We start from the raw sequence: 225960 nt of genomic DNA on the forward strand, positions 1-225960 counted from the left end.
AGCCGCCCACATTTCGTGAGAGGCTTGAAGCTGCAACATTTTCTCGGGGGAACGAGGATGGATTTCAAGACATCGCTGCAAACCTGCTTCAACAAATTTCTGGTGATCGAGGGCCGTGCCCGTCGCTCGGAAGCCTGGTGGTTCTATCTTTTCTGCTTTGTAGCCAGCATTGTGCTGTCGCTGGTTTCAAGCGCGCTGCACTGGCTGTTCAGCATCGCGACGCTGGTGCCCACAATCACTGTCGGTATCCGCCGGCTGCAGGATACCGGCAAAAGCGGCTGGTGGCTGCTTCTGTCTTTTGTGCCGGTCGTTGGCTGGATCGCCGTGATCATCCTGCTGGCATTGCCCGGCACTCCTGGCCCCAATGAATATGGGGAAGACCCGACCATGGCCGCCTGAGGCCTGAGTTAAAAATCTGAGGAAAGACGAATAAGATGAATGTTCTTGGTAAAATCGTGCTCGGCTCCATCGTCGCGGGCTTGGCCTTTGGTTCCGTGGCGGCAAGCGACAGGACGCCCTCGAAGCCGGATGCGAAGGTCTATTTCATTTCGCCCGCTGACGGCGACAAGGTTGCCAGCACCTTTGTGGTGCGCTTCGGCCTTTCGGGCATGGGCGTGGCGCCTGCAGGCATTGAAAAGGAAGGTACGGGCCACCATCACCTGATCATCGATGCGCCTTTGCCGCCGTTCGACGAGAATATTCCGATGGATGAAAACCATGTCCATTTCGGTGGCGGGCAAACCGAGGTGACGGTGACGCTGCCGGCTGGCAAGCATACGCTGCAGCTGCTTCTGGCAGACCAGAACCATATCCCGCACGATCCGCCGGTCTATTCCCAGCAGATCACCGTGACGGTGGCTGACTGAGCCACCTGACCGCACCAGACCCGGCGGCCCTGCCGGTGGCCATCGAGGCCGTCAGCAGGTAGCCGCCCGTTGGTGCCTCCCAATCGAGCATCTCGCCCGCTGCGAACACGCCGGGCCTCACCATCAGCATATAGTTTTCATCAAGCGCATCTCGCCGGATGCCGCCTGCTACGCTGATTGCCTCGGCAATCGGGCGCGTGCCGGTAACATGCAGGGGCAGGGCCTTGATGAGGCGCGCGAGCTGCACTGCATCCTGCATGGTGTCCTTTGAAGTAAGCATCTTCAGGAGGCCAAGCTTGACCGGCGACAGGCCGAGCGAGCCCTGAAGGAACGAGGAAAGCGATTTCTTGGAAGATCGCCGACCGAGGGCTTGCCTGAGGGCATCCTCGCTGCGGTCGGGCGCAAGGTCCAGCAGCAGAGGCGTTGCCGGGTTTCGTTCGATCGCATCACGCAAGGCGGCGGAGACCGCATAGATGGCGCTGCCCTCTATCCCCCGCTCGCTCACCACAAATTCACCGCGCACACTGGTGTCGCCCACGCCGAGACGCACCGGTTTGACCGGTTCACCCGCAAACCGCGCGATAAAGCCAGGATCCCAATCAACGGTAAAACCGCAATTGGCTGGGCGGAAGGGCGCGACGGCATCGGGCAATAGCTTGGCCCATGCGCCGTCCGACCCAAGCCGTGGCCAGCTGGCGCCACCCATGGCTAGGACGGTCGCGGCGGCACTTACCTGCCTGTCGCCATGGGGTGTGCTGAAGATCAGCCGCCCGTCGCCTGACCACCCGGTGAATGCGTGCCGGAACTGGAAATCAACACCGAGGTCACGCAACTGTGCGAGCCAGACGCGCAGGAGCGGGGCGCCCTTCATGACGATAGGAAAGACGCGGCCGGAGGAGCCGACAAAAGTTTCAACGCCCAGCCCATTGCACCAAGCGATCAGGTCCGACGGCGTGAAGGCATCTAGGGCCGGTTTCAGCCAGTCGCCGGCTTCTGCGAAGCGTGTGGTGAAGCTTTCATAGGGTTCGCTGTGGGTGATGTTGAGCCCGCTTTTGCCCGCCATCAGGAATTTGCGGCCGGCGGACGGCTTGGCGTCATAAATGGTGACGAGATGGCCGGCACTTGCCAGCATTTCGGCAGCCATCAGTCCGGCGGGGCCAGCCCCGACCACGGCAACGCGCTTGCCACTTCTCGCCTCTGCAACCATTTGATCCGCAACCGTTTGATTAGCCATCCAGCGCCGCTTATAAGAAAGCACCAGTCAGAATACTATAGGGAAGGAAGGCGCCGTGCCGCATCTCATTGCTGAATATTCACGGGAAATCGAGCAATCGGCCGATATCAAGGCGGTGGTGCGCCTGCTGCACGACAGCGCCATGGAAAGCGGGCTTTTCACTGCGTCATCGATCAAGACACGTGCGGTGCCGGTTGATCATGCCCTTGTCGGCGGCAAGGAAGGCAATTTCATGCATGTGACCGTGCACCTGTATAAGGGCCGGACGACCGAGCAGAAACTGGCCCTGACCGAGCTTTTGCTGCAGCGCCTTGCCAGCCTGAAGCTTCCCCTGAACAGCCTCAGCATCGATGCCATCGACACCGACAAGGATGTCTATGTGAAAATCGAAGATGCCTGATCAGCCGGTCGATTGGCCCGCGCATGTACGGGCGCTTTATAAAACTGTGACCTCCGCGGCGGAACCCGGTCGCCTGACCGCAGCGAACCTGCCGGACGACAACGCCTTTGCTGGCATCCGGATCGTCGCGCTTGGCAAGGCAGCGGTGCGCATGGCGCGGGCGGCGGAAGAAGCCTATGCCGGGCACAGGGATGTTTCTGGCGTCGTTATCGCGAAATCAGACGAGGGCTGGTTGCCTTCGCGTCTTCGCTTCATGCCGGGGTCGCATCCGGTGCCGGACGAGCGCTCGCTGGCGGCGGGTGAGGCAGCACTTCAGGTTGCGGCAGGGGCTGGCCCCGATGACCTGTTCCTTGTGCTATTGTCGGGCGGCGGTTCGGCACTTGCGGTTGCCCCTGCCCACGGCGTGACGCTTGCCGACAAGCAGGCAGCGGTGAAGGCCCTTCTGGCCTCGGGCGCACCGATTGACGAAATCAACGCCAAGCGGCGGCAGATGTCCCGTCTCAAGGGCGGCGGGCTTGCCCGTGCGGCGCACAGGGCGCGGGAAATTGTCACGCTGGCCTTGTCGGATGTCGTCGGCGACGATCCGGCTACCATCGCCTCCGGCTCCACATGGCTTGGCCATGATGACAAGTCGGCCCGCTACGAGCTGATTGGCAGTGGCCGCACCGGGCTTGATGCCGCCACGGCCTATGCCACCGCGCAAGGCTGGGATGTGATCGATTGGGGTGATGCGGTCACAGGCGATGTACGTGTGGTGGTGAGGGACCATGCAGCAAAGTTTCGTGCTTTGCAGGCTGAAATCACCAAGCCGGCGCTCGTTATCTCGGGCGGGGAGGTGACGTCAACTTTGCCGGAGCATGCCGGTGCGGGTGGCCCCAATCAGGATTATGCACTGAGCCTGATGGTGGCATTGGAGGAGGCAGGCGGCATCTTTGGTGTCGCCTTCGATACAGACGGCTGCGACGGCATCGGCGGCGGCGCTGGTGGCTGGTTCACACCTGAAAGTCTGGCGGACGCCCGTGCGAAGAGCCTTGATCCAATTGCCAGCCTGAAGGCCTATGCGAGCCTCGATTTTCTGGCGGCCCTTGGAACCCAGATCCCGGAGGCGGCAAGCGGCACCAATATCAATGACTTCCGCGCGGTTCTGTTATTGCCTCTCACCAAGGACTGACACATATGTGAGGTGACCGTGGGGCCTGCTGCACGGTAAGAGAGAAAACCGAACGTCAATCGCCAAGGGGAGTTGTTGAGCGGATGTTTGCCGGTTTCAGGAAATCACTGTTGGCTTTGGCTGTGCTGGCGGGGGGCGCACCGTCGGCGCTTGGTGCTGAAGTTTCGCTCGCCGAAAGCCACAGCAGCGCAACCCTCCTGACCGCCGCCGATAGCGTGGCGCCCGGCGATGCAGTGCGGCTTGGTTTCCGGATCGCGCCGCGCGACCACTGGCATAGCTATTGGCTCAATCCCGGCGACAGCGGCCAGACGACCATCCTGGACTGGGGCCTGCCCGAAGGCGTCACGGTTTCCGCACCCGATTATCCGGTGCCCGGCAAGCTGCCGGTCGGGCCCCTGATGAATTATGGCTATGACGGCGAAGCCACCATCCTGATGACGCTCGCGGTGCCGAAGGAATTTGCCGGCAGCGAGGTGAAGATCGGCCTCGATGCTGAATGGCTGGTGTGCGAAATCGAGTGTGTGCCGCAAATGGGCCGCTTCGATATCACGTTGCCGGTTGGCGCATCGACGGTGCAGGGCGTCGATGCCGCAACAATCCGTACAGCCGAAAGCAAACTCCCTGAGCCCGCATGGTGGGATAGCCGCGTTGCCCTTGAAGGCGATACCGCCACAATCCTGACCGTGATGATGAGCGAGGAAGAAGCGGCCGAGGTCACCGACGCTTATTTCTATCCTGCCAGCGAAGGTGTGGTGGATTATGCCGCCCCGCAAACGTTCAAGGCAGGAGCCGAAGGCTTGACGCTAACCCTGCAGCGCAGCGCCGGCGCACCGCGCCCTGAAACGGGCAGGGGCATCCTCACGCTGTCGCTTGTCGACGGTACATCGCTCGCCATGATGCTGGATGCGGACCTCGCGGCTGCGCCAGCGCCCGAAACTGCTTCTGCGCCTGCTGTGATTGCTGACGCCATGCCGCTTTGGCAGGCCGCGCTTTTCGCGCTTCTGGGTGGCCTCGTCCTCAACCTTATGCCCTGCGTCTTCCCGATCCTGTCGCTCAAGGCCTTTTCGCTCGCCAAATGCGCGGGCAAGGCCGATGCGCATCACCGGATAGAAGGGCTGGCCTACACGGCTGGTATCCTGACCACTTTCCTCGGCATTGCAGGCGTCTTGCTGGCCCTGCGGGCTGGGGGCGCCGCAATCGGCTGGGGCTTCCAGTTGCAGGAGCCGATCTTCGTTGCCCTGATGGCCATGCTGATGCTGGTGCTGGGGCTGTCGCTTGCGGGGCTCGTCAATATCAGCACCGGCCTTGAAGGCGCGGGGCAGGGTCTTGCGGCTTCCGGCGGGGCCAAGGGCGCCTATTTCACCGGCGTGCTGGCCACCCTTGTTGCCACGCCCTGCACGGCACCCTTCATGGGGCCGGCTGTGGGCTTCGCGCTCACCCAGTCTGCCGCGATCGGACTCATCACCTTCCTGATGCTTGGTCTTGGCATGGCGCTGCCATTCCTTGTGCTGTGCTTCAGCCCTGCGGCCATGAAACGCCTGCCGAAGCCCGGCCCCTGGATGAATGTCTTCAAGGAAGCGCTGGCCTTCCCGATGTTCGCAACGGCACTTTGGCTTGTTTATGTATTCAGCCAGCAGACCGGTATTCCGGCAACTTTCGGGCTCTTGCTCGCCATGCTCGTTCTTGCCTTCGCGCTCTGGATCTGGCGGACAGGCAGCAGAGGCTTCGTGCGCGGCCTTGCGCTCGCTACCGGCGCCGTCAGCCTTGCGCTTGTTGTCTGGACATCCGGCGCACGGGTGGAGCCAAAAGTTGCAGAGGGCGATAGCACGGTTGCTTATAGCGCAGCGGCGCTTGACGGATTACTCGCCGATGGCGGGCCTGTTTTCGTCTATTTCACCGCCGACTGGTGCATCACCTGCAAGGTGAACGAACGTGTGGCGCTTGACCGCGACGACACGCAGGCACTGATCGCCGAGCGTGGCATCAAGGTGGTGAAGGGCGACTGGACCAACCGGAATGCTGAAATTGCTGCGGTGCTCGCGGCCCATGGCCGGGCCGGTGTGCCGCTTTATCTTTTCTACCCTGCAGGTGTGCGCAACCCGATTGTGCTGCCTGAAATTCTGACCCCCGGCGGCTTGCAGGATGTGCTCGCTGGCCGCCAAACCAGCTGATCAACGAAGGAGAGACTGTCATGATCCGTTTTGCACCGGTTTTGTTGTCGATTGCCGCCTTCACGCTCCCCGCGCTTGCCGCGCCCGAGGTGGGCAAGCTCGCGCCTGCTTTCACCGGGACGGATACCACCGGGGCCACCATCAGCCTTGCCGACCTGAAGGGCAAGCCGGTGATTCTTGAGTGGACGAACCACGAATGCCCCTATGTGAAAAAGCATTATGAGGGCGAGAATATGCAGCGGCTGCAGGCCGAATTCGCCGAGAAGGGTGCCGTCTGGCTGACCGTGATTTCCTCGGCCCCCGGCACGCAGGGCAATGTGGATGCTGCTGCCGCCGACAAGCTGACCGCTGACCGTGGTGCGTCACCCGCTCATGTGCTGCTGGACGAGGCTGGCACCATTGGCCGCGCCTACGAGGCCCGCACCACACCGCATATGTTCCTGATCGATGAGGCAGGCGTGCTGCAATATATGGGCGCGATCGACGACAAGCCTTCGGCCAATATCAAGACGCTGGAAGGCGCCCACAATTATGTGGAAGCCGCATGGGATGCCGTGAAAGCCGGCAAGGCGGCTGATCCGGCCTCCACCAAGCCTTATGGCTGCTCGGTGAAATACGAGGGCTGAGGCCACTGCGGGCCATATGAATCGTTAACAGGCTTGCGCCTGCCTCGAACCACGGTAAGATACCGTCAGATTTCGGATTTTCAGGGCAGGCGCTGATTCATGTTTCTGTTCATCGGGCTGATTGTTGTATTTGTGATGGTGTTCGGCGGCTTCATGATGGCCGGCGGCAAGTTCGACATCATCCTTCACGCAGCCCCCCACGAACTTGTCACCATCTTCGGTGGGTCGCTTGGCGCCTTCATCATCGCCAACTCGACCCGCGTGATGAAACAAGGTGCCGCAGCCTTCGGCAAGGTGATCAAGGGACCGACCTGGAAGGCCGAGGACTATAAAGACCTCCTGTGCCTGATGTTCATCCTGGTGAAGACGATCCGCTCCAAGGGCGTCGTGGCCGTTGAAGCCCATATCGAAAACCCGCACGAATCGAAAATCTTCCAGAATTTCCCGAAGATCGCGCATGACCATCATGTGGTCGATTTCATCTGCGATTATGTGCGCATGATGACGATGAACTTCGAGGATCCGAACCAGATGGAAGACGCGATGAACGCGGACCTCGACAAGCACCATAAGGAAGAGCACGAGGCACAGCACGCACTGCAGACGATGGCCGACGGCCTGCCGGCAATCGGTATCGTGGCCGCAGTGCTTGGTATCATCAAGACCATGGCCTCCATTTCGGAGCCCGTTGAAATCCTTGGTGCGATGGTGGGCGGTGCGCTTGTTGGTACCTTCCTCGGTATTTTCCTGTCGTACCTGATGATCGCGCCCGTGGCTGGGCGTTACCACCAGATCCTTTTCGAGGACGGCCACTTCATGAATCTCGTGAAGGTCATTCTGGTAGGCCACCTGCAGGGCAACGCCCCGCAGATTTCCGTGGAACTGGGCCGACGAGCCGTGCCGAGCCACCTGATGTGCACCTTCATCGAGCTTGAAGAAGCCATCGCAAATCTGCCGCCGGATCTTTCCTGACGGGCAATGACAGGGTCGGCATAGCTGGCACCGGTTCCAGAGTAGAAGCAATCCCCGGGAAGGGCCGGCCAATTTGGCCGGTTGTCCCATATATAAGTTACGGAGCAAGAAAATGGATAAGAAGCTGCGCGTCGGTGTCCTTGGTGCCAGCGGCTATACAGGCGCCGATCTCATCAGGCTGCTCGTGTGCCACCCGAATGCAGAGATTGTGCTGCTGACCGCCGAGCGAAAGGCTGGCCAGTCGATCGAATCCGTTTTCCCGCACCTTGGCGGCTACGGCTTGCCGGACCTGATCTCGCTTGACGATGTCGAATGGCCCGCGGTTGAGCTGGACGTGGTGTTCTGCGCGCTGCCGCATGCGACGAGCCAGGAAGTGATCAAGGGCCTGCTGCATTCGGTGAAGCACAGCATCCTTGAAGAGCTGGTGGCCGAAAGCCCGTCCTCGCTCGCGGATCGTATTCAGGGCGAGGTGAAAGTGATCGACCTGTCGGCGGATTTCCGGCTACGCAACACCGAAACCTATGGCGAATGGTATGGACGTGCCCACCAGGCGACCGAGCTGCAGACCAAAGCCGTTTACGGCTTGCCGGAACTGTACCGGGAAGCGGTCGAGAAGGGGGCGCTGGTGGCGTGCCCCGGCTGCTATCCGACGGCTGCCCTCCTTGCGCTGGTGCCGCTGTTGCGCGCGGGCCTTATCGAGGCCGAAGATATCATCATCGATGCCAAATCGGGTGTTTCTGGCGCTGGCCGCAGCCTGAAGGAATCGAACCTTTTTGTGGAAGTCGCGGAAGCCATGCATCCCTACGGCGTTGGCCATCACCGCCACATGCCGGAAATCGAGCAGGAACTGGGCGTGGCTGCCGGCAAGCCGGTGACCATCAGCTTCACGCCGCATCTGGTGCCGATGAACCGGGGCGAGCTTGAAACCATCTATGTACGCCTGAAGGACGGCGTCAGCGCCGATGACCTGCGCGCCCACTGGATGGATGTTTACGACCTCGCGCCGTTTGTGCAGGTGATGGAAAAGGGCGGCATGCCTTCGACCCGTGCGGTGCGCGGCTCCAACCGTTGCTCGCTTGGTGTATTCGAGGACCGCATGCCGGGCCGGGCGATCCTCGTGTCCGCCATCGACAATCTGGTCAAGGGCTCATCCGGGCAGGCGATCCAGAATATGAACCTGATGTTCGGGCTGGATGAGACGACCGGCCTGATGCAGGCGCCGATGTTCCCGTGACGCCCCTGTACCGCGAAACCGATTGCGGCGGGCGGCTTACCCCCTATATGGGGCGCTGGCCCGTTGTGGATGACAGCGCCTTCGTCTTCCACGGGGCACAGGTGATCGGTGACGTTGAAATCGCCGCGAACGTCAGCATCTGGCACAATTGCGTGCTTCGGGGTGACGTCAATCATATCCGCATTGGCGAGCGCACCAATATCCAGGACGGCACGGTCATCCATGTCAGCACCCGCACCCACCCGACCATCATCGGGCGGGATGTGCTCGTCGGGCACAAGGTGATGCTGCATGCCTGCACACTGGAAGACCATGCCTTTGTGGGGATGAGCGCGATCGTGATGGATAATGCCCGCGTCTGCACCGATGGCATGCTGGCGGCGGGCGCGATGCTCACACCCGGCAAGACGGTAGGTTCGGGGGAACTTTGGGCCGGATCACCCGCCAAATTCATGCGCGCCGTGACACCCGAGGAGACCCTGCGGAACCGCAAGATGGCGGCGCACTATCACCGGCTGGCCGAACAGCACAGGATGGACGCGCTGGGACGACCGCACGACTTGCCGGCTTATCCGTGAGGCAAAAGAAAAAGGGCCGGATTTCCGGCCCTTTTGTTTGTCTCTGCTATCTGTCAGATCAGAAGGCGAGGCCGTGGGTCTGGCCGACCATGCAAAGCAGCATCGGGATCGACAGCATCGTGTTGGTGCGGCTGAAGAGCATCGCGGTGCGGGCTGCTTTCGGCTTCAGGGCCGGATCGGCCTCAACGATGCCGAGGGCGATTTTCTGGTTCGGCCAGATGACGAACCAGACGTTGAACCACATCACGATGGCCATCCACATGCCGATGCCGATGACGCGGAAGCCTTCGGCAAGCGTCAGGGCCTGAACCAGATAGGGGCCGATAAGCCACAGGCCGCTCAGGAGCGTGAACATAGCGCCCCAGCGGAACCAGAAGAGGGCAGCCGGCGCGATATGCTTGCCGACAGCGGGTTTCAGCTCGTCCGGGATCGACGGCATGGTCGGAATCTGGACGAAGTTGAAGTACCACAGAAGCCCGATCCACATCACGCCCGCCAGAACATGGACATAACGCGCGAAAGTATAGTGATCGAAGCCGATATTGGCGAAGCCGCCGGTGGCGGCTGCGAGTACGATCAGCGCCAGCACGAAACCGGTAATGACCGTGTTCGGCAATGACTGCAGAATTTTCCCCATTGAATAGTCCCCCTAGACATACGATTAGAAGACCCATGGTAAACCCAACGTAGGGGCTTCTCAAGAAGGAAGTCTGAAGGGCTCGGCTTCAAGCGTATGATACTTCAAGAAAAAACTGCGGGCGATATCGCGGGGGCACTGGAAAGCTGCCGTACGCTTGTGGAATCGCACGATCACGACCGCTATGTGATGGCGCTTTTCGCGCCGTCCGGCCTGCAGCCACAGCTTTTCGCCCTTCTCGCCTGCAACCATGAAATCGCCAAGACTCGGGAAAGCGTGTCCGACCCGATGATCGGCGAAATCCGCCTGCAATGGTGGCAGGAAGCGATTGAAGGGCTGATTGTCGGTGAGGGCAGGGAGCATCCGGTGGTAACGGGGCTCGCTACAGTCAAGGACCTGTCAGCCATCGCGCCGCTGCTGTTCAGCCTGATCGAGGCACGCCGCAGCGACCTTGACGAGATCGGCCTTGCCGACTTTTTGGCGCTTCAGGCCTACACGGCTGCCGTTGGCGGCAAACTGAATGAGGCCGTAGCCATTGTGCTTGGCACAAAGGCGGACAGTGAAGGCGCCCGTGCGGCGCGCGCCGCTGGCGACGCCTGGGCGATGGTTGGCCTTCTCCGCGCCATGATTTTTGAAATCCAGACGGCGAAGGCTGCGTCCTCACGCCTGCTGCCGGGGGCCGAGGTTGAAGGCACACTGAACCGCAGCGTCAACACGATCAATGCCGATATGGCACCGTCGCTGATGCCGGTCATCCACCGGATGCTGGATGCGGCAGAGGCGAATATCACCGAAGCACGGCGCCTTGCGCGCGCGGTGCCGAAAGCGCAGCGTGCGCCGCTCCTCCTCGCAACGCTTGCCGCGCGCCATATTCGGCGGTTCAGGAGCACAGGAGATGGCATGTTCAGTCTGCCGGAAGAGGGCCGCATCGGGCCCGGTGGCCTGCTGCGCCTGATGTGGGCGCAAATGATAGGGCGTTACTGAAAAGCCAAAAGAGCCCGCAGAATATTCTGCAGGCTTTACTGTTTTCATAGGGAAGCGATCAGGCCTCAGGCCTGAACGTCAACGCGCTCGCCCACACCCGGCGCTTTGGCCGAAGGCTCAGCTTCCTTGCGTTCAACCGCAGAATCCTCAACTGTCTTGCGCTCTTCAGCGGCGGATTCAAGCGATCCTGCGCGACCGGCTGTTGCAACATTCTGGTTGCTCGTCGCTGCCGTCGATTGGATGTCCATTTCTCATCTCCAAACTACCGCCCTTCTGGGCAGTTCACTCAGCATTGGAAATATAGGTCTTTTGGCCCTAAATTGCCATTGTTAACGGACAGGCAACCCTGTTTGGGGCCGGATTCAGGCCGATTTCATCGATTCTGTCCCATTCGGGACCAGGTAACAGGCCGGAAATGACCGTGAAAAAAGATACAATTTTATCCATCCGAATCACTTTGAAGCCGCTTTTCCTGGGGGCAAGCCTGCTTCTTGCTGCCTGCGCGAGCAATGGTCAGTCGAGCGGGAAACAACCCGAGGGGGGGCTTTCAAAGGCCCTCAAGGGCGACCCGCAGGCCATGTATGAAGTGGGCGAGGGGATGGAGCGGTCCGGCAATCTGGGTAACGCGCTGGACCTTTATAGCCGGGCTCTTGATGCTGATCCTTCAAACTGGCGGGCCGGGCTCGCTATTGGACGGGTCCTGTTCCGTAGTGGCGATGTGGTGGCGGCCCGCAATTATATCGCATCGCTCGGGGTTCGTTTCCCGGACGAGCCGCAGGTTGCCGAGACTCTTGCAGACATGAGCGGGCGGATGGGTGATTTTGCAGGGGCGGCCAGGGCAATCGAGCCGTGGCTGCGTCAAGTGCCGCCCCGGCCCAGCTTGGCGCTGATTGCGGGCAAGCTCCTTGAAATCAAGGGTGACGCGGAATCGGCCCGCCAGATGTTCGCGATCGCGCAGGAAGAGCCGTCCCTGAACGGCGAAGCGATGGCCGCATTGACCTGGTCTTTCTCGCAGTCCGGCAACATGGATACTGCGCGGGTGATGCTGATGGCGATGAGCCAGCAGCCGGCGACCTTGCCGCTCGCTCAAACCATGAGCCGCCTGATCCGGGCGCGGCAGGGCGAGCAGGTGAAAATTGAAGGCGTGGTGAGCCCCGAGCAGCTGGAGCTGATCGGCCTGCTGCCGACATTGAGCCCGACCGAGGCCGCGGCTGCCGTCTATTTCGGCTATCTGCCACCCGAACCGGAATCGGCGCCCGAGCCGTGATTGATCCTTGCCCCGCAGGCCTGTGCCGGGTAAGCAGGCGGCACCTTTGAGTGGTTGAAAAAGGATGCCTCCGTTGAAGACCTGCAGCAATATGGCCGAAGTCCGTACCGAGATTGACCGTGTTGACCGGCTGATCGTTCCGCTGCTGCTCGAGCGTCTCGGTTATATCGAGCAAGCTGGCCATATCAAGGGCAGCCGCGACACCGTGCGCGACGAATGGCGGATCGAGGATGTTGTCTCCAAGGTGAAGGCCTGCGGCGCCGAAGAGGGCGGCAACCAGCAGTATCTTGAAGATATCTATCGTCATCTGATTGAATGGAGCATCGCCCACGAATTTACCGTGTGGGATGAAGAGCACCGGCAGGACTGACGCCTGACCGGTCGGTTCCGGGGGAGGGATCATGACCGAGAAGAGCTGCCTTATCGCTATTGACCAGGGCACCACCAGCACCCGTGCCCTTGCTTTCGACACTGACCTCAATGAGCTCGCGGTTGCGCAGATTCCGCTTGAGCAGCATTTCCCGCAGAATGGTTGGGTTGAGCACGATGCTGGCGAGATATGGCAGGCGACGCTCAAGGTTCTGGGGCAAGTGATCGACAAGGCGAAAGCCGCCGGCTACGCGCCGCTTGCCATCGGCATCACCAACCAGCGCGAAACCACTGTCCTCTGGAACCGGGAGAGCGGCGAACCGCTCCACAAAGCCATTGTCTGGCAGGACCGGCGCACAGCGGCAGCTTGCGCAAAGCTCGCGGAAGATAAATCCGTCGCCAAAATGGTGCAGGAGCAGACAGGCCTGCTGCTTGATCCCTATTTCAGCGCGACGAAGATTGCATGGCTGCTGGATCATGTGCCGGGCGCGCGGGAGAAGGCAGCGGCTGGCAAGCTCGCCGCCGGTACAATCGAATGTTATCTCGCTTGGCGCCTCACTGGCGGCAAGCTGCATGTGAGTGACGCGACGAATGCCTCGCGCACCATGCTGATGGATATTCGCGGGGGAGAGTGGTCGGAGGAGCTCTGCCGGCTGTTCGGGGTGCCGAGGCAGTTGCTGCCCGAAATTGTTGATAACGCCGGCGCCTTCGGCAGTGTTGCGGATGGATTGCCCGGTGCTGGCCTGCCGATCACCGGAATGATCGGCGATCAGCAAAGCGCTGCGGTCGGGCAGGCTTGTATCGCGCCGGGGCAGGTTAAAAGTACCTATGGCACTGGATGCTTCCTGTTGCAGCATACGGGTGACCGGATGGTGCTGAGCCAGAACCGGCTTTTGTCAACGGTTGCGAGCCGCATGAAAGGTAAGCTTGCCTATGCGGTCGAAGGCAGCATCTTCAACGCGGGGACCGTGATCCAATGGTTCCGTGATGGCATCGGTCTCATTGAAAACTCTGCCGACAGTGAAGCCGCGGCCGTGCGAGCCGGGACGACCGACGGGGTCTATCTGGTGCCGGCCTTCACGGGGCTCGGCGCACCGCACTGGGCGCCGGACGCGCGCGGGCTGATTTCGGGGCTTACCCGCGGCACCAATGCCGACCAGCTGGTGCGGGCGGGGCTTGAAAGCATCGCCTATCAGACAAACGATCTTCTAACTGCGCTGAAGGCTGACGGCGCAGGGAGCGCGAAGCAAATCCGTATCGATGGCGGTATGGCGGCAAACGGCTGGTTCGCGCAGTTTCTGGCCGATATCTGCGACGCGACGGTTGACCGGCCGCAGATACTGGAGACCACCGCGCTTGGGGCTGCGATTTGCGCCGGGATCGGGGCCGGAGTCTGGCCCGATCTGGAGGCGGCTACGCGCAACTGGACGCTCGATCGCCGGTTCGAGCCAGCGATGGATGCGGGCACACGCAAAAAAATGACCGCCGGGTGGGACCAGGCGGTCAGTCGCTGCTTGCTCAGTTGAAGGCTATTCTGCGGCGCTGGAGCGGCCCATTTCGATCACATCCTCGACGTGCTGGCGGCGGGCATCATGTTCTGCCGCCACTTTCATGTCATTCTCGGACATGGCGTCCAGATTGACATTGGCGAAGCCAAGGATGCCCATGTCGCCATAGGCTTTCTGGATGCGGTTGCCCCAAAGGCCAATATCTTTCACCACCGGCACGATGCGGCTGAAAAGCTGGGTGCGGAACATCTGCATGCCTTGCGAGGCCTGCACATAATTCACGCAGTCCTTCACATTGAGGCCAATGGTTTCCCAAACCTCATTGCCCTGGAAACGATCCCTCATCAGGTAGCAGGCTTCCACGAGGAATTCCTCGCGCTCGTCGCGCTCATGCTGCGTGAGTTCAGGATAATAGGCCCGAAGCGCCAGTCGACCGAATGCCACATGGCGGGCTTCGTCCTGCATCACATAGGCGTTGACGGCAGAGGCCAGATTGTTTTTCGCGTGGTCGCGGATGCCGGCGAAGGCGGCAAGCGCCAGCCCTTCGATCACCACCTGCATACCAAGGTAGGTCATGTCCCAGCGGCTGTCGCGGATCACCTGATCAAGGAGCGTCTTCAGGGGGCCGGTGATCGGATAGGCGATGCCCATCTTTTCAACGAGCTTCTTGTAGGTCTCCACATGCCGCGCTTCGTCCATCACCTGGGTGGCGGCATAGAATTTGGATTCGGTATCCGGCACATTCTGCACGATCTTGGCAGCGCAGATGAGCGCGCCCTGTTCGCCGTGCAGGAACTGGCTTGTCGACCAGGCCTGCCAGTGCGACCGGCAAACGCCTTGCTCTTCCTTCGACATTTTCATGTAGAAGTCGGCACCGTAAAGCGGGAACAGCTCTTCGGGCAGGTCTTGCGGGTTGCCGGGTGTAAGCTCCTGCGACCAGTCGATCCGGGACTCGGTGTCCCACTGCATCGACTTGCCCTTGTCGTAAAGGTTCAGGAGATCCTTGCGGTCGTCTGAATAGTTCCAGTTGAAAAGCGTTTCATAATCCTGAGGCACACTCCACATGCTGCCTTCAAGCGCTTTTGCGTAAATCGGGTCCAGTGCCATGTCTCTCCTCCCCAGGGCCACATGTAACTAGACTATAGCGTCCACTAAATGTGTGGGCATGGCAAGCCCCAAAATGAAAGGGGCCGCATCTTTCGACGCGACCCCCGACAGTCAGACCCGTTCCCCCACGGATCAGACCAGCTTCTGTGACCCCCGACCGAACTCGGGATAGGCCTCCAGGCCAAGTTCGGTGATGTCGGTGCCGAGATCTTCTTCTTCCGGGGAGAGACGGATGCCGACGGTCAGTTTCAGGGCGAGCCAGGCTACAAGGCTGGCAACCACGACCCAGGCGCCGATGGCGGTTACGCCGATCAGCTGGGTTACGAACGGTACGTCGGCTGTGATCGACACAGCGAGGGTGCCCCAGATCCCGCAGACAAGGTGCACGGGGATTGCACCTACGACGTCATCGATCTTCAGCTTGTCGAGGAGGGGGACAGTGAAGACTACGAGGACGCCCCCGACGGCACCGATGAGGGTGGCGATGCCAAGGGTGGGGGTATCGGGGCTTGCGGTGATCGAGACGAGGCCGGCAAGGGCGCCGTTCAGGACCATCGACAGATCCACCTTGCCGTAAACAAGGCGGGTAACGATCATCGCAGCCACCACACCGCCGCACGCGGCCATGTTGGTGTTCAGGATGATATTGGAGACGGCCACACCATCAGCAGCGGAGCCGAAAGCGAGCTGCGAACCGCCGTTGAAGCCGAACCAGCCGAGCCACAGGATAAAGGTCCCGAGCGTGGCGAGGGTAAGGTTCGAACCGGGCATCGGACGCGGCTTGCCATCAGCGCCGTATTTGCCGCGGCGTGCGCCAAGGAGAACGGCACCGACAAGGGCTGCCCAGCCACCGGTGGAGTGAACGAGGGTCGAGCCGGCGAAGTCCTTGAAGCCCATGGCGGTCAGCCAGCCCTGGCCCCAGACCCAGCTGGCCTGGACCGGATAGATCACAGCAGCAAGGATTGCGGTGAAGATCAGGAAGGGGAAGAGCTTCACGCGCTCGGCGATGGTGCCGGAGACGATCGAGGCGGCGGTGGCAACGAAAACGACCTGGAAGAAGAAGTCCGAAGCCGCAGCATAGCCGCCTTCGATCACGGCCCCCTCGGCGAGGACGCCGCTATCATCGGCTGCCCAGAAGGCAAACGTGCCAAGATAGCCGCCCTCGTCGATGCCATAGAGAAGGTTATAGCCGCAGAGCATGAACATGATGCAGGCGACCGAGAAAAGGCTGATGTTTTTCAGGCAGATCGCGCCGACGTTCTTCGACCGGACAAGGCCGGACTCGAGCATGGCGAAGCCCGCCGCCATCCACATGACGAGCGCACCCATCATGATGAAGAGGAAGGTGTTCAACAGGAACTGGGTCTCGCCGTCCACTGCAGCTTGCGCGGGGAGGGTGGCAAGACTGGTGAAAAGGGCGCCCATGAGCGCTGCTTTGATAAAGGATTTCATCTGTACATGCCCTCCTAGAGCGCTTCGCTATCGGTTTCGCCGGTGCGGATCCGCACCACCTGACCGAGATCAAGGACGAAAATCTTGCCGTCACCGATCTGGCCGGTGTGGGCGGCGGACTTGATAGCCTCGACGGCACGCTCGGCGAGCTCGCTCGCGACGGCGACTTCAAGTTTCACCTTGGGCAGGAAATGCACCTCGTATTCGGCGCCCCGATAAATTTCTTTCTGGCCTTTCTGACGGCCATAGCCCTGCACCTCAGAAACGGTCATCCCGTTGATGCCCAGCTCATTGAGAGCTTCCCTTACGGGATCAAGGCGGTGCGGCTTAACAATCGCAATGATGTATTTCATGAAGCCTCCCGAAGTTGGTGTAATAATGTTATTGGTTACCGGGAGGTTAAAGGCACGAAGTGTGCCAGAATGAATAATTGTATATATTCAATGGTTTAGTGTAATTTTGCATGATTCTGCATTGTCATAAATTGATCATAAAATATGCACTGCACAAATATTGATCAGTTGTTTTGCGCTGCAAAGCAGATTGCCGATCACGCAATGTCCGACTAATCTCTCGTCAGATCAGGAGCTTCCCTCATGCTGGTCGATGGCGATCACGTTCATCTTGAGAGACTATCGGTGGACCCCGACGTCTGCCGGCGCTGGCCGCATTTCGCAGGCTATTGCAGGCATCTTGCGAGCGGCCTCAAGGATGCAGCGAACCGCGATCTTGATGCGTTTCTGCGCGAGGCGCGGGGTTTTGATGCCGCAGGGCGCCATTCGTTCACGGTCTGGATCGTGGGCGCTGCCGAAGCTTTCTCCCGGCCGCAGGTGCTGATCCGCTTTCTTCTATTTAAGGACATTGTCCGACCGGCACTGGCGGCCTGGATGGACGAGGCGGTCAGTGAGGCAAGGCCCGGCTTGTGGCTCGCCCGGCTTTATGACTATCGCATTCCCGACGCCCGGGAGCCAAAGGACTATCTGGAAATCGCCCTCGCACGCGAACCGGCAAATCCGGTGGCAGCAAAAGACATGGTGTCGCTGCTCATCCGGCAGGCGATCGATAACCAGCATGAACTGCCCGCCTATTTTGGTGATCCGGCGGACGATGTGACGGCACTGGCGTATGCGGCGAGCCTGTTGCCGGCTGTCGAGGATCAGGATTGGGCGACCAGCCGACGCGAAACAATCGACTATCTTTCGAAAATCGCCGGGGAGGCCGTGGAAAACGCGGCTTTGGCATAATCAAGGGCCGGGCAATGCACCCGGCCTTAACCTCACGACACGACACAAGGAGAGACAAAAATGCTGACTGTTTATGGTGACAAGCGATCAGGCAATTGCCTGAAGGTGACCTACGTGGCCGACCATCTGGGTATCCCCTACAAATGGGTTGATACCGACATCATGAAGGGTGAGGCGAAGCGGCCCGAGATCATGGCGGTGAACCCGGCAGGGCAGGTGCCGACCATCGTGATGACCGATGGCCGCGGTATGGGCCAGTCGAATGCGATCATTCGTTATCTGGCTGGCGGCAGCCATTTGATTCCCGAAGATCCGTGGGAACGCGCCAAGATGGATGAATGGCTCTTTTGGGAACAATATAGCCACGAACCCACAATCGCCGTTGCCCGCTTTCAGCGGCTCTATCTGGGCTGGGAGGAGGGTCAGGTTGATGCCAAGCTGATGCAGAAAGGCAATGCGGCGCTTGATCTGATGGAAAACCATCTGGACGGCCATGGCTGGCTTGTCGGTCCCCATTGCAGCCTCGCCGATGTGGCGCTGATCGCCTACACCCAGTTTGCCGAGGATGGCGGCTTCTCGCTGGAAAGGCGACCAAAGATCCGCGCGTGGCTGGATCGGACTAAGGCCTATCTCGTTTCTGGTTGAGCGCCTGACGGGACAACTTTCTTGGCAAAAACGGACAATTCGTGAATTCGAATTGCCCGTTTTACCAATTATTTAGGATATTGTATGGTACGCGAGTAGTTCCGGTGCTTCTTCATATATGGGGAGACGAATATGAAACGGAGCTTTATGGCCCCCGGCCTTCTTTCGCTGTTGCTTGCCACATCCCTCACACCGCCCGCCCTCGCGCAGTCAGCTGCAGAGGACAAGGAAACCATTTCGCGCCTTGAAGCGCGGGTCGCAGCCCTTGAAGCGCTCGTTCAGAAGCTTGTCGGTGCTGGCAGCGAAGTTCAGGTTGCTGAAAAGCGCGAAGTGCCGGCCAATGTCGCCGTGGTTGCCAGCAAGGACCCGGCGCCTGCCGTTGCAACAGCCGATGGCAGCCTTACCTTCAATATCCGCGGCCGCATGATGGCCGATTGGGGCATGGGCAGCGACGACCGCGATACGTTCGATTATTCCGGCACCAAGCTCCGCGCCGCGTGGTTCGGCCTTGAGGGAAAGGCCGGTCCGGATATCGCCTATCGCTTTGAAGCCGATTTCGGCGCCAACAGCGTATCGGTGAAAGATGCTTTCGTCGCCTTCACGCAGGGTGACTGGACCTATACGGTAGGCCACAGCAAGGTGCCGAACTCGCTGGAATGGCTGACACCGGTCAGCCTGACCAGCGTTCTGGAGCGCAGCGCCTTCCGCAACGCCTTCGGGCTTGAGCGCGGCATGGGCATCAAGGCGAGCACCGAGGGAGAAAACTGGGGCTTCACGGCAGGTGTCTTCCAGGGCACCAACGAAGCCGTTGCCAACACGGACGAGGGCGTCACCACGGCCCTGCGTGGCACCTATGGCGGCAAGCTGGAAACTGACGGCGCCTGGATGGTCGGCCTTTCGGGCCGCTGGCGGAAATTCCCCGATGCCCGCCTCGCCTACCGCTCCAAGGGTACGTCCAACCAGTCCGGTACGCTCATCAGCTTTACCGGGCAGGAAGAGGACATGATGGTTGGCGCGGAAGCCGCCTTCTCGAACGGGCCTTTCTATGGCGCTGCGGAATTTGCTGTTCTTGATGCCAAAGACATTGGCCCCGCTGGCGAAAGCGGCGGCTTCTCGGGCGGTTATGCCGAGATCGGCTATGTCCTGACAGGCGAAACCCGCCCGCTTGACCCTGCTGGCGGTGTATGGGGGCGGCCGAAGGTCGCCAATCCCCTCGGCGAGGGTGGCAGCGGCATGTGGATGCTGACCGGACGCTATGACCGTGTCGAGCTCAATGGCGGCGGCATTACGGGCGGCGAGATGGAAAGCTATATCCTCAGCCTCAGCTGGTACATGAACCGTTATCTTCGGACCATTGTTGAATATGGCCATTCGGATGTTTCGATCCCCGGCCTTGATAATGGTGCCGACATGATCGGGCTGCGGCTTGGCGTCGATTGGTAATGAGAGACTAGTTTGTTTTTCTGCGGCTGATCGGAAAGGGAGGCCAGAATGAAACTTGGTTCACGTCTTATGAGATCATTGGGGCAGGGCGTGCTGGCGGGTGGCTTGCTGACGGCTTTCACGCTGCCTGCTGCGGCGCAGTCCGCCAGCCTGATCGACGACAAGGTGATTGCTGAAATTCGCGAGATTCTGGCCCATCCCGTGGTGCAGATGACCGTCCGTTCCCAGAACCGGAAATACGGCAATCTTGCGCAGTCTGAAATCGACAAGCTGGATGCCCAGTGGGTGCAGGAACGCCAGCAGGATGACCAGCCGCTGATTGCGGCAGCACTGAATAACCCGGCGTCGATGTATCTGACCCAGATACAGGCAGAATCGCTGGGGCTTTTTACAGAGATTTTCATCACCGATCAGAACGGCCTGAATGCGGGCCAAAGTTCGATCACGTCCGATTACTGGCAGGGTGATGAAGCCAAATTCAAGAATACATTCGGTGTCGGGCCAAGCGCTGTCTTCGTTGATGAGCCCGAGCGCGATGATGATACAAAAACCGTCCGTTCGCAGGCAAACGTGACAATCACGGATGAAAGTGGCCGCGCAATCGGCCACGCGACATTCGAGGTTAACCTGACCGAACTTGCCCGGCGCCAGTAGGAGGCCACGCAATGTCCAGATTGTTCAGTAATATTTCCCTTATCGCCAAGCTCGGGCTTTCCCTCGGCCTCATCGTGCTCGTTGCCATTGCGCTTAACATCTGGTCAAGCATCGAAGCCGACCAAGTGGGTGAAGCCAATGCAGAAGTCGACCGGCTGCGGACCATGTCCGATGACTTGCAGTCGCTCAATCGCGGGCTAGAGGCCCAGCGCAGCGCGCTGCTGTATCTTCTAGTCACCGCAGACCGCTCTATCCTGCCGCAATATGATCGCGGGGTTGAGCAGTTCGATGCGGCTTACAAACGCTTCCGTGCTGGGCTTGATTCCGATACCGGCATGCAGCGCGAGATCAGTGATCTTGAAACCCTGCACACAAAGGCGATTGAGTGGCGCACGGGTTATGCCCAGCTGCAGTTGCAGCAGGCACGCAATTACAAAACGCTGAACCTTGCGAAAGCCGTTGAAGTATCGGGCGAGCCCGGCGACCTGTTTGCTGAAATCGAGAATCTGAGCGCTGCACTCAATACCGGGATGAATGAAAAGGCGCAGGCAGCGACCTTCAATGCCGGCATGGCGCTGGAGCGGCTCAACCTCGTGAAGACGATATCGCTCGGCTCCACGCTTGTGATTTCCGGGCTGGTGATCTGGATGATGCTGCATTTCGTGGCAAAGCCGATCCGGGCCATGACCCGCGCAATGACAGATATCGCCAAGGGTGCCCTGAATACCGACGTGCCATCCACGGATTCCGCGGACGAAGTGGGTGACATGGCCCGTGCGGTCGAGGTTTTCAAATCGAACGCGATCGAGCGCCAGCGTCTGGAAGCCGAAGCTGAAGAACAGCGCCAACAGGAAGCGCGGCGGGAGCGTGACGAGCGTGAGCGGGAGGAACGCGAACGCGAGATCGAGTCCGAACGTCAGGCCGAAATCCTGCGCCGCCGCGAGGAGAAGGAAGCCCGGATCGTCAGCCTGATTACCGAGTATGACTCCTCGGCGCAGGGTGATTTCGCGCGTGTTACCCAGATTGTCGACCTGCTGAATGATGTGTCGAACACCATGTCGAGCGCTGCTGTCACCACGCAAGAACAGGCGAACAATGTGGCGCGGGCGGCCGTCAGTTCCAGCGAGAATGTCCAGTCGGTTGCAAGCGTGACCGAGGAGATGGACAGCAGCGTGCAGGAAATTGCCCAGCAGATCGATCGTACCTCCCGCCGTACGGCGGACGCGGCCGAGCTTGTCTCCCGCACGCGGACAGATATGCGTGCACTTGAAGATTCGGCTGTGGCCATTGGCAATGTGATGAAGCTGATCAGCGACATTGCCGAACAGACGAACCTTCTGGCGCTCAATGCCACCATCGAAGCCGCCCGTGCGGGCGATGCCGGCCGCGGCTTTGCCGTGGTGGCGGGCGAGGTGAAAAACCTGGCGAGCCAGACCGGCAATGCCACGAACGAGATCCGTGCCCAGATCGAGGCCGTGCAGGACCAGACCAAATCGGTCGCTGAAGCCATCTCGAATATCGAGGCGGTCACGCGGGAGATCACCGATATGGCGGCAGCCATCGCCTCCGCGGTGGAAGAGCAGCGCGCCGCGACGAACGAGATTGCCCGCAGCGTTTCGCACGCGGCCTCCAACACATCGGAGGTCAGCACCAGCATCACCTCGGTGGCCGAAGCGGCGGAATCGAACAGTCAGGTCGCGGTACGGGTCGCAAGCTCGTCGCAGGAGCTGAAAGTGACGTCCGACCAGATCCGCACGGTCACCCAGCGCTTCATCGAAACGATCAAGCACGAGGCGCTTGCCTCCTGATCGAACAGAGCTTCTGGAAAACAAAAGGGCGCCCATCGTGGCGCCCTTTTTCATGTGTCGGGTTTCAATGGTCCTCGTCGAACCGGTCGATGGAGGCGAAAAGGGCGGTCAGCACCTTGCGGTCGTCCTCGGGTATCTCCGGCCGCCAGATTTCGAACAGCATGACGGTGCGGTCAGAGGTGCCGCGGTTCCATGCCTCATGCTCGAAACTGTCGTCAAAAATGAAAAGCTTGCCTTCCTGCCAGGTGCGGGTTTCGGGGCCCACGCGCAGGCCGCATCGGTCCGGGGCAATGAGGGGCAGGTGGCAGATCAACCGAGTGTTCAACAGGCCATTGTGCGGCTTGATGTGCGTGCCGGGCTTCAGGCGCGAAAACAGCGCCATGGGGGACCGGGATTCGATGGACGGTTGCGGTGTATGCGACAAGGCTTCGATGGCGGCCGGGCAATGGTCGGCGAGCGGCTGGCGCTCGCCGCTCTTGTAAAGGTAGGCTGCTCCCCAGCTTGGGTCATCCAATAACGGATTGTTGGGGGCCGGGCGACCGGGGGGCGCCTGCACATATGGGGTGAAGGTGCCATCTTCAGTTTCCAGCAAAGCTTTGAGTTCGGCTGTAATAGCTTCGGTTCGGGCTTCAAGGGCCGGAACCCAATCAAATTCCTCGCGTTCATACCATGCGCGGTGCGGCAGGCCGGGATAGAAGAACATGCTGGGCTGCTGCAGATACAGCGGCGTACGGCCAGTGAGCAGGTCAAACGCTTCCCGGATGCGCGGGCTGCTGGCGGCTACATCAATGCCTGCGGCTTTCATCTGGTCATCGAGATGAGCCGCATAAACGGCGATGCCTTCCTGCAGATAGGCTTGTGCGCGCTCTGCCCAGGCGCGAAGCGGCGGTGGGGCATTCGGGATATGGGCGACGGTATTGAGGCCAAGGCGATAGAAATTCTCGGCAGCCCGGCGGTCTCCTTGAGCACGTTTCAGTTCCGCCATGCCGGATATGGCGCCAATGTCGCCGCGCTGTTCGCGCAGGCGGCGGGACAGGGCTTCTTCCTCGCCTGCCTGATCCCCGCGCTCGTGGCAGGTCTTGGCTATCGCCATCCATGGTGCTGTGCCACCCGCCGCTGCAATTTGCCGGGCAACTTCCAGCGCGCGGCCCGTGGCACCCTGACGAAGATGACTTTCAAGTTCTTGATAAAGGGCAGGGGCGTTCAAAGGGCAACTCCGTCAGACTGGGCAGCAATGTGGTGGCCCAATCTAACGGCGTTGCCTGAAAATGCAATTCCGCCCTCCCGGCTCACTCTGTGCTGGAGATTTTCATCAGCACAAGGCCTGCGACAATGAGCCCGGCAGCGGCGAGGCGAAGCGGGCTGGTGCTTTCGCCCAGAAATATGACACCGGCTGCAAAGGCGCCAACGGCACCGATCCCGGTCCAGACCGTGTAGGCAGTACCGAGCGGCAGGCCGCGCATGGCGTACCCGAGAAGCACAATGCTGCCGAGCATCGCGACACCCGTGATGAGGCTGGGACCGATTTTGGTGAAGCCGTCCGACTGTTTCATGAAGAAAGCCCAGACGATTTCGAGAAGACCGGCGAACAGAAGGGATATCCAGGCCATGATATGGCTCTCCTTGTCAAAGAGCCGGGCCGTCCCGGGCTTGAAGCCCATGCTTGCATAAGTGCAAATGGGGGAGGACGTGGCCTCGCTTCAGCGCATCATATGGGGCTGCAAGGCGCGATAGTCAAAGATGTTTGCAGCCGGGCCAGCAGCAGGGACGTCGTGCAGGAATCCGGATAGTGCGGACTAATTGCCGCGCGCCGCCTTTTCGGGGTTGAAGACGGCCGTCGCGATCAGTTGCGTGCGGTCTTGGCGCTCGCCCGGTCCCAGCGCACGTGTGATGACAATTGTGAAAGCGGGTTCTTGCCTGTCCTGAAACATGGTTGAGGCCAGATTTTCGTTCGACAGGTCTTCCGCGGGTTCCCATGTTTCGGTGAAACGCGGAGAAGCAAGAACGGCTTCGATAGCCGGCTGCAGATCGGCATTGCCGCCGCCCGTGATATGGCACATCGGTATTTTCCCAGATACGACAAGGACATATCCGGCGCTGTCGGTTGCCTTAATCCGCCAGAAGGCATTGGCGACCCGCAGGGATTCGGGCGGCAAGGCGGGCGGAATCACTTCTCGTATCGGAACCAGGCGGTCACCCATGCCCATGACATCCATGAAGCCTTGCGGACCCTTTTGCCAGCTCGCTGGATTGTTGATCCATTCGCGGCAGGCGGCAAGCGCGCCTTCGAAACCGGTTTCAAGCTCGGATTGGGCTGCTGCCGGTGCGGCGACCATCAGCGAGAGGATGGCGGCCATCCGGATGTTTTTCGAAATCACTTGAGGGTCAGCCTTTTCTGTTCGTGCCATGCGTGGCCCTACAGTAGGCGGGCGGGGGACAGGCAATCAATGGCGTTCAACGATGTTTGCAGCCGGGCCAGCAGCAGGGGCGGCGTTTGCCTTCCTCAAGATTCTCGCAGCCCCAGTTGATGCGTTTCAGGCGAGTTTCCGGCTTCTTGGCATCCTCCACCCAACAGATCCATTCGTTGCGGGCCAGCGGGGTGATATCCATCCATGTGGCGAGCGCACCGGGCCGCGAGAGCAGGGCGTCTTTCAGGTCGTCCGGCAGGTCATGGACGACACCGGCGGGGAGGGGGCTATCTGGCATGGTTGCTTCTCCTGCTACAACGGCGGCGAGCATAGCGAGCCGGGACGGATGGCGGAAGAGGTGGGATTGGCAAAAACAGGCGTTGGCCTGTTTTTGGTCCTTCGGACCGCATCCTTGATGCGCCGGCCGGGTTGGCGCCCGTCCCGAACCGGTGGGTCGTCCACCGCACTGGCTTCAGCATAAAGAAAAGGCCCCGCAATCGAGGCCGTTTCTTTATGGCGGAAGAGGTGGGATTCGAACCCACGGTGGGCTCGCACCCACGGCGGTTTTCAAGACCGCTGCCTTAAACCACTCGGCCACTCTTCCGCGTCTCGAGAAGTCGGCACCTTGTACCGGGCGTCGCGTCGCTGGTCCAGCCTTTTTGAGCGGGGCGGGCGACAGGGTGGATGATTTCTTGCGCGGGGGCGCGGGGCTTGCTAGAAAAGCGCTAGCGGGGACAAGATATCGCGGTTTTCTGCGACACCTGCCCCTAAATAGCCGATCCTCGCGGAGGCGGGCCTGCCTGCCTTTCCGCCAACTATCCTAAGGGCAACACGCGTGAGCGACACTACGCCGATCGAGCCGCAAGGCCGGGACATCTTCCCGATCACCATCGAAGAGGAAATGAAAAGCTCGTACCTCGATTACGCCATGAGCGTGATCGTGTCGCGGGCCCTGCCGGACGTGCGCGACGGCCTGAAGCCGGTGCACCGCCGCATCCTCTATTCGATGCATGAAAACGGGTTCGAGTGGAACAAGCCGTACCGCAAGTCCGCCCGTATCGTCGGGGACGTGATGGGTAAATATCACCCGCACGGCGATAGCGCGATTTACGATGCCTTGGTGCGTATGGCGCAGGATTTCTCCATGCGCGTCACGCTCATCGACGGGCAGGGCAACTTCGGCTCGATGGACGGCGATGGTGCTGCCGCCATGCGTTACACCGAAGCCCGGATGGACAAGATTTCCTCGATGATCCTTGCCGATATTGACAAGGACACAGTTAATTTCCAGCCGAACTATGACGAAAGCGAGCATGAGCCCCAGGTTCTGCCGGCGCGCTTCCCGAATATCCTCGTCAATGGCGGCGCCGGTATCGCCGTCGGTATGGCGACAAACATTCCGCCGCACAACCTGACCGAAGTGATCAACGGCGTGCTGGCGCTGATCGAGGACCCCGAGATCGATGATCTCGGCCTTATGGAATATGTGAAGGGCCCCGATTTCCCGACGGGCGGCATCATCCTTGGCGCGGGCGGCATCCGCTCGGCTTACGAGACCGGCCGCGGCTCCATCACCATCCGCAGCCGCACCCATATCGAGGAAATCCGCAAGGACCGCGAAGCCATTGTCATCACCGAGATTCCGTATCAGGTGAACAAGGCCTCGATGATCGAAAAGATTGCCGAGTGCGTGCAAGGCAAACGGATCGAAGGCATTTCGGAACTGCGCGATGAATCCGACCGCGAAGGCGTTCGCGTTGTTGTGGAACTGAAGCGCGATGCCGTCGCTGACGTGGTGCTGAACCAGCTCTATCGTTTCACGCCGGTGCAAACGAGCTTCGGCATCAACATGCTGGCGCTGAATGGCGGCAAGCCAGAGCAGATGAGCCTTCGGACCATCCTGAAGGCCTTCATCGACTTCCGCGAGGAAGTGATCACCCGCCGCACCAAGTTCGAGCTGAACAAGGCCCGCGACCGCGCCCATATCATGGTCGGCCTCGTGACGGCGGTTGCCAATATCGATGAGGTCGTGGCCACGATCCGCGGTGCTTCGTCGCCGGCGGATGCCCGCGAAAAGCTGATGGATCGGCGCTGGGACGCGACTGAAATCCGGCCGTATCTGGAGCTGATCAACGAGGTTAGCCACCTCAATGATGATGGCACCTACCAGCTGTCGGACGCGCAGGTTAAAGCCATTCTCGAGCTGCGCCTGCACCGCCTGACCGCACTCGGCCGCGACGAAATCGGCGGCGAGCTTGAAGAGCTGGCCATCAAGATCCGTGAATATCTCGAAATTCTTGGCTCGCGCGTTCGCCTCTATGAAGTGCTGAAGCTGGAGATCGAGGCCGTTCGCGATGAATTCGGCAGTGACCGCAAGACCGAGATCGATGTTCTGGGTGGTGGTGCCTTCGACGACGAAGACCTGATCGCTCGGGAAGACATGGTCGTGACCGTGACCCACACCGGCTATATCAAGCGCGTGCCGCTTTCCACCTACCGGGCGCAGCGTCGTGGTGGCAAGGGCCGTTCGGGCATGCAAACGAAGGACGAGGATTTCCTCTCAAAGGTGTTTGTGGCCAATACCCATACGCCGGTTCTGTTCTTCTCGAACATCGGCAAGGTTTACAAGCTGAAGGTCTGGCGCCTGCCGCTCGGTACGCCGCAGTCCAAAGGCAAAGCGGTGATCAATCTGTTGCCGCTCGCGCAGGGCGAGACCATCGCGACCATCCTGCCGCTGCCGGAAGATGAAAACACCTGGGGCGACTTCAACGTGATGTTCGCCACCGCACAGGGTAACGTGCGTCGCAACCGCCTGTCGGACTTCGCAAACGTGCTCTCGAACGGCAAGATCGCCATCCGCTTTGATAACGATGACGACAAGCTCATCGGCGTTGAAACCTGCACTGAGGATGACGACGTGCTGCTGGCGGCTTCCGGCGGCCGCGCGATCCGCTTCAAGGCAACCGATGTTCGCCTGTTCGTTGGCCGCACCGCCACGGGCGTGCGCGGCATGAAGTTCGGTGACGGCGAATCCATCGTTTCCATGTGCGTGATCAACGGCACAGACGCCGATACCGAGGAACGCGACGCTTACCTCAAAGCAGCTGACTGGAAATCGGAACCATCCGAGCCGACCCTTTCGGCTGACCGCATGGCGCAGCTGAAGGCGACCGAGCAGTTCCTGCTGACGGTTACCGACAATGGCTTCGGCAAGCGCTCCTCGAGCCATGAATACCGCCTGACCAACCGTGGTGGGCAGGGCATCTGGAACGGCCCGTCGGATGATCGCCTGCGTGACCAGATCGGCCCGGTTGTTGCCGTCTTCCCGATTACGGAAGAAGAGCAGATCATGATGGTGACAGATCAGGGCAAACTGATCCGCACCCCTGTGCATGATGTGCGCATCGCCGCCCGTAATACCAAGGGTGTCACGCTCTTCAAGGTGGCGGATGACGAGCATATCGTCTCGGTCGCCAAGCTCCTCGATAGCGGTGAGGACGAGGAAGAAGGCGGCGATACAGTGGAAGGCGCTGAAGGCGCACCCGCTATGGAAGAAGGTGGCTCGGAAGAATAATCTCTTCTTGAGAAAAGATTTAAGAAAGGCGCCCATCATTCGGGCGCCTTTTGCTTTTTATGCAGGGTTGATGAGCAGCAGTAGAAGCGCCCCGCACAGAAGCACGCCGCCCGCCAGCCGGGTGACAAAACGGGCGCCGCCCTTTTTCACAAGCCATGTCCGAGCATAGCTTGATGCGGCGACCCAGGTGCAATCACCGCCGACGGCGACGATCAGGAAGCCGAAGCCCATGACGATAAGCTGCGGGGTCAGCGGCAGGTCCCGACTGATGAACTGCGGATAGAAGGCCGCGAAAAAGAGGATCGCTTTCGGGTTGGTCGCAGAGAGCAGCATGGCATGGCGAAAGGCCTGCGCGGGTGTTTTGTCCGGCGCTTCGCCGATGGTGACATTGCCTTTGGAGCGCAGCATCTGCACCGCCATATGGGCAAGCAGAATGACCCCGCCGTAACGGATTGCGGTGAAGCCCCAGTCGGGCAGGGCCATCAGCACGGCGGAAAAGCCGGCGATATAGATGATCTGGAACAGCACAAGCACAACGCCGGCCCCCAGTGCGACGGCAAGCCCGTGGCGGCTGGAGCGGCCAAGCGTTTCGGCGATGATCATGCTGACAATCGGGCCGGGCGACAGCACAAGCAGGGCCGTCGCGGCCAGAAAGCCGGTGAAAAGCAGGGGGTCAACCAAGAGATTTGCCTCGAACTGTCGGTGATGACTTGTAATTTCCGGTTCGTTCGGGAATGTTGCACGAAAGCGTTTGCCCGGCAATGGGCGGCGCCATACCTGACGGTCACCGAACGGGGGGAATAATCGTGAGCATAGAACGCATCGGCGTTTACCCGGGCACCTTCGACCCGATCACCAAAGGACATATCGATATCATCCGCCGCAGCCTGACGCTGGTAGACCGGCTGATCATCGGTGTGGCAACGAACCCGAGCAAGGATCCCATGTTCACGCTGGAAGAGCGTGTGGCAATGGTGTTGCGGGAAGCTGGTCCGCTGGCCGAAAAGGCGCAGGTCGCCTTTGAGGTCGTGCAGTTCGATGAACTTCTGATGCACTTTGCCGAGCGGATGAATGCCAATATCATCATCCGCGGTCTGCGCGCCGTGGCGGACTTTGAATATGAATTCCAGATGACCGGGATGAACTATCAGATCAACCCGTCTATCGAAACAGTGTTCCTGATGGCCGATCCGCGCTATCAGACGATTGCATCGAAGCTCGTGAAAGAAGTCGCCATCTATGGCGGCAAGATCGATGCCTTCGTGCCGCCCCTTGTGGCTGAAGCCGTGCGGACGAAAGTCGATAAACCTTAAGAACCGAGAAGCGGGGAAATAACGCCCGATGAAACCTTTCCTTTATGCCCTGATGATGATGGTGGGACTGATGACCAGTGAAGTTGCCGCAGAAGCGCAAGACCTTGAAAATACCCTGTATCTGGACCTCGATACCGGCGGCCGTGTGGTGATTGCCACGCGCCCCGATCTGGCCCCCAACCATGTTACCCGCATCAAGGAACTGGTGCGCCAGGGCTTTTACGATGGCACGGTCTTCCACCGCGTCATCGCTGGTTTCATGGCGCAAGGCGGCGATCCGACCGGCACCGGCATGGGCGGCTCGGGCGAGAAAATCCCCGCCGAGTTTTCGGGCGCGCCCCATCTGCGCGGCACCGTATCGATGGCACGCGCAACCGAACCGGATAGCGCCGACAGCCAGTTCTTCATCTGCTTCACCCGTGTGGCCCATCTCGACCACCAGTACACCGTCTGGGGACGTGTCGTTTCCGGCATGGAGTTCGTGGACCAGATCGCCGTGGGCGAGCCGCCGCGCAACCCCAGCAAGATCGTGAAGATGCAGGTGGCAGCGGACGTGAAGGAATAACCGCCCGTCTTTCGCTTGAGGTCATGGGCGCTTTCGGCTAAAGCCAGCGCCCATGGACGTAAACCTTTTTGATTTTGACCTGCCCGATGACCGGATCGCGCTTCGCCCCGCGAAGCCGCGCCATGCTGCACGCCTGATGGTGGTGAAGCCGGACGCGACCGAGCACCGGCAGGTCATCGATCTTGCCGACTATCTGACGGCAGATGATATTCTTGTGTTCAACGATACCCGCGTAATCCCCGGCCGCCTGTTCGGCAAACGGGGTGATGCCAAGGTGGAAGTAACGTTGCACAAACGTGTAGACACCACCGTTTGGGATGTGTTCGCCCGGCCCGCGCGCAAATGCCGGCTTGGCGACAAGCTCGATTTTGCGGGCCTCATTGCCGAAGTCATTTCGGTGGGAGACGCCGGTGAACGACGCCTCGCTTTCGAAGTGGCGCCGGACGCGATGACCGACGCGCTGACAAGCCATGGTGTGATGCCGCTGCCGCCCTATATCGCCGCGCAGCGCCCGGTAGACGACGCGGACCTCGAAGACTATCAGACGCTTTATGCGGACCGCGCCGGGGCCGTGGCAGCGCCAACTGCCGGCCTGCATTTCACGCCGGAGCTGATGGCAAAGCTTGATGCCAAGGGTGTGGAGCGGGTGTTTGTCACCTTGCATGTGGGGGCAGGCACCTTCCTGCCGGTGAAGGCTGACGACACCGACGATCACAAGATGCACGCCGAATGGGGCGAGGTGAGCGCCGAGACAGCCGCACGCCTCAATGCAGCGCGAGCGCGCGGCGGGCGTATTGTGGCGGTTGGCACCACGTCGCTCCGGCTTCTCGAAAGTGCGACGGGCGATGATGGCATCGTGAAGCCGTTTGAGGGCGATACGGCAATCTTCATCACACCCGGCTATCGTTTCAAGGCGATTGACCTGTTGATGACCAATTTCCATCTGCCGAAATCGACGCTTTTCATGCTGGTAAGCGCGCTTGCTGGGCTTGACCGTATGCAGGCGGCCTACAAGGCGGCGGTGGACGAAGGCTACCGCTTCTATTCCTACGGCGACAGCAGCCTCCTTTTCCCGAAGCGAGACAAGACATGACCGAACGCGAACGCTTCAGATTTGATGTGCATGCCACCGATGGGGCGGCGCGCACCGGCACCATCCATATGAAACGCGGCGACATTCGCACGCCCGCCTTCATGCCGGTTGGCACGGCCGGAACGGTGAAGGCGATGATGCCCGAAAATGTCCGCGCGACGGGGGCTGACATCCTTCTCGGCAATACCTATCACCTGATGCTGCGCCCGACGCCCGAGCGCGTTGACCGGCTGGGCGGGCTCCATAAATTCATGAACTGGGACCGGCCGATCCTCACCGATTCCGGCGGCTTTCAGGTCATGTCGCTCGCCGAGCTTCGCAAGATGAGCGAGGAGGGAGTCACCTTCCAGTCGCATCTTGATGGCAGCAAGATCCTGCTCACCCCTGAACGCTCGATGGAAATCCAGCGGCTGCTGGGTTCGGATATCGTGATGTGCTTTGACGAATGCACGCCGTTCCCGGCGACTTACGAGCAGACCCGGTCTTCGATGGAGCTTTCCATGCGCTGGGCCAAACGATCGCGGGATGGCTTCAACAGCGGTGAGGCGCATGCCGCGCGTTCGGCCCTGTTCGGTATTGTGCAGGGCGGCGTCTATGAAGACCTGCGCTTCCAGTCGATCGATGCGCTGACTGATATCGGGTTCGATGGCTATGCGGTAGGTGGTCTTGCGGTGGGCGAAGGGCAGGAAGAGATGTTCCGCGTCCTCGATTTCACCATGCCGAAGATGCCGAAGCATACGCCGCGCTACCTGATGGGGGTCGGCAAGCCTGACGATATTGTGGGTGCGGTCGAACGCGGGATCGACATGTTCGATTGCGTGCTGCCGACACGGTCTGGCCGCACGGGGCAGGCCTTCACGCCCTATGGTCCCATCAACATGAAGAATGCCCGCCACAAGGACGATCCGCGCCCGATTGTTGAAGGCTGCGCGTGCGCGGCCTGCACCAGCTATAGCCGCGCCTATGTGCATCACCTGATCCGCGCGGGCGAAATCCTCGGCGCCATGCTGCTGACCTGGCATAACCTGCAGTTCTATCAGGATATGATGGCGGGCCTGCGCGCGGCCATTTCGGAAGGCCGGCTCACCGAGCATGCAAACCGGTTCCGCGCTGACTATGTGCGCGGCGATATCGAGCCTATCTAGGCCCTAGCGCACCGAAATCGGCTGGAAGAAGGGTATCTGCAGGTTATCGCGCTTGCAGCTGGATGGAGCTTGCCCTTTCGGGTTCTGGAAAAAGGCGTCGATATCATCAAGCACGCAATCGGCGGCAAGCTGCACCACGTGCCCTGCATTTTCATAGAGGCGGCGCTGCACCATCGGATCGCCTGAAAAGGCATTCTCAACGCTGTTTGCAGGTGTCACAGGGTCCAACGTGCCGCTCAGCACGAAGGTCGGAATAAGCGGCGCTGACAGCCTGTCGATGCTGTCAGGCGGCGTTACCCCCAGCGCGGTGCAGATATGCTGCTGGCGGGCTTTCAGATAGGCCAGCATGGGGCGAAGGGTGGGGTAGGTTGCTGCATCGGCATCAAGGGCCTTGTACCAGCGCGTCATCGGCCATTCGCTGCAGCGGACAATATGATGAACGGCAAAGCTGAGCGCCGGGGTGTCGTCCAGTACATAACCGCTGACGAGACGTGCGAAGCGGCGCTGCAGGTCGGCGTCGCTGCGGGACGCGGCGATATAGGGCAGGTGTCCGGCTTCCACGGGGCTTGCAAGCGCGGAGATGAGCCGTAGTTCAAGGTGGGCTCGCGCGGGCCGTACATATCCAAGCACTTCGCCGGAAGTCTGGTCGCGCAGCCGCATGGCGGGCGCTGATGCCTGATTGAAAGCCGCGAGCCGTGTCATCAGCTTTTCTGCCATGCGTCGGCCCCGCGTAGGACATTTCCTTCGGTAGCCGCACGCGTCTTCGAGCCGGTCGAGAGCGGCCATCAGATTCTGCCCGCTATGCCAGAAGGCCGGCACCCATGGCGTTTCGGGGGAATCAAGGGCAAGGCTGTGCACGAGATCAGGCCGGCGCGCCGCTACATCAAGCGCGATCCGTGCGCCATATGATTCTGCCAGGATATCCACCTTGCCTGCGTCCAACGCCGCCAGTGCCGCTGCAAGCCGCGCTGCTGCGGTGGCGGTACTGAGCGCGGTGGTGCTGTTACTTTGCCGTCCGATGTGACCAAGACAGGCTGCCAGAGGCGTTGCTGGATCACTCGTCATGGGCTCGGCTGCCTCTGGCGTATTTGCAGCTTCCCAAAGCCGTGGGGCGATCTCACCGGCACAAACAAGGGCCGGATTCACACGGCTATCGAGGCCGGGTGGCACCGCCACGAGCAAGGTCCGCTGCCAGCGGTTCGCGAGCGCCTGCATGCGAGGAAACTGCCGATCGGGATACAGGCCCGGACCACCAAAAATATAAACAAGCGGGAGGCGCGCTGGTGTGGCGGGGGTGCCGGGGCGAATGATGAGGATATCCGTTGCATCGGAATTCGGGGCACGACACCGGGCCGGGCCGCCAGTGTCGAGCGTGTCGGGCCCACAAAGTGGAATGTCATCTGCAACAGCATTTTGTGCTGCTACTGCGCCGGTGAGAGCAGCAGTAAAGGCAAGCACAGACAAGGCCTTGATGAAATTCATTCTGCAGGAACCCGATTGCATGTTCCAATGCTACAAACTTGGCCGCAAACCCGCAATATTATTAGGGTTTATGGAAAAATGCATAAGGGGCGATACTTTTCCTTGACCGATGAAATCGATGCCCCTATGTTCCGCCCCGTTCCCGACGGGGGCCCATAGCTCAGCTGGTAGAGCAACTGACTTTTAATCAGTAGGTCACAGGTTCGAATCCTGTTGGGCTCACCATTCAAAACAGGGGTTAGCGATATCTCGCTAACCCCTGTTTCATTTTGTGCGAATTCGGGGCCGAATTCGCCTATCGTACGGTGGCAGAAGGCTTTCCTTGCCAATCGCTCGTCCCTGCCATTAAAAAGCCGGGTTTGAGGGTTGAGTTTGGCTCGCGAGTGCCTACACTTGATCCAACGTTTCGAGCTTTCCGGGGGGAACACATGCAGAGTTTCAAAGGTCTGGCCGCGGCCCTCATGCTGGCAACCACCATGAGTGCTCCGTCGCTGGGCAACGACTCTGCCGAGGCCAAAACGCCCGCTCAGGATCCCGCTTTCACCGAATGGCTTGCCGGCGTGCGCAGCGAAGCGCTGTCGCGCGGTATTGGCGAGGCCACGCTTGATAATGTGCTGCCTGGCATCAGCCCCATCGAGCGGGTGATCAAAAGCGACAAGGCCCAGCCCGAATTCAAGGAAACCTACGCCACCTATCTTCAGAAGCGCGTCTCCGACTGGCGCAAGACGAAGGGAGGTGAGATGGTTGTCGAACATGCCGACGCTCTAGCTGCGGCCCAAGGCAAATACGGCGTGCAGGGCAGGGTGATCGCTGCCATCTGGGGGATCGAGACCAATTACGGCACGATCCCGCTCACTTATTCAGCGTTCGATACGATTGCGACCCTCGCCTATGACAAGCGCCGGGCCGACCGTTTCCGCCGTGAACTGTTTGCTGCTCTCGAGATTGTCGACCGTGGCTATGCCGACCTCGACGAGATGAAAAGCAGCTGGGCTGGTGCCCTTGGCCAGCCGCAATTCATGCCGGAAGCCTATCTGCGCTTCGCCGTGGATATGGACGGCGACGGCCACCGCAATATCTGGACATCGCACGCCGATGTTTTCGGCTCCATTGCCCATTATCTGAACATGAATGGCTGGAAGGGGAACGAGACCTGGGGTCGCCCTGTGCGTCTGCCCAAAAAGGGTGGCGCTGATCTGGTTGGCCAGCAGGCTGATGGCGTGACCCCGCCCGCGCACTGCAAGGCCTACAAGACGCTGGGTGGCTGGCGTTCGCTTGCTGACTGGCAGGCAGCCGGTATCCGCCGTCTTTCGGGCGATGACCTGCCTGCCGTCGATATCGCTGCAGCACTTGTGGTGGGTGACGAGGAAGACGATCAGGCCTATCTGGTTTATGGCAACTTTTGCTCGATCATGCGGTACAATCCCGCATTCCGTTATGCGCTTGCTGTCGGGCTTCTGTCCGACACGTTCAAATAGGTTCGTGCCTTGAAAAGTCTTCCGCTTTCCATTCTGGTCGCTTCTTCGGTTCTTGTTGCCGCTTGCTCGAGCGGCCCATCGCATCAGGGCTCGTCAGTACCCACAGCGCGCAGCAGCACCATTCCGATGACCAAGGATGGTCGCAAGATCGGCAATCCCTATCAGGTGGCGGGCGTCTGGTACTATCCGAAGGACGACCCGAGCTACGATGAAACCGGTTATGCCTCCTGGTATGGCACCGAGTTCCACGGCAAGAAGACCGCGAACGGCGAAGTCTTCGATATGAACACCCTGTCGGCAGCTCACAAGACGCTGCCGCTGCCGTCCTATGTGAAGGTCACGAACCTCGAGAACAACCGCACCATGGTCATTCGGGTGAATGATCGGGGACCGTTCGTTTCCGGACGTATCATCGATATTTCGCGGCGCGGGGCCCAGCTTCTCGGCTTCCACGCACAGGGCCTGACCAAGGTTCGGGTGCAGGTGAGCGACGAATATGGCAATCCGCTGTCGGCTGGCCGGGCGCTGAGTGAAGGCCCGCGGGAGGCTGCACCGGCACAGGTCGCCTCGAACGATGTTCTGGTGGAAGAAAGCCTTGATGCGCCGGCGGGCGAACCCTTGCCTGTGGCACCTGTGGCCGCGCCGCCGGTGCGGACATCGGCACCGGTTGTGGCATCGTCAGCCTCTGGCGGTCACTATGTGCAGATCGGGGCCTTTTCGGATCGCTCCGGCGCCGAGGCGCAGGCCCGCAAACTCGAATCAATCGGCGAGCAGGCAGAGATCGAGCCCGTGGAATCCGGTGGTCGCCGCTTGTGGCGTGTGCGGATCGGGCCTTTCTCGCTGAAAAATGTCGCGGATAGCGTGCTTTCGAAGGTCGTTTCCAACGGCTTTTTTGACGCGCGCGTGATGAGCCGCTAAACCAGTTTCTGAACCTTGAAACCAAATAACCATCCGGGAACAAGATGATGCTGAAGACTTCTGCGATTGCTGGTTTGCTGGCAGTCGCCCTCACGGCCAATGCCACCGCCCAGGAAATGGATTCGCCGGCGCGCGAAGCGATCCTCCTGGACGCCAGCACCAACACCGTACTCTTTGAGAAGAATGCCGACACGCCGTTCCCGCCGGCCTCAATGAGCAAGCTGATGACCGTCTATATGGCCTTCGACGCCATCAAGCGCGGCAAGCTAAGCCTTGAGGATCAGGTAACCGTTTCGCCCGATACCTGGCGCAAGTGGAACAATCAGGGCTCCACCATGTTCCTGAGCCCCAATGATGTGGTCACGATCCATGATCTGCTGATGGGCATCATCGTGCTTTCCGGTAACGATGCCTGCGTGGTGCTGGCCGAATATATGGCCGGCAGCCACGATACCTTCGCCGAGTGGATGAACACCAAGGCGCAGGAAATCGGCATGACGAACAGCTATTTCCTCAATGCCAACGGCTGGCCGGCGGCGGGCCATGAGATGAGCGCGCGTGACCTCGCCACGCTTTCCTATCATCTGGCGACCGATTTCCCCGAGCTTTACGAGCTCTTCAAGGTTCGCGAGTTTCTCTACAAGGATTACAAATCCAACCGTTTCAACCGCAATCCGCTGCTGGGTCGTTTCCCGGGCGCGGACGGCCTGAAGACCGGTCACACGGAAGAATCGGGCTATGGCCTCACGGCATCTGCCGTGCAGAAGGGCCGCCGCCTGATCCTTGTCGTCGGCGGGCTTTCCTCGATGGCTGAACGCGCGCGTGAGAGCGAGCGGCTGCTGCAGTATGGCTTCCGCAATTTCGGCTATTATCCGCTCTTCAAGGCTGGTGAGGCCGTCGACAATGCCGATGTATGGCTCGGGCAGGCCGGCACCGTGCCGCTTGTGGTCGAAAAGGACCTTGGCATCACCCTGTCACGCGGCCAGCGCAGCAAGATGCAGGTGACGGTCAATTATATGGGGCCGGTGAAGGCGCCGATCACCAAGGGGCAGGAACTTGGCTCGCTGACCATCAGCGCTCCGGACCGCAAGGATGTGACCGTGCCGCTCATCGCTGGTGCTTCTGTTGAGGAAATTAGCGGCTTTGGCCGTCTCGGCGCAGCGCTCAGCTATTTCATCTTCGGCTCCAGCGCGCCTGCCGAACAACCTGCTGCTGCCGAGTGATCGTGACGCGCGGCCGGTTCATTACGCTTGAAGGCGGGGAGGGCGCTGGGAAATCCACCCAGATTCGCCGCCTCGCCGCCCGGCTGCAGGCATCAGGCCTAAAGGTGCTTCTCACCCGCGAGCCCGGCGGGTCGCCGGGGGCGGAGGAAATCCGCAGCCTTCTGGTGACCGGTGAGCCCGGCCGCTGGACCCCGATGACCGAGGCACTGCTTGTAACCGCCGCACGGGCCGACCATGTGGCGCGCACCGTTATCCCGGCCCTTGAGCGGGGTGACTGGGTCATTTCCGACCGCTTTTACGATTCCACCATTGCCTATCAGGGCTATGCCCACGGGCTGGGTGCTGAAAAGATGGAAGACTTGCAGCGACTGGCACTTGGCGATCTGGCGCCTGACCTGACGCTGATCCTTGATCTGCCGGTGGACGTGGGCCTTGCCCGCGCCGGATACAGGGAAGGGCAGGTGAAAGGCGGCGAGGACCGTTTTGAGCGTATGCCGAAAAGCTTCCACGAAGCGCTCGCCGATGGTTTCCGCCAGATTGCCGAAACCCACAAGGACCGCTGCGCCCTGATCGACGCGGCGGGCGATGCCGATGCCGTCGAGGCCGCCATCTGGGCGGTGGCGCAGGCCAGACTGGGGCTCGGCTGACATGGCAGAGGCAGCAACCAGCCCGATTTTCGAGGATGACCCGCGTTTCACCCGTGATCTGGTGGGGCATGAGGCAGCAGAGCGGACGTTTCTGGACGCCTATCTGGGCGGACGCCTGCATCATGCATGGCTGATCACCGGCCCCAAGGGTGTGGGCAAGGCCACGCTTGCCTGGCGGATTGCCAAGTTCCTGTGCGCTGAAGACGCAGCCGAGGAAGCCGACGCTGGCGGCCTGTTTGGTGATGCTTTGCCGAAAGAGCCACCCCAAAGCCTCGCGACTGACCCTGAGAATGCTGTGATCCAGCGTATTCTTTCTGGCGGCCACGGCGGCATCCGGGTGATCGAGCGCACGGTCAACGAAAAGACCGGCAAGATGCGCACGGAAATCCCCATCGATGACGTGCGCGGGCTGACGAGCTTCTTCCAGCAGACAAGCGCTGAAGGTGGCTGGCGGATCGCCGTTATCGATGCGGTGGACGAGCTGAACACTGCGGCCTCGAACGCGCTTCTGAAGCTTCTGGAAGAACCGCCGCACAAATCCATCCTTCTTCTCGTCGCGCATGCGCCGGGCCGGCTGTTGCCGACCATCCGCAGTCGCTGCCGGACGCTGGCGCTGCGGCCACTTTCCGCTGGCGAGGTGGCAAATGTGCTTTCCACCCGCTGCCCGGACCTTGATACCGCCAACCTGCAGGGGCTTGCCGCCCTTTCAGAAGGCGCACCGGGCAGGGCGATTGCTCTGCAGGCGCAAGGCGGCATGGTGCTTTATGAAACGCTTTCCGGCATGATGGCCGCGCTGCCGGACCTGACCATGACAGCGGTTCACGGCCTTGCCGATACGCTGGCCGCTGCCAAAAACGATGCCGATTACCGGCTTTTCGTTACCCTGACGACCGGCTGGCTGGAGCGGCTGGTGCGTTTCGCGGCCTCCGGCATGGTCGGGCCCGAAGTGGTGCCCGGCGAAACCGCCGCGATGCAGCGTCTTGGCACGCTTGCGGGGGTTGATCGCTGGCTCGCGCTGTGGGAAAAGGTGGGCCAGCAGTTTGCCCGCGCCGATGCGGTCAATCTGGACCGCAAGCAGGTCATCCTTTCCTTCTTCACCTCGGCGATGGCCGTGGCACGCGGGCAGGGTTGATCGCTCGTTTTTTCAGTCCCTATCCCGTGAGAATGCCATGACCGACCGGCCGTCCTATTACATCACGACGCCCATCTATTATGTGAACGATGTACCGCACATCGGCCACGCCTATACGACGCTTGCCTGCGATGTGCTGGCGCGTTTCAAGCGGCTGGCTGGTTTCGACGTGATGTTCCTGACCGGCACGGACGAACACGGCCAGAAAGTGGAAAAGTCCGCCGAGAAAGCCGGCGTCGACCCGCAGGCCTTCTGCGACCGCGTCTCCGAACGCTTCCGCGATCTTGCGAGCGCGATGAATTATTCGAACGACCAATTCATCCGCACCACCGAAGACCGGCACAAGAAAGCTGTTCAACATCTTTGGAAGGAACTCGTCGCAAAGGGTTATATTTACGAAGATAAATACGCTGGCTGGTACTCGGTTCGCGATGAAGCTTTCTACGGTGAAGGCGAGCTCATCGATGGTCCGGACGGTGGCAAGGTGGCCCCGACCGGCGCACCGGTTGAGTGGGTCGAGGAGCCAAGCTTCTTCTTCAAACTTTCGGCGTTCGAGGACAAGCTTCTGGCGCTTTACGACAGCCAGGAAGATTTCGTGCTGCCGAAATCGCGCCTCAACGAGGTACGCAGCTTCGTCAAAGGCGGCCTTGAGGATCTGTCAATCAGCCGCACCACCTTCAGCTGGGGTGTGCCGGTGCCCGATGTGCCGGGACATATCATGTATGTCTGGATCGATGCGCTGACCAACTATCTGACCGCCATCGGTTATCCGGATACGAATAGCGAGACCTACAAGAAATATTGGCCGGCGAATGTGCATATGGTTGGCAAGGATATCCTGCGCTTCCACGCCGTTTACTGGCCGGCCTTCCTGATGGCGGCTGACCTGCCGGTGCCACAGCGTGTGTTCGCCCATGGCTGGTGGACGAACGAAGGCCAGAAGATTTCGAAATCGCTTGGCAACGTGATCGACCCCTTCGCGCTCATTGAAAGCCATGGTCTTGATCCGGTTCGTTTCTTCCTGCTGCGCGAAGTCCCGTTTGGCAACGACGGCGATTTCTCGGAGCGTGCCTTCCTGATCCGCTGCAACGCCGATCTTTCGAACAATTTCGGCAATCTGGCGCAGCGTTCGCTGTCGATGATTTTCAAAAACTGCGATGGTGTTGTGCCAACGCCCGGCGCCTTCTCGGATGCCGACAAGGCAATCCTGAATGCCGTTGAGGGCCTCTTGCCTGTCGTGCGGGGCCATATGGACCGTCAGGCCTTCAACCTGGCGCTCGATGCCATCTGGGGCGTGGTTGGTGAAGCCAACGTCTATATCGCCAACGAAGCGCCCTGGACGCTGAAGAAAACCGACCCCGAGCGTATGGCAACGGTTCTTTATGTAACGGCTGAGTGCGTGCGCCAGCTGGCCATCCTCATCCAGCCCTTCATGCCGATGGCGATGGAAAAGATGCTGGACCAGATGGCGGTGGAAGGGCGCGGGTTTGATACCCTTGGCGAGGCTGGCCGCCTGAAGCCCGGCGCGGCGATTGCCCAGCCGCAAGGCGTGTTCCCGCGCTTTGAAGTGCCGGCCGAGGGTGCTGCCTGATGGCCGACGGGTTCGGATATCTGGTCGATAGCCACTGTCACCTGAATTACAAGGGCCTCAAGGAAGACGAGGGCGCGGTGATCGGTCGTGCCCGCGAGGCCGGCGTCGGCACCATGCTGACGATCAACACCAAACTCCGTGAGTTTGACGAGTGCCTGCGCATCGCCGAAGCCAATGGCGACATATATGCCAGCGTGGGCATCCACCCGCATGAGGCCGAGAATGAGCCCAATGTGGCACTGGGGGAGCTCACGAAGCGTGCAGCGCACCCTAAGGTCGTCGGTATCGGTGAAACCGGCCTCGACTATTATTACGACAATGCCCCGCGCGATCTGCAGCAGGCGAATTTCCGCACCCATATCCGGGCCGCGCGCGAAACCGGTCTGCCGGTGATCATCCATACCCGCGATGCGGATGAAGACTGCGTGGCGATCCTCAAAGAAGAAATCGCCGATGGCGGCAGCTTTAAGGGGCTCATCCATTGCTTCACGGCTAGCCAGTGGCTGGCGGATGAAGTGCTGGCGATGGGGCTTTCGATCTCGATCTCCGGCATCGTGACCTTCAAAAGTGCGAAGGACCTGCAGGCCACCGTGAGGGCCCTGCCGATGGACCGGCTGCTCGTTGAAACCGACGCGCCCTTCCTGGCGCCCGTGCCGCACCGGGGCAAGGTGTGCGAACCCGCCTTTGTGGCCGATACGGCGCGCTTCGTGGCAGACCTTAAAGGTGTGAGCTTCGAGGAACTTCAGGAAGTCACGACGGCCAACTTCTTCAATCTGTTTGACAAGGCGAAGCCGCCGGTGCGGGCAGGGGCATAAGGCCATGAAGCTGACGATCCTTGGCTGTGGTACGTCGGGCGGGGTTCCGCGCCTGCCGGAATATTGGGGCAAGTGCGATCCGAGCGAGCCAAGAAATCGCCGTCGCCGGTCGAGCATCCTCATTGAGGAGGCTGGCACCACGCTTCTAGTCGACACCACGCCGGACCTGCGCCAGCAGATGCTGGATGCGGGCGTGCATAAGCTGGACGCGGTTTTCTATACCCACGATCATGCCGATCATACCCACGGCATCGATGACCTGCGCGGCTTTTTTCAGGCGACGCGCGAAAAGGTGCCGGTTTACGGCGATGCCTTCACGCTTGAGGTGCTGAAAGCCAGGTTCGATTACATCTTCCGCCAGAAGGGCGACTACCCGGCCATTGCGAAGGCGCATGTGATGAACGGCCCCGTCAAGGTTGGTCCCATCACCATGATCCCGTTCGAGCAAGGCCATGGTGATGGCATTTCCTACGGTTTCCGCTTCGGCGACATGGCCTATTCGACGGACCTGAATGTGATGCCGGAAAGCGCCTTTGAAGCCCTTGAAGGCGTGAAGGTGTGGGTGGTGGATGCGCTGCGGCCCGAACCGCACCCGACGCACACGCACCTTGCCCAGACGCTGGAATGGATCGAGCGCGTGAAGCCAGCCCGCGCTATCCTCACCCATATGACATGGGACATGGACTATCAGACGCTGAAAGCCTCGCTCCCGGCCGGCATTGAACCTGCCTATGATGGCATGGTGATCGAGCTTTGACAGGCGCATTTGCCGCGCTAAGCTCGGCCCATACCGGAGAGGGAAGGGTATGAGCAACAATCCCTGGCATCAGGTGCCGGAAAGCAACGGGCAGAACGGCCAGAATGGGCAAAACGGGCAGGGCGGCGGGCAAGACCCCCGCGAGCCACGTGGCCGTTTCGGGCTTTTTATCGCCTTCCTCATCGGCCTCGCACTTCTCATGTTCGTGCTCTATCAGCTCCGGCCCGATGTCGGGCTTGGGCGGCCTGAGGTGTGGCGCTCGCTCCTGATTGTCGTTTTCGTCGGCGGCTCGGCGATATACTGGAGCAGGGCACGACTTTCCGACCTGATGCGTGCCGCCGGGCTTTGGGTTCTGATCATCGCCGGGATCGGCGCCTTCTATATGATGGGTAACGATGTTTCGGACCGGATCATGAGCGAACTAGACCCGAGCGGTGTGCGCGGCACATCCGAAGGCCTGATGGTGCGCCGTGCGGCTGACGGCCATTTCTGGCTGCGGACGGAACTGAACGGATCGCCGATCCTGATGATGGTGGACACGGGCGCCAGCCACATTGTGCTGAGCCGCGAGGACGCAAAACGCGCCGGGATCAATCTCGCGAGCCTTGAATTCACCAGCATCGCCGAAACCGCCAATGGCCGGGTGCGCTTCGCTTTTGCGGGCGGCAACCAGATGGCGCTGGGCGATGTTGTTTTCGATGATGTCACCGTCACGGTGAATGGTGGCGAGCTGCCGGGTTCACTGTTTGGCATGGCGGGCCTGCGGCGTTTTGGCAGCTTTGAAATCGCCGGGGATACGCTTATCCTGAAGCCATGATGCATCAATCGGGGAGGCTTCGTGATGAGCCGCAAAATCCTGATCCTGCAAGGCCATCCGGACGGGCGCGGCGGCCATTTCTGCCATGCCCTTGCCAATGCCTACGCCGAAGGCGCGGTGAAGGCAGGGCACGCGGTGGGCACAATCGATGTTGCCAGCATCGAAGGCCTGACCTTCATGACCGACCCGGCCGATTTCGCAAAGCCGGCGCCAGCACCCATCGCAGCAGCGCAGGATGCTGTGATGGAATGCGATCATATGGTGATCATATTTCCTTTATGGCTTGGTATGTTGCCGGCCACTCTTAAAGCGTTTTTGGAGCAATTGAGCCGCTCTGAATTTGTGCTAGGCGCCAATGACAAGGGCGGCTGGCCGGCGCAGAAGCTGAAGGGCAGGTCAGCCCATGTGATTGTCACCATGGGCATGCCGGGCTTTGCCTTCCGGCTGTTTTTTCGCGCCCACGGCGTGAAGGCGCTCGAGACCGCGTTTCTCAGGATTAGTGGTGTGAAGCCCGTGAAAAACACCTATATCGGTGGTGTTGAAGCCATGGGCGACAAGGGCCGCAAAGGCTGGCTGGAACGGATCAGGAACGTGGCTGCAAGTTTGCGCTAACCAACCGTTTTCGCAACTGAATCAGTGTTTCAAGGCCAACCTTGAAATCCGACCGCTGACGGTTTGAAAAAGGCTTGTTCATGCCCGAAATCTCGCCCATGGCGCGGAGCTGGCTGTTCAGCTCCCGCATCGCAACCGCCGAGGCGATATTCTGCGCCGTGAACGGCCGACCGTCCGGCCCGATGGCAGCACCACCGGCTTTCAGCACGCGCTCGGCCAGCAGAATATCGGCGGTGACGACAATCGAGGCAGTGCTTGTCCGGTCGGCGATCCAGTTGTCGGCTTCATCGAAACCGTCGCCAACAACGATCTTGTGGACATTGGCGCCGACATCGAGCCGCAGCCACTGGTTGGACACCAGAAACACCGCCATTCCATGCCGCGCGCCGATCACCAGGATTTCCGATTTCACCGGGCAGGCGTCCGCATCGACAATCAGATGAACCGTTGCAGGATCAGGGAGCGCGGGCGGAGGATTTTCGCTAACATCGTTCATATGGGCGTTTTAGTCGCATCGCAGCCAAATGGCCATAGAGATATGCATCTATTGTTGCCCATAATATAAATTATGCGTTATTTATACGAGGAACCCCCGGCTAGTCCCAATGATGTAGAATTACGGTGAGCCCGGGTGTGCGGTGACTTAGAAATTGTCACTGAGTGACTTTGGTTGTGTCATCTTGCGTGAGCGAGCAATTTTCGCAAAGTTCGAACGCATTTCGTAAGTGACGAATCTTTCCAAAAATTGCGAGTGGGTCCTTGTCATGAATTTTGCGGCCTATCGAAATTGGCTGTCTGGAACCCCTGGGGCTCTGCGGATATACCTAATGCCCTCTCGCTCGAAGACAATGTCTCGTATAGGGTCCAACCGATTGTCCCAAAATTCCGGGTTTAATTGATCGCGCATCATAGCCGTCATCGCATCACCGTAACGATCCATAAGCTTTTCCCTAAAAGCCACTTCATGCGTCCATTTGTTTGATCCAATTTCTTGCCGAGCTAAACAATCTGCCTGAAAATGGACAACGATGCCTAAACCGCCCTGATGGCAAGAAGGCGTAATACAAAACGCGTAATCTATCTGAGAGCTATCGCGTCGAACGCGATCAATAATAAGTTTGCAAAAATTCTCGTGTGTCAGATAGCTGTAGCCATTGTTAACAACGATGAGAATCCCAGCATGACGTACTGCATTCAAATCTGCTCTGGTGTCTTTTATTTGCGCTGAAGCCTTTTTGAGCGGACCTTGAAGCGGCTTTGATATGATCTCTTCGATAGCTTCACGGAATGAAACGTCTACGCTATCAAGGTCAATATCGATCTCCGTCTTACCATCACTGCTGCGATCGAAAATTTTTGCTACTTTGTCTTGACGTCCTGGCTCCAGAATGCCCTCTTTCTCGATTAGTTTAAGCTCAAGAACGGCGTTGGGCCCAATATAGTCGGCGTTCTTTCTTCCTGCCTTTAGATGCATGAGCTCTTCGTATCGGTGCCACCCTAGATCCTTAATAATGCCGTCGATGAAACTTTCCGTCACCCTTGGCACAGGAAATAATGGTTCCATGAGACCTCCCCTGCTTCTCTCAAGCAATATCAAACGGCTGCCTTAAGGTGGCTACTGGTATCTTCAAACTCTACTGTATCGATAATAACCCTTCACAGATTGGTGCATAAAGGTTCCTTTGGAACCGGCATTTTTTAGGCCGTCCCAGATGTTACTTGGGACATCATAATATTGATATACCGCGCCAGACAGGAATGTTACCTCAAGTGTTGAGGTAACATCGTCATATCGCAGACTGGCGATATTTGACGAACTGAAGTCTGAATGAATTTCCCAGGCCATAATATTATTCCTCTCTGATTTTGGGACCTACGTTGGGATTCTGTCTTCTCCAAGCAGTTGTCAGCGATTGATAGCTCTTAGAGTCACGTCCCAGACGAATACCCCATCCGCCAGGAACCATAGAAATATCAGGGGGCAAATCGTCACAAACGATGGGGTCTAAACTGTCAGGTCTTCTATCGATAGGTGGCGCGATAATATTGGCACGCATAGGTAATCCAACCGCCTCCCCGACGATAATGGCTTCACCCGTCCGCAATATCGAAAGCATATTGGTTAGGCCATCGAGGTTATCGGAGAGCGTCCCTGTGACGTGTGATCTATCTGCTGCATTATTTAGGCGAAGCGCAAAAAACGTCCCGCACTGGGAGAGTATCGTGGGATTAATTTCAGACGGACGTTGACTTACAACCATCGCGCCAATCCCATACTTCCTGCCTTCCTTTACAATTCGTTGGACGATTGAGGATGCAAGACCATTGTTGCTTTCATTGAGATAGTTGTGAGCCTCTTCCATGACGAGTAAAAGCGGTCGCTCCCGTCCGCCTTGTGAGAGATTACGTGCCCAGAACAGCCCGTCGTAGAATATCCGCAGAAGAATCCCAATGACGTCATTGGTTATGGAATGTGGCACCCCTGAAAGATCGAGAATGGTTATTGGTTTTTCTGAACCAATCCAATCCTCCATTAGGTCTGCGAGGTCGGCATCTGTTTTGCCACTTGAATCCACTGCCCATGGGCCTGGTTTGAGAAAAAAGTCAAATCTCGGGATCCGTAATTTTGCACCAAGGTTCTCAAGCTGACCTCGAATGTTCAGAGGATTTGGGAGATAGTTGATTTTCTCAGGATCCCCGGTGAGGTTTTTAACCTTTTTGAAGACTGGTGCAATGCCGGCCATGGCGTCACCCCGTAAAGCCGCACCCTCGGGATTGGTTTCGAAGGCCCAGTTCTCTGGCTCAGGCTTTTTATTGGTATCGGAATAATAGGTGCCAAACTCAGCGCAATACAGCTCGTGCCAAAGCTCGTGCAAACTGAAAGGTACAGGTGTGTCGACATTCAAGGAATCCGGTGAGGCGCCTTCCTTGGGGTAAGCTTTTAATGCTTCTGATTTGTAATGAAGAATTTTTTCCAGAATTATGTTTCTTGCCTTCGATTCTGGCGAAATGTCCCCAAATGTAACTTTCAAGAGTTCGTCAAAGCTCATAGCCCAATACGGCAGGTATAAGGGCTTTTCGTTGGCGTTCCTAGGATCAGGGGATATCCTATAAATGTTCGCACGATCACCTAATGCCTTGCCGTATTCACCATGCAGGTCAATAACGACAATGCGGGCGGAGGGAAATCGCTCAACGTTGGAGAGCGCTGAGAGCAAAGACGCCACTGTAGTGGATTTACCTGAGCCGGTGGTTCCGACAACAGCAGAATGGCGTGTAACGAGTTTGTTTATATCAACCAATGCATCAATTGACTCTGCGCCAGCGATGTGGCCGACCTTGACAAGGTGATTTTGTTTACCTTTTTGGCCATAAATCCCTGCGAGATCATTTTCGGATACTAAATGTACCTCGTCTTCGATGGTTGGGTATTGCGCGATCCCACGGTGAAAACTCCCGCCTTGATCTCCTTCTCCAACGAGCTGAATTCTGAGCCATCGATGCCCAAACGGTTCTTTTTCGAGCAATGCCTCGGGAACCGCGCCGGCGCCAACCTGCGTAACGATGCCAAACAGGCTTGTATACCCAATCGGAATTTTTACGAAACTACCAGGTTGACCTATGCGGTATGCCTGTCCGTCAACAAACGTCAGCCCAGAGAATTGGAAGTTGTTTAAGCGAACACTGACCGATGCCCCACTGACATCTTGCACAGTTCCAATCAATGTGGCCGAAGCGGAAGTTCTATTCTTCATGTTCGCCCCGCACATTGCCGCTTAAACTCTTTAGAAGATTTGCAAATTGTAGGAAGTCGCCGAGACGCAATTCGCACTCTTGTCGGTCCTCATCAGCATTGGTATCTCTCGGTGGAATTAATATGCTCTCCATATCTGGAAGCTGTGTTCCCTCTTCAAAATACCACCCACCCAGCTTGCGTCCAATTATGGCTCCATCAAACGCAACTAAGCTGAGGTTGGGCGATTTGAGCGCGCAATCTCTAGCATTGGCGTATTTTGCATCGTCAATCTTCCCGTAGATAAAAGCGTAGACCATCCCAGATGAATTGCTGGCTAAGCTTCGGCACAGCACATCATTTATATGTTCGTCTGAAAAGGAGTAACCTGCCAAGAACAACACAGAACCCGGTTTGAGCAGAAATTCTTTCAGACGATCTAGCATCGCCAAGTACGGCATTTTCCTGCTCTGGTCATATTTTAGGTGCGATGGATAGATTAAGTAGCGGCTATCACTATCAACCTTGTCACTACGCACAACGTTTCCGTTGGAATCTAGGCGCCAATTGATAGAGCCATGCACCTTCCATAGACGCGTCCATCGTGCAGGAAGCAGTGATTCATTCTCGACAGCGCCAAGGTCAAAAAACGCAGCTTTTGTCCCTACAAATCCATCAAAATAGGGAGCCAACGATTCTTCAAGAGCCTGTTCAAGGAGCAGATCATAATTGGTTGTGAAGATGTGAACCGGAAAAACCCGTTCAAGTCCTCTCAGCCAGAGAGCCAGATTGTGGTAAGGTGTGTTCGCAGTCGGCAGGGCCTTATCAACGAGTTGAGAAATATTTTGAGAAATATGCCTGTCTAGCTCTTCGAGCTCGGCGTAATTAAAGCCTCTCACCTGCCCCTTGCCGGCGACCGCGCGCAGAGCTCGTACAGCCGTCAAAATATCCTCAATATTGGGGTCCCGCTTACCATCCTCTTTTAAAAGTGTGACAAGTCTATCCCAGTGGCTTGGCGCTTGCGTTTTGGGTGCTGTGAGCCGCTCTCCAATACATGCTGTAAGTCCCGCAACGTCTGGAATAATTGGACCTGCATCATTTCCCTTTGGGTCCGTAATACGTACAGAAAGTGGACACCCTGCTCCGATAAAAAAACCTAACGACTTCTTATTCTGAGAAAGTGCCTGACGAATATAAGTCAATTGCCGAACCACGTTGTGGGTCACCGTCTCCGCCATCGCTTTCCCCCTGACGATTCATAAATTTATCACGACTCAAAATTGCATATAACTCTACCATTCAATTGGTGCTGTTGCCGCCAGATTTTACCATCGATAACTTTCACTTATCGTTGCTAATCGCCCCGGTTTTGCCCGGATTTCCCTGAAATCGACGCCGCAAAGGGCCGGATTCTGCGCCCTGCCCGCGCCGCCCCCGTCCCCTGAAAAAGCGCGCGCCCTGCCCGGTTTCGCCCCGCGCCCGGCCCGCCCATCCTGCCCGCTTCCCCGTGGCTTGGGGGCGCCGCCCCGCCATGCTATGCTGCAGCCCTTGGCCCTGGAGGATGCGATGCCGCTATCCCGCGTGCGCCGCGGCGCCGCCGCGACCGGTTTTGCCGCCACCGACGCCGCCGCCCAGCTGATCGGCTGGCTGCCGGTGCGCGATGCCCTCAAACGCGACCTCGAAGCGGTCTATGACCGCGCCGCGGCGCTCGCCCGCATGGCGCGCGCCGACCATACCCGCCGCGCCTACAAAACCGCCTGGGGCCAATATGAGGCCTGGTGCCACGGCGTCGGCATCGCACCGCTGGCCGGCGATCCCGGCACGGTGGCGCTCTATCTCGCCACCCTGTCCCTCAAGGCCCGCCCGGCCACCCTGCAGGCCCGCCTCGCCGCGATCAGCGTCGCCCACCGCCTCGCCGGGGTGCCGCTCGATACCCGCCATGAAGCGCTGCGGCTGGTCCTCAAGGGCGCGCGGCGCGAACGCGGCGTCGCCCCGGGGCGCCAGGCCAAAGCCTTCAGCGCCGAGGACCTGGTGATGCTCGGCCCGCTCTATGGGGACAGCCCGCGCGAGCAGCGCGACAAGGCGCTGCTGCTGGTCGGTTTTGCGGCCGCACTCCGGCGCGCCGAACTCGCCGCCCTTGCCCGCGACGATGTGGCGATCGACCACCACGGCGCCCTGCAGCTCACCGTGCGCCGCGCCAAGGGCGACCCCGAGGGCGCGGGGGTACGCCTCACCGTCAGCCCGCATCCGGTCGCTGCGGCCTGCCCGGTCGCGGCGCTTGTCGCCTGGCTCTCGGTGCGCGGCGACGCCCCGGGGCCGCTCTTCTGGCGCGCTGACCGCGGCGGCGGGGTCCGCGCCCGGGCGATCGGTGCCCAGGCGGTCAATGGCGTGGTCAAGGACGCGGCGCGCCGCCTCGGCTATGACCCGGTGCTTTATAGCGGCCACAGCCTGCGCGCCGGCCTCGCCAGCGCTGCCGCCGACGCCGGCTGCGACCTCAAGGCGATCATGACCCAGACCCGCCTGAAGAGCCCGGCCCAGGCCGCGACCTATATGCGCGGCCGCCACGCCGGGCGCCTGACCGAGACGGTCTTTGCCGCAGCGGTACAGCACCAGGATCAGGCCCCCGGCCAGCCGCAATAGGGCCAGACCATGGCACGGGCGGCGGGCCGGATCAGGCGGGCTTCGCTCTCCGGCCAGGCGCGAGCGCGGGCGACGATCCAGTCCCAGGCCTCGTCGGTGACATGCTCCCGGCTCGGGACATAACCATCCTTGAGAATCTCGCCGGCCCAGAAAAAGGCATTATAGAGGACCCAGCGCCGGTACCCGGCGGGGGACAGTCCGAAATAGTCGATGGTCTCGACCTTGGTCGTGAAACAGGAGGGACACCGTCCCGGCAAAGCCTCGAAGAGCCCCGACCAGTCGCTGCGCCAGGTGCGGACCAGCAGCGGGCGCAACATGCTGGTCGCCGCGGACAGGCGCGAGAAGGAACAGAAATTGCGGTGCAGGAGGGTGACAACGTCGCCGAGCGCGCCGCTTTCGAGCGACCGGATCGTCGCCGCGGCGGCAGGTCCCTGCCCCAGCGCCTGCAGGAACAGGAAGCGTTGCCCGAAGTCGAGGATCTCACCAAGTTCATGAGGGCGGATCGCCAGATAGTTTTTAAAGGCCGGGGGGCGCTTCGGCGGACGGGTGTGCCAGGGCTCGACGCAATCGACGAGCGGCACGAGGTGGCGGTCGCAGAGCAGCGCCAGCCCTCGATGCCAGGCACCGCGCCGCCAGGGCTCCTCACCGCGCGCCAGGTCGTCGTGCCAGCAGACGGGGCAGATCTGGCACCGGTTGCCGCGGCTCAGCAAGCGCGCCCGAGGCTCGACCATGGCCGCAAGGCGCGCCAGCGGCAGGCCAGCCAGCGCCGCGAAGGCGCCGAGCCAGGGCGGCGCCTCGCGGTCGAGATCATGGTCGCCAAGCGACGGCGTGTCGAGCAGGCCGAAGTCATAGAGGAGCCTGCCCGGCGGCTGTTCATAGCCTGCGGCGAAGCGGTCGAGCCAGCCGCCGAGCATTTCTCCCGGCTGGGGCCTGGGCACATAGCCGAACCGCATCTCAGCGCTCGTCGTCCGGATCGGCCTGCGTGCCGAGAATGGCGTCGCGGCCGAGATGTTCCGTGCGGTTGCGGATCGCCGCGGTGGCGAGGTCGCGTAGATAATCAATCACCCCGCCGGTCGAGGCCTTGCCCTGATCGAGGATCTCCTGCAGCAGCACTTTCTCGCGGGCGAGCGCCGGGTCGACGCCCTCGCGCAGCGGCAGGGTGGCCAGGATGGTAGCGACAAACTGGCGAAAGGAATCGTCCAGCTTCCATTGACGGAGCTCGAATATGTCGAAGCGATGATAGAGCTGCTCCTCGCCCTGGATCATGGGCAGCAGCGTTTTCTGGCTGCCAAAGGCGACGATCGAGGCCTGGAGGCCCTCGCTGAGCCGCTGGAGATTGCGGACGATCGTGGCAAAGTCGGCCTTAGTGGGGGTATTGATCAGGCCCTGGAACTCGTTGATCAGGATCACCTTCGCCCCCATGTTGCCGAGACGGTTCAAGCAGAAATGGAAGAGGATTTCGTCGCGCATGCCGGTATGGCCAAGGCCGGCGGCGACGAGCAGGCCGCGGAGGAATCCGTCGGCGGTCGGGGCGTTGGGCATTTCATAGACCAGCGCCGGGCGCTGGTCGTGCGGGCCGCTGATCTGTCCGACCCCCCGATTTATTTCGCGTCCGACGTGATCAAGCAGGCGCGATTTTCCCATATTGGGATCGGCGGCGACCAGGATCCAGCGGGGTCGGCTGCGGCGGGGCATCAAGGCGCAGTCGAGGATGGCCTTGCAGATCGGCATGATCATCGGCAGGTCGATCCAATGGTCGCGCCACAAGGCGTCGATCCGCACCTCGGCCGGGCGCTTCAGAAAATCGTCATCAGAGGTCATCGTCATGCCTCCAACTCAGCAGCGGCAGGGGCTGCCGGGTCAATCGGGGTGGGGTGCGCTTGGGGGCCGGTTTTGACCGGGCGATCTGTCGCTGGCGCTGCCGGGCGTTCGTTCGGACCTGGTCGTCAAGCTCATAGAGCGCCCCCGTCAGCTCCTCCTCAAGATCCTTGAGTTTCTGGTCATGATAGTGTGCTTTGGTGCGCTGCCGATCCCTTTGCGTGGCGTCAAGATGGGCAAAGGTCGGCGTTTCCCATGGCGCCAGCGGTACCTCGAAATAGGTCTGGGAAAAGTCGAGGGAAACATAGACCCGGGTCATGTCGGTACGGTTGAAGCCGGCGCGCACGCGCTGGCCAACATGGGGCGCCAGACGGGGGGACTGGTAGGTGCGGCGGTGCACCGTGATCCCCTGTCCGCGGACCAGCGGCGACTTGTGTTCGAGGAGCGCGTGGCGCACCGCATCCGGGTCGGGGCGAACCAGATGCGGGGGAATATTGGCCTCGAGCTCCTTGAATTTCTGGTAGGGGCTGCAGCCCAGGGCCCGGTGCGGTGTGACATGGTAGCGCAGGATGTTGAGCACCAGCCAAGTCTCGAACTCCTCGAATGTATAGGCCGCTTCTTTCATCGGGTCATAGCCTTTCTTGGCGACGACATTGCTGAAGCTGGTCCCCTTGATCATATGCAACTCTCCCATCATACGGCCGATCAGGCGTTCGATATGACCGCCATGATGGGGCTCGCCGACCGGCCGGTAATGGGGGTGGACCCCCAACCGCACGAGCGCTTCAGGGAGCTCGCCAAATTTGAGGTCGGTGCCATTGTCGGTCCCAAGATTCTGGATCAGGAAGGATGTCGGCCAGGGGTCATCGATGCCGCGCTCGTGGAAGGGCGCCAGAGAGATACCGGCGCGCTCGATGATCGACCGTTTGGGGCAGCAACACATGAGGATGGTGAGAACATTGGTGCGGCCGGTCGGTGGCTTGATATTGATGCCATAGCCGAGGACCATGCGGGTGGCGATATCGACGACCAGGGTCAGCCACAGGCGCAGGATACCGAGCCCGCAGCCGCGCATATCGACGAAGGCATCGGCCAATGTATGGTCCATCTGGGCATATTCCCCCGGAATGTCGGTGCACAGTTTGCCGGGGAGCCATTTGAAGGTGTGCGGATCCGCTTTGATCTTGCTGGTTTTTGCCAAGGTTTTTTTGGAGACGGCTTGGGCCCTGCGCCGGAATGTTCTCTGGTCGATGCCGCGTGTTTTCAAGCGGCGACAGAAGCGGTTGACCAGCTTGGCCATGTCGCGGATCGAACGCTCTTCCCGGAACGGCAGATAGCGCTCGTGGAGCACCCGTTGCAGGGCATATTCCGTCAGCTCCGGCAGGCGAGCGGCAGGAGCCGTTTTGGGGCGCCGGTAACGGGCCGGCAGATGGGTGGTGAGGAATGGCGCCTTGAGATGCGCCCGCACATAGCGATAGACCGTTCGCGGCCGCACCCCGAGTTGCTCGGCCGCCTGCCGGGCCTGGCGTTGGGACACCGGGCCCAGCGCGATCGCCGCAATGATCTTATGCCGCCGTTTCGCTTCCGCCAGAACCGCTGCGGGAATATTGGTTTCGTCAGGATAGGTCACCTGAAGCCTCCTCGGGTTGCGCCGATCGCACCGGCGGGCAGCGCCGCAGCCCGGGACGGACCCTTGACGGCCGTGGCAGAAAAGGAAGACGGCGCCCTGCCCCTGGTTGCGCGCTGGCGCTTGCCGCCAGGCCAAGGTCAAACGTCCTCTTGCCGCGAAAAGTGTCTTTCGCGTTGCTTTCCGCCCCGAAATGTGGAAGCTTTAGGTGTCTTATCCGGGCTTCCGTACCCGTTGCGGATCTCTGGTTTACAGCCGCCTGAACCTGCAAAGTTCAGGCGGTTCTGTATTAGGGGGTCACGCCATGCGCTGCTCCGTTGGTCGCTCGCTCGCTATACCAGCGATGCGCTGGGTGATCGATCATGCGGCAGGCCCGTCCGGCTCGCTCGAGATCGCGCAAATACAGATAGATGCGGTGGGGATTGGCCCGAATGCCGGCGACCTTCAGGCGCTCCATCAGGTCGCGCGTCGTGGCGGCCTCGCTCTTGCGACACGGCAAGAGGGCGGCAACATGATCGCGCACGCCAGATGTCGCGGCGTCGATCGCCGGACTTGCCGTCGGGGCCTGGTCAAGGTCGGCGTTCGCCAGCAGGTCCTTCAGGGCCTCGATGCCGCCGGCTTTCAGCAGGCGGTCGTGCTCACATTTCTGCAATTGCTGTTTCAGCTGCTGTTCTCTCTCGAGCAGGCTGTCATGGTCGCGGGTCAAGGCGTCGAGCATCTGCACGACCCGACCTGAGAGTTCGGCCATGTGCGTCTCCTCTCCTGTTCTGCGGAGAGCCTATTAGACGCCTTGAGAGCTCATCGATCAACAGAAAAGTGAGGCCGCTGACGGTGATAGCTTTTTTAAAACAAAGACTTGCGATACGGTAGTGCGTATCGCGAAATTTGGGAAAAAAACGGCCGTGCTGCGGACGTCATTATCTCTTCGGGACTGTTCTTCGTGATCACTCGCCCGATGGGTTGCCCTTCTTTTTTAGCTCCGCGAACTTGCCCGCCATGGTCGGGTTGCCTTTGGTCAGCTTTTTGATTGTCACATCCTGTGCTTTGTCGTTGGCGAGGCGCAGGTTGCGGTCGGTACCAAGCAGGGCTTCCTTGGTTTTCTGAAGATGGTCGATGGACTTGTCGATTTCGGCAATCGCCGTCTGAAAACGTCGCGACGCGAGGTCAAAGTTCTTGCCGAAGGCTGTTTTGAAAGCCTCCAGTTCGGCTTCAAAATTGGCGACATCGATATTCTGCGCTTTCACCAATGCAAGCTCGGATTTGTATTTGAGCGAATTCATGGCAGCGTTGCGCAGCAGCGTGATGATCGGGATGAAGAACTGCGGGCGCACCACATACATTTTCGGATAGCGGTGGAACATATCGACGATCCCGGTGTTGTAAAGTTCGCTCTCGGGCTCGAGCAACGAGACCAGGACCGCATATTCGCAGCCTTTTTCGGTACGGTCCTTGTCGAGTTCCTTCAGGAAATCCTCGTTCCTGCTTTTTGTGGCAGTGCGATCACTCTCATTCTTCATCTCGAACATGATCGAGACGATTTCGGTGCCGGCGTCATCCAAGTCCCGGAAAATATAGTCGCCCTTGCTGCCGCTCCGGGCGTCATTATCCTTCTCAAAATAGGCCTTCGGGAAAGCCGTCGCCCGGATGCGATTGAACTCGGTCTCACAATGCTGCTCGAGGGTTTCGCCCACCATCTTGGTTGAAAGGCGTGCCTTCATGTCCTTCAGGCGCTCGATCGCATCGTCGCGGTCCTTGATCTGGGTCTCATACCGTTCTTTGAGGGCCTTTTCGGAGAGTTGTTTCTCGAGCTCTGCCTGCTTGAGTCCGTTCTGCAGGTCGTCGCGCTCTCTCTCGATCGCGCTGATCGCCTTGGTCACCGCGAGTTCCTGCGCAACATTGAAAGCGTCCAGCCTGGCCTGCAGGTCCTGGATGGCGGCGTCCTTGGTGTTGACCACCTTCTGCAGCTCGCTTACCAGCGTCTCGCGCTCCTTGTCGGCGGATCCCAAAGCCTCAGTGACGGCGAGTTGACGGGCAATCTCCCCGGCTTCCAGTTTGGCCTTCAGGGCTTGAATTTCAGCGTCTTTGGAGGACGAAGACTGTTGGTATTCCTTCTCTGCTTTGGCCGTCGCGAGTTCAACGGCGGTCCGCTTGTCGCGCTCTGCGAGATCGAGGCGCTCGTGCAGCTGCTTTTCGAATTCGTGGTCACGGACTTGCTTCAGAATCTCTGCATACCCGGCGCCATCGATTTTGAAAGCCTTGCCACAGTGGGGACACACAATTTCCTGCATAGCCATGCGCCTTTCTTGAGTATTCAGTTCAACGAGGATTTCTGAATGTGTCGAGCTTTACGTTAGGTTGTATGGAACCACTCGGCAACTGCCTGTTCGCTGAATGGATTCAGCCGCGCTGGCAGTCGAGGCAAGATCGACTTCACGGCATCCGACTGTCAAAACCTGAAAGGTCACTAACATCTGGCTGCACACTAACATTGATGGTGTTAGTGTGCGGGGTCTGTGCTAGTGACGTGAAATGATTGGGGAAAGCGATTTCGATTTCCCTCTTCTGGCGGATCTTCGGTGTCGCCCAATCCGCCAAGCGAGACCGGTACATGGCCCGGGAATTCGGCAACGAGACTCAACCGCCCGCCCATTGCCTCCACATAGCTGCGCAGTGTCGAAAGCATCAGGTCGCTGCGCTTCTCCATCTTGGCGATGCTTGCCTGGCGAATCCCCAGCGTCTTGGCCAACTGAACCTGAGTTAATTGCTTGGCTTTGCGGAGTTCTTGAAGCGTCAGATATTCTGCATGTAACAGGTCAGCGGCTGCGTCGATGCGTTGGCGCCGCGCGGTCGGTAATTTCTCGAGCTTTTCTGTCAGGGATTTGCTCATTTTCTGTCCTCCTGGCATGCGGGACTTGGATCTGGCACTCCCTACATCTCATACGCCATAATATAGCCCAAAGGCTATAGTTTCGCCAGTGTAGGCCTAGTGACCGGGTAGCTGCGAAAAACGACATCTGAGAGAACAAATATAGAACACTTCTGAATTCCCCTTCTAACGACGATGACGTTCACAGCAATTTCCTCTTTTTAATCCAGGCAAGAGCTATTTCATCCATGGCCGTGGCGGGAATAGCCACCGTTACATTGGCATCATAGCCTGGAATCCCTTTTTCCACAGCAAACATGCTGGCGTGCTCCACCAGGAGATGCACATGCGTCATCGGCTCATCGCGCAATGTGACTGCCTCGAACAAATGAAAGTTGGCACCGGAACAGATCGTCGATTTCGTGCTCATTTCACTTGCTTCTCCCCTTGAGTTTTAGCGGTTGTGCCGTGATGAGTTCCCGCCTTTTCAAACACGGCAAGAATCTTGGCCGTAGTCGCCACTTCAGCCTTGAGGCTTGCAAGCTCAACTTCCTGGGACCGGGTATGTGCTTGAACAGCTTCGTATTTGTTTTCGAGTTGATCATACCGACGCTTGAGAGAATCATATTTCTTCTCTGTGTCGGTAAGTTTTTGCAGCTCGTCGGCCTGGCTCGCCAAAGTCGCGGTCTGGGTCTGGTTTTCCACCTTGAACTGCTCCACGGCAGCGTGAGCATCGGCCAGCCTGGTCGCGAGTGCGCTATTTTCCTTAACCATGATGGACAGTTCTTCCTGTTTTCCCGCAAGTTTCTGCGACAGGTCACGCTTTTCCACAAGCAACTGCTGCATCTGATGTTCGAACCGGCGGTTCTCCGCGTCCCTCTGCTCTTTGACGGATTGTCGATAATGCTCCAGGCTGTCGCGGGCATGCTGGTGTTTCTCCTCCAGCGAGGCTATTTGCGATGCCTTTTCGGACAGCCGCGCGTCCAGGTCTTTATTACTGAGTTCCAGCTTCCTTTTGTCTTGAGCGGCTTCATCTAATGCCCTCTTGCTGCCGGCATGCCGTTCCTGTTCCTCCTGAAGGTGGTTTGAAAGCCCACTGATCTCCCTATTTCGTTCCGCTAGTTGCGTTTCGCGCTCGGCAATTTCCCGAAACAGCGCAGCTACCTGTTCGCCATGATCCGTTCTGGCCTTGTCGACCACGGCCTGCGCCTCCTTTTGCAGTTGGTCTGCAAGGTTGGCCACCATGGTGCGCAATGTATCACTCAGAAAGGCATCGGCATCGATCTTGGTACCCGCTTCGGCTTCCAACTCCCGTAAATAACGGTGAATAGTGGTTTTGGAGCCAGTATTGCCGAGTTCGGCACGGACGGCGTCGATGGATGGATTTTCGCCGCGAGCCAGCAATGCCTGCCGTGCCTGCTTGACTTTTTGCTTGTCGATTCCTGTGCGTGCCACGCCATTTTCCTTTTTCGTAACATAATACGTAATACGTATATACATACTATAATGGCACTTAAAATTGGAAATAAAATTACAATTTTAACCATTGATAATGGAAGATTATCACATGTTATAGGCCAATATGCTGAAAACTAGGGAAAATCTGGTATGATACCTCAGCCACAGGCAGAATGGATAAAGTGAGACCTTCATGAGCCGTATCGAAGAGTATGTAAGGGCAGCCACCCGGGACAGCACACGCCGGAGCTATGCGTCGGCGATTGAACATTTTGAGGTCAACTGGGGTGGCATGCTGCCCGCGACAGCCGACAGGATCGCCCATTATTTGGCGGACCATGCCGGCAGCCTTACTCTCAATACTCTCAGGCAACGCCTTGCTGCTATCGGTCGGTGGCACGTAGAACATGGATTTGTCGATCCAACAAAGTCGACTCTGGTCAAACGTATCCTGAAGGGCATCGCTGAGTTGCACCCGTATCGGGAGAAGCAGGCGGCGCCGTTGCAACTGGTGCAGCTTGAAGCACTCGACAACTATTGGCATGACGGGCTGCAAGCGTGCGCTTCCCTTCCTGGTGAAACACTCAGGCTGCTGCGCAACCGGGCCCTGATGCTGCTCGGTTTCTGGCGCGCCTTTCGTAGCGACGAATTGTGCCGGATTGAGGTTCAGCATATTGAGTTTGATGCCGATGCGGGGATGACGCTCCATTTATGGCGCTCCAAGAGCGATCACAGCCATAGTGGAACGACCTATCGGTGCCCGGCCCTCACCCGACTATGCCCGGTGGCGGCATGCCGGGCTTGGCTCGAAGCCTCTGGTATCAAGACTGGACCCTTGTTCCGAGGTGTCGATCGGTGGGGTCACCTGCGAAATACTGCACTGCACCCCAATAGTATCGTACCGCTTTTACGAAACGAACTGGCTGCCGCGGACATAGAGGGCGGTCTATATAGCAGCCACTCACTCCGGCGCGGTTTTGCCTCCTGGGCCAACTCAAACGATTGGGATGTCAAGTCGCTGATGGAATATGTCGGCTGGAAGGATGTCAAGTCGGCATTACGCTATGTGGACACTTCAGACCCCTACAAAAAACGCCAGATAGAAGCCGGCCTCCAGAAGCATGCGGCGAAAGATGCCTGACAATGGGGACGACATTCTCCCCACAGAGGCCGGTCCCTGCCCAATTGGTCTAAGGGCGCATAGTACGCGCCGCTAGTCTTCCAGAAGCTGATCGATGATGGCGCAATCCGGAGTGTCACCGCCGCTGCATTCCGTCGCCATGCCTTCAAGCGCTGCCTGAAGCTTGAGAAGGTCCACCACCTTGCTTTTGATCAGTGCCACGTTCGCAAGCGCCATGTCTTTCACATCGTCACAGGCAAAGGTGCCGTCCACCATCTCCAACAGCCCGGCCACTTCCTGATTTGTGAAACCCAAGGCGCGCGACCGGCGGATGAACTTCAGCCGTTTCAAATGATCCGTGGAATAACACCGATAACCAGAACCCGTGCGCGGCGGGTCGGGCATCAGGCCGATCTTCTCATAAAACCGGATGGTCTCCAGATTGACCCCGCTCTCTTTCGCGAGCGTTCCTCTCGTGAATTCACGTTTTTGCGATACGGCCATTTTCCTGTTGATCCTGTATTTACTACAGGGTGTAGCCTACAGGACATGAGACCATCGGTGCAAGCCGGGGCGATGAAATCAACGAAACTGTGATGAAGAATATTTATGAGCGACATGGAACAAACAGATGGAACGAAAAACTGGGCCGCGAGCTTTGGCGTGATCGGTGCCATTCTGGCGTCTTCCTGCTGCATCCTGCCCTTTGTCTTCCTGATGCTGGGCGTCAGCGGCGCCTGGATCGGCAACCTGACGGTACTGGAACCCTACAAAGACTATTTTGCGGCGGTGACGCTGGTCTTCCTCGGGGTCGGCTTCTGGCAGGTCTATATCAAACCCAAAAGGCAGTGCGCCGAGGGTTACTGCGCAACCCCCAGGTCGGACCGGATCATCAAAATCATTCTGTGGGTGTCGGCGGTGCTGGTTCTGCTGGCGCTGACAGTCGACATCTGGGCACCCATCCTTGGCAACTATATTTGATACGGAGTAAGCAACATGAAACATCTTTTGAAAGCAACACTGGTCGGCATCGCCGTCGGTCTGGCAATCCCGGCAGGGGCGAATGCTTCTGACACACAGGTGGTCGCGGAACAGGCCGCGCAGAAGACCGTTACATTCTCCATTGAGAAAATGACCTGTGCCATGTGCCCGATCACGGTCCGCAAGGCCATGGAAAAGGTAGACGGTGTGCTGTCGGTCGAAACCGACTATGAAAGCAAAACCGCGACCGTGGTCTTTGACCCGTCAAAAGCGGACACCGACGCCATTGCCGCCGCCTCCACAAATGCCGGCTATCCTGCAACTGTGGCCCAAGGGTCCTGAGATGGCGTTCGACATGCCTGAGAGCAGTTGTTGCAGCGCCAAAGGACCTGGGCAGCAGATGAGCCTGATGGTCATTGGTGCCGGTTCAGCCGGGTTCTCGGCTGCGATCACGGCTGCGGAGGCTGGAGCGGCGGTAACACTGGTGGGTGCGGGCACCATCGGCGGCACCTGCGTTAACGTGGGCTGTGTGCCGTCAAAGACTATGATCCGGGCGGTTGAGCCCCTATATCAGGCCCGGCACGCCAGCCGGTTCGATGGCATTTCATCCGCTGCGATGGTGTTGAACTGGCAAGCCACGGTTACGCAGAAGCAACAGCTGGTGGATGAGTTGAGGCAAGCCAAATATACCGACGTTCTGCCGTCCCACCCCGGCGTGACCTATCTCGAAGGCAGCGCCCGGCTGACGGCGGACGGCGTGCTGGTGGACGGCACGCTCTACAGGCCGGACAGGATCATCATCGCGACCGGCTCGTCGAATGCGGTGCCGCCCATTCCCGGCATCGACAGCGTGCCCTATCTGGACAGCACCTCGGCCCTCGCCCTTACGACACTGCCCGCATCCATGATCGTGATCGGCGGCGGCGTGATTGGCTGCGAACTGGGCCAGATGTTCGCCCGCGCCGGTGTCAAGGTGACCATCTGTTGCCGAAGCCGCCTGGTGCCCGGCATGGAAACCGACATCAGCGAGCATCTGGCCCGGTATCTGGAAGACGAGGGTATTCGTGTTCTCACAGGGCTCGATTATCGCTCGGTCTCCCAAGAGGGCGGTATGGTCACTCTCACCTATCAGCAGGATGGCGACAGGCAAACGGTGGCGGCGGAAACGCTCCTGCTCGCCGCAGGTCGCCGCCCCAACACGGAAGGGCTGGGGCTTGAAGAAGCCGGGGTCGCCCTGAGCGCAAGAGGCGGGATTGAGGTTGACATCACCATGCGCTCCAGCAACCCCATGGTCTATGCTGCCGGTGACGTGACCGGCAGGGACATGTTTGTCTATATGGCGGCATATGGTGCCAAACTGGCGGCGCTCAATGCTGTCGGCGGCGAGGAACGCCCCTATGATAATGCTGCCATGCCCGAGGTAGTTTTCACCGATCCGCAAGTCGCCTCCGTGGGGCTGACGGCAGCACAGGCAAGGGGGCAAGGCATCGATGTGAAGACCAGCCTGATCACCCTGGATCATGTACCGCGTTATCTGGCGGCCCGCGACACACGCGGGCTGATCAAGCTGGTGGCCGACAAGGCGACCGACCGGCTCCTGGGTGCGCATATATTGGCACCCGAGGGTGGGGAACTCATCCAAACCGCGGTGATGGCGATCAAGGCAGGCATGACGACGAAAGAGCTGGGGCAGACCATATTCCCCTATCTGACAGGGGTGGAAGGCTTGAAGCTTGCCGCACAAACCTTCGACAAGGATGTCAGCACCCTGTCGTGCTGCGCGGGATAGAGCGGGAGAGGGTATAAAGAGCAGCGAGGAGAGCCGAGGTGGCCACGACAGACCTGAAACTGGAAGCGTGCGGCACGTTGCCAAGGCCGGGCCCGGTCGGACGCCTGATTCGCCTCCTGTTCGGGGCTATGTGCTTATATTATGTGGCCGGTTTGTGGGCGGTGCGCGGCGATTTTATTACCAGCGAAGGTGCCATCCGCCCGCTCTTGTGGAATGGTATCGTCATCGGCCTCGTGCTGGTCAGCTATGTGGTCAACATCGGCTTTTCCCGCTCCTGGAAGAAATGGCCCGCTGCCGTAAGCGCGGCGGCTTTGGCGGGCATGGCCTTGGTGGGCTACATTCAAGCTGACAAGTATGAAACGCCCTTGCTCGCGCATACCGTCCACATCTGGGAGCTTTATATCTTCAGCCAGCTCGGTCTGGCCTTTGTCGTCGCTGCCCTGATTGGAACGCCGGGCTGTGAAATGCGGACGTTCCACCACCTTTATTCCCTGATCACCGGCAAACCAACCAAAGAGCATCACTGCCCTATTGGACCGCTTGGGCCGGTTGACCGGTGGGAGGCTAGTTCCACAGCCGATGATCCCAAAAGCTGATTGCCTATTGCTACAGGGTCGGTCGTGGGCCCCATAGGATAATCGCTGCGCCAATCAAACAGATTGACGCACCTATCAGATCCCACCGGTCCGGCCACTTGCTTTCCACGAGCCAAAGCCACACCAATGACGCAGCGATATAGACGCCACCATAGGCGGCATAGGCGCGTCCGGCAAAATCGCTATCGATTTTCGTCAAAAGAAAAGCAAAGAGTGCGAGTGATACGACGCCCGGCGCTATCCAGAAGGGAGACTTTCCGAGCCGCAGCCACGCCCAAAAGGTGAAGCACCCCGCGATTTCTGCAATGGCTGCGCCGATATAAATTAAAGGTGTCATCACCTACCTCCCGATCATTGGTACGCCCAATGGCCCCCCCTTGCGCCAGCAGCAGCTCACCATCCCATTTGGTCCGTTGGTTTGAAATCAGCCGCTCCTATCCATGTTCCTGACAAAGGCTATGATCGGCAAGAACTTTGATAATCCGGCAATCCGAAATGGTTCCGCCTGAGCAATGATTGATCATGCGTTTCAATTCCGTTTGCATGACTTCGAGCGCTGCGATCTTGCGGTCTACCCGCTTCAGGTGGGCACGTGCGATCGCATCCACCTCTTCGCATGGCCTGTCGGGCTGGTCGGAAAATTCCAGAAGGTTTCTGATATCATCAAGGGAGAAACCCAGTTCGCGGCTATGGCGAATGAAGGTCAGGCGTTCAAGATGAATTTCATTGTACACGCGCCGGTTATTTGTAGTCCGTATCGCTTTCGGCATGACACCGATCTCTTCATAATAACGGATCGTCTGCACCTTGGTGTCCGTGCGTTTGGCCAATTCACCGATCATAAAATCCTGGGCCATAAATTTTCTCCTTGCTCCTACAGCGACTGTAGCATGTAGGGTTTAATACAAGAAACCGACAGTGATTCGAGGAAGAAAAATGTCCGGCGATTGTGGATGCAGCGCAAACCAGAGTTTTGACGGCAGGTCTCCCGCCTATAAGCGGATTCTGATTGTGATCATTGCCATCAACCTTGGTATGTTTTTTGTCGAGCTGTTTGGTGGCCTTGCGGCAGGTTCCATGGCCCTGCTGGCGGACTCGCTTGATTTCCTGGGCGATAGCGCCACCTACACGATCTCCCTTATTGTTATCGGGATGCCGCTCGCGGTGCGGGCCAAGGCCGGTCTTTTCAAAGGCATATCCCTTTTTGCAATCGCCGCCTGGGTGCTGGGCAGCACTTTCTACCGCGTCTTCATTGAAGGCGTGCCCGAAGCCCTGACTATGGGAGCGATTGGTGTAGCTGCCTTCGCCGCTAACGTGATTAGCGCCGTCTTGCTGCTCAAATACAAGGATGGCGACAGCAACGTTCGCTCGGTCTGGCTCTGCAGTCGCAACGATGCCATCGGCAATCTCGCTGTTATCCTCGCCGCATCAGGTATTGCCGCAACGGATGCCGCCTGGCCGGACCTTCTGGTTGCGGGTATTATGGGCAGTCTCTTCATCCATTCTGCCACAAAAATTGTCCAGCAATCCTGGAGGGAACTGTCTGACGAGAGGCAGCGTCAGAACACCGGCAGTGACAACTGCCGCGAAAATCTGTAAGAAATCAACAGGCATGAACCCGAGCGAAGATGTAACCCTGAACGATGGCTAAATATTTAAAAATATTGCTGCTGTTTATCTTCGTAACCGCGCCTTTCCTGGACATCGCGTTTCTTGATAGTCAGGAATCCGTCGATCATTTCAGCGAAGCCTATCACGACATCGTGAAACATGAAAAAGTTGCCCCAGCAGACCTGCACTGTATCTGCCATGTCATTCATCACGGTGCCTATATCTGCAAGACTGCTGCCCTGACGATCGACGAAACGCATTTTAAAACGCGCCGGGTCGCCAATATTGCGGCCAACGGTCTAAACCCCAGGCCGGGCCTCCAGCCACCTTCCGCCACACTCTCCTGAAGATGTCCCTGCGTGGATTAAGCCAGAGCTTTCTTGCCGGAAAGCCTGATGGTTCGCGCATGTATCAATCATTTTGAGAGTGAACAAGCATGAAATATATGCGACATGCCCTAATGGGCGTCGCGGCGATCGGCCTTTGCACCGGCATGGTGCAGAGCGGCCCCGCCGCGTGTGCGGACGGCCAGAAGCGTCCCGTCCTTCATGAATTTATTGAGCAGGTCACGAACGAGCACCCAGCCCTGATGGCGTCGGAAGCGGCTTTGGCCGCCGCGCGTGCCAGGGCCAAGGGTCAATCGCGCCCGATCTATAACCCTGAAGTCGAAGTTGCTTACGAGAATGCCGCGGAGGTGACCAAAGAAGTTGGTCTGTCACAAACCTTCGACTGGTCGGGCAAGCGCAAGGCCCGTAGCGGTGTTGGCCGCGCCGAAGTCGATGCGGCGGAAGCCCGCTTTGAAATCGCCAGGAAAGCCCTGCTAAGCGACATTCTGAAGGCGCTTTCCGATTATCAAACTGCCTCCCGGCTTTTGGAGGTTGCGTCGCAGCGCGAAACCCTGAGTGAGAGATTTCTCGATCTTGCTACCCGCCGCCAAAAGGCGGGCGAGATGCCGCAGGCAGAGCTGCTGACGGCCCGGTTGGCCCTCGCGGAAGCACGCGCGGCGAAGAATGCGGCTATGCTCGCCCTGTCGATGGCGGAAGAAGGCCTGGTAGCAATCACCGGTGAGGATCGGCAGATATGGCCGCACCTGACGGGGGCTCCACTCCAAACCGTCGTCGCACCGGAAACGGCTGCTTATGAAGGTCTTCCCGAACTGCGCCTCGCTCAGGCACAAACCGAGATCGCCAGAGCCCGGATCAGGGTCGCGAAGACCGAGCGCATGCCCGATCCCACCGTTGGCGTCAGGGTTGGTGAAGAAGGCAACAGCAGCCTTGTGGGCCTTTCTGCCTCCATTCCCATCCCGATCCGTAACAGTTATCGCGATGAAGTTAACGCTGCCGGGTCCGACCTTGTGGAAGCACAGCAGAGTTATTATGCGGAAAATCGGCGGATACGGGCTCGTTATGATGCCAGCCTGAAACGCTATATGGCCGCCTCCCGGGCATGGAGCCTGTGGCAGGACCAGGGCGCCGACCCGCTGAAGGAGCAGCGGTTGCTGCTCGACAAGCTTCTGGAAGCGCGCCAGATCGGCGCCATCGATTATCTGATCCAACTGAATCAAACATTCGCAACCGAAGAGGCCTCTGTCGAGCTGAAAGGCCGGCTCTGGAACGCCTGGATCGACTGGCAGGATGCCGGTGCAACGGTTGAAGAATGGCTGGAGACAATTCAATGAAATACTCAATAAAATTTGCCCTGCTGGCGCTGGTTTCACCGCTCGCCATCAACGCGGCCACTTCCGGCCTGGTGCCCCAGTATAATGCGGTATTTGCCTCTGAGCAGGACGAACATGGCAACGACCATGCTGAAGCAGAAGGCGAAGGGCATGGCGAAGAAGAAAACGTCAAAATGACTGACGCGGAATTGCATGAAGCTGGCGTCGTTACTGCCAGCGTCGCACCGCGCCCACTGGCAGAGACCTTGTCCGCACCGGGTGAAGTCACGGTCAATCAATATGCCACCCTGCAAGTGACACCACGTATTGAGGCCCAGGTCGTTGCGCGCCACGTCCGGATGGGGGATGCGGTCAGGAAAGGCCAGCCTCTTGTGACCCTGTCCAGCGTGGATATGGCCGAAGCGCAGGCCAGCCTCATCCTGGCGGACCAGGAATGGCAAAGGGTTCAGAAGCTCGGGCGGGATGTTGTCTCCGAACAACGCTTCCTTGAAGCGAAGGTGGCGGCACAACAAGCAAAGGCCAAAGTGCTCGCCTACGGCATGTCGGAGGTGCAGGTCAAAAACCTGCTGGCAAACGAGGTGTCTGCCGCCACGGGCGAATTTGACCTGCTGGCCAACCAGGACGGCACCATCATTCATGACACGTTCGTTGTGGGGCAGATTGTTGAACCCGGCAACATACTGTTCGAGGTGAGCGATGAAAGCCGGATTTGGGTGGAAGCCCAACTGTCGCCGGAAAAAGCCGCCTTGATCGAGCGTGGTGCTCAGGCCTGGGTCACAAAGAGTGGCGTTTCAATGACTGGGACCGTGGTTCAGGTTCACCACCGTGTGGATGAGGCGACACGAACCCTGTCTGTCCGGATTGAAGTGGACAACAGGCAAGACAGCCTTCATGCGGGCCAATTTGCCGGCGTTGAAATTCAGACCGGCGAAACCGATCGGGTCGTTGCTGTGCCGGATTCCGCAATCGTCCTTCTCGAAGGCCAACAAGTGGTGTTCAAGCGCGAAGGCGATGAACTGCACCCCATGCCGCTTGACACCGGAATCTCCAAGGGCGGCTGGACCGAGGTGAAAGCCGGTCTCTTCACTGGCGATGTGATCGTTGTCGAAAACGCCTTCCATATCAAATCCCTCATCTTGAAGTCCAAGATGGGTGAAGGCCACGGGCATTAGGAGGCGTACATGTTGAATAAACTCGTAGAAAGCGCGCTCCAGTATAAATTTCTGGTGATCATCGCGTTTCTGGTCGTCGGCTTCATGGGCTGGCGCGCCGTCAACACCGTTCCGATCGATGCCTTTCCGGATGTCACTCCGGTACAGGTGAATATTTATACGGAATCGCCCGGCTTGGCGGCTGAGGACGTGGAACAGCTGCTCACGTTCCCGGTGGAATCCGGCATGGCCGGTTTGCCCGGCGTGCAGGAAATCCGCTCCGTCAGCCTTTTTGGCCTCTCTTATGTTGCTGTCTATTTTGAAGACGACATGGACATCTATTTCGTGCGACGCCTCGTCATGGAGCGGCTGGCTGAAGTGGGTGACCGTATTCCGGAAGGCTATGGCACACCGGAGATGGGCCCCAACACATCGGGGCTCGGCCAGGTCTTCTGGTACACGGTCGAGCAGGCAGATGAAAAGCTGGCCGGTGCCAACAGCGAGATGGACCTGCGTACCTTGCAGGACTGGACCATCCGGCTGATCCTGAGAACAGCGCCCGGTGTGGACGATGTCATGTCCTGGGGTGGCCAGGAACGCCAGTATCAGGTTCAGATCGATCCCCTCAAACTGATCAAATACGATCTCGGTTACCGCGATGTGATGGAAGTGATCCAAGCTAATAACCGGCAGGTAGGCGGTCAATATATCGATCAGGGGCCGGAACAGTATCTGGTTCGCGGCCTCGGCCTCGTACGCGGCGAAGAGGACCTCGGCAACATTGTCGTCAAGGAGGCCGACGGTACGCCGGTGTACCTGAAGGATATTGCGACAATCTCGCAAGCCGGGGCGCTCCGGTTCGGCGCTGTCACCCGTGATGGCAAGGAAGTCGTGCTCGGCATGGCCTTGTCCCGGATTGGGGAGAATGCCAAAAACGTGGTCGATGCGGTCAAGGATAAGGTCGGTATTGTAGAACAGGCATTGCCGGACGGTGTGGTGATCAAGCCGATCTACGACCGGACCGAACTCGTGGAAAAAGCCGTTTCAACCGCCGAGAATGCGCTCATTGAGGGCTCCATTCTGGTGGCGATCGTGCTGTTTCTGTTTCTTGGAGAATTGCGGTCTGCTCTGGTCGTCATCGCTGCCTTGCCGCTCGCCATGCTGATCGCCTTCATTTTCATGGAAAATGCTGGGCTTTCCGCCAACCTGATGTCGCTGGCGGGTCTTGCCATCGGCATCGGTATGATGGTGGACGGCGCGGTCGTGATGGTCGAAAACTCGTTCCGGGTTATGGCCGAACGGCGGGAAGCCGGGGAAGATGTCCACCGGACCGCAGCGGTACTTGAGGCTGCGCGTGAGGTGGCAAACCCGATTTCGTTCGCGATCCTGATCATTATCGTGGTGTTTCTGCCGCTCTTCAGTCTGGAAGGTCTTGAAGGCAAGCTTTTCAAGCCGATGGCCTTCAACATCAGCTTCGCCATGGCGGGCTCGCTCCTGCTCACGCTGACCATCATCCCGGTGCTGGCAGCACTGATCCTCAAACCAAAGAAGGAGAAAGATACTTTCCTTGTCGCCTGGATCAAGCGGCGGTATCTGCCGCTGCTTGCATGGGCCCTTGGTCACAGGAAAGCTGTCGTAAGCGGCGCGGTCGCGCTTCTGCTTGGCAGCCTGGCGCTGTTCCCGTTTCTCGGTAAGGAGTTCATGCCGCAACTGCAGGAAGGTTCGATCATGTGGCGGGTAACCTCCATCCCGTCCACATCGCTCGACCAGTCGATCAAGATATCGAAGGATATCGAGTTGGCACTGGGCAAGTTTCCGGAAGTGGAAACGACGATCGCCATGATTGGCCGTGCCGAAAAAGGTGAAACCGCAGATGTGAACTATATGGAGATTTATACCGCGCTCAAACCGCATGATGAATGGAGTAACGACCGGTCCATCGAAGAATTGGCCGCTGCCATGCGGGAAGAACTGGAAAAAGTTGTTCCCACATCTGTCGTTGCTTTCACGCAGCCCATTCAGATGCGGGTGGAGGAATTGATCTCCGGTGTGCGGGCCACGCTTGCGGTTAAACTCTATGGTGAAGACCTGGGCGAGCTTGACCGGCTCAGTGCCCGGATCAAGGAGGCCGTATCTTTGGTTCCTGGTGTCGCTGACCTGTCGCTTGAAGCCAATATCGGCAAACCGCAGATCCGTATCCAGGTGAACCGTCCTGCGCTCGCGCGTTACGGAGTGAACGCTGACGATATCCTCGATATCGTTCGTACCGGTATCGGCAACGAGCCGGTCAGTACCCTGATCGACGGCGTCAAACGCTTTGACATCACGGCGCGCCTTCAGGATGCCTCGAAAGCTTCCGTGGAAGCGATCAAGAGGATACCGGTGCGGACATCATCGGGTGCCATCATATCGCTCGCCGATGTGGCCGATGTCAGTGTTGCTGAAGGCTATAGCTTCGTGCGGCGCGAGCAGTTGCAGCGCTATGCGGTCATCCAGATGGATGTGCGCGGACGCGACGTGGATGGCTTCGTTCAAGACGCCAATCGGGTGATTGAAGAGAAGGTCGATATGCCGCCAGGCTACTGGGTCGAATGGGGCGGCGCTTTTGAAAACCAGCAACGCGCACTCGCGCGTCTGTCGGTGATTGTACCGTTGACGATCTTCTTCATCTTTGTGCTCCTCTATACGGCCTTCAACTCGGTACGCTTTGCCACACTGATTATCGCCAACGTGCCGTTCGCGACCGCCGGTGGCCTGATCGGGCTGTTTATCACGGGGCAATATGTATCGGTGCCGTCGGCTATCGGCTTTATCGCGGTGTTTGGCGTGGCCATGCTCAACGGCATCGTGCTCGTGAGTTTCATCAACGAGCTCAGGGCCAAAGGCATGAGTGTGCGAGACGCGGTGCAAAGGGGAACGGAGCTCAGGCTCAGACCGGTACTCATGACCGCCAGCGTTGCCATCCTCGGCCTTGTACCTATGCTGCTCTCCAGCGGCGTCGGTGCGGAGACACAGCGGCCGCTTGCGACCGTCGTGGTTGGCGGCCTGGTCACATCGACGCTGCTGACACTCGTGCTGCTGCCGGTGATCTACGACTGGATGGAAAGCCTGGGCGGCAAGACAAAACCCCTTCCTTCAAAAAGTGAGGTATCATCATGAAAGAGATCAAAGCCTTCATTCACCGAAACAGGATTTCGGATGTGGTGCATGAGCTGAAACAGGCGGGATATAAATATATCTCGGTCGTCGATGTGCTGGGGCTCCTCAAAGCCCTCGGTTCTCAGGAGCAGCAATATTCCGTTGATCTGGGCACCAAGGTGGTGTCCGAAATCAAGCTGGAACTGGTGTGCGACGATGGCCAACTGGATGATGCTATCGACATCATCAGCCGTCAGGGCCGGACCGGCCAGAAGACGGGAGGCTGGATCTATGTGACCGACGTGGAACAGGCCATCAAGATCGACGGCAGCTAATGCTCTGCCCATGCCTGCTGATGCACTGCGCCAATTGTGCTCAGCAGGCAGCCCTGCGGCGGGATAACCTCGCGGTCCTGTCGCCGGTTCCAAGGGGTATCGGACGGCCAGTCAGTCAGACTGTATTGACAATCCGGCTGTACCCCACGGCCTGGCAACATATGACCCCCATCTACACGTTGCCAGGCCACCTTTTGGGCCTGTCCCACCATGAAAGCCGAGCACAGGGAACTCCAAAGGATGAAAGCCGAAAAGAAAAATTCGATCCTGAAATACACGGCAGCGCTTGGGGCTGTGTCCGCGTCACTCTACCTGCTGTCCTATTATGAGGCGCAGACCCTCCCGGATATGACACTTCATCCGCAAAACCCGGACTTGGTGCAGCGCGGTCAAGTTCTGTACAGCCAATATTGTGCTGGATGCCACGGCGACAACCTTGAAGGACAACCGGGTTGGCAGGAAAAGAAGGCACTTGAACGGCGCCGCGCGCCTCCGCTTGATGCGACAGGGAAAGCCTGGAGGCACTCCGATAAATCGCTTTTCATAATGACCAAATTCGGTGTTCATGCGCTTGAGGGTATGGGCACATTGAACAGCGACATGCCCGCCTTTGAGGACACCCTTAAGGACGAAGAGATTGTCGCCGTCCTTTCCTATGTCGAGAGCACATGGCCCAAAGGCGACACAGACGAACGTGAAAATACGTCAGGGCCAGAATGAGGTTGTGCATTGCCCTCTCGTGTCTCATATTAATTCTCAATTACATTTTTTGAAACGACTGGTAGCCCAACAATGACCCGACTAAATTGTTTACTCCTCAGCCTTATCCTGCAGTTCACCTTTCTGACCGGCACGTATGCGAATGACAGCGCCCGCCTGGTTCAGCTCGTTGACTATGTTGGCGTGGACTATAGCGAGGCGGTTTCAAACGGCGTTGTTGTCAACCAGCTTGAATACGAAGAAATGGTGGAGTTTTCTGGCATCATTGAGATCGAATTGCAAAAGATGGCCACTGCATCAGAAATGCAGGGTTTGCTTGAGCAAGCGAAAGACCTGAAAGGCCTGATCCTTTCAAGAGCGCCGTCGGCAAAGGTCAAATCGCTCACACAGTCGATGCGCGCAACCATCATTCAGATGTCGGGCCTGAAGGTCACTCCGGATCAGGCTCCCGACATAGGCCGCGGCAAACTACTATATCAAGGGGAGTGCGCTGCGTGCCACGGCGCTGGCGGCAGCGGGGACGGTGAGCTTGCCGAGGAGTTGGACCCGCAGCCAACCGACTTCACGGATGAGGCGCGCTATAGCCAGCGTTCGCTCTACGCCTTGTATAACACCATCACGAACGGGGTCGAAGGAACCGGGATGGCTGCCTATGCGCATCTTTCAGCGGATGACCGGTGGAATCTCGCCGCCTATGTCGGGCAATTTGGTGCCATAGGAGACATGGCACACAAAGGCAGACAGATATGGCATCAATCTGATGCCTCAGCCCCGATTGACATCGAAAGATATGCCGGGTTGTCACCAGAGGAGGCAGCGGAAAAGTGGGCCAGCGGCGCAGAGGTGATGGCATACCTGCGAACCGAACCGACGGCTTTGTTTGATCGCAAGGACCAGCCGCTTGATGTGGCAATTGCCTTGCTTCGATCCGGCCTGGACAGCTACGAGAATGGAGATGCCGAGAATGCCTATACAGCGACCCTTGCCGCTTACCTCGAAGGTTTCGAGCTTGTGGAGGCCAGCCTGTCCGCCATCGACGCTCCATTGATGCGGCAAATAGAAGCACAGATGATGCAACTCCGTAGCGCAATCCGCACCGAAGTTCCGGTGGGTGAAGTCACGTCCCGTGTCCAGGAATTACAGTCCCTATTGCAGCGCGCCAAGACTGCCTTCAGCAATAACGAAGGGCTGTCCGCGTCGGCCGCGTTTGTCACCAGTCTGGTTATCCTGTTGCGTGAAGGCTTGGAGGCATTACTGGTGGTCGTGGCAATATCCGCTTTTCTGATGAAAACCGGACGGCGCGAAGCAATGCCATTTCTTCATACAGGCTGGATCGCCGCGCTTTTGCTGGGCGGCCTCACATGGGTGGTATCCGAACGCTTCATCCAAATCAGCGGTGCCACACGCGAAGTGACCGAGGGTGTGGCCGCGCTGCTGGCTTCCGGCATGCTGCTGTTTGTCGGCTATTGGCTCCACAGCAAGACAAGCGCAGCCGGGTGGCAGGCCTTCATCCAGAAGAGTCTGCAGGCCGTCCTCAACAGGAGAACATTATGGGGCCTGACCGGACTGACCTTCATTTCCGTATATCGAGAAGTCTTTGAAACCATCCTCTTCTATCAGGCCCTTTGGGCCCAAGCCACCAGGGACAGCGCTGACTGGATCATGGCCGGGTTTGGCGCCGGGGTCTTGATCCTTGCCATCGTGGCCGGGCTGGTTATCCGCTTCAGTGTAAGGTTGCCGCTACGACAGTTCTTTTCGAGCACAGGCATTCTGTTGCTCGCGCTATCGTTTATCTTTGCAGGCAAGGGCATCGCAGCGCTTCAGGAGGCGGGCACGATCCCGCAAACCCTGTTGCAGTTCAATGCGATCGAATGGTTGGGGATCTATCCCAACCAGGAAGGGCTGTATCTGCAGGCGGCAATCCTGATCGCTTCCCTTGCCTTCCTGTCCAGGAGTCTTTTTAGCAAGAAGAATTGATGTGGAGCCATTAAACACAACAAACGCAGGACAAGAATCATTGTGAAGTCACCCCGCGGTCTTGCCCGTAAGTGTAAAGGCGCTCAGCGAGTGCCTCTATTGTCTCGGATTCCCCTCGACGGCTCCGAAGAAGAAGGGACCGAAGGGATAGGAATGTTCAAGCCGCCGCCAATACATCAAGATCAAGCCTCTTGGACATGTCGAGATCGAAAATGCCGTAGGGGTTGATATGTCCGTAAATCAATGGAGTAATGGCACGACGATCCTCCGTAGTTAACTTTCGTGTCCACCCCGGATCGGCCAGGACACGCTGCATCATCAGCGTATTGACATAGACGAGGCAAATCTGGAGAAGGTGCAGCGACAGTACGGACAATTCCTGTTCTTCCAGCCTGTTGGTTGCCACCTCTCCGCCTTTGCCAAAGAAAATAAACGAATTTGCGCTGTTCCAGTTTTCTACCACATTCAGCCCCTCATGAATTTCCCGCCGCAATTCCTCAGAACCCAAATATCTGGCGAGGAAGACGGTCTTGATCGCTTTGCCCAGCTCGGTGAGGGCTTTGTAGGTCGGGTGTTGCACATTTGAGCGAGTGAAACGCCGCAGAATGGCCTCGGGTTCCGCGGTTCCCAGCTTCAAGGCTGCCGCAAACTTTACGATCTCGTCATATTGTTGCTCGATAAGTCGCCAGTCGATCGGACGCGTGAGGATGGGCTCCAGGTTACCATAATTCTGGCGTTTGCCTGCATCAGGCAGATAAAGCTTCTGGCGACTGATGGCTTTCAGCCGTGGCAGCAGGTCAAAGCCGAGCATATGACAGAAAGCAAATGCCACTTCACTTTGTCCGTGGCTATCCACATACTGGCGATCAATTTCCATGTCAGTGCAGTGCTTGAGTACGCCTTCGATCATTGAGGCCACTTCAGACGAGGAGCACCGTTTGAGCTGAGAATAGATGCAAGTCGATTTCTTTTCGACATGCCAGTAAATCATAACACCACGGCCGCCATAGCGGATATGCCATTCCGTCATGAGATTCTGGTCCCATGCGCCAAACTTCTTGGAATCCGAGGCGCACGATGTCGTTCCTTCGCCCCAGATCTCCGGATTTCGTATCGCGAAAACCGCATTGGCAACATGACTGGTCGCATTTCTCAGTGCATCCTTGTTGATAAAGCGCCGCCGGATATGCAGTAGTTCCTTGTAGCTTACACCATGTGGCCCGGCACTGACCCGCTTCAGTCCGGCATTTGTACCCATGGCATAAAGGCACAACAGCAGACGTTTCTGAATGGTTTCGCGATCGAGAATTTCCCTGTTGCCCGACGTCTGAAACAGATCGCTGAAGGCGATCCGCAAGTCGGATTCCTTCAATACATCCAACAAACCCGTCATTGGCCACCGTTTCGCGAGTTCAGCTTTGATTGGTGCAATGCCTTGCGGCTCGGGCTGGGGCTCAAGAGGGGACAGGCAAATCCTGTTTTTGTGATTGGTGCGCAACGAAACTTTCCCGTTTCTCGGCATGCCGGCGTTTAACTCATATAAAGTCCGGTCCATATCCTTCTTTACACGTGCGATAAACTCCGCGGCATCTATGGGCTGCTCCAGCAAATCATAATATTCTGTTCGCCGGTCATCGAAATCACCAGGCAAGTCTTCATCCGGATTACGGTAGCGATCAGCCCCAACAACCCAGACTTCTTTGCAGCGAATCCGCTCCCTAAGGGTTTGCAGAGCGCAGATTTCATAGTTGATCCGGTTAATCCGGGGACCGGTAGAAGCATCATATTCGATAGTAACTTCGCGCCATTTTTTGGGCACTACACCGTCGATCGGCAAACCTTCATCTAGCTGGATAAAGCGCCTGTTGTCGGTGCGCATCCTTTTAATCCAATCCAGGGCGTCAAGAAGGGGGCGATGCGCGGCGTTGTTTGAGCGAAAATCGAGCACATCAAGGATGGCCGGGAACATCTTGCGGTAGTGATTACCGTAAGAAGCCCGGAGGACGGTATGCACCTTCTTTTTATAACCTGGTCCAGACGACTTGTATTCCTTCACCAGGTTGCTAAGAACCTCCGGATTGGCAACAGGGAAAACAACGTCGCAAACAGAGCCGTCCGGGTCAGTCAGGGCCGCATCGGCGATTTCAAACAGCAATCGTTCCTTCCCATATACTTTCTGGAAGTCAGCCTGTCCCCCGTCAGCGCCAATGGCACAGATTTGAGGTTGTAAGTTAAGGAGGATTTGGGTCTCGTCGCAGTGACGAAGGAACGAAGATGAGACCCAAATCCTCTAAGCCCAAAGCGACCGCCGAACAGGTGGTGAAAGACATCCGCCGCGCCACTCGCCGGCATTTCTCGGCCGAAGACAAGATCCGGATCGTGCTCGAGGGCCTGCGCGGCGATGACAGCATCGCCGAGCTGTGCCGCAAGGAAGGCATTGCCCAGAGCCTCTATTATGTCTGGTCGAAAGAGTTCCTGGAGGCCGGCAAGCGGCGCCTGGCGGGTGACACGGCCCGCGCCGCTACCACCGACGAGGTCAAGGAACTGAAGCGCGAGGCCCGTGCCCTGAAAGAGTGCGTTGCCGACCTGACGCTTGAGAACCGCCTGCTCAAAAAAAGCATGATCGCGGATGGGGACGACGACGCATGAGGTATCCCGCGTCCGAAAAACTGGAGATCATCCGGCTCGTCGAGCAGTCCCACCTGCCGACCAAACGCACGCTCGACAAGCTCGGCATCCCGCGCCGGACCTTTTACCGCTGGTACGACCGCTATCTTGATGGCGGCCCGGAAGCGCTCGAGGACCGGCCTTCAGCACCGAGCCGGGTGTGGAACCGCATCCCCGTTGCCGTCCACGACCGGATCATCGAGCTGGCCCTGGAGCAAAGCGAGCTGAGCCCACGCGAACTGGCGGTCCGCTTCACTCATGAGGCGCGTTACTACGTGTCGGAGGCCACGGTCTACCGCCTCCTCAAGGCCCATGATCTGATCACCAGTCCGGCTTATGTGGTGATCAAGGCCGCCGATGCCTTCCACACCAAAACAACCCGGCCGAACGAGATGTGGCAGACCGATTTTACTTACTTCAAGATCCTCGGCTGGGGCTGGATGTATCTCTCCACCGTGCTCGATGACTTCTCGCGCTACATCATCGCCTGGAAGCTGTGCACCACCATGCGGGCCGAGGATGTCACCGAGACGCTCGACATGGCGCTGGCGGCCTCGGGCTGTGCGACTGCCCAAGTCCATCACAAGCCCCGGCTCTTGTCGGACAATGGCCCGAGCTATATCGCCGGCGAGCTCGCCGACTATATCAAGGCGCAGCGCATGAGCCATGTGCGAGGGGCACCGCTCCACCCGCAGACCCAGGGCAAGATCGAGCGCTGGCACCAGACCCTCAAGAACCGCATCCTGTTGGAAAACTACTTTCTGCCCGGCGACCTCGAAGCCAACATCGAGGCCTTCGTCGAGCATTATAACCACCAGCGCTACCACGAGAGCCTGAAGAACGTGACCCCTGCCGACGTCTACTTCGGGAGGGCAGAAGCCATCCTCAAACAACGCGAAAGGATCAAGCGACAGACCATCGAACATCGGCGCTTGCAACACCGCAACCGCGCCGCCTAACATCAACCCAATGGCGAGGCCTGAACTCCGCTAAGTTACGCCGCAACATGTGCCAAATGTTCTGACGACGGACAAACGACTTCAATCGAAGCTCTGACACCGCCCATGTTGGGGACTGGTTCTGCAATGCAGCTTGGAGTAGCTGTACCCCGCATGGATATGGCTCGGAATGCCCATCGAAGGGGACTGTCGTAAGAGATAATAGCAAAGGCCCGGATTATTTCGTCACAACTCACTATCACAATTCGATCTTCAAAGTACGGGTGGCAGCGGGCTCGGAAGCACAATATTGTCCTGGTTGGAGCGGTACACGCGGTACCGAGACCGGAACGGACCATATCCCGGTCGCACGCGAGGACACCAAAACAATCTCTAAATATGGGTCGGTTCTCTCTGGTAACAGCATTGCAGTTTTAAACAACGATTTTGACAATGACGGGGACACGCTAAGCATCAATAGTGTCACAACATTGACAGGCAACGCTGTGGGCCAAATTTCGGGGAATAACATCGTCATTACATCTGCCTCGCTGGGTACCCATCGACTGCGCTATGAGGCAAAGGACCCCGCCGGAAACATTGACTACGCTTATATTGACATCAACGTGGTTCAAGGCAACTAATGCTTTAGCGCTACCTAAATGCTCAGGAAAACGGCAACCAGGACTAGCTGACGCTGGCCCTGGTTGCGACGTGGTTGATAAGGTTTATGGATTTTCTTGTAGGTCAATTTAGAGAAATTGAACGTGTTTGGAGAGAGATTGCTAGGCTCGATTTCACTGCCTTTAGCTTCAATTCTGAAGAGATTGCAGTCAGGAAATGTGGTGATTATCTACTAGTTGGGCCTGAACGATCATTCTCCGAACGGAAGGCATTTTTCTATGACGGTCATGGTTTTTTTGGTGACCTCTTTGTCCATACTTCTCACGAAAATAGCCCAAGAAGCAGTGACGTTCTAAACGCTACGGCAGGTGTTTTTTCGTTTGCTTCCGTGGATTTCCAAACCGGGGAAGTTTCAATCGGCTTGGACCCCCTTTCCCAGTACAATTTGTTTGTTTACTCTGACGCGGACATCAAAGTTGCCACCACTTCAGCATACTATTTGGAGGCTATTCTTCGATGTATGTCTAAGCCCCTCAAGCGTTCGTTCCGCGTAGCTGCATTTGAAGCCGCTATCGGACTTGGATTGGGACGCCAGACCGGCCTGGAAGGCGTCGAAACTTTGCCGGTCGGATATCAAATTAGGGCAAACATTCATGCCAAAGAATGGCAGATTTGCCCTGCATTCTCTGGGGTGGGTCTGACTGCCAACGTTGACGCGCCGACCACATCGGTTGCCGCCGATAGTCTCGTCAAGGGGGTGGCCGCGGTCCATGCTCGATTTAGCAGGAAAGAGACAATATTTGATCTCACGGGTGGGATTGATAGCCGGCTGGTACTTGCAGCCTCTCGTGCGGCAGGAATGCGCAATCAACTTATTTCCAGAATGGACGACGGTGTCGAAGAGGATGTTGAGATACCGAATTACATCGCAAATAAATTGGCGCTTTGTAGGGTGAATCGACCATCAAACTACTTTGGCGAAACATTAGATTACCACGAATTGATGGCTCGCTCGGCTTTTCACCAGCAAGGAAATACAACCAGCCCGTTTTTCGATGTCGGGAGGTGGACCATTGACGGAACCTGCCATTTACGAGGTGGATTCGGCGAGCTAACCAGAAGCTATTATCGCACAAAAAGCAGGACAAATTTTTGGAATCTTTGCAAAACGTTGGTTCCGTACTTTGTACGGATCCGGCATGGGCAACAAACGAGCCCTACATCAATACATTATTCGTCTGTGCTGATGAGGCGGGTGTCAAAGTTTGAGAAATTAATAAACAAAAATTTTTTAAACATATTGGACATAGAAATTATCAATGTACTGGATTCAATCCTCAATTCAGATCCTAGAGAAAGAAATATATTAGAAAACTTCTATCTAGTTGATAGGTCACGGCGCCACTTTGGATACATGTCGCAAATGCTTAATCGCGTTCGGCCAGCTCCTGAACCTCTCGCCAATATCCACCTGTTCAATCTTTCGCTCTCGTATGGACGCTCAGACAGAATAAGTGGTCAACCGACATACGACTTGCTGAAACTGCTGGATCCTGAGTTGTTGGCGATGCCCATTTCAGCAGGCTCTTTGCCAGGCTGCAAAGGACAGCTGAATCGCTACGCTGGAAAGCTGGAATACGAACCGACGGGCCATATATCTTTCGAAGGCAGTTCTGGTGGGGTAGTTCCTTTGGAATCCGAAAGTATCAAGGATCATATAATTGACTATCTAATGAGCCAAAGGAGTGACTTTGTCGTTTGGGAGTATTTCAACAGATCTGTTTTTGAAGGAGGTGCTCAAGAATGGGATTTGGCATTCCTGCAAAAACTATACCTTGGGTCATTGTGGTATAATGGACAGGAATCTAAAGTAGCATTCTTGGGGAAAAAGCAGGTTTTTTATAAAAACGACGTTGAGTAGCGCAAAATTCCCTAGTTTCAAGCTGATGTGCAGTGAAAATAAATAGGTAACGTTGGCCTTGTCCCGTAATTGTGCCCAGCGAAAATGAGAATTCTGACTCTTCAAGGACTGGGGGTTACCTCCAGCCCATGAAACAAATTCGGTCAGCGTCAGGAACCGCAGAGATGTGTGAGGCCACGAGAAGAGTCTGCCATGCTAGCCTTCCGAGATTCGTCTTGGCGCCACACCGATCTCATTAAACGCCTCATGGATACCTGGCTTCTTTGGCAGATAAATCGGCGCAAACGCCGTACCATGCTCCACGATCGAGCACGTGTTTGAAATAAGGTCGGCCAGCTTGATCATCTGGCCGATGTGGGTGACCTTACGCACCGTCCGGTTACCCCGTTACCGGGCTGGCGGATATCCGTCACTTCGCGCGCCAGCCGCAACAAAGACAGCCCAAAGGCGCTCAAGGCGCCACTTCGCTGGCAATTGAGTATCTCCAAGTACATCATGCAGGATGGCTGCCGTCATAACGCCTGCGTACACCGCCTCGCAGTGCAAAAGCAGCCCCTGCGACAGCGATCAGATGTGGGGTGTAAGGCAAACCGGCACATTTGTGCAGATGCCCTTTGGCGCTGAGCCCCCATGTGCGAAATAGATGGCACTTGTCCATGTAGGCGAACTCGCAGCCTAATTCGGCAATTCGAAAGGGCGAACCAACGGCGTCAGCCATAGACACCCCCTTCAGCAGTCGATACGATCCTGTAGTGCAAGGAGGGGGATTTTGCATGAAGATTTCGCCGACAATCAGGGTCGAGCACGCCCTTGTCTGGGTGGTGATAATCACCGTTACAAGCCTGCTGACGGGAGCCCTCGTTGCGAGGGGCACAATCCCCCTGCCAGACATAGACATGACGAACGCGATCGGGATTGGTCAGCTGCTGGCCACCATCTTCGTCGGCATTGTCGCAGCCTTCCTGCCTGCCCACATTGATGCACGTGCCCGCCAACGCAGGGCAGACGAAAAGCGAGCGCGCGCCCGGCGCATCTTCGCTGATAGGATAAGCCGGAAGTTCAGCGCGCTCCTCGACCACAATCCTTTTTATGTGGACGGCGAGGGTGGCTGTTGGCTGCGCCTTCTCGAGTCCCGCGAGACTTTCAAAGCCATAGAAAAAATCGATAGCTGGCTGAATCGCCGATACAAACCCATAATTGATATCATTGAAGTGGACGATCCCATGTTCAATCGAGAAACCTGCGACAAGGCGACTGGCGTGATCAGGGCGCTGAAAGACTGGCTCGTTCAACATGGATGTGACGAGGAACTGTCGCCACTCCTGGTAGGTTCAAACCTCTCAATCGAAAAGGATGACTATGATGCCTATTTTGAGCGATACATCGCCTGCACATCCACCCTCGGTTGGTTTCACGTCTACGCTCAGGGAATAGGGCCCGGCGAGCCCCTGCCGAGCTTCCTTGATTTTATTAAGGAGACAATCTCTCTTCCCATCACCCCCGCGCCTTGAGGCGCCTCCATCCTCGACCAGTCGTCGAGCTCACCTTGTTTCTTAGAGGCATGGGCTCAGCCGCCGCGACCATCAGGTCGCCGAAATGTAGGGCGGCCTCACAGAGCGATTGGTGCGCCGCGTCGAAATATTGGGCATTCTTCTCGATACCGATGAACCGTCGCCCGAGGCGCAGGGGTGGCACCCTGCGGTCCCGGTTCAGATGAAGGCATCGCAGATCACGTCGGGGTGGTTCGCGTAATCGTGCACGATGGCTTCCATCAGCCGCAGGGGCCTTCGGTCGGGTGATTGGTGCTGATCTGCGAGAAGCTGTCGCTGTTGCTTGAAACGGAGGAGAGGCGACATAGGAAATGTCATTATAGAAAATGACAAATACTAAGTCCGAATTTTCCAGTCCGGTCGAATTTAGTGACAATTTCTAAGTCCGGGGCAGTCTCTAAGCCGCTGTAATTGCTATTTCTCAGTGACATTTTCTAAGTCCGCTTACACCGGGAGTTACAAGCCTCTCCGCTCCTTCGCCAGCTGCATGGCAAGTCGCTCAACCTGTTGCGCAGCTGCGGCCTTAGAGGTGTCAAAGCGATGATCCCCGAACTCCTGATATTCAATCCCGATATGGTGCATTTCATTCGTTCCGAGATACTTCGACACTGTACGAAGATGCGGAACGAGGTGGCCTGCCCCGTCGTTCATCTCGCCGGGGCCGAACCCGAATTCTCCCGAAGCGGTTAGAACGACAAGTGTCTTGCCGCTGAAAATCGGTTCTAGTGGCCGGTCGCCCCTTGCTAGATCGAATGTGAAGGTCTTGCCGACACGAACCACTTGATCGACCCACGCTTTCAGCGCCGCCGGCATCCCGTAATTATACATCGGCGTCGAAATCAAAATTATATTCGCTCTTTCAAGCTCTTCGATAAACGTATCGGAGGTCTTCAATAGCGAGATTTGTTCGGGCGATAGCTGTTCCTGCGGCGTGAAGGCAGCCGCAATCCAGCCTTCCGAAATCGCTTCGGGCGGATGGCTGCCCACGTCACGCTGGATAATATCCATATCTGCCCCGGTCTCGGCCCAGCTTTTCAGAAACAGATCGCTCATCTGTCGGGTCAAAGACCTTGCCTGACGGGCACTTGCGTCAATTCTGAGAATGTTGGTCATGGTGGCGGGCTCCTGTTCAATCCAATGCGATTTCATGAGCCTGCAGCCGACAAGGATGAAGAAAGCTACATTGACTGGGCTCGTCTGCCCCAATAAATCCGCATTTTCTTGACGCGACAAACGCAACATTGTCACTTATGAATGAGTAATAGTCATCTGTGAGAATATTATGCCGATGCCTTCACTGGCTGCGATCAGGGCGTTCGACACTGCTGCAAGGCTCGGCAGCTTCAAGGCTGCTGCAGACAACCTGAATGTGTCAGCTACAGCGATTTCCCATCACATTCGTGGACTGGAGGCGCAGATTGGTGTTGCCCTGTTTGTGCGTGGCACCAGAAAGGTTTCCCTGACGGACGCCGGCCGGCAATTGGCGGAGGCGACGTCAGCGTCATTCTCGCGGATTGAGGCCGCTCTCGAAGCGCTTCGCACCTCAGAGCACACCCTGACAGTGTCCACAACGCCAGCGTTTGCAGCGCTTTGGTTGGCGCCGCGCCTGACATCCTTCGAAGCGCGCCACCAGGATATCCGTATACGTCTGGTTTCCTCCGCTGACGTGACCGACTTGCGCAAGGATCAAACCGTCGATCTCGCCATTCGCTATGATGCTGAGGATCGTGAACCACAGGACGCAATGCTCGTTGCGATGGAACGTTTTTGTGCGTTTGGCTCCAGAGATTATGTCGAACGACTGGTCGACCTCCCCGACACCCAATTCATCAGCACAAGATGGATTTCGAAAACACTGAGGCCTGTCACGTGGCAAAACTGGTGTGAAGCCGCTGGCGAGAAGCCCGTTGCAAGCGCCAGCGTCCGCGAATTTCATCAAGAATATGAAGTGCTTCAGGCGGGGCTGTCGGGGCAAGGATTGATTCTGCTCAGTGATGTCCTTGCGCAGGATATGGTCGCGCGGGGATGGCTCGTGCCATATCGTCCCGACGTGTGCCTCAGCGGGTTTGCTTACCGTGCTGTTGTAAATCCTCACCGGCGAGAGGCTAAGAAGGTGCAGCGCTTTTTGTCGTGGCTGCAGGACGAGGCAAGGCCTCAGTCGAGGGCGCCACAATAAGCTCTGTTGCCGGTTGTGAGGGGCGATCTGTCGAAACACATTGACAGGCCGGTTCATGTCTGCGATCTAACATGTACTGATCGGTAAATGTGTGGCGGAATCCATAAAAGCCAGAGAAGGACGTGCCGTGACCTATCTGCTTGATGCCGTGATCCTTTTTGCGCTGGTCGCGAGTGGCATCATGGCTGGCGTCTATTATGCCTTTTCGGTGTTTGTGATGCGGGCGCTGGATGCGCTCGAGGCGCCGGCGGGCATGCTCGCCATGCAGTCGATCAACCGTGTGATACTGAAAACGTCGTTCCTGCCGCTCTTTTTCACCAGCAGCGTGGCCGCTGCGGGGCTTGCTGTTGTCGCCGCGCTCGACCTTTCGGCGCCGGGCGCCGTCGCCCTCCTCTTGGCCAGCATCATCTATTTCGCTGGCATGTTTCTGGTCACGGTCGTCGGCAATGTGCCGCTCAACAATGCATTGGAGGCAACGCCGGGAGCTTCACCGGAAGCAGAGCAAACATGGCGGCACTATAGGCAGCGCTGGACGGCATGGAACCATGTTCGCACGCTTTCTTGCATCATCGCCCTCGCCCTTTATGCTCTCGCCTTTGCCGCAAGGTAGCGACCTCCCCTCCCCGGAAATGAAGGAACAATAACCTCATGAAAAGATTTCTCCTCGGCAGCGTGAAGACCCTCGCAGCGCTCGCCCTATGGTGCGTTGCCGTTTTCTTTGCCTTCAGCGAAGGCTGGTTGCGCTCGCCGGTCACGGGGTCACCCGAACCCTCGGCCTTTCTGGACGCCAGCAAGGGCATGGTGGCGGAGGCAAACCCGGGCAGTTTCGCCATGATCCTGATCGAGGACGGGGAAATTGCCGGCAGCCAGTATGTGTCGCGCGGCGCCGAGGTTGGCCCGGAAAGCCGGTTTCAGGTAGCCTCCCTCAGCAAATGGGTCACCGCATGGGGTGTGATGAAGCTGGTGCAGGACGGGCGGATCGATCTTGATGCGCCGGTCTCGACCTACCTGACGCGCTGGCAACTGCCGGATGGCCCGTTCGATGAGAATGGTGTGACCGTTCGTCGCCTTCTCAGCCACACTGCAGGCCTTGGTGATGGCCTTGGTTATCAGGGCTTTGGTGACGGTGAGGCGGTGCAAACGCTCGAGGAATCGCTTACCCGTGCCGCCGATGCATCTCCGAATGCCGAAGGCTCGACAGCGGTCACGGCACCGCCCGGTGAGGCGTGGAAATACTCCGGCGGCGGATACACACTCCTGCAGCTCGTGATCGAGGAAGTGACAGGCCAATCCTTTGCCGCCTATATGCAGCAAGCGGTTTTTGCGCCGCTTGGTATGGTGGATACGAGCTTCGATCATGACGAGGCCTCGCGCGGTGCGCTTGCAGGGAATTATGCCCTCGATGGCAGTGCCGAGCCCTTCCGCCGCTACACCGCCATGGCGGCCGCGGCCCTTTTCACCAGCGCCGGGGATATGGCGCGCTTTGCTATGGCGCAGGCCCCGGGTGCCGTGAACCCGGTGCTGGATGACGCGCACCGCACCAGCATGCGCCAGCCGCACGGCCGGTCGCTCGGCGCCGATATCTGGGGGCTTGGGGCCATGCTCTATGCACCGAATGGAAACGGCGACTTTATCGTCGGCCACGACGGTAACAATGAACCCGCCATCAACACCGCTGTGCGGCTTGACCCTGCCACCGGCGACGGCATCGTTGTCCTTGAAACCGGCGCGCCGATCCTTGCGACCAGAGTTGCCGGCGAGTGGATATTCTGGAAGACCGGTAATATCGATTTCCTGCTGTTCAGCATGATGATCGGCACGATGCTCAACTGGATCATGGCAGGCAGCGTCATCATCGTGATCATTGCCCTTGTCCGGGCATGGCGGGGGCGGCGCCGGGGCTGACGTGCCCTAGCCGCCGTTCATCGGATCATCGCGGCTTTCTGCCCAGGTCAGTAAGGCATCAAGGGCGGGGCAAAGCGCCTGCCCCCAGTCGGTCAGGCAATATTCGACCTTCGGCGGCACCTGGGGGTGGACGATGCGGCGAACAACGCCGTCCGCCTCCAGTTGCCGCAACTGCTGTGTCAGCATTTTCTGCGATATGGCCGGTATCGCCCGCTCCAGATCCGAAAAACGCAAGATCTTTCCCCCGAAAAGATGGAACAGGATTACCAATTTCCATCGTCCTTCGAGGATCTTGAGGGTGTGCTCTACCCCTTCCGCGGCGGTGACCGGTGTATATTCAAACTTACTTATTGGTGGGTACCTTACTTATTTGTGTGTACTTGTCATATGGAGAGTATAGGCATACCTCTGGTGTCGACTCAAGCAGCATGAATGATCCATCCCCCGGATCGCAGCAGGAAGAGGTACGCAACATGACACTGGACCTACCCAAGCCCGTATCCGCCTATTTTGAGGCAGACCGCAGCAACAAAAGCAAAGTTGGTGAATGCTTTACGGAACATGCCACCGTTATCGACGAAAGAATGACCTATACCGGTCGCCAAGCCATTCAGGACTGGAAGGACGCGTCGGACGGCAAATATAGCTATACCGTCGATCCCTTTGATATTGGGGAAGACGGCGACCGAGTCGTCGTAACCGCTCATCTTGTTGGCAACTTCCCCGGAAGCCCGGTCGATCTGCGCTACGCCTTCACGCTTGAAAAGGACAAGATTTCTTCCCTGGAGATACGGCCATGAGCTTTGATCTTGGACTTGCCGGTCGCCGGGTTTTTGTAACGGGTGGCACCAAGGGCGTCGGTGCGGCTGTAGTTCAGTCGATGCTGGATGCCGGGGCGCAGGTCGTCACGACGGCGCGTTCAATCCCTGCAGAAGCGCCGGAAGGTGTGAGCTATATCGCCGCAGACCTGACAACGGCCGAAGGCTGCAAAGCCGCGACCGATGCAGCGGTCGAACGCCTTGGGGTCATCGACATTGTCGTCAATGTTGTCGGTGGATCAGAAGCGCCCCCGGGCGGCTTCGCGGTTCTGAGCGATGAAATGTGGGAAACGGCGATCAATCTGAACCTCATGACGGCAGTTCGGGTGGACCGCGCCCTCCTCCCTGCCATGCGGGAGCGCGGAACGGGCGTCACCATTCATGTAACTTCCATCCAGCATCAATTGCCGCTCCCTGAATCAACCACGGCCTATGCCGCAGCGAAAGCGGCCCTATCGACATATAGCAAGAGCCTTTCGAAGGAAGTGGCGCCCGATGGTGTGCGCGTCCTCAGGGTGTCGCCGGGTTGGGTTGAAACCGAAGCTGCCGTTCGCTTTGCCGAGAGATTGGCGGCAGATAGCGGCACCGACTATAAAGGCGCCCAGAAGATCATCATGGATTCCCTCGGTGGGCTGCCGCTCGGGCGACCTGCAACCCCGCAGGAAGTGGCTGACCTCATCACGTTTCTGGCGTCCCCGAAGGCCGGGGCGATTACCGGCTCGGAGCATGTTATCGATGGGGGAACGGTGCCGACTGCCTAGGGCAAGTGGCCCGACAGGCTTTGATCTGTCCCTGAATGTGGCCCATGTTCGTGCCCGGCGGCGCCGTGGCTAATTGCTTGCAGGTATTTGAAGCGTTATTGGCGCACCGTCCCGCAAGACTGTGATGGTTGTGGGCGCTGCCGCGTCGAAACTATCGAAGAGCCAATTCGCCTTCTCGCACCTGTTAGTGTCAGACGATACCTGCAGCGATTGCCCCTGTAGCGCGATGACCTGATCCCCCAGTTTCAGGCCGGCTGCTTCTGCTTCGGAGCCATGAAACAGCTGTGTGACAGAGGCGTGATCGGCGCCAAGCGTGACGGCATAGCCCGCCTGCTTGCGCGCCGGTGCCGCCTCTGCTCGCTTCTCGAGGATGAATTCACCCTTGGTATAGTCAAGGCTGACGATATAGCGTTGCAGCAGCCCGGCCCCAAGCAAGGTTGGCGGAACGCTTCGCGTGGTCCCGTGCAAGTCTTGGATTGCCTTGCTGCCAAGCGAAATTCTGGAAAGCTCGAAACGCGCCAGATCGGTCGCGGCACCTGTGCCACCTGCTGAGGTGCCTTCCGATCCCCTGCCCGCCTTCATTGAGCCCGGCAGAATGGCGGCCTGTACCGTGGGGTTTTCATAAACGCCTGAAAATAATGAAACTTCGGCAGTGCTGCCGGTGTCGAACAAGGCCTTGTCTGCAATATTGCCGGCCTTGTAGTCGACGATCGGCGCGTGGGGGTAGCCAAAGTCATACAGGCGCGTCCGCACTAATGGCTGCTTTATCCCCAGTGCTGACGCATCTTTCGCCACACTCAGGCGGCCTTTCCCGGCATCGATTTGCCAGACGCTTCCGGGGAATATTTCGGAACCGATCACGCCGCCGTCGAAAATGCAGGGCGCAAGCGGCAGCCCTGAATAGTCGAACACAAGCACAGGCACTTTTCGGAATTCAACGTCTCCGATGGAAAGCTGGTCCAGGACTGCAATATCCATCGTGACTTTGGCGCCATTGGCGTCAACGCCGGTGTTCTGGCCTACATAGGTCAATGCCAGGGTATCGGCGAAACGACGCGTCAGGATCGTAGGCGAGCCGGTATCGAAGATGAACTGGCGTGTCTGGCCATTTGCTGCAGCCTCCACAAACAGTTTGCCAGCGCGGACCTTGACCGGAACGGAGGTGGCGGGCGCCTTGCGTTCGATGACCGGCGGTGCGGCGAGGATGTCTTTAAGGCTTTTGTCGGCAGCAGGTGCGGCTTGCGACAACAAGATCAATGCGGCGCACAGGCCGGATTTTTGACGAAATATCATTATAGCTCCCCCTCTTTGGCCTGAACAACAACACCGCAAAATGTCATTAGTTGGGCATGCGTAGGGCGAGCCCGATGGCAAGGGCTCTATCCGGCCAGCATCGTCCAAAGCAGTTTCAGGTTTGTCCAGGTTGTCTGGCGTGCATCGACCGGCTGGCCAGCGATCCATGTGCCGAGGACCTTGATATCGCGTATCGCTGCCTCGTCAGCGGTCAGCGGATCAGCGGAGATCAGCACGAGATCGGCGGCCTTGCCGGGCTCCAGCGAGCCGCGGCTGCTAGCAACTCCCAATTGGATGGCAGGCTCGATGGTCATGGCGCGCAGGGCTTCCATCCGCGATAAACGCTGCCCCTCCCCGATCACTGTGCCGTCGTGCCGTGTTTTGCGGAAAACGGCGGTGGCGAAGCTGCGCATCGGATCGATCGGCGTGGCGGGATGGTCGCCGTGCAGGCTGACATGATGGCCGGCGTCAACGGCGGTGCGCAGCGGCATGTAACGGTCCGTGCGGTCGGCGCCGACCAGATCGGGCAATTGATGACCGTAAAAATAGATATGGTCGATAAAGAAGCTGGTGGTGAAGCCCAGCGCCCTCGCCCGCTGCAGCTGTGCGGCGGTGATCAGTGCGTCATGCTCCAGCCGTGTGCCATGATCAGGCCGTGGATGCTTGGCAAACTCCTCCTCCGCGATATCGAGGACGCGGTCGATGGCGCGTTCGCCCTGCGTGTGGACTGCGATCCGGTAGCCTCGCCGCGCATAGGTGCTGAAGGCGGCGGCGAATTCGTCTGCGGACATATTGAGCGCACCCATATGCATCGGTTCCAGATGCAGTCGGTCCTTTGAAAGCTCGCTATTTTCATACGGCTCCCCAAAGGCTGCGCCGCCCGTGAAGGGCGACCCGTCCATCCAGAATTTCACACCGATCACGGCGGCAGGCGTGCCGGGCGCATCCGGCTTGTCGTTCGGGCCGATCTGGCCCGGCAAGGCATAGATGACGGCCTGCACGGGCGCGCCTTCTGCCTGAAGGCGGCGGCGCAGCAGCGCCAGCGGATCGGCGTCGCGTCCCACGGGGCCAAGAACGCCAAGTGTGGTATATCCCGCCTTCGCATATCGTCCGAAGGCGAGGTTGAGCAGCAGGTCACCGCTTCCCTCAGGCGGTGGCGGGATCGCCTTGAAGATCAGGTCCAGTGCCCCCAACTCCCTCAGGGCACCGTTCGGCCTGCCTTCGCTGTCGCGGCCGATTTCACCGTTCGCCGGATCGGGGGTCTCGGCGCTGATGCCAGCGGCGCGCAAGGCAGCGCTGTTCGCATAGGCATCGTGCATCATCTGGGTGAGGACGACAAGCGGCCGGTCGGGCGACAAGGCATCCAGCTCGGCAAGCGTCGGCGGTGTCAGGTCGTCAATCAGCAGTGGATCCCAGCCAAAGGCGATGGACCAGGCAGTGGGCTGCCAGCCGTCAAGGGAATCGGCCAGCGCCGCCATCACCTCTGCCCTGCTTCGATGGTGAAAGCCGCTGACATCGATGGCAGCGCCCAGAAGCGCTGTGGCAAGCGGGTGGGTGTGAGGCTCGATCAGGCCCGGCAGCAGAGTGCGCCCTTCAAGATCAATCCTTTGCACGTCAGCCGAAGCTTTGGCCTCCACGTCTGCAAGCGCGCCGACGGCAACGATGGCGCCGTCCCGCACCAGCAAGGCCTCAGCCTCACCTGCGGATGCCATCGTATGGATGGTGCCGCCGGTGAAAAGCATTTCGCACGGTGCGACGGGCGGTTGAAGCCAGAAACAGGCGGCAGTTGCAATCGCAGTTGCGGTGGCAGTCGTCAGGATCAGGCCTTTAAGCCAGCGGCGCCCACGCATGAGCGTCAGCCAAGCCCTACGCCGCCGACGGGCTCGGTGGCAGCGACCGATTGCATGCCTGCGATCATCGGCCGGGCCTTGGCGATGGCAGCCTGCACCGATGGCAGCGTCAGCGATGCCTTGTGGCTGTCGGCATTGTCCCACACTTCGGTGACCCAGATCGCGGTGGCGTCCGCCGGGTCGCGCGCGACGATATAGCTGATGCAGCCGGGCATGCCTTGCAGGCCCTCAAGAAGGATATCGATCAGCGCGTCGCGCTGGCCTACCGTGGCGGTGAACTTACCGATCAATCCGAACATGGTGTCTCCCTTCCCTGCAGTCATATTGTCTTCTAGTGCCAATGCGTTGCCGACGCCAGCGAAAGGACCTGCCATCAGCATGGTGCCCGTCGCAAGAATGAAATTCCGCCTGTCCATAAGGATCATTTCCCAAAAATATTTTTTGATCGCCGATTCGGCTGCGCACTGATTGCTTTCCAGCCTGAAAACGCGCGCCTATACAACCTCCTGTCCCAATCTAGCACCGCCGGATGCAGGGCCGGTAAAATACCGTTCAAATTTGAAACAGTTTTAAACCGATCTTGAAGAAACAGTCGCTAGGCTGCGCCCCATACTTGCTGCGGACCCACCTGAATGCTAGGGAAACCGCCATTGACAACGATGACTTATTTTCGGGAAGGACCCCCATGTTCAAGTCTGTTGCTAAATTTGCTGCTGCCCCCCTGCTGGCTGCTGCTCTAATGAGCGCGCCGGGCCAGGCGTCGACGAGCTTTGATCTCTTCGGCAGCTACAATGCCATTTTCTTCGGGGACTACAGCCTTCCGAACTCTGACGTTGAGGGCGCGCTGGCCGTTGGCGGCAATGCGTCGCTTTCGAGCTTTTCGGTCGGTGACAAGCTTTCGAACCCGGACTATGCCCTCGTTGTCGGCGGCAACCTGACGACCGGTTCGGGCCGCATCTATTATGGTGACGTGGCCGTTGGCGGCGAAGCCAATCTCGACAGCTCGGTTTACTGGGGCCTGAAGAATGAAGGTCAGGAAGTAACCTCCGATCTGCCGATCGATTTCGCGGCGGTCGAGCAACTCGCCAAGGATACGGCTGCCCATTATGCTGGCATGGGTGCGACCGGCACCGTCGACAATGCCTGGGGCACCTACACCATCGGCAACACGGCTGATGGCGGCCCGCAGGTTTTCAACATGACCGCCGATCAGCTGAAGGAAGCCCACACGTTGGCGCTTGCCTTCACGCCGTCGAATGGCAGCTCGATCATCATCAACGTGTCGGGCAGCATCATCGACATGACGAACATGGGCTTCTTCCAGACCGCGTCGCAGAACATCCTTTTCAACTTCTATGAAGCTGAAACCGTAAATATCGGCAGCGTCGGCATTTACGGCAACATTCTGGCCCCGACGGCTGATTTCGTCACCCAGTATGGCCAGATCAACGGCGTGGTGATCGGCGGCAGCTGGACCGGCAGCGTTCAGGTCAACAATTCGCTTGGCTTCAATGACGACAGCTGGGTGCCGAACGAGCCGAGTTTCCCGACGATCCCGGGCGTGCCCGAACCTGCCACGTGGCTGATGATGATCTTCGGCTTCGGCTTCGTGGGCCTCGCCGCCCGCCGCCGCAAGGGTGTACGTGCCCTCACCGCCTGACCAGGCCCGCATAGCAGTTTCAGAACGGCCGCCCGCAGTTCGGGTGGCCGTTTTTCTTTTACCAGCCGCCCTGCTTGGTCGGCGGGCTCGATGTCATATCCAGCTCGGCGCCGAGCGCATGGAGGGCAGAAAGAATCCGGCGCAGATCGTGGTTTTCTCGAGCGCCCATGCCCTCCTCCACCGCAACAGCGATGTCGCGGGCGTCATATTCCCATTGTCGCAGGATGGATATTTTGGCCTCGCGCGGGATATCGGGGGCTGCGGCCAGTGCTTCTGGACTGAGGCTCGACAGTCGCACATCGGAAACCGCGAGATCGAGCCTGAGGCGGCCACGGATATTGCCGGGGTAAACGGGGTGCCGGTTCGGCATGGGGCATCTCCTTCACAGCCTTGCGGCCTGAACTGCCCCCATGAATCCAATATAGGTGATATGACCGTCCTTTTGAACCCCCGCTGGCGGATCAGCGGCGTAAAACCGCCTGCACCGCGGCGTGCCTGTCCGTTGCGATGATATCGGCGCCTGCAGCGAGAAAGTCGAGATAGCGTGTATCATCTCCAGCTGCTGCAATCCGGGCATCGAGCGACTTCGACGGGCTGCCAAGTGTGCCGAGCATGGCGAGCCAGCCTTCTGCGTGGATAGCGTCGTAGAGGACACGCTCGCGCACCTGCAGGCCGGTCCAGGCAACAATCAGTTTGGGGTCGATGCCGCTCGCCTTCACCCGTTCGATATCGTCCTGGCTGTCGATTGAAACCGACAACATCATTTCGGGCGCTGCAGCATGAAAGGCCATCGCCTGCCCGTGGCTGTATGTGATGAGGACAACCCGGTCAGCCACATCCGCCGCGCGCACATGCCTGGCAACTTCCACGATATCCACCCCCGCCTTGATATCGAGCGACAGGATGGCTTTGGCTTGCCTCGTGAATGCAAGTACCTGATCGAGTGTCGGCACACGGAAAGGCGTTGCCTTGCCTTCGGGGTCTTGCAGGTAAAGGCCTTTTACATAATCGTAGGTGACTTCATCCACCCGGCCCTCGCCCGTTGTCGTCCGCTCCAGCGTTTCATCATGCATCAGGATGAGTGTGCCGTCTTTCAGGCGGCGGATATCGACCTCAAGGAGCGACGGACCAACGGTGAGCGTGTGGGCCAGTGTTTCAATGGCGTTTTCAGGATAGCCCGGCATGTCGCCGCCTCGGTGGGCACTGACCAGAGGCTTCCGGTCGGGCGTGTAGCGCAGATAGGCTGGCAGGCCGCCAGCGGAGAGTTCGGTGCCATGGAGGGTGGCCGCCTCAGCCTTGGCAAGCGGGCCTTCCGCCCCCGCTGGCAGGCTTGCAATTGCCCAGAGGGCCAGCCATAGTCCGATCCAACGCCGCATCCGCATTCTCCCTTGTCTGCACGGCCCTATAAGGCCGCGTCCGGCCGGTCGTATCAATGGTAAAAGACGAAACAATGACACATCCCGATCCGATGACCCGACTTCTCGATATCATGGCGCGGCTCCGCGATCCGAATGGCGGCTGCCCGTGGGATCTGGAGCAGGATTTCGCGTCCATTGCGCCCTATACGATCGAGGAAGCCTATGAGGTCGAGGAAGCGATCCGCGCGAACGACATGGTGTCGCTGAAGGAAGAGCTGGGCGACCTGCTGTTGCAGACCGTCTTCCACAGCCAGATGGCGGCCGAGGCCGGCCATTTCACCTTTGCCGAGGTGGCGGCAGCGATTGGTGACAAGATGGTGTCACGGCACCCGCATGTCTTCGGGGATGCCGATATCGCAACGGCGGACGCCCAGACCGCGGCGTGGGAAGTACAGAAAGCGAAGGAGCGCGCCGCCAAGGCAGCGGCCAAAGGCGAAGTTCCCTCGGTGCTTGACGGTGTGGCACTCGGCCTGCCGGGGCTTGTGCGCGCGATCAAGCTGCAGAACCGTGCGGCGCGTGTCGGATTTGACTGGCCTTCAACTCGCGACGTGCTTGCCAAACTGCAGGAAGAAGCGGATGAGATCGTGGCTGCCATGGAAAGCGGCGACGATGCGCACATCAAGGAAGAAATTGGTGATTATTTGTTTGTTGTCGCCAACTTGGCGCGTCATCTTAAAGTTGATGCTGAAGAAGCGTTGCGGGCTGCAAATGCGAAGTTCACGCGGCGTTTCCACAAGATCGAAGCCTGGCTCGCCGAAGATGGCCGCACCCCGGATCAGTCCGATCTTGCTGAAATGGATGCACTCTGGGATCGCGCCAAGGCGGAAGACAAGGCGGCTGCAAAAGCTGCCGAATGATCAATCCGGCAGCGGATGGTTTTTCGAGAAGCGATCCCAAGCGACGGGATCGACCTGAAATTCGATCCGGAAGCCTTCTTCCTCGGCATTTTCCGACAGTATCTTGGCATTGGCCTTCAGCCAGGCCCGCGCCTTGCCGTCCGAATAGGGAATAAGCTTGGTCAGCTTATAGTCTGCGGTGCCGAGAAGCGTGTCGATCCGCGCGATCAGCGTGTCCGTGCCTTCGCCTGAAAGAGCCGAGATGGCCACGCGGTCGGGGTGGCGCACCCCTTCCCTGATCCGGGCTTCCATTTCCTCGGGGCTCAGGAGATCACCCTTGTTCAAGGCTTCGATAACCGGCACGCCGGTGTCGAAAGCATCAAGATCGATCCCCAGTTCCTTCAGAACCTCGGTCACGTCTGCAGCCTGGATGTCGCTGTCTTCGTGGCTGGCGTCCCGCACATGGATGATCAGGTCGGCCTCGCACACTTCCTCAAGCGTTGCGCGGAACGCGGCGACCAGCATGGTCGGCAGGTTCGAGATGAAGCCCACTGTGTCGGAAAGGATGATCTTGCGGCCCGAAGGCATCTCAACCGCCCGCATCGTGGGGTCAAGGGTAGCGAACAGCATATCCTCGGCCAGCACTTCAGCGCGGGTCAGACGGTTAAAGAGCGTGGATTTGCCGGCGTTCGTATAGCCGACAAGCGCCACGATCGGATACGGCGCCTTCTGCCGGCGCGCCCGATGCAGGGTCCGCGTCTTGGCAACGTCTTTCAGAGCGCGCTTCAGGCGCGTGATCTTGTCCGAAATGATCCGGCGGTCGGCCTCGATCTGGGTCTCGCCGGGGCCGCCCATGAAGCCCGCACCGCCGCGCTGGCGTTCAAGGTGGGTCCAGGACCGCACCAGCCGGCTTTTCTGGTACGTCAGGTGGGCAAGCTCCACCTGCAGCTCACCTTCGCGGGTGCTGGCACGGTTGCCGAAAATCTCGAGGATAAGTGCTGTGCGGTCAATCACCTTGGCTTTCAGCTCGCGCTCAAGGTTCCGCTGCTGCACGGGGGTCAGCTCGGCATCGAAAACGAAAACGTCGATCTCCTGATTTTCGGAGATGGCTTTCAAATCCTCGATCTTGCCTTCACCAATGAGCGTCGCCGCCCGACGCTTGCGCACCGGGATGATCTCGCCACCCATCAGTTCGATATCGATGGCCTCGGCAAGGCCTTTTGCCTCCTCGAGCTTGGCCGCAGGCGAGCGCTCGAGAAGTTCGGCGGTGTCGGACCTTATGTCGGGATGCACCACATAGACGCGCGGCTTGTCGACGCGCTTCTGCAGATAGCCCAGACCCTCGGCCGACCAACCGCCGCCGTTTTGGTCGCCGTCCCTTTCGGAACGGTCATCAGTGTCGGACAATTCAGGCCTCGACGTCTTTCTCGGGCTCGAAGAGCTGCACAGGGCCGCCCGGCATCACCGTCGAAATGGCATGCTTGTAAACGAGCTGCGAGTGCCCGTCGCGGCGCAGCAGCACGCAGAAATTGTCGAACCAAGTGATCACGCCTTGGAGTTTGACGCCATTCACCAGAAAGACAGTGACGGGGATTTTGGATTTGCGGACGGCATTCAAAAACACGTCCTGGAGGTTTTGATTCTTGTCGGACATTGGACTGTCTGAGCCTTCAGTTTTTTCGTTCTGTTTATTACCCGGCAAAACCGGGCGCTTCTTGTGCCTGGGCATAGGCAAAGACGAAGTTCAAACGGCTCGCTTCCCGGTTTCTACCCCCGGCAAACGGGTCGGATGTCATTCGTCTCGCAAATAATATGTCAGAGTGAGGCGCGATTTGCTAATAATATTTTTGTTTCAAAAGACATCCGCGCGGGCTGTGAACAATTGTTCCATCCGTTTTACGGCCTCGGAAAGCGCCAGGATAATTGCCCTGTCGCCGGCATGGATCATGGTATCGGCGTGCGGCACGATACATTCGTCTCCGCGCACGATCATCCCGAATTTTATCTCGCCGTGCAGGCGCAGGTCACCGATTGTCTTGCCGACGATATCGGAGCCCTCAAGGATCTCGGCTTCGATGATCTCGGCCTCCCCGTCGCGCACGCTGTAAAGGTCGCGGATACGGCCGCGGCGGATATGCCGCACGATGGACGAAACCGTCGTCTCGCGCGGGTCCAGTGCCACATCGATATTGAGCGTGCCGACAAGCCCGCCGTAGATCGGGTTGTTCAAAAGCGTGATCGCATGCGGGCAGCCCTGCTGCTTCGCGAGAAGGGCCGTCAGGATATTCACCTCGTCATCGTCGGCTACAGTCACGATCGTGTCTGCCTGCCCTACCCGCGCTTCCTGCAGGATTTCCTTCGCAAGGGCATCGCCGTTGATGACGATGGCGTTGGTCATGCGCTCGGCGATATAGGCCGCACGTTCCGGATTATGTTCGATGATGCGCAGGTTCGGCGGGTTCGGGCGCTTGTCCAGCATTTCGGCAAGGAACAGCCCGACGTTGCCGCCGCCAACGATGACGATGCGGTGCGCCGGCTTTTCCTCGTGCCCGAAAACAGCCATCGAGCGCGCGGTTTTATCGGTGTCCACGATGATATAGACGGAATCACCAATCTGGAGCTGGTCGTCACTGCGCGGCACGAACATCTTGTTATCGCGCACCACAGCGGCGACGGTCGTTTGCAGGTTCGGGAACAGTTCGGTCAGCTGGCGCAGCGGCGTATCCACCACGGGGCAGCGGTGATCGAGCGTCAGGCCAATGAGGCGCACTTTGCCCTTGGCGAACGGCACCATGTTGAAGGCGCCCGGCACATCGAGCCGGCGGATGATCGCCTCGGCCACTTCGCGTTCGGGCGAGATGATCACATCGATCGGCATATGATCGCGCGAGAACAAATCCGCATAATCGGGCTTCAGATAAGCCTGATTACGGATGCGAGCAACCTTGGTCGGGATACTGAACAGCGAGCTTGCCACCTGACACGCCACCATATTCACTTCATCCGACCAGGTAACGGCAACCAGAAGGTCGGCGTCTGCCGCCCCTGCCCGTTCGAGCATCTTGGGGTCTGAGGCGTGGCCGACCATGGCCTGCACATCAAGTGAATCCGAAATCTTCCGGATAAGCTCCGGCGCCCGATCGATCACCGTCACATCGTTGGACTGGCTGGACAGGTGTTTGGCGATGTTGAAGCCGACTTGGCCGGCGCCGCAAACGATCACTTTCATGGGAAGACCCTGACTGTGGAAACTCTATCAGTTGATATCGCCGGCCTTGCCGGATGCCAAGCCAAGAGACTTGAGTTTTCTGTGAAGCGCCGAGCGCTCCATGCCGATAAAGGCGGCAGTGCGCGAGATATTGCCACTGAAACGGCTGATCTGCACCTTCAGATATTCCCGCTCGAACGCTTCACGCGCTTCCTTCAGGGGGCTTGTCATGATGGCGCCGTCGTTATTGTTACGGAAAAGATCGGCAGAATCAGACCTTACCTCGCTTGGCAACTGATCGATGGAGATCTCTTCATGCGGATCCTCGGGGCCCATGATCACCACGCGCTCGATGATATTCTTCAACTGGCGCACGTTGCCGGGCCAATTATAGGACTGCAGTGCCGCCATGGCTTCATCCGTCAGCGCACGGCGTGGGCGACCGGTGGCGTCGGCAAGTGTTTCGAGGAAGAAGCGAGCCAGAAGCGGGATATCTTCACGCCGCTCGGTAAGCGCCGGGATCATCAGCGGCACCACATTCAGGCGGTGATACAGGTCTTCCCGGAAACGACCGTTCTCGATCTCGGTGACGAGCGTTTTGGAAGTGGCGGAAATCACCCGTACATCAACGCGCACGCCAGTGTTGCCGCCAACACGTTCGAACGCCTGATCCGTCAGCACCCGCAGGATTTTCGCCTGGGTCGGCAGCGGCATGTCGGCCACTTCATCAATGAAAAGCGTGCCGCCGTGGGCGCGCTCGAAGAAGCCGGTTTTCACCACGCCGCCGTTCTGCTCCACACCGAACAGTTCCTGTTCCATGCGGTGGGGCTCCATCGAGGCGGCACTTACCACAATGAAGGGGCCATGGGCGCGCTGCGACCGGGCATGGATCACCCGGGCAGCCACTTCCTTGCCCGAGCCCGAGGGGCCGTGGATCAGGACACGGCTGTTGGTGCCGGCGACCTTCTCGATCACATGACGCACGTTATTGAGGGGCGCTGACTTGCCCGTCAGCTCCACCACGAGCGCGGCGCGCTTTTTGAGTTCCTCGTTTTCCCGGCGCAGGCGCTCGGCTTCAGTCGCCCGGCGCACGGTGAGGAGAAGATGATCGGCTTCGAACGGCTTTTCGATAAAGTCGTAGGCGCCCTTCTTTATGGCAGCCACAGCAGTTTCGATGTTGCCGTGGCCGCTGATCATGATGACCGGCAGGTCGCGGTGGCGTGTCTTCACCAGCTCCAGCAGTTCAAGCCCGTCAAGCTTGCTGCCCTGCAGCCAGATATCAAGGACCATCAGAGACGGCAGCCGTTTCTCGATTTCGTCGAGGGCGCTTTCGCTATCATATGCGGTGCGCGTCTGATAGCCCTCGTCCTCGAGGATGCCCGAGATCAGATCCCGGATATCGGCTTCGTCATCAATGATCAGAATATCGAGCGCCATAGCGTCTCCGTCTCCTCCGTTCAGTCTTATTCAGCGGCTTCTTCATGCCCGCCTTGCCGGTCCAGCCGTTTCCTGAGTGCGGCGCGCGACAGACTGACTGTCGCAACGGCACCCAGCGGGCGCTGGTCAGCAATGCGGACGGTGCCGCCATGTTCCTCGACAATACGGCGAACAATGGCGAGGCCGAGGCCTGTACCTTTCACCCGCGTTGTCACATAGGGTTCCATCAGCCGGTCTTTCTGGTCCTGCGGCAGGCCCATGCCATTGTCGGTGACCAGAATTTCAATGAGGTCCTCTGTTGCATTGATGCTGACATGTACCTGTCCGGGTTCCAGCGTATCGCTGCCGGATGCCCGGTCGCGCTCCATCCGGCTTTCAATCGATTCCGCTGCATTCTTCAGGAGGTTGGTGAAAGCCTGCCCCAGAAGGCGGCCGTCACAGTCGATGACGAGCGGTTCTTCGGGCAGATTCGCAAGGAAATTGACCTGCGGCCACGATACGTTCTGCAGGAACACGGCCTGACGCACCACATCGACGATATCAGTTTCCTTGAAGAGAGGTGCGGGCATGCGGGCGAAGGACGAGAATTCATCCACCATGCGACGAAGGTCCCCCACCTGCCGGATGATCGTATCCGTGCACTGGCTGAAAACAGCCGGGTCGGTGGTGATTTCCTTCAGATACTTGCGCTTCAGCCGCTCGGCCGAAAGCTGGATCGGCGTCAATGGGTTCTTGATTTCATGTGCGATGCGACGGGCGACATCGGCCCAGGCGGCGGTGCGCTGGTCGGCCAGCTGTTCGGTCAGGTCATCGAAGGTGACCACGAAGCCGCCAACGGGCGCGCCCTCGCTGGTGCGATCCACCGAAACTCGGGCTAGAAGCGTGCGTTTGCTGTCGCCCACGTCGATCTGCACCTGGCCCTGCACTGTGTCGCTTTTGCCCTCGACCGTCTGGTCAAGAAGCGCGGCGAAGGCGGGGAAGGCCTCATCCAGCCGGCGACCGAGCATCACGTCAATCTCGACACCCAGAAGGGCCGCCGCTGACTTGTTCGGCAGGAAGATGCGTCGTTCGCTATCAAGGCCGATCACGCCAGCCGAAACGCCTGCGAGCACTTCTTCAAGGAAGCGGCGGCGATCATCAAGCTCGCGGTTGGCGGTAATCAGGTCCGCCTGATGGCGAGCAAGCTGATCAGTCATCCGGTTAAAGGTGCGCGACAGGGTGCCGACTTCGTCGCCCGCCGTCACGCTGCGCACGCGTGCCGTCAGGTCACCCGCCCCTACCCGCTCGGCAGCGTCTACAAGTTCAGAGAGCGGATTGAACAGCCGGCCGGAGAACCAGAGACCAATCCAGATGGCAGCAAGCAGGATCAGCAGCGATACGATGATGAAGACCACGCTGAACTGCAGCTGCACATTGCTGCGGCGGCCTTCAAGGTTGTCATAGTCCGCCACGGCGTTGCGGGTGGCTTCCAGATAGCCCACCACCTGCGGGTTCAGGTCCCGCGCCACATACAGATATGTCGGACGCAAGAAGGATGACAGGCGGATCATGCCGATGATCGTGTTGTCTGCCGCGTTCGAGGCAATGAAGGCTTCACCCTCGCGCACGCGGTTGATCATCTCGACCTCGAAACGCTGTGTGCGGAAATCGAGCCCGGAAGTGGCACGGGCGAGCACGGAGCCCTCACCATCGCGGTCCTCGATCAGCATGACTTCAGACAGGAGCCGGGTGGAAAGTGCGGTATCCGCCACACGCTGCACGGTCAGTTGGTCAAACTGCTGGCTGGGCGACAGGCGGTTGAAGGCAAGCGCGATGGCCAGCATGTCCTTCTCGATCGTCGAGCGATGCTCGATGAGATAGGTTTCCGCGACTTCGAGCGAGTTATTGAGCGTGGAGCGAACCTTTTCGCTGAACCAGGTCTGGATGCCGAACTCAAGAAAAAGGCTCGAGAAAACGGCCATGATGATCGGCGGGACAATCGCGATCCCCATGAAGAAACCGATCATGCGGGTATGCAGTTTGGAGCCAGCCGCATTGGCCTTGCGCGCGATCCAGAAGCGCACAAACCAGCGCCCGATGGAGGCGCCAAGGGCAAGGAGAAGTGCCAGATTCACATAAAGTAGCACCGTCATGGTGCGGCCACTGGTGGCCTCAAGCGGCGTACCCTTGCGGCTCATGGCGACATAGGTAACGACTGCGGCGATAACAGCGAGGACGGAGAGGGCGATTTCAAGCCTGCCGCCGAAATTCACCCGGCGCGACCAAAGAAGGAACCGCGCCACTCGCCGGCTTGGCAGCTTCGGCGAGAGGTCCATCAGGTCTTTCTTTTGCCGGGGCTTGCGCTGGCCGGCAGCTTCAGGCGAATTCGGTTCCATTACGGCACATGATGCACGAAAGACACGGATGTTCCAGAATTATCACACTCGTGGATCGAGATTTAGCGCTATCAGGCGGGACGAGCCGGCAGGTGGATATCAAGCTCGCGGATTTTCTTGCGCAGGGTGTTGCGGTTGAGCCCCAGAAGCTCTGCCGTTTTCACCTGATTGCCACCCGTGACAGCCAGCACCTTTTGAATAAGCGGCCGTTCGACCTCGCGCAGCAGGCGCTGATAGAGGCCCGGCGGTGGCAGGCCGTCCTCATGATGGTCGAAATACTGGTCGAGGTGCGCGCGGATGGTTTGCGACAGGTTCCCACCGGTTACCTCGGCGAGCAGACTAAGGGGCGCGCCGGAAAGTTCGGACGTCGAACGGTCAAGTTCGGTCTTGATCACATCGCCGGTGATTCGGTCTTCGGCATAAAGGGCGCATATCCGGTGCAGCAGGTTCTCAAGCTCGCGCACGTTGCCCGGCCAGTCGAAAGACATCAGTGCCCGCTTGGCGCCGTCTGTCAGTTCCTTTTGCGGCAGGCCGGCAGCCGCCGCCTTGCGCAGGAAATGATCGGCCAGATCAGGGATATCTTCCCTGCGGGACCGAAGCGGCGGCAGCGTCAGTGGCACCACATTCAGGCGGAAATAGAGGTCTTCCCGGAACTCGCCTTGCCGGACAAGGGCGCGCAGGTCCTTGTTGGTGGCCGCGATGATCCGCACGTTGGTGCGGTGGAGGGTTTGCCCGCCGACCGTGCGATATTCGCCTTCCTGCAGGACGCGCAGAAGCCGGGTCTGGGCCAGAAGCGGCATGTCGCCAATCTCGTCCAGGAAAAGCGTGCCGCCCTTGGCTTGGGCAAAGCGACCAAGTGTGCGGGTTTCTGCGCCCGTGAAGGCACCGCGTTCATGACCGAACAGTTCGCTTTCAATCAACTCCTTCGGGATCGCCGCCATATTGACCGGCACGAACGGATTTTCCCGGCGCGGGCCGTTTTCATGCAGCGCCTTGGCGACCAGCTCCTTGCCTGTGCCGCTTTCGCCCACAATCAGGACGGTGAGGTCGGTTTGAACCACGCGGGCCATGGCGCGGTAGATTTCCTGCATCGCCATGGAGCGCCCGATGAGCGGGCTGTCGTCATCGCCGCCTTGGGTGGCACTCTTCGGGCGCGCCGAAACCTTCAGCACCTTTTTCGCCACGCCGATCAGCTCGTCGATATCGAATGGTTTCGGCAGATATTCATAGGCGCCGGCGCGCGAGGCCTTCATGGCGGTTGCGAGCGTGTTTTGGGCGCTCATCACCACGACCGGTAGGTCGGGCCGCATGGCTTTCAGCTTGGGCAGAAGCTCAAGCCCGTTGCCGTTCGGCATCAGCACATCAGAAATCACCAGATCGCCCTGACCTGCACGCACCATGCGCTCAAGCTCCGGCGCGTCATCGGCCTCAAGCACCAGCCAGCCTTCCTGACGGCAGGCTTCGCTGACCACCATGCGGATGGCGAGATCGTCGTCGGCGACAATGATGCTGGGCTTCGATCCACTCATTTCGGCTGATCCTCATAAAGGGGTAGCTGCACCCGGAAAACGGCGCCGCCTTCCGGGTGGTTCTCACACGTCACTGTGCCGCCCATTTCGGACACATAGCGGGCGACAAGCGCAAGGCCAAGGCCAGTGCCGCCTTCGCGCCCGCTGACGAACGGGTCGAAAATGTGGGCGCGCAGTGTTTCCGGAATGCCGGGGCCGTTGTCGCGCACGATGATTTCGATCGGCAGGCGAACACGATGGCCTTCGGCGTTGGTCAGCCAGATGCCGTGCTTATAGCTTGTTTGAACCGTAATATCTGCTTCAGAACCAGCGGCTTCCACAGCGTTCTTGATAAGGTTGATGAATATCTGGACAAGCCTGTCACGGTCACCATTCACCGGCGGCAGCGACGGATCGAAGCGCGGGCGGATGCTGGCATGCTCGCCAAAGCCGGCCTGCGCGAGGCTCAGCACATGATCGAGCACTTCATGGATATTCACCGGCTCGAACCCGGTTGTCACCGGCATGGAGAAATGCTCCAGCTGGTCAACGAGCCCCTTGATGCGGTCCACTTCGCGGCAGATCAGTTCGGTCAGGCGGATATTTTTCTGGTCGGTCGAGCGGCCAATGAGCTGTGCGGCGCCGCGGATACCCGAAAGCGGGTTGCGGATTTCGTGCGCCAGCATCGAGGCAAGGCCGGAAACTGACCGGGCCGCCGCTTCCATATCGTCGCGTTTTTCAAGGAAAGCCGTGATGCGGCGGGGCTGCATGGTGAGAAGCACCCTGCCCGCCTCGTCAAACGGATGGGCGTGCATGTCCATCAGCTCGATATCGCCAAGCGGCGGCCGGCAGGCGACGTCATAGCTGTTGAGCGGCACGTCGTCGCTGATGGAGCGACCGATCAGGTCATGCGCCGCGTCGCCGATCCCGCGTAGCTCCGCGACCGGCGATCCGATCAGGCCTTCACGGCTGCGACCGAACAATTGCTCCGTGGCACCGTATACTTCCTCGATCAGGCCGCCCGCCCCCACAAGGACGACGGATTGAACAAGGCTTGCAAGAACATCATCAGGCGGTGTCCGGATATCCGAACAGACATCGAAGGAATGACCGGGTCTGTTACCTGCCTGCGTCAACACCGTCAGGCCGCCATCTGGTCGCAAAGCGGCAGATAGAATTCGCGGAGCGCGGCGCGGACTTCATCCGGGTCGTCCATCTGGTTCATGCCGTTGCGGAACTCGGCGCTGTCGCGCAGGCCCTTGGTGTACCAGCCGAGATGCTTGCGCGCCATGCGTACCCCGCCCTGCGTGCCATAATGCACAAGCATGGCGTCATAATGTTCCATGATGGCATTGAACTGGGTTTCTAGGTCGGGGTCCGGCAGGCGTTCGCCCGTGCGGATATAATGCATGGCCTGGGCAATGAACCACGGGCGGCCATAGGTGCCACGGCCGATCATCACGCCGTCAGCGCCGCTGTCTGCCAGTGCCTGATCGATATCCTCGAACGTATTGATATCGCCGTTCACGATCACGGGCACATTCACGGCGTCCTTCACGCGGGCAACCTTCTTCCAGTCGGCACTGCCGCGATACATCTGGCAGCGCGTGCGGCCATGTACGGTGATCATCTTGATGCCAAGCTGTTCGGCGATTTTGGCAAGCTCCGGCGCGTTCAGGCTGTTATCATCCCAGCCAAGGCGCATTTTCAACGTCACTGGCAGCTTGACGGCATTGACGGTGGCCTCGATGAGCGAACCCGCATGGTCCAGATCGCGCATCAGCGCCGAACCTGCGTGGCCGTTCACCACCTTTTTCACCGGGCAGCCCATATTGATATCGATGATGGCAGCGCCGCCATCTTCGTTCAGGCGCGCAGCTTCCGCCATACGGACGCCTTCGCAGCCGGCAAGCTGCACCGAAATCGGGAACTCTTCAGCGCCGATTTCAGCCTGCTTGATCGACTTGGTGGTCGAGCGGATCATCGCTTCCGAAGCGATCATTTCCGATACCACAAGGCCCGCGCCAAAGGCTTTGACCTGCCGGCGGAACGGTAGGTCGGTCACGCCCGACATGGGGGCAAGGATCACGGGCTCTTTGATTTCGAGCGGGCCGATGTTAATAGGCTTCAGTGCCATTCTTTCACTCATACGCTTCAGTGCCTAAAATTTGGGCAACCTTATGCCAGAAACATTGATGGATTGCCAGCCTTTGATTGCGGATCAGCCCGCAATCGTTCTCGTGTGCGCGGGCCGTGGCCAGCGTGCTGGCGAAGGCCTGCCGAAACAGTATCGCCTGCTTGCTGGCGAACCCGTTGTGCGCCGCACCCTGAAGGCGCTGCGGGCTGCCTTGCCATTGGCCTATATCCAGCCGGTTATTCATCCTGATGACGCCGAACTTTTCGCTTCGGCAGCACAGGGAATCGACGGCATTCTGGTGCCAGCGCCCGGCGGTGCAACCCGTCAGGCCAGTGTCTTGGCCGGACTTGCGGCCCTTGAGGCTTTGTCGCCAGCGTTGGTGCTTGTTCATGATGCCGCGCGACCCTTCGTTACCACCGGTCTCGTAAACGGCGTCCTAACAGCATTGCAGAATGGTGCCGCAGCTGTTGTCCCGGGTGTGGCGATTGTTGACAGCATCCGCCGTGACGCGAAGGGCGGGACAGCGCCGGTTGACCGCAGCGGGCTTTACCGGGTGCAAACGCCGCAAGGCTTCACTTTCGCCGACCTGCTTTCCGCCCACCGCGCTGTAGCAGGCGAGGACCTGAGCGACGATGCGACGGTCATGGAACGTGCCGGGCATGCCGTCGCCATCTCTGGGGGCGATGCCAACAATATCAAGCTGACCCTCGCGGAGGATTTCGTGCTCGCCGAAAAGCAGATCATCAGCGCCCTCGCCGACGTGCGCACCGGCACAGGGTTTGACGTTCACCGGTTCGAGCCCGGCGATCATGTATGGCTCTGTGGTATCAAGGTGCCCTTCACCCAGAAACTGAAGGGCCATTCGGATGCCGATGTTGGCCTGCATGCCCTGACGGACGCGATCCTGATGGCGCTGGCGGACGGTGACATCGGCTTCCATTTCCCGCCGACCGAGGCCAAATGGAAAGGTGTTTCGTCCGATACCTTCCTCACCTTCGCGCGCGACCGGGTGCTGGCGCGTGGCGGCATGATTGCCAATGTCGGTGTCACCATTATCTGCGAGGCACCGAAACTTATGCCTTGGAAAGCGGCGATGCAGGAACGCGTGGCCGAGCTGCTGCAGATCGCCACGGACCGTGTCAGCATCCAGGCGACCACTACCGAAAAGCTCGGCTTCACCGGACGCGGCGAAGGTATCGCGGCGCAGGCCGTGGCAACTGTCCGCCTGCCCTGAAAGGACGTGCGATGAAACAAAGCCTCGGCGCATGGGACGACCGTTACAAAAGCCTCGCTTTCTGGATTGCTACATTCTTTGGCTCTGGCCTCCTGAAGCCGGCCCCCGGCACATGGGGCAGCCTTGCCGGGCTTGCAGCGGGCATGCTGCTGATTGCCGCAGGCATCGATGAAGCCCAGCTTATCGGCTTCATCGCGGCCCTGACGATCGCCGGATCAAAGGCGATCAATGCCATAGAAGCGAAGACCGGCATTCATGACGCGCCAGAGATCGTGATCGATGAAGTTGCCGGCATCTGGATTGCGCTCCTCCCGGTGATGGCAATGGGCATCACCTGGCAGGAAGCTGCCGCCGCCTTCACCCTGTTTCGCCTTTTCGATATCTGGAAGCCCTGGCCGATCAGCTGGATCGACCGGCATGTTCATGGCGGGTTCGGCGTGATGGCGGATGATCTTGTCGCCGGTATCCTTGCGGCGATCATACTTGTTATCATTCACCCGTATCTTGGGATGTAATGATACAGTTCCTGAATTGTCTGTGGTCCTGCCCTTAGTGGATATGTGAGATGCCTTTCGACGCCGACATCACCGTCAAAGCCGAACGACTGCTTGCCCTTGCCCGTGCGCAAGATATGAAGCTCGCAACGGCGGAATCCTGCACGGGCGGGCTGATCGGCGGCGCACTGACCGCCATTGCCGGATCGTCGGATGTCGTGGACCGGGGCTTCATCACCTATTCGAATGAAGCCAAGCAGCAGATGCTGGGGGTGAGCGCGGAAAGCCTTGCCCGCTTCGGCGCTGTTTCCGAAGCTGTCGCCAAGGAAATGGCTTACGGCGCTCTCGCCCATTCGATGGCGGATGCGGCCGTTGCAGTCACCGGTGTTGCGGGGCCGGGTGGCGGATCGGAAGAAAAGCCTGTTGGGCTTGTCTGGTTCGGCATTGCCGTTCAGGGGCAAGCGCCCGAGGCCTTCAAGATGCTGTTCGGCGATATCGGGCGTGATGGTATCCGTACCGAAACCGTGCGCAAGGCACTCGACGCGCTGATCGACGCTTTGTCTTAAGGCAGATCGCGCGGACCATACACAGCCACGGCGCGTTCCTCGAAGGATTTGATCATCCGGTGCGTGGCTTCGGTGAACACAGGGCCGATCATCTTTTCCAGAAGTTTGCTTTTGAATTCGAAATCCACTTCGAAATCAATGAGCGTTGCCTTGTCCGGATGGTCGGGGTCAGGCAGGAAGCGCCAGTGGTTATAAAGCCGTTTCATGGGGCCTTTGATATAGTCGATATCGATCCGCTCGCCGGGCTTGAAGGAAACCCGTGAGGTGAACTTCTCGCGGAACATCTTGAAGCCGATCACGAGATCAGCGTCGAACTGGGTGTCTTTCCGGTTGAAAACGCGCGAGGCCAGGCACCAGGGCAGGAATTCCTGATAGCGCGCCACGTCGATCACCACGGCGAACAGTTCGTCCGTCGTGTAAGGCAGGCGCTTGATATCCTCGAAACGCGGCACGGGAGACCTTAGCCCTTGGCCGCAAGCTGCTTTTCGCGGGCTGCGCGCAGACGCTCGAAATCGTCGCCGGCAAGATAGCTAGACCGTGTCAGCGGGGTTGCCGACACCATCAGGAAGCCCTTGCCGCGCGCGAGGCGCTCATAGGTTTTGAATTCCTCGGGTGTCACAAAGCGTTCGAGCTTGGCATGGCGCGGGGTCGGCTGCAGATATTGGCCGATGGTGATGAAATCGATATCGGCCGAGCGCATGTCGTCCATCACGGTTGCGACTTCCACCTTGTCTTCGCCGAGGCCGACCATGATGCCGGATTTGGTGAAGATCGAGGGATCGATCCGCTTCACGGTATCCAGAAGCTTCAGCGAGTGATAATAGCGCGCACCGGGCCGGATGCGGGTGTAAAGGCGTGGCACGGTTTCAAGATTGTGGTTGAATACATCGGGCTTCGCCGCAATCACACGCTCCAGCGCACCGGGCTTGTTACGGAAGTCGGGTGTCAGGATTTCGACCGTGGTCTCAGGGCTGCGCTTCCTCAGTTCCTCGATCACGCGAACGAACTGCTGGGCGCCGCCGTCCTCGAGGTCATCGCGGTCCACGGACGTGATAACGATATGTTTCAGGCCCATCGCGGCGCAAGCTTCGGCTGTGCGGACGGGCTCCAGCGGATCAACCGCCATCGGGCGGCCGGTCTTCACATTACAGAAGGCGCAGGCGCGGGTGCAGGTGTCGCCGAGGATCATCACCGTGGCGTGCTTCTGCTGCCAGCAGGTACCGATATTCGGGCACGCCGCTTCCTCACACACCGTGTGGAGCTTCAGGTCGCGCATCAGTTTGCGCGTCTCGTTATAGCCCTTGGAGGTCGGTGCCTTGACGCGAATCCACTCGGGTTTGCGCTGGAAGGTCTGCTTGTCTTCTGGCTTGTTCATGTCGTCTTTCCGCCGGATGGTGAAGCGCATCCGATATCAGGATCGAGTTGGGCCGGGGCCTCGTGGGGCCCCGCCAGTCAGGCGTCATATGCGCTGTGCCCGCCGCCAAGTCAATGCCGGCGGCAGCCGGCTCACCTAGAAGTGCAAGGCCCGCCCGTAAGCGCTGAGCACGGATTCGTGCATCATCTCGGAAAGCGTCGGATGCGGGAATACCGTGTGCATCAGCTCGGCTTCGGTGGTCTCGAGCGTGCGGGCAACCACATAGCCCTGGATCAGTTCGGTGACTTCTGCGCCCACCATATGCGCGCCCAAGAGTTCGCCGGTCTTGGCGTCGAAGATCGTTTTCACGAAGCCTTCGGTCTCGCCCAGCGCAATCGCCTTGCCGTTGCCGATGAAGGGGAACTTGCCAACCTTGAGCTCGTAGCCCGCGGCCTTGGCTTTCTCTTCCGTGAGGCCGACAGATGCCACCTGCGGACGGCAATAGGTGCAGCCCGGGATATTGCCCTTGTCCATCGGATGCAGGCCCTTGAGGCCGGCGATCTTCTCAACCGCGATCACGCCTTCATGGCTGGCCTTGTGGGCGAGCCAGGGGGCGCCGGTCACGTCGCCGATGGCCCAGAAGCCATCAACACCGGTGAAGCCCCATTCGTCGGTGACGATATGGCCGCGGTCGGTTTTGATGCCGACTTTCTCGAGCCCGATACCTTCGGTGTTGCCCGCGATGCCGATGGCGAGGATGACACGGTCAACGGTGATTTCGGTCTTCTTGCCCTTCTCGTCCACAACGCAGGTCACGCTGTCCTTGCCCTTCTTGAGCTCGGTCACGCTTGCCGATGTCATCAGCTTCATGCCCTGCTTCTTGAAGCTGTCAGCGGCGAAGGCCGACACTTCATGATCTTCAACAGGCAGCACGCGGTCCATCATCTCGACAACCGTCACCTCGGCACCCATTTCGCGGTAGAAGCTCGCGAACTCGATCCCGATGGCGCCCGAGCCGATCACCAGAAGCGATTTCGGCATGGTCTTCGGGGTCATGGCATGCTTGTAGGTCCACACCAGTTCGCCGTCGGCCTTCAGGTGCGGCAGCTCACGCGCGCGGGCGCCGGTGGCGATCATGATATTCTTGGCCGAAACGGCCGTCGTCTTGCCGTCCTTGCCCTTCACCGAAAGGCTGCCTTTGCCGGCAATCGCGGCTTCGCCCTCGATATGGACAACCTTGTTCTTCTTGAACAGGTGCTTGATGCCGGACGACAGCTGGTTGGCGATGCCGCGGCTGCGCTTGACGATGCCCTCGAGATCGAAGCCGATGCCTTCAGCCTTCAGGCCGAAATCCTTGGCATGCTTCATCAGGTGGTAAACTTCGGCAGAACGCAGCAGCGCTTTCGTCGGGATGCAGCCCCAGTTGAGGCAGATACCGCCCAGATGCTCGCGCTCCACGCACGCGACCTTCAGGCCAAGCTGCGAAGCACGGATGGCGGCAACGTAACCGCCGGGGCCGCCGCCGACGACGACGAGATCGTAAGTGTCGCTCATGGGGTCGCCCTCCTTACAGCAGCATCGTTACGGGGTCTTCGATCAGCACCTTGAAGGCGGCGAGGAACTCGGCCCCCACGGCACCGTCAATGGCGCGGTGATCGCACGACAGCGTCACGCTCATGACCGTGGCAACAGCCAGTGCGCCGTCTTTCACTACCGGGCGCTGTTCGCCCGAGCCGACCGCGAGGATCGCGCCCTGCGGCGGGTTCACAACAGCGCCGAATTCCTTGATACCGTACATGCCGAGGTTCGAGATCGAGAAGGTGCCGCCGGCATAGTCTTCCGGCATCAGCTTGCCGTCCTTGGCCTTGCCCGCCAGTTCCTTCACTTCGTTCGAGATGTCGGCGAGGCCTTTGCCGTCTGCGCCGCGCACGACCGGGGTCACAAGGCCGCCTTCAATGGCTACCGCCACCGAAATATCGGCGCGCTCGTACCAGTACATCTTGTCGCCCGCGAACTGGACATTCGCTGCCGGTACTTTCTTCAGCGCCAGCGCCGAGGCGCGGATGATGAAGTCATTGACCGAAAGCTTGGTGCCGGTGCCATCGAGCTTCTTGTTCAGCTCACCGCGCAGCTTCAGAAGCTTGTCGAGCTCGCAGTCGATCGTCAGGTAGAAGTGCGGCACATGCTGCTTCGATTCCGTCAGGCGGCGCGCGATGGTCTTGCGCATGCCCGAAAGCTTTTCTTCATGGTACGGAATGCCGTCATGCGGCCCGTAAACCGGTGCGGCGCCAACGGCCGGTGCGCCAGCAGCGGGTGCAGCGGCAGGTGCTGGGGCAGCGGCAGGCTTCGCGGCGGTGCCGCCGGCCATTGCAGCTTCCACGTCAGCCTTCACCACGCGGCCTTTGGGGCCCGAGCCAGCGATTGCCGCGATATCGACGCCAGCCTGATTGGCGATGCGGCGCGCGAGCGGCGAGGCGAAGACGCGGTCACCGTCATGTTTGGCAGGCGCTACAGCAGGGGCCGGGGCCGCAGCGGGTGCGGCGGCAGGCGCAGGTGCTGCTTCAGCTTTCGGGGCTTCAGGTGCTTTCGGGGCGGCAGCACCTGCACCAGCGGTCGCGGAGCTGACATCTTCGCCCTCTTCCGCCAGCACAGCGATAATCTGGCCGACCGGCACGTCTTCCGCGCCTTCAGCGACAAGTATCTTGGCGACCACGCCATCATCGATGCTTTCGACTTCCATCGTCGCCTTGTCGGTTTCAATCTCGGCAATCACATCGCCCGAGGAAACCGTGTCGCCTTCCTTGACGAGCCATTTGGCGAGCGTGCCTTTCTCCATGGTCGGAGACAGGGCGGGCATGAAGATTTCGATAGCCATGTTTGTAACTCCGTCCGGATCAGTCTTTATAGCAGACGGCTTTCGCCGCCTTCACGATGTCGCCGGCATTCAGAAGCGCCAGTTTCTCGAGATTGTTGGCATAGGGCAGCGGCACATCGACGTTGGTGGCGCGCGTTACCGGTGCGTCCAGCCAGTCGAAGGCCTTTTCCATCAGCTGGGCCGACACTTCGGAGGATACCGAACAGGTCGGCCAGCCTTCTTCCGCCACCACGCAGCGGTTGGTTTTCTTCACGCTTTCGATCACGGTATCGATGTCGAGCGGACGGATGGTGCGCAGGTCGATGACCTCGGCCGAAATGCCCTCTTCCGCCAGCTTGTCAGCGGCCTTGAGCGATTCACCCACAGCGATCGAGTAGGAAACGATGGTCACGTCGGTGCCTTCACGGCAGACGCGGGCCTTGCCGATCGGCAATACATAATCGTCAAGCTCCGGCACATCGAAGCTTTCGCCGTAGAGAAGCTCGTTTTCAAGGAACACAACCGGGTTCGGGTTGCGGATTGCCGCCTTCAGGAGGCCTTTGGCATCAGCAGCGTCATAGGGTGCGATGACGATGAGGCCGGGTACATGGGCGTACCAGGACGCATAGTTCTGGCTGTGCTGGGCGCCAACGCGGGCAGCGGCGCCGTTCGGGCCGCGGAACACGATCGGGCTCGATACCAGACCACCCGACATATAACGCGTCTTGGCGGACGAGTTGATGATATGGTCGATGGCCTGCATGGCGAAGTTGAAGGTCATGAATTCGATGACCGGCTTCAGGCCGGCGAAGGCCGCACCCGAACCCAGGCCCGCAAAGCCGTGTTCGGTGATCGGGGTATCGATCACGCGGTCCGGACCAAATTCCTGCAGAAGGCCCTGGGTCACTTTGTAGGCACCCTGATATTCGGCCACTTCCTCGCCCATCACGAAGACATTGCCGTCCTTGCGCATTTCCTCGGCCATGGCATCGCGGAGCGCTTCACGCACCGTTGTCGATACCATTTTGGTGCCGGCCGGAATGGCGGGGTCAGCCACCGCAACGCTGGTGACGGGCGCCTTTGGCGTGGCTTCGAACACTTCTTCCTGCTTCGGCGCGGGGGCTGCAGCAGGTGCGAGTACCGTGGCCGGTTTCACGTCCGATGCGTCTTCGCCTTCTTCGGCGATGACAACAATCGGGGTGCCAACCGCCACATCTTCGCTGCCTTCGGCAACAAGGATTTTGGCAACCGTGCCTTCGTCAACGGCTTCGACCTCCATCGTCGCCTTGTCGGTTTCGATCTCGGCGATCACATCGCCGGATTTGATCGTATCGCCTTCCTTGACCAGCCATTTGGCAAGGGTGCCTTTTTCCATGGTCGGCGACAGCGCCGGCATCGTGATTTCAATTGCCATGATGTCTGGTTCCTCAGGCGAGTACGTCGGTGTAAAGCTCGGCCGCGTCGGGCTCGGGGCTCTCGGTGGCGAAGGCGGCGGCATCTGCCACCAGCGCTTTCAGCTCTTTGTCCATTTCCTTCAGGGCTGTCTCGTCGGCGTGGCCGCCATCAAGGAGCAGCTCGCGCAGTTGCTCGATCGGGTCACGCTCGGCGCGCATCTTCTGCACTTCGTCCTTGGTGCGATATTTCGCCGGGTCGGACATGGAGTGACCGCGGTAACGGTAAGTCTTCATCTCAAGGATCATCGGGCCGTTGCCGGCGCGGCAATGCGCCACGGCTTCGTCCATCGCGGCGCGGACCGCCAGCACATTCATGCCGTCAACCTGCTTGCCGGGGATCTTGAAGCTTTCGCCGCGGCGGAACAGTTCAATTTCCGAGCTTGCACGAGCGACCGAGGTGCCCATGGCATACTGGTTGTTCTCGATCAGATAGATGACTGGCAGGTTCCAGAGGCGCGCCATGTTGAAGCTCTCGTAAACCTGGCCCTGGTTCGCGGCGCCGTCACCGAAATAGGCCACCGCCACATTGTCTGTTTTCTTGTATTTGGCCGCAAAAGCGAGGCCAGTGCCGAGCGAGACCTGAGCGCCCACAATGCCGTGGCCGCCATAGAAGCCCTTGGCGGGGTCGAACATATGCATCGAGCCGCCCTTGCCTCGCGAACAACCGCCGGAACGGCCGGTCAGTTCAGCCATCACGCCTTTGGGATCGCAGCCGGCCGCCATCATGTGGCCGTGCTCGCGGTAGCCGGTGATGACGGCGTCGCCATCTTTCAGTGCGGACTGGACGCCCACACACACCGCTTCCTGACCGATGTAGAGGTGGCAGAAGCCACCGATCAGGCCCATGCCGTACATCTGGCCGGCTTTTTCTTCAAAGCGGCGCACAAGCAGCATGTCGCGGTAAAATTTCAGGAGTTCCTCGGGGGAGGCTTCGTAAACGGCGGGCTTGGAAGCGCGACGGGCCCGCCCTGCGGATTTATTGGAAGATGTGGACGCGTTCATTTGAGCCTCTGAATCTTGGAGACGTTGGAGAGGTTCGGCAATGTATCGTAATGGCGCCCCGCGCAGATAGCACAAGGCCCCTCATTCCCTCGTCACCATCTTTAACGCTAAAGACGGCAATTGGCAATACAGACTAACTTACTGTTTTATAACGAAAATAATCTATTAACTGAGTTTTTGTTAATAGTAATCAGCGGGTCAGGATGACCAGTTCGTCCGGATTGGCGAAGCCGAGACGGTCGCGGACTTCTTCTTCCAATAGGTCGGGATCGAGCGACTGGTTGTTGAAGGCTTCGATACGGTCTTCAACGCGAATACGCTCAGCGCGTGCCTCAGTCGCCATCGCATGCAGCTCAACGGCGCGAACATCCAGCGCACGCAGGGCCGAAAGGCTCGCGTCACCCTGGAAGGCGTGATAGCCGAAATAGGCAATGAGAAACAGCCAGACCATGGTGATCCATGACTGTCCCAGAAGCTTCGGCAATGACGCGACTTTGTTCATATAGGGAGCATCGCACAAGAGATTCGGCGCCGCAAGGGGTGACCCGTACGGCGCCAGTGGATTGTGATCGGGTCAGCGGCGAAGGATCGTACGGCCGGCGTAGATCGCCTGCCCGCCGAGTTGCTCCTCGATACGGATCAGCTGATTGTATTTGGCAAGCCGGTCAGAACGCGCCAGCGAGCCGGTCTTGATCTGGCCGCAGTTCTTGGCAACGGCAAGGTCGGCAATGGTCGAATCCTCGGTTTCGCCCGAACGGTGCGACATCACCGAGGTGTAGCGCGCGCGGTGCGCCATCTCGACCGCCTGGAAGGTCTCGGTCAGCGTACCGATCTGGTTGACCTTCACAAGGATCGAGTTGGCAACGCCCTGCTCGATGCCATCAGCAAGGCGCGCCGGGTTGGTCACGAAAAGATCATCGCCGACGAGCTGGCATTTGGAGCCGATCTTGTCGGTCAGCAGTTTCCAGCCGGCCCAGTCGTCCTCGGCCATGCCGTCTTCGATCGAGATGATTGGATAATTGGCAACGAGGTTGGCCCAGTAATCGACCATGCCGGCGCTATCGAGCGTCTTGCCTTCGCCCTTGAGGACATATTTGCCGTCCTTGAAGAATTCGGTCGAGGCAGCGTCAAGGGCGAGATAGATGTCCTCGCCCGGCTTATAGCCGGCGCTTTCGATGGCCTTCAGGATGAAATCGAGAGCATCATTGGTGCCGTTCAGGTTCGGCGCAAAGCCGCCTTCGTCACCGACGGCGGTATTGTGGCCGGCGGCTTTCAACTTCGATTTCAGTTCATGGAAAATCTCGGCGCCGATGCGGATGGCGTCCGTGCAGCTGTCGGCATTCACCGGCATGATCATGAATTCCTGCACATCGATCGGGTTGTCGGCATGTTCGCCGCCATTGATGATATTCATCATCGGTACTGGCAGGATATGGGCCGACGGGCCGCCGAGGTAACGGTAAAGCGGCAGGCCACAGCTTTCAGCCGAGGCCTTGGCGACAGCGAGCGACACGCCAAGGATGGCGTTGGCGCCAAGGCGGCTCTTGTTCTCGGTGCCGTCCACTTCGCGCATGATCTCGTCAATCGCGATCTGGTCTTCGCTATCGAGGCCGACGAGCGCGTCGAAAATCTCGCCGTTCACCGATTCAACGGCCTTGAGGACGCCCTTGCCGCGATAACGGCCTTCGCCGTCGCGCAGTTCTACTGCTTCGTGGGCACCGGTCGATGCGCCCGAAGGCACTGCGGCGCGGCCGAACGAGCCGTCTTCCAGCAGAACATCAACTTCAACGGTGGGGTTGCCGCGGCTGTCGAGAATTTCACGACCGAGGATATCGATAATGGCGCTCATGGGAGTGTCCTCAAGTGAGAATTGGGGAAGGGTCCGGCGCCAGTCATAGCCATAAAGCCTTGCGGCTGGCAACAGGGAAGGCACGGATGCAGCAGCATTTGACAGGGGCTGGTCCCTCCCCTAGCCTCGCTCCCGGGAATTCCGGGATGGTCAAGGGGGTGCCGTCATGGCTCTGGGCAGCGCATTTGAAACGCACGAGGTCTTCAACCAGACCCCGCTTTACGACGGCATCAATCTGTACACCAGCGACGCTGCCCTGATGGCTGCTGTGAAGGCTGAAGGCGCCGATTGGGCGGGTGACCGGCTGACCGCATTTGGCGCAGAGCTTGGCCGGGCTGAGCTCTTTGACGAAGGCGAGCGTGCCAACCGTTTTCTGCCGGAACTGAAGGGGCACGACAGTCGCGGCCACCGGCAGGATCTCGTTGAGTTTCATCCGAGCTATCACCGTTTCATGGGCATCTCGAAGCGCGAGCATATCCATTGCGGCGCCTTCGATGGTCTTGCGAGCGACGCTCGCCCCAAGGCGTCGGGTGTCGGTGTCGCGCGCGCCGCACGGCATTATATGATGAGCCAGGTTGAGGCCGGCCATATCTGCCCGATCACCATGACACATGCCGCCATCCCCGCCATCGCGCAGGAGCCTTCGCTGGCGGCAACCTGGCTGCCGAAGATATTGTCGCCGTCCTACGACCCCGCCCTGAAGCCGATGACCGAGAAATCCGGCGTGACCATCGGCATGGGCATGACCGAAAAACAGGGCGGCACCGATGTCCGCGCCAATACGAGCGTTGCAAGGCCCACAGGCGCACGCGGGCCGGGTGAGGCTTATCTCGTCACCGGACACAAATGGTTCATGTCTGCTCCCATGTGCGATGCCTTTCTGGTACTGGCGCAGGCCGAAGGCGGGCTCTCTGTCTTCCTGATGCCGCGTTTCCGGGCGGATGGCAGCCTGAATGGCCTGCGGTTCCAGCGGCTGAAAAATAAACTCGGCAACAAGTCAAACGCGTCGTCGGAGGTCGAGTTCCATGACGCCGAAGCCTATCTGATCGGGGAGGAAGGCCGCGGCATCCGCAACATCATGACAATGGCGCACTATACGCGGCTCGATTGCGCGCTCGGGTCCGCCGGGCTGATGCGGCAGGCCTTCTCGCGTGCGATCCATCACGCCGCCCACCGGCAGGTTTTCCAGAAGCGCCTTGTCGACCAGCCGATGATGACGGGCGTGCTTGCCGATCTCGCGCTCGAGGTTGATGCAGCAACCCATCTGGCCCTGCGGCTTGCCGGCGCCTTCGAGCGGCATGACAATGAAGCCGAACAGGCCTTTGCCCGCCTGATGACGCCGGTTGCCAAATACTGGATCACCAAGCGCGGCCCTGTCCTTGGCTATGAAGCCATGGAATGCCTTGGGGGCAACGGTTATGTGGAGGACGGGATCAATGCCCGTATCTACCGCGAGCTGCCGGTCAATTCGATCTGGGAAGGCACTGGCAGTGTGATGTGCCTTGATGTGTTCCGCGTGATGACGCGCGAACCCGATGCTGTGGCTGCAACCCTTGCCGTGCTTGAAGCCGCTGCTGGGAGAGACCGCTATTATGACGCCCTTCTCGACAGCCTGAAGGACCGGATCGCCAGTCATTCGCTTGGTGAGCGCGACGGTCGCTGGCTCACCGAAAGCCTCGCCCTCCTCACCTCCGCCGCCATCCTTATGGAGCGTGCCGCGGCGCCGGTTGCCGAAGGCTATCTCGTCAACCGACTGGCCCCGCGCGCGACGCCTGCGTCGTTCGGTATTCTTTCAAGCGGGACGGATGCCCGCGCCATTCTTGAAGCTTCTGTCCCCACCTTTCTGAGTTAAGGAATCACTGATGAAGAAACTTGTTCCCTTTGCTGCCGCTGTCCTCGCCCTTGCGCCCTTTGCCTACGCGGATGACGCGTCGGACGCCGCCCGCACTTACCGTCAGGCCAACGAGGCCCGCATCATTGGCGATTTCGTGTCGCTTCTCTCGATGCCGAACGTTGCCACCAACAAGGCCGACATGGATGTGAACGCTGAATGGATCACGGCTTACCTCACCAGTCGCGGGTTCATGAGCGAGACGGTCTCGGCTGGCGGCGCGCCCTATATCATTGCCGAGCGCAAGGTGCCGGGTGCCACCAAGACGCTGCTTATCTATGCGCATTTCGATGGCCAGCCGGTGCAGGAAGAAGAATGGGCAAGCCCGCCTTTCACCCCGACATTGCGGGACGGCATGGTCGTGAACGGCGCGAAAGTGCTGGATATGCAAGAAGCACTCGCTGGCACCATTAACCCCGAATGGCGGCTTTATGCCCGCTCGGCAGGTGACGACAAGGCCCCGATCATTGCGGTCGCAGCAGCCCTTGATGCGCTCGACAAGGCAGGTATTGCGCCGAGTGCGAACATCAAGCTGCTGCTGGACGGCGAGGAAGAACAGGGCAACCCGACGCTTGAAGCGGTTCTTGCCGCCCACAAGGGCAAGCTCGACGCCGATATCCTCCTGTTCTGCGACGGCCCCATGCACCAGAGCCGGCAGCGCCAACTGGTGTTTGGCGTGCGCGGCACCACCGAAGTGCAGATAACGACCTATGGTGCCGAACGGCCGCTTCACAGCGGGCATTATGGCAGCTGGGCCCCAAGCCCGATTTCCGATCTTTCCCGCCTTGTGGCAAGCATGAGCAAGGAAGACGGCACGCTGACAGTGAAGGGCATCGACAAGGGCCTTCGCCCGGTCACAAAGGCCGAGAAGGCTGCCATCGCGGCAATGCCGAATATCGATGACAAGCTGAAGGCCGATCTGGCGCTTGGCCGTACGCTTGGCAATGGCCAGCGTGTCGAAGAAAGCGTCATGAAGCCCGCGCTGATCGTGACCGGTTTCAATGCAGGTGGCACCGGTGACCGCGCCAGCAATACCGTGGTGCCGCGGGCCACAGCGGCCATCAATTTCCGGCTCGCACCCGGCCAGACCCCGGAAAGCGTGCGCGAGGCCATCGACAGTCACATTCAGGCACAGGGCTTTTTCCTGACGGAAGAGGAGCCGACCGCCGATGTGCGCCGCGCCCACGCCAAGGTTGCCAAGGTGCAATGGGGGTCAGGCTACCCGGCTTTCCGCACCGATCTTGATAGCCCTGCCACTCGCAAACTGATCGGGCTTCTGGATGGCATCGACGGTGAGGCGACACTGCTGACGCCCACGATGGGGGGCAGTCTGCCGATCCATATCTTCTCGACCGCCATGCCGACCATGCCGATTGTCATCCTGCCTGTGGCCAATCATGACAATAACCAGCACGGCGAAAACGAGAATATGCGAATCCAGAATCTGTGGGACGCGATCGAGATTTATGCGACCGTCATCGCGGGTTACGGAAAATAACAGATCATGGGGGTCAACATAATGAAATCGTTAAAGACATTGCTGCTGTCGGCAGCGCTTGGCACGGCGGCGATTGCGCCGCTTGCGAATGCAGCGGACCCGGGCGAGGAAGTGATTGCCCGCGTCCTGGCTACCGGCGCCAAGCCACCGGTCATGGCGCCGGCGCGGGGTGACGAGGCACAGGGGCCTTACGGGCAGCTGCTGATCACCAATGTGAATATCATTGATGGCACGGGCGCCCCCACACAGGGCCCCTATTCCATCCTGATTGAAGGCAACAGGATCGTCAGCATTGGCGAGGCGTCGGGTGGTGCAGCGGCGAAGTCAGCAGCGCGGATAATCGACGGCGAAGGCGGCTATATCCTGCCGGGCTTCATCGACACGCACGACCATATCGGCACGCCGAACCATATCTATGGTGGGGAACTGACGGACCCCGGCTATGTGTTCAAGCTGATGCTGGCGCACGGCATCACCACGATCCGCGACGTGGGTTCCATGATGGGCCTGAAATGGACACTTGAGCACAAGAAGCTTAGCGAGGAAGGCAAGATCACCGCCCCGCGCGTTGTATCCTACGCCGTGTTCCCGGCCAAAACGGCAACGGTTGAGGAAGCCGTCAAATGGGTGAAGGCGGTTCACAAAACGGGCGCTGACGGCGTGAAGTTCCTCGGCGCCGATCCGAAGGTGTTTGCCGCCGCCATCAAGGAAATCAATGCCCTTGGCATGGGCTCGGCCTATCACCATTCGCAGACGTCAGTGACGCGCCACAATGCGCTCGATTCCGCGCGGCTTGGCGTGCAGAGCATCGAGCATTGGTACGGCCTGCCCGAAGCCATGTTCGAGGATCGCACCGTCCAGCATTATCCGAACGACTATAATTACAATAACGAGCAGGACCGGTTCGGTCAGGCCGGGCGCCTGTGGCAACAGACTGCCAAGCCGGGGTCGGAGCGCTGGAACAGCACGATCAGGGAACTGGTCGAGCTTGACGTCACGCTTGACCCGACCTTCTCGATCTATGAAGCCTCCCGCGACCTGATGCGGGCCCGCACACAGGAATGGCTGCCGGATTATGGCATGCCCTATATCCTGAAGGCGTTCGAGGCGAACCCCGAGGCGCACGGCTCTTTCTTCTTCAACTGGACAACAGCGGACGAGATTGCCTGGCGGCAGAATTACGAACTGTGGATGCAGTTCGTGCGGGACTTCAAGAATGCCGGTGGACGTGTGACCGTGGGGCCTGATACCGGCTTCATCTACAGCATCTATGGCTTCGGCTATGTCCGCGAGCTCGAGATGCTGCAGGAAGCAGGTTTCCACCCGCTTGAGGTCATCCGCGCCGCCACGCTGAACGGTGCCGAACTGCTGCGCAAGGAAGATGATTATGGCACCGTTGCGGTCGGCAAACGGGCTGATCTGGTGCTGGTGAAGGAAAATCTGCTGGCGAATTTCAAGCAGCTCTATGGCACCGGATTCCCGCACTATGACTTCGAAACGCACCAGAATGTGCGCACGAACGGCATCCGCTATACGATCCGTGATGGCATCGTCTTCGATGTACCGAAGCTGCTGGAACAGGTGCGGGATGCCGTGAAGGCCAAGAATGCGGAATATAGTGCGAAGGCGGACTGACCAGGTCAGGACGGCTTTTTGAAAGACTGCCGCGCCGAGGCCACCTCGGCGCGGATCACGCATCCCTCGGCATGATCGTTCACAAGCCCCATCGCCTGCATGAAGGCGAAAACGGTCGTAGGCCCGACGAATTGCCAGCCCCGCTTCTTCAGTTCTTTCGACAAGGCCTTTGAAACATCGGTGATCGACGCTGTTTGGGGCGCGCCGAGCGTTGACGGGTCTTGCTCGAACCGCCAGATGAAGGCTGCAATCGAGCCCTCTTTGGCGACCATCTCGATCGCACGCTTGGCGTTGTTGATTGTCGCCTCGATTTTACCCCGGTGGCGCACGATGCCGGCGTCGGCAAGCAACCGTTCGACATCGCTTTCATCGAAGCCAGCTACCTTGTTGAAATCGAAGCCTGCGAAGGCCATGCGGAAATTTTCGCGCTTGGCAAGGATCGTCCGCCAGCTGAGGCCGGACTGGAAGCTTTCAAGGCAGAGCTTTTCAAAAAGCCGGATATCATCCGCCACGGGGAAGCCCCATTCGCAGTCATGATAATCGAAGAATTCAGGGGCGGCGGCGCACCAGCCGCAGCGCGGGCGGCCATCCGGGCCTTGAACGGTTTTGGTCATGGCTTGGGCCTCCCTTCAAAGAGGGCCCTGCCCCGAGCCCTCAGATCTTTTTCACGAATTCCGACTTAAGGCCCATCTGGCCGATGCCGTCAATCTTGCAGTCGATATCGTGATCGCCGTCCACGAGGCGAATATTCTTCACCTTGGTGCCAACCTTGACGACAAGCGACGAGCCCTTGACCTTCAGGTCCTTGATCACGGTGACCGTGTCGCCGTCGGTCAGCACATTGCCATTGGCATCGCGCACTTCCTTGGCCCCGTCAGCGGCACCTTCACTGCCCGGCGCCCATTCATGGGCACATTCCGGGCAGATGAACAGCGCGCCGTCCTCATAGGCATAGGGCGACTGGCACTTGGGACAAGCAGGGATACCGCTCATCAGACGAGCCGGCTCTGTTCGACCGCCGCCTTGATGAAGCTTGCGAACAGCGGATGCGGGTCAAAGGGTTTGGATTTCAGTTCCGGGTGGAACTGCACGCCGATGAACCAGGGGTGATCGGCGATTTCCATGATTTCCGGCAGTTCACCGTCCGGCGACATGCCCGAGAAAAGCACACCTGCTTCTTCAAGCTGCTTCACATAGCCGATGTTCACCTCGTAGCGGTGACGGTGGCGTTCCGAAATATCGGTCGAGCCATAGATGCCGGCGACTTTCGAATTGTGCTTCAGCTTGGCAGGATAGGCACCAAGGCGCATCGTGCCGCCAAGATCGGTCTCGGCGGTGCGCTTTTCAACGCTGCCGTCATCCTTCACCCATTCGGTGATTAGGCCGACAACCGGCTCTTTCGGCTCGCCGAATTCGCTCGACCCGGCTTCCGCGATCCCGGCCATGTTGCGGGCGGCCTCGATGGTTGCCATCTGCATGCCGAGGCAGATACCGAAATAGGGAATCTTGTTCTCGCGCGCGAAACGGGCGGCTGCGATCTTGCCTTCGGTGCCGCGCTTGCCGAAGCCGCCAGGCACAAGGATCGCGTCCACGTCTTCAAGCCGGCTGACGGCGTCTGCCTGCTCGAAAATTTCGGATTCGATCCATTCGATATTCACTTTCACCCGGTTGGCGATGCCGCCGTGGACAATCGCTTCAGAGAGCGATTTGTAGGCGTCGAGCAGTCCGGTGTATTTGCCGACAACGGCGATGGTGACTTCGCCTTCCGGGTTTTTCACGCGGTCGACGATATCTTCCCAGCGCGACAGGTTCGGCTTTTCGGAATGCGCGAGGCCAAAGGCCTTCAGCACTTCCACATCCAGCCCTTCGCGGTGATAGCTGATCGGCACTTCATAGATGTTCGAAACGTCAAGCGCGGGGATCACGGCGCTGGCCGGCACATTGCAGAAGAGCGACATCTTGCGGCGGTCGCTATCCGGGATCGGATGCTCGGCGCGGCAGACAAGGATATCCGGCTGGATACCGATGGAGCGCAGCTCTTTCACGCTATGCTGGGTCGGCTTGGTTTTCAGCTCACCCGCGGCGGCCAGATACGGCACAAGCGTGAGGTGAACGAAGATCGAGCGGCCTTTGCCAAGCTCGATCGAAAGCTGGCGAATCGCTTCCATGAAGGGCATGGCTTCGATGTCACCGGCAGTGCCGCCGATTTCACACAGCATGAAGTCGATACCATCGGTTTCGGCCAGCGCGAACTCCTTGATCGCCTCTGTCACGTGCGGGATCACCTGCACGGTGGCGCCCAGATAGTCGCCCCGACGCTCTTTCTGAATGATGTTCGAATAGATACGGCCCGAGGTGATGTTGTCGCTCTGGCGGCTCGACACGCCGGTGAAGCGCTCATAATGACCAAGGTCGAGGTCGGTTTCGGCGCCGTCGTCCGTTACATAGACTTCGCCGTGCTGGTAGGGGCTCATGGTGCCCGGGTCGACGTTCAGATAGGGATCGAATTTGCGAAGGCGGACCGAATAGCCGCGAGCCTGCAACAGAGCCCCGAGCGATGCCGACAGAAGGCCTTTCCCCAGCGAACTGACAACCCCGCCCGTGATGAAAATATAGCGCGTCATGATCCCTCACTCACATCAATACAAAACCCGGCCCCATGCATCCCTTCGCTTTCACACGAAAGACTGCGGACGGGGCCGCAGCTTGAAACCTACTATAAATACGCTCTCACAAAAGGAAACGGGGGCCGCTGCCCCCGTTCGACCGAAGTCGCTTAATTGCCGCCATCCTCGGGGATGGTGGGCATTTCAGGAAGTTGGGCGCCGCCCTCTTCCTGGGTCACCGGGGCTGCCTGTTCGGCGGCTTCGATGACGCTGTTGTCCGTTTTCTTGTGGGTGGCGTACCAGCCCAGAAGCAGCGAATTGGCGATGAACACGATGGCGAGCCACCGTGTCGTCTTGGTCAGGAGGTCGCCGGCGCCTCGCGCAGTCATCAGGCCGCCTGCCCCGCCACCGATGCCCAGCGCACCGCCCTCGGAGCGTTGCAGCAGGATCACGCCAACGAGCGCAATCGCGACAATCAGGTGGATACTGAGAAGTACGGCTTCCATCGGCCAACCTTTCAACACTTCGCATGGATACACGGGGCATGAACTTCATACCCCGATCAAAGCGCGCTTTCTAGACAAAAGCCGACCGTTTGCCAAGCCCTAAGTACGGCTTTTTATTCGCTCAGCGCCACGCGCCAATAATGGCGTCGAAATCTGCGGCCTTGAGGCTGGCGCCACCAACAAGCGCACCATTCACATTGGCGACCGACATCAGCTCTTTCGCATTGTCGGGCTTCACCGAGCCACCATAGAGGATGCGGATCATCGATCCAGCGGCGGCGCCGAAGCGCGCGACGAGCTTTTCGCGGATGGCGCCGTGGATCGCTTCCACGTCCGCCGCACTCGGCGTGCGGCCGGTGCCGATGGCCCAGACGGGCTCATAGGCGATGACAAGGCGGTCGGTATCGATGTCGGCGGGAATCGACCCGGCAAGCTGCCCGCTCACGATTTCAACCTCGCGGCCTGCTACGCGCTCTGCTTCGGTTTCACCAACGCAGATGATGACCGGAAGGCCGGCAGCCTGCACGGCGGCTGCCTTCGCTGCCACGTCTGCGTCTGTCTCGCCGTGATCGGCGCGGCGCTCCGAATGGCCGACGATGACGAAGCTTGCCCCGGAATCCGCCAGCATCGGCGCAGAAACGTCGCCAGTGTGGGCACCCGATGCCTTGGCGTGGCAATCCTGCGCACCGATGGCAACGCTAGTGCCTGCAGCGGCGTCAGCAAGGCTCGCCACCAGCGTGAAAGGCGGGCAGATCAGCACATCGCAACCGGCGGGTGCCGCCTTCAGGCGGGCTGCCAGATCGGCAATTTCACTGCTGCTGGCTTTGAGGCCATTCATTTTCCAGTTGCCGGCGGCCAGTGGTTTTGGTGCGCGCATCGGGCATCTCCTCGGGATCATTGGGGTATTGAATTATTGGTATTGATTATTTTCCATCTGCTCGTAGCAAATAGCGCCGCCCGAAGCCAGCCTGAAACGACCGCGGACACCTTCGAGAAATAGGCGAAATCGCATGTTGCGGGGCCGCACACTGCCCCTTATGATGCGCGCCCAACCGCATGTCCGGCAAGGCCGCATGCGCTTTAAACGAATGATAAGAATACGGGAGCAACGGCGTATGCTGTTCAATATGCGCAAAGCGTCCATGACCAAGGTTATCGCGACACCGCTGATGGCGATCCTGATCGTAGCCTTTGCCATCTGGGGCATTGGCCCCGGCATCCTGACCGGCGACAATTCGAAGGTCGCAACGGTCGGCGAGCAGGAAATCACCACCCAGAAGTTTGCCAACACGGTGCAGAGCCGCGCCCAGCAGCTGCAGGTTCAGTTTGGCGGCCAGATGGGTACGGCTGAACTCATCAAGGCGCTTAATCTGGACTACCAGATTCTGCAGCAGATGGTGACGGAAGCGGCGGTGATGGAACATGCCCGCAATCTTGGCCTGCGCCCGACCGACCAGCAGATCGCAGAAGAACTGACCTCGATCGAAGCCTTCCGCACACCGGATGGCCGCTTCAGCCAGGCGATGATGGATACCGCCCTGCAGCGCGCCGGCATGACGCAGAAAGACCTGCTGACCGACCTGCGCGGCCTCGTGACTCGCCAGCAGCTGGTGGACGCCATGACCTCTGCCTCGCCCGTGCCGCTTGAAATGGCACGCGAGCTATATGTATGGCGCGCCGAGCGCCGGGCCGCGTCGATGATCACCTTCAAGGCCAGCGACATTGCCGACGTGCCCGCGCCCACCGACGAAGCGATGAACACCTACTATGAAGCCAACAAGAACAGCTTCATGACGCCCGAGCGCCGCACCTACCGCTATATCCTTCTCACGCCTGCCCGCTTTGAAAAGGATGTGGAGCTGACGGACGCCGATATCGAACTCGCTTACGAAGACCGGGCAAGCGACTATATCCAGCCCGAGCTGCGCGGCATCCAGGAAGTGACCCTGCCGTCGAAAGAAGCCGCTGACGCGCTGATCGCAGCCGTTAACGCCGGCGAGGACTTTGTGAAGGCAGCTGCCGCCGCCTCAAAGTTCACCGAGGAAGAGATCGACCTTGGCGACCTGACGAAGGAAGACATTGCACGCGATTACGGCGATGCCGCCGCTGACGCTGTATTCGCCCTTGTTGATGGCACCGTGACCGAAGCCATCGAAGGCGGTGCCGGCTGGAACGTCTTCCGCGTTTCGGGCATCACCCAGGGCAAAACCAAGACGCTGGAAAGTGTTCGCGAGGAACTCGTTACTGCACTTACGCAGGAACATGCCATCGACAAGATGTTCGATTTCGTGCCCGAGATCGAAGACGCTCTTGCTGCGGACGGTTCGATTGCGGCTGTTGCTGAAAAGCTGAGCCTTGATGCGGCGACCGTTACGCTTGTCGACCGCGACGGCCTCAATGCAAACGGCACCCCGGCAATTTCGAGCGCGGAAGAAGCCCGTATCCATCAGGCCGCCTTCACCGCTGAAATGGGCCAGGAACCGGAAGTGACCGACCTTGATCCGCAGGACAACACCAAGGGCCTCTTTGTGATGGCGCTGGATGAGGTCAAGGAACCGGAACTGAAGCCGTTCGAGGAAGTCGCTGCCAGCGTGCGCGAACGCCTCATCGTCGACGCCAAGCAAGAGGCCGCCGGCGCGCTTGCCGAAGCTGCCGTTGAACGGATGAAGGCCGGTGAAACGCCCGAAGCCGTTGCGGCTGACCTTGGTGGCACTTCGCTTGATGCCCGCAACGTGACCCGTTCAGCACAGGAACAATCGAGCCTGTCGGATTCGATCCGTGCCCTGATCTTTGATCTCAAGAAAGACGAAGTGGCGACCGACCGCTCGGCCGACAACGATGGTTATGTGGTTGTACGCGTCAACGAGATCGTTGCCGGCGATCCGGAAAAGGCAACGACCGAAGTCGCTAGCCTGCAGGATGGTATCGCGCGCGGCCTGATGGATGAGCTTTTGGGCCAGTATCAGCATTGGCTCCTTGAGCAGTACAAGCCCGAGGTCAACAATGCTGTGGTCACCCAGCTCTTCCGCAAGGACGCCGAGTGACATGAGCCTGGCCGACGGTCGGAAAGCCATCCCTACAGTCGTCTCCCGCGCTTTCGTCGCGGATCTCGACACGCCAGTTTCAGCTTATCTGAAACTGGCGGTGGGTGAACGTTACAGCTGCCTTCTCGAATCCGTGGAAGGTGGCGAAACGCGAGGCCGTTATTCGATCATCGGCCTTCGGCCCGATCTCCTGTGGCGCGTAAGGAACGGTAAGGCGGAACTTTGCACCGATGTGGTTGCAAGCCCGCAGGTCTTCGCACCCCTGCCCGATGCGCCGCTGCAGTCGCTGCGCCAGCTGCTGGCCGATAACCAGATCGACCTGCCAGCCGGCCTGCCGCCGATGGCTGCCGGGATTGTCGGCTATATGGGTTATGACATGGTCCGCCAGATGGAACCGCTGGGGCCGGGCAAGCCCGACAAGCTGGGTCTGTCGACTTCCCTGTTCATCCGCCCGACCGTGATGGCGATTTTCGACAGCGTGACGAACCTCATCACCATCGTGGTGCCGGTGCGTGATGCGGAAGGTTTCAAGGCTGCTGACGCCCTGATCGACATGATGATGGACCGGCTGAATGCGCCCCTGCCCTTGCTGGCATCAGCAAGCGTGGATGCGGGTGCGCTCGAAGCCGCTGTACCCGTGTCGAACACGAGCCCGGAACGTTACGAGGAAATGGTCAGGACGGCGCAAGATTATATTCTGGCCGGTGACATCTTCCAGGTGGTGCTGAGCCAGCGGTTCAGCCTGCCTTTCACCTTGCCGCCTTTCGCGCTTTACCGGGCCCTGCGCCGGACGAACCCGTCGCCCTTCATGTATCATCTGGCGTTTGACGATGTGTCCATCGTCGGCTCGAGCCCTGAAATCCTCGTGCGCCTGCGCGAAGGTGAAGTGACGATCCGCCCGATTGCCGGCACACGCCGCCGCGGTGCCAGTGCGGAAGAAGACGCTGCCCTCATGGCGGACCTGTTGGCGGACCCCAAGGAGCTTTCGGAGCATCTGATGCTTCTCGATCTCGGCCGCAACGATGTGGGCCGTGTTGCCAAGGCAGGCAGCGTGAAGGTAACGGCGCAGAACACGATCGAACTTTACAGCCACGTGATGCATATCGTCTCGAATGTTGTGGGCGACCTTGACCCCACCCATGATGCCATCGATGCCCTCTCCGCCGGTTTCCCTGCCGGTACGGTTTCGGGTGCCCCGAAGGTGCGGGCGATGGAGATCATCGATGAGCTGGAAACCGATGCACGTGGGCCTTATGCCGGTGCGGTCGGCTATTTCAGCGCAGGCGGTGATATGGATACCTGCATTGTCTTGCGCACCGCGATCCTCAAGGATGGCGTGATGCATGTGCAATCGGGCGCCGGGGTGGTGGCTGATTCCGTGCCAGCCAGTGAACAGCGCGAATGCGAGCAAAAGGCCGGTGCCCTGATCGCCGCCGCGCGCGAGGCCATCCGGTTCGCCACGTCCAATCGCGGCTGATCCCTGTACTTATCTTGAAACGTTTGCAGCCCGTGCAGCCTCTGCGCGGGCTGTTGTTTCTTCCTGCACAAGCTGGCTGAGCGGCACAAGCACAAAGCCGCGTGCCTCAAGCCCCTTGCGCCATTCGCGAAGCGTCTGGATGGTTTCCGGATACGGGTGGCCAATGGCAATGGCTGAACCATGGCTGCGCGCGCGGCGTTCGGCCTCTGCAAGCTGCTTCAGGATGGCCTTTGGGTCACGCACGTTATCAAGGAAAACATCGCGCCGCGCATAAGGCACCCCCGCGAGGGCCGCTTCCCGCGCGCCCTGGCTTTTCGAGGTGGTGAGGCTGTCGAGGAACAAAAGTCCCCGCGCCTTCAGGGCCGTCATGACGGCAGCCATGGCGTCTGACCGCGCCGTCAGGCCGCTGCCCATATGATTGTTGATGCCAACGAAGCCGTCGAAGCGGCTGAGGTTCCAGTCAATCCGGCGTTTGAATTCATCTTTCGAAAGCCCAGAGAGAAGCGCATTGGGGCCTGGATCGTATCCGGCGGCAGCAGGCTCCATCGGCAAATGCACCAGCAGCTCATGGCCCGCATGATGTGCCCTGCGTGTCTGTGCGGCCAGATTTTCAGCGTATGGCAGGAAGGCAAGCGTGATCGGGCCGGGAATGGCGATCAGATCGTCCGTCGCATTTTCCTGCAGGCCGAGATCATCGATAACGATGGCGAGCTTGGGTGCGTTCGTCATTACGCTTGCCATGGCGTTGCGCCGCCATGCCGGCACGCCCTTCACGGCTTGCGGCGGTTGCGCGACAGGCTGCGTGGCAGACTCTGCCCCGATATCATCGGAAATGGTTGCTGCGGCTGGCGGCGCGGGTTCATTCGCCTCGAAGATCTCTTCCGGGGTTGGCGCTGCGGATTTCTGCGTGACCGCAACGACCGGCGGCGGTAGCGGCTCCTGCCGGTCGCTGATCACCTGATAGAGGCCGACAACGATGGCCAGAACCACAATCGCATAAAGCCCGCCCGCGATCTTGAGGCCGGAACTGACCTTCGGCACTTTCGGCTTCGGATGGCGCCGCTTGCGGCTTTTCCAGTCGGCTGCCGGTTCAGGCGCAGGTGCTGGCGTAGGCATAGGCGCCTCATCGAGGCTCAGTTCCATCTGCGGGGCACTCTGCGGCTGTCGCTTCAAGATATTGTCGCTGCGGCGAGAACCCGTCACCGGCTGTAACTCCCTACCATTTGAACGGCCTTTTCTGCGATAAGCCTGCCAGAAGGATTGACAATCGCCGCGAATACCGCATTGTCCGATGCACGTTTGCCAACAGCCTCCGGGACATTACCCCAGTTAAAGCCATGTATATCCTGATCGATAATTACGACAGCTTCACCTACAATTTGTACCACTATTTCGTCGAAAAAGGGGCAGAGGTCACCGTGTACCGGAATGACCAGATTTCCGTGGCGGATGTGATGGCGCAAAAACCCGAAGGTATCATCCTGTCGCCCGGCCCTTGCACACCCAATGAAGCCGGCATCTGCCTTGACACGATCAAGGCAGTGACTGAAGCACCGCTGCCGCTGTTTGGCGTGTGTCTTGGCCATCAGGCCATCGGTCAGGCGTTTGGCGGCACCGTTTGCCGCGCACCCAAGGTGATGCACGGCAAGGTCAGCGAGATTACCCACAATGGCACCGGGCTTTTTGCCGGCCTGCCCTCGCCCTATGCCGCCACCCGCTATCATTCGCTGATCGTGGCGCGCGACGACCTGCCGGAATGCCTTGAGGTGACGTCCGAAACCGAAGACGGCCTGATCATGGGGCTGGCGCACAAAACGCTGCCGATCCACGGCGTGCAGTTCCACCCGGAAAGCATCGCGTCCGAACACGGCCATGCGCTTATCGCCAATTTCATGAAGATCGCCGCGGAGTTCGGCAAGTGACCGATTTCCGGCAGCATCTGGCCCGGCTTGCCGATGGCAAGGCGCTGACGACCGCCGATGCGCGGGATGCGTTCGACACGATCATGTCGGGCGGGGCTGATCTTGCCCAGATGGCCGCCTTTGTGATGGCGATGCGTGTGCGTGGCGAAACGGCGGATGAAATCGTCGGCGGCGCCGAGGTGCTGCGCGCCAAGGCTGGGCGTATTGAAGCCCCGGAAGGTGCGATCGACACCTGCGGTACGGGCGGCGACGAGCTTGGCACCTATAATATCTCCACCGCTGCCGCGATTGTGACGGCAGCAGCTGGCGTGCCCGTTGCCAAGCATGGCAACCGGTCGGTTTCCTCGAAATCGGGCTCGGCAGACGTCCTGATAGCGCTTGGAGCCAACCTTGAAATCCCCGAGTTCGCCAACGAACAGTCGATGCGCGAATATGGCTTTGCTTTCTTGTTTGCCCCGAGCCATCACCGCGCCATGCGCCACGTGGCGCCGGTGCGCGGCTCGCTGAAGCTTCGGACGATTTTCAATCTCCTCGGCCCCCTCGCCAACCCGGCGGGCACGAAGCGCCAGCTACTGGGGGTGTTTGACGAACGCTGGCTGGAGCCCATGGCTGAAGTGCTGAAACGCCTTGGCAGCGAGCATGTCTGGGTCGTGCACGGTGCCGACGGGCTTGATGAGCTGACGACAACGGCTGAAACCCATGTCGTCGAGATGAAAGATGGCGTCACCCACCGCTTCACCGTGACGCCCGAAGAAGTGGGCCTCAAGCGCGCATCAATCGCAGACCTCAAGGGCGGCGATGCTTCGGTGAATGCCGAGGCCATCCGCTCGCTTCTAGCGGGGCAAAAGTCCGCGTACCGTGATATCGTGCTCCTGAATACCGGGGCGGCCCTCACCGTTGGCGGGCGCACTGCAACCCTTCAGGAAGGCGTCGATCTGGCGCGCGAAACGATTGACAGCCGTAAAGCGGCCCACACGCTGGCCGACTGGATTGCCTATACGAACCGCTGGAAAGGCGACGAGACATGAGTGGTGCCCGCGATATTCTGGCTGAAATCTGCGATGCAAAGCGCGAGCATGTGGCGCGCCGCAAGCAGCAGGTCAGCCATGCCGAGCTCAGCGCCCGCGCGCTGGCCGCGAGCGAGCCCCGCGAATTCGCGCAGGCGCTGGTCGACCGCAGGAACGCTGGCGAGTATGGCTTCATCTGCGAAATCAAAAAGGCAAGCCCCTCGAAAGGCCTGATCCGCCCTGATTTCGATCCGCCTGCCCTTGCCCGCGCCTACGAAGCCGGCGGTGCTGCGTGCCTTTCCATTCTCACCGATATTCCCTATTTCCAGGGTGACGACAGCTATCTTGTGGCTGCCCGGGCCGCCGTATCGCTGCCGTGCCTGCGCAAGGATTTCATGGTCGATCCCTATCAGGTGGTGGAGGCCCGCGCCCTTGGCGCCGATTGCATCCTGCTGATCATGGCCGCACTCGATGACGGGCTGGCCCGTGAGCTGCAATATGCGGCCTTTGATCTTGGCATGGACGTGCTGATTGAAGTGCATGACCGGGCGGAGCTCGACCGTGCGCTCAAGCTTGATAGTTTGTTGATTGGCGTAAACAACCGCAATCTCAAGACGATGCAGGTCTCTCTTGAGACAACACTTGAGCTCGCGAAGCACGTGCCCGAGGATTGTATCCTTGTGGCGGAATCCGGCCTTGCAACACCCGCCGACCTCGCGGCCTGCGAAGCTGCCGGTGCCGGCTGCTTCCTGATCGGGGAGACATTCATGCGCCAGGACGATGTGACTGCAGCCGTCCGCGCCCTGCAGCGGCCCGTAGCGGCATGAGCAAGCTCACTCACCTTGATGACACTGGCGCCGCCCACATGGTGGATGTGGGTGCCAAGGCGGTGACCGAGCGCCGCGCGCTCGCGGTTGCTACCGTCACGATGCAGCCTGAAACGCTCAGGCTTATCATGGAAGGCGGCCTCCCGAAGGGCGACGTGATCGCCGCCGCACGCATTGCCGGCATCATGGCCGCCAAGGAAACCAGCCGCCTGATCCCGTTGTGTCACCCCTTGCCGATCACATCGGTGAAGCTTGATTTCGCGCCGCTTAGCGACACCAGCATTGGCATTGAAGCAACAGTGAAGGTCTCGGGCCAGACCGGGGTCGAGATGGAAGCCCTGACCGCCGTCAGCGTCGCGGCCCTCACGCTTTATGACATGGCAAAGGCTGTCGACAAGGGCATGGTCATTGGCGATATCCGCCTTCTTGAAAAAGATGGCGGCAAAAGCGGCCCGTGGCGCGCCGAGACCTGCTAGTCCCCTTCACTGCTTGACATTCAATCAAAAGGTGAACTAAAAGAGAACATATAAGCAACGTCGCTTATCATGTTTTCAAGGGGGATGATGTGCTGACATCCAAGCAACGCGAGCTTCTTCTGTTCATCGACCGGCGGCTGAAGGCGGATGGTATTTCGCCCTCCTTCGACGAGATGAAAGATGCCCTTGGCCTGAAATCCAAGTCCGGTGTTCACCGCCTGATCGGTGCCTTGGAAGAGCGCGGCTTCATCCGCCGTATGGCGAACCGTGCCCGCGCGCTTGAAGTGATGAAGCTGCCGGAAGGCGCCAAGGTGGAGGCTACGCCGGCTGCCAGCACCAATGTCGTCTCCGCCGACTTCACCCCGCGCCGCGCACCCGAACCCGAAGCTGGCACGGTCGAAATTCCCCTGCATGGCCGGATCGCTGCCGGCACCCCGATTGAAGCGCTGGAACGCGGCGACGCCCATGTTGCGATCCCGGCATCCATGCTGGGGCGCGGGGATTGCTATGCGCTCGAGATTTCTGGCGATTCCATGGTCGAGCTTGGCATCATGGACGGCGATACCGTGATTATTGAGAGCTGCAAGACCGCCCGTGACGGCGAAGTGGTTGTGGCCCTCGTCGACCGCGAGGAAGCAACCCTCAAGACACTGCGCCGCTCCGGCCGCCATATCAGCCTGATCCCCGCCAACCGCGCTTACGAGCCGCAGATTTACGAATCTGACCGGGTTGAGGTGCAAGGGCGCCTTGTGGGGCTTCTTCGGCACTATCACTGAGGCTTGGTGGCAGATCAGGGGCCGTCACCAGTGTGGCGGTCTTCCTGCTCCCTGCTCCATTCCAGTCGGGGCGATGATCCCGACGAGCCATACCACACGGCGACGGGGCCGGATTCTTCCAGATCGCGCGTTGTGATCATGATATCCGCACCCTTGCAATAGCGCCGCCAGCGATACTCGACGACGGCAATCGCAGCCTGCGGGCAATCTTCCTCAACGGCGGAAAGGTCGCGCGGTACCGCGAGTGGCTTTTCGAGGCCTATATCCCACAAGCACCCTGCCGCGTCGCAGGCGCCGGGCAGCTTCTCCTGCGCCAACCCCGGTCTCAGCCCCCATTGCCGCGCCCACGCCGCCGTCCGGAAGCTTTGCCGGCCACTTGTTGACTGCATCGCCTGACGGGTTTGGTCAAAGCGCGCGATGAGGCGCCCGCCGCTATCGATCAGCAAATCGGGACGGCGCGCCTGACCGGTCAGCGCTAAGCCAGCAATCACCAGAAGCGCGGAAGCGGCCCAGAGCCTTTTGTCCCGCGCGACGACAAACAGCGCAAAGGGCAGCGTGAGGCAGAGATAGGCTTCGCCCGGCATCCAGCGATAAAGAACCGCCCCCGGCATGCCCGCCGCAGCGACAGCCAATTCAATCAGGCTTTCCAGCCCCCAGCCAAGCAGGGGCGCGGTGACGGCTGGCAGCCCCACGATCATCAGCAACAGCGTGAGAATGGCGAGCGGCATGATGAACCAGGCGAGCACCGGCACGCCGACAAGGTTTGCCACAGCACCAAGGAGCGTCAGGTGTTGGAAGTGATAGAGGCCAACAGCGGCAATCGAGGCCTCGGCTACAAGCGTTGTTGCAAGGCTCGCGGCAATGAATCCGGCAATCCTGCCTGTGATGCCCCGCTCGTCACCTGCCCAGTCTCCCCTTGCCCGGCGTGCCGTGCGGTAACGGGTCCAGACTTCGTAGGCCGCAACAAGGCCGGCCGTTGCTGCAAAGGACATCTGGAAACCGGCACTTGAAACAGCGGCAGGGTCAACGGCCACGATTACAAGTGCTGCAATGGCAAGGCTGCGCAGCGATAACGCCCGCCGGTTGGCCAGCACTGCTGTGAAGCCGATCATCACCATGATATAGGCCCGGATTGTCGGTATCCCCATGCCGGAGAGGACAAGGTATGCTGTGGCCACGAACATGCCCATCAGGGCCGCCACCCGGCGCGGCAGGATACGGTGGGCGAGGCCTGGAATTGCCGCTGCCAGCATCTCGAACAGCAGGAAAGCGCCGCCCGCGATAATGCCCATATGGAGGCCGGAAATGGCGAGCATGTGGGCAAGGCCAGCATCGCGCATCGCATCCAGCGTGGCCTGATCAAGCCCGCCGCGAATACCGACCAGAAGAGCGGCAGCGAGTGCCCCGGCTTGCCCCGGCATCAGCGTTTGCAGGTCTTGCGCGATCCGGCTCCGCCACCGCTCAACCTGCCTTGCCATCCCGCCTCCTTCCGCTTCTGCCACGCGAACAATGGCGGATACAGCAAAGCCTTCGCCGGTGACCGCCTGCGAAACGGCATGACGGCGGAAATCGTACCCGCCCGGATAAACCGGCCCCTTGGGCGGGCCGACAATCGCCTCGAGCGTCACGATATCACCGGGCACCAGATCGACCGGCGCATCGGTCCGCACCATCAGGCGCAACCGCCCGGGTGGCCCTTCCCGCCGCTGGACGGTAAATTCTTGGGGTGTCACCGTCAGGCGCAGCCCTCGGTCCCCGCGCTGTTCCACTGCGTCCACTTCCCCGGTGAAGGCAATATAGGTTTCAGCCGGCCAAAAACTGATGTCCGCAAGTTTCGGCACCCGCGCTGTTGCCCATGCATGACCGAGCGCGAAGGCGGCCACGGCAAGCAGGCCCAGCTGCAGACGGGCCGGCGCATATCTGAATATCGCAAAGGCGGCGAGGCAAAGCATTGCAGATGCCAGCACCGGTATTCCACCGTTCGCGCCAAATCCGGCGCCGAACAGCAGTGCGAAGGCAAGCGCCGCAACCCTGCCGTCGCGCGCAAAGATGACAGGCTGCAGGAGGTGCGCCTGCCAGCCATCTCGCTTTCCTGAAACCCGGCTGCCGTCCATATGGCCCCGTCTGCCCCGAATTGCCTGTGATTTACCCGCGGAAAGTGTAGTCACGCACCCTCTGATCAACAAGCAATCATAGGGTCGCACCTGTTTGTGTTGGCGAAAAACATATGCTACAAGCCATTAGGGCAAGCAGGCATTCCCCTTCTCTCACCTGCTATCGCCTCCCGTTCTGTATCAAGATCAAGGACTTCGCGTACGATGACGGCGTCTTCTTCAAAGAGGGTGGTGACCCGCTTTGCGCCCTCCCCAACCGGCTTTCTCCATATCGGCGGTGCCCGCACGGCGCTTTATAACTGGCTGTTTGCGCGCCACCACGGCGGCACATTCCGCCTGAGGATCGAGGATACCGACAGGGCCCGCTCCACCGATGCCGCAATTGAGGCAATCCTCACGGGCCTCAAATGGCTGGAACTGAACTGGGACGGCGATGCCGTCAGCCAGTTTGCCTCCTCGCCGCGCCACCGCGAAGTCGCGGAAGAGCTGCTGGCGCGTGGCCGGGCCTATCGCTGCTATGCGAGCGCCGAGGAAAATGCGGCGGCCCGCGAGGAAGCCCGCGCGAAGGGCGAGAATTTCCGAGGGGACCTGTGGCGTGACCGCGACGCAAGCGAAGCACCAGCCGGTGTTGCCCCTGCGATCCGCCTGAAGATGCCGCGCGAAGGCGAAACCGTGATCAATGATCTCGTCCAGGGGCCGGTCACCGTCCAGCACAAGGAGCTGGACGACATGATCCTGCTGCGCTCGGACGGCACGCCAACCTATATGATGGCAGTGGTGGTGGATGATCACGACATGGGCATCACCCATGTGATCCGCGGTGACGACCATTTGAACAACGCCTTCCGCCAGTATCAGCTTTTCAAGGCGATGGACTGGGAAATCCCCGAGTTTGCCCATATCCCGCTGATCCATGGGCCGGACGGCAAGAAGCTTTCAAAGCGCCATGGTGCACTGGGCGTTGAGGCCTATGAAGAAATGGGTTTCCTGCCCGAAGCCATGCGCAACTATCTTCTGCGGCTCGGCTGGAGCCACGGTGACGAGGAAATCATCCCGACGGCCAAGGCCATCGAATGGTTCAATCTGGAATCGGTCGGCCGCGGCCCGGCCCGGTTTGATTTTGACAAGCTGGACAGCATCAACGCGCATTATATGCGCGCGAAACCGGCGGACGAACTTTACGGCCTTGTCAAAGGGCTGTTGGCCACCCGTATCGGCCATGCCCCCTCCGCTGATGAAGAAGCCCGTATCCTGAAAGCCATGCCATCCCTTGCCGAACGCGCCAAACGTCTGCCGGAACTGGCGGAATATGCGTCGCTTTTCTGCAACGGCGAACCGAAGGAACCCACTGAGTCTGCCCTCGCCCAACTGACGGCTGAGAACAAGGCATTGCTCGCCGAGCTTTCAACAAGTCTCAAAACTGTTGAAAATTGGTCCCATGACCAGATCAAGGAAGCCGTCAGCGTTTTTGCAGTTGCGAAAGAGCTGAAACTTGGCAAGGTTATGCAGCCCGTTCGGGCTGCCGTCACCGGTGGTCTGCCGTCTGGCGATCTGGTTGACACATTGGAAATTCTTGGCCGGGAAGAAACTCTCGCCCGACTTGAAAGATCGACGGCCTGACGCTCCCAGCGTCAGCAACCGAACGCCAAAATATAAGGAAGGAGTTGAAAACATGTCCAACGAACCGATGAAGCTGGCCGGCAACGGCGCTGCAATGGACCTGCCCGTGCTGGAAGGAAGCACCGGTCCGAAAGTGATGGATGTTCGCAAGCTTTATGCGGAAACCGGCATGTTCACCTTCGACCCCGGCTTCACTTCGACCGCGAGCTGCGAATCCCGTATCACCTATATCGATGGCGATGAAGGCGAGCTCTGGTACCGCGGTTACCCGATCGAGCAACTGGCTGAACAAAGCGACTTCATGGAAGTCTGCTATCTCCTTCTGTTCGGTGAGCTGCCGACCAAAGCCGAGAAAGCCAAGTTCGAGTGGGATATCACCCACCACACGATGATCCATGAGCAGCTGCACAAATTCTATTCGGGCTTCCGCCGCGACGCGCACCCGATGGCCGTGATGGTTGGTGTGGTTGGCGCACTTGCTGCCTTCTATCATGACAGCACCGACATCAACGACCCGCACCAACGCATGGTCGCCAGCTATCGTCTGATCGCCAAGATCCCGACGATTGCTGCGATGGCCTACAAATATTCGGTTGGCCAGCCGTTCGTGTATCCGCAGAACGATCTGTCGTACGCCGGCAACTTCCTGAAAATGATGTTCTCGGTCCCGGCTGAGGAATACAAGGTCAACCCGATCCTCGAAGAGGCGATGGACCTGATCTTTATCCTGCATGCCGACCACGAGCAGAACGCCTCGACCTCGACCGTGCGCCTTGCCGGTTCGTCGGGCGCCAACCCGTTTGCCTGTATCGCTGCCGGTATTGCCTGCCTCTGGGGTCCGGCACACGGCGGCGCCAATGAAGCATGCCTCAACATGCTGCAGGAAATCGGCACCGTTGACCGCATCCCGGAATTCATTGCCCGCGCCAAAGACAAGAACGATCCGTTCCGCCTGATGGGCTTTGGCCACCGCGTTTACAAGAACTTCGACCCGCGCGCCAAAGTGATGCGCGCCACCGCCCACAAGGTGCTGAAAGAGCTTGGCGTCAATGACCCGCTCTTCGATGTGGCGATGGAGCTTGAAAAGATCGCGCTTGAGGATCCGTACTTCATCGACAAGAAGCTTTATCCGAACGTGGATTTCTATTCGGGCATCATCCTGAAGGCCATGGGCTTCCCGACCGAAATGTTCACCGTGCTCTTCGCGCTGGCCCGTACCTCGGGCTGGATTGCCCAGTGGAAAGAGATGATCGAAGACCCGACCCAGCGGATCGGTCGTCCTCGCCAGCTCTATACCGGCGCCACGAAGCGCGACTATGTTCCGGTCGACAATCGCTAAACGGTAATGACAAAAAGAAAAGGCCCTGGAAATACTTCCGGGGCCTTCTTCATTGGGCAGATGAAGCGCTGAAGGCTCAGTTGCCGCCCATCATGGCTGTCAGCGTGGCTTCACACACCTTGGTGCCTTCCACGTAGGCTTCGCCCTGGAACTTCCACACGGCGCCACCACCGCGCAGCACTGTGACCTTCATTTCAAGCCGGTCGCCCGGCACCACGGTCTTGCGGAACTTGGCACCATCAATCCCCATGAAGAAGACGGCCTTGCTGCCCTTCGCATCGTCGCCGAGGCTATCGATCGCGATAACGCCGGCTGTTTGCGCCATGGCTTCAAGGATCAGCACGCCAGGCATCACCGGCTGATCGGGGAAGTGGCCGGGGAAGAAGGGTTCGTTGATCGTCACACACTTGATGCCGGTGCCGCTTTCGCCCTTTACGATATCGACAACCTTGTCGACCAGAAGGAACGGATAGCGGTGCGGGATCATTTCCTTGATCGCAGTAACATCATATTGCATGGCTTTGCCCTCATTCTTGAACGTGTTGACGCAGCCATAGGCCCAAGCGCGGCGTATGGCAAGTCCTCCAAATGAAAAGGGCGATGCCGCAGCACCGCCCCTTCGTTGTTATCGCAGGCATCTGCCCGATCAGAATTCCTGACCGAACTTGATACCGAAGGTGCGCGGCTGCGTCGGCACATTGTAAATGATGCCTTGTGCGCCTACATCCGGGAAGCCGGAGCCGCAAATGGTCTCGCCGCAGGCAGCATAGCGACCGTTTTCGGTACGCTCGTCGAAGGCGTTATGGATATAAGCCTCGATCGTCCAGCCATCCTTGCCAACACCAAAGCTGAAGTCAGCCTCGGTCGATGCCGGCAGGCGGCCAAGAATACTGCGCTCCAAGAGACGCAGATCCGAGTTGCGACGATCCTGATGGCTCATGACCATCTGGCCATAGGCATTATAGTCGCCGAACGTCCATTCGTAGCGCGCCGTCATGGCTGCCTTGAACTTGGGCGTTACCGGCAGAACAGTGCCAATCGGTGCCTCAGGGCTTGCACACTCGGTAACCGGATTGCCGTTATCGTCCGTGAAGCCGCAGAAGTTTTCGGTCAGGCGAGCATTGTTATGCGCAATGCTGCCGGTCACGGTCAGGCCGTCGGTCACTGCGACCGTTGCATCCATCTCGAAACCCTTGATGCGGGCTTGTGCCGCGTTGGTGATTTCGGTCAGGCCGTTCGCACCAAGGAGCGAATATTGCACGTCCGTCCAGTCCTGCTGATAGATGGCGCCGTTGAAACGAACACGGCCATCGAACAGCGTGGTTTTCCAGCCCAGCTCATAGTTGGTCAGGAAATCCGGAATATAGGGCGGCAGCGTACCACGGCGGTTGTGACCGCCCGGACGGAAGCCCCGCGAGATCGTGCCATAAACCATAATGTCGTCAGTGACATGATAGTTCATGTTGATCTTGTAGGTGTTGCCCGTCTTCTTGGCCGAACGCGGCACAACATCACCAGTCTCAGCGTAAATCTTGTCGTCGTAGAGGTTGGTGCACGGGCTGTTCTCAACAACAGCCGGGCCGTCAATCCCGCCGGCACAAGCAGCAACGCCCGTGCGGCTCGACCAGCCGTCGCTATAGCCGAAGAAGCCGACAAGCGTGTTGTCATACTTGAAGACGCGCAGGCCACCGGTCACCGAGAATTTCTCGGTGATATCCCAGGTCAGCTCACCGAAGATCGCATAGTCGCGGTCAACGCGGCTCTGTTTGGTCAGCCAGATCGTATTATCCCAGTTCGGAACGGTGATGGCGTCGGCAATATCCCAGATCATGTAGCGCTGCTGGATATTGTGGCTCTGGCGCTGGTAGAAGAAGCCGCCAACGAAGCGGACATCGTTTTCAGCGGGTGACGCCAGACGGAGTTCCTGGCTGATTTTCGAGAAACGGTCACGGCTGCGGAAGAACTGTGACGGGTTCACGTAATCGCCGGCATTGTCATAGAAGTAGGTACCGCCGCCGTAGGCCGAGGCATAGTAGGCGTCGTAGAAGTATGCATAGTCGGCATAGTCACTTTCGCCGTCGATCGCCCGGCGCAGGTACGAACCCGAATAAGTCAGGTCCCAATTGCCAACCTTGCCCTCAAGGGTAAGCGCAGCCTGCACCCACTTGTCCTTCTGGAATTCGGGATGGTAGTGGGCAACTTTGAGGTCGCCGAAGGCCGGATCCACGGCGAAGGAGCCGTTGGACTTCTGATATTGGCCCATCAGCTGCGGGGTCAGTGTCCAGTTTTCATCAAGGTCGATGCGAAGGCCAAGGCGACCGCCGTAGGTCGATACATTGTTGTAATTGTCTTCGGCATATTCCGCATTGTCGTCCGCGAACTGGGTGCGACCGACATACTGGCGCACATTGTGGACGTTATCGATATAGCCGGCATCTTCCTTCACCCAGCCGACGAGGCGGATGGCTGCCTTATCGGACAGCGGCTTGTTGACATAGCCTTCGCCGACATAGCCCATGCCGCCGTGCTCAACCTGATTGACCTCAAGGTCATAGGCTGCTGAAAACTCGTTGACGTCCGGCTTGTTCGTGATGATGCGGACAGTACCGGCCTGCGAGCTGGCGCCATACAGCGTGCCCTGCGGGCCCGACAGCGCCTCGACGCGCTCGATATCATAGACATGAACATCGAGGGCGCCCTGAATGGTCGTGATCGGCTGTTCGTCAAGATAGATGCCGACGCTCGGCAGCGAACCGGAGTGGTTGCCGTCACCGCCCGATGCCACACCGCGCATATAGACCTGGCTGAAGCCCGGGCCTGCGGTTGCGTAGGAGAGGTTCGGCAACATCTTGGCATAATCGTAGAAGTCGGTGACCTGAAGCTGTTCAAGCTTTTCGTTGCCAAACGCCTGAATGGCCAGCGCCACGTCCTGCATGTTTTCAGAACGTTTCTGCGACGTCACGACGATTTCTTCGAGAACCAGTTCGTTAGACTCGGCACCTGCAGATTGTGCCAGGGCGGGGCTTCCAGCCGCCAAGACGGTCGTCGCCAGCAGCAGCGACCGCGTAGCATTGCGCGCAAAACCGGAACGTTGCGCACCTAGATCCGTAATCATTCGTTATCTCCCTGTAGGCCATTATTTTCGGCTTATTACTGCCTTATTAGGCTACCTTTTCTTTTATTGCCCTACAAGCAACGAATTAGGAAATTTTCGTGCGTTATCCGCACTTTAAACGAAGGGAGAAGCTGGATAGGACGAAAGTACAGGGCCAAGGGCCTCGCGCAGCGGCGCGAGCCAGGGATCGTAGTTTTTCCAATGCTCTACAGCATCCTTGAAAATCGGTTTCCGCACTTGTTCTGAGCTGGCCGTGCGCACCGCGCGGTCGGTTTCCCAGTATCGCAGGCACGATTCTTCGAAAGGAAGCCCGCAATAATCGAGAAGCGCGCGGATTTCTGTCTCGGTGTCCTCGACCATTCGCTCATAGATCACACGGTGTATGCGGCCCGGCAAAGCCCGGTCGATATGCGACATCAGGTCAACATAATCATGATAGTAACGGCCGATTTCCATGAGGCCGTAGGTAAAGGCCTGGCCGCGGGCGAAATGCTGTTTGAAGCCCGAGAAGCAGCAGCCCATCGGATGGCGGCGCGCATCGATGATCTTGGCGTTCGGCAGGATCAGGTGGATAAGCCCGGCGTGCAGCCAGTTGTTCGGCATCTTGTCGATAAAGAAAGGCGTGCCTTCCTTGCGCTGGATACGGGTACGATCAAGATATTCTTCACCGAGCGCCTTCAGCCGGTCGGCCGGCAGACCGGCAATCGAGCCCGGATACAGCCCGGTGCCCTTGCGGCCATCCTTGAAGCCCAGTTCCTTGGCAATCGCGATGATATCCGGCAGCTCCATCGTGCCTTCCACCATTGAATGGCTGGACAGAATCTGTTCCACAAGCGTCGAGCCCGCCCGCGGCAGCCCCACCACAAAGATCGGGTCCGCAGCCTGTGACCCCTGCCCTTGCCGCGCGGCGAAAAAGTCTGCGGTCAGCAGTTCCTTGCTGCGGGCCACAAGGCCTGAGGTGATCTCGGCGCTATACTGAAGTTCCTCGCGACGCTCTGTATTGCCGACCTCATAGTGAGCGAACGACTGGCTATAGACCTTGCGGTCCTCATAGGCCTTGCCGAGCGCGAAATGCAGGTGAAACCTGTCTTCCTTCGAGATATCCTCACGCTTCACCTCGCGTTCCATGATGGCAAGTTGGTCATTGGAGAAACGGAAGGTCTTGAGGTTGGCAAGGCTCCACCAGACTTCGCCAAGCTCCGGCGCAATGGCAACAGCCTTTTCATAGGCCTTGATGCCGTCTTCCTGCCGCCCGACGGTCTTCAAGGCATGGCCGTAGCTCATCCAGCTTTGCGGATGGCCGTCAAAGACCTTCAGGATGCGTTCATAGGCTTCAATCGCCTCCTCATACCGGCCAAGGCGCGACAGGCAGGCAGCATGCAGCAGTCTGTAGTTCGGATTGTTGCCGTCCTTGCCAATCAGGAAATCGAGATGATCAAGTGCCTCCAGCAGGCGCCCGTTCCGGTTCAGCATCAGCGCCAGATTGTGCCGCGCGGCATCAAAGCCCGGCGCAAGCGCGATACAGTGTTCGAGCAGCGCCACTGCATCGTCATATTGCCCCAGTCGACCGCCGGTTTCCGCGAGCATGCGCATGGCCGCAACATCGCTCGGGAACTGCTTGAGGTGGGCGCGCAACAGATGTTCAGCTTCCGGCAGGCGGTTCTCGACGAGCGCTGTCGCCGCGGCCATCAGGTTCGGGTCATTGGTCGAGGTTGCGATATGGCGTGCGAAGGCGGCATCGGCCTCGTCGGTTTTCCCCTGCACCGTCAGCATGTCGGCGAGCGCGAGCCAGGCTTGCGTATACCCCGGGGCTTCCTTGACCGCCCTGCGGACCGCGTCAACCGCACTTTCCATGTCGCCGGCGCGCGCGTGGAACTGGCCGAGTTCAAACCATGCCCCTGCATAGTCCGGCAGGCGTTTCAGCAGAGCAACGAACTGGCCTTCGGCTTCGTCGCGGCGGCCTTGGCGCGCCACGGCCATCGCCCGCAGAAGCGCTGCTTCCGGGCTTTCCGGGACTACCCTCAGGATTTCGGTGGCCTGTTCTTCGGCAAGCGCGGGATTCTGTGCCAGCAGGCGCGATGTGTGGGCAATCGCGGTGGCAAGGGAACCGGTAGGTTCGGCGCTTTCGGGTGACGTCACAGGTGATGGTCCTTGGCATTGATCGAAACATTACGAACATCCAAGGTGACGGGCTGGCGCCCCAAAATCAAGCCGCTGTGATCACATGCCGCTTTCAGGGACGCGGCATCGGCAGAAAATCGATCCCATCCGCCAGCGCGCCGACCGAAACGGTCTTTTCAAGATCGGGATAGGCCTCGTGGCGCAGGCTCACGAGCGGATACTGGCTGGATTCGACGCTTGAAATGCGCCGCACTACCCACACGCTTGTCAGGCGTTCGCGCAGGCAAAACCGGTCGCCAACCGCAACATTTTCAGTGTCTGTTTCCGTGTCTTCGCCGGACATCCAGCGGCGCACGGACGAAAAGGCAGTGAGGGAGGCCATGTAGCACCTGTCGCTTTCTTCTATGCGGTGACGCTATCGCCCGATCCCTTAATTTTGTCTTTAGGGAACTGACAGATTCGCCGCCATTTCACGCAAATACATACAACCACTGCTAATTATACCTGTCGCTGCTACTATATTTTGATGCAGCTTGACGGGCGGGCCTCGCTATAATACCCCGGAATGCCCCGCCCTCAAAAGGAAAGCCGATGACCGACCTGTTCGAAGTTTCGCAGACCAAGACAGATTACTCTGCGAAGGACATCGAAGTCCTTGAAGGGCTTGAGCCTGTCCGCCAACGGCCGGGCATGTATATCGGCGGTACGGACGAACGCGCGCTGCACCATCTGGTTGCCGAAGTGCTCGACAACTCAATGGATGAGGCAGTGGCGGGGCACGCCAGCCGAATCACTTTGACCCTGAATGAGGACGGTTCGGTCACCATCGGGGACAACGGTCGCGGTATCCCCGTCGACCCGCACCCGAAGTATCCGGGCAAGTCCGCGCTTGAGGTGATCCTGACCACCCTGCACTCCGGTGGCAAATTCTCGTCTGATGCTTATGCCACATCGGGCGGCCTGCACGGCGTGGGTATTTCGGTCGTGAACGCGCTCTCCGAATATGTGACCATCGAAGTCGCCCGTGACCGGACGCTTTATCGCCAGAGCTTCTCGCGCGGCCTGCCGACCTCCGGCCTTGAAAACCTGGGTGCAGTGCAGAACAAGCGCGGCACCAATGTCAGCTTCATGCCCGACGAACAGATTTTCGGGAAAGGCGCGGCCTTCAAACCCGCCCGCCTGTTCAAGATGGCGCGCTCCAAGGCCTATCTGTTCCGGGGCGTTGAAATCCGCTGGAAGTGTGCGGAAAACCTGATCCCGTCCGATGACCAGACGCCGGTTGAAACCACGCTCCATTTCCCGGGTGGCCTTTCCGACTATCTGGCGGAAACCGTTGCCAAGCGTTCTACTGTAACGCCCGAGCCTTTTGCGGGCTTTGTGAAGTTTCCGGACGCGCAGGGTCAGGTCGAGTGGGCACTGCATTGGCCCGAGTTCGGCGACGGCTTCTTCTCGAGCTACTGCAACACGATCCCGACCCCGCAAGGAGGCACCCACGAAAGTGGCCTCAAGTCGGCGCTTGTGAAGGGGCTGAAGGCATATGGTGACCTCACCGGCAACGGAAAAAAAACGGCGCAACTGACCGCCGAGGACGTGTGGGGTTCGGCCTGCGCCCTCCTTTCCGTTTTCATCCGCGACCCGCAGTTTCAGGGTCAGACGAAAGACAAGCTCTCCACGCCAGACGCGCAGCGGCTGACCGAAAACGCCATCCGCGATGCTTTCGACCATTGGCTCGCCGACCATCCGGAACGCGCGAGCGGCCTGCTGACCTGGGCGTTCGAACGGATGGAAGAACGGCTCCGCCGCCGGCAGGAAAAGGAAATCCAGCGCAAGACTGCGGTTTCCAAACGCAAGCTGCGCCTGCCCGGCAAACTGACGGACTGTTCGAGCGACAGCCCTGACGGCACCGAAATCTATATCGTGGAAGGTGATTCCGCAGGTGGCTCCGCCAAGCAGGCTCGCGACCGCAAGACGCAGGCAATCCTGCCCATTCGCGGCAAGATCCTGAACGTGGCGTCCGCGACCCGCGACAAGATCGCTGCCAACCAGGAAATCCGCGATCTCATTCAGGCGCTCGGTTGTGGCACCGGCGGCAATTACGACCGCGCGGCGCTGCGCTACGAAAAAGTCATCATCATGACTGACGCCGACGTGGACGGCGCCCACATTGCAACGCTTCTGATGACCTTCTTCTTCCAGGAAATGTCGCAGCTCGTGCGCGACGGCCGGCTTTACCTCGCCATGCCGCCCCTTTACCGCCTCGCACGCGGCGGAAAGGTCTTCTATGCCCGCGATGACGCCCACAAGGATCATCTGATGGCCACCGAATTTGCCGGCAAGGGCAAGGTCGATATCAGCCGCTTCAAGGGCCTTGGCGAGATGCCGCCGGCGCAGCTGAAGGAAACCACCATGGCGCCGGAGAAGCGCACCCTCCTGCGCGTCACCCTGCCCCACGACTATGCCGAACGCGCCGTCGTGAACGAGCTGGTGGACGACCTGATGGGCAAGAAGCCTGAAAAGCGCTTCGAATTCATCCGCGACAATGCAACGAGCATCGAAGAACTGGACATCTGATCACCGTGCCAGCCACGTCCGCATTGCGTCGATAACGGCGTTCGGCCTTTCCAGTGTTGCCATGTGGCCGCAGTGGGTGAGGCAATGATAGTCGGCGTTTGGCAGGTTTCGCACCATTTCGGCATGCACAGCCGGCGGTGACAGCGCATCCTCGATCCCGCAAAGCACAAGGGCCGGCTGGTGATAGCCCTTCAGTCGGCCCGTCGCATCGGCCCGCGCCATGATGGCTCGTTGCTGGCGCAGGAAGGTGTCGACGCCCAAATCTTTGGACATGGCCCGAAGCACATCGCCGCAGCCGGGGCGGTTGGCATTCTTTGGGGAAAAGACGCTGCCGACGAATGTTTCGATCACCCCCTCGAAATGGCCCTGCTCTGCGAGCCGCATGCCTTGAAGGCGTTTTTCGGTCGCTGCTGGCAGGTCGGCATGGGCGTTCGTGTCCATCAATGCGAAATGGGTGATGCGTTGGGGCGCCTGCCGGAGCGCATCCAGCACCACATAGCCCCCCATAGAGAGACCGCAGACGGCAAATTCGCCTTTGATGTCAGCAAGAAGACGGCTCGCCATCGCCTCGATTGTTTCGTCTTCGCGGGTCTCGGCGACATGGATATCAAAGTCCTGCGAAAGTGCCCCGATCTGGGGCAGAAACAGCCGCCTGTCACTCAGGAGACCCGGTACAAACACCAATTGTTTCGTCATGCCTGCATCTCCTGCCCTCTATGATTGACTTTGGCCTTTATATCCCTATGCTGCCCGCAATTCTTTGACCAAGCAACCGACGGACACACATGGGTTTTGATCTTCTGGGACTGAGCGAACCAACACTGAAGGCGGTCACCGACTCCGGCTACAGTGAGCCCACGCCTATCCAGGCTCAAGCCATTCCGCAGGTGCTGATGGGCCGCGACGTGCTGGGCATCGCCCAGACGGGTACCGGCAAAACGGCTTCCTTCACGCTGCCGATGATCGATATTCTGGCGCATGGCCGGGCGCGTGCCCGCATGCCGCGCTCGCTGATCCTCGAGCCGACCCGCGAGCTGGCAGCCCAAGTTGCCGAGAATTTCGAGAAATACGGCAAGAACCACAAGCTGAACATGGCGCTTCTGATTGGCGGGGTGAACTTTGCCGATCAGGAAAAGGCGCTTGATCGCGGCGTGGACGTCCTGATCGCCACGCCGGGCCGCCTGCTTGACCATTTCGAGCGCGGCAAGCTTCTGCTCACCGGCATTGAAATCCTCGTGGTGGACGAAGCCGATCGCATGCTCGACATGGGCTTCATCCCCGACGTTGAAAAAATCTGCGAGCGCATCCCGCGCCAGCACCAGACGCTCTTCTTCTCGGCCACCATGCCGCCGGTGATCCAGCGCCTGACCCAGCAATTCCTGAACGACCCGAAAAAGATCGAGGTATCGCGTCCCTCGTCGACCAGCGCGACAATCACGCAGAACCTGATCGAGGTCGATCATGTCAAGCAGAAGCGCCGCGTCCTTCGCGCCCTCCTGCGCACCGAAGATGTGAAGAACGGCATCATCTTCTGCAACCGCAAGACTTCGGTGAAAGAAACCTTCGAAAGCCTGAAGCGCCACGGTTTCAGCGTCGGCCAGCTTCACGGCGATATGGCCCAGAGCGAACGGCTCGAAATCCTGCGCCAGTTCAAGGAAAACGAGATCAAGCTTCTGTGTGCCTCCGATGTGGCAGCACGCGGCCTTGATATCGCTGACGTCAGCCACGTCTTCAATCTGGATGTGCCGAGCCACGCGGAAGACTATGTCCACCGCATTGGCCGCACCGGACGCGCCGGTCGCCTTGGCAATGCCTTCACGATTGCGGCGAAAACCCGCGACGACGACAAATATGTCGCCGCCATCGAAAAGATGACCGGCAACAAGCTGCCACGCACCGACGTGCCGGACGATAATGCCGATGACGAGCCGCTCCCCGGCAAGTCCCGCCCGCGCCGCGAAAAGCCCGAAGCCGCCGCACCTGCGTCGGAAGAAAAGCCCCGCGCATCGCGCAGCCGCCGCCCCCGCAAGGAAGAGGCACCGGCAGAAAAGCAGCCCGCGCCGAAGGCAGAGCCGCAAGCCGAAGCCAAGGCCGCAACGCCAAGGCCGCAGCCTGAAAAACGCGCTGAAAAGCCCGCGCCGCGTGGTCGTCGCCGCCGTGATGATGATGACGATTTCGAGCCCGTTGTCGGCATGGGCGATCATATGCCCGCCTTCCTGATGGCGCCGGTCAAGCTCAGCAAATAAGCCTGCCTATTGCCGCCGCATTTTCTGACCCTTAGAGTGTGAAAAATCACTCGGGGGAGGAAAACCGATGTCGGACAAATATGAAGCGATCACGCTGACGATCGAGGACGGACTTGCTGTTCTCACGCTCAACCAGCCGGACCGGCTGAACGCGCTCTCGAAAGCTATCAAGTCGGAAGTAACCCACGCCCTGCGCGCCTTGGGCCGCCCCGGTGGCCGCGCCCGTGCACTGCTGATCACCGGATCGGGCCGCGGTTTCTGTTCTGGCGCCAATCTCGCTGAAGGCATGGGCGGCGACGGGGATTCGGGCGCCAACCTGATGGACACCTACCATCCGATGCTCCTCGAGCTCGCTTCCCTGCCGATCCCGGTCATTTCGGCCGTCAATGGCGTGGCGGCCGGTGCCGGCATGAGCCTCGCGCTGTCGGCAGACATCGTGCTTGCCTCGAAATCTGCTTACTTCCTGTTGGCTTTCGTCAATATCGGGCTGGTGCCGGATGCGGGCGTCACCTTTCTTCTGCCACGATTGATCGGTAAGGCACGGGCAACCGCGCAGATGATGCTCGGCGAGAAGATACCGGCCGAGACCGCGAAGGATTGGGGCATGATCTATGACGTCGTCGAAGACGACGATCTGATGCCCGCCGCCCTCGCCCTTGGCAAACGGCTGGCGAATGGCCCCACGAAGGCCCTGTCCGGCATCCGCCAGTTGATGGCCGCAAGCCTCAACGGCACCTATGTGGAACAGTTGCAGCGCGAGGCGGAAACCCAGCGCCAGTGCAGCCGGACCGCCGATTTCATCGAAGGCGTTTCAGCTTTCATGCAGAAGCGGCCGACCAAGTTCGAGGGGCGCTGACCAGCCACCCGCAGTTAGCGCTGGTCAATCACCCTCTTTCCTTTTAAGGACGCAGACGATAAACAGGACTGACCGGAACAAACTGGAAACATTGGCTCGTATGCGTCCCTTCAATCCCTTTGCTGCCATCGGCCGGATGGTACTTGGCGCCTTGGCCGAACTCGGGCGCCTGTCCCTTTTCGCCGGACAGGCCCTAGGCGGCCTTGTCAATCCGCCGATCTATTGGCGGCTGATCCTGCAGCAGATGTGGGTGATCGGCTATAACAGCCTGCCGGTGATCGGCCTTACAGCCCTGTTCACCGGCGCTGCCCTCGCCCAGCAGATTTATGTGGGCGGCAGCCGGTTCAATGCTGAAAGCGTGGTGCCGGGCGTTGTGGTCATCGCGATTGTGCGCGAGCTCGGGCCGGTGCTAGGCGGCCTGATGGTTGCGGGCCGCGTTTCCAGCGCCATGGCAGCCGAGCTTGGCACTATGCGAGTGACAGAGCAGATCGACGCCCTGACGACGCTTTCAACCGACCCCTTTAAATATCTGATCGTGCCGCGCCTCGTGGCCGCGGTCGTCACGCTGCCGATGCTGGTGCTGATCGCCAATATCATCGGCGTGCTCGGCGGCTATGTCATCGGCACCGGTCGGCTTGGCCTCAATCCCGGCACCTATCTGCAGGTGACGGTCGATTTCCTTGAAAAGTCGGACGTCTATTCCTCGCTCGTCAAGGCGGCGGTATTCGGCTTCTTCATCGCGCTGATGGGCAGCTATCACGGTTACTTCAGCCGTGGCGGCGCGCAAGGTGTTGGCAAGGCGACGACGAATGCGGTCGTTTCGGCCTTCATCGCCATCCTGCTGTCGAACCTCATCATCACCGTCATCGTGTTTGGAGGCCGGGGATGAGCAAGCCTGACAAAATCGTCCTCAAGGACGTTCACAAAAGCTTCGGCCCCAAGGCTGTCCTCAAGGGCGTCAACCTTTCCGTGCCTGCCGGCCAGTCGCTTGTTGTGATTGGTGGCTCGGGCACCGGCAAATCGGTGATGCTGAAATCGGTGCTTGGCCTGATCAAGCCGGACGCCGGCGAAATCATGATCGACGGCGAAAATGTGCTGACCATGTCGCGCAGCGAACGCCGCGAGGTGATGACCCGTTTCGGCATGCTGTTCCAGGGCGCGGCGCTGTTCGATAGTCTGCCTGTCTGGGAAAATGTCGCCTTCGGCCTCATCCAGGGCAAGGGGATGGACCGCAAGGAAGCGCAGGAAATTGCCATCGAGAAGCTGCGCCGTGTGGGCCTTTCGCCCGATGTCGGCAGCCTTTCACCTTCGGAGCTTTCGGGCGGCATGCAGAAGCGTGTGGGCCTTGCCCGCGCCATCGCAGCCGAGCCCGAGATCATCTTCTTCGATGAGCCGACAACCGGCCTAGACCCCATCATGGCGGATGTCATCAACGACCTGATCGTCGAGTGCGTGAAGGACCTTGGCGCCACCACCATCTCGATCACCCATGACATGGCCTCCGCGCGCAAGATCGCTGACCGTATCGCCATGATCTATCACGGCGAAATCATCTGGGAAGGCACCCGCGACGAGATCGACAGGTCCGGCAACGATTATGTCGACCAGTTCATCCATGGCCGCGCTCAGGGGCCGATCCAGATGGAAGTGCTGAAACCCTAGGATGGCAAAAGCGCAGAAAACCTTCGCCTGTAACGCCTGTGGCAGCGTCTATACCCGCTGGCAGGGCAAGTGCGACGCCTGCAATGAGTGGAACACGATCGAGGAACAGGGCGCCGCCGTGTCTGGCGCGCCGAAAGGCCTTTCCGCCCAGAAGGGCCGCCGGGTCGATCTCGTCTCCCTCGATACGCCCCCTGAGAACCAGCCGCGCCTGCTGACCGGCCTTGCCGAGCTTGACCGTGCATTGGGTGGCGGCTTTGTGGCGGGCAGCGCCATTCTGATCGGCGGCGATCCCGGCATCGGCAAATCGACGATCCTTCTGCAGGCGATGGCGGCACTTTCCAAAGCCGGGCACGAATGCATCTATTTCTCGGGCGAGGAAGCGACCGCACAGGTTCAGATGCGCGCCGCCCGCCTCGGCCTTTCCGGTGCCCCCTTGAAGCTCGGCTGTGAAACCAGCCTGCGCGATATCCTGACGACCCTCGACGAGGCCGTTCCGCCCAAGGTGGTGGTGATCGATTCGATCCAGACGCTGTTTGCCGACCATGTGGACAGCGCCCCGGGCACCGTCACCCAGGTGCGGATCTGCGCCCACGAGCTGATCTCGTATGCAAAGCGGCGCGGCACGGTCGTCATCCTTGTCGGGCACGTCACCAAGGACGGCCAGATCGCCGGCCCCCGCGTGCTGGAACATATGGTTGATACCGTCCTTTATTTTGAAGGCGACCGCGGCCACCAGTTCCGCATCCTGCGCGCCGTTAAAAACCGCTTCGGCGGCACCGACGAGATCGGCGTGTTTGAAATGACCGGTGAAGGCCTCACGGAGGTGACCAACCCCTCCGCCCTGTTCCTTGCCGACCACAAAGCGCGCGAACCCGGCAGCGCGGTCTTTGCCGGTATCGAAGGCTCCCGCCCCGTGCTGGTTGAAATTCAGGCGCTTGTGGCGCGCTCGAGTGCAGCCAACCCGCGCCGGGCCGTTGTTGGCTGGGATTCGGGCCGGCTCGCCATGGTGCTTGCGGTCCTTGATGCTCGTGTGGGCCTTGGCCTTGCCGGGTGCGACGTTTACCTCAATGTGGCGGGCGGCTTGAAGATCAACGAGCCTGCGGCCGATCTGGCTGTTGCAGCAGCGCTCATGTCGAGCCTCGCGCAAATTCCGCTGCCTGACCAGACCGTGGTGTTTGGCGAGATTGCGCTTTCCGGCGATATTCGCGCGGTGGCCCAAACTGATGCCCGCCTGAAAGAAGCCGCCAAGCTCGGTTTCGCCGAAGCCCTTGGCCCCGCACAGAAAAAGAATGCTTCAAGTACCCTGCCCCTCAAGGCGCTCGACCGCGTTGGTGACCTTGCTGCACTCTTTTTTCCTGATGCATTGGCCTCGTGACAATCCCGGAGTATGATCGCGCCATGGATCTCGCCCAACTGACAGCTTTCGATATCGGTGTCCTCCTTCTGGTGGGACTTTCAACAATTCTGGCCTTCGGTCGCGGCTTCGCGACTGTGGCACTTTCGTTCGCCGCGTGGGCTGGTGCGGGTTTCGTCACCTTCTTCGGTTTTCCGCTCGCTAAACCTTATGGACGTGATATTGTGAGCCCGCCGGAGCTTGCAGATCTCATAACGCTTCTGGTGATCTTCGCTGTCGCCCTTTTCATCCTGCGCTACATCGCCGAATTCGTCGGTCGTGCCGTGAAAGATAGCCCCATCGGCTTCCTCGACCGCTCGCTTGGTGCGCTTTTCGGTTTCCTGCGCGGTGTGGTGATCATCTCGGTCGCCTATCTCGCCATCTCGAAGCTTTATCCCGGCAAGGATAGCCCGCCGTGGATCAGCAATGCGCAGCTGCAGCCGCTGGTGGCCTGGGGTGCTGAAATGGTAGAAGGCTTTGCCGCCGAAGCGATTGGCGAAGACCCGCGCGCGGTGGGTGACGCTTACCTTGAGAAGGCCTCGCGCTCGGCCACCAGCCAGTTCATCAGCGAGACGCTGAAGGAAAAGGCGGCCTCCTACGACGACAAGGCACGGGACCGGCTGGACGACCTGATCGATACGGTGGAGGAAGACCTGCCGCCGCCGGAGCCGGAAAAATAGACCCCTGCATGTTGCCTGCAGCAGGCACTCACGATTTTAATCTAGGCAGAACCGGTTTCGCGCTATATACGGTGCGGGACTTTCGAGTACCGACTGGATAAGGGATACCGCTCCATGGCTCAGACGACCAACCCGCGCGAGACCAACCCTTTTGCCGATGTCACCACGAACCCGTTCGATGATGACAAACTCAGGGAAGAGTGCGGCGTTTTCGGTATCTTCGGCACACCCGATGCTTCCGCTCACTGCGCACTCGGCCTTCACGCCCTGCAGCACCGCGGCCAGGAAGCAGCCGGCATCACCTCCTACGGGTCTGAACAAGGCTTCCACTCCAAGAAAGTCCTCGGCCATGTTGCCGACAATTTCACCAGTCAGGATGTGATCGACAGCCTGCCCGGCCACTGCGCCATCGGGCATGTGCGCTATTCCACCACTGGCGGCACCGGCCTCATGAACGTGCAGCCGCTTTTTGCCGAGTTTGCCTCGGGCGGTTTCGCGGTAGCCCACAACGGCAACCTGACGAACGCCACGCATCTCCGCAAAAGCCTCGTTCGCCGCGGCGCCATCTTCCAGTCGACCTCCGACACCGAAGTCATCCTGCACCTGATCGCCAAAAGCCATTTCCGCACCCTGATGGACCGGTTTGTGGATGCCCTCAATCAGATTGAAGGCGCCTATTCGCTCGTCACCGTCGCGCGCGAAGGCATGATCGGTGTGCGCGATCCGCTGGGCGTTCGTCCGCTCGTTCTTGGCAAGCTCGACAAGGCCTGGATCATGTGTTCTGAAACCTGTGCGCTTGATATCATCGGTGCAGAATTTGTGCGCGACGTGGAGCCGGGCGAAGTGGTGGTCATCACCGAAGAAGGCCTTACCAGCCTGAAGCCCCTAAAGCAGGAAAGTGCGCGCCCCTGCATTTTCGAGCATGTCTATTTCGCCCGCCCCGACAGCTTCATGGATGGCATGAGCGTTTATGAGGTCAGGAAGCGTATCGGTGCCGAGCTTGCCCGCGAAAACAGCGGCAAGGTTGATGCCGACCTCGTGATCCCGGTGCCGGATTCGGGTGTGCCTGCCGCCATCGGATATGCGCAGGAATCGGGTATTCCGTTCGAGCTCGGCATTATCCGGAACCATTATGTGGGCCGGACCTTCATCGAGCCTTCCGACCAGATCCGCCACTTCGGCGTGAAGCTGAAGCACAATGCCAACCGCTGGCACATCAAGGGCAAGCGCATCATTCTGGTGGACGATTCAATCGTGCGCGGCACCACAAGCCTGAAGATCGTGAACATGATGCGCGAAGCGGGCGCGACCGAAGTGCATATGTGCATCGCTTCCCCGCCGACCGCCCACAGCTGCTTCTACGGCGTGGATACGCCCGAACGTTCGAAGCTTCTGGCCGCGCGCATGGATATCGAAGGCATGTGCAAGCATATCAATGCCGACAGCCTGACCTTCCTGACGATCGACGGCCTGTACCGCGCCGTGAACCGCCCCGAAGGCCGCGTCAAATCCTGCCCGGCCTTCTGTGACGCCTGCTTCACCGGCGATTATCCGACCTTCCTGACCGACCAGTCGGAAGCGGAGGCCGGCGACAGCCAGCTTGAACTCATCGCCTCAACCGGACGCTGATACCCATGACCAAACTTCTTGATGGCCGCCTCGCCCTCGTGACCGGCGCCTCCCGCGGTATTGGCCGCGCTGTTGCCTTGGCACTTGCCGAAGCCGGCGCCGATGTGATCATCACGGCACGGGCGCGCAGCCAAAGCTCGCTTGAAGACGTAGACGACCAGATCCGTGCCATGGGCCGCAATTGCACCATCGTGCCGATGGACCTGAAGGACCATGACAGTATCGACCGGCTGGGTGCAGCGATCTATGAACGCTGGGGCAAGCTCGATATCCTTGTCGGCAACGCCGGCGTTCTGGGCACCATCAGCCCGCTGGGCCATATTTCGGTGAAGGACTTTGCCGAACTGCTGGACGTGAATGTCACCGCCAACTGGCGCCTCATCCGCTCTATGGACCCGCTTCTGAAGCGTTCGGACGCCGGCCGCGCGATCTTCGTCACCTCGGGTGCGGCCACCAAGAACCGCGCCTACTGGGGCGGTTATGCGGCCACCAAGGCAGCCCTTGAAAGCCTCGCGCTCACCTATGCTTCCGAGTGTGAAATCACGCCGATCAAGGTCAATCTCGTTGATCCCGGCCCCATCGGCACCGCCATGCGCGCCAAGGCCGTACCGGGCGAAGATGCCTCGACCCTGCCGAAGCCGGCCGATATCGCACCGCTCTTTGTCGAGCTCGCGTCACCTGCCTGCACAAAACAGGGTGAAAAGGTCAGCTTCTACGATTGGGCCGGCCTGAAGCGCGACTGAGCTTCATTCCTTGTGATAAATCGCCATCAAGCGGCGCACAGAGGCGGAGACCGTGGTGCGACCACCTTTGAGCTCAGCTTCGACACCCTTGAGTGCAGCTGAAACGCCCTCGTGATGATAAAAGTCGGCCAGTAGCCGGTCGGCAATCTGGGCTTTCAGCCACGCCAACCGCTGCTTTTCACGCCGGGCCTGCCGCTCGCCATTCTCCGTCATCAGCCGCTGGTGCTTTTCAACCTGCGCCCACAGGTCATCAAGGCCGTCGCCTTTGAGGCCGGAACATGCCACCACCGGCGGATGCCAGCTGGGACTGATATCGGTCAGGATATGCAGCGCCGATTTATAATGGCGCATGGCATCGGTGATCTTGTCCGGGAAGGCATCGGCCTTGTTGATGGCGATCATGTCGGCGAGCTCAAGGATGCCTTTTTTGATCCCCTGCAGGTCATCGCCTGCCCCCGGCAGCATCAGCACGAGGAAAAAGTCGACCATATCGGCGACCATCGTTTCCGATTGCCCGGTGCCGACGGTTTCAACGAGCACGACATCATAGCCCGCCGCTTCCATCACCACGATGGTTTCGCGCGTCGCCCGCGCCACACCGCCAAGCACGCCCGATGACGGGCTCGGCCTTATGAAGGCATTCTCGTCGCGCGACAGGGCTTCCATCCGGGTCTTGTCGCCGAGGATTGAGCCACCTGTACGGCCGCTGGACGGGTCAACCGCCAGTACCGCCACCTTGTGCCCGGCGCCGGTGAGCATGGTGCCCAAGGCCTCGATGAAGGTTGATTTGCCCACCCCCGGTACGCCCGAAATGCCCACGCGCTGCGCACTGCCGGCAAACGGCAGCAGCTTATGCAGCAGCTCCTGCGCCTGTTGCTGGTGCGCCTCGTTGCGGCTTTCAATCAGCGTGATCGCCCGCCCGATAGCGGCACGCTCGCCAACGCGGACACCGGCGAACAGGGCTTCAATATCGGGCATGGCGCCGCTCACGCTGCCTTCAGCTCATAACCAAGCCGGGCGCCGAGCTTTTCAAGAAGCTCCACAGCGCTATCGGCAATCACGGTGCCCGGCGGGAAGATGGCTTCGGCGCCGGCGTTCCTCAGCGCGTCATAATCCTGCGGCGGGATCACGCCACCGGCAACGATCATGATATCCTCGCGGCCGAGGTCCTTCAGTGCGGCCTTCAGTGCCGGCACGAGTGTGAGGTGACCCGCAGCGAGCGACGAGGCACCGACGATATGAACGTCGTTTTCCACCGCCTGTCGGGCGGCTTCCTCAGGCGTCTGGAACAGCGGGCCGATATCCACGTCAAAGCCGAGATCGGCAAAGGCCGAGGCGATCACCTTCTGGCCGCGGTCGTGGCCGTCCTGCCCCATCTTGGCGATCAGGATACGCGGGCGGCGGCCATCGGCCTTTTCGAAAGCGTCGACAAGCTTCAGTACCTTTTGAACCTTTTCCGTCGTCAAGCCGACTTCCTTGCCATAAACGCCGGTCACGGCGCGAATTTCCGCCTTGTGGCGGCCATAGACCTTTTCAAGCGCCGTGGTGATTTCACCGACCGTTGCCTTGGCCCGGGCGGCTTCAACCGACAGCGCCAGAAGGTTGCCGGTGCCAGTTTCAGCGGCCTTGGTGAGGGCGTCAAGGGTGCGCGCCACATCAGCGTCGTTCCGCTCGGCCCGCAGGCGTTCAAGCTTGGCGATTTGCGCTGCCCGCACCGCGCTGTTATCGACCTTGAGGACATCGATTTCCTCGGTCTCGTCCAGCCGGTATTTGTTGACGCCGACGACCGTCTGGCGACCGCTATCGATCCGCGCCTGTGTGCGGGCGGCGGCGTCTTCGATCCTGAGCTTCGGAATGCCGGCCTCGATGGCCTTGGCCATGCCGCCTTCGCGCTCCACTTCCTGGATATGGCCCCAGGCCCGGGCGGCGAGGTCAGCGGTCAGGCGTTCGACATAATAGCTGCCGCCCCACGGGTCGATAACCCGGTTGGTGCCCACTTCCTGCTGGATGAAAAGCTGGGTGTTGCGCGCGATCCGGGCCGAGAAATCGGTCGGCAAGGCGAGCGCTTCATCAAGCGCGTTGGTGTGCAGGCTTTGCGTGTGGCCGTGCGCAGCCGCCATTGCCTCGATACAGGTGCGGCTGACGTTATTGAACACATCCTGCGCAGTCAGGGACCAGCCGGAGGTCTGGCAGTGGGTCCTGAGGCTTAGCGATTTCGGGCTTTTGGGGTTGAAGTCCTTCACGAGCTTCGCCCAGATCATGCGGGCGGCGCGCATCTTGGCGACTTCCATGAAATAGTTCATGCCGATGGCCCAGAAGAAGGACAGGCGCGGCGCGAAGGCATCAACGTCCAGCCCGGCCTCGACGCCCGCGCGGAGATACTCCACACCGTCGGCGAGCGTATAGGCAAGTTCCAGATCCGCCGTCGCGCCTGCTTCCTGCATGTGATAGCCGGAAATCGAGATCGAATTGAACTTCGGCATGTTGGCGGAAGTGAAGGCGAAAATATCGCTGATGATCCGCATCGAAGGCGTGGGCGGGAAGATATAGGTATTGCGGACCATGAACTCCTTCAGAATGTCATTCTGGATGGTCCCGGAAAGCTTGTCGGCGCTCACGCCCTGCTCTTCCGCCGCTACGATATAAAGCGCCATCACGGGCAGCACAGCACCGTTCATGGTCATCGAGACCGACATCTGGTCCAAGGGGATGCGGTCAAACAGCGTGCGCATGTCGTAGATGCTGTCGATCGCCACACCCGCCATGCCCACATCGCCCATCACGCGCGGATGGTCGCTATCATAGCCCCGGTGGGTGGCCAGATCGAACGCGACCGAGAGGCCCTTCTGCCCGGCCGCCAGATTGCGGCGGTAGAAGGCGTTGCTGTCCTCGGCGGTCGAGAAGCCCGCATATTGGCGCACCGTCCATGGCTGGTTCACATACATGGTGGGGTATGGCCCGCGCAGGAAGGGCGCTGCCCCCGGCCATGTATCGAGGAAATCGAGGCCTGCAACATCAGCCGCCGTATAGTGCGGCTTCACATCGATGCCCTCAGGCGTGGTCCATACGTCGCCGCCCTTCGGCGCGCCGTCCTTGGCGGGTGCGTAGGCGAGTTTGGTGAAATCGGGAATGCGGCTCATGCTGCCTCTCCCTCGTAAAAGCGGCTGAGTGATGCGATCACATCGCTGCCCATGAAAATGAAGTCGCTGACCCCGTGGGCAGCGAGATTGTCGGCGTTTGCCGGGCGGCCAGCGATGATGACGCGCACGGCGCCTGCGTCTTTCAGCGCCTGCACGGCGGCAAGGCCTTCTTCCTCATACCGCGCGTCACTGCCGCAAAGCACTGCAACCGTAGCGCCTGACTGGCGGAAGCCTGCGGCCAGATCATCACTTTCAGCCACATGCGCCGCCACGCCGCCTGCCTCGAAGAAATTCTTGGCGAAGGTAACACGGCCCGTATGTTCGGCAACGCTGCCGAGCGTGGCGAGATATACGGCTGGCCGCGCGCCGGTTTCATCCAGCATGGCGTCAGACAAGAGCCGCAGGCGCTCGTAATCCTCCGCATAGCGGTGGAAGCCGAAGGACCGTGCGACCTCAACAGCATGCCGTGCGGGCTGCGCGCCCACCGGGATCGCGCCAAAGCCCTCAAGCGGCTTCTCGTCGATATTCGGAAACTCGCTGACGCCGGTGACCGGCTCCTTGCGGGTGGCGAGTTTGGCGCGGCGGGATTGCCAGACGGCCGCGCAGTCTTCGGCGATGAGCCCGGCGCGCACCGCGGCAACGGCACCACCTGCGGCTTCAATCTTCTGGAAATAGTCCCATGCCTCGCGGGCGAGCTCCGCCGTGATTGTCTCGAACGACCATGCCCCGGCAGCCGGGTCATTCACCACCGCTGCGTTGCTTTCTTCCTGCAGGATCACCTGCACATTGCGGGCAATGCGGCGCGAGAAGGCGCTGGGCAGGCCCAGCATCGTATCGTGCGGCATCAGGCACACGCTATCCGCCCCGCCGATGCCGGCTGCAAAGCCCGCTGCCGTGGCGCGCAGGATATTCACCCACGGGTCCTTGATCGTCATCGAGCGTAGGCTGAGCACACCGGTAAGCTTTGCCGGGGTGTCCGTCACATCCATCGCGTCCTGCACCCGCGCCCACAGGCGACGGGCAGCGCGGAATTTGGCGACACTCATCATCATGTCGGGGTCAGTGGCCAGCACGAAGGAAAGCTGTGTGACTGCTTTGGAGAGCGGCACACCGGCAGCTTCCATGGCGCGGAGATAAGCAAGGCCGGCCGAGAGCATATAGCCAAGCTCCATCGGCGCCGTGCCGCCCGCCGTTTGCACGATGCCGGCATCAACCATGAAGGCGCGAAGGCCCGGCGGGGCCTCCGCAACCCGTGCTGCGATGGCGGCACCATCCGCGATGGCGGCTTCAAGCTTCTGCGGCAGACGCCCGGTTTGGGCCAGCACGCCTAGGGGATCGATCCCGAGCGTGCCTGTCACGCTGCTGGCGGCATGGCCGCGCGCGGCGACAAGGCCAAGGAAAGCTTCGGATGCCAGCGCGAAATCCTCGCCCGGCAGCAGGGTGACGGGGGCGAGATCCAGATACACACCCTTCAGCGCTTCCCCCAGATGTTCGATCGCGATGCCCGGTGTGCCGCCAGCGGCGAGCTTCAGCACGATGCCGGTGGCGCCGCGTTCAAGATCTTCAAGGATCGCGGCATTCGTCGCTGCAACGTCGGGGTTCCAGTGCGGGGTATCGATGCCCCACGCGCCGGTGCGGCCAGCCGGTTGCGGCTCCACGCTCGCGTTATCGGCAGCATAGAGCGGCTGCAGGGTCAGGCCCTCCAGCGTCTCGGCGAGCATCACCTTGTCGTAAGGCTTGCCTTTCAGGACTCCGTCGACCATGGCGCGCCAGGCCGCCCTGTCGACCTTCTTGAAAGCATCACCCAGCATGAAAGTATCGGTCTTCTGAACCATGACCCGTCCCTTTTTCAGGTTTCTTGTGTCAAACGTGGCACTTGCCACTTATAGCACGGCACTGAGCATCCGGCAGGTGGCAAGCACCAGAAACAGCCCGAAGATGATGCTGAGCACCTGTTTTGGCAGCTTGTGGGCGAGCTTTGCCCCCAAGGGTGCCGTGATAACGGAAGCGACAGCCATCAGGCCTGCCGCCGGCAGATAAACGAAACCAACCGTGCCCGCTGGCATGCCGGTGATGCCTGACCCGGCAGTCAGATAGCCGATACCGCCAGCGAGGCTGATCACAAGCCCCGCGAGCGATGACGTGCCAACCGCGCGCCAGATGGGCATGCCATGAATGGTGAGGAAAGGCACGGAAAAGCTGCCGCCGCCGATCCCCATCACGGCAGAAAAGAAGCCGATGACAGCGGGGCCGATGAAACGCCCGAGGCCGGTGGGCAGGCCGCCCTGAACCCGGAACCTATCCAGCGGCAGGATCATCTTCAGCGCCAGAAGGGCCGCAAGGCCCGCGAAGATGAACACCAGTTCACGCGTTTTAAGGGTTTCGGCAAATTTGCTGCCAATGAAGGCCATGATGGCAAGTACCCACCACCAGTCCTTCACCACGGCCCAGTCCACCCCGCCCTTCCTATGATGGGCATAAACGCTGGACATATTGGTGGCGACGATGATGACAAGCGAGGTGGCGACCGCCATATGCATATGCCACGCATCCGGCACGCCGATCACGCCAAGGGCGATGAACAGGGGCGGAATGGTCACAATACCACCGCCCACGCCGAGCAACCCGGCGATGAGGCCCGCGAGCATCCCGGCGCCAAACAGCCCGGCCATCAATGGAAGGATATCCGGCGTCAACCCCGCGTCCCCTCATGACACAAATATTGCGGCGCAGCATGGGGGGATAAGGCGCCAAGGTCAAGCGCGGATAGGACCAATTTGATTTGAGCCCATTTGAACTTGATAAATATTAGAACCGTCCTCGGATTACGCCATTGTCGTGCCAAAATTCGTGCATCAATTGCATTGATGCTATTGTAAGACGGTTACAGAAAGGGCACCGACATGAGAAACTGGAAACCAGCTGTCTTGATAGTCGTTACCTTTTATGTCGCTGCCTTTCTTGCATGGAAGTACTATTCAGACAGCTTTTATCTATCTCTAGCACCAGCGAACGCAGGTGTTCAGCGGATCGCTTATCATGCAGCCAGCGACTACGACTTTGGCCCCGGCGCCAATGGCATCACTGTTCTGATATATTATTTGAAGCCGGAGACAGCGGCTGCGCTTCTGGCATCGCCAGATGCGTTTATCGCGGGTCTGGAAGAAGGAAACTATGGGCGCGACGTCCACTGTCGAGCATTCGGAGAATGGAAGAAGACCCCCGTGCTCAATCGTCGATCAGATACAAGCAAGCTATCGTTCGCCGCTTATGTAGAGCCCTATATAGACAGCAACATTCTGGAAATGGACAGGGCCTATATCCCGCAGATTGAAGAGGCCTTTAGCAGCGATGAAAACTATTACGCCTGGGGCCGTTGCGGTGTGTTTGTGCTTGTTCCGAAGAAAATGCAGGCCGTCTATTTTGGCCCTTGGTCATGAACGCTAAACAAAAGAGGCCAGCGATTGCTCGCTGACCTCTTCATTGGTCGGGAAGACAGGATTCGAACCTGCGACCCCTACACCCCCAGCGTAGTGCTCTACCAGGCTGAGCTACTTCCCGTCCGAGAAAATTGCCTCATCAGCGGGGTGTGGGCGGCGCGGACTATAGCGGCGGCAAACCGGGTCTGCAACAGCGCAATTCGTGTTTGGGTGAAGTTTTTTCAGCGTGCCGGAAAAGGCAGTTAGCCAAGCGTGTTGCGCAGGCGGCGGAGCTCGGCCAGCAGTTCACCAAGGCGGCGTTTCACCTGCGCGCGGTCGGCACCACGCGGCAATTGCACCACGGTTGCCGGCGTCGCTTGCGGGGCGGCGGCCACAGGGCGCACGGGCGGCTGTGGGGCCTGAGGTGCCCTAGCCACAGCGGCAGGCGCAGCGGGCGCGGCCTTTTCCTCCACGCCGGTGGCGCCGTCCTCATCGGGATCAAGCGGCAGGTCATCATCCTGCAGCGTCTGCTGCACGGTGGCCTTCACGCCCTGTTCCTTGAACAGCTTCTGCACACCGCGGATGGTGTAACCGTCCGAATGCAGCAGTTTCTTGATGGCAAAGAGGAGTGTGACGTCTTCAGGACGGTAGTAGCGGCGGTTGCCGCCACGTTTGAGCGGGCGAATTTGCGAGAATTTGCTTTCCCAGAAACGGAGCACATGCTGCGGCAGGTCCATTTCTTCGGCGACTTCCGAAATGGTCCGGAAGGCTTCGCGAGCCTTGCCACCCCGCCCTCGCAGGTCTCCGTCGTCCACTTGCACCACCTTACTCGTCGTCGGTTCGATCAATCGTTGATCCGGTCTTTCATGACCTGGCTCGGCCGGAAAACCAGCACCCGGCGCGGATCGATCGGCACTTCATCGCCGGTTTTCGGATTGCGGCCCATGCGGCCGTTTTTCTGGCGGACGAGGAAGCTGCCGAAGGACGAGATTTTCACATTCTCGCCGTCAACCAGGCAGTCGGAAATCTCGCCGAGAACCGCTTCCACGAGGGCGGCGGATTCGTTGCGCGACAGGCCCACTTCTTCGTAAACCGCTTCCGTCAGGTCGGCGCGGGTCAGCGTCTTGTGGCTCATGGCGATCCCTTTCGCTATCAGCACTGGCAACATGGCCAGACTTCATAAGGTAAGGGAAGGCGGCGGGCCTGTCAATCAGGCCCCACCTTTTGCATATATTTTATAACGACTTATAGAGGGTTTTTGATGTGAAACTGCGGGTTTCAAGCCATTTCAGGCCGCCCCGGCTTCCTCTTCATGCCCCGGCACATCCGGCAGATCGGCGGAAATGAGCCGAATCAGATCAGCCTCAACCATATCGATCGCCGTGATGACAGCCGTTTTGAAGCCCTCGGCCGACGCGCCGCCATGGCTTTTCACCACGAGGCCGTTGAGACCAAGGAACACGCCGCCGTTATGGTTGTTGGGGTCCAGATGCTCGCGCAGCTGACGCAGCCCCCGGCGGGCGAACAGATAGCCGATCTTGGCAAGGAGCGACGAGCCGAACGCGCGGCGCAAAAGTTCCCCCATGAAGCGGGCGGTGCCTTCGGCGGTTTTCAACGCGATATTGCCGGTGAAGCCATCGGCCACAACCACGTCCACAGCCCCTGCCCCGATGGCGTCGCCTTCGGTGAAGCCCACGAATTCCATCGGGATATGGCTTGCCTGTTTCAGGATGTCCGCCGCTTCACGCAGCGTTTCCTTGCCTTTCAGCTCCTCGACACCGACGTTCAGAAGCGCCACGGTCGGGCGGCTGAGGCCAAGCACGGTGCGGGCGTAAGCTGCACCCATCACGGCGAATTCCACAAGGTTGCGGGTATCGCATTCCACGTTGGCGCCGAGGTCCAGCATCACGCTTTCACCGCGCAGTGTGGGGACAGGGGCGACAAGCGCGGGACGCTCGATCCCCGGCATGGTGCGCAGGATGAATTTGGCGAGCGCCATCAGCGCGCCGGTGTTGCCGGCAGAAACCGCCACATCGGCCTCGCCGTCCTTCACCGCCTGCAGCGCAAGACCCATCGAGGACTGACGGCTGCGCCGCAGTGCCTGCGAAGGCTTGCAGTCGCTTGTCACCACTTCATCGGTGTGGACAAGGTCGCTTGCCGCATCAAGTTCCGGAAAGCTCGCCAGCATCGGCCGCAGGACATTCTCGTCCCCGAAGATCACAAACCGCACACCCGGATAGAGGACGCGGGCTGCAGCCAGTCCCTCGATCACCATTTGCGGGGCATGGTCGCCGCCCATGGCGTCGACCGCGATTTTCGCTTTGTCACTCACTCAACTGACCTATTCTTGTTGCCCCTGGTGCGTCTCGCCATCCACCCCCCAGCGGATTGCAGGCTAATAGAAGCCCGCAGGCAATAGGCACCCGAAAGGGCTTACCCCTGTTTCAGGTTAGAGTAAATAGTTTCGACAAGCGTTCAAGGCTTGTCACGAAGGCCTGCCAGCGCGGCAAACGGGTTCGGTTTATCGGTTTCCGGTGCATCGACTTCCACGCCCTGCGCGTTGCCGGTATCAAGCTCGGCCCCTTCCGCACGCGGCCACGGGTTCATCAGAACCGCAAGCGTCTGCACCAGAATCTCGCCTAGCGGCACCTTGTCGCCCTCAAGCGCGTCATAGTCCGGAATTTCGGGATCGAGATAGGCTTCGTCGGCGTCCAGCCGGTCGGCCTCTTCCGGGGTCACCAGCATCAGCTCGAAACTGCTGTCCACAATTTCTGGCACATCGGCGAGTGTGACGCCGCAGCGCTGGATGATATCCGCCTGCAGGTGACCGGAAAGCATGATGCCGCGGCCCCGACCGGGGGCGGAAAGGCTGGCTTCTGCCGTCAGCTTGTTCACGGCCTTCAGGGAAAAGCGCTCGGCAATCGCTGTGCATTCAGCTTCCGTGGCCGTGAAGGCAAAGGAGCGCGGCTCGCGGTCCACATCAGCCACCGGGAATACGCTATCGGCATGAATGGTCTGGGCCATGCGTCAATCCTTCACAAGTTCGCCAACTGCCGGAAGCGACAGTTTAGCATCACTGAGTGCCTCGTCAGACACATTCTTTAGAGCATCGATTGCAGCCAGCACGTAAGCCGCGAGCTTTGCGGCATGCGGCGTTTCGGCCTCGCGGTACACGTTCCGCCGGATTGCATCGGTGAGCGCCTCGAGCGGCGCATCGCTGCCGACCGCCATATCATAGGCGGCAAGACGCCCGAACCAGGCAGCGCCCATCTTTTTCACTTCCTTGCCGACGCTGAGGTCACCGACCCCCATTTCGCGCAAGGAGCGGTCCATATCGGCGATCATGGCTTCCTGCGCGGCGCGCTGCAGCACCTGCCCCCGGTCGCCCATCGCCAACAGGCGGCAGGACAGGATGAAAAGATGCAGGCAGATCATGTCGAACCGGCCTTCGACCGTGTCTTCCACGCCGTGGTCGGTGTAATAGACAGGGTCACGCGCCCGGTCCACGACCGCGCCATAAAGCTTGTAACCGCTTATCTGCAGGCGGCGATTGTTGAGCCAGCGTTTCAGCATGCAAGCCTAACCTTCCGAGAAACATCTTTTGTCGCCGAGGGGCTTATCATGGAGCCTTGCGCGGCGCAATGATTAGGGGCTATCAATGAGCAACCCGCCGGGCGAGGCCGATGCTCCACCCCGGCAGAACTGAAACTGGACAGGACCCGCATGATTTTCAAGACTGCCCTTCCGGCCCGCCTGATTGCCGTTGCCACGCTTGCCGTTGGCCTTGGCGCCTGTAGCGATACCCGCATGGTGCGCGGCTATGTGTTCGACAAGGAACTGGCCGCAGCTATCCAGCCCGGCGTTGATAACCGCGATTCCGTGACATCGACCCTCGGCACGCCGACGCTGCCGGGCGAATTCAACGATGCGACCTGGTATTATGTATCGACCACCGTGCGCGTGCGCCCGGTTTTCTGGCCTGATCCCAAAGAGCACCGCGTGCTGGCCATCCGCTTCAACGATGCGGGCGTGGTGGAGGACATCACCAACTACGATCTTTCGCACACGCGCACCATCACGCCGGTGGCCGACAAGACCCCGACGCGTGGCCGCGAGCTGAATATCTTCCAGCAGATTTTCATGAATGTTGGCCGCTTCTCCGGCCAAGCGCCTGTGGGTGCCGAAGGGACCGTCGGCCCGAACGGCTGATCACCGCGTTCAACACTTCAAAGCAAAAGCCCCGGCGGAAACCGGGGCTTTTCTTTTTTTGGGCTACCAGCTTCCTTAGTGCGCCATCATGGCGAGGAGAAGAAGGGCCACGATATTGGTGATCTTGATCATCGGGTTCACGGCAGGGCCTGCCGTATCCTTGTAGGGATCACCAACGGTATCGCCGGTCACGGCTGCCTTGTGGGCTTCCGAGCCCTTGCCGCCGTGATTGCCGTCTTCGATATATTTCTTGGCATTATCCCAGGCACCGCCACCGGCGGTCATGGAAAGCGCCACGAACAGGCCGCCCACGATCACCCCAAGGAGAAGCGCGCCAAGGGCTGCAAAAGCTGCCCCCTCGCCCGCAATCGCCTTGATCACATAGAAGGTGATGATAGGTGCCGCAATCGGCAGCAGGCTCGGCACGATCATCTCGCGGATCGCCGATTTGGTCAGAAGGTCCACCGAACGGGCATAGTCGGGCTTCGAGGTGCCGGCCATGATGCCGGGATTTTCCCGGAACTGGGCACGGACTTCCTCAACCACGGCACCACCTGCCCGACCAACGGCTGTCATGCCCATCGCACCGAAGAGATACGGCAGCAAGGCACCAAGGAACAGGCCGACCACCACATAGGGGTTCGAGAGGCCGAAATCGACCGCTACATGCCCGAAGTAGGTCTCCAGGTCCGCCGTGTAGGCACCGAACAGCACGAGAGCCGCGAGGCCTGCCGAACCGATGGCGTAGCCCTTGGTTACCGCCTTAGTGGTGTTGCCAACCGCATCAAGGGCATCGGTGCGCTCGCGCACGTCATCCTCAAGACCAGCCATTTCAGCAATGCCGCCAGCGTTGTCGGTGACCGGACCGTAGGCATCAAGGGCTACAACCATGCCAGCAAGCGCCAGCATCGCGGTAGCCGCAAAGCCAAGGCCGATGAGGCCCGCCATATTGTAAGCCACGATGATACCGACACAGATCACAATGGTCGGCAGTGCCGTGGCTTCAAGCGACACGGCAAGGCCCTGGATCACGTTGGTGCCATGGCCGGTTTCCGAAGCCTTGGCGATCGACCGTACGGGCCGGTAGTCGGTGCCCGTGTAATATTCGGTGATCCAGATGATCAGGCCTGTGACCACAAGGCCGACGATCCCGCAATAATAGAGATCAACACCTGTGAAAGTCATTCCCGACTTGGTGGTGATTACCGTGCCAAGGTCGCCGCCCAGACCCCACTCCATTGCGAACCACATGATGGCAGCAGAACTGAGTGCTGTGACAGTGAAGCCCTTGTAAAGAGCCCCCATGATATTCTGGCTTTTGCCCAGCTTCACAAAATAGGTGCCGATGATCGAGGTGATGATGCAGGCGCCACCAATGATCAGCGGCAAGCTCATCACTGCGGCGGTGTTGCTCGTGATAAACAGTGCTGACAGCACCATGGTGGCACCGATGGTCACCACATAGGTCTCGAAAAGGTCAGCCGCCATACCGGCACAGTCGCCCACGTTATCACCGACGTTATCGGCGATAACGGCCGGGTTGCGCGGGTCATCCTCGGGGATGCCGGCTTCCACCTTGCCCACAAGGTCGGCGCCCACGTCTGCACCCTTGGTGAAGATGCCGCCGCCGAGGCGCGCAAAGATCGAAATGAGCGAGGCGCCGAAGCCTAGGGCGACGAGCGCATCGATCACCTCGCGGCTTGTCGGGTCATAGCCCCGTGCGCCAGTGAGGTAGGTGTAATAGCCCGCAATGGCTATGAGACCAAGGCCCGCCACCAGCATGCCGGTCACCGCGCCTGATTTGAAGGCGATGGTGAGGCCCGCCTGCAGGCTGGTGCGTGCGGCTTCGGTGGTGCGGACGTTCGCTTTCACCGAAATCAGCATCCCGATGAAGCCCGCCACGCCTGAAAGCACCGCGCCGATTACAAAACCGGCGGCCGCGAGGCCGCCGATGGCAAAGAAGAGCGCGATGGCAACCGCCACGCCTACAATCGCAATGGTGCGATATTGGCGGTTCAGGTAAGCCTTTGCACCTTCCTGGATGGCGCCTGCGATTTCCTGCATTTTTTCGTTGCCGGCAGAGGCCGACAGAATGGATTGACGCGTAATGATGCCGTAAACCACGGCCAAGACGCCGCACAGAATAGCAGCGTATAACACTTGCATGTGAATTATCCCCCTCGAACAGGCCGAACTCTGAGACCCAATATGGTTTAACCACTTGGCGAGCAGCCTTCAGGGGCTTGGAACGCGTAACAGTCTGCCTTTCCCCGAGGCCACTCACGTTAACGGCCCGACCCTCCCCCAAAACTTCCGAAGGTCGAACAGGATCAGTCTAGGGACCGATTTCGCGGGGCGCAAGGGGGCACTTTCAGAAGCAAAAAGCGCCCCGAATGGAGCGCTTTCAACTGTGATAGCAGTATCTTATCGAAAATCAGCGCGACGCGCGCACCGCTTTCGATACGCTGACGGCATAGACAACATCGTTACCAAGCACGCTGTTGGCCCGTTCTTTCAGCACGTCGGCGGCCTTGTCGAGATCAAGCTCCATCGGGCTGTCGGCGCGCATCAGATCGGTCTTGCTGATCGCCGAAATGAAGGCATGCTGGAGGCGCGGGCCAGCGGCACGGACCTTGTCCAGATTCTCGGCACCATCGACTTCAATCGTCAGGTCGATGAAATAATTGCCAAGGAAGCTCATCTTGCCGCCGCGCGAGGCATAGATCGGCACAGCCAGCCGCTCGATCGTGTGGCTTTGCGGGTCGGTTGGGCCTGCAGGCACTTCCGGCTCGGCTGCCGCATGCTCGTCCGCCGCGCCCTCTTCCGCCTGATTGCCGAAAAGGAAGAAGCCGCCCCCGGCACCGAGGCCAAGCCCGAGGACAAGGCCGACGATCAGGAGCATCTTGCTCCCTTTGCCACCACCTGGTTGTGCTGCGTCTTCAGCTGCCATACTTGCTCCCTTTCCACTCAATCGCCAAAATGGCTGTATCCGCCGGCGCCAGTTTGCACAGGCACCCCCGCCTGATCAACCATCACGACACCCTCACCCGTTTCCACACGTCCGACACGGGTGACCGGAACACCTGCCAAGGTGCCGGCAGCCAGTATCTTCTCCCGCAGGAAAGCGGGCGCAGTGAAAACCAGTTCATAATCGTCGCCGCCTGACCAGATGCAATGGTCGAGGCCGGGATTTTCTTTCAGGCATGCCAGCGCGGCTTCAGAAACCGGCAGCAGGGTTCGTTCAACAACCATCTGCACACCTGATGCCTTGGCGATATGTCCGGCATCCGCGATCAACCCGTCAGAAACGTCTGCTGATGCTGTCGCCAGCCCACGCAGTTGCGTACCCAGTTCAAGTCGCGCCACCGGCTGCTCAAGCCTTTGGCGCAATGCCGCGTCGGGCTCCCCGCCCTTTAGCATGGCGCCAAGCGCAAGTGCGGCATCGCCGAGCGTGCCGCTCACCCATATATCGTCGCCAACAGTGGCGCCATTACGGCGGATCATGGCGCCTGCGGGGCATTCCCCGATGGCTGTGATGCTGATAGTGCGAGGGCCGGTCGACCCCGTGCTGTCACCGCCCGCGAGCGTCAGGCCGCCTGCCTCCTGCGCCGCACGCAAGCCCTCAGCAAAACCTTCAAACCAGCTATCTGGTGTGTCCTTCGGCGCCGAAAGGCCGACGAAATAGAGGCGCGGACTGGCGCTCTTGGCGGCGAGGTCCGAAAGGTTGACCATCAGGGCCTTCCAGCCAAGTGTTACAGGATCGACATCCGAAAGGAAATGGATGCCCTCTGTAAGGACATCCTTGGTGATCACGAGATCCCGGCCCTGCGTGGGGCTGAAAAGTGCAGCATCATCAAGGAGGCCGAGCCCTTCAGGGCCGGCGAGCGGCGCGAAGCAGCGCCCGATCAGGTCAAATTCCCGGCTCATCCCTTGGGCTCAGCCGCCATGTAAGCTCAGCTCCGCGCTGTGCGGGCAAGCTTGTCGAGCACGCCGTTCACAAAAGCCGCTTCCGTGCGTTCGTAGAAGGCATGGGCCACATCGACATATTCGTTGATGACAACAGCTGTCGGCACATCGGGGCGCGCCGAAAGTTCGTAGGCGCCCGCGCGGAAGATCGCATGAATGATGCTTTCAAGGCGTTCAAGCGGCCAGTCCGCGGCCAGGCAACCACGGATCGCTTCGTCAAGGTCAGCGCGGCGTTCCCACGCACCCTTCACGATATCGCCGAAAAGCTCGGTATCTGCTTCCACATACTGGTCGCCTTCGATCTCGGCACCAAGGCGGTGACGGATGAATTCCTCAATCACCAGCGGCACTTTGGGATCGTCGCTGACACCAAGCTGATAGAGCGCCTGAACAGCGCCAAGGCGGGCGGCACTACGCGGGCCGCCGGGCTTTTTCTGGGTCTGGCCGGCCATCAGATTACGCCGAAGCTTTTGCGGAGCGCAGCCATGCGCATCGCAGCATTGGCAGCGTCGGCGCCTTTGTTTTTCTTGGTGCGCAGCGCGCGCGCCCAGGCCTGGTCGTCGTTTTCAACGGTCAGAATGCCGTTACCGACGGCGAGATTATATTTCAGCGCCAGTTCCTGCAGGCCACGGGCAGATTCGCCGCACACATAGTCATAGTGCGTGGTTTCGCCGCGGATCACGCAGCCAAGGGCAACGTAACCGTCGTAATCGAGGCCGGAACCCGAATGAGCGAACTTGATCGCCGCCGGAATCTCGAGGGCACCGGGCACGTCGACACGGTCAAACGTGGCACCAGCTTTTTCGATGGCATCAATGGCACCCGCGACGAGTTCGTCGGCGAGGTCTGTGTAGAAGCGCGCTTCCACGATCAGAAGATGCGGCTTGTGGTCGGACACGGCGTCATTCCTTTTCTTTGTTCAGCCGCACCTTCAGGGCGGCGGGCGTCCATCAGGCGCCGGGGATTGGGCGGTGTTCTACAATATCGAGGCCATAGCCATCAAGGCCCACGACGTGGCTGGCCGAATTAGAGAGCAGAATCATGTGGCGCACACCGATATCCCGCAGGATCTGGGCGCCGATACCATAGTCACGCAGTTCATTATGCTGGCCATCTGCCGGTGCTTTGGCCTGAAGCGCCTGCGAGGGGCGCATGCCGGCGAGGCCCGGGAACAGCACGACAATGCCCTTGCCTTCAGCTTCGATCACATCGAGCGCCCGGCCGAGCTGGCCCGAACGCGGGCTGGCACCGTCGAGCATGTCTTCAAACGGGTTCATCGAATGCATGCGAACGAGCGTCGGCTGATCGGCATTGATGTCACCCAGCACCAGCGCGACGGTTTCGCGGCGGTCGGAGGTGGCGTTATAAACACGCACGGTCCATTCAGCACCGCTGCGACGCTTGAAGCTCGACGTCGCGATAGTTTCCACCAGATGGTCATATTTCAGGCGGTATGCGATCAGGTCGCGGATGGTGGCAACCTTCATCTTGTGCTCTTTGGCGAACTCCACAAGCTCAGGCAGGCGCGCCATCGTGCCGTCGTCATTCATGATCTCGCAGATCACGGCCGAGGGGTTAAGGCCCGCAAGCCGCGAAATATCGACCGAAGCTTCGGTATGGCCTGCGCGTTCCAGCACACCGCCATCACGCGCCATCAGCGGGAACACGTGGCCGGGGGTGGCGAGATCGTCCTTGCCCTTCGATGCATCGATGGCAACAGCGATGGTGCGGGCGCGGTCTGCGGCCGAAATACCGGTCGCCACACCCGTTTTCGCTTCAATCGAAACGGTGAAGGCGGTCTGGTGACGGCTTTCGTTATTGTAGCTCATCAGCGGCAGGCCAAGCTCCCCCACACGCTGGCGGGTGAGCGGCAGGCAGATCAGGCCGCGGCCATATTTGGCCATGAAGTTGATCGCCTCAGGCGTCGCCATCTGCGCGGGGATGATCAGGTCGCCTTCGTTTTCGCGGTCTTCGTCATCCACAAGGATATACATGCGGCCGTTACGGGCGTCTTCGATCACGTCCTCGATGGGGGAGAGGTAGGATTGCGGCACCGATCAGGCCCTTTCAGTCAGCCGCGCCACATAGCGCGCGAGAATATCGAATTCCACATTCACCCGGTCGCCCGTTTTGGCGGTGCGGAAGCTTGTCACTTCCTGCGTGTGGGGAATGAGATTGATGGCAATCACGGTGCCATCCGCCGTATCCGTCACCTTGTTCACGGTGAGCGACGTACCGTTAATCGCCACACTGCCCTTTTCTGCAACATAGCGGCCCCAGCGCGCCGGCACCTCGATATCCATGGCGATGGAGCCACCGACCGTTTCAAACCGAACGATCGCGCCAACGCAGTCCACATGGCCGGTGACGATATGGCCGCCAAGCTCGTCGCCAAGTTTCAGCGAGCGTTCGAGATTGATCAGGCTGCCGACCTGCCAGTCCCTAAGGGCGGTCACGCGCAGCGTTTCATCCGAAACGTCGGCCGCGAACCAGTCGTCGCCCTTGTCGACTACGGTGAGGCAAACACCCCCGCAAGCTATGGAGGCCCCGATGGCGACGTCGGAAAGATCGTAGCCGGTGCCGATGACAACCCGAAGGTCGCCGCGTTTTTCAAGCGCCTTGACCGCGCCCACATCCGTGACAATGCCCGTAAACATGCCGCCTCGTTACTCTTCCTTGATCCAGGATGCAAGAACATCGGGCCCGAGCGGGCGCATCCCATGAAGTTTCAATCTGGGCGCTGAACCGAGCGCCGTCAAGCCGAGTGCGGCAATTGCGGGCGTCGCGTCACCGCCAAGCGCCATGCCGCTCACGAAATGTTCAACACGTGCTGCGAGCCCGGCCTTCAGGAACGAGGCATGAACCCGCCCGCCGCCTTCAACGAGGACACGGGTAAGGTCTTCGTCACCAAGCAGCATGGCCACAGTGTTCAGGTCACGGATGTCTGACACATTCAGAAGCTTTACGCCTGCAACTGCGAGCGCGTCAAAGGCGGGGCCTTCCGCGCATTCCGTGATGACCCACAGCGGCAAACGAGCCGCTGATTGAACGAGTTTCGAGGTAACAGGCAAACGCAGGGTGCGGTCCAGCACGATCCGGATGGGCGAGCGGTCCTCAAGCCCCTCGATCCGGCAATCGAGCACCGGATCATCGGCAAGCGCCGTCCCAATGCCAACAAGGATGGCATCGTGCGTGGCACGCATCATGTGCCCCAGGTGCCGGGATTCTGGACCTGTGATCCAGCGACTCTCCCCGTTTGAAAGCGCAATGCGACCATCAAGGCTTGTGGCCATCTTCAGGGTGAAGGCCGGCTGGCCGGTGGTAACGCGCGAGAAGAAACCGGCGTTGATCGCCTCAGCCTCGCCCTTGCGCACACCTTCAGTGACCTTGATCCCTGCCGCCTTCAGGATAGTAATCCCCCTGCCCGCAACGCGCGGGTCAGGGTCGCCTGCCGCCGTCACAACGCGCGCGACACCGGCCGCAACCAGTGCCTCGGCACAGGGCGGCGTTTTGCCGTGATGGGCGCAGGGTTCCAGTGTGACATAGGCAGTAGCACCACGGGCGCTGCCACCAGCTCGTCTTAGTGCTTCGGCTTCGGCATGCGGTCGCCCGCCCGGTTGCGTATAGCCGCGACCAATGACGACACCGTCCTTGACGAGGACGCATCCAACTGAAGGGTTCGGGAAAGTGCGGCCCATGCCGCGGCGGGCCAGCGTCAGGGCATGGCCCATCAGGCGCGCGTCATCCGGCTGCTGGGGCGCGCCAGCCACTCATGCTTCCCCGGCGTCCTCGTCAGTCGGCTCCATGCCGCTGAGGAAGTTTGCAAAGTCGGAAGCTTCACGGAAATTACGGTACACCGAGGCGTAACGCACATAGGCAACCTGATCGAGGCGCTCCAGCCCTTCCATCACCAACTTGCCGATCTGGTCGGAATGCACTTCGCTGTCACCCAGCGATTCCAGCTGGCGGACGATACCGTTGATCATACGTTCGATCCGCTCGGATTCCACCGGGCGCTTACGAAGCGCGATATCGAGGGAGCGTTCCAGTTTGTTGCGGTCGAACGGCACATGACGACCGTTCCGCTTGATCACGGTCAGCTCACGCAGCTGCACGCGTTCAAAGGTCGTGAAGCGGGCGCCACAGGCAGTACAGGAACGACGACGGCGGATCGCGGAATTGTCTTCCGTGGGCCGTGAATCCTTAACCTGGGTATCTTCATGCTGACAGAACGGGCAACGCATTGATCAAATCCCCCTTGGTAAACCGGCTGGTGCGAACCCCCATCCGCACCAGCCAGCGTAGCTTCAGGCAAGGTCTTCGTAAATCGGGAAGCGCTTGCAAAGGTCGGCCACCTTGGCGCGGACCGAGGCTTCAGCCGCCTCGTTATTTTCCGGATTGGCTTTGAGGCCATCCAGCACTTCGGTGATCATGTCGGCAATCGCGATGAATTCGGCTTCGCCGAAACCGCGCGTCGTGCCGGCCGGCGTACCGAGACGAATGCCCGAAGTGATGAAGGGCTTCTCGGGGTCAAACGGAACGCCGTTCTTGTTGCAGGTCATGTGGGCGCGCTCCAGCGCTTCATCAGCTGCTTTACCGGTCAGGCCCTTGGGGCGCAGGTCAACAAGCACAACGTGCGTGTCGGTGCCACCTGAGACGATATCGAAGCCGTTTTCCTTCATGCGGGCAGCCAGTGCCACCGCATTCGTAACGACTTGGCCGGCATAAGCCTTGAACTCGGGGCGGAGTGCTTCACCGAAGGCGACAGCCTTGGCGGCAATCACATGCATGAGCGGACCGCCCTGCAGGCCCGGGAAGACGGCCGAGTTGATCTTCTTCGCCACATCCTCGTGGTTCGTGAGGATCATACCACCGCGCGGACCGCGGAGCGTTTTGTGGGTCGTCGTGGTCACCACATGGGCGTGCGGCAGCGGGCTGGGGTGCGCGCCACCAGCCACAAGGCCGGCGAAGTGGGCCATATCGACCATCAGGTAAGCACCGACGCTGTCGGCGATCTGGCGGAAGCGAGCGAAATCGATCTCGCGCGGATAAGCCGAGCCGCCGGCGATGATCAGGGTCGGTTTGTGCTCCTTCGCGAGACGCTCGACCTCGTCATAGTCGATGAGCGCGTCTTCGCGGCGTACACCATATTGAACGGCATTGAACCATTTGCCCGAAAGCGCCGGGGCCGCACCGTGCGTCAGGTGGCCACCTGCATCAAGCGACATGCCGAGAATGGTGTCACCCGGCTTTACAAGCGCGAGCATCACGGCGCCGTTCGCCTGCGCGCCCGAGTGCGGCTGCACGTTGGCGAATTCGCAATTGAACAGCTTCTTGGCGCGGTCGATCGCGAGGTTCTCGGCGATATCAACCTGATGGCAACCCTGATAGTAGCGCTTGCCCGGATAGCCTTCGGCATATTTGTTGGTCAGGACCGAGCCCTGTGCCTCAAGCACTGCGCGACTGACGATGTTTTCAGACGCGATCAGCTCGATCTGGTTCTGCTGACGGGTCAGCTCGCCGTCGAGGGCGGCTTTCAGTTCGGGGTCGGTTGCAGCCACATGGGCTGAAAAGAAGCCATTCTGGGTAAATTTGCTCATGGAAAGTACCTCGTGCGCTATGCTCAGAAACCGGTTGATCGCGTCTTTAGCCTTTAATGCCGAGCTTGTCGACCCGGCGTTGATGGCGGCCACCCTCGAACGGTGTGTCGAGGAATTCATTCAGGCAATCGATGGCCACTTCGTCGCCGATGAGGCGCGCGCCAAGGGCCAGTACGTTGGCGTCATTATGCTGGCGCGACAGGCGGGCCATCAGGCCGCTTTGGCACAGGGCTGCACGCACGGCCGGGTTGCGGTTTGCGGCAATCGAGATACCGATGCCGGAACCGCAAACAATAACGCCGCGCTCGGCCTTGCCGGAGGCAATCGCCTCGCCAACTGCTGTACCAAAGTCCGGGTAATCGACCGAATCCAGGCTGTGGGCGCCAAGGTCCAGCGCTTCATAGCCGCGGGCTTTGAGCCACTCCTTGACCTTTTCCTTGAGGGCATAGCCGGCGTGATCGGAAGCAAGGGCGATGGGTTTGGCGCTCATGATCGGTCCATTCGTATCGGTTGGGGAATTTCAGTTGCGAGAAAAAGACCAGATGAAGCCTTTTCAGCCTGTCTTTTGCTCCGCCGCGTCTTAGCACAATAGATCCGGTAACCCAAGACGAGCGTATAGATATCGGGGCAATTTAAACTAGCCTCTTACAATCGATAAAATTTTCGGAAAATTAGCGGAAGCTTAACCAATTCAAAGCTATTGAGTGGCACGTCATCGCTATTTCTTGTTGAAAGCCCCCCTGCTTTCAGCAATATAAAATCATCACATGTCAAGAAGTCGAGGTGGATTTTAATGTCCGGGAATGCAATTCAGAAGCTAATCGGAGAAGATGTGCTTGCGCTGACGGCTGATATTGTTACAGCCTACGTAAGCAATAATACGATTTCGACGGACGATCTGCCACGCATGATCCATTCGGTGTTCAGCACCCTGTCGTCGCTCAATGGCGCAGAGCCCGAGTCGCCGGCAGTTGAACAGAAACCTGCCGTGTCGCCGAAAAAATCCTTCACGGACGACTATATCATCTGCCTTGAGGACGGTAAGAAGCTGAAAATGCTGAAACGTTATCTCCGCACGCGCTATAATCTGACCCCGGAAGAATACCGCGCGAAGTGGAACCTGCCGGCAGATTATCCGATGGTCGCCCCGAATTACGCCAAGCAGCGTTCGGCCTTCGCGAAGAAAATCGGCCTCGGCAAGCGCTAATAGAATTTACCCTAAATTCATGTAAAAGCCCGGTCATTGCCGGGCTTTTTACTTTAGTTCATTAACCTTATTATTTGTCAGGTGAGGATGCCACCGCGGCCGCCGCCCGGCCCGCCGCCCCCCTCCGCAGCCTTCTTCGCCCGCACATATTCAAGCTTGCGAACGGCCAGACGCTCCAGCTCCGCGCGGCTGGCGCGCGGGTCCCCCACGAGACTGACTTCAAGCCCCGTACGTTCGCACACAGCCGTGACCTTCACGACTGTGCCCACCTTGATGAATTCGATGATGACCCCGGCGCCTGCCATGGTGATGCGTCCCGGTCAGGACGCTTTCTTCTTGAGCCCGAGCCGCGCCCAGATATCGACAAGGGCTGCAACCAGCGCATCCATCATGCTGTCGTCATGCATGGGGCCGGGCGTGAAACGCAGGCGCTCGGTGCCGCGCGGCACGGTCGGATAATTGATCGGCTGCACATAGACACCGTATTCATTGAGAAGCGTGTCGGACACTTCCTTGCAAAGCACCGGATCGCCCACGAAAAGCGGTACGATATGGCTGACCGATTCCATCACCGGCAGGCCGGCCGCCCGGAAGCGACGCTTCAGTTCGGCCGCGCGGGCCTGCTGGCCGTCACGTTCGATCTGGCTGACTTTCAGGTGACGAATGCTCGCCAGCGCCCCAGCCGCCAGTACCGGCGACAACGAGGTCGTGAAGATAAAGCCCGATGCCATCGAGCGAACAACATCAACAAGCGTTTTGGACGCGGCGATATAGCCGCCCATCACGCCAAAAGCCTTGCCGAGCGTGCCTTCAATCACGGTCAGGCGGTGCGCGACCTTGTCACGCTCCGACACGCCACCACCGCGCGGGCCATACATGCCAACGGCATGCACTTCGTCAAGGTAGGTCATGGCGTCATATTTGTCGGCAAGGTCACAGATGGCTTCGATCGGCGCGATATCGCCGTCCATGCTGTAAACGGATTCGAACGCGATGAGCTTCGGGCGCGACGGATCGGCGGCCTTCAGAAGCTCCTCAAGATGTTCGAGATCATTATGGCGGAAAATGTGCCGCTCGGCGCCGCTGTTGCGGATACCCTGGATCATCGAGGCATGGTTCAGCGCGTCCGAGAAAACGATGCAGTTCGGGAGAACCTTGGCGAGCGTTGAAAGCGTCGCCTCGTTCGAAATATAGCCCGAGGTAAAGAGAAGCGCCGATTCCTTGCCGTGCAGGTCGGCCAGTTCGCGCTCCAGAAGCACATGGTAATGATGGTTGCCCGCGATGTTGCGGGTGCCGCCGGCACCAGCGCCGGTTTCATCAAGCGCCTTGTGCATGGCGTCAAGCACAGTCGGGTGCTGCCCCATGCCGAGATAATCGTTGGAGCACCAGACCGTGATCGCACGGGCATTGTCGCCGGCATCAAAACGGGTCGCGCGGGGGAATTCCCCACGGTGGCGGGAAATATCCGCGAATACACGATAACGCCCTTCAGCTTGAATGGCGGCAATCGCGTCGGCGAATACTTTTTCGTAATCCATCAGGCACTGTCCAACTGTCATATACCGCGCCAGTGTATCGGCGCGGCATGTTTAGCGCAACCATGCGAAGCTAGTCCAGTGGCCAATTTGTCGCAGCAATGTGCGACTTACATCCCGAAGTGCAGCTTGTCGGACCAGAAGCGCTCGAGGTTTCTGAGATTGCGACGCAGGCTCTTCAGTTCTTCCGGCGACAACAGGTTGTCGGCAAGGATTTCTTCCAGGTGATTCTGGTAGAGTTTCTCGACCATATCACGCACCACATAGCCCTCGTCCGTCAGTGAGATCCGCACCGAACGACGGTCGAAATCCGAACGTTCATGGCGCATATAGCCCATCTCGACGAGCTTCTTGAGGTTATAGGAAACGTTGGAGCCCTGGTAATAGCCACGGGTTTTCAGCTCGCCCGCCGTCATTTCATTCTCGCCGATATTATAGACGAGCAGCGCCTGAACCGGGTTCAGGTCCTCAAGACCGGCACGGTCCAGCTGGTCCTTGATCACGTCAAGGAGGCGGCGGTGAAGGCGTTCGACCAGCGACAGAAGGTCGTGGAACAGGAACTTGGGATCGTCAAAATTGTAGTCGTTCATTTTTGTTCGCCTGATTTCTGTCCGAATTTTCGTCGAACTGTTACCATTTGCCGCACTGTTTCGCACAAAGCTTAACGCAAAGTTAAACCTAAAATTGCCAGCAATTTTTCGCAACAGTGATGAAGCACATGACAGAAGTTTGCCAAGGCGTTAGGGTCGCTGCCGTTTCCGGTTTCGCTTGAGGCTAAAAATGACCGCTCGCTTCCCCCTCACCCGCCTTCGCCGCCCCCGTGCGCATGACTGGTCGCGCCGCATGATGCGCGAGACGATCCTGACGCCGGATGACCTGATCTGGCCGATTTTTATCTGCGAAGGCAAGGCTGTGCGCCAGCCTATCGGCTCGATGCCGGGTGTGGAACGCCTGTCGGTTGACCTTGCCGTTGTGGCCGCGAAGGAAGCGGCGTCGCTTGGCATCCCCTGCCTCGCCCTCTTCCCGTCGACGCCGAAAGACAAGCGCGACGAGCGAGGCGATGAGGCCCTCAACCGGGATAACCTGATCAACACCGCCATGCGCGCCATCAAGGATGCCGTGCCGGAAATCGGCCTGCTGGCTGATGTGGCACTCGACCCCTACACCAGCCACGGGCAGGACGGCCTCGTCGAAGACGGGGTGATTCTGAATGATGAAACGGTCGGTGTGCTGGTGCAGCAGGCTGTCGTGCAGGCCGAGGCCGGCGCCGATATCATTGCACCATCCGATATGATGGATGGCCGCATCGGCGCCATCCGTACGGAACTTGATAAAGCCGGCTTCCAGCATGTGCAGATCATGGCCTATGCCGCCAAATATGCATCCGCCTTCTATGGCCCCTTCCGCGAGGCCGTGGGATCGGACGGCGTGCTGAAAGGCGACAAGAAGACCTACCAGATGGACCCCGCCAACCGGCTGGAGGCCATCCGTGAGGTCGCCATGGATATCGCCGAAGGCGCCGACAGCGTGATGATCAAGCCCGGCATGCCGTATCTTGATATCATCCGCGAGGTGAAAGACCGCTTCGGCATGCCGACCTATGCCTATCAGGTGTCCGGCGAGTATGCGATGCTGATGGCCGCCGTGCAAAACGGCTGGCTGGACGGCGACAAGGCAATCCTTGAGGCAATGTTGGCCTTCAAGCGGGCCGGTGCTGACGGTGTTCTCACCTATTTCGCGCCGCGCGTGGCGAAACTTCTGAACGATTGAGTGGCAACGGGGCGAGATTACTCGCCCTGTCCGTCCCGTGTCAGCGACCGGATGATGCCGCGCATGGTGTGGATTTCCTGCGTGGACCAGCCTGCCGAGTGAAACAGATTCTGCAGCATCCGCTTCTGCGTGGCGCGGCGGTCTTCGCTGCGGAAGAATCCTCGGCCTTCAAGTGCCGCCTCCAGATGCTCGATCAGCCCCAGAAATTCCGATTTCGGCGCAGCGCCGTCCGGGTGCGCGGGCTGGATCGGCGTTGTTTTGTCCACAGCTTGCGAAAACTCATACGCCAGCAGGATCACTGCTTGGGCCAAGTTGAGACTGCCAAATTCCGGGTTCACCGGCACGGTCAGCACGGTATCGGCAAGCGCCACATCATCGTTCGAAAGGCCGGAACGTTCCGGCCCGAACAGGATTGCGGGGCGTTCGCTACGCGCAATGGCGGCATGCATCTCGGCTGAACAGACGCGGGGGGTGACCACCGGCTTCGGCATGTCACGGTCGCGTACCGTGGAGGCGTAAACGGTCGTGCAGTCGGCAATCGCCGCTTCGACCGTATCGAAGACCTTGGCATTATCCAGGATCACGTCAGCGCCAGACGCCGCCGGGCCTGCCGCCGGGTTCGGCCAGCCATCGCGCGGCGCCACAAGGCGCATGTCGGTGAGGCCGAAGTTCAGCATGGCGCGCGCCGCCTTGCCGATATTCTCGCCAAGCTGCGGCCGCACAAGGATGATGGCGGGCTGGATCGTCTCGCTCATGATCAGGCCTTCCGCCACGTCGTACCGCCGGGGCCATCCTCTAGGATGATACCTTGCGCCAGCAGTTCCGCACGGATCGCGTCAGCACGGGCGAAGTCCTTGGACTTTTTGGCGTTGATACGTTCCTCGATCAGCGCTTCGATCGCAGAGGCATCGCCTTCACCCATAAACCAGTCGGCGGCTTCTGCCTGCAGGAAGCCCATGAACTGTGCGCCAGCCTTCAGCTCAGCCGCCGTCTCAGGCGTTGCAAGCGCGTCGAGTGCGGCCAGTGCCTTTGGCGTGTTCAGGTCGTCCGCGAGGGCTTCGATCACGCTGGCGGGCACATCGGCGGCGGCCGTCACACCGTCCGTCACGCGATACCATTTATCGAGCCGGCGCTTCTGTTCCGCGACACTATCGAGGCTGAAATCAATCGGCTGGCGGTAATGCGCGGTCAGTAGCGACAGGCGCAGCGCTTCGCCGGCGTGGCCATCGGCGATCAGGTCATGCACAGTGTGGAAATTGCCGAGCGATTTCGACATTTTCTCGCCGTCCACCGTCAGATAGCCATTGTGCATCCAGTAGTTCACGAATGTATGGCCACCGTGGGCGCATTCGGATTGCGCGATCTCGTTTTCATGGTGCGGGAAGATCAGGTCCTGCCCGCCGCCGTGAATATCGATGGTCTCGCCCAGATGCTTCTCGATCATGCAGGAGCATTCAAGGTGCCAGCCGGGGCGGCCACGGCCCCACGGGCTTTCCCAGCCGGGCTGATCGTCGGTGGACGGCTTCCACAGCACGAAGTCCGCCGGATCGCGCTTGAAGGGCGCCACGTCAACCCGCGCACCCGCCACCAGCTCATCGCGGCTGTGACGCGACAGGCGGCCATAGTTTTCCATCGACGGCACATGGAACATCACATGGCCTTCGGCTTCGTAGGCGTTACCCTTGGCGATCAGCGCCTGCATCATGGCGATCATTTCCGGCAGATGCTCAGTCGCCTTCGGCTTGATCGACGGATCAAGCGCATGAAGCGCGCCCATATCCTCGCCGTAAGCCTTGGCGTAACGGTCGGAAATGACGTCAATGCTGATGCCCTCGTCTGCTGCGCGCTTCATGATCTTGTCGTCAATATCCGTTATATTACGGGCATATGTGACACTTTCTTCACCATATACATGACGAAGAAGCCGGAAGAGCATGTCGAAGACAACCACAGGCCGCGCATTGCCGATATGGGCAAAATCCCAGACGGTCGGCCCGCAGACATACATGCGCACATTCTTCGGGTCGATGGGTGCGAAGACCTGCTTTTCGCGGGCAAGCGTATTGTAGAGACGGATATCCGTCATGCGGCTTCCCCGCTGAGCCGCGCTGCAACCTTCTGGCGACCGATCAGCGGCAGCAGCGTCGCCATTTCCGGCCCGCGTTCCTGCCCCGTCAGCGCCAGACGCAGCGGCATGAAGAGGCCCTTGCCTTTCACACCCGTGGCTTCCTTGATCGCGTTCGTCCAGACGCCCCAGGTCTCGCCGTCAAGTTCACCCGAGGGCAGCAGCTCAAGCGCCTTTGCCATATGGGCCGCGTCCTCGATCACCGGGGTGACGGGGCCACGCACGATGGCGAGCCAGTCTTTCACGTCGGCAAGTTTGTTGAGGTTCGGCTTCACAACTTCCCAGAAGGCCTCGTCAAGTCCGTCCAGCCGGTCCGCGACCAGCGCAAACGGCGTGGCATGCAGGATCTTGGCATTGAGGATGTCGAGGTCCGCCGGATCGAGCTTCGCGGTCGAGCGCCCGAATTTCGAGAAAGCAAAACCTTCGATGAGCGGCTCGGGTGATACAAAGGCCTCGATGGGTTCGCTGGTGCCAAGGCGGGCCAGGAGCGAGATGATCGCCATCGGCTCGATGCCGGCTTCATCACGGTATTCTTCCACCGACATGGCGCCGTGGCGTTTGGAAAGCCCTTCACCGCCCTTGCCGGTGAGGAGCGCAAAGTGGGCCATTTCCGGCACCTTGCCGCCAACGGCCTCGAAAATCTGGGCTTGCACGGCCGAGTTGGTCACGTGGTCTTCGCCGCGCACGATATGGGTGATGCCATAGTCCACGTCGTCAATCACGCTCGGTAGCGTATAAAGGTACGAGCCATCCTCGCGCACCAGGATGGGGTCCGAAAGCGCCGCCATATCGATCGACTGGGTGCCACGGATCAGGTCGTTCCATTCCACGCGGGCCGGCACTTCAAGCTTGAAACGCCAGTGCGGTTTGCGGCCTTCGGCTTCCAGCTTGGCAAGGTCTTCATCCGTCAGGCTGAGGGCGGCACGGTCATAAACCGGCGGCAGGCCACGGCCGAGCTGGATCTTGCGCTTCATTTCCAGCTCTTCCGCGCTTTCATAGCAGGGATAGAGGCGCCCGGCAGCCTTCAGGTCAGCCACCACCTCGTCATAGCGGCTGAAACGCTCGCTCTGGCGGAAGGTATCGTCATAATTCAGGCCAAGCCACGCGAGGTCGCGCTTGATCGCTTCCTCGTTTTCAAGGGTGGAGCGCTCACGGTCCGTATCGTCGATCCGCAGGAAGAAGGTGCCGCCCTGCTGGCGCGCGAACAGCCAGTTCACGAGCGCGGCGCGGATGTTCCCGACATGGAGCTTTCCGGTCGGAGACGGGGCGAAACGTACCTTCACAGTCATTCTTCTCAATCCTTGATCGGTGGGGAAAAGCCCCCACGCGGGGCAATCAGCTGCGCCGCGCGCTCCTGAACCCGTTGGTGATCGGGTAGCGCCGGTCGCGGCCGAAATTCTTGCGCGTCAGCTTGACGCCGGGCGGGGCCTGCCGCCTTTTGTACTCGGCGATGTACAGCAGGTGCTCGATCCGTGCAACAGCCGATGCGTCATGGCCGCGTGCCACAACCTCGGCAACCGACATTTCCTCGTCAACCAGACAGCGCAGCATGTCATCCAGCGCCTCATAGGGCGGCAGGCTGTCCTCGTCCTTCTGGTCGGGGCGGAGCTCGGCGGTCGGCGGCTTCGAAATGATATTCTCGGGGATTACGATGCCACCCGGCCCTTTGGCGCCCGGCGGCACATGGGCATTGCGCCAGCGCGCCAGCGCAAAGACATCCATCTTGTAGACATCCTTCAGGATATTGTAGCCGCCGCACATATCGCCGTAGAGCGTGGCATAGCCGACCGACATTTCAGACTTGTTGCCCGTGGTCAGCACCATCTTGCCGAACTTGTTGGAAAGCGCCATCAGCGTCACGCCGCGCAGGCGCGACTGGACATTCTCTTCCGTCGTGTCGGCATTGCTGCCCTTGAACGCCTCGGCCAGCATCACATCCATCGCTTCCACGCCGGGCGCGATGGAGATGATATCATAGCGCGCACCTAGGGCTTCCGCGCATTCCTTGGCATCCGCATGGCTTTCGCCCGAGGTATAGCGCGACGGCATCATCACGCAGTGCACGGCATCGGCCCCAAGCGCATCCACGGCAACAGCGGCCGAAAGCGCGCTGTCGATCCCGCCGGACATGCCAAGAATGACGCCTGGGAAACGGTTTTTACCGACATAATCCCGGAGCGCCAGGATCATCGCCTGATACAGGCCTTCCATCCGGTCGGGATCATAGCCCCGATGCCCGCCAGCGACCACATAGCCTTGGTCAGTTGCGTCAAGCCGCACAAGCATGCCCTGGCTCGCCCATGCATCCATGGTGACAGCAAGGCGGCCATCGCGGTCCATCGCAAAGCTTGCACCATCGAACACGAGCTCGTCCTGCCCGCCAAGCTGATTGCAATAAAGGAGCGGCACGCCGGTTTCGGTCACGCGGTTGCGGGCATGGGCAACACGTTCGCCGCCTTTACCATCCTCGAACGGGCTGCCGTTCGGCACGAGCATGAAATCGACATCATTGGCCGCAAAATGGCTGGAAACGTGGGAGAACCACATGTCTTCGCACACCATCAGGCCGATGCGCACACCGCGAAACTCGACGGGGTCAGGCAGATTGCCCGGCGCGAAAACGCGCTTCTCGTCAAACACACCATAGTTCGGCAGTTCATGTTTGAACCGCACGGCTTCGATCCGGCCACCCGCGAGCAGCAGTGCAGCATTATGGAGCCCGGCTTCCGATAGCCACGGCGTGCCGACCACAAGGCCCGGACCACCCGCTGCTGTCAGGGCAGCAAGGCGTTCAACTGCGGCTTCGGCCTCACGCACGAAAAAGGGCTTCAGGACCAGATCTTCGGGTGGATAGCCAACCACCGAAAGCTCCGGTGTCAGCACCAGATCGGCGCCGTGCGCCTTGCCTGCTTCCCATGCTGCGCCAATGAGCGCTTCGTTCGCGGCAATCGCCCCGACGGTGGGGTTGATCTGCGCCATCCATATGGAAAATGCTTGTGTCATGCCATGCTTTTAGCCAACGGCGGGAGGGGCGGCAAGCGGCATTCTGGGCAGCCACAAGATCGATAGGCATTTTAATAAAATTGTGATAGCGTCCCTCTTGCCTGTGTATATTTGAGGGCGCGGGCCAACGGGGGAATAAGGACTAGCCGGGGGGCGAAGGGTGCAACTGCCAGCACCTGTCCAGACATCTCCAGATTCCAGTGCCGGATCGGCTGATTGCCGTACCGGAGCGTCCTCAGCAGGCATGTTCCGTGTTTGCAGTTTCATGCAATTATGGAAAGGGGGGCATTGATGGGATTTTTCAAATCCACTCTTTTTGCCATCAAGCTGTTCTTCTCCGTCCCGGCCTATGCGTAAGCGGACCGTGAGATAGTACCGAATACCTTGAAGCGTGCGGCCATGCCATGCCCGGCATGGCCGTTTCCATTTGGGCTCAGAAGGGCACGTCCGAGCGGAAGGTGAGCGCCTCGCCCGTGGCCGGGTGCGTGAAGGAAAGCTCGGTCGCATGCAGGCAAAGGCGCGGGGCTGCAGCCCTGCCCGCGGGTGTGGCGTAAAGCGGATCGCCGATGATCGGATGCCCCAGCGCCTGCATATGCACCCTCAGCTGGTGGGAACGCCCGGTGACAGGATAAAGCGCCACCCGCGTGTTGCCGCCCTCGCGCGCCAGAACCTTGTACCGCGTCAACGACGGTTTGCCGTTCTCGTGGTCGACCATATGTTTCGGGCGGTTCGGCCAATCCACGATCAGCGGCAGGTTCACCTCGCCCTCGTCCGAAGCCACATTGCCTTCAACGAGTGCGGTATAGAATTTATCCGTTTCGCGGTTTTCAAACTGGCGGCTGATATGGCGGTGCGCCTCCATATTCAACGCCATCACCATGATGCCACTGGTATCGAGATCCAGCCGGTGAACGACCGTGGCGGTGCGCCGATCCTTCTGCACGCGCCAGGCAAGGCTGTCGCGCATCTCGCGCCCGCGCCCGGGCACAGAAAGAAGCCCGCTCGGCTTATCAAGCACGATGATATCCGCGTCCTCGTAAAGGACGGTCAGCCACGGCTCGGTCGGCGGATCATAGACAAAATCAGGAAGGCTCATGCGATCCCCATAAAAAGTCATGCCGGGCTTGACCCGGCATCCAGCGTCTACAGAAGACTGGACCCCGGCTCAAGGCCGGGGTGACAATATTTATCAGGCAGCAGCGCTTGCCGCCATCGCGTCGCGTTCTTCCTTCAGGGCTTCCGCCAGCTGGAAGGCAAGCTCGATCGACTGGCTGGCATTGAGGCGCGGATCACAGTGCGTGTGATAGCGGCTCGCCAGGCCTTCCTCGGTGATCGCCACGGCGCCGCCGGTGCATTCGGTGACATTCTGACCGGTCAGCTCCAGATGGATGCCGCCGGCATAGGTGCCCTCGGCGCGGTGAACGCTGAACACCTGCTTCACTTCCTTCAGCACGCGGTCGAACGGGCGGGTTTTCAGGCCGCCAGCCGCTTTCACCGTGTTGCCGTGCATGGGATCGCACGACCAGACAACGGTACGGCCTTCGGATTTCACGCGGCGCAGCAGGCGCGGCAGGTATTCTTCCACCTTGTCGGCACCGAAACGGGTGATCAGCGTAAGCCGGCCCGCTTCGTTCGAGGGATTGAGCTTGTCGATCAGGCGAATGAGATCATCCGGGTCGGTCGACGGGCCAACCTTCGAGGCAATCGGGTTGCCGATGCCGGAGAGGAATTCCACATGAGCACCATCAACCTGACGGGTACGGTCGCCAACCCACAGGAAGTGGGCCGAGGTGTCGTACCAGCGACCGCTGGTGCTGTCGATGCGGGTCATGGCCTGCTCGTAGCCCAGAAGCAGCGCTTCGTGGCTGGTGTAGAAGTCCGTGCCCTGCAGTTGCGGGATCTCGGCCGGATGGATGCCGCAGGCTTCCATGAAGGCAAGCGCATTGCCGATCTGGTCGGCGATTGCCTTGTAGCGCTCGCCCGCGCCGCTTTGCGACACGAAATCGAGGTTCCACTGGTGCACCGACATCAGGTTGGCATAGCCACCCTGCGCGAAGGCACGCAGCAGGTTGAGCGTTGCAGCAGCCTGGCTGTAGGCCTTCAGCATGCGGGCGGGATCGGGCAGGCGCGCGCCTTCCTCAAACTCCATCCCGTTGATGATGTCACCCCGGTAGCTCGGCAGCTCCACGCCATCGATGGTTTCGGTGCCAGCCGAGCGCGGCTTGGCGAACTGGCCGGCCATACGGCCGAGCTTCACCACAGGGCAGCTGGCGGCGAAGGTCAGCACGACCGCCATCTGCAGCAGCACCCGGAAGGTGTCGCGAATATTGTTCGGATGGAACTCGGCAAAGCTTTCGGCGCAGTCGCCCCCCTGCAGGAGGAACGCCTTGCCGTTTGCCACTTGCGCAAGCTGTGCTTTGAGACGGCGGGCCTCACCGGCAAATACAAGCGGCGGATAGCTCGAAAGTTCCCTTTCGACTTGCCCGAGTCGCTCGCTGTCCGGATAGTCCGGCACCTGCACGACGGGGCGGGATCGCCAGCTGTCAGGGCGCCAATCACTCATTGAGGTAACCTTTCTCAAAATTCGGCGCTGGGGCGCCGCGACAGAAAATTATACAGGCCGCCGAAAATTCGCAATTTCCGGCGCGTCCATAAACAATGCAGCCGCCTTAATGGCAAGTCAATTGTCAGCGACACCTGAAAACGGCCGGAAAGGCTACAATTTCTGTCGCTTTTGGTGACGAATTCTTAACCTTGATCGCTTGTAAATCGCCGCGCCAGACGGCATAACCCAGCCCATAAACGAGCCCCGAAGCGAAAGCCAGTTCATGTTTGTCGTGCCTTTTGATGTAGAGCGTATCGTCTTCGATCTTGACGGGACCCTTGTGGATTCCGCGCCTGATCTGCATCGCGCCACGAACCATGTGCTGACAAGCGTTGGCCGCACGGAAATCCCGCTTGAGGCCGTGCGGCACATGGTGGGTGAAGGGGCAAAACGCCTGATCGAAAAAGGACTGGCGCACACGGGCGGGATCAATGGATTTGACCTTGATGCCCTGCTCCCGACCTTCCTTGATTTCTACAAGGACAATCTTTGCGTCGAAAGCCGCCTCTATGATGGTGCGCTTGAAATGCTGGATGCGCTCGAGGCCCGTGGCATCAAATCCGCCGTTTGCACCAACAAGCCCGTTCATCTGGCTGAACCGCTCCTTGAAGCCCTTGGCATCCGCCAGCGGTTTGTGGCTGTAACCGGCGGCGACAGCTTCCCCTTCCGCAAGCCCGATCCTCGTCACCTGACCGAAACGCTGGCTCTGATGGGCGGCATCGGCGGCGCCGTTATGGTGGGCGACACGATCAGCGATACGGCGGCTGCAAAGGCCGCCGGCGTCCCGAGCATTCTTGTCAGCTATGGTTACCTGAGCGGTAGCCTTGCCGATCTCGATGCCGACGCCATTGTTGACAGCCTTGCCGATATCCCCGGGATTCTGCGGGCCTGAGATAAAGAATCTGGCCTTCATCAATCTGTAACATTAGTGTCATTCATTGTCTGCACGGCTGCAGGAGGCGATTCCTGCATCCACAATGTATGACCCCGGCGCGCCACACCGGCCGCGCCGCCGTGAACAGAGCCAGGCACCCATGGAACCCGCAGACAACAGCTACAAGAGCCTCCTCAGCGAACGCTCAGTGATCGCTGTTCTTTCCCTTCTGCTCATCCTCATGTGGACCCTCGGGCTGACCACGCCCGCGACTGTCATCACGGTTGGCGGCGCCGCGTTTGTGCTGCTCGTGCAGCTCGAGGGCAAACGGCGGCTCGATATCCTACGGGCGCGCCATACTGCCCACCCGGAGCCCGAAGAAGTGCAGACTGAAGGAACCATGTCGATGCGCGCCCACGCGCTGAACGGCCTGCCCTCGCCGGTCCTGATCGTTGATGACCAGCACAAGATTGTTTTCGCGAATGATTCCGCCACGGCCTTCCTTGGCGCCAATCTTGTTGACGAGGATGTCTTCCTGTTCCTCCGCCATCCGCGCATCGTGCAGTCGGTGGATGCAGCCCTTACGGACGGCCCGCAAACCGCCGGCTCGCTGCGCTACACAGCCGCCCATGACCGCAGCTTTGACATCACCATTGCCCCGCTAGCCGAGCGCTCGTCGCGCGGCGGTCGGCAAGCGATGATCTATTTCTACGAGGTCACGAGCCTGCTGCGGACCGAACAGATGCGCGCCGATTTCGTGGCGAACGCCAGCCATGAGCTTCGCACGCCGCTTTCTTCGGTGATCGGCGCCATTGAAACGATCCAGGGCCCAGCCCGCGATGATCCGGATGCCACCCAGCGTTTCCTTTCGATTATGCAGAAAGAAGCCGAGCGGATGGCCCGGCTGATTGACGATCTTCTGTCGCTGTCGCGGATTGAAATGTCGCGCCACGTGGCGCCCGACACCCAGTTCGAGATCGGCCTCGTGATCGGCAATGTGATCAATGCCCTTGTCGGCCAGGCTGGCGAGCGGGACATCGTGATTTCGAACGAAGTGGCTGCAGGCCTGCCAAGCGTTCGTGGTGACGACGACCAGATCACCCAGGTTCTGCTGAACCTGTTGATGAATGCCATCAAATATGCCAACCGCGGCACCACTGTGCATGTGAAGGCGGAGCTGCTCTCGAACGGCGCCAAAATTCGCATTGCTGTGGCCGACGAAGGCCCGGGCATTGCCCCTGAACACCTGACGCGCCTCACGGAACGCTTCTACCGTATCGATACTGCGCGCTCACGCAAGATGGGCGGCACCGGCCTTGGCCTCGCCATCGTCAAGCATATCCTTTTACGGCATGAAACAAATCTCGATATCCGAAGCGAAGTCGGCAAGGGTTCGTCATTTGCCTTCGCTCTACCTGTTTCAAAAAGCGACGCAAAATAAAAGGGTTAGCCAATTGTTACAGTCTGTCACGAAACTGTAACACAGGCATTGTACCAAAGGCGCACCCGAGAATGCCAGTCGGACGGGACGTATGGAACGTCCGGTATCACCAGATTGGCCGCTCACCGCGTTACGATAACAATCGGAGCCACCAGAAATGAAAAAATATCTCCTTGGCACTATCGCCGCCCTCGCCCTCATCGGCTCGACGGGTGCGCATGCTCAGTCGCGCGACCAGATTCGCATCGTCGGCTCCTCGACCGTATTCCCCTTCTCGACCGCGGTTGCGGAAGAGTTCGGTCGCACCACCAACTTCAAGGCCCCGATCGTCGAATCGACCGGTTCGGGCGGCGGCCTGAAGCTCTTCTGCGGTGGCGTCGGTACCGCTCACCCGGATATCACCAACTCCTCGCGCCGCATCAAGCAGTCGGAAGTTGACATGTGCGCCGCCAACGGCGTCAGCGAAGTCGTTGAAATGAAGATCGGCTTCGACGGTATCGTGATGGCAGCTGCCAAGACCTCGCCCTCGATGACCCTGACGCTGCACCACATCTATCTGGCCCTTGCGGCCCAGGTTCCAGCTCCGGGCACGGAAGGCGGCGAAGGCCACCTGATCCCGAACCCCTTCAAGCGCTGGAACGAAATTGACCCGGCCCTGCCCAACGAGGAAATCGTTGTTCTCGGCCCCCCGCCGACCTCCGGCACCCGTGACGCCTTCGTCGAGCTCGCCCTTGAAGTCGGCTGCGATTTCTTCAAGGGCAACGCCGCCCTCAAGAAATCGAACGAAAACGAGCACAAGCGCGTTTGCCAAACTGTTCGCGAAGACGGCGCTTATGTTGAAGCCGGCGAGAACGACAACCTGATCGTTCAGAAGCTGCAGGCCGATGGCCGCGCTGTCGGCATCTTCGGCTACAGCTTCCTCGACCAGAACAGCGATGCCCTGCAGGCCTTCCCGGTTGCCAAGGATGACGCTGAAGCTGTGGAGCCGACCTTCGAAGCCATCTCGTCGGGCGACTATCCGGTTTCGCGCTCGCTTTATGTTTACGTCAAGAAAGCCCATGTCGGCGTCGTGCCCGGCATCCAGGAATTCCTGACCGAATTCACGAGCGAAGCGACCTGGGGTGACATGGGTTACCTCGCCGATCGCGGCCTGATCCCGCTGCCGGAAGACGAGCGTGCAACGGTTGCGGAAGAAGTCGCCGCCCTCAAGCCGCTGAGCCTGAAGTAACCGTATCTGATACCAAGCGGGGTGGCCACAAGCTGCCCCGTTTCCCCACTGCCTGAAACGGCCTATACTACCCGTCGGCCAGCACCCGGAAAGACCAGATGACCAGTTCAGCCATCTCCGTCATCATCCTGCTTCTCTCGCTTGCCGCCTTTGCCGCCGGACGGCAGCGGTCGCTTGCCACCGTTGGCGGTCGTCGCGGCGACCTGCACAGCCTGCCCCGCCACTATGGCTATTTCGCAGCCTCGCTTGTTGTCCTGCCCGCTACCCTGATCCTCGTTCTGTGGCTCACCTTCGGCGACTTCGCGCTGGAACGGATGACCCTGAACTCGATCCCGGAAGGTGCGGCCGTCACCGAAGGCATTGAAGACCATCTGGTGCTGAACCGCATCCGCATCGCCGTCGACCAAGGCGACCGTGTGGAAAAGGACCCGACGATCCTTGCTGCCGCCAAATTCTACCGCGAAGCCCACGGCGAAGCCGTCTGGCTGACCTTCGCAGCCGCCCTTCTGGCGGGCCTTGCCGGCCTTGCCTATGCGCTGAAAGTAACAAGCGCCGAGTTCCGCGCCCGCAACAAGGTGGAAACCTTCATGCGGGTGGCGTTGATCGCCTGCTCTGCGCTCGCAGTGCTCACCACGGTCGGCATCGTCGCCTCGCTTCTTTTCGAAAGCCTGCGCTTCTTCCAGCAGGTGCCTATCAGCGAATTCCTGTTCGGCCTGAAATGGAGCCCGCAAACCGCGCTGCGCGCCGATCAGGTCGGCTCGTCCGGTGCCTTCGGGGCGGTACCCCTGTTTGCCGGTACGCTGCTGATCAGCCTGCTTGCCATGCTTGTCGCTGGCCCTATCGGCCTTCTGGCGGCTATCTACCTGACCCAATATGCCAGTGGCCGTGTGCGTGCTGTGGCCAAGCCGGCGCTCGAAATCCTTGCCGGTGTACCGACCGTGGTTTACGGCTTCTTCGCTGCCCTCACCATCGCGCCGCTCTTCCGCGAGATGGGACTGAGCGTCGGCCTTGATATCGCCAGCGAAAGCGCACTCGCCGCCGGTGTTGTCATGGGCATCATGATCATCCCGTTCGTGTCGTCGCTTTCGGATGACGCGATCACAGCCGTCCCGCGCAGCCTTTCCGACGGCTCACTGGCGCTCGGCGCCACGCCTTCGGAAACCATCCGCAAGGTCATCCTGCCAGCCGCCCTGCCCGGCATCGTTGGCGCCTTCCTGCTGGCCGTCAGCCGTGCAGTTGGTGAAACCATGATCGTGGTGATGGCTGCCGGCATGCAGCCGAACCTCACCGCCAACCCCTTCGAAGCGGTAACGACCGTGACCGTGCAGATCGTGGCCCTTCTGACCGGTGACCAGGAATTCGACAGCGCCAAGACGCTTTCCGCCTTCGCGCTCGGCCTTGTGCTCTTTGTCGTCACCCTTTTCTTCAACGTGATCGCGATCCGCGTCGTGCGGAAATATCGCGAGATTTACGACTGAGGCCCGCTCCATGACGACGCCTTCGAAAATCGACAGCAACCCGACTGTGTGGGACAGCAAGGAAATGCAGCAGCGCACCGCGCGCCGCTACCGGCAGGAACGCATTTTCCGCGCCGCCGGCCTTGGCGCAGTCGCTGTTTCCGCGCTCTTCCTTGTCGTGCTGCTCAGCAACATCATCAGCCAGGGCACTGGCGGCTTCTTCCAGACCTATATCGAAACGGAAATCGAGCTTCCCGTAAAGGTGCTGGGCGACCCGCGCACCATGACGCCGGAGGAATTCGCCAATTCCGTGCGCCGCGCCAACATGCTGGGCCTTGTTGCCAAGTCGCTTGAGGAAACCTTCCCTGACGTGACAAGCCGCAACGAGAAGCGGGCACTGTTGAAGATCTACAGCACCGGTGTGCGCGGCCAACTGGCGCAGTTTGTGACCGAAAACCCCGATGTTATTGGCACGCGCCAGACGCTCTGGCTGCTTGCCTCCGACGATATCGACCAGGTTGTGAAGGGTAATATCGATACGGAAACCGACGAAAGCGACCGCCGCGTTTCGGACCGCGAGCTTGCCTGGCTGCAGACGCTTGAAGATGCCGGTCGTGTGGATGTGAAATTCCACACCACCTTCCTCACCTCCGGTGACAGCCGCAACCCGGAAATGGCTGGCGTGTGGGGTGCAGTTGTAGGCTCGGCGCTCACGCTGTTTGTTACCCTGATCCTCGCCTTCCCGGTCGGCGTGCTGTCTGCGATCTACCTCGAGGAATTCGCGCCGCAGAACCGCTTCACCGATTTCCTTGAAATCAACATCAACAATCTCGCGGCGGTTCCGTCTATCGTGTTCGGCCTTTTGGGCCTTGCCGTCTTCATTGGCACCATGCACCTGCCGCGCTCGGCGCCGCTTGTGGGTGGTTTCACCCTCGCGCTGATGACTCTGCCGACGATCATCATCGCCAGCCGCGCCGCCATCAAGGCCGTGCCGCCATCAATCCGTGATGCGGCCCGCGGGCTTGGCGCCTCGCCAATGCAGGTGATTTTCCACCATGTGCTGCCGCTTGCGATGCCCGGCATCCTGACCGGCACCATCATCGGCATGGCGCAGGCGCTGGGTGAAACCGCGCCGCTCCTGATGATCGGCATGGTCGCCTTCATCGTTGATATTCCGTCCGGCATCACTGGTGCCGCGACCGCCCTGCCTGTGCAAGTCTATCTCTGGGCCGACAGCCCAGAGCGGGCTTTTGCCGAAAAAACTTCAGCCGCCATCATGGTACTGTTGTTTTTCCTTATCATGATGAATGCGGTAGCCATCAAACTGCGTCAGAAATTTGAACGGAAATGGTAATGTCCGCTATGCCTGATCAACTGTCCCGGATGACCGAAGCGATGCCTGAAGTGACCCAAACCACCCGTACCCCGAAAATGGCCGCAAGGGACGTCCATGTCTATTATGGCGAAACCCATGCCGTGAAGGGCGTGAACCTTGACCTGCACCAGGACGAGGTCACCGCGCTCATCGGCCCGTCGGGTTGCGGCAAATCCACCTTCCTGCGGTGCCTCAATCGCATGAACGATACTGTTGCCACTTGCCGCGTCGAAGGTTCGATCACGCTCGATGGCAAGGATATCTACGATAACAAGATCGATGTGGTGCAGCTGCGTGCCCGTGTCGGCATGGTGTTCCAGAAGCCGAACCCCTTCCCGAAATCGATCTATGAAAACGTCGCTTACGGCCCGCGGATCCACGGCCTTGCCGAGACCCGGCTGGATCTAGACGAAATCGTCGCCACGAGCCTTGAAAAGGCCGGCCTCTGGAACGAGGTGAAGGACCGCCTCGACACGCCCGGCACCGCGCTTTCAGGTGGCCAGCAGCAGCGTCTTTGCATCGCCCGCGCCATTGCCGTGAACCCTGAAGTGATCCTGATGGACGAGCCCTGCTCGGCGCTTGATCCGATTGCGACTGCCCGCGTTGAAGCCCTCATCGAGGAACTCAAGGGCCGCTACGCCATCGCCATCGTCACCCACAGCATGCAGCAGGCCGCCCGTATTTCACAGAAGACCGCCTTCTTCCACCTCGGCAACCTTGTCGAGATGGGCGAAACGACGCAAATCTTCACCACCCCGCGCGAGGAACGTACGCGTGACTATATCACTGGCCGGTTCGGCTAAGGACGGGTGAGGGAAAAACCATGGAACATATTGTGAAGTCTTACGACGCGGAAATTCGTGAACTCCGGAGCCTGATCAGCCGCATGGGTGGCCTTGTGGAAGATCAGCTTTCCGCCGCCATCACCGCGCTTTCCGAATATGATGTCGAACTGGCTGCCAAGGTGAAAGCCGGCGACCGCCAGATTGATGACCTGGAAATCCAGGTGGAAAACACGGCTGTATCGATCTTCGCCCGCCGCGCGCCGGTGGCCGATGACCTGCGCGAAATCATTTCCAGCCTGAAGATGTCGGCGGTGTTAGAGCGCGCCGGTGACTATGCCAAAAACATCGCCAAGCGGACCATTGCCATCGCACAGGAACGCCCGGTCGGCTTCCCGCCGACCATCGTGCAGATGAGCGAGCTTGCCGCTACCATGCTGCGCGACGTGATGGATGCCTATGTGCGCCACAATGCCGATGCTGCCATGGATGTGTGGTACCGCGACGAACAGCTCGACAACCTGCATAACACCGCCTACCGGCAATTGATCGCCCGGATGGTGGAAATGCCGGATCATATCAACACCTGGACCCACCTTCTGATGATTGCGAAAAATCTGGAACGCATCGGCGACCAGACAACCAATCTGGCGGAACAGATCTATTACAGCGTCAAAGGCACGATCCTTGAGGATACGCGCCCCAAGCATGACCTGACGAGCTCGGCAACGTCCGGGCCGGACGCCAGCGCCTGAAATGGAGTGAAAGCTTGAAGACGAAGATCCTGCTTATCGAGGACGACGAGAATATCTCGGAACTCGTGAAATATAACCTGACCCGCGCCGAATTTTCCGTGATCACGGCGGCGGACGGGGAAGAAGGCCTGCTGCTCGCCACCGAAGAATCGCCCGACCTGATCCTTCTGGACTGGATGCTGCCCAATCTTTCGGGCCTTGAAATCTGCCGCCGGCTGCGCCGTAACAACAGCACGGCCCATACCCCGATCCTGATGCTGACGGCGCGTGCTGACGAGCCCGACCGTATCCGGGGCCTGGAGACCGGGGCGGACGATTACATCACCAAGCCTTTCTCGCCGAAGGAACTGGTGGCCCGCATCCAGGCTGTCCTGCGCCGGGTGCGCCCGGCATTGGCGGCCGAGCAGCTCCGGTTCAAGGACATCATCCTTGATAACGTGTCCCATCAGGTGACCCGCGCCGAAAAGCCGGTGCATCTGGGGCCGACCGAATATCGGCTGCTGCGGCACTTCATGGAAAACCCGGGCCGCGTCTTCAGCCGCGAACAGCTTCTGGACTCGGTCTGGGGCTATGACGTGTATGTGGAGCCGCGCACCGTGGACGTCCACATCCGCCGCCTGCGCAAGGCCATCAACGGCGACACGCTGCCGGATTATATCCGCACCGTCCGTTCGGCCGGTTACGCCCTCGACACCACGAACGCGATCTGACGATCAGACAAGACTTGCCGCTGCGGCCAAAAGCCCAGCGGCAAGCGCAGCGTCGGCACCGGGGCCGGCCCCGCTCGCCTGCGACAAAAGCGGCGTCAGCCCCATACGGGCCGCCGCTTTTTCCATTTCCGGCGTCTCGGTGGCGGCAAGCCGGCAGTGGCTGATGGCCACTGGCGACAGGGCGTGAAGAACGGCTGCGGCGGCGAGGGCTGCTGCACCATCCAGCACCACCGCCAGCTTCTGCATGCGCGCTGCCAGAATGGCGCCCACCAGCCCCGCGACCTCACGCCCGGCATAATGGCGGGCAAGCTCAAGCGGATCATCGCTCTCGTCTGCTTGCTCCAGTGCCGTCAGGAGGGCGGCTGCGTGCGCTTCCCCGCCAAAGGCAAGTGCCGATAACCCCAACACATTGCCGCCTGCTGCCACAGCTTCCATGCCGAAGGCCGCAGCGGCCATCATGTCGCGGGCCGACCAGGTTGGCGCTTCCACATCCACACGGTGCGGTACGGTCGGCGCAAGCTCCAGAATACGCAGTCCGACCCCGGCAGGCTTGCAAAGCTGGTTGACCGGCGCCGTGCCCTTCGACGCCTCGCCAATAAAACCGGTGATTGCCTCAGGTTCGGCGCCGTCAGTATAGCTGGATGCCAGAAGGCAGATATGGGTTTCCCGCGTTTGCGGATGTTCGTTCGCGGCAACGCTTGCCAGCCATTCGGTGATATCCGGCATCGCGCCCGCCACAATCCCCTTGGCAGCCAGATGCTGGCGCGCGTGGCGACCGGCGCAGTCATCAAGCGCCGGAACGCGGTCGATCAGCGTGCGAAGGTCATCGAAAGGGGAAGGATTGGTCTGCATGGCGGTATCCGGAGATGAAAGTGAAGGGCGTCACTTCTATAAAAGCGCCCTCGCCCGCCTGCAAACGGAAAAGGCGTGCCAAACATGGCACGCCTTCCAATTCGGATCAGATGTCCAAAGGGCGCAGTCAGACCCCGTGTTCATCCATGCCGCTGGCCAGTAGCCTGGCTAGGCCGAGAACCTTCTTGCGGACGCGCGGATCGGCAATCCGGTAGTAGGCTTCGACAAGTTCAAGTGTTTCCTGTTTCTCGAATGCGTCAGCATCCAAACCTTCCGGCACAGGATTGTATCCGGACAATTTGGTTTCGGCGCCTTCGAAAAAATAGGCTACAGGCACGTCAAGCGCCGCAGAAAGACGGAAAAGGCGGCTCGAACCGATACGGTTCGTGCCTCTTTCATACTTCTGCACTTGCTGGAAAGTGACCCCCAAGTCTTTACCAAGCTGCGTTTGAGATAGGCCCAACATTTTCCGTCTTGCGCGCACACGTTGTCCAACGTGAACGTCAACCGGATCGGGACTTTTCATCATTGCTTGCTCTCCAGTATTTTAGGCAATGGTATTATAGGCTGCATCACGTACCATCGCCAGTATCTTATCGCCCTCGTGCGGCATACGAACAGGCTGACAAGGCGGCCTATAGCCTCACGTTGCGCTATCGTGCAGATATTTCAAGGGCTAAGTATGCAATCAATGCCCGATACAATCGCAACCGAAAGCAGATGAATGCAATCGGCACAGTGTGTATCAAAATGGCACAGAATCAGGCAGCCAAATAACAACCGATGCTATAGCCCGCTAACCCTTCAATGACTTGGCGGCGAGTTCCCGCACATCGTCACTCAACTTGGGCTCGTCAAGGATGAAACGAAGCGAGTCGAGCATCATGGCCTGCCGCGCCGGTTCAACCCTGGCCCAACGCCCGAGCGGCGCCACGAGGCGGGCGGCGATCAGCGGATTGATCTTGTCGACCGCCAGGATCGTCTCGGCGAGGAAGCGGTAGCCCTGCCCGCTCGGGTCATGGAAGCCTGCCTGATTGAGCATCGTGAAGCTTGACACCAGCGACCGCAGCCGGTTCGGGTTTTTCAGCGTGAAGGCCGGATGGCGAGAAAGTTCGCGCACTTTCTGCACCGTATCGCCCCGACGGCTTGTCGCCTGTACGGCAAACCATTTGTCGAGAACAAGCGGCTCGTCTTTCGAGCGTTCATAGAAATCGGCGAGGATCGCGCCACGACACGCAAAATCGCTGTCGCTGACGGCCGAGAGCGCGGCAATCCGGTCGGTCATATTATCCGCCGCCTCATAATGTGCCTTCACAAGCGCGTCGCCGCCGGGCCGGCGTGCCAGGAACTGAAGCAGCAGGTTCGCAAGCCGCCGTGCCGCGCGGGCCGCACCATCCTGCTTGTACCCGCCCTTCGGACGCAGGCTATCGTACCGCGCCCGCATCTCGGCCTCATACCGGGTCGCCAGATCATTGAGCGTCGCCTCGCGCGCTTCATGCAGATGGCCGGGCTCCAGCACTTCCATCATCTGGCCAAGCTCCACCTCCCCCGGCAGGGTCAGCAGTTCGGCGAGGAAAGCGGGGTCGAGCGCCTTGTCGGCAAAGAGGCTTTCAACCGCGTCGCTGAAGGGCGTATCGGCAGGCGCGTTGCGGCCTTCGATCAGCGCAGCGGTGACACCCAGCACCTGATCGCGCGCCAGTGTCTGCGCCGCCTCCCAGCGGGCGAACGGGTCGCTGTCGTACCGCAACAGGAAGGCGAGATCTTCGCGGGTGAGGTCGCTTTTCAGGCGCACAGGCGCGGAGAAACCGCGCAGCAGGCTCGGGACAGCGCCTTCCGGCACGTCCTTGAAGGTAAAGCTTTGGCGACCCTCCCGAACTTCAAGGAGGCACCCGTCCTCACGCCAGTCACCGCCAGTAACGACAGGCGTGATGGCCTGCCCATCCGTTGCCACCCAGCCCATCAGGAATGGCATGTGGAACGGCTCTTTCACCGGCTGTCCCGGGGTTGGTGCCGTTTCCTGTTCGATTGTCACGATCACATCATTGCCAGTGCGGGCGCGCGACACACTCAGCACCGGCGTGCCGGCCTGCGAATACCAGCGCTTGAACTGGCTGAGATCCTTGCCCGATGCATCGGCCATGGCGGCTGCAAAATCGTCACAGGTCACGGCCTGACCGTCGTGCCGGGCGAAATAAAGGTCCATACCCTTGCGGAAGGCCTCGGCCCCGATCAGGCGGTGCATCATGCGGATGACTTCGGCACCCTTGTTGTAAACCGTGACCGTGTAGAAGTTGTTGATTTCCACATAACGGTCCGGCCGCACGGGGTGCGCCAGCGGGCCGCCATCTTCCGGGAACTGGTGCGAGCGCAGGATGCGCACATCATCCAGCCGCTTCACAGCACGCGACCCCATGTCGGCTGAGAATTCCTGATCGCGGAAGACGGTGAGGCCTTCCTTCAGGCTGAGCTGGAACCAGTCGCGACAGGTGACACGGTTGCCGGTCCAGTTGTGGAAATATTCGTGGCCGATGATGCCTTCAACACTGTCATAGTCGCGGTCGGTTGCCGTCTCCGGGCTCGCCAGCACGCACTTGGTGTTGAAGACATTCAACCCTTTATTCTCCATCGCCCCCATGTTGAAATCGCCAACCGCGACGATATTGAAAAGATCCAAATCATATTCAAGACCATAGACTTCTTCATCCCACCTCATGGATCGCTTTAACGATTCCATGGCGTGATCGCATTTGTCGAGATCGCGGGGATCGGCATAGATATTGAGCGTTACCCTGCGCCCGGAAGCCGTCGTGAAATGGTCTGTGATATGGCCGAGATCACCGGCCACCAGCGCGAACAGGTAGCTCGGCTTCGGGAACGGATCTTCCCATTCTGCAAAGTGGCGCCCCTCGCCCAGTCCGCCTGACGCCACCGGATTGCCGTTCGACAGAAGCACCGGACACGATGCCTTGTCGGCTTCGATCCGCACCGCATAGCGCGCCATCACGTCGGGCCGGTCAGGGAACGCCGTGATCTGGCGGAAGCCTTCGGCCTCGCACTGGGTGCAGAACATGCCGCCCGAACGGTAAAGCCCTTCGAGCTTTGTATTATCCTGCGGCTTGATACGGGTGACGATTTCAAGCGTACCGCCGGCCCCTGCGCCTTCCACCGTCAGCGTGCGCTTGCCCCGGCTGTGGCGCGCGGCCACGCCGTCCAGTTTGACGGAAACAATTTCCAGCATGTCGCCAGCGTCCAGCACCATTGGCGCGGCAAGGTCGCCATTCCGTGTGAAAGTGCTGGTGGCGGTGATGTCGGCGTGGGTATCGAAAAGGCAGAACACCAGACGGATATCGGTAACCACCGTTTTGGGTGGTTCGTAATCGGCCAGAAAAATCTCCACCTTGTGTTCGGCTTGCGCCTCGGTGCCGTTCCTGACCGCCTGATCCATCATTTCCTATTTGCCTCTTCGTTTGCCCTTCGAGCTGTCGCCCACATAATCGAGCGGGAGGGCCGTTGTATATTTGATGCGTTCCATCGCGAAGGAGGAGCTGACATCGGTCAGCTTCACCCGTTTGATGAGTTCCTTATAGAACTTGTCATAAGCTGCCATGTCCGGCACCACAACCCGCATCAGATAGTCGATCTCGCCGCTCATGCGGTAAAGTTCGACAACCTCGGGAAATTCGCCAACCAGGCGGGCAAATTCATCAAGCCATTCCCAGCTATGCTCGTTGGTGCGGATCGCAACAAATACGTCCAGCGGCACGTTGACCATATTGCGGTCGACCAGTGCCACGCGCGCGGTGATATAGCCTTCCTGTTCCAGCAACTGGATACGACGCCAGCATGGCGTGGTCGACAGCCCGACACGCGATGCGATTTCAGCGGTGCTTAACGTGGTATCCTGTTGCAGCAGATCAAGGATCTTGCGGTCAATGTCGTCCATCATACCCCCAACAACTCGTTTGGCGCAGTGTTAGCCCATTTGTGGGGGAAATAAAGTCTTTCTTGCGAAAAATTCGCAACTAAGTGCTACTGATACGGAAAAAAGTCTTTTCAAGCACACGGTCAAGGCTAATCGCACCGCCGCCCATCAACGAAAGTGATAGGAAACCTGCCATCCAGGGCAAATGATCCATCCAGTAGCCGGGATAGACAAACAGCTGAATCACCAAGGTCATGACGAGAAGTCCAAAGGCGGCAAAGCGAGTGCCAAGCCCCACCAGCAACAAGGCCGGCAGGATTGTCTCACCCAGCAGTGCCAGTTGTGCGGCAAGGCCGGAATCAAGAAGCGGCAGGCGGTATTCTTCTTCGAAGAGTGTAACGGCAAGATCGGACGGCACCCAGAAACTCTCGCCCGCTTTCGTGCGGCCCGACGCATAAAAGAGCGGTGCAAGCCACAGCCGCACCGCAAGCGGGGCAAGCGCTGCAGCCCCCGGCAAGCTCGAAAGCCAAGCCACTCCTTGCCGGTATTTCATCACAAGCGTATTCACGCCGCTTCCCCTTCAAGCTCGACATGCACTTCGCCCGAACGGCCGGCAACCAGCACCTGCTGCCTGCCCACGGCCAAATCCACCGCCTCCGGCGCGATATAGCCATTCGCGGCACGCCACAGGTCAAACACCGGATAGGCGCTGGCGAGCCGCGCTTCGGCGTCACCGGCGCGGTTCTGGATATCGTGAATGAGCCATTCAAGCCGGGCGAGATCAGCCAGATAGGGCAGCGTCTGCACAGGCCCGAAGCCCCCCAGAAAGTCGCCCATGCTAGCCCCGTAATCGTGAAGAACCGCCGATTGCGGCGCATGCACCTTCACATAGGCGCGGGCGACGGCACGCCAGAATTCATCGCCCACAAAAGCGCGGCACGATGGATAGCGATCCATCAGCGTGTCGATCAGCCCAAGGCGCAGCGTGTTGGCATGGATGCGCAGGCGCGCATGCGGGTCAAGCCCGTGGCCATTGATCGCAAGACCGATCACGGCTTCCGGCTCGGCGCCCAGAATTTCGGCCTTCATGGCCTTTTGCAGGGTGGCAAGGTCAGGCATCGACCGTATATCTTTCTACCAAAATGGCGCGGGCCTTCTCGCTTTCGGCAACAAGCTCGGCGAGAGGCGGAATTTCGTTATCGCGTTCCAGAAGCGTCGGTTTCGGCCCGGCCCGCTCGATCAGGCGACGATACAAAGCCCAGACGGCTTCGCTGACGGGGCTGCCGTGATCGTCGATCAGGATCGTCACCCCTTCCACCTCGCGCGCGATGTGCCCCGCCAGATGGATTTCACCGATCCGGTCGGTATTCACCCGGTCGATATAGCCGGCAGCGCTGAGGCCAAGATTGCGAGCGCTGACCTCGATATTATTGACATCAAGCAGGAGCCCGCAGCCGGTGCGGTCGCACAAGGCTTCCAGAAACTCGACTTCAGGGATCGAGGGGCCGGTAAAATCCAGATAGACGGAAGGGTTTTCAACCAGCAGCGGCCGGCCGATCGCATCCTGCACCTGCATCACATTGCCCGCCACCACATCCAGCGTTTCATCGTTCAACGGAAGCGGCAACAGGTCGGCAAGGTAATTCCCGCCGGCGACCGACCAGGCCAGATGTTCGGACACGAAGGCGGGCGCATATGTTTCCACCAGGTGCCGGAACCGCGCCAAGTGGGCCGCGTCGATCCCTTCTGCGGAGCCGAGCGACAGCCCGACACCATGGAGCGAGATCGGGTAATGGTCCGCGATGCGGTCGAGATAGCGGCGGTGCGGGCCGCCGGCCATCATATAGTTTTCAGCGTGGATTTCGAAGAAATCGACGGCGGGACGGGTGTCCAGCACGGCATCATAATGCATCGCCTTCAGGCTGATGCCTACGGTGCCTTTCCCCTTGGATGCCATGACGCGCGCCCCGCCGCAGATCAAGCCGGTTCAGGCCTTGGGTGCTTCGGTCGAGCCACCGGCAAGACGCTCGCACATGCCTGCCGGAACGTAAATCCACTCGTCCTTGGCATGGTCTTCTTTCGCCTGGCCGGCACAGCTGTGGCTGGCGGTGCCGCAGTCGTTGGCGCCTTTGGCAACCACGCCGTAGCATTTTTCCTTGCCCTTGTTGCCTTCAGCGGCAACCGGGCCGGCAACGATCATCGAGACAGCGAAGGCTGCACCCGCGGTGGTCATGGCCAGTTTGCCAATCGAGGTCATTTTCATGGGTATCTCCCCTTGCATCAGACTTGGGCCGTACCCCCTTGGTGCGGCCTGGGCTCATATTGCGAGCGGCAGGGCGCGAAGTGAAATCATAAGACTGTCACGTGTTGGTGAGACAGTTCGCGCACTTTGTCGCGCCGTGGTAACATTTCCGGGAGGAGAGAGCATTGCCCCAGTTTGTCGATCTCAGCCACACGATCCGGGATGGGCTTGTCACCTATCGCGGCCTGCCGCCGGTGCATATCTGTCAGTTTCTGAACCGCGCCGACAGCCGCCGTCACTATGCCCCCGGCACCGAATTCCAGATCGACCAGCTGACCCTTGTCGGCAACAGCGGCACCTATATCGACAGCCCCTTCCACCGTTATGCGGACGGCGAAGACCTTGCCGCCCTGGCGCTGGCGAAAACCAGCCACTTGCCCGGCCTTGTGATCCGCATCCCCGCCTGCAAGCCGTGGCAGGCCATCGAGGCTTCGCTTTTCCGTGATCACCGGATCAAGGGCATGGCGGTGCTGTTTCACACCGGCTGGTCGCGCCATTTCGGCTCGCCCGCCTACCAGAGCGAACATCCCTTCCTGACAGAAGACGCTGCCAACGCGCTCGCCGATGCGGGGGTGGCGCTCGTCGGGATCGACAGTCACAATGTGGATGATATCCGCAGCGATGCACGACCGGTGCACAGCCGCCTCCTTGGAGACGGCATCCCGATAGTGGAACATCTGACGGGGCTGGACCGGCTGCCGGACGCTGGCTTCAGCTTCCACGCCGCGCCCATCAAGCTTGAAGGCGTCGGCACCTTCCCGGTGCGCGCCTACGCCACTTTCTGACCCCGGAAAGTCTCAATCGCCCGAGAAATCGTTCCGGTAATCCTTCAGGAAGGATTGCAGGCTCGAGACATTGGCGATCTGGCTGACGATCTGACTGATCTCGCCGCCTGAAAGGTCCTGCGGGCCGGTGAGGAGCGCGAAGGCGTTTGAAAATTCGCCTTGCTTCATATCCTCGGCAAAGCGGCGGCGCAGCACGGCAAGGCCCGTTTTATTCTCATCAAACGTCATGGCAATGGCGAGGCGCAGAAGCTGAACCCGGTCACCCGGCTCCAGCGGTTCGCCGCCCGTACCCTTGCCTTCCAGAAGCTTCAGGCCAGCATCGACCATCTTCGGCCAGTCTTTCGACTGCCAATAGATATCTGCCCTCAGGAGGTTCGAAGCGCGGTCATTGTCTTCCTCGATCAGCACTTCGGCTTCTTCATAGCGGCCAAGCTCGGTCAGGGCGCGCGCTTCAACGAGGCGTCGGTCAAGCTCGATCTCCACAGGCAGCTGCGGTTCGCGGGTAGCCCGGAGGGTGCCAAGGGCACGCTCGGGGTCGCTGTTCAGAAGATAAAGCTTGGCAAGCCGCGAGGCGATGGCCGCGCGCGGAGCACCTTCGGTGCGCACTTTCACCTGATATTCCAGAAGTTCCGCTGCCTGATCAATCAGGTCCAGCGCCACCAGACGGTCCGCGAGGCGGCGGATCATCGCGTCGCCGTCAGCGCCGAGCGGGGTCAGCTCGCGGAATTTGTAGAAAAGCCCGATGGCGGCCACCGGGTCCATCCGGTCCGCTTCGCCTTCAAGATAAAGCCGACGGAAAACCTGGCTCATCTTGGCCGACATGCGGGCCTCGCGGGCACGATCCGGGAAATAGGTGACGCCGACCCGCAGTCGCTCCAGCCCTTCTTCATAGCGGCCGGCGGCGAAATAAAGGTCTGCAAGCTCGTTCAACAGATCAAACTCAAGCCCGTTGCCGCGCCACGCATAACGTAGCTGCTCCAGCGTCTCGATCGCTTCGGTGCCGCTGAGGATGCCCTTGCGGATATCATGGGCCGCACGCACATGACGCGCCTCGGCGCCGATGCCGCGCTGGGGGGCCATGGCGAGGCTATCGTATGCAATGAGAGCGTCTTCTTCGCGGCCTTCCTGTTCATCAATTCGCGCCGAAAGAAGAACACGTTCAGAGAGCTGGCGGTCGGTCAGCGCGACGCCGCCGAGCAGTTCAAGTTCCCGCTTGGCAAGGTCCATATCCCCGGTTTTCATCGCCGCGCGGATGACCGCCAACTGGATATCGGCCTTGTCCCTGTCGTCATAGGGGCCGAGCACATCAACACCGCGCCGGTAATCGGCCAATGCACGCTCGGGCCGGTTCAGGCCTTCGTCCACAAGCACTTTCCAGAGCGACACATCCTGTTCGGCAGTCAGACTGTCGTTGCTTAGGTCTGCGTCCGCGGCTTGCAGGCGGCCCTTCTTGACGTTCGCGACACCGCGCACGGCGAGATATTCGCCGTTGCCGCTCAGCGCCGGGTCTTCATCCAGCATCATTTCAAGGATGGCCAGTGCCTCGGTCGCCCGGCCATGCGCCAGATAGAAGCGGGCCAGATCCCAGCGGGCTTCGTTGCGGTCATCGGTCGGGCGCAGCGATAGGGCATAGAGAAGACGTGTGCGGACCTCGTAATAGTCCTCCACTTCTCCTTGCCGCCACGCATTAAAATCAATGAGGCGCCGCAAGGCCTGATCGCGGGCCGCATCACCTTCGGCATAGCGCGCGTCACCGCTCATGACGGCGACACCGTCCCGGAAGCGCTCGACCCTGACTTCATCCGAATAAGGCACCACGACGATGCCTTGTGCGGTTTCACCTACCTCGGCGACCGTATAGCGGAAGGCTTCCGCCATCCCCTGCCCGCCTTCGACCAGCGGCACGATCACCAGATCGTCCCCGATCAAGGGATCGGTAACGGCAATGCGGCGGCCAGCGGCACCAGACGCGATGAAGATTTGCTGCCCTGCCGGCGTGTCGATTCGCTTGATCGGCTTCAGCGGGAAGCGGGGTGCGGTACGCAGCGGCTTGAAGGAAAGCTGCCAGCCTGCCCCGTCACGCATCACGGAAAGGCTCGGATCGCCCTCAAGGCCAAGACGCAGGATCGTTGCATCCGGATGATCGACCCGGGCGACCGAGGTGACCACACCTTGCGATCCGCGAACGAGCGCGTCGGCATCCACCGCGAACGGACGGTCCACCACCAGCCAGGCCTCAGTCGAGCGCTTGAAGAAGGCAAGGCCTACATCAGGTGCCGTGATCGGCAGTGCGAGCTGCACGCCACCTTCAGCGAGCGCCCGGAAGGCGGGTTGCAGGCGCGGGTAATCGGCGCTGCGCCCCTCGAACGCCGGGGTTTCGGTCGAAGGTGTCGGCGTCGTTGCAGGTTCTTCCCGCGGTGTTTCTGCGGGCGGTGTGGGCTGCGGGCGGCTCGGTGCATTGCGCTCGGCCGCACTTGCAGGTGCCACTGACTGGCCCGAAACCACAGAGGCCGGCGCCACGTCCATCACATCCAGCACGATTGAACTGCCACTGCGGAAGTGCCGCGGGCCGGCACCAGCCGGCATGGTTACGGTAACTGTGGTGATATCGCCGTCACGACTGATGGAAGGTGCGGCCATGCCGCGCAGCACGCCCCGGCGGATCGCGCCGAGATCCGCGTCGAAGCCGGCTTCGATCCGGATTGTCAGTGTCGAACCGTCCGTGCGAACAGAATACGGGACCTCGCGCGGCAGATCGAACACAGCGCGACTATAATCCGTGTGCTGACCAACGCGAACGGCGATGGTGCCGAAGTCGACCGCCATGACAGGCAGGCTCAGGAGCACAAGCAGGGCCCAGAGCATCTGCCGGAGCTTGCCTTGCACGCCTTCAGAAAATGTCATACGGCCCCCGTTCGCCTGCCTCGTCAATGAAGACGATATCGATCCGTTCGGCCAATTCATAGCGCGTCTGCAGGGTCAACGTCTGCCCCAATTCTTTAAATCTTGTATCGGCATAGCCGACGGCGACGACTGGACGCGTATAACCGCGCGAGGCGAGAAGCCCGGCAACCATCTGGCTGCGCGCGATGGAAAGTTCCCAGTTGGACCTGAACAGCCCGCTTTTTACCGGCTCCTGATCGGTATGGGCCGCGATCACGATGCGGTTGGCGATCTGGCTGAAGGTTGCAACCAAATCCCCTGCAGCCGTGCTTGCGTCGGGCAGCAGATCGGCTGTCTTGCCATCAAACAGGCGGTCCGCCGGCACCGAAAGCACCACCCGGTCGCCAATCCGATAGGCTTTTGAGCCCGCAAGTGCCTCGCTTGTGGTCGTTGCACGTTCCAGAATACTCAGAAGGTATCCCGGCCCTACGCCGCGCGCCCGCGACTGGCGCATGCTTTCGGGCGCATCGAACTCTTCGGTTTCCACCATGGCTCGGGTCGGATTGAACTCGCGCTGGAAAGCCGTGACCACCGTCCGCCAACTGTCGTATTGAACCGAATTCATCGAATAGATCAGCACGAAGAAGGTGAGAAGCAGCGACAGAAGGTCGGCAAAGGTCAGGAGCCAGCTAGCATCCCCGCCCCGGCGCACCGATTGTTCCTGCTGGCCTACCTCTGGCAACATCAGCGGAACTCGCCTTCGCTGGCGGAAAGGTCAACATCGGCACCACTTGCCAGCGTCGGCCGGAACACCACCAAGATACGATCATCGGCGTGGGCCGCGAAGCCGGCGCCATAGGTGCCACCTTCAAGGCCGGCATCGCGCAGGAAACGGGCGAGCGAACCCGACCGGCGGATCGCGATTTCTTGCCCACGGGTCAGTTTCGGCGTCACAGCCGCTTCGCCGTTACCGAACAGGAAAAGCACCTGCTGGCGCTCGCGGGCAGACGCCCCTTTCAGCATGGCAAGGATACGGCCGAGGAAGGCCTTGCGATCGGACCGCACCTCTGTGTCCACGCCTGAAAACAGCGCCCCCACCGGGATATCAAGCTCAAGGATGCGGCCACCTGCACCTGTGAAGCGGCCCTCGATTGCCATCTCGGCAAAAAATTCGCCTTTGATATTGGTCAGCAGATCATCAGCAGGCGCCGTTTGCTCGGCCGGATCAAGGCCCGGCGGGACGGCTGGTGAGGACGCGGCGGCAAACGTGCCGCTCACGCTATCCATCGTTTCCACCGCCTTCGCAGGCGCATGATTGGAAACGGCGTTCAACACGATGAAAAAGGCAAGCAGGATCAGATAGAGCGAAACGAACAGCCCCATTGTACCGTCAATCGGCGGTTGGCGCCGGATATGATGGTCGTCATGCAACATGGGCGGGACGAGCTCTCCTCCGTGGACCTTGGTCAGTCGAACATGGCAAGGATGGCGTCGATCTCGTCCTGGCTGTTGCCCTGCCCTTCAAGCTGGGGTCCGTGCAGCAGGTCTTTGTCGTTGACGGCAACGCCTTCATCATCCTTTTCAATTTCAGCTTCGGCCGCCGCTTCCTCGATATGCGTGTCGCCGATGGCGTCGGCGAGCTTGTTCAGGCGCTCTTCCATATGCTGCAGGATGCGCGCGACCTTGGTAACGCGCTGGCCGGTCAGATCCTGGAAGCTCGAGGCTTCGAAAAGCGTGATCGCCAGATTGCCAAGCGTGGCGCTGATATCGCCGTCAGTGTCTTCCGCCATACCCTCAAGCGTTTCGGCCACGTCCATGATCGACGTGGCGGCGGCATCGGTTGCCTCGACGATCGCATCCAGTTGTTCGGCGGCATCGGGGATCGAACGGTTCGAGAGGTTCTTTGGGCCAAGGTCCGAAAGAACATGTTTTGCGGCGCCAATGAAAAGCGTGAGTTCGCGGAGCTCCGTGGCGATCTCGTCGAGTTCGTCATCGACCACCGTGCCGCTCATCAGACTGCCGACGACACTCGAAATCTCGGCAATTGCGACATTGTCACCCCGGTCCTGGCGCAGGGCTTCCGCGCGGCTCTCAAGGCTGACTGGTTTGGCTTCTTTGGTCATTCTGAAACTCCGGGGCCGGGCCTGCCGACATACTGAAACTGCTCAATCAACACTCGAAACAAATCAATTATTGCCTTGAATATCCTCAAGATTTGGCGCCTGTGCAACATTCGCAAGTTCGGTTGTCAGGCGCGAGGCTGCGTCGGGCGACATCTTCGCCATAAGGGCCGCGACCTTCAGCGGCTTCATGCGCGTCACCAGATCCATCTGGGTCTCAAGCCCCAGCATCTCGAAACGCGGCGCCGCCTCTTTGGCCGGCATCGTTTCATAGACTTTCACGATGCTCGCGAGCTGTTCGGCTTCCTGATCCTCGAATACCTTGAGATGGCTCTTTACCTGCTCTTCCAGCACTTTCAGCTGACCGATCTTGTCGTCGATGCGCTTTTCGAAGGCGAGCAGTGTTTTTTCCTGCTCGTCCAGTTCGCGGGCGCGCTTGTCGAGCTCCAGCCGGCGCTGGCGTAGCTGGCTCAGAAGCTCCATCTCTTCGCTCGACGGCAGCCCGATGATGGCAGGCGCCCCGGTGTCGGCGACCGGTGCCGCTGCGTCAGCCGCATGTTCAGCGGTCGCGGCATCCTGACCTTCCGTCGTGGCCGTGGTTTCCTGCTCTTCTGCTTGCGCTGCCGCAAACATCAGGTCAACACCCGTGTAGATATCAACCGTTCGGCCAACGAGGGCGAGCCCAGCCACACCGATCAACAGCGGAAACAGGCGCACCCGCCGCCGTGTCACGATCTCGGCGCTTGGTGCCTGGTCGATGCTTTCATTGAAGATTGGGGTCATTGGCCTGCCTGATCCTGATTTCCTGCCTCAGCGCGCTTCCCGGAGCGCTGCGAGGATTTCCTTCTGCTGCCGCGAGCCTGCTGCCTTTTCCGGCTCTTCAGCCGGCACGGCTTGCGGGGCAGAAGCCGACTGGGTGTTGCCGCCCGTCAGGCCGCGCTCGATCCGGTCTGCCAGATTGTTGCCCGCCTCGGTGATCAGCTTCAGCTCGTCGGAAAGTGCCCGCGCCTTGCGGACTTCGCCGCCTAGCTTGCCTTCCATTTCCTGTGCGGAATGCTTCAGGTTGGCGATGCCACGCTGGGCATCGACCACTGCATTGTTCAGCCGGTCGGTCAGCGCCTTCAGCTCGGCCTGACCTTCGCGGATGGTGCCGAGCCGGGCATAAACGACCCAGCAACTGACAATCGCCAGCACAAGGAGAAGTGCCAGCACACCATCGACGATCAAACCAGCCATTTCAGGCAGCATCCCTTACTCCTCCATATTCGCCGACTGCAGGCGTTCCGCCGTCCGGCGCACCTGCACGGCCATATGCTGGCCAGCCCGCCCGATGGCGCCGCTGACCATCGCAACATCACCGCATTTTAGCACGATTTCATCGCGCGGTGTCTTGTTAAAGACCACGGTTTGCCCGACCTGGAGGTTCATGACCTCACCAAGCGACATTTCGGTTTCGTCCATGATCGCCATCAGGTCCACATTGGCGCGCCACAGTTCGGTCGCTAGGTGGGTTTCCCAGATGGTATCCCGGCCGAATTTTTCCCCCATGAAGCGCTGAAGCAGCAGTTCGCGGATGGGTTCAAGCGTCGCATAGGGGAACAGCACTTCAAGGCGACCGCCGCGGTCTTCCATGTCAACCCGCAGCTTGATCAGGACCGCGGCGTTTGGCGGCCGCGCGATAGTGGCGAAGCGCGGGTTGGTTTCCAACCGGTCGAAGGTAAAGTTCACAGGCGACAGGGGCTCGAAGGCGCCGCACATGTCTTTCAGCACCACCGAAATCATCCGCTCGACAAGCGTCTGCTCAATCGTGGTGTAAGGCCGGCCTTCAATCCGCATGGCGGCAGTGCCGCGGCGACCACCAAGCAGTACGTCCACAATCGAATAGATCAGGCTCGAATCAATCGTCATCAGACCGTAGTTGTCCCACTCCTCGGCGCGGAACACGGCAAGCATGGCCGGCAGCGGGATCGAGTTCAGATAATCCCCGAACCGCACTGACGTGATGTTATCGAGCGAGACCTCGATATTGTCCGAGGTGAAGTTACGAAGGCTTGTGGACATCATGCGAACCATCCGGTCGAAGATGATGTCCATCATCGGCAGACGCTCGTAAGAAACGAGCGCACTGTTGATCAGGGCATGGATACCGGTTGTTTCGCCGGCGTCAGCGTCGCCGTCAAAGCCGAGAAGACTGTCGATCTCATCCTGATCAAGCACGCGACCCGGCGCCGCGCCAGACATGTCCTCGTCTTCTTCCTCGGCCGCGCCATCACCGCCTGCCATGGCCTCCCATTCAGCGGCCATGGCATCCTGATCGTCGTCCCCACCGCCGCCTGCCATGGCTTCCCACTCGGCCGCCATTGCCTCGTCATCGATCGGTTCGTCTGCCATCACTTTTGCCTTTCGGGCTTGCCTGCACGGTTATGCGCGCATCCATGCAAGAATCAGCCCTGAATCAGAAACTCGCGGAACAGCACATCTTTCACACGGGTCGGCGCCACCGCCTGGTTGATGCGCATCAGAAGCTCTTCCTTCAGGCGGAACAGGCCAGCCGCCCCGTCCAGATCTTCAGGCCGCAGCTCCCGCATATAGATATTCAGCTCGTCCAGAATGCGGGGCATCTTGGCGTCCAAATCGGCAAGGAAGCTCTCACGGTCCACCTCCAGCGAGATGGTCACGGTCAGGAAGCTCGAACCCGAGCCGTCCGTTTTCAGATTATAGGTGCGGCGATCCAGATCCCGGAACAGGATTTTCGTAGGCTCGTTTTCGGCTGCTTCCGATGCGGCATGCGATGCATCACGCCCGGCAACATGTTCCTCACCCATCCGGTCAAGCTCGGCCTGTGCCTTTTCCGCGTCGGTCGGTTCAGGATGGTCTTCCCCGCCCCCAAAAAGCGACATGATGCCAAGGACTGCAAAAACCAGGAAAACCAAGCCGGCAACGCCAAGAACGATAACCTTGCCGTTGACCTTCTTCTTTTCCAGGCCCTCTGTCAGCGCCTCATCACCAATGCCTGTAGCTTCTTCCGACATGCCTGCCTGCCTTTGTCTTCGGGACGCGCGGGGGCCTTGCCTCCCCCGGGCCTGTATTCATCGGGAAGTTTATCTTTATTATTGCGCGGTTAACAAGCCGTGAAACCGGAAAAACCTGAATAAAAATTCCTGCGCATGCCGGGATTGGCGTCACAGGTCCGATCTTGCCGCCGGGCGGCAGAAAACGACGGCAAGCTTTTCCCAAGCGGCTCGCACATCCAAAGCCAAATTTTATCATCCCTTTGAAAAAAATAAGTTTTTTCGACTGGCACACTTCATGCGTATTCCACGGCGAAAGAAAGCCGCGTCAGACGGCATGAATTCGGTACATTGGAGAAGGACGATGGATTCCACTCTCTACATCAGCCTATCCCACAGGATGGCTCTCAGAAGGCGTATGGACGTCGCGGCCCACAACGTGGCCAACATGTCGACAACCGCCTTCAAGAAAGAAAGGGTTGCGTTCAGCCAGTATCTGATGGACGCCCCCGGCGCCGAGGCCGCAACACGCGGCAAGATCGCCTATGTGCTTGATCACGGCGTGATCCGCAATCTTGAAATCGGTCGCATGGTGCCGACGGAAAACCCCCTCGATATCTATATCGATGGCAAGGCGTATTTTTCTGTCCAGGCCCAGAATGGCGACACCCTTTATACCCGCAACGGTCGCATGATGGTTGATGCGGACGGCGAGCTTGCCCTGACCTCGGGCGAGAAACTCCTTGATGATGGCGGCGCGACGATTGAAATGCCCGATGGCTACACCTCGGTCGCAATAGCCCCCGATGGTTCGGTTTCCACCAACCTCGGCCCCATCGCGAAGCTGCAGATTGCTGCCTTCACCGATGAGCAGGCCCTGCAACGGCGCGGTTCCTCGCTTTACGAGACGAACGCTTTGCCGATGCCTGTGGATGATATGCCTCGCATCACCCTGATCCCGAAGGCCGTGGAAGAATCCAACGTCAACCCCATCGAATCCATGATGGAGGTGATGGAAGTCCTTCACGCCTACGAGAAGTCAGCCAAGTTCGAAAAAGATTACCAGGACATGCGCAAGGACGCGCTCGACCGGCTCGCCCGGGTCCAGTAAGCGCCGCCCTTTAGCACCGAAAGGAAGTTCCAATGAAAGCCATGAGCACCGCCGCAACCGGCATGTTGGCCCAACAGCTCAATGTCGAGGTTATCTCGAACAACATCGCCAACATGAACACGACCGGCTTCAAACGGTCCCGCGCCGAGTTCCAGGATCTCTTGTACCAGAACATCGAGCGCGTGGGCGCCAACTCCTCGGACGCCGGCACCACGGTCCCGAGCGGTATCCAGGTGGGCGTGGGTGTTCGTGCCTCGGGCATCTACCGCATCACCGAGCAAGGCGCGCTGTCGATCACCGGCAACCAGTATGACTTTGCGATCAACGGCCGCGGCTATTTCCGCATCCAGATGCCAGACGGCACCGATGCCTATACCCGCGCCGGATCGTTCCAGATCGACCAGACCGGCCAGCTGGTGACGCCCTCGGGCTATATCGTGCAGCCGAACATCACGGTGCCCGAGGACAATATCGACATCACGGTGAACGAACAGGGCGAGGTGCAGGCCAAACTGCAGGGCCAGACGAACCCGCAGGTTCTGGGCCAGCTCGAGCTCGTGATCTTCCCGAACGAGGTCGGCCTTGAAGCCATCGGCAACAACCTGCTCGTTGAAACGCAAGCCTCGGGCGCCCCTGCCATCTCGACCCCCGGCCAGCCAGGCTATGGCACCGTGCTCCAGGGCTATCTCGAGAATTCGAACGTGAACCCGGTCAGCGAAATCACCGGCATGATCACGGCTCAGCGCGGCTACGAGATGAACTCGAAAGTCATCCAGGCCGCTGACGAGATGATGAGCGCCACCAACAACCTGCGCTGATAGGAGGCTAGAATGACCACCTGGCACAACCCGACCCACCGTCCGCTTCGCATGGCTCTTGCCGCCAGCCTTCTGGCTGCGCTCTCGGCACCGGCCATGGCTGCCACGCTCGACACCCTTGTCGCCAGCGAGATCGAGACGCGTTTCGGCGGTGACGTGGAGGTCCGCATCTTCGGCAAGGGCAGCGATATCGTTGTTGCCGATGCGCTGGCGGGTGGCGTGACGTTCGAGGCACTGGATGTGACCGCGCGTCGCGATCGCTTCACCGCCATCGCGCTTGTCCCCAAGGCAGGCGGCGGCAAGGAACGGTATGACCTGCGCGGCTCGCTTGAAGACATGCGTGCCATGCCGGTGCTGACCCGTGCCGTGATGCCGGGCGAAACGATCCGTGAAAGCGATATCGGCTGGGCCTCGTTCCCGATGCGGACACTGCGCAGCAATGTGATCGACGATGTCGATCGGCTCGTGGGCCGCACGGTTCGTCGCCCGCTGCAGCCCGGCCAGCTTCTGAACGCGGTCGACGTGAAAACCCCGCTTGCAGTGCGCAAGGGGGCGACCATTGCGATGAAACTGACAAGCGGTGCCATGCGGCTCGTGGCCGGGGGGCGTGCGCTTGAAAACGGCGGGGTTGGCGACACTATCCGGGTGATGAACCTGGCCTCTCGCCAGACGGTCGACGCGGTCGTCGTCAGCGATGACACGGTCGAGGTCGTGACCCTGCAATCCCACATTCTGGCATCCCGTTGAGTTTGGAGTGAACCGGCGAACGGCCGGGCAAGGAGAGTGACATGAAAAGCTATCCTCTGAAGAAATCTGCCTCCCTGCTGATGGCGCTGGCGCTTGGTGCATGCGGCGCGATGGACCGCATGTCCGAAATCGGGAAGGAACCGGCAATGACGCCGATTTCCAATGTGGCCGCACCCGCCCAGCAGCGCTCGATCAGCCTGCCGATGCCGAGCCAGGAACCGCAGGTCTATCAGGCGAATTCGCTGTGGCGCACCGGTGCCCGTGCCTTCTTCAAGGACCAGCGCGCCGCACAGGTTGGCGACATCCTGACGGTGGAGATCAATATCGAGGATCAGGCAAAGATCGGCAACTCGACCGCCCGCAGCCGCACAACCGCTGAAGGTGCTGGCTTGCCCAACATGTTCGGCCTTGAAACCCTTATCGGGCGTGGCATCGGCCAAGTCAGCGGCACAGCGGGTGCAGCGACCGACACTTCCAACCTTGTGACCGCAGATTCGTCGTCGTCCTACGCCGGCACCGGGACTGTGGACCGCAGCGAAAGCATTTCGCTGACTGTCGCCGCCATCGTCACCGAAGTGCTGCCGAACGGCAACCTGGTGATCCAGGGCCGTCAGGAAGTCCGCGTCAATTTCGAGAAACGCGAGCTCCTGCTCGCCGGTATCGTACGCCCGGAAGATATTTCGAGCGGCAATACCATCCAACACACCCAGATCGCCGAGGCACGTATTTCCTACGGCGGCAAGGGCCAGATCACCGATGTCCAGCAGCCCCGCTACGGGACGCAGCTCTATGACATCATCTTCCCGTTCTAATGACTGAAAGGAGGTTCTGACACCCAGGAACGCATTGTACTTCTTACCGAATTAAAGCCAAACTTATCTGCAGATTTGCAGTGGCCGGGCGCCTCCGTGGCGACCGGCCCTTTTTTCTTGTGCGCGCCTTAAGCAGAAGTTGCATTGCCTCGCTTGCCGCAAAAGGCCCGTCCGCATAGGCTGCCCCACAATCAAAACATAAGGGGAATAATGAAATGAAAGCCGAAACGGCCTTCAAGCCCTATGGTCCAGACGATAACGATGCCTGCCTTGCCTTGTTCGATGCCAATTGCCCTGCTTTCTTTGCCCCGAACGAACGGGCCGACTATGCCGCCTTTCTAAGCGAGGCCCCTGAAGGGTATCTGGTTTGCCTTCATCAGGGCCGTATCGTTGGCGCTTTTGGCGCCATGCCGCACCGGGACGCCGATGCACGCTCGCTGAACTGGATCCTGATCGACCCCACGATGCAGCGGCTCGGTATCGGGAAAGCGATGATGGCGGAGGCCGCACGCCAGGCCCTCGTAGCCGGGGCGAGCCTGATCCATATCGCCGCCAGCCAGTATTCCGCGCCCTATTTCGCCCGCTTCGGGGCCGAGGAAGCCGGCTTCATCAAAGATGGCTGGGGGCCGGACATGCACTGCATCACCATGGTGTGGCGCCTCGAAGAGCCAGAGGCGTGACCATGGCAAGGCTGACTTTTCGCCCCCTGTCGCCGGTCGGGCGGCTGGGCTGGTTGCGTGCCTCGCTTGGTGCGCTGCTTGGCATCCTGATAACGGGATTTGTGACCCGCTGGCTTGAAGGTGACAATAGTGTCCTTCCGTGGCTGATTGCCCCGATGGGCGCGTCTTCCGTGCTTCTGTTTGCCGTACCGGCAAGCCCGATGGCGCGGCCATGGCCGGTTATAGGCGGCAACACGATATCGGCGCTCGTTGCCCTCGCCTGCCTGCCGCTCTCCGATGACCCTGCAATTGTTGCCGCCATCGCCATCGCCGCCGCGATCGGCGCGATGAGTGCCCTTCGCTGCCTTCATCCGCCGGGCGGTGCCGTCGCCGCGATGGTTGTGCTTGGCGGACCGGCCGTGGCCACCCTCGGCTGGTCGTTCGCCTTCATGCCTGTATTTGTCAACACCGCGATCCTTGTTGCGGCCGCATGGGCCTTCAACAACCTGACCGGACACCGTTACCCGCACGCTGCCGCCCCTGCGGAGCCGACGCCGGGCTATGACCTGACGGAAGAGGACATCGAGGAAATCCTCAGGAATTACGATGAGGTGCTGGATGTTGGCCGTGATGACCTCGTCCGCCTCATCCGGATCATTGAGGCGCAAGCGCAAAAGCCCGACCGCTTCGAGGGCGGCAGTGGCATCTGAGGCAAAAACAAAGGGGACCCGCAAGGTCCCCTTCTTCATTTCGTCGGCATCCGTACCGCTTATTCGTCGCGGTGGACTTTCTCGGCGCGTTCGTGCGCTTCCTGTGCCTCGATCGTCATGGTGGCGATGGGACGCGCATCCAGACGGCGCAGGCTGATGGGATCGCCCGTCACTTCGCAATAACCATATTCGCCAGCCTCGATCCGGCGCAGGGCAGAATCGATTTTCGACACCAGCTTGCGCTGGCGGTCACGGGTCCGAAGCTCCACCGACCAATCGGTTTCGGAGGAAGCACGGTCCGCAATATCGGGCTCGCGCAGATTGTCCTGCTGCAGGTTCTGAAGAGTCTCTGCGGATTCGCGGAGAATATCGGCCTTCCAGGCGAGGAGTTTGCGGCGGAAATATTCCAGCTGCTGCGGGTTCATGAACTCTTCATCCGGGGACGGAACATAGCCTTCCGGAAGTTTGATCGCTGTCATTGTCTCGGTCATAGTCGCTCCCACTACAATGCACTCCCTGACGGGCAGGAGGCCGCGACCGGCCGCTGTCCGCCGTACAAGGAGCCTCCTTTTGTCCCCCGGAGGCTCGCGGGTTATATAATGATTTCAGGCAGGGCGAGCAAGACGTAATAAAATTGCAATGCTGGCGCTTCGTTTTGCGGCGCACAAACAACTGATAAGCGACTGTAATGTCTGGATTTCAGAAGCCGAGCTTGGCGAGCTCGACTTCAGCGCGCAGCTCGATGTCACCAAGAATTTCGGCGAGCTTCGGATCAGCGATCCGCCCACGCTGATTCCGTGCAAGGTCTGCAAGGATGCGGAGATTGCCTTCCGGAATGGCCCCAAGAAGCAGGCCGCGCCGCACCTCCTCAAGCATTTCGAGCATCTCGTCGGCGCGTTTCAGCCCTTTTGAGCGGCCCACCGTTGCGTCCGGCACTTCCTGTACGCTCAGAAGCACGTCAAGGGACGCGATGGGGGATGCCCCCCGTGTCGGGGCGGCGCCTGAAGTATGGCTTGTTTCATCAAGCTCGGACGTAAAAGACGATCCGTCCGCACTGCGACGGCGCGACGTTTTCTGGATCGACTTGGATTGGATCTGGCCTGGGCCAAAAATCTTCATGAGACCGAACCTGCCTTGATACGATGGCACGGGGATGCGTAACCGATACGCTGGTGAGCCTCCCCATGCGAGGCATTATGCCATATCCCCCCATGGCGTACATAGGTTTCTCTGCCGTTTCAACCCCTCGGCCCAAGAATATGGCAACAGGCGCCTGTCTGGCATGCTTCTCGCATCATATGCTGCCAAGAAGCCTCAGCCCGGCAAGAAGCGCCGGGTGGCGCCCTGTTTGAAGGAAGTCCGAAATGACCCGTTCGATCACCCGTCTGCCGATTATCCTTGCTGCCCTGTGCAGCCTTGCGCTGCCTGCCCTGCCGGTGGCTGCGGCTTCGCGCATCAAGGATATTGCGGCGGTCGAGGGCATCCGCGAAAACCAGCTGATCGGTTACGGCCTTGTGGTTGGCCTCAATGGCACGGGCGATACGGTCCGGAACTCTCCTTTCACCCAGCAAAGTATCGCCGCGATGCTGGAGCGCATGGGCATCAACGCCAAGGGCGTGACCATGAAGCCGGAAAATGTTGCCGCCGTGATGGTCACGGCGAACCTTCCGGCCTTTGCCCGCCAGGGCACGCGTATTGATGTCACCGTTTCCTCGATGGGCGATGCGAGCGACCTGAATGGTGGCACCCTGCTTGTCACCCCGCTTCTCGGCGCCGACGGTGAAGTTTATGCCGTCGCACAGGGCGCCATGGCGGTGGGTGGTTTCTCGGCCGGCGGCGACGCAGCCACCATCGTGCAGGGCGTGCCGACCTCGGGTCGTGTGTCAAACGGCGCGATTGTCGAGCGCGAAACCACGTTCCAGCTGTCGGACCTGAACAAGCTGCATCTGGCGCTGCATAACCCCGATCTGACCACCGCCCGCCGCATGGCCGCAGCCATCAATACCCATATGGGCGAGCGGCTGGCCGAAGCCACCGATCCTTCAACCGTGCTTCTGAACCGCCCGGTTGGCTACAAGCTGCCGCTGGTTGAACTGCTGGCCGAAATCGAGCAGCTTTCGGTAACCCCGGATCAGCGCGCCAAGGTCGTGATCGACGAACGCACCGGCACCATCGTGCTCGGCTCCGAGGTTCGCATCAATTCGGTCGCGATTGCGCAAGGCAACCTTACGATCCGTATTTCCGAAACGCCTGTGGTTTCGCAGCCCAACGCCTTTGGCGAAGGCGAGACGACTGTGGTGCCGCGCACGCAGGTTGACGTGACGGAAACCGGGCCGAAGCAACTTGGCATCCTTCAGGAATCGGTCAGCCTGCAACAGCTGGTGGATGGCCTGAATGCCCTGGGCGTTGGCCCGCGCGACATGATCTCGATCCTGCAGGCGATCAAGGCCGCAGGCGCTATGCAAGCCGAAATTCAGGTGATGTAATCATGGATAGCGGTCTCCTCACCCTGCCCCAAACCGACATCGGATCGTTCGAGCGTTCCAAGGCACGCCTCGAAGCTGCCAAGCGCGCTGCAACGGTGGAGCCGGGCTCCACGCTGACCGATGCCCAGAAGAAGGCCGCCCGCAAGGCTGCCGAAGATTTCGAAGCGGTTTTCATCACCCAGATGCTGAACCCGATTTTCGAAGGCCTTTCCACGGACAGCATGTTCGGCGGTGGCCAGTCGGAAGAGGTTTATCGCTCGCTGATGCTTGATGAAGTCGGCAAGTCGGTCGCCCATCGCGGCGGCTTCGGCATTGCCGACAATGTCTATACCCAACTCTTGAAACTGCAGGAGGCCTGATCCATGCCGCGCGACACGCTTGAAACCGCCCCCGAGGCGCCGATCGTTACCGGCCACGCCGCCAAGCTTGTGGACCTGACCCGCCAGCTGGGTGACCTGTTCCGCCGCGAAACGGAATTCCTGCACCAGCACCGCCCCGAAATCGCGCAGAGCCTGCACGGCGAAAAGTCCCGCCTGATTTCAGAATATCGCGACACGCTCGGCAAGCTGCAAACCAACCAGCATCTGCTCGGTGCGCCTGACTCGCCGCAGCGGCAATATATCCGCGCGATCACCGATGGTTTCCGCGAAACACTGAAGGAGCATGCCCGGATCGTGCTGCGCCTGAAGGCCGTCACTGAAGGCATCGTCCGTTCGGTTGGTGAAGAGATTGCCCGTCAGAACCGGCCGGTCGCAGCGTACGGCCGTAATGCCGCCGCACGCCCCACATCTATCGCCCGCCCGACGTCAATCGCCATCAACCAGACGATCTGACCCCGTGCGGCCGGCGGCTCCCTTGCCTCCGTCTCCGGTTTCCTGGCCGCATACCGAAACCGAAAAACCCGGTGGCGCGATCCGCGCCGCCAGTCCAGCCCGGTTCCAGCCCATGCTTGAAGAGATTCTGAGTGCCCGTGAAAATGATGCCCGTCAGGGCTCATTCTTTCCTGTGCACCACGGAGTCGGCATTCAATCTGGCTCTGCCACCAGCATCCCGATGACGCAGCAGAATCCGCTGCTCCTTGTCCCTTACCCCTATCTCACGCTGCGCACCTGGCCAATCGTGCCGACCTCGTCCTACGCGTGCAGCGATAACGCCCCCAAACGCCCTGCAAAGAGGCGCAAACGGGACCACAGAAACAAGCCTTGACAGGGAAAGCGGGCAACAATCGCCCACCCTCGCCCCCGAAGTGCTTCCCATCGCAGCAGAATCTGCCCGTTTCCACCCCTGCCACATGGCATCTTTTACCCCTACAACTCGGTGCAACGGGCACACCAAAATCAATAAATAATCTATATATTTCATTATATTATCAATTTTATAAAAACTGGCACACCTCTTGCTGATCACTAGGCAAGCCGAGAAGTCGGCGGGTTCGAAACGTCTAGTGGAGGAGAGGTTAAATGGCCTTCTCAATTAACGTAAACGCCAGTGCGCTGAGTGCACTTCGTAACTTGGACAATACCAACCGGTCGCTGAATACGACCCAGACCCACATCAACACGGGCCTGAAAATTTCGTCCGCAAAAGATAACGCCGCGGTCTTCTCGATCGCGCAAAAGTTGCGCGGCGACTTGCGCGGCCTGAACGCCGTGAAGCAGTCGCTCGACCGCGGCATCTCGACCGTCGACGTGGCCCTTGCCGCCGCGAACGCCATCTCCGACCTGCTCCTTGAAATGAAGGAAAAGGCCGTGGCCGCCGCCGACCAGGGCCTCGATTCAACAAGCCGTCAGGCCCTGACGCAAGACTTCCGTGCCCTGCGCGACCAGATCAGCACGATTGTCGACAACGCCTCGTTCAACGGCACCAACATCATCGATGGCGGCACCGACCAGATTGTGGCGATCACCAATGCTGACGCAACACAGACGCTGAGCGTGGCACACGAAAACCTGACGCTGGGTTCGAGCGCGATCCCGATCGATGCCACGCAGGAAATCAGCACCCTTTCCGACGCAGCACTTGCTGTGACCGAAGTAGGTCAGGCAATCAACAACCTGAACTCCGTTCTGACCCGTCTCGGCTCGGGCGCCAAGGCACTTGAACAAAACCGCATCTTCGCCGGCACGCTTTCAGACGTGATCGAGGTGGGTATCGGCAATCTTGTCGACGCGGATATGGCGAAGGAAAGTGCGAACTTGCAGGCCTTGCAGGTCAAGCAGCAGCTGGGTATTCAGGCGCTTTCGATCGCCAACCAGTCGCCGCAGCAGATCCTGTCGCTGTTCCAGGGTTAAGCCGAACTGGCCCACGGGCCACGGCACATACGTTTCGCCCGCCGCGCCTCCGGTCAGAAGATCGGGGGCGCTCGCTTTTACGGGGCATCTTCAACGGGAAAAGTCAGCCGAGCAGGCGAACAAGTGCCTCAACCACGCGCTCCGGCCCATCCTCGGGCAATGCAGGGAAGATCGGCAGGCTCAGCGCCCGGCGATAGTAAGCCGCAGCACCCGGCAAATCCTGCTCGCCATAGCGAGCCCTGTAATAGGGTTGCCAGTGTACCGGGATATAATGGACCTGCGTTCCGATCCCTTCTGCCACCAGTGCCCGCATCAGCCGGGCACGCGTGGTGCCTAGGGCCTCATAATCGATGAGGACAGGATATAGGTGCCAGGCAGATTGGCCCGGCATCCGCGGGATCGGCCGCAACAGATTGTCATGCGGCTTCAGGAGCGCGTCATAGCGGTCAGCGATGGCGCGACGGGCGGCGATAAACCGGTCAAGCTTGCCGAGCTGCGAAAGCCCCAGCGCACACTGAAAATCGGTAGCGCGGTAATTGTAGCCAAGTTCCTGCATTTCATAGAACCACGGGTTGGCTTCGCCGCCTTCATCGAGTGCGAGATCAGCAGCCAGCCAGCCGCCCTCGCCCCGGCGCATGTCATGCCCGCGCAGCCGGCGCAGGCGCGCGGCAACGCTCGCATCGTTCGTCGTGACCACGCCCCCCTCGCCCATCGCGATGGTTTTCACCGGGTGCAGCGAGAAACAGGCAAGATCTTCCCACTGGCCGTCACCGGGCGTGCCGCGTTCAGCATACTCGGCCCCAATGGCATGGGCACAATCTGTGATGATGGCGGCACCTGCTTGCCTTGCAATCGCAGCGATCTCCTCCATATCGGCAATCTGGCCATTGAGATGGACAGGCAGCACAGCCTTCACCGGGCCATTCGCCCCAGCGAAGGCCGTGCGCAAGCTTGCAGGCGTCAGAAGGCCGGTATCGGGATCAACATCGGCAAACACCACTTCGGCGCCACACATGCGCACGGCGTTGGCCGTGGAAAGGAACGTGACGCTCGGCACAATCGCCCGGTCACCCTCCCTGAGGCCCGCTGCGATGCAGGCAAGGTGCAAGGCTGTTGTGCCGTTCGAACAGGCAACAGCCTCTTTCGCACCGACGCGCGCCGCAAACGCACGCTCAAACTCGGCGACCTTGGGGCCACCGGTAAGCATGGACCCACGCAGAACCTCTGCCACTGCCGCGATATCGTCTTCATCGATGGAGTGGCGGCCATAAGGGAGAAAGTCTGCAGGCATGTTGGCCTCAGGCTGACTGGGCGGGGATTTGCGCGAGTATTTCCCGCAGTTCCTCGACACTCATCCAGCGGTCGTTCTTGTCGCTCGCATATTCAAAATCGGGCGCGACCAGCGGCTGGCCTTCGGATGCCAGGGATTTGCGGTCCCAGAAATTCCATTCCGGTTCGATCACATAGCGATCTTCAAGGTCGACCGTCGTGCGGGCATTATGCTCGGTGATCATCAGCTCATGCAGCTTTTCGCCCGGCCGGATGCCAACCAGCTTCTTTTTGCAGCCGGGCGCCAGTGCCTCGGCAAGGTCCGTGATCCGCATCGAAGGGATTTTCGGCACAAAAATTTCGCCGCCGCGCATGATGGGCAGGCAGGAAAGCGTGAAGGCGACGGCCTGCTCCAGCGTGATCCAGAAACGGGTCATATGAATATCGGTGATCGGCAGCTCCGTCGCCCCGTCCGCCAGCAGCTTGCGGAAGAAGGGAATGACGCTGCCGCGCGAACCCAGCACATTGCCATAACGCACCACGGCAAAACGGGTACCGGTGCCGGCAGCAAGGGCGTTTGCCGCCACGAAGATCTTGTCCGACGCCAGCTTGGAGGCGCCATAAAGGTTGATCGGGTTCACCGCCTTGTCAGTCGACAGCGCGATCACCTGCTTCACGTTCGAGCGGATCGCCGCCTGCACGACATTCTCGGCACCGATCACGTTGGTTCGGATACATTCGAAGGGGTTATATTCAGCAAGCGGCACCTGCTTTTGCGCGGCCGCGTGGATCACGATATCCACCCCGCGGAACGCCATGATCAGCCGGTCCACATCGCGCACATCGCCAACGAAGAAACGAACCTTCGCCTGATCGCGCTTCGACAGGCTGTTCTGCAGCTCGAAATGGGCATTCTCGCCCCGCGCCAGCACAATCACCCGCCGCGGATTATGTGCGGTAAGCAAATGCCGAAGCATAGCCTTACCGAACGAACCTGTGCCGCCCGTGATCAGGATCGACTTGCCGTTTACCTGACTGTTCAGGAGGCCTTCCATATCCACTGCCATGCTATCAGTCCCCTCCAGCTACTTATGAACAAGGCTCGCGGCGCTTAGACCGGACGCGCCGTGACGAGCAAATGCCACCCTAGCTGCCGCTCGAGCGCCCGGAACATTTCGTCAGGCATGCTCTCGAACCACGGCTGCCTTACATACTCATACTGCTTATAGGGTTCTATTTGGTATGGAAAAATATGGTCTTGCCTGCAGTCAACGATTTCAAACCCCGTCAGCAAGTCGCGTACTTCCTGCTCGGTGTAGGTAAAAGCTACCGGGCAACCGAACTGCGCTTCTGGCTGGTCCAGCCCTTCTTCGATCATCGCGGCTTTCCAGCTGTTGCGGGCATAGAGCATGATACGCAGCTCTCCGTCAGGCTTGATGAGCTTGCGAATTTCGCCAATGGCGCGCTCTGGCGAAGGCGTATGGTGCAGCACCCCGAACGAGTAGATGAGATCGAAGGTCTCTCCGCCGAGTAGCTCGCTCAACTGCTCCGCATTACCCTCAAGCAGGCGACCATCCAGACCAAAGAGCTCAAAGCGCTTCCGCGTAATGTCCAGACTTTCGGATGACAACTCGACCGCCGTATAGTCTGCACCATTGCGGACGAAGTTGACGGCATCGGTGCCGATTCCGCAGCCGATTTCCAGAACCCTTTTTCCCTTCCAGTCGGGAAAGCCTGCAAAGCCCGGGATATGAGGTTCAACGAAATATTTCCGCGTCTCGACCTGGTCAAAATACTCTTTCGTACCAACCTCGGCGGGCGAATGCCTGATGTTGCACGGGCGCCTGTTCCAATAGTCCCTTACAGCATCGATTGATTGCGACATGGAAGTCTCCACACTTTTCCGAAAAACATATTGTTCATTTACACTTAAATGAAAACGTCAACTCGTCCTATGGGCATGCGGATAGAATTCTGCCTGCGCCCTTCGACCTGTAAATCTCGACAATAGTTCCAATTTCTGCTGCGATTCCAATTCAACCGGCAGCACCAGAAAATCACCAGAACGATCGGAAAAATAGGAAATGACATCGTTGCAATGTGCATCATATGATTCCGAGAACGCCTTCTCATCAAAGTACGAAAACCCGCCGTACATCTTTCTGAAGACTTCATCTTGCGGGGTGTCTTTATATTTCTCGATCATCTTTTCCCTGAAGAACATATTCCCACAGCTCTGCAACCACGTGCTCTTGTCCCTGGTCGTCAAAATGAATTTACTTCCTGGATAATGCTTGTCCAAATTTCTATAGTTTATAGATACTGGAATATCGTTCGCGAAATCGACATCATCCAATATTGAAAAATCCCGTCGCAACATAGCCGCAGCATCAGGATAATGCTGAACACGGAATCCAAAATTCTGCATTGATAAACTCAATGATTTGGTGCCGGTTCGGCTGCAGCCAATCCCAAATATCTTATTCATAGACTTCCAACCTATTTACATCCAAATCGTCGCCACACTATACGGATACCAAATGCATCATCCTATGTGCGACAATGTCTTCATCGTCGACAGTCCATCCATAGAAATTGGCATATAGATCCGTCAGAAACTGGATTCTTGATGGTGGTACAGTGAGTGGCGGCAAGGGACTATTTTTCATATTCGCCCGCAACGAATGGCCAATATGAAACGAGCGCACCAGCTCAACAAGTCCATGCAGCTTCGCCTCTGAGGGGAACCCCCATGCCTCGGGAGGAGCATCCAGCCACCGGGTCAGATCGTACCGGTATTTTCGAAAGGCTTCCTCTCCAAAACTTGTGCCTTCCATGCCTGTTGACTTGGCAAAGACCCCATAAGTGTTCAGATGCACGCAACCTGTCAAATATGCCGCCAAATCATAGGCCGCATCGTAGCCATGCATCTGATAGTCTTGATAAAAGCCATGCTTACCAAGCCAGGCAAACATGTCCTGCCTTACCTGTTCGTTCTCGCAGTTGTCGCTGCGATGCCCGATGTTCCTGGCATGAGAAAAATAAGCAAGAATTACAGGCGCCAAACGACGACAAACGTCGCGGGTCATCCCAATTCCCCACCGATGGATACCCCACATATACGACATGGGTAGAATGGCCGACGCCCTGACTTTCATTC

Annotated in this window: 222 protein-coding genes, 3 tRNA genes and 1 pseudogene (1 of these 226 only partly in view); 106 read left to right on the forward strand and 120 right to left on the reverse strand. The window is 59.7% G+C overall.

Features of this window, described 5'->3' with window-relative positions:
- Positions 1-57 precede the first annotated feature (57 nt).
- Both PH603_RS09800 and PH603_RS09805 read left to right on the forward strand, forming a co-directional pair.
- A complete protein-coding gene (locus PH603_RS09800; protein WP_289502273.1) occupies positions 58-399 on the forward strand; it encodes a DUF805 domain-containing protein in 342 nt (113 codons plus the stop codon).
- 35 nt (positions 400-434) lie between these two features.
- The gene (locus tag PH603_RS09805) at positions 435-866 is read left to right on the forward strand and encodes a DUF4399 domain-containing protein (protein ID WP_289502274.1); all 432 of its coding nucleotides are present in this window, start codon (positions 435-437) and stop codon (positions 864-866) included.
- Here the strand turns inward: PH603_RS09805 and PH603_RS09810 are convergent.
- On the reverse strand, positions 844-2100 hold the full coding sequence (locus tag PH603_RS09810) for a BaiN/RdsA family NAD(P)/FAD-dependent oxidoreductase (RefSeq protein WP_289502276.1): 1257 nt from the start codon (positions 2098-2100) through the stop codon (positions 844-846). The two genes, PH603_RS09805 and PH603_RS09810, sit on opposite strands and share 23 nt — an antisense overlap.
- 55 nt (positions 2101-2155) lie before the next feature.
- Here PH603_RS09810 and PH603_RS09815 point away from each other — a divergent pair, with 55 nt between their 5' ends.
- The 7 genes from PH603_RS09815 to PH603_RS09845 all read left to right on the forward strand — a co-directional run bounded on the left by PH603_RS09815 (position 2156) and on the right by PH603_RS09845 (position 9252).
- A complete protein-coding gene (locus PH603_RS09815) occupies positions 2156-2500 on the forward strand; it encodes a 5-carboxymethyl-2-hydroxymuconate Delta-isomerase (RefSeq protein WP_289502277.1) in 345 nt (114 codons plus the stop codon).
- Positions 2493-3671 carry a glycerate kinase type-2 family protein gene (locus PH603_RS09820; RefSeq protein ID WP_289502278.1) on the forward strand — a complete coding sequence of 393 codons (1179 nt, stop codon included), beginning with the start codon at positions 2493-2495 and terminating at the stop codon, positions 3669-3671. The genes PH603_RS09815 and PH603_RS09820 overlap by 8 nt, the downstream gene beginning before the upstream one ends.
- Positions 3672-3781: 110 nt before the next feature.
- Entirely contained in the window at positions 3782-5842 is a 2061-nt protein-coding gene (locus tag PH603_RS09825; RefSeq protein WP_289502279.1) for a protein-disulfide reductase DsbD family protein, read from the forward strand.
- A gap of 20 nt (positions 5843-5862) precedes the next feature.
- Entirely contained in the window at positions 5863-6468 is a 606-nt protein-coding gene (locus PH603_RS09830; RefSeq protein WP_289502280.1) for a thioredoxin family protein, read from the forward strand.
- 99 nt (positions 6469-6567) lie between these two features.
- A complete protein-coding gene (gene motA, locus PH603_RS09835) occupies positions 6568-7440 on the forward strand; it encodes a flagellar motor stator protein MotA (protein ID WP_289502281.1) in 873 nt (290 codons plus the stop codon).
- 112 nt (positions 7441-7552) lie between these two features.
- Positions 7553-8674, forward strand: a complete 1122-nt coding sequence (gene argC, locus PH603_RS09840; RefSeq protein ID WP_289502282.1) for an N-acetyl-gamma-glutamyl-phosphate reductase — start codon at positions 7553-7555, stop codon at positions 8672-8674.
- A gap of 47 nt (positions 8675-8721) precedes the next feature.
- Complete coding sequence (locus PH603_RS09845; protein ID WP_353507400.1) at positions 8722-9252, forward strand: gamma carbonic anhydrase family protein; 531 nt, start codon at positions 8722-8724, stop codon at positions 9250-9252.
- 58 nt (positions 9253-9310) lie between these two features.
- Here the strand turns inward: PH603_RS09845 and PH603_RS09850 are convergent, their stop codons facing one another.
- Positions 9311-9889 (reverse strand): urate hydroxylase PuuD, encoded by a 579-nt coding sequence (locus PH603_RS09850; protein WP_289502286.1) that lies wholly within the window; start codon positions 9887-9889, stop codon positions 9311-9313.
- 96 nt (positions 9890-9985) lie between these two features.
- Between PH603_RS09850 and PH603_RS09855 the strand changes: the two genes are divergently transcribed.
- A complete protein-coding gene (locus tag PH603_RS09855; RefSeq protein WP_289502288.1) occupies positions 9986-10873 on the forward strand; it encodes a squalene/phytoene synthase family protein in 888 nt (295 codons plus the stop codon).
- Positions 10874-10938: 65 nt separating this feature from the next.
- Here PH603_RS09855 and PH603_RS09860 read toward each other — a convergent pair whose 3' ends face one another.
- Entirely contained in the window at positions 10939-11121 is a 183-nt protein-coding gene (locus tag PH603_RS09860) for a hypothetical protein (RefSeq protein ID WP_289502290.1), read from the reverse strand.
- 173 nt (positions 11122-11294) lie between these two features.
- On the opposite strand from PH603_RS09860, the gene PH603_RS09865 reads away from it, so the two are divergent.
- The 3 genes from PH603_RS09865 to glpK all read left to right on the forward strand — a co-directional run bounded on the left by PH603_RS09865 (position 11295) and on the right by glpK (position 14035).
- Positions 11295-12140 (forward strand): tetratricopeptide repeat protein, encoded by an 846-nt coding sequence (locus tag PH603_RS09865; protein ID WP_289502292.1) that lies wholly within the window; start codon positions 11295-11297, stop codon positions 12138-12140.
- A gap of 73 nt (positions 12141-12213) precedes the next feature.
- On the forward strand, positions 12214-12510 hold the full coding sequence (locus PH603_RS09870; protein ID WP_289502293.1) for a chorismate mutase: 297 nt from the start codon (positions 12214-12216) through the stop codon (positions 12508-12510).
- A 31-nt stretch (positions 12511-12541) separates the two neighbouring features.
- The gene (gene glpK / locus PH603_RS09875; RefSeq protein ID WP_289502295.1) at positions 12542-14035 is read left to right on the forward strand and encodes a glycerol kinase GlpK; all 1494 of its coding nucleotides are present in this window, start codon (positions 12542-12544) and stop codon (positions 14033-14035) included.
- Between the two features lie 3 nt (positions 14036-14038).
- On the opposite strand, the gene PH603_RS09880 is transcribed toward glpK, so the two are convergent.
- The 3 genes from PH603_RS09880 to PH603_RS09890 form a co-directional block, all read right to left on the reverse strand.
- On the reverse strand, positions 14039-15124 hold the full coding sequence (locus PH603_RS09880; RefSeq protein ID WP_289502297.1) for a ferritin-like domain-containing protein: 1086 nt from the start codon (positions 15122-15124) through the stop codon (positions 14039-14041).
- A gap of 132 nt (positions 15125-15256) precedes the next feature.
- A complete protein-coding gene (gene amt, locus PH603_RS09885; RefSeq protein WP_289502299.1) occupies positions 15257-16576 on the reverse strand; it encodes an ammonium transporter in 1320 nt (439 codons plus the stop codon).
- Between the two features lie 14 nt (positions 16577-16590).
- Entirely contained in the window at positions 16591-16929 is a 339-nt protein-coding gene (locus PH603_RS09890; protein ID WP_289502301.1) for a P-II family nitrogen regulator, read from the reverse strand.
- A gap of 243 nt (positions 16930-17172) precedes the next feature.
- Here PH603_RS09890 and PH603_RS09895 point away from each other — a divergent pair, with 243 nt between their 5' ends.
- The 5 genes from PH603_RS09895 to PH603_RS09915 all read left to right on the forward strand — a co-directional run bounded on the left by PH603_RS09895 (position 17173) and on the right by PH603_RS09915 (position 22370).
- Positions 17173-17820 carry a hypothetical protein gene (locus PH603_RS09895; protein ID WP_289502302.1) on the forward strand — a complete coding sequence of 216 codons (648 nt, stop codon included), beginning with the start codon at positions 17173-17175 and terminating at the stop codon, positions 17818-17820.
- Between the two features lie 60 nt (positions 17821-17880).
- Positions 17881-18465 (forward strand): glutathione S-transferase family protein, encoded by a 585-nt coding sequence (locus PH603_RS09900; protein WP_289502303.1) that lies wholly within the window; start codon positions 17881-17883, stop codon positions 18463-18465.
- Between the two features lie 132 nt (positions 18466-18597).
- Positions 18598-19908 (forward strand): OprO/OprP family phosphate-selective porin, encoded by a 1311-nt coding sequence (locus tag PH603_RS09905; protein ID WP_289502304.1) that lies wholly within the window; start codon positions 18598-18600, stop codon positions 19906-19908.
- Between the two features lie 48 nt (positions 19909-19956).
- Positions 19957-20562 carry a hypothetical protein gene (locus PH603_RS09910; RefSeq protein WP_289502306.1) on the forward strand — a complete coding sequence of 202 codons (606 nt, stop codon included), beginning with the start codon at positions 19957-19959 and terminating at the stop codon, positions 20560-20562.
- Between the two features lie 11 nt (positions 20563-20573).
- Complete coding sequence (locus PH603_RS09915) at positions 20574-22370, forward strand: methyl-accepting chemotaxis protein (RefSeq protein ID WP_289502308.1); 1797 nt, start codon at positions 20574-20576, stop codon at positions 22368-22370.
- Between the two features lie 64 nt (positions 22371-22434).
- Here the strand turns inward: PH603_RS09915 and PH603_RS09920 are convergent, their stop codons facing one another.
- The 5 genes from PH603_RS09920 to PH603_RS09940 form a co-directional block, all read right to left on the reverse strand.
- On the reverse strand, positions 22435-23577 hold the full coding sequence (locus tag PH603_RS09920) for an aspartyl/asparaginyl beta-hydroxylase domain-containing protein (protein ID WP_289502310.1): 1143 nt from the start codon (positions 23575-23577) through the stop codon (positions 22435-22437).
- Positions 23578-23659: 82 nt separating this feature from the next.
- On the reverse strand, positions 23660-23980 hold the full coding sequence (locus PH603_RS09925) for a DMT family transporter (RefSeq protein ID WP_289502312.1): 321 nt from the start codon (positions 23978-23980) through the stop codon (positions 23660-23662).
- Positions 23981-24166: 186 nt separating this feature from the next.
- Entirely contained in the window at positions 24167-24778 is a 612-nt protein-coding gene (locus PH603_RS09930) for a hypothetical protein (RefSeq protein ID WP_289502314.1), read from the reverse strand.
- A gap of 46 nt (positions 24779-24824) precedes the next feature.
- Entirely contained in the window at positions 24825-25076 is a 252-nt protein-coding gene (locus PH603_RS09935) for a YdeI/OmpD-associated family protein (RefSeq protein ID WP_289502315.1), read from the reverse strand.
- 216 nt (positions 25077-25292) lie between these two features.
- A tRNA-Ser gene (locus PH603_RS09940) sits at positions 25293-25382 on the reverse strand.
- Between the two features lie 231 nt (positions 25383-25613).
- On the opposite strand from PH603_RS09940, the gene gyrA reads away from it, so the two are divergent.
- On the forward strand, positions 25614-28352 hold the full coding sequence (gyrA, locus tag PH603_RS09945) for a DNA gyrase subunit A (RefSeq protein WP_289502316.1): 2739 nt from the start codon (positions 25614-25616) through the stop codon (positions 28350-28352).
- Positions 28353-28409: 57 nt separating this feature from the next.
- On the opposite strand, the gene PH603_RS09950 is transcribed toward gyrA, so the two are convergent.
- Positions 28410-29033, reverse strand: a complete 624-nt coding sequence (locus PH603_RS09950; RefSeq protein WP_289502317.1) for a LysE family translocator — start codon at positions 29031-29033, stop codon at positions 28410-28412.
- A 131-nt stretch (positions 29034-29164) separates the two neighbouring features.
- Here PH603_RS09950 and coaD point away from each other — a divergent pair, with 131 nt between their 5' ends.
- The 4 genes from coaD to tgt are packed head-to-tail and all read left to right on the forward strand — an operon-like array spanning position 29165 to position 32468.
- On the forward strand, positions 29165-29665 hold the full coding sequence (gene coaD / locus PH603_RS09955; RefSeq protein WP_353507401.1) for a pantetheine-phosphate adenylyltransferase: 501 nt from the start codon (positions 29165-29167) through the stop codon (positions 29663-29665).
- Positions 29666-29693: 28 nt separating this feature from the next.
- Positions 29694-30230 (forward strand): peptidylprolyl isomerase, encoded by a 537-nt coding sequence (locus PH603_RS09960; protein ID WP_289502319.1) that lies wholly within the window; start codon positions 29694-29696, stop codon positions 30228-30230.
- 52 nt (positions 30231-30282) lie between these two features.
- Complete coding sequence (gene queA, locus PH603_RS09965; RefSeq protein WP_289502320.1) at positions 30283-31323, forward strand: tRNA preQ1(34) S-adenosylmethionine ribosyltransferase-isomerase QueA; 1041 nt, start codon at positions 30283-30285, stop codon at positions 31321-31323.
- Positions 31320-32468, forward strand: coding sequence for a tRNA guanosine(34) transglycosylase Tgt (gene tgt / locus PH603_RS09970; RefSeq protein WP_289502322.1), 1149 nt, complete (start codon positions 31320-31322; stop codon positions 32466-32468). The genes queA and tgt overlap by 4 nt, the downstream gene beginning before the upstream one ends.
- 3 nt (positions 32469-32471) lie before the next feature.
- Here tgt and PH603_RS09975 read toward each other — a convergent pair whose 3' ends face one another.
- Positions 32472-33950: an alpha/beta hydrolase gene (locus PH603_RS09975; RefSeq protein ID WP_289502324.1), complete on the reverse strand. Its 1479-nt coding sequence runs from the start codon at positions 33948-33950 to the stop codon at positions 32472-32474.
- A 149-nt stretch (positions 33951-34099) separates the two neighbouring features.
- Between PH603_RS09975 and PH603_RS09980 the strand changes: the two genes are divergently transcribed.
- The 11 genes from PH603_RS09980 to PH603_RS10030 all read left to right on the forward strand — a co-directional run bounded on the left by PH603_RS09980 (position 34100) and on the right by PH603_RS10030 (position 43940).
- Positions 34100-34175, forward strand: a tRNA-Lys gene (locus tag PH603_RS09980).
- Positions 34176-34378: 203 nt separating this feature from the next.
- Positions 34379-35428 carry a lytic murein transglycosylase gene (locus tag PH603_RS09985; protein ID WP_289502327.1) on the forward strand — a complete coding sequence of 350 codons (1050 nt, stop codon included), beginning with the start codon at positions 34379-34381 and terminating at the stop codon, positions 35426-35428.
- Positions 35429-35554: 126 nt separating this feature from the next.
- Positions 35555-36346, forward strand: coding sequence for a septal ring lytic transglycosylase RlpA family protein (locus tag PH603_RS09990; protein ID WP_289502329.1), 792 nt, complete (start codon positions 35555-35557; stop codon positions 36344-36346).
- Positions 36347-36390: 44 nt separating this feature from the next.
- Complete coding sequence (locus PH603_RS09995; protein WP_289502331.1) at positions 36391-37569, forward strand: D-alanyl-D-alanine carboxypeptidase family protein; 1179 nt, start codon at positions 36391-36393, stop codon at positions 37567-37569.
- A 2-nt stretch (positions 37570-37571) separates the two neighbouring features.
- Positions 37572-38216, forward strand: a complete 645-nt coding sequence (gene tmk / locus PH603_RS10000; RefSeq protein WP_289502333.1) for a dTMP kinase — start codon at positions 37572-37574, stop codon at positions 38214-38216.
- A gap of 1 nt (position 38217) precedes the next feature.
- A complete protein-coding gene (locus tag PH603_RS10005; protein WP_289502335.1) occupies positions 38218-39348 on the forward strand; it encodes a DNA polymerase III subunit delta' in 1131 nt (376 codons plus the stop codon).
- Between the two features lie 37 nt (positions 39349-39385).
- Positions 39386-40939 (forward strand): methionine--tRNA ligase, encoded by a 1554-nt coding sequence (gene metG / locus PH603_RS10010; RefSeq protein ID WP_289502336.1) that lies wholly within the window; start codon positions 39386-39388, stop codon positions 40937-40939.
- Positions 40939-41754: a TatD family hydrolase gene (locus tag PH603_RS10015; RefSeq protein WP_289502338.1), complete on the forward strand. Its 816-nt coding sequence runs from the start codon at positions 40939-40941 to the stop codon at positions 41752-41754. The genes metG and PH603_RS10015 overlap by 1 nt, the downstream gene beginning before the upstream one ends.
- Positions 41755-41758: 4 nt before the next feature.
- Entirely contained in the window at positions 41759-42511 is a 753-nt protein-coding gene (locus PH603_RS10020) for an MBL fold metallo-hydrolase (protein ID WP_289502339.1), read from the forward strand.
- 49 nt (positions 42512-42560) lie between these two features.
- Positions 42561-43328: a TIGR02281 family clan AA aspartic protease gene (locus tag PH603_RS10025; protein ID WP_289502341.1), complete on the forward strand. Its 768-nt coding sequence runs from the start codon at positions 42561-42563 to the stop codon at positions 43326-43328.
- A gap of 24 nt (positions 43329-43352) precedes the next feature.
- The gene (locus PH603_RS10030) at positions 43353-43940 is read left to right on the forward strand and encodes an NAD(P)H-dependent oxidoreductase (RefSeq protein ID WP_289502343.1); all 588 of its coding nucleotides are present in this window, start codon (positions 43353-43355) and stop codon (positions 43938-43940) included.
- On the opposite strand, the gene PH603_RS10035 is transcribed toward PH603_RS10030, so the two are convergent.
- The 5 genes from PH603_RS10035 to PH603_RS10050 form a co-directional block, all read right to left on the reverse strand.
- Positions 43912-44436, reverse strand: coding sequence for a YaiI/YqxD family protein (locus PH603_RS10035; RefSeq protein WP_289502345.1), 525 nt, complete (start codon positions 44434-44436; stop codon positions 43912-43914). The genes PH603_RS10030 and PH603_RS10035 overlap by 29 nt on opposite strands.
- A 282-nt stretch (positions 44437-44718) precedes the next feature.
- The gene (locus PH603_RS10040; RefSeq protein ID WP_289502347.1) at positions 44719-45504 is read right to left on the reverse strand and encodes a hypothetical protein; all 786 of its coding nucleotides are present in this window, start codon (positions 45502-45504) and stop codon (positions 44719-44721) included.
- Positions 45505-45567: 63 nt separating this feature from the next.
- On the reverse strand, positions 45568-45786 hold the full coding sequence (locus tag PH603_RS16520; RefSeq protein WP_353507351.1) for a KTSC domain-containing protein: 219 nt from the start codon (positions 45784-45786) through the stop codon (positions 45568-45570).
- A 4-nt stretch (positions 45787-45790) separates the two neighbouring features.
- On the reverse strand, positions 45791-47695 hold the full coding sequence (locus tag PH603_RS10045) for an ATP-binding protein (protein WP_289502349.1): 1905 nt from the start codon (positions 47693-47695) through the stop codon (positions 45791-45793).
- Entirely contained in the window at positions 47685-48911 is a 1227-nt protein-coding gene (locus PH603_RS10050; RefSeq protein WP_289502351.1) for an SIR2 family NAD-dependent protein deacylase, read from the reverse strand. Before PH603_RS10050 ends, PH603_RS10045 begins: the two co-directional genes overlap by 11 nt.
- 328 nt (positions 48912-49239) lie before the next feature.
- Here PH603_RS10050 and PH603_RS10055 point away from each other — a divergent pair, with 328 nt between their 5' ends.
- Entirely contained in the window at positions 49240-50313 is a 1074-nt protein-coding gene (locus PH603_RS10055; protein WP_289502353.1) for a tyrosine-type recombinase/integrase, read from the forward strand.
- Here PH603_RS10055 and PH603_RS10060 read toward each other — a convergent pair.
- The 8 genes from PH603_RS10060 to PH603_RS10095 all read right to left on the reverse strand — a co-directional run bounded on the left by PH603_RS10060 (position 50289) and on the right by PH603_RS10095 (position 58079).
- Positions 50289-51266: a TniQ family protein gene (locus tag PH603_RS10060; RefSeq protein WP_289502355.1), complete on the reverse strand. Its 978-nt coding sequence runs from the start codon at positions 51264-51266 to the stop codon at positions 50289-50291. The genes PH603_RS10055 and PH603_RS10060 overlap by 25 nt on opposite strands.
- Before the next feature lies 1 nt (position 51267).
- Positions 51268-52134 carry a TniB family NTP-binding protein gene (locus tag PH603_RS10065; RefSeq protein WP_289502358.1) on the reverse strand — a complete coding sequence of 289 codons (867 nt, stop codon included), beginning with the start codon at positions 52132-52134 and terminating at the stop codon, positions 51268-51270.
- Complete coding sequence (locus PH603_RS10070; RefSeq protein ID WP_289502359.1) at positions 52124-53761, reverse strand: TnsB C-terminal domain-containing protein; 1638 nt, start codon at positions 53759-53761, stop codon at positions 52124-52126. Before PH603_RS10070 ends, PH603_RS10065 begins: the two co-directional genes overlap by 11 nt.
- 286 nt (positions 53762-54047) lie before the next feature.
- Positions 54048-54506, reverse strand: coding sequence for a hypothetical protein (locus PH603_RS10075; protein ID WP_289502361.1), 459 nt, complete (start codon positions 54504-54506; stop codon positions 54048-54050).
- A 196-nt stretch (positions 54507-54702) separates the two neighbouring features.
- Positions 54703-56046 carry a DUF2130 domain-containing protein gene (locus PH603_RS10080; protein ID WP_353507402.1) on the reverse strand — a complete coding sequence of 448 codons (1344 nt, stop codon included), beginning with the start codon at positions 56044-56046 and terminating at the stop codon, positions 54703-54705.
- A 209-nt stretch (positions 56047-56255) separates the two neighbouring features.
- Positions 56256-56645 (reverse strand): helix-turn-helix domain-containing protein, encoded by a 390-nt coding sequence (locus PH603_RS10085; protein ID WP_289502365.1) that lies wholly within the window; start codon positions 56643-56645, stop codon positions 56256-56258.
- 181 nt (positions 56646-56826) lie between these two features.
- A complete protein-coding gene (locus tag PH603_RS10090) occupies positions 56827-57054 on the reverse strand; it encodes a hypothetical protein (RefSeq protein ID WP_289502367.1) in 228 nt (75 codons plus the stop codon).
- Positions 57051-58079, reverse strand: a complete 1029-nt coding sequence (locus PH603_RS10095; RefSeq protein ID WP_289502369.1) for a DNA-binding protein — start codon at positions 58077-58079, stop codon at positions 57051-57053. Before PH603_RS10095 ends, PH603_RS10090 begins: the two co-directional genes overlap by 4 nt.
- 196 nt (positions 58080-58275) lie before the next feature.
- Between PH603_RS10095 and PH603_RS10100 the strand changes: the two genes are divergently transcribed.
- Positions 58276-59223, forward strand: a complete 948-nt coding sequence (locus PH603_RS10100; RefSeq protein ID WP_289502371.1) for a site-specific integrase — start codon at positions 58276-58278, stop codon at positions 59221-59223.
- A 72-nt stretch (positions 59224-59295) separates the two neighbouring features.
- Here the strand turns inward: PH603_RS10100 and PH603_RS10105 are convergent, their stop codons facing one another.
- On the reverse strand, positions 59296-59706 hold the full coding sequence (locus PH603_RS10105; protein WP_289502374.1) for a MerR family transcriptional regulator: 411 nt from the start codon (positions 59704-59706) through the stop codon (positions 59296-59298).
- Positions 59707-59811: 105 nt separating this feature from the next.
- Between PH603_RS10105 and PH603_RS10110 the strand changes: the two genes are divergently transcribed.
- From PH603_RS10110 to PH603_RS10125, 4 genes are read left to right on the forward strand one after another with little or no spacing between them, the layout of a single operon-like run.
- On the forward strand, positions 59812-60183 hold the full coding sequence (locus PH603_RS10110) for a mercuric transporter MerT family protein (RefSeq protein WP_289502376.1): 372 nt from the start codon (positions 59812-59814) through the stop codon (positions 60181-60183).
- A 15-nt stretch (positions 60184-60198) separates the two neighbouring features.
- A complete protein-coding gene (locus tag PH603_RS10115) occupies positions 60199-60525 on the forward strand; it encodes a heavy-metal-associated domain-containing protein (RefSeq protein WP_289502378.1) in 327 nt (108 codons plus the stop codon).
- 58 nt (positions 60526-60583) lie between these two features.
- Positions 60584-61972: a mercury(II) reductase gene (merA, locus tag PH603_RS10120; RefSeq protein WP_289502380.1), complete on the forward strand. Its 1389-nt coding sequence runs from the start codon at positions 60584-60586 to the stop codon at positions 61970-61972.
- Between the two features lie 38 nt (positions 61973-62010).
- Positions 62011-62568: a hypothetical protein gene (locus PH603_RS10125; RefSeq protein WP_289502382.1), complete on the forward strand. Its 558-nt coding sequence runs from the start codon at positions 62011-62013 to the stop codon at positions 62566-62568.
- 10 nt (positions 62569-62578) lie between these two features.
- On the opposite strand, the gene PH603_RS10130 is transcribed toward PH603_RS10125, so the two are convergent.
- Positions 62579-62905 carry a YnfA family protein gene (locus PH603_RS10130; RefSeq protein WP_289502384.1) on the reverse strand — a complete coding sequence of 109 codons (327 nt, stop codon included), beginning with the start codon at positions 62903-62905 and terminating at the stop codon, positions 62579-62581.
- Between the two features lie 97 nt (positions 62906-63002).
- Positions 63003-63425: a MerR family transcriptional regulator gene (locus tag PH603_RS10135; RefSeq protein ID WP_289502386.1), complete on the reverse strand. Its 423-nt coding sequence runs from the start codon at positions 63423-63425 to the stop codon at positions 63003-63005.
- A 79-nt stretch (positions 63426-63504) separates the two neighbouring features.
- Between PH603_RS10135 and PH603_RS10140 the strand changes: the two genes are divergently transcribed.
- The 8 genes from PH603_RS10140 (at position 63505) to PH603_RS10175 (ending at position 73178) form a co-directional block, all read left to right on the forward strand.
- Positions 63505-64167, forward strand: coding sequence for a cation efflux transmembrane domain-containing protein (locus PH603_RS10140; RefSeq protein ID WP_289502387.1), 663 nt, complete (start codon positions 63505-63507; stop codon positions 64165-64167).
- 44 nt (positions 64168-64211) lie between these two features.
- Positions 64212-64526 carry a hypothetical protein gene (locus tag PH603_RS10145; RefSeq protein ID WP_289502388.1) on the forward strand — a complete coding sequence of 105 codons (315 nt, stop codon included), beginning with the start codon at positions 64212-64214 and terminating at the stop codon, positions 64524-64526.
- Positions 64527-64615: 89 nt separating this feature from the next.
- Positions 64616-65857 (forward strand): TolC family protein, encoded by a 1242-nt coding sequence (locus PH603_RS10150; protein WP_289502389.1) that lies wholly within the window; start codon positions 64616-64618, stop codon positions 65855-65857.
- On the forward strand, positions 65854-67029 hold the full coding sequence (locus PH603_RS10155) for an efflux RND transporter periplasmic adaptor subunit (protein WP_289502392.1): 1176 nt from the start codon (positions 65854-65856) through the stop codon (positions 67027-67029). Before PH603_RS10150 ends, PH603_RS10155 begins: the two co-directional genes overlap by 4 nt.
- Positions 67030-67038: 9 nt before the next feature.
- Positions 67039-70167: an efflux RND transporter permease subunit gene (locus PH603_RS10160; protein ID WP_289502394.1), complete on the forward strand. Its 3129-nt coding sequence runs from the start codon at positions 67039-67041 to the stop codon at positions 70165-70167.
- Positions 70164-70481: a P-II family nitrogen regulator gene (locus PH603_RS10165; protein WP_289502395.1), complete on the forward strand. Its 318-nt coding sequence runs from the start codon at positions 70164-70166 to the stop codon at positions 70479-70481. Before PH603_RS10160 ends, PH603_RS10165 begins: the two co-directional genes overlap by 4 nt.
- A 240-nt stretch (positions 70482-70721) precedes the next feature.
- Complete coding sequence (locus PH603_RS10170) at positions 70722-71201, forward strand: c-type cytochrome (protein ID WP_289502396.1); 480 nt, start codon at positions 70722-70724, stop codon at positions 71199-71201.
- A gap of 72 nt (positions 71202-71273) precedes the next feature.
- Complete coding sequence (locus PH603_RS10175; protein ID WP_289502398.1) at positions 71274-73178, forward strand: cytochrome c/FTR1 family iron permease; 1905 nt, start codon at positions 71274-71276, stop codon at positions 73176-73178.
- A gap of 157 nt (positions 73179-73335) precedes the next feature.
- Here the strand turns inward: PH603_RS10175 and PH603_RS10180 are convergent.
- Positions 73336-75363: pseudogene (locus PH603_RS10180) on the reverse strand (Tn3 family transposase); the annotation flags it as partial.
- Between the two features lie 89 nt (positions 75364-75452).
- On the opposite strand from PH603_RS10180, the gene PH603_RS10185 reads away from it, so the two are divergent.
- The 3 genes from PH603_RS10185 to PH603_RS10190 all read left to right on the forward strand — a co-directional run bounded on the left by PH603_RS10185 (position 75453) and on the right by PH603_RS10190 (position 79328).
- Positions 75453-76804, forward strand: a protein-coding gene (locus PH603_RS10185; RefSeq protein ID WP_289502399.1) for an IS3 family transposase whose coding sequence is annotated in 2 segments (ribosomal slippage) — positions 75453-75789 and positions 75789-76804 — 1353 coding nt in all. Because the reading frame shifts where the segments join, the coding sequence is not laid out codon by codon here.
- 263 nt (positions 76805-77067) lie between these two features.
- Positions 77068-77427 (forward strand): Ig-like domain-containing protein, encoded by a 360-nt coding sequence (locus PH603_RS16525; RefSeq protein ID WP_353507352.1) that lies wholly within the window; start codon positions 77068-77070, stop codon positions 77425-77427.
- Positions 77428-77513: 86 nt separating this feature from the next.
- Positions 77514-79328 carry a hypothetical protein gene (locus PH603_RS10190; protein ID WP_289502401.1) on the forward strand — a complete coding sequence of 605 codons (1815 nt, stop codon included), beginning with the start codon at positions 77514-77516 and terminating at the stop codon, positions 79326-79328.
- A gap of 195 nt (positions 79329-79523) precedes the next feature.
- Here PH603_RS10190 and PH603_RS10195 read toward each other — a convergent pair whose 3' ends face one another.
- The gene (locus PH603_RS10195; RefSeq protein WP_289502403.1) at positions 79524-79700 is read right to left on the reverse strand and encodes a hypothetical protein; all 177 of its coding nucleotides are present in this window, start codon (positions 79698-79700) and stop codon (positions 79524-79526) included.
- 121 nt (positions 79701-79821) lie between these two features.
- On the reverse strand, positions 79822-80046 hold the full coding sequence (locus PH603_RS10200) for a hypothetical protein (RefSeq protein WP_289502405.1): 225 nt from the start codon (positions 80044-80046) through the stop codon (positions 79822-79824).
- Between the two features lie 55 nt (positions 80047-80101).
- Between PH603_RS10200 and PH603_RS10205 the strand changes: the two genes are divergently transcribed.
- Entirely contained in the window at positions 80102-80839 is a 738-nt protein-coding gene (locus PH603_RS10205) for a hypothetical protein (RefSeq protein ID WP_289502408.1), read from the forward strand.
- 495 nt (positions 80840-81334) lie between these two features.
- On the opposite strand, the gene PH603_RS10210 is transcribed toward PH603_RS10205, so the two are convergent.
- Positions 81335-81991 (reverse strand): FMN-dependent NADH-azoreductase, encoded by a 657-nt coding sequence (locus tag PH603_RS10210; RefSeq protein ID WP_289502410.1) that lies wholly within the window; start codon positions 81989-81991, stop codon positions 81335-81337.
- Positions 81992-82160: 169 nt separating this feature from the next.
- Between PH603_RS10210 and PH603_RS10215 the strand changes: the two genes are divergently transcribed.
- The 3 genes from PH603_RS10215 to PH603_RS10225 all read left to right on the forward strand — a co-directional run bounded on the left by PH603_RS10215 (position 82161) and on the right by PH603_RS10225 (position 84959).
- Positions 82161-83054, forward strand: coding sequence for a LysR substrate-binding domain-containing protein (locus tag PH603_RS10215; RefSeq protein ID WP_289502412.1), 894 nt, complete (start codon positions 82161-82163; stop codon positions 83052-83054).
- A 127-nt stretch (positions 83055-83181) separates the two neighbouring features.
- Entirely contained in the window at positions 83182-83664 is a 483-nt protein-coding gene (locus tag PH603_RS10220; RefSeq protein ID WP_289502414.1) for an anthrone oxygenase family protein, read from the forward strand.
- Between the two features lie 38 nt (positions 83665-83702).
- A complete protein-coding gene (locus PH603_RS10225; protein ID WP_289502416.1) occupies positions 83703-84959 on the forward strand; it encodes a serine hydrolase domain-containing protein in 1257 nt (418 codons plus the stop codon).
- Between the two features lie 6 nt (positions 84960-84965).
- On the opposite strand, the gene PH603_RS10230 is transcribed toward PH603_RS10225, so the two are convergent.
- The gene (locus PH603_RS10230; RefSeq protein WP_353507403.1) at positions 84966-85310 is read right to left on the reverse strand and encodes a winged helix-turn-helix transcriptional regulator; all 345 of its coding nucleotides are present in this window, start codon (positions 85308-85310) and stop codon (positions 84966-84968) included.
- 122 nt (positions 85311-85432) lie between these two features.
- Between PH603_RS10230 and PH603_RS10235 the strand changes: the two genes are divergently transcribed.
- Both PH603_RS10235 and PH603_RS10240 read left to right on the forward strand, forming a co-directional pair.
- Positions 85433-85759: a nuclear transport factor 2 family protein gene (locus tag PH603_RS10235; RefSeq protein WP_289502418.1), complete on the forward strand. Its 327-nt coding sequence runs from the start codon at positions 85433-85435 to the stop codon at positions 85757-85759.
- Positions 85756-86538 (forward strand): SDR family oxidoreductase, encoded by a 783-nt coding sequence (locus PH603_RS10240; protein ID WP_289502420.1) that lies wholly within the window; start codon positions 85756-85758, stop codon positions 86536-86538. The genes PH603_RS10235 and PH603_RS10240 overlap by 4 nt, the downstream gene beginning before the upstream one ends.
- Before the next feature lie 69 nt (positions 86539-86607).
- Here the strand turns inward: PH603_RS10240 and PH603_RS10245 are convergent, their stop codons facing one another.
- From PH603_RS10245 to PH603_RS10255, 3 genes are all read right to left on the reverse strand, one after another.
- Positions 86608-87831, reverse strand: coding sequence for a retropepsin-like aspartic protease (locus PH603_RS10245; protein WP_289502422.1), 1224 nt, complete (start codon positions 87829-87831; stop codon positions 86608-86610).
- A gap of 86 nt (positions 87832-87917) precedes the next feature.
- Complete coding sequence (locus PH603_RS10250) at positions 87918-89681, reverse strand: amidohydrolase (protein WP_289502424.1); 1764 nt, start codon at positions 89679-89681, stop codon at positions 87918-87920.
- 5 nt (positions 89682-89686) lie between these two features.
- Positions 89687-90097: a putative quinol monooxygenase gene (locus PH603_RS10255; protein ID WP_289502426.1), complete on the reverse strand. Its 411-nt coding sequence runs from the start codon at positions 90095-90097 to the stop codon at positions 89687-89689.
- A 269-nt stretch (positions 90098-90366) separates the two neighbouring features.
- Here PH603_RS10255 and PH603_RS10260 point away from each other — a divergent pair, with 269 nt between their 5' ends.
- On the forward strand, positions 90367-91341 hold the full coding sequence (locus tag PH603_RS10260) for a choice-of-anchor A family protein (protein WP_289502427.1): 975 nt from the start codon (positions 90367-90369) through the stop codon (positions 91339-91341).
- Between the two features lie 58 nt (positions 91342-91399).
- Here the strand turns inward: PH603_RS10260 and PH603_RS10265 are convergent, their stop codons facing one another.
- A complete protein-coding gene (locus PH603_RS10265) occupies positions 91400-91711 on the reverse strand; it encodes a hypothetical protein (RefSeq protein ID WP_289502428.1) in 312 nt (103 codons plus the stop codon).
- A gap of 91 nt (positions 91712-91802) precedes the next feature.
- Positions 91803-92717 (reverse strand): glycerophosphodiester phosphodiesterase family protein, encoded by a 915-nt coding sequence (locus PH603_RS10270; protein WP_289502429.1) that lies wholly within the window; start codon positions 92715-92717, stop codon positions 91803-91805.
- A gap of 74 nt (positions 92718-92791) precedes the next feature.
- Here PH603_RS10270 and mazG point away from each other — a divergent pair, with 74 nt between their 5' ends.
- Positions 92792-93616: a nucleoside triphosphate pyrophosphohydrolase gene (gene mazG / locus PH603_RS10275; RefSeq protein WP_289502430.1), complete on the forward strand. Its 825-nt coding sequence runs from the start codon at positions 92792-92794 to the stop codon at positions 93614-93616.
- Here the strand turns inward: mazG and hflX are convergent, their stop codons facing one another.
- The 8 genes from hflX to dusB all read right to left on the reverse strand — a co-directional run bounded on the left by hflX (position 93617) and on the right by dusB (position 104260).
- Positions 93617-95002, reverse strand: a complete 1386-nt coding sequence (gene hflX / locus PH603_RS10280) for a GTPase HflX (protein WP_289502432.1) — start codon at positions 95000-95002, stop codon at positions 93617-93619.
- Between the two features lies 1 nt (position 95003).
- Entirely contained in the window at positions 95004-95249 is a 246-nt protein-coding gene (gene hfq / locus PH603_RS10285; protein WP_289502433.1) for an RNA chaperone Hfq, read from the reverse strand.
- 198 nt (positions 95250-95447) lie between these two features.
- On the reverse strand, positions 95448-96824 hold the full coding sequence (gene trkA, locus PH603_RS10290) for a Trk system potassium transporter TrkA (protein ID WP_289502434.1): 1377 nt from the start codon (positions 96822-96824) through the stop codon (positions 95448-95450).
- A gap of 27 nt (positions 96825-96851) precedes the next feature.
- Positions 96852-98240 (reverse strand): nitrogen assimilation response regulator NtrX, encoded by a 1389-nt coding sequence (ntrX, locus tag PH603_RS10295; protein WP_289502435.1) that lies wholly within the window; start codon positions 98238-98240, stop codon positions 96852-96854.
- A 26-nt stretch (positions 98241-98266) separates the two neighbouring features.
- Entirely contained in the window at positions 98267-100615 is a 2349-nt protein-coding gene (locus tag PH603_RS10300) for a sensor histidine kinase NtrY-like (RefSeq protein WP_289502436.1), read from the reverse strand.
- A gap of 71 nt (positions 100616-100686) precedes the next feature.
- Complete coding sequence (gene ntrC, locus PH603_RS10305; RefSeq protein ID WP_289502437.1) at positions 100687-102144, reverse strand: nitrogen regulation protein NR(I); 1458 nt, start codon at positions 102142-102144, stop codon at positions 100687-100689.
- Positions 102141-103262: a two-component system sensor histidine kinase NtrB gene (locus PH603_RS10310; protein WP_289502438.1), complete on the reverse strand. Its 1122-nt coding sequence runs from the start codon at positions 103260-103262 to the stop codon at positions 102141-102143. Before PH603_RS10310 ends, ntrC begins: the two co-directional genes overlap by 4 nt.
- A 2-nt stretch (positions 103263-103264) precedes the next feature.
- Positions 103265-104260: a tRNA dihydrouridine synthase DusB gene (gene dusB, locus PH603_RS10315; RefSeq protein ID WP_289502440.1), complete on the reverse strand. Its 996-nt coding sequence runs from the start codon at positions 104258-104260 to the stop codon at positions 103265-103267.
- A gap of 76 nt (positions 104261-104336) precedes the next feature.
- Here dusB and PH603_RS10320 point away from each other — a divergent pair, with 76 nt between their 5' ends.
- The 3 genes from PH603_RS10320 to PH603_RS10330 are packed head-to-tail and all read left to right on the forward strand — an operon-like array spanning position 104337 to position 106554.
- Positions 104337-105494 (forward strand): bifunctional 2-C-methyl-D-erythritol 4-phosphate cytidylyltransferase/2-C-methyl-D-erythritol 2,4-cyclodiphosphate synthase, encoded by a 1158-nt coding sequence (locus PH603_RS10320; RefSeq protein WP_434783322.1) that lies wholly within the window; start codon positions 104337-104339, stop codon positions 105492-105494.
- Between the two features lie 11 nt (positions 105495-105505).
- A complete protein-coding gene (locus PH603_RS10325; protein WP_289502443.1) occupies positions 105506-106009 on the forward strand; it encodes a phosphatidylglycerophosphatase A family protein in 504 nt (167 codons plus the stop codon).
- Between the two features lie 50 nt (positions 106010-106059).
- Positions 106060-106554: a CinA family protein gene (locus tag PH603_RS10330; RefSeq protein WP_289502445.1), complete on the forward strand. Its 495-nt coding sequence runs from the start codon at positions 106060-106062 to the stop codon at positions 106552-106554.
- Here PH603_RS10330 and PH603_RS10335 read toward each other — a convergent pair.
- The 8 genes from PH603_RS10335 to eno form a co-directional block, all read right to left on the reverse strand.
- Positions 106551-107006, reverse strand: coding sequence for a type II toxin-antitoxin system RatA family toxin (locus PH603_RS10335; protein WP_289502447.1), 456 nt, complete (start codon positions 107004-107006; stop codon positions 106551-106553). The two genes, PH603_RS10330 and PH603_RS10335, sit on opposite strands and share 4 nt — an antisense overlap.
- An 8-nt stretch (positions 107007-107014) precedes the next feature.
- Positions 107015-107929: a lipoyl synthase gene (lipA, locus tag PH603_RS10340; RefSeq protein WP_289502448.1), complete on the reverse strand. Its 915-nt coding sequence runs from the start codon at positions 107927-107929 to the stop codon at positions 107015-107017.
- Between the two features lie 135 nt (positions 107930-108064).
- Positions 108065-109462 carry a dihydrolipoyl dehydrogenase gene (gene lpdA, locus PH603_RS10345; protein ID WP_289502449.1) on the reverse strand — a complete coding sequence of 466 codons (1398 nt, stop codon included), beginning with the start codon at positions 109460-109462 and terminating at the stop codon, positions 108065-108067.
- A gap of 13 nt (positions 109463-109475) precedes the next feature.
- On the reverse strand, positions 109476-110783 hold the full coding sequence (locus tag PH603_RS10350; RefSeq protein ID WP_289502450.1) for a pyruvate dehydrogenase complex dihydrolipoamide acetyltransferase: 1308 nt from the start codon (positions 110781-110783) through the stop codon (positions 109476-109478).
- Between the two features lie 19 nt (positions 110784-110802).
- Positions 110803-112176 carry a pyruvate dehydrogenase complex E1 component subunit beta gene (locus PH603_RS10355; protein WP_289502451.1) on the reverse strand — a complete coding sequence of 458 codons (1374 nt, stop codon included), beginning with the start codon at positions 112174-112176 and terminating at the stop codon, positions 110803-110805.
- A gap of 13 nt (positions 112177-112189) precedes the next feature.
- Complete coding sequence (gene pdhA / locus PH603_RS10360; RefSeq protein WP_289502452.1) at positions 112190-113218, reverse strand: pyruvate dehydrogenase (acetyl-transferring) E1 component subunit alpha; 1029 nt, start codon at positions 113216-113218, stop codon at positions 112190-112192.
- Between the two features lie 190 nt (positions 113219-113408).
- Entirely contained in the window at positions 113409-113720 is a 312-nt protein-coding gene (locus tag PH603_RS10365; protein ID WP_289502453.1) for an FtsB family cell division protein, read from the reverse strand.
- 72 nt (positions 113721-113792) lie between these two features.
- Positions 113793-115067, reverse strand: a complete 1275-nt coding sequence (gene eno, locus PH603_RS10370) for a phosphopyruvate hydratase (protein WP_289502454.1) — start codon at positions 115065-115067, stop codon at positions 113793-113795.
- Positions 115068-115233: 166 nt separating this feature from the next.
- On the opposite strand from eno, the gene PH603_RS10375 reads away from it, so the two are divergent.
- From PH603_RS10375 to PH603_RS10385, 3 genes are read left to right on the forward strand one after another with little or no spacing between them, the layout of a single operon-like run.
- Positions 115234-116919 (forward strand): isovaleryl-CoA dehydrogenase, encoded by a 1686-nt coding sequence (locus PH603_RS10375; protein ID WP_289502456.1) that lies wholly within the window; start codon positions 115234-115236, stop codon positions 116917-116919.
- A gap of 10 nt (positions 116920-116929) precedes the next feature.
- Positions 116930-118456, forward strand: coding sequence for a M20/M25/M40 family metallo-hydrolase (locus PH603_RS10380; RefSeq protein WP_289502457.1), 1527 nt, complete (start codon positions 116930-116932; stop codon positions 118454-118456).
- 21 nt (positions 118457-118477) lie between these two features.
- Complete coding sequence (locus PH603_RS10385; RefSeq protein WP_289502458.1) at positions 118478-120091, forward strand: amidohydrolase family protein; 1614 nt, start codon at positions 118478-118480, stop codon at positions 120089-120091.
- Between the two features lie 5 nt (positions 120092-120096).
- Here the strand turns inward: PH603_RS10385 and PH603_RS10390 are convergent, their stop codons facing one another.
- The 5 genes from PH603_RS10390 to tpiA all read right to left on the reverse strand — a co-directional run bounded on the left by PH603_RS10390 (position 120097) and on the right by tpiA (position 124080).
- Entirely contained in the window at positions 120097-120705 is a 609-nt protein-coding gene (locus PH603_RS10390) for a DNA-3-methyladenine glycosylase I (RefSeq protein WP_289502459.1), read from the reverse strand.
- A gap of 40 nt (positions 120706-120745) precedes the next feature.
- Positions 120746-121084, reverse strand: a complete 339-nt coding sequence (locus PH603_RS10395) for a zinc ribbon domain-containing protein YjdM (RefSeq protein WP_289502460.1) — start codon at positions 121082-121084, stop codon at positions 120746-120748.
- Positions 121084-122715: a CTP synthase gene (gene pyrG / locus PH603_RS10400; RefSeq protein WP_289502461.1), complete on the reverse strand. Its 1632-nt coding sequence runs from the start codon at positions 122713-122715 to the stop codon at positions 121084-121086. Before pyrG ends, PH603_RS10395 begins: the two co-directional genes overlap by 1 nt.
- Before the next feature lie 152 nt (positions 122716-122867).
- Positions 122868-123203: a preprotein translocase subunit SecG gene (gene secG / locus PH603_RS16535; RefSeq protein WP_289502462.1), complete on the reverse strand. Its 336-nt coding sequence runs from the start codon at positions 123201-123203 to the stop codon at positions 122868-122870.
- A 121-nt stretch (positions 123204-123324) separates the two neighbouring features.
- The gene (gene tpiA, locus PH603_RS10410) at positions 123325-124080 is read right to left on the reverse strand and encodes a triose-phosphate isomerase (RefSeq protein ID WP_289502463.1); all 756 of its coding nucleotides are present in this window, start codon (positions 124078-124080) and stop codon (positions 123325-123327) included.
- A 238-nt stretch (positions 124081-124318) separates the two neighbouring features.
- Here tpiA and PH603_RS10415 point away from each other — a divergent pair, with 238 nt between their 5' ends.
- Together PH603_RS10415 and trpE are read left to right on the forward strand one after the other, a co-directional pair.
- Positions 124319-126247: a SurA N-terminal domain-containing protein gene (locus tag PH603_RS10415; protein ID WP_289502464.1), complete on the forward strand. Its 1929-nt coding sequence runs from the start codon at positions 124319-124321 to the stop codon at positions 126245-126247.
- Between the two features lies 1 nt (position 126248).
- Entirely contained in the window at positions 126249-127724 is a 1476-nt protein-coding gene (gene trpE / locus PH603_RS10420) for an anthranilate synthase component I (RefSeq protein ID WP_289502465.1), read from the forward strand.
- A gap of 9 nt (positions 127725-127733) precedes the next feature.
- Here trpE and PH603_RS10425 read toward each other — a convergent pair whose 3' ends face one another.
- Complete coding sequence (locus tag PH603_RS10425; protein WP_289502466.1) at positions 127734-128840, reverse strand: divergent polysaccharide deacetylase family protein; 1107 nt, start codon at positions 128838-128840, stop codon at positions 127734-127736.
- Between the two features lie 221 nt (positions 128841-129061).
- On the opposite strand from PH603_RS10425, the gene PH603_RS10430 reads away from it, so the two are divergent.
- From PH603_RS10430 to lexA, 5 genes are all read left to right on the forward strand, one after another.
- On the forward strand, positions 129062-129646 hold the full coding sequence (locus PH603_RS10430; protein ID WP_289502467.1) for an anthranilate synthase component II: 585 nt from the start codon (positions 129062-129064) through the stop codon (positions 129644-129646).
- On the forward strand, positions 129643-130674 hold the full coding sequence (trpD, locus tag PH603_RS10435; protein WP_289502468.1) for an anthranilate phosphoribosyltransferase: 1032 nt from the start codon (positions 129643-129645) through the stop codon (positions 130672-130674). Before PH603_RS10430 ends, trpD begins: the two co-directional genes overlap by 4 nt.
- A complete protein-coding gene (gene trpC / locus PH603_RS10440) occupies positions 130671-131480 on the forward strand; it encodes an indole-3-glycerol phosphate synthase TrpC (protein ID WP_289502469.1) in 810 nt (269 codons plus the stop codon). Before trpD ends, trpC begins: the two co-directional genes overlap by 4 nt.
- Complete coding sequence (gene moaC / locus PH603_RS10445; RefSeq protein ID WP_289502470.1) at positions 131477-131956, forward strand: cyclic pyranopterin monophosphate synthase MoaC; 480 nt, start codon at positions 131477-131479, stop codon at positions 131954-131956. The genes trpC and moaC overlap by 4 nt, the downstream gene beginning before the upstream one ends.
- Before the next feature lie 89 nt (positions 131957-132045).
- On the forward strand, positions 132046-132732 hold the full coding sequence (lexA, locus tag PH603_RS10450) for a transcriptional repressor LexA (RefSeq protein WP_289502471.1): 687 nt from the start codon (positions 132046-132048) through the stop codon (positions 132730-132732).
- A 14-nt stretch (positions 132733-132746) separates the two neighbouring features.
- Here the strand turns inward: lexA and PH603_RS10455 are convergent, their stop codons facing one another.
- Positions 132747-134846, reverse strand: a complete 2100-nt coding sequence (locus PH603_RS10455; protein WP_289502472.1) for a ComEC/Rec2 family competence protein — start codon at positions 134844-134846, stop codon at positions 132747-132749.
- A 204-nt stretch (positions 134847-135050) separates the two neighbouring features.
- Here PH603_RS10455 and gltX (PH603_RS10460) point away from each other — a divergent pair, with 204 nt between their 5' ends.
- Complete coding sequence (gene gltX, locus PH603_RS10460; protein WP_353507353.1) at positions 135051-136466, forward strand: glutamate--tRNA ligase; 1416 nt, start codon at positions 135051-135053, stop codon at positions 136464-136466.
- A 52-nt stretch (positions 136467-136518) separates the two neighbouring features.
- Positions 136519-137805, forward strand: a complete 1287-nt coding sequence (locus PH603_RS10465) for a citrate synthase (protein ID WP_289502474.1) — start codon at positions 136519-136521, stop codon at positions 137803-137805.
- Between the two features lie 76 nt (positions 137806-137881).
- On the opposite strand, the gene fabZ is transcribed toward PH603_RS10465, so the two are convergent.
- The 4 genes from fabZ to PH603_RS10485 all read right to left on the reverse strand — a co-directional run bounded on the left by fabZ (position 137882) and on the right by PH603_RS10485 (position 143423).
- The gene (gene fabZ / locus PH603_RS10470; protein ID WP_289502475.1) at positions 137882-138322 is read right to left on the reverse strand and encodes a 3-hydroxyacyl-ACP dehydratase FabZ; all 441 of its coding nucleotides are present in this window, start codon (positions 138320-138322) and stop codon (positions 137882-137884) included.
- A 129-nt stretch (positions 138323-138451) separates the two neighbouring features.
- Positions 138452-140920 carry a TonB-dependent receptor gene (locus tag PH603_RS10475; protein WP_289502476.1) on the reverse strand — a complete coding sequence of 823 codons (2469 nt, stop codon included), beginning with the start codon at positions 140918-140920 and terminating at the stop codon, positions 138452-138454.
- Between the two features lie 114 nt (positions 140921-141034).
- Positions 141035-143059 (reverse strand): tetratricopeptide repeat-containing sulfotransferase family protein, encoded by a 2025-nt coding sequence (locus PH603_RS10480; protein WP_289502477.1) that lies wholly within the window; start codon positions 143057-143059, stop codon positions 141035-141037.
- A gap of 94 nt (positions 143060-143153) precedes the next feature.
- Positions 143154-143423: a hypothetical protein gene (locus PH603_RS10485; protein ID WP_289502478.1), complete on the reverse strand. Its 270-nt coding sequence runs from the start codon at positions 143421-143423 to the stop codon at positions 143154-143156.
- A 209-nt stretch (positions 143424-143632) separates the two neighbouring features.
- On the opposite strand from PH603_RS10485, the gene parE reads away from it, so the two are divergent.
- Positions 143633-145612, forward strand: a complete 1980-nt coding sequence (gene parE, locus PH603_RS10490) for a DNA topoisomerase IV subunit B (RefSeq protein ID WP_289502479.1) — start codon at positions 143633-143635, stop codon at positions 145610-145612.
- Here the strand turns inward: parE and PH603_RS10495 are convergent, their stop codons facing one another.
- Positions 145613-146308, reverse strand: coding sequence for an alpha/beta fold hydrolase (locus PH603_RS10495; RefSeq protein ID WP_289502480.1), 696 nt, complete (start codon positions 146306-146308; stop codon positions 145613-145615).
- Between the two features lie 89 nt (positions 146309-146397).
- Between PH603_RS10495 and PH603_RS10500 the strand changes: the two genes are divergently transcribed.
- From PH603_RS10500 to PH603_RS10535, 8 genes are all read left to right on the forward strand, one after another.
- Positions 146398-147858, forward strand: coding sequence for a DEAD/DEAH box helicase (locus PH603_RS10500; RefSeq protein ID WP_289502481.1), 1461 nt, complete (start codon positions 146398-146400; stop codon positions 147856-147858).
- 67 nt (positions 147859-147925) lie between these two features.
- Positions 147926-148714: an enoyl-CoA hydratase-related protein gene (locus PH603_RS10505; RefSeq protein ID WP_289502482.1), complete on the forward strand. Its 789-nt coding sequence runs from the start codon at positions 147926-147928 to the stop codon at positions 148712-148714.
- Between the two features lie 100 nt (positions 148715-148814).
- Entirely contained in the window at positions 148815-149603 is a 789-nt protein-coding gene (locus PH603_RS10510; protein WP_289502483.1) for an MlaE family ABC transporter permease, read from the forward strand.
- Positions 149600-150376 carry an ABC transporter ATP-binding protein gene (locus tag PH603_RS10515; RefSeq protein WP_289502484.1) on the forward strand — a complete coding sequence of 259 codons (777 nt, stop codon included), beginning with the start codon at positions 149600-149602 and terminating at the stop codon, positions 150374-150376. The genes PH603_RS10510 and PH603_RS10515 overlap by 4 nt, the downstream gene beginning before the upstream one ends.
- Position 150377: 1 nt before the next feature.
- Positions 150378-151751: a DNA repair protein RadA gene (gene radA / locus PH603_RS10520; RefSeq protein ID WP_289502485.1), complete on the forward strand. Its 1374-nt coding sequence runs from the start codon at positions 150378-150380 to the stop codon at positions 151749-151751.
- 23 nt (positions 151752-151774) lie between these two features.
- Positions 151775-152449 (forward strand): CvpA family protein, encoded by a 675-nt coding sequence (locus PH603_RS10525; RefSeq protein ID WP_289502486.1) that lies wholly within the window; start codon positions 151775-151777, stop codon positions 152447-152449.
- A 114-nt stretch (positions 152450-152563) separates the two neighbouring features.
- Positions 152564-154078, forward strand: coding sequence for an amidophosphoribosyltransferase (gene purF / locus PH603_RS10530; protein ID WP_289502487.1), 1515 nt, complete (start codon positions 152564-152566; stop codon positions 154076-154078).
- Positions 154079-154083: 5 nt separating this feature from the next.
- On the forward strand, positions 154084-154821 hold the full coding sequence (locus tag PH603_RS10535) for an SDR family NAD(P)-dependent oxidoreductase (RefSeq protein ID WP_289502488.1): 738 nt from the start codon (positions 154084-154086) through the stop codon (positions 154819-154821).
- A gap of 3 nt (positions 154822-154824) precedes the next feature.
- On the opposite strand, the gene meaB is transcribed toward PH603_RS10535, so the two are convergent.
- From meaB to PH603_RS10555, 4 genes are read right to left on the reverse strand one after another with little or no spacing between them, the layout of a single operon-like run.
- Positions 154825-155799 carry a methylmalonyl Co-A mutase-associated GTPase MeaB gene (gene meaB / locus PH603_RS10540; RefSeq protein ID WP_289502489.1) on the reverse strand — a complete coding sequence of 325 codons (975 nt, stop codon included), beginning with the start codon at positions 155797-155799 and terminating at the stop codon, positions 154825-154827.
- An 8-nt stretch (positions 155800-155807) separates the two neighbouring features.
- Positions 155808-157961, reverse strand: a complete 2154-nt coding sequence (gene scpA / locus PH603_RS10545) for a methylmalonyl-CoA mutase (protein WP_289502490.1) — start codon at positions 157959-157961, stop codon at positions 155808-155810.
- Positions 157958-159796 (reverse strand): methylmalonyl-CoA mutase family protein, encoded by a 1839-nt coding sequence (locus PH603_RS10550; protein ID WP_289502491.1) that lies wholly within the window; start codon positions 159794-159796, stop codon positions 157958-157960. Before PH603_RS10550 ends, scpA begins: the two co-directional genes overlap by 4 nt.
- Positions 159797-159844: 48 nt before the next feature.
- Entirely contained in the window at positions 159845-160657 is an 813-nt protein-coding gene (locus PH603_RS10555) for a sulfite exporter TauE/SafE family protein (protein ID WP_289502492.1), read from the reverse strand.
- Between the two features lie 207 nt (positions 160658-160864).
- On the opposite strand from PH603_RS10555, the gene PH603_RS10560 reads away from it, so the two are divergent.
- A complete protein-coding gene (locus PH603_RS10560) occupies positions 160865-161401 on the forward strand; it encodes a hypothetical protein (protein WP_289502493.1) in 537 nt (178 codons plus the stop codon).
- A 44-nt stretch (positions 161402-161445) separates the two neighbouring features.
- Here PH603_RS10560 and PH603_RS10565 read toward each other — a convergent pair.
- From PH603_RS10565 to PH603_RS10590, 6 genes are all read right to left on the reverse strand, one after another.
- A tRNA-Pro gene (locus PH603_RS10565) sits at positions 161446-161522 on the reverse strand.
- A gap of 121 nt (positions 161523-161643) precedes the next feature.
- The gene (locus tag PH603_RS10570) at positions 161644-162228 is read right to left on the reverse strand and encodes a MerR family transcriptional regulator (protein ID WP_289502494.1); all 585 of its coding nucleotides are present in this window, start codon (positions 162226-162228) and stop codon (positions 161644-161646) included.
- Entirely contained in the window at positions 162225-162515 is a 291-nt protein-coding gene (locus PH603_RS10575) for an integration host factor subunit alpha (protein ID WP_289502495.1), read from the reverse strand. The genes PH603_RS10570 and PH603_RS10575 overlap by 4 nt, the downstream gene beginning before the upstream one ends.
- Positions 162516-162668: 153 nt before the next feature.
- Positions 162669-163712, reverse strand: coding sequence for a phosphate acyltransferase PlsX (gene plsX, locus PH603_RS10580; protein WP_289502496.1), 1044 nt, complete (start codon positions 163710-163712; stop codon positions 162669-162671).
- Between the two features lie 143 nt (positions 163713-163855).
- Positions 163856-164404: a YceD family protein gene (locus PH603_RS10585; protein WP_289502497.1), complete on the reverse strand. Its 549-nt coding sequence runs from the start codon at positions 164402-164404 to the stop codon at positions 163856-163858.
- A gap of 3 nt (positions 164405-164407) precedes the next feature.
- Entirely contained in the window at positions 164408-164953 is a 546-nt protein-coding gene (locus tag PH603_RS10590) for a ubiquinol-cytochrome C chaperone family protein (RefSeq protein ID WP_289502498.1), read from the reverse strand.
- A 150-nt stretch (positions 164954-165103) separates the two neighbouring features.
- Between PH603_RS10590 and PH603_RS10595 the strand changes: the two genes are divergently transcribed.
- Positions 165104-165589, forward strand: coding sequence for an outer membrane protein assembly factor BamE (locus tag PH603_RS10595; protein ID WP_289502499.1), 486 nt, complete (start codon positions 165104-165106; stop codon positions 165587-165589).
- Between the two features lie 75 nt (positions 165590-165664).
- Here PH603_RS10595 and PH603_RS10600 read toward each other — a convergent pair whose 3' ends face one another.
- From PH603_RS10600 to rpiB, 11 genes are all read right to left on the reverse strand, one after another.
- Positions 165665-167755, reverse strand: a complete 2091-nt coding sequence (locus PH603_RS10600; RefSeq protein ID WP_289502500.1) for a sodium-translocating pyrophosphatase — start codon at positions 167753-167755, stop codon at positions 165665-165667.
- A 268-nt stretch (positions 167756-168023) separates the two neighbouring features.
- On the reverse strand, positions 168024-168539 hold the full coding sequence (locus PH603_RS10605) for a hypothetical protein (RefSeq protein WP_289502501.1): 516 nt from the start codon (positions 168537-168539) through the stop codon (positions 168024-168026).
- Between the two features lie 17 nt (positions 168540-168556).
- Positions 168557-169516, reverse strand: a complete 960-nt coding sequence (gene thiL / locus PH603_RS10610; protein ID WP_289502502.1) for a thiamine-phosphate kinase — start codon at positions 169514-169516, stop codon at positions 168557-168559.
- A gap of 26 nt (positions 169517-169542) precedes the next feature.
- Positions 169543-170007 carry a transcription antitermination factor NusB gene (gene nusB, locus PH603_RS10615; protein WP_289502503.1) on the reverse strand — a complete coding sequence of 155 codons (465 nt, stop codon included), beginning with the start codon at positions 170005-170007 and terminating at the stop codon, positions 169543-169545.
- Positions 170007-170453, reverse strand: a complete 447-nt coding sequence (locus PH603_RS10620; protein ID WP_289502504.1) for a 6,7-dimethyl-8-ribityllumazine synthase — start codon at positions 170451-170453, stop codon at positions 170007-170009. Before PH603_RS10620 ends, nusB begins: the two co-directional genes overlap by 1 nt.
- A 52-nt stretch (positions 170454-170505) precedes the next feature.
- Positions 170506-171609, reverse strand: a complete 1104-nt coding sequence (gene ribB / locus PH603_RS10625; protein ID WP_289502505.1) for a 3,4-dihydroxy-2-butanone-4-phosphate synthase — start codon at positions 171607-171609, stop codon at positions 170506-170508.
- Positions 171610-171612: 3 nt separating this feature from the next.
- Complete coding sequence (locus PH603_RS10630) at positions 171613-172212, reverse strand: riboflavin synthase (protein ID WP_289502506.1); 600 nt, start codon at positions 172210-172212, stop codon at positions 171613-171615.
- A 9-nt stretch (positions 172213-172221) separates the two neighbouring features.
- Positions 172222-173325 carry a bifunctional diaminohydroxyphosphoribosylaminopyrimidine deaminase/5-amino-6-(5-phosphoribosylamino)uracil reductase RibD gene (gene ribD, locus PH603_RS10635; RefSeq protein ID WP_289502507.1) on the reverse strand — a complete coding sequence of 368 codons (1104 nt, stop codon included), beginning with the start codon at positions 173323-173325 and terminating at the stop codon, positions 172222-172224.
- Complete coding sequence (gene nrdR / locus PH603_RS10640) at positions 173326-173799, reverse strand: transcriptional regulator NrdR (RefSeq protein ID WP_289502508.1); 474 nt, start codon at positions 173797-173799, stop codon at positions 173326-173328. It lies immediately after the preceding gene.
- Between the two features lie 63 nt (positions 173800-173862).
- Positions 173863-175155: a serine hydroxymethyltransferase gene (gene glyA, locus PH603_RS10645; RefSeq protein ID WP_289502509.1), complete on the reverse strand. Its 1293-nt coding sequence runs from the start codon at positions 175153-175155 to the stop codon at positions 173863-173865.
- 46 nt (positions 175156-175201) lie between these two features.
- On the reverse strand, positions 175202-175645 hold the full coding sequence (gene rpiB, locus PH603_RS10650) for a ribose 5-phosphate isomerase B (RefSeq protein WP_289502510.1): 444 nt from the start codon (positions 175643-175645) through the stop codon (positions 175202-175204).
- Positions 175646-175948: 303 nt separating this feature from the next.
- On the opposite strand from rpiB, the gene PH603_RS10655 reads away from it, so the two are divergent.
- The gene (locus PH603_RS10655) at positions 175949-176362 is read left to right on the forward strand and encodes a Ros/MucR family transcriptional regulator (RefSeq protein WP_353507354.1); all 414 of its coding nucleotides are present in this window, start codon (positions 175949-175951) and stop codon (positions 176360-176362) included.
- Between the two features lie 77 nt (positions 176363-176439).
- Here PH603_RS10655 and PH603_RS10660 read toward each other — a convergent pair whose 3' ends face one another.
- From PH603_RS10660 to PH603_RS10670, 3 genes are all read right to left on the reverse strand, one after another.
- Positions 176440-176667, reverse strand: coding sequence for a DUF6898 family protein (locus tag PH603_RS10660; protein WP_289502512.1), 228 nt, complete (start codon positions 176665-176667; stop codon positions 176440-176442).
- A 15-nt stretch (positions 176668-176682) separates the two neighbouring features.
- Positions 176683-177900, reverse strand: coding sequence for a 5-aminolevulinate synthase (hemA, locus tag PH603_RS10665; RefSeq protein ID WP_353507405.1), 1218 nt, complete (start codon positions 177898-177900; stop codon positions 176683-176685).
- 107 nt (positions 177901-178007) lie between these two features.
- Complete coding sequence (locus PH603_RS10670) at positions 178008-178487, reverse strand: MarR family winged helix-turn-helix transcriptional regulator (RefSeq protein WP_289502514.1); 480 nt, start codon at positions 178485-178487, stop codon at positions 178008-178010.
- Positions 178488-178677: 190 nt separating this feature from the next.
- Between PH603_RS10670 and hemB the strand changes: the two genes are divergently transcribed.
- Positions 178678-179667, forward strand: a complete 990-nt coding sequence (gene hemB / locus PH603_RS10675; protein WP_289502515.1) for a porphobilinogen synthase — start codon at positions 178678-178680, stop codon at positions 179665-179667.
- Between the two features lie 17 nt (positions 179668-179684).
- On the opposite strand, the gene PH603_RS10680 is transcribed toward hemB, so the two are convergent.
- The 6 genes from PH603_RS10680 to PH603_RS10705 form a co-directional block, all read right to left on the reverse strand.
- Positions 179685-180422 (reverse strand): RNA methyltransferase, encoded by a 738-nt coding sequence (locus PH603_RS10680; RefSeq protein WP_289502516.1) that lies wholly within the window; start codon positions 180420-180422, stop codon positions 179685-179687.
- A gap of 2 nt (positions 180423-180424) precedes the next feature.
- A complete protein-coding gene (gene cysS, locus PH603_RS10685; protein ID WP_289502517.1) occupies positions 180425-181753 on the reverse strand; it encodes a cysteine--tRNA ligase in 1329 nt (442 codons plus the stop codon).
- Complete coding sequence (gene gltX / locus PH603_RS10690) at positions 181750-183081, reverse strand: glutamate--tRNA ligase (protein ID WP_289502518.1); 1332 nt, start codon at positions 183079-183081, stop codon at positions 181750-181752. Before gltX (PH603_RS10690) ends, cysS begins: the two co-directional genes overlap by 4 nt.
- Positions 183082-183127: 46 nt before the next feature.
- Complete coding sequence (locus tag PH603_RS10695) at positions 183128-184795, reverse strand: NAD+ synthase (protein WP_289502519.1); 1668 nt, start codon at positions 184793-184795, stop codon at positions 183128-183130.
- A 433-nt stretch (positions 184796-185228) separates the two neighbouring features.
- Entirely contained in the window at positions 185229-185891 is a 663-nt protein-coding gene (locus tag PH603_RS10700; RefSeq protein WP_289502520.1) for an RluA family pseudouridine synthase, read from the reverse strand.
- Positions 185892-185984: 93 nt separating this feature from the next.
- Entirely contained in the window at positions 185985-187358 is a 1374-nt protein-coding gene (locus tag PH603_RS10705; RefSeq protein WP_289502521.1) for a class II 3-deoxy-7-phosphoheptulonate synthase, read from the reverse strand.
- Between the two features lie 265 nt (positions 187359-187623).
- Here PH603_RS10705 and gph point away from each other — a divergent pair, with 265 nt between their 5' ends.
- The 8 genes from gph to phoB all read left to right on the forward strand — a co-directional run bounded on the left by gph (position 187624) and on the right by phoB (position 196022).
- Positions 187624-188292 carry a phosphoglycolate phosphatase gene (gph, locus tag PH603_RS10710; protein ID WP_289502522.1) on the forward strand — a complete coding sequence of 223 codons (669 nt, stop codon included), beginning with the start codon at positions 187624-187626 and terminating at the stop codon, positions 188290-188292.
- Between the two features lie 388 nt (positions 188293-188680).
- Positions 188681-189715, forward strand: coding sequence for an ATP-binding protein (locus tag PH603_RS10715; protein ID WP_434783323.1), 1035 nt, complete (start codon positions 188681-188683; stop codon positions 189713-189715).
- 157 nt (positions 189716-189872) lie between these two features.
- Entirely contained in the window at positions 189873-190943 is a 1071-nt protein-coding gene (locus PH603_RS10720) for a substrate-binding domain-containing protein (protein ID WP_289502524.1), read from the forward strand.
- Between the two features lie 98 nt (positions 190944-191041).
- The gene (gene pstC, locus PH603_RS10725; protein ID WP_289502525.1) at positions 191042-192421 is read left to right on the forward strand and encodes a phosphate ABC transporter permease subunit PstC; all 1380 of its coding nucleotides are present in this window, start codon (positions 191042-191044) and stop codon (positions 192419-192421) included.
- A 10-nt stretch (positions 192422-192431) separates the two neighbouring features.
- Positions 192432-193754, forward strand: coding sequence for a phosphate ABC transporter permease PstA (gene pstA, locus PH603_RS10730; protein WP_289502526.1), 1323 nt, complete (start codon positions 192432-192434; stop codon positions 193752-193754).
- Between the two features lie 29 nt (positions 193755-193783).
- A complete protein-coding gene (gene pstB, locus PH603_RS10735; protein WP_373460259.1) occupies positions 193784-194578 on the forward strand; it encodes a phosphate ABC transporter ATP-binding protein PstB in 795 nt (264 codons plus the stop codon).
- 20 nt (positions 194579-194598) lie between these two features.
- Entirely contained in the window at positions 194599-195312 is a 714-nt protein-coding gene (phoU, locus tag PH603_RS10740) for a phosphate signaling complex protein PhoU (RefSeq protein ID WP_289502528.1), read from the forward strand.
- Between the two features lie 14 nt (positions 195313-195326).
- The gene (phoB, locus tag PH603_RS10745; RefSeq protein ID WP_289502529.1) at positions 195327-196022 is read left to right on the forward strand and encodes a phosphate regulon transcriptional regulator PhoB; all 696 of its coding nucleotides are present in this window, start codon (positions 195327-195329) and stop codon (positions 196020-196022) included.
- Between the two features lie 3 nt (positions 196023-196025).
- Here the strand turns inward: phoB and PH603_RS10750 are convergent, their stop codons facing one another.
- The 8 genes from PH603_RS10750 to PH603_RS10785 all read right to left on the reverse strand — a co-directional run bounded on the left by PH603_RS10750 (position 196026) and on the right by PH603_RS10785 (position 203059).
- A complete protein-coding gene (locus tag PH603_RS10750; RefSeq protein ID WP_289502530.1) occupies positions 196026-196874 on the reverse strand; it encodes a nicotinate-nucleotide--dimethylbenzimidazole phosphoribosyltransferase in 849 nt (282 codons plus the stop codon).
- Between the two features lie 127 nt (positions 196875-197001).
- Positions 197002-197403: a helix-turn-helix domain-containing protein gene (locus tag PH603_RS10755; RefSeq protein WP_289502531.1), complete on the reverse strand. Its 402-nt coding sequence runs from the start codon at positions 197401-197403 to the stop codon at positions 197002-197004.
- A 267-nt stretch (positions 197404-197670) separates the two neighbouring features.
- Positions 197671-200322, reverse strand: coding sequence for an aminopeptidase N (gene pepN / locus PH603_RS10760; protein ID WP_289502532.1), 2652 nt, complete (start codon positions 200320-200322; stop codon positions 197671-197673).
- Positions 200323-200325: 3 nt separating this feature from the next.
- Positions 200326-200817: an Lrp/AsnC family transcriptional regulator gene (locus PH603_RS10765; protein WP_353507406.1), complete on the reverse strand. Its 492-nt coding sequence runs from the start codon at positions 200815-200817 to the stop codon at positions 200326-200328.
- Between the two features lie 79 nt (positions 200818-200896).
- Positions 200897-201364, reverse strand: coding sequence for a DoxX family protein (locus tag PH603_RS10770; protein ID WP_289502534.1), 468 nt, complete (start codon positions 201362-201364; stop codon positions 200897-200899).
- Complete coding sequence (locus PH603_RS10775; protein ID WP_289502535.1) at positions 201361-201915, reverse strand: HvfC/BufC N-terminal domain-containing protein; 555 nt, start codon at positions 201913-201915, stop codon at positions 201361-201363. Before PH603_RS10775 ends, PH603_RS10770 begins: the two co-directional genes overlap by 4 nt.
- A complete protein-coding gene (gene bufB / locus PH603_RS10780) occupies positions 201908-202753 on the reverse strand; it encodes an MNIO family bufferin maturase (protein WP_289502536.1) in 846 nt (281 codons plus the stop codon). Before bufB ends, PH603_RS10775 begins: the two co-directional genes overlap by 8 nt.
- A gap of 30 nt (positions 202754-202783) precedes the next feature.
- Positions 202784-203059: a BufA1 family periplasmic bufferin-type metallophore gene (locus tag PH603_RS10785; RefSeq protein WP_289502537.1), complete on the reverse strand. Its 276-nt coding sequence runs from the start codon at positions 203057-203059 to the stop codon at positions 202784-202786.
- A 164-nt stretch (positions 203060-203223) separates the two neighbouring features.
- Here PH603_RS10785 and PH603_RS10790 point away from each other — a divergent pair, with 164 nt between their 5' ends.
- Entirely contained in the window at positions 203224-203883 is a 660-nt protein-coding gene (locus PH603_RS10790) for a cyclase family protein (protein ID WP_289502538.1), read from the forward strand.
- Between the two features lie 12 nt (positions 203884-203895).
- Here PH603_RS10790 and PH603_RS10795 read toward each other — a convergent pair whose 3' ends face one another.
- From PH603_RS10795 to PH603_RS10830, 8 genes are all read right to left on the reverse strand, one after another.
- Positions 203896-206787 (reverse strand): tetratricopeptide repeat protein, encoded by a 2892-nt coding sequence (locus tag PH603_RS10795; RefSeq protein ID WP_289502539.1) that lies wholly within the window; start codon positions 206785-206787, stop codon positions 203896-203898.
- On the reverse strand, positions 206774-207511 hold the full coding sequence (locus tag PH603_RS10800) for an OmpA/MotB family protein (RefSeq protein WP_289502540.1): 738 nt from the start codon (positions 207509-207511) through the stop codon (positions 206774-206776). Before PH603_RS10800 ends, PH603_RS10795 begins: the two co-directional genes overlap by 14 nt.
- Positions 207511-208200 (reverse strand): hypothetical protein, encoded by a 690-nt coding sequence (locus PH603_RS10805; protein ID WP_289502541.1) that lies wholly within the window; start codon positions 208198-208200, stop codon positions 207511-207513. The genes PH603_RS10800 and PH603_RS10805 overlap by 1 nt, the downstream gene beginning before the upstream one ends.
- A gap of 32 nt (positions 208201-208232) precedes the next feature.
- Positions 208233-208889 carry a protein phosphatase CheZ gene (locus tag PH603_RS10810; RefSeq protein WP_289502542.1) on the reverse strand — a complete coding sequence of 219 codons (657 nt, stop codon included), beginning with the start codon at positions 208887-208889 and terminating at the stop codon, positions 208233-208235.
- 63 nt (positions 208890-208952) lie between these two features.
- Positions 208953-209669 (reverse strand): MotE family protein, encoded by a 717-nt coding sequence (locus PH603_RS10815; protein WP_289502543.1) that lies wholly within the window; start codon positions 209667-209669, stop codon positions 208953-208955.
- Between the two features lie 27 nt (positions 209670-209696).
- Positions 209697-210122 (reverse strand): DUF6468 domain-containing protein, encoded by a 426-nt coding sequence (locus tag PH603_RS10820; RefSeq protein ID WP_289502544.1) that lies wholly within the window; start codon positions 210120-210122, stop codon positions 209697-209699.
- A gap of 15 nt (positions 210123-210137) precedes the next feature.
- Entirely contained in the window at positions 210138-211277 is a 1140-nt protein-coding gene (gene fliM / locus PH603_RS10825) for a flagellar motor switch protein FliM (RefSeq protein WP_289502545.1), read from the reverse strand.
- 53 nt (positions 211278-211330) lie between these two features.
- On the reverse strand, positions 211331-211918 hold the full coding sequence (locus PH603_RS10830) for a flagellar basal body-associated FliL family protein (RefSeq protein ID WP_289502546.1): 588 nt from the start codon (positions 211916-211918) through the stop codon (positions 211331-211333).
- A 343-nt stretch (positions 211919-212261) separates the two neighbouring features.
- Between PH603_RS10830 and PH603_RS10835 the strand changes: the two genes are divergently transcribed.
- The 6 genes from PH603_RS10835 to PH603_RS10860 all read left to right on the forward strand — a co-directional run bounded on the left by PH603_RS10835 (position 212262) and on the right by PH603_RS10860 (position 216754).
- Positions 212262-213008 (forward strand): flagellar hook-basal body complex protein, encoded by a 747-nt coding sequence (locus PH603_RS10835; protein ID WP_289502547.1) that lies wholly within the window; start codon positions 212262-212264, stop codon positions 213006-213008.
- 32 nt (positions 213009-213040) lie between these two features.
- Complete coding sequence (gene flgG, locus PH603_RS10840; RefSeq protein ID WP_289502548.1) at positions 213041-213826, forward strand: flagellar basal-body rod protein FlgG; 786 nt, start codon at positions 213041-213043, stop codon at positions 213824-213826.
- A 12-nt stretch (positions 213827-213838) separates the two neighbouring features.
- Positions 213839-214573, forward strand: coding sequence for a flagellar basal body P-ring formation chaperone FlgA (flgA, locus tag PH603_RS10845; RefSeq protein ID WP_289502549.1), 735 nt, complete (start codon positions 213839-213841; stop codon positions 214571-214573).
- A 41-nt stretch (positions 214574-214614) separates the two neighbouring features.
- The gene (flgH, locus tag PH603_RS10850; protein WP_289502550.1) at positions 214615-215385 is read left to right on the forward strand and encodes a flagellar basal body L-ring protein FlgH; all 771 of its coding nucleotides are present in this window, start codon (positions 214615-214617) and stop codon (positions 215383-215385) included.
- 215 nt (positions 215386-215600) lie between these two features.
- Positions 215601-216065 carry a GNAT family N-acetyltransferase gene (locus tag PH603_RS10855; protein WP_289502551.1) on the forward strand — a complete coding sequence of 155 codons (465 nt, stop codon included), beginning with the start codon at positions 215601-215603 and terminating at the stop codon, positions 216063-216065.
- Positions 216066-216067: 2 nt separating this feature from the next.
- Positions 216068-216754, forward strand: a complete 687-nt coding sequence (locus PH603_RS10860) for an HPP family protein (protein ID WP_289502552.1) — start codon at positions 216068-216070, stop codon at positions 216752-216754.
- 59 nt (positions 216755-216813) lie between these two features.
- On the opposite strand, the gene dksA is transcribed toward PH603_RS10860, so the two are convergent.
- Together dksA and PH603_RS10870 are read right to left on the reverse strand one after the other, a co-directional pair.
- Positions 216814-217245: an RNA polymerase-binding protein DksA gene (gene dksA, locus PH603_RS10865; RefSeq protein WP_289502553.1), complete on the reverse strand. Its 432-nt coding sequence runs from the start codon at positions 217243-217245 to the stop codon at positions 216814-216816.
- Between the two features lie 208 nt (positions 217246-217453).
- Positions 217454-217873, reverse strand: coding sequence for a flagellar assembly protein FliX (locus PH603_RS10870; protein ID WP_289502554.1), 420 nt, complete (start codon positions 217871-217873; stop codon positions 217454-217456).
- A 245-nt stretch (positions 217874-218118) separates the two neighbouring features.
- Here PH603_RS10870 and PH603_RS10875 point away from each other — a divergent pair, with 245 nt between their 5' ends.
- The 4 genes from PH603_RS10875 to PH603_RS10890 all read left to right on the forward strand — a co-directional run bounded on the left by PH603_RS10875 (position 218119) and on the right by PH603_RS10890 (position 221531).
- On the forward strand, positions 218119-219240 hold the full coding sequence (locus PH603_RS10875; protein ID WP_289502555.1) for a flagellar basal body P-ring protein FlgI: 1122 nt from the start codon (positions 218119-218121) through the stop codon (positions 219238-219240).
- Positions 219241-219242: 2 nt separating this feature from the next.
- Positions 219243-219599, forward strand: coding sequence for a rod-binding protein (locus PH603_RS10880; RefSeq protein ID WP_289502556.1), 357 nt, complete (start codon positions 219243-219245; stop codon positions 219597-219599).
- 3 nt (positions 219600-219602) lie between these two features.
- Positions 219603-220073 carry a hypothetical protein gene (locus tag PH603_RS10885; RefSeq protein WP_289502557.1) on the forward strand — a complete coding sequence of 157 codons (471 nt, stop codon included), beginning with the start codon at positions 219603-219605 and terminating at the stop codon, positions 220071-220073.
- A 627-nt stretch (positions 220074-220700) separates the two neighbouring features.
- Positions 220701-221531, forward strand: a complete 831-nt coding sequence (locus PH603_RS10890; protein WP_289502558.1) for a flagellin — start codon at positions 220701-220703, stop codon at positions 221529-221531.
- Between the two features lie 103 nt (positions 221532-221634).
- Here the strand turns inward: PH603_RS10890 and pseC are convergent, their stop codons facing one another.
- The 5 genes in view from pseC to PH603_RS10915 are tightly spaced (at most 57 nt apart) and all read right to left on the reverse strand, a layout consistent with a single transcriptional unit that may run on beyond the window.
- A complete protein-coding gene (gene pseC, locus PH603_RS10895) occupies positions 221635-222822 on the reverse strand; it encodes a UDP-4-amino-4,6-dideoxy-N-acetyl-beta-L-altrosamine transaminase (RefSeq protein ID WP_289502559.1) in 1188 nt (395 codons plus the stop codon).
- 7 nt (positions 222823-222829) lie between these two features.
- Positions 222830-223867, reverse strand: coding sequence for a UDP-N-acetylglucosamine 4,6-dehydratase (inverting) (gene pseB / locus PH603_RS10900; protein ID WP_289502560.1), 1038 nt, complete (start codon positions 223865-223867; stop codon positions 222830-222832).
- Between the two features lie 44 nt (positions 223868-223911).
- Positions 223912-224685: a class I SAM-dependent methyltransferase gene (locus PH603_RS10905; RefSeq protein ID WP_289502561.1), complete on the reverse strand. Its 774-nt coding sequence runs from the start codon at positions 224683-224685 to the stop codon at positions 223912-223914.
- A 57-nt stretch (positions 224686-224742) separates the two neighbouring features.
- Complete coding sequence (locus tag PH603_RS10910) at positions 224743-225288, reverse strand: sulfotransferase (RefSeq protein ID WP_289502562.1); 546 nt, start codon at positions 225286-225288, stop codon at positions 224743-224745.
- Positions 225289-225325: 37 nt separating this feature from the next.
- Positions 225326-225960, reverse strand: partial view of a glycosyltransferase family 2 protein gene (locus PH603_RS10915; protein WP_289502563.1) — the 3' portion only. Its footprint extends 424 nt past the window's final position; only the last 635 of its 1059 coding nucleotides appear in the window; its start codon lies off the right edge, out of view — the gene reads right to left on this strand; it ends in the stop codon at positions 225326-225328.

It is taken from the genome of Gimibacter soli (genome assembly GCF_028463845.1).
Lineage (GTDB): Bacteria > Pseudomonadota > Alphaproteobacteria > Sphingomonadales > Kordiimonadaceae > Gimibacter > Gimibacter soli.

What these genes read in the sequence shown, in the direction of transcription:
- PH603_RS09800 (WP_289502273.1), top strand. Translation starts at nt 58, where the DNA reads ATGGATTTCAAGACATCGCTGCAAACCTGCTTCAACAAATTTCTGGTG.
- PH603_RS09805 (WP_289502274.1), top strand. Translation starts at nt 435, where the DNA reads ATGAATGTTCTTGGTAAAATCGTGCTCGGCTCCATCGTCGCGGGCTTG.
- PH603_RS09810 (WP_289502276.1), bottom strand. Translation starts at nt 2,100, where the DNA reads ATGGCTAATCAAACGGTTGCGGATCAAATGGTTGCAGAGGCGAGAAGT.
- PH603_RS09820 (WP_289502278.1), top strand. Translation starts at nt 2,493, where the DNA reads ATGCCTGATCAGCCGGTCGATTGGCCCGCGCATGTACGGGCGCTTTAT.
- PH603_RS09830 (WP_289502280.1), top strand. Translation starts at nt 5,863, where the DNA reads ATGATCCGTTTTGCACCGGTTTTGTTGTCGATTGCCGCCTTCACGCTC.
- motA (WP_289502281.1), top strand. Translation starts at nt 6,568, where the DNA reads ATGTTTCTGTTCATCGGGCTGATTGTTGTATTTGTGATGGTGTTCGGC.
- argC (WP_289502282.1), top strand. Translation starts at nt 7,553, where the DNA reads ATGGATAAGAAGCTGCGCGTCGGTGTCCTTGGTGCCAGCGGCTATACA.
- PH603_RS09845 (WP_353507400.1), top strand. Translation starts at nt 8,722, where the DNA reads ATGGGGCGCTGGCCCGTTGTGGATGACAGCGCCTTCGTCTTCCACGGG.
- PH603_RS09850 (WP_289502286.1), bottom strand. Translation starts at nt 9,889, where the DNA reads ATGGGGAAAATTCTGCAGTCATTGCCGAACACGGTCATTACCGGTTTC.
- PH603_RS09855 (WP_289502288.1), top strand. Translation starts at nt 9,986, where the DNA reads ATGATACTTCAAGAAAAAACTGCGGGCGATATCGCGGGGGCACTGGAA.
- PH603_RS09860 (WP_289502290.1), bottom strand. Translation starts at nt 11,121, where the DNA reads ATGGACATCCAATCGACGGCAGCGACGAGCAACCAGAATGTTGCAACA.
- glpK (WP_289502295.1), top strand. Translation starts at nt 12,542, where the DNA reads ATGACCGAGAAGAGCTGCCTTATCGCTATTGACCAGGGCACCACCAGC.
- PH603_RS09880 (WP_289502297.1), bottom strand. Translation starts at nt 15,124, where the DNA reads ATGGCACTGGACCCGATTTACGCAAAAGCGCTTGAAGGCAGCATGTGG.
- amt (WP_289502299.1), bottom strand. Translation starts at nt 16,576, where the DNA reads ATGAAATCCTTTATCAAAGCAGCGCTCATGGGCGCCCTTTTCACCAGT.
- PH603_RS09890 (WP_289502301.1), bottom strand. Translation starts at nt 16,929, where the DNA reads ATGAAATACATCATTGCGATTGTTAAGCCGCACCGCCTTGATCCCGTA.
- PH603_RS09895 (WP_289502302.1), top strand. Translation starts at nt 17,173, where the DNA reads ATGCTGGTCGATGGCGATCACGTTCATCTTGAGAGACTATCGGTGGAC.
- PH603_RS09900 (WP_289502303.1), top strand. Translation starts at nt 17,881, where the DNA reads ATGCTGACTGTTTATGGTGACAAGCGATCAGGCAATTGCCTGAAGGTG.
- PH603_RS09905 (WP_289502304.1), top strand. Translation starts at nt 18,598, where the DNA reads ATGAAACGGAGCTTTATGGCCCCCGGCCTTCTTTCGCTGTTGCTTGCC.
- PH603_RS09910 (WP_289502306.1), top strand. Translation starts at nt 19,957, where the DNA reads ATGAAACTTGGTTCACGTCTTATGAGATCATTGGGGCAGGGCGTGCTG.
- PH603_RS09915 (WP_289502308.1), top strand. Translation starts at nt 20,574, where the DNA reads ATGTCCAGATTGTTCAGTAATATTTCCCTTATCGCCAAGCTCGGGCTT.
- PH603_RS09925 (WP_289502312.1), bottom strand. Translation starts at nt 23,980, where the DNA reads ATGGCCTGGATATCCCTTCTGTTCGCCGGTCTTCTCGAAATCGTCTGG.
- PH603_RS09930 (WP_289502314.1), bottom strand. Translation starts at nt 24,778, where the DNA reads ATGGCACGAACAGAAAAGGCTGACCCTCAAGTGATTTCGAAAAACATC.
- PH603_RS09935 (WP_289502315.1), bottom strand. Translation starts at nt 25,076, where the DNA reads ATGCCAGATAGCCCCCTCCCCGCCGGTGTCGTCCATGACCTGCCGGAC.
- PH603_RS09960 (WP_289502319.1), top strand. Translation starts at nt 29,694, where the DNA reads ATGAAACCTTTCCTTTATGCCCTGATGATGATGGTGGGACTGATGACC.
- queA (WP_289502320.1), top strand. Translation starts at nt 30,283, where the DNA reads ATGGACGTAAACCTTTTTGATTTTGACCTGCCCGATGACCGGATCGCG.
- tgt (WP_289502322.1), top strand. Translation starts at nt 31,320, where the DNA reads ATGACCGAACGCGAACGCTTCAGATTTGATGTGCATGCCACCGATGGG.
- PH603_RS09975 (WP_289502324.1), bottom strand. Translation starts at nt 33,950, where the DNA reads ATGAATTTCATCAAGGCCTTGTCTGTGCTTGCCTTTACTGCTGCTCTC.
- PH603_RS09985 (WP_289502327.1), top strand. Translation starts at nt 34,379, where the DNA reads ATGCAGAGTTTCAAAGGTCTGGCCGCGGCCCTCATGCTGGCAACCACC.
- PH603_RS09990 (WP_289502329.1), top strand. Translation starts at nt 35,555, where the DNA reads ATGACCAAGGATGGTCGCAAGATCGGCAATCCCTATCAGGTGGCGGGC.
- PH603_RS09995 (WP_289502331.1), top strand. Translation starts at nt 36,391, where the DNA reads ATGATGCTGAAGACTTCTGCGATTGCTGGTTTGCTGGCAGTCGCCCTC.
- PH603_RS10005 (WP_289502335.1), top strand. Translation starts at nt 38,218, where the DNA reads ATGGCAGAGGCAGCAACCAGCCCGATTTTCGAGGATGACCCGCGTTTC.
- metG (WP_289502336.1), top strand. Translation starts at nt 39,386, where the DNA reads ATGACCGACCGGCCGTCCTATTACATCACGACGCCCATCTATTATGTG.
- PH603_RS10015 (WP_289502338.1), top strand. Translation starts at nt 40,939, where the DNA reads ATGGCCGACGGGTTCGGATATCTGGTCGATAGCCACTGTCACCTGAAT.
- PH603_RS10020 (WP_289502339.1), top strand. Translation starts at nt 41,759, where the DNA reads ATGAAGCTGACGATCCTTGGCTGTGGTACGTCGGGCGGGGTTCCGCGC.
- PH603_RS10025 (WP_289502341.1), top strand. Translation starts at nt 42,561, where the DNA reads ATGAGCAACAATCCCTGGCATCAGGTGCCGGAAAGCAACGGGCAGAAC.
- PH603_RS10030 (WP_289502343.1), top strand. Translation starts at nt 43,353, where the DNA reads ATGAGCCGCAAAATCCTGATCCTGCAAGGCCATCCGGACGGGCGCGGC.
- PH603_RS10035 (WP_289502345.1), bottom strand. Translation starts at nt 44,436, where the DNA reads ATGAACGATGTTAGCGAAAATCCTCCGCCCGCGCTCCCTGATCCTGCA.
- PH603_RS10040 (WP_289502347.1), bottom strand. Translation starts at nt 45,504, where the DNA reads ATGGAACCATTATTTCCTGTGCCAAGGGTGACGGAAAGTTTCATCGAC.
- PH603_RS16520 (WP_353507351.1), bottom strand. Translation starts at nt 45,786, where the DNA reads ATGGCCTGGGAAATTCATTCAGACTTCAGTTCGTCAAATATCGCCAGT.
- PH603_RS10045 (WP_289502349.1), bottom strand. Translation starts at nt 47,695, where the DNA reads ATGAAGAATAGAACTTCCGCTTCGGCCACATTGATTGGAACTGTGCAA.
- PH603_RS10050 (WP_289502351.1), bottom strand. Translation starts at nt 48,911, where the DNA reads ATGGCGGAGACGGTGACCCACAACGTGGTTCGGCAATTGACTTATATT.
- PH603_RS10055 (WP_289502353.1), top strand. Translation starts at nt 49,240, where the DNA reads ATGCCGCTATCCCGCGTGCGCCGCGGCGCCGCCGCGACCGGTTTTGCC.
- PH603_RS10060 (WP_289502355.1), bottom strand. Translation starts at nt 51,266, where the DNA reads ATGCGGTTCGGCTATGTGCCCAGGCCCCAGCCGGGAGAAATGCTCGGC.
- PH603_RS10065 (WP_289502358.1), bottom strand. Translation starts at nt 52,134, where the DNA reads ATGACCTCTGATGACGATTTTCTGAAGCGCCCGGCCGAGGTGCGGATC.
- PH603_RS10075 (WP_289502361.1), bottom strand. Translation starts at nt 54,506, where the DNA reads ATGGCCGAACTCTCAGGTCGGGTCGTGCAGATGCTCGACGCCTTGACC.
- PH603_RS10080 (WP_353507402.1), bottom strand. Translation starts at nt 56,046, where the DNA reads ATGCAGGAAATTGTGTGTCCCCACTGTGGCAAGGCTTTCAAAATCGAT.
- PH603_RS10085 (WP_289502365.1), bottom strand. Translation starts at nt 56,645, where the DNA reads ATGAGCAAATCCCTGACAGAAAAGCTCGAGAAATTACCGACCGCGCGG.
- PH603_RS10090 (WP_289502367.1), bottom strand. Translation starts at nt 57,054, where the DNA reads ATGAGCACGAAATCGACGATCTGTTCCGGTGCCAACTTTCATTTGTTC.
- PH603_RS10100 (WP_289502371.1), top strand. Translation starts at nt 58,276, where the DNA reads ATGAGCCGTATCGAAGAGTATGTAAGGGCAGCCACCCGGGACAGCACA.
- PH603_RS10105 (WP_289502374.1), bottom strand. Translation starts at nt 59,706, where the DNA reads ATGGCCGTATCGCAAAAACGTGAATTCACGAGAGGAACGCTCGCGAAA.
- PH603_RS10110 (WP_289502376.1), top strand. Translation starts at nt 59,812, where the DNA reads ATGAGCGACATGGAACAAACAGATGGAACGAAAAACTGGGCCGCGAGC.
- PH603_RS10115 (WP_289502378.1), top strand. Translation starts at nt 60,199, where the DNA reads ATGAAACATCTTTTGAAAGCAACACTGGTCGGCATCGCCGTCGGTCTG.
- merA (WP_289502380.1), top strand. Translation starts at nt 60,584, where the DNA reads ATGAGCCTGATGGTCATTGGTGCCGGTTCAGCCGGGTTCTCGGCTGCG.
- PH603_RS10130 (WP_289502384.1), bottom strand. Translation starts at nt 62,905, where the DNA reads ATGACACCTTTAATTTATATCGGCGCAGCCATTGCAGAAATCGCGGGG.
- PH603_RS10135 (WP_289502386.1), bottom strand. Translation starts at nt 63,425, where the DNA reads ATGGCCCAGGATTTTATGATCGGTGAATTGGCCAAACGCACGGACACC.
- PH603_RS10140 (WP_289502387.1), top strand. Translation starts at nt 63,505, where the DNA reads ATGTCCGGCGATTGTGGATGCAGCGCAAACCAGAGTTTTGACGGCAGG.
- PH603_RS10145 (WP_289502388.1), top strand. Translation starts at nt 64,212, where the DNA reads ATGGCTAAATATTTAAAAATATTGCTGCTGTTTATCTTCGTAACCGCG.
- PH603_RS10150 (WP_289502389.1), top strand. Translation starts at nt 64,616, where the DNA reads ATGAAATATATGCGACATGCCCTAATGGGCGTCGCGGCGATCGGCCTT.
- PH603_RS10155 (WP_289502392.1), top strand. Translation starts at nt 65,854, where the DNA reads ATGAAATACTCAATAAAATTTGCCCTGCTGGCGCTGGTTTCACCGCTC.
- PH603_RS10160 (WP_289502394.1), top strand. Translation starts at nt 67,039, where the DNA reads ATGTTGAATAAACTCGTAGAAAGCGCGCTCCAGTATAAATTTCTGGTG.
- PH603_RS10165 (WP_289502395.1), top strand. Translation starts at nt 70,164, where the DNA reads ATGAAAGAGATCAAAGCCTTCATTCACCGAAACAGGATTTCGGATGTG.
- PH603_RS10170 (WP_289502396.1), top strand. Translation starts at nt 70,722, where the DNA reads ATGAAAGCCGAAAAGAAAAATTCGATCCTGAAATACACGGCAGCGCTT.
- PH603_RS10175 (WP_289502398.1), top strand. Translation starts at nt 71,274, where the DNA reads ATGACCCGACTAAATTGTTTACTCCTCAGCCTTATCCTGCAGTTCACC.
- PH603_RS10190 (WP_289502401.1), top strand. Translation starts at nt 77,514, where the DNA reads ATGGATTTTCTTGTAGGTCAATTTAGAGAAATTGAACGTGTTTGGAGA.
- PH603_RS10200 (WP_289502405.1), bottom strand. Translation starts at nt 80,046, where the DNA reads ATGGCTGACGCCGTTGGTTCGCCCTTTCGAATTGCCGAATTAGGCTGC.
- PH603_RS10205 (WP_289502408.1), top strand. Translation starts at nt 80,102, where the DNA reads ATGAAGATTTCGCCGACAATCAGGGTCGAGCACGCCCTTGTCTGGGTG.
- PH603_RS10210 (WP_289502410.1), bottom strand. Translation starts at nt 81,991, where the DNA reads ATGACCAACATTCTCAGAATTGACGCAAGTGCCCGTCAGGCAAGGTCT.
- PH603_RS10215 (WP_289502412.1), top strand. Translation starts at nt 82,161, where the DNA reads ATGCCGATGCCTTCACTGGCTGCGATCAGGGCGTTCGACACTGCTGCA.
- PH603_RS10225 (WP_289502416.1), top strand. Translation starts at nt 83,703, where the DNA reads ATGAAAAGATTTCTCCTCGGCAGCGTGAAGACCCTCGCAGCGCTCGCC.
- PH603_RS10235 (WP_289502418.1), top strand. Translation starts at nt 85,433, where the DNA reads ATGACACTGGACCTACCCAAGCCCGTATCCGCCTATTTTGAGGCAGAC.
- PH603_RS10240 (WP_289502420.1), top strand. Translation starts at nt 85,756, where the DNA reads ATGAGCTTTGATCTTGGACTTGCCGGTCGCCGGGTTTTTGTAACGGGT.
- PH603_RS10245 (WP_289502422.1), bottom strand. Translation starts at nt 87,831, where the DNA reads ATGATATTTCGTCAAAAATCCGGCCTGTGCGCCGCATTGATCTTGTTG.
- PH603_RS10250 (WP_289502424.1), bottom strand. Translation starts at nt 89,681, where the DNA reads ATGCGTGGGCGCCGCTGGCTTAAAGGCCTGATCCTGACGACTGCCACC.
- PH603_RS10255 (WP_289502426.1), bottom strand. Translation starts at nt 90,097, where the DNA reads ATGGACAGGCGGAATTTCATTCTTGCGACGGGCACCATGCTGATGGCA.
- PH603_RS10260 (WP_289502427.1), top strand. Translation starts at nt 90,367, where the DNA reads ATGTTCAAGTCTGTTGCTAAATTTGCTGCTGCCCCCCTGCTGGCTGCT.
- PH603_RS10265 (WP_289502428.1), bottom strand. Translation starts at nt 91,711, where the DNA reads ATGCCGAACCGGCACCCCGTTTACCCCGGCAATATCCGTGGCCGCCTC.
- PH603_RS10270 (WP_289502429.1), bottom strand. Translation starts at nt 92,717, where the DNA reads ATGCGGCGTTGGATCGGACTATGGCTGGCCCTCTGGGCAATTGCAAGC.
- mazG (WP_289502430.1), top strand. Translation starts at nt 92,792, where the DNA reads ATGACACATCCCGATCCGATGACCCGACTTCTCGATATCATGGCGCGG.
- hfq (WP_289502433.1), bottom strand. Translation starts at nt 95,249, where the DNA reads ATGTCCGACAAGAATCAAAACCTCCAGGACGTGTTTTTGAATGCCGTC.
- trkA (WP_289502434.1), bottom strand. Translation starts at nt 96,824, where the DNA reads ATGAAAGTGATCGTTTGCGGCGCCGGCCAAGTCGGCTTCAACATCGCC.
- ntrX (WP_289502435.1), bottom strand. Translation starts at nt 98,240, where the DNA reads ATGGCGCTCGATATTCTGATCATTGATGACGAAGCCGATATCCGGGAT.
- PH603_RS10300 (WP_289502436.1), bottom strand. Translation starts at nt 100,615, where the DNA reads ATGGAACCGAATTCGCCTGAAGCTGCCGGCCAGCGCAAGCCCCGGCAA.
- ntrC (WP_289502437.1), bottom strand. Translation starts at nt 102,144, where the DNA reads ATGAGTGGATCGAAGCCCAGCATCATTGTCGCCGACGACGATCTCGCC.
- dusB (WP_289502440.1), bottom strand. Translation starts at nt 104,260, where the DNA reads ATGGCACTGAAGCCTATTAACATCGGCCCGCTCGAAATCAAAGAGCCC.
- PH603_RS10325 (WP_289502443.1), top strand. Translation starts at nt 105,506, where the DNA reads ATGAAACAAAGCCTCGGCGCATGGGACGACCGTTACAAAAGCCTCGCT.
- PH603_RS10330 (WP_289502445.1), top strand. Translation starts at nt 106,060, where the DNA reads ATGCCTTTCGACGCCGACATCACCGTCAAAGCCGAACGACTGCTTGCC.
- lipA (WP_289502448.1), bottom strand. Translation starts at nt 107,929, where the DNA reads ATGAACAAGCCAGAAGACAAGCAGACCTTCCAGCGCAAACCCGAGTGG.
- lpdA (WP_289502449.1), bottom strand. Translation starts at nt 109,462, where the DNA reads ATGAGCGACACTTACGATCTCGTCGTCGTCGGCGGCGGCCCCGGCGGT.
- PH603_RS10350 (WP_289502450.1), bottom strand. Translation starts at nt 110,783, where the DNA reads ATGGCTATCGAAATCTTCATGCCCGCCCTGTCTCCGACCATGGAGAAA.
- PH603_RS10355 (WP_289502451.1), bottom strand. Translation starts at nt 112,176, where the DNA reads ATGGCAATTGAAATCACGATGCCGGCGCTGTCGCCGACCATGGAAAAA.
- pdhA (WP_289502452.1), bottom strand. Translation starts at nt 113,218, where the DNA reads ATGAACGCGTCCACATCTTCCAATAAATCCGCAGGGCGGGCCCGTCGC.
- PH603_RS10365 (WP_289502453.1), bottom strand. Translation starts at nt 113,720, where the DNA reads ATGAACAAAGTCGCGTCATTGCCGAAGCTTCTGGGACAGTCATGGATC.
- eno (WP_289502454.1), bottom strand. Translation starts at nt 115,067, where the DNA reads ATGAGCGCCATTATCGATATCCTCGGTCGTGAAATTCTCGACAGCCGC.
- PH603_RS10375 (WP_289502456.1), top strand. Translation starts at nt 115,234, where the DNA reads ATGGCTCTGGGCAGCGCATTTGAAACGCACGAGGTCTTCAACCAGACC.
- PH603_RS10380 (WP_289502457.1), top strand. Translation starts at nt 116,930, where the DNA reads ATGAAGAAACTTGTTCCCTTTGCTGCCGCTGTCCTCGCCCTTGCGCCC.
- PH603_RS10385 (WP_289502458.1), top strand. Translation starts at nt 118,478, where the DNA reads ATGAAATCGTTAAAGACATTGCTGCTGTCGGCAGCGCTTGGCACGGCG.
- PH603_RS10390 (WP_289502459.1), bottom strand. Translation starts at nt 120,705, where the DNA reads ATGACCAAAACCGTTCAAGGCCCGGATGGCCGCCCGCGCTGCGGCTGG.
- PH603_RS10395 (WP_289502460.1), bottom strand. Translation starts at nt 121,084, where the DNA reads ATGAGCGGTATCCCTGCTTGTCCCAAGTGCCAGTCGCCCTATGCCTAT.
- pyrG (WP_289502461.1), bottom strand. Translation starts at nt 122,715, where the DNA reads ATGACGCGCTATATTTTCATCACGGGCGGGGTTGTCAGTTCGCTGGGG.
- secG (WP_289502462.1), bottom strand. Translation starts at nt 123,203, where the DNA reads ATGGAAGCCGTACTTCTCAGTATCCACCTGATTGTCGCGATTGCGCTC.
- tpiA (WP_289502463.1), bottom strand. Translation starts at nt 124,080, where the DNA reads ATGCGCGCACCAAAACCACTGGCCGCCGGCAACTGGAAAATGAATGGC.
- PH603_RS10415 (WP_289502464.1), top strand. Translation starts at nt 124,319, where the DNA reads ATGCTGTTCAATATGCGCAAAGCGTCCATGACCAAGGTTATCGCGACA.
- trpE (WP_289502465.1), top strand. Translation starts at nt 126,249, where the DNA reads ATGAGCCTGGCCGACGGTCGGAAAGCCATCCCTACAGTCGTCTCCCGC.
- PH603_RS10425 (WP_289502466.1), bottom strand. Translation starts at nt 128,840, where the DNA reads ATGCCTACGCCAGCACCTGCGCCTGAACCGGCAGCCGACTGGAAAAGC.
- PH603_RS10430 (WP_289502467.1), top strand. Translation starts at nt 129,062, where the DNA reads ATGTATATCCTGATCGATAATTACGACAGCTTCACCTACAATTTGTAC.
- trpC (WP_289502469.1), top strand. Translation starts at nt 130,671, where the DNA reads ATGAGTGGTGCCCGCGATATTCTGGCTGAAATCTGCGATGCAAAGCGC.
- moaC (WP_289502470.1), top strand. Translation starts at nt 131,477, where the DNA reads ATGAGCAAGCTCACTCACCTTGATGACACTGGCGCCGCCCACATGGTG.
- PH603_RS10455 (WP_289502472.1), bottom strand. Translation starts at nt 134,846, where the DNA reads ATGGACGGCAGCCGGGTTTCAGGAAAGCGAGATGGCTGGCAGGCGCAC.
- gltX (WP_353507353.1), top strand. Translation starts at nt 135,051, where the DNA reads ATGACGGCGTCTTCTTCAAAGAGGGTGGTGACCCGCTTTGCGCCCTCC.
- PH603_RS10465 (WP_289502474.1), top strand. Translation starts at nt 136,519, where the DNA reads ATGTCCAACGAACCGATGAAGCTGGCCGGCAACGGCGCTGCAATGGAC.
- fabZ (WP_289502475.1), bottom strand. Translation starts at nt 138,322, where the DNA reads ATGCAATATGATGTTACTGCGATCAAGGAAATGATCCCGCACCGCTAT.
- PH603_RS10475 (WP_289502476.1), bottom strand. Translation starts at nt 140,920, where the DNA reads ATGATTACGGATCTAGGTGCGCAACGTTCCGGTTTTGCGCGCAATGCT.
- PH603_RS10485 (WP_289502478.1), bottom strand. Translation starts at nt 143,423, where the DNA reads ATGGCCTCCCTCACTGCCTTTTCGTCCGTGCGCCGCTGGATGTCCGGC.
- parE (WP_289502479.1), top strand. Translation starts at nt 143,633, where the DNA reads ATGACCGACCTGTTCGAAGTTTCGCAGACCAAGACAGATTACTCTGCG.
- PH603_RS10495 (WP_289502480.1), bottom strand. Translation starts at nt 146,308, where the DNA reads ATGACGAAACAATTGGTGTTTGTACCGGGTCTCCTGAGTGACAGGCGG.
- PH603_RS10500 (WP_289502481.1), top strand. Translation starts at nt 146,398, where the DNA reads ATGGGTTTTGATCTTCTGGGACTGAGCGAACCAACACTGAAGGCGGTC.
- PH603_RS10505 (WP_289502482.1), top strand. Translation starts at nt 147,926, where the DNA reads ATGTCGGACAAATATGAAGCGATCACGCTGACGATCGAGGACGGACTT.
- PH603_RS10510 (WP_289502483.1), top strand. Translation starts at nt 148,815, where the DNA reads ATGCGTCCCTTCAATCCCTTTGCTGCCATCGGCCGGATGGTACTTGGC.
- PH603_RS10515 (WP_289502484.1), top strand. Translation starts at nt 149,600, where the DNA reads ATGAGCAAGCCTGACAAAATCGTCCTCAAGGACGTTCACAAAAGCTTC.
- radA (WP_289502485.1), top strand. Translation starts at nt 150,378, where the DNA reads ATGGCAAAAGCGCAGAAAACCTTCGCCTGTAACGCCTGTGGCAGCGTC.
- PH603_RS10525 (WP_289502486.1), top strand. Translation starts at nt 151,775, where the DNA reads ATGGATCTCGCCCAACTGACAGCTTTCGATATCGGTGTCCTCCTTCTG.
- purF (WP_289502487.1), top strand. Translation starts at nt 152,564, where the DNA reads ATGGCTCAGACGACCAACCCGCGCGAGACCAACCCTTTTGCCGATGTC.
- PH603_RS10535 (WP_289502488.1), top strand. Translation starts at nt 154,084, where the DNA reads ATGACCAAACTTCTTGATGGCCGCCTCGCCCTCGTGACCGGCGCCTCC.
- meaB (WP_289502489.1), bottom strand. Translation starts at nt 155,799, where the DNA reads ATGCCCGATATTGAAGCCCTGTTCGCCGGTGTCCGCGTTGGCGAGCGT.
- scpA (WP_289502490.1), bottom strand. Translation starts at nt 157,961, where the DNA reads ATGAGCCGCATTCCCGATTTCACCAAACTCGCCTACGCACCCGCCAAG.
- PH603_RS10550 (WP_289502491.1), bottom strand. Translation starts at nt 159,796, where the DNA reads ATGGTTCAGAAGACCGATACTTTCATGCTGGGTGATGCTTTCAAGAAG.
- PH603_RS10560 (WP_289502493.1), top strand. Translation starts at nt 160,865, where the DNA reads ATGAGAAACTGGAAACCAGCTGTCTTGATAGTCGTTACCTTTTATGTC.
- PH603_RS10575 (WP_289502495.1), bottom strand. Translation starts at nt 162,515, where the DNA reads ATGAGCCACAAGACGCTGACCCGCGCCGACCTGACGGAAGCGGTTTAC.
- PH603_RS10585 (WP_289502497.1), bottom strand. Translation starts at nt 164,404, where the DNA reads ATGGCCCAGACCATTCATGCCGATAGCGTATTCCCGGTGGCTGATGTG.
- PH603_RS10590 (WP_289502498.1), bottom strand. Translation starts at nt 164,953, where the DNA reads ATGCTGAAACGCTGGCTCAACAATCGCCGCCTGCAGATAAGCGGTTAC.
- PH603_RS10595 (WP_289502499.1), top strand. Translation starts at nt 165,104, where the DNA reads ATGATTTTCAAGACTGCCCTTCCGGCCCGCCTGATTGCCGTTGCCACG.
- PH603_RS10600 (WP_289502500.1), bottom strand. Translation starts at nt 167,755, where the DNA reads ATGCAAGTGTTATACGCTGCTATTCTGTGCGGCGTCTTGGCCGTGGTT.
- PH603_RS10605 (WP_289502501.1), bottom strand. Translation starts at nt 168,539, where the DNA reads ATGGCAGCTGAAGACGCAGCACAACCAGGTGGTGGCAAAGGGAGCAAG.
- thiL (WP_289502502.1), bottom strand. Translation starts at nt 169,516, where the DNA reads ATGAGCCGGGAATTTGACCTGATCGGGCGCTGCTTCGCGCCGCTCGCC.
- nusB (WP_289502503.1), bottom strand. Translation starts at nt 170,007, where the DNA reads ATGGCCGGCCAGACCCAGAAAAAGCCCGGCGGCCCGCGTAGTGCCGCC.
- PH603_RS10630 (WP_289502506.1), bottom strand. Translation starts at nt 172,212, where the DNA reads ATGTTTACGGGCATTGTCACGGATGTGGGCGCGGTCAAGGCGCTTGAA.
- nrdR (WP_289502508.1), bottom strand. Translation starts at nt 173,799, where the DNA reads ATGCGTTGCCCGTTCTGTCAGCATGAAGATACCCAGGTTAAGGATTCA.
- glyA (WP_289502509.1), bottom strand. Translation starts at nt 175,155, where the DNA reads ATGAGCAAATTTACCCAGAATGGCTTCTTTTCAGCCCATGTGGCTGCA.
- rpiB (WP_289502510.1), bottom strand. Translation starts at nt 175,645, where the DNA reads ATGAGCGCCAAACCCATCGCCCTTGCTTCCGATCACGCCGGCTATGCC.
- PH603_RS10655 (WP_353507354.1), top strand. Translation starts at nt 175,949, where the DNA reads ATGTCCGGGAATGCAATTCAGAAGCTAATCGGAGAAGATGTGCTTGCG.
- PH603_RS10660 (WP_289502512.1), bottom strand. Translation starts at nt 176,667, where the DNA reads ATGGCAGGCGCCGGGGTCATCATCGAATTCATCAAGGTGGGCACAGTC.
- hemA (WP_353507405.1), bottom strand. Translation starts at nt 177,900, where the DNA reads ATGGATTACGAAAAAGTATTCGCCGACGCGATTGCCGCCATTCAAGCT.
- PH603_RS10670 (WP_289502514.1), bottom strand. Translation starts at nt 178,487, where the DNA reads ATGAACGACTACAATTTTGACGATCCCAAGTTCCTGTTCCACGACCTT.
- hemB (WP_289502515.1), top strand. Translation starts at nt 178,678, where the DNA reads ATGACCGCTCGCTTCCCCCTCACCCGCCTTCGCCGCCCCCGTGCGCAT.
- PH603_RS10680 (WP_289502516.1), bottom strand. Translation starts at nt 180,422, where the DNA reads ATGAGCGAGACGATCCAGCCCGCCATCATCCTTGTGCGGCCGCAGCTT.
- cysS (WP_289502517.1), bottom strand. Translation starts at nt 181,753, where the DNA reads ATGACGGATATCCGTCTCTACAATACGCTTGCCCGCGAAAAGCAGGTC.
- gltX (WP_289502518.1), bottom strand. Translation starts at nt 183,081, where the DNA reads ATGACTGTGAAGGTACGTTTCGCCCCGTCTCCGACCGGAAAGCTCCAT.
- PH603_RS10695 (WP_289502519.1), bottom strand. Translation starts at nt 184,795, where the DNA reads ATGACACAAGCATTTTCCATATGGATGGCGCAGATCAACCCCACCGTC.
- PH603_RS10700 (WP_289502520.1), bottom strand. Translation starts at nt 185,891, where the DNA reads ATGAGCCTTCCTGATTTTGTCTATGATCCGCCGACCGAGCCGTGGCTG.
- PH603_RS10705 (WP_289502521.1), bottom strand. Translation starts at nt 187,358, where the DNA reads ATGAGTGATTGGCGCCCTGACAGCTGGCGATCCCGCCCCGTCGTGCAG.
- gph (WP_289502522.1), top strand. Translation starts at nt 187,624, where the DNA reads ATGTTTGTCGTGCCTTTTGATGTAGAGCGTATCGTCTTCGATCTTGAC.
- PH603_RS10715 (WP_434783323.1), top strand. Translation starts at nt 188,681, where the DNA reads ATGCGCGCCCACGCGCTGAACGGCCTGCCCTCGCCGGTCCTGATCGTT.
- PH603_RS10720 (WP_289502524.1), top strand. Translation starts at nt 189,873, where the DNA reads ATGAAAAAATATCTCCTTGGCACTATCGCCGCCCTCGCCCTCATCGGC.
- pstC (WP_289502525.1), top strand. Translation starts at nt 191,042, where the DNA reads ATGACCAGTTCAGCCATCTCCGTCATCATCCTGCTTCTCTCGCTTGCC.
- pstA (WP_289502526.1), top strand. Translation starts at nt 192,432, where the DNA reads ATGACGACGCCTTCGAAAATCGACAGCAACCCGACTGTGTGGGACAGC.
- pstB (WP_373460259.1), top strand. Translation starts at nt 193,784, where the DNA reads ATGACCGAAGCGATGCCTGAAGTGACCCAAACCACCCGTACCCCGAAA.
- phoU (WP_289502528.1), top strand. Translation starts at nt 194,599, where the DNA reads ATGGAACATATTGTGAAGTCTTACGACGCGGAAATTCGTGAACTCCGG.
- PH603_RS10750 (WP_289502530.1), bottom strand. Translation starts at nt 196,874, where the DNA reads ATGCAGACCAATCCTTCCCCTTTCGATGACCTTCGCACGCTGATCGAC.
- PH603_RS10755 (WP_289502531.1), bottom strand. Translation starts at nt 197,403, where the DNA reads ATGATGAAAAGTCCCGATCCGGTTGACGTTCACGTTGGACAACGTGTG.
- pepN (WP_289502532.1), bottom strand. Translation starts at nt 200,322, where the DNA reads ATGATGGATCAGGCGGTCAGGAACGGCACCGAGGCGCAAGCCGAACAC.
- PH603_RS10765 (WP_353507406.1), bottom strand. Translation starts at nt 200,817, where the DNA reads ATGGACGACATTGACCGCAAGATCCTTGATCTGCTGCAACAGGATACC.
- PH603_RS10775 (WP_289502535.1), bottom strand. Translation starts at nt 201,915, where the DNA reads ATGCCTGACCTTGCCACCCTGCAAAAGGCCATGAAGGCCGAAATTCTG.
- bufB (WP_289502536.1), bottom strand. Translation starts at nt 202,753, where the DNA reads ATGGCATCCAAGGGGAAAGGCACCGTAGGCATCAGCCTGAAGGCGATG.
- PH603_RS10785 (WP_289502537.1), bottom strand. Translation starts at nt 203,059, where the DNA reads ATGAAAATGACCTCGATTGGCAAACTGGCCATGACCACCGCGGGTGCA.
- PH603_RS10795 (WP_289502539.1), bottom strand. Translation starts at nt 206,787, where the DNA reads ATGACATTTTCTGAAGGCGTGCAAGGCAAGCTCCGGCAGATGCTCTGG.
- PH603_RS10800 (WP_289502540.1), bottom strand. Translation starts at nt 207,511, where the DNA reads ATGTTGCCAGAGGTAGGCCAGCAGGAACAATCGGTGCGCCGGGGCGGG.
- PH603_RS10805 (WP_289502541.1), bottom strand. Translation starts at nt 208,200, where the DNA reads ATGTTGCATGACGACCATCATATCCGGCGCCAACCGCCGATTGACGGT.
- PH603_RS10810 (WP_289502542.1), bottom strand. Translation starts at nt 208,889, where the DNA reads ATGACCAAAGAAGCCAAACCAGTCAGCCTTGAGAGCCGCGCGGAAGCC.
- PH603_RS10815 (WP_289502543.1), bottom strand. Translation starts at nt 209,669, where the DNA reads ATGACCCCAATCTTCAATGAAAGCATCGACCAGGCACCAAGCGCCGAG.
- PH603_RS10820 (WP_289502544.1), bottom strand. Translation starts at nt 210,122, where the DNA reads ATGGCTGGTTTGATCGTCGATGGTGTGCTGGCACTTCTCCTTGTGCTG.
- fliM (WP_289502545.1), bottom strand. Translation starts at nt 211,277, where the DNA reads ATGGCAGACGAACCGATCGATGACGAGGCAATGGCGGCCGAGTGGGAA.
- PH603_RS10830 (WP_289502546.1), bottom strand. Translation starts at nt 211,918, where the DNA reads ATGTCGGAAGAAGCTACAGGCATTGGTGATGAGGCGCTGACAGAGGGC.
- PH603_RS10835 (WP_289502547.1), top strand. Translation starts at nt 212,262, where the DNA reads ATGGATTCCACTCTCTACATCAGCCTATCCCACAGGATGGCTCTCAGA.
- flgG (WP_289502548.1), top strand. Translation starts at nt 213,041, where the DNA reads ATGAAAGCCATGAGCACCGCCGCAACCGGCATGTTGGCCCAACAGCTC.
- flgA (WP_289502549.1), top strand. Translation starts at nt 213,839, where the DNA reads ATGACCACCTGGCACAACCCGACCCACCGTCCGCTTCGCATGGCTCTT.
- flgH (WP_289502550.1), top strand. Translation starts at nt 214,615, where the DNA reads ATGAAAAGCTATCCTCTGAAGAAATCTGCCTCCCTGCTGATGGCGCTG.
- PH603_RS10855 (WP_289502551.1), top strand. Translation starts at nt 215,601, where the DNA reads ATGAAAGCCGAAACGGCCTTCAAGCCCTATGGTCCAGACGATAACGAT.
- PH603_RS10860 (WP_289502552.1), top strand. Translation starts at nt 216,068, where the DNA reads ATGGCAAGGCTGACTTTTCGCCCCCTGTCGCCGGTCGGGCGGCTGGGC.
- dksA (WP_289502553.1), bottom strand. Translation starts at nt 217,245, where the DNA reads ATGACCGAGACAATGACAGCGATCAAACTTCCGGAAGGCTATGTTCCG.
- PH603_RS10870 (WP_289502554.1), bottom strand. Translation starts at nt 217,873, where the DNA reads ATGAAGATTTTTGGCCCAGGCCAGATCCAATCCAAGTCGATCCAGAAA.
- PH603_RS10875 (WP_289502555.1), top strand. Translation starts at nt 218,119, where the DNA reads ATGACCCGTTCGATCACCCGTCTGCCGATTATCCTTGCTGCCCTGTGC.
- PH603_RS10880 (WP_289502556.1), top strand. Translation starts at nt 219,243, where the DNA reads ATGGATAGCGGTCTCCTCACCCTGCCCCAAACCGACATCGGATCGTTC.
- PH603_RS10885 (WP_289502557.1), top strand. Translation starts at nt 219,603, where the DNA reads ATGCCGCGCGACACGCTTGAAACCGCCCCCGAGGCGCCGATCGTTACC.
- PH603_RS10890 (WP_289502558.1), top strand. Translation starts at nt 220,701, where the DNA reads ATGGCCTTCTCAATTAACGTAAACGCCAGTGCGCTGAGTGCACTTCGT.
- pseC (WP_289502559.1), bottom strand. Translation starts at nt 222,822, where the DNA reads ATGCCTGCAGACTTTCTCCCTTATGGCCGCCACTCCATCGATGAAGAC.
- pseB (WP_289502560.1), bottom strand. Translation starts at nt 223,867, where the DNA reads ATGGCAGTGGATATGGAAGGCCTCCTGAACAGTCAGGTAAACGGCAAG.
- PH603_RS10905 (WP_289502561.1), bottom strand. Translation starts at nt 224,685, where the DNA reads ATGTCGCAATCAATCGATGCTGTAAGGGACTATTGGAACAGGCGCCCG.
- PH603_RS10910 (WP_289502562.1), bottom strand. Translation starts at nt 225,288, where the DNA reads ATGAATAAGATATTTGGGATTGGCTGCAGCCGAACCGGCACCAAATCA.